At 37.2% G+C, this 230,686-nt stretch carries 222 protein-coding genes, 1 tRNA gene and 1 pseudogene (2 of these 224 cut by a window edge); 100 read left to right on the top strand and 124 right to left on the bottom strand.

The window, feature by feature from the left end; genetic code table 11:
- The 4 genes from MKL38_RS02915 to MKL38_RS02900 form a co-directional block, all read right to left on the bottom strand.
- Positions 1-1,271 carry the 5' portion of a GntP family permease gene (locus MKL38_RS02915; protein WP_056479924.1) on the bottom strand. It extends 151 nt beyond the left edge of the window, so only the first 1,271 of its 1,422 coding nucleotides appear in the window; the start codon lies at positions 1,269-1,271; its stop codon lies beyond the left edge, outside the window.
- A 460-nt stretch (positions 1,272-1,731) separates the two neighbouring features.
- Positions 1,732-2,148: a hypothetical protein gene (locus tag MKL38_RS02910; RefSeq protein ID WP_270902426.1), complete on the bottom strand. Its 417-nt coding sequence runs from the start codon at positions 2,146-2,148 to the stop codon at positions 1,732-1,734.
- A gap of 243 nt (positions 2,149-2,391) precedes the next feature.
- Positions 2,392-2,730 (bottom strand): hypothetical protein, encoded by a 339-nt coding sequence (locus MKL38_RS02905; protein ID WP_270902425.1) that lies wholly within the window; start codon positions 2,728-2,730, stop codon positions 2,392-2,394.
- A gap of 430 nt (positions 2,731-3,160) precedes the next feature.
- Positions 3,161-3,562, bottom strand: a complete 402-nt coding sequence (locus tag MKL38_RS02900; RefSeq protein ID WP_270902424.1) for a J517_1871 family lipoprotein — start codon at positions 3,560-3,562, stop codon at positions 3,161-3,163.
- 194 nt (positions 3,563-3,756) lie between these two features.
- Here MKL38_RS02900 and MKL38_RS02895 point away from each other — a divergent pair, with 194 nt between their 5' ends.
- The 6 genes from MKL38_RS02895 to MKL38_RS02870 all read left to right on the top strand — a co-directional run bounded on the left by MKL38_RS02895 (position 3,757) and on the right by MKL38_RS02870 (position 9,490).
- Positions 3,757-4,146 (top strand): hypothetical protein, encoded by a 390-nt coding sequence (locus MKL38_RS02895; protein WP_270902423.1) that lies wholly within the window; start codon positions 3,757-3,759, stop codon positions 4,144-4,146.
- Positions 4,147-4,262: 116 nt separating this feature from the next.
- Positions 4,263-5,144 carry a LysR family transcriptional regulator gene (locus MKL38_RS02890; RefSeq protein ID WP_056479906.1) on the top strand — a complete coding sequence of 294 codons (882 nt, stop codon included), beginning with the start codon at positions 4,263-4,265 and terminating at the stop codon, positions 5,142-5,144.
- 234 nt (positions 5,145-5,378) lie between these two features.
- Complete coding sequence (locus MKL38_RS02885; RefSeq protein WP_270902422.1) at positions 5,379-6,083, top strand: CoA transferase subunit A; 705 nt, start codon at positions 5,379-5,381, stop codon at positions 6,081-6,083.
- 1 nt (position 6,084) lies between these two features.
- Complete coding sequence (locus MKL38_RS02880) at positions 6,085-6,726, top strand: 3-oxoacid CoA-transferase subunit B (RefSeq protein WP_004642758.1); 642 nt, start codon at positions 6,085-6,087, stop codon at positions 6,724-6,726.
- Between the two features lie 116 nt (positions 6,727-6,842).
- Positions 6,843-8,252, top strand: coding sequence for a short-chain fatty acid transporter (locus MKL38_RS02875; RefSeq protein ID WP_198308057.1), 1,410 nt, complete (start codon positions 6,843-6,845; stop codon positions 8,250-8,252).
- Positions 8,253-8,317: 65 nt separating this feature from the next.
- A complete protein-coding gene (locus MKL38_RS02870) occupies positions 8,318-9,490 on the top strand; it encodes a thiolase family protein (protein WP_270902421.1) in 1,173 nt (390 codons plus the stop codon).
- A gap of 47 nt (positions 9,491-9,537) precedes the next feature.
- Here MKL38_RS02870 and MKL38_RS02865 read toward each other — a convergent pair whose 3' ends face one another.
- From MKL38_RS02865 to MKL38_RS02850, 4 genes are all read right to left on the bottom strand, one after another.
- Positions 9,538-10,431, bottom strand: a complete 894-nt coding sequence (locus MKL38_RS02865; RefSeq protein WP_003651675.1) for a LysR family transcriptional regulator — start codon at positions 10,429-10,431, stop codon at positions 9,538-9,540.
- A gap of 231 nt (positions 10,432-10,662) precedes the next feature.
- Positions 10,663-11,556: a LysR substrate-binding domain-containing protein gene (locus tag MKL38_RS02860; RefSeq protein WP_056479894.1), complete on the bottom strand. Its 894-nt coding sequence runs from the start codon at positions 11,554-11,556 to the stop codon at positions 10,663-10,665.
- A 547-nt stretch (positions 11,557-12,103) separates the two neighbouring features.
- Positions 12,104-12,325, bottom strand: coding sequence for a hypothetical protein (locus tag MKL38_RS02855; protein ID WP_080028261.1), 222 nt, complete (start codon positions 12,323-12,325; stop codon positions 12,104-12,106).
- A 111-nt stretch (positions 12,326-12,436) separates the two neighbouring features.
- Positions 12,437-12,619 (bottom strand): hypothetical protein, encoded by a 183-nt coding sequence (locus tag MKL38_RS02850; RefSeq protein ID WP_003651668.1) that lies wholly within the window; start codon positions 12,617-12,619, stop codon positions 12,437-12,439.
- 413 nt (positions 12,620-13,032) lie between these two features.
- Between MKL38_RS02850 and MKL38_RS02845 the strand changes: the two genes are divergently transcribed.
- The gene (locus MKL38_RS02845; protein WP_270902420.1) at positions 13,033-14,451 is read left to right on the top strand and encodes an aspartate ammonia-lyase; all 1,419 of its coding nucleotides are present in this window, start codon (positions 13,033-13,035) and stop codon (positions 14,449-14,451) included.
- A gap of 56 nt (positions 14,452-14,507) precedes the next feature.
- On the opposite strand, the pseudogene MKL38_RS02840 reads toward MKL38_RS02845, so the two are convergent.
- Positions 14,508-16,710 (bottom strand): annotated as a pseudogene (locus tag MKL38_RS02840) (TonB-dependent siderophore receptor).
- A gap of 527 nt (positions 16,711-17,237) precedes the next feature.
- Here MKL38_RS02840 and MKL38_RS02835 point away from each other — a divergent pair.
- Together MKL38_RS02835 and chrA are read left to right on the top strand one after the other, a co-directional pair.
- Positions 17,238-18,524, top strand: coding sequence for an MFS transporter (locus MKL38_RS02835; RefSeq protein WP_004642750.1), 1,287 nt, complete (start codon positions 17,238-17,240; stop codon positions 18,522-18,524).
- Positions 18,525-18,704: 180 nt separating this feature from the next.
- A complete protein-coding gene (gene chrA, locus MKL38_RS02830; protein ID WP_270902419.1) occupies positions 18,705-20,051 on the top strand; it encodes a chromate efflux transporter in 1,347 nt (448 codons plus the stop codon).
- Positions 20,052-20,070: 19 nt separating this feature from the next.
- Here the strand turns inward: chrA and MKL38_RS02825 are convergent, their stop codons facing one another.
- A complete protein-coding gene (locus MKL38_RS02825) occupies positions 20,071-20,925 on the bottom strand; it encodes a helix-turn-helix domain-containing protein (protein WP_270902418.1) in 855 nt (284 codons plus the stop codon).
- 166 nt (positions 20,926-21,091) lie between these two features.
- On the opposite strand from MKL38_RS02825, the gene MKL38_RS02820 reads away from it, so the two are divergent.
- Positions 21,092-22,009 (top strand): DMT family transporter, encoded by a 918-nt coding sequence (locus MKL38_RS02820; RefSeq protein WP_270902417.1) that lies wholly within the window; start codon positions 21,092-21,094, stop codon positions 22,007-22,009.
- 32 nt (positions 22,010-22,041) lie between these two features.
- Here the strand turns inward: MKL38_RS02820 and MKL38_RS02815 are convergent, their stop codons facing one another.
- From MKL38_RS02815 to MKL38_RS02795, 4 genes are all read right to left on the bottom strand, one after another.
- Positions 22,042-23,046 (bottom strand): homoserine dehydrogenase, encoded by a 1,005-nt coding sequence (locus MKL38_RS02815; RefSeq protein WP_270902416.1) that lies wholly within the window; start codon positions 23,044-23,046, stop codon positions 22,042-22,044.
- A 111-nt stretch (positions 23,047-23,157) separates the two neighbouring features.
- Complete coding sequence (locus MKL38_RS02810; RefSeq protein ID WP_270902415.1) at positions 23,158-23,949, bottom strand: sulfite exporter TauE/SafE family protein; 792 nt, start codon at positions 23,947-23,949, stop codon at positions 23,158-23,160.
- A 234-nt stretch (positions 23,950-24,183) separates the two neighbouring features.
- A complete protein-coding gene (locus MKL38_RS02805) occupies positions 24,184-25,839 on the bottom strand; it encodes a TIGR01244 family sulfur transferase (RefSeq protein WP_333724260.1) in 1,656 nt (551 codons plus the stop codon).
- A 9-nt stretch (positions 25,840-25,848) separates the two neighbouring features.
- On the bottom strand, positions 25,849-26,544 hold the full coding sequence (locus MKL38_RS02795) for an MBL fold metallo-hydrolase (protein ID WP_151302572.1): 696 nt from the start codon (positions 26,542-26,544) through the stop codon (positions 25,849-25,851).
- A 192-nt stretch (positions 26,545-26,736) separates the two neighbouring features.
- Here MKL38_RS02795 and MKL38_RS02790 point away from each other — a divergent pair, with 192 nt between their 5' ends.
- Together MKL38_RS02790 and MKL38_RS02785 are read left to right on the top strand one after the other, a co-directional pair.
- Positions 26,737-28,008 carry a sigma-54 interaction domain-containing protein gene (locus MKL38_RS02790; protein ID WP_270902414.1) on the top strand — a complete coding sequence of 424 codons (1,272 nt, stop codon included), beginning with the start codon at positions 26,737-26,739 and terminating at the stop codon, positions 28,006-28,008.
- A 69-nt stretch (positions 28,009-28,077) separates the two neighbouring features.
- On the top strand, positions 28,078-28,989 hold the full coding sequence (locus MKL38_RS02785; protein WP_270902413.1) for a bestrophin family protein: 912 nt from the start codon (positions 28,078-28,080) through the stop codon (positions 28,987-28,989).
- 47 nt (positions 28,990-29,036) lie between these two features.
- Here MKL38_RS02785 and MKL38_RS02780 read toward each other — a convergent pair whose 3' ends face one another.
- From MKL38_RS02780 to MKL38_RS02755, 6 genes are read right to left on the bottom strand one after another with little or no spacing between them, the layout of a single operon-like run.
- On the bottom strand, positions 29,037-30,095 hold the full coding sequence (locus MKL38_RS02780) for a 2,3-butanediol dehydrogenase (protein ID WP_270902412.1): 1,059 nt from the start codon (positions 30,093-30,095) through the stop codon (positions 29,037-29,039).
- A gap of 29 nt (positions 30,096-30,124) precedes the next feature.
- The gene (locus MKL38_RS02775) at positions 30,125-30,910 is read right to left on the bottom strand and encodes an acetoin reductase (protein ID WP_270902411.1); all 786 of its coding nucleotides are present in this window, start codon (positions 30,908-30,910) and stop codon (positions 30,125-30,127) included.
- A 26-nt stretch (positions 30,911-30,936) separates the two neighbouring features.
- Positions 30,937-32,340, bottom strand: a complete 1,404-nt coding sequence (gene lpdA / locus MKL38_RS02770) for a dihydrolipoyl dehydrogenase (protein ID WP_270902410.1) — start codon at positions 32,338-32,340, stop codon at positions 30,937-30,939.
- Positions 32,341-32,350: 10 nt separating this feature from the next.
- The gene (locus MKL38_RS02765; RefSeq protein ID WP_270902409.1) at positions 32,351-33,892 is read right to left on the bottom strand and encodes a 2-oxo acid dehydrogenase subunit E2; all 1,542 of its coding nucleotides are present in this window, start codon (positions 33,890-33,892) and stop codon (positions 32,351-32,353) included.
- Between the two features lies 1 nt (position 33,893).
- Positions 33,894-34,913, bottom strand: coding sequence for an alpha-ketoacid dehydrogenase subunit beta (locus tag MKL38_RS02760; RefSeq protein WP_270902408.1), 1,020 nt, complete (start codon positions 34,911-34,913; stop codon positions 33,894-33,896).
- Between the two features lie 13 nt (positions 34,914-34,926).
- Positions 34,927-35,889 (bottom strand): thiamine pyrophosphate-dependent dehydrogenase E1 component subunit alpha, encoded by a 963-nt coding sequence (locus tag MKL38_RS02755; protein ID WP_004642729.1) that lies wholly within the window; start codon positions 35,887-35,889, stop codon positions 34,927-34,929.
- A gap of 361 nt (positions 35,890-36,250) precedes the next feature.
- Here MKL38_RS02755 and lipA point away from each other — a divergent pair, with 361 nt between their 5' ends.
- Together lipA and MKL38_RS02745 are read left to right on the top strand one after the other, a co-directional pair.
- Positions 36,251-37,237 (top strand): lipoyl synthase, encoded by a 987-nt coding sequence (lipA, locus tag MKL38_RS02750; protein WP_270902407.1) that lies wholly within the window; start codon positions 36,251-36,253, stop codon positions 37,235-37,237.
- 156 nt (positions 37,238-37,393) lie between these two features.
- On the top strand, positions 37,394-38,533 hold the full coding sequence (locus tag MKL38_RS02745; protein ID WP_270902406.1) for a transcriptional regulator: 1,140 nt from the start codon (positions 37,394-37,396) through the stop codon (positions 38,531-38,533).
- A 48-nt stretch (positions 38,534-38,581) separates the two neighbouring features.
- On the opposite strand, the gene MKL38_RS02740 is transcribed toward MKL38_RS02745, so the two are convergent.
- Positions 38,582-39,334: a TenA family transcriptional regulator gene (locus MKL38_RS02740; protein WP_270902405.1), complete on the bottom strand. Its 753-nt coding sequence runs from the start codon at positions 39,332-39,334 to the stop codon at positions 38,582-38,584.
- Positions 39,335-39,653: 319 nt separating this feature from the next.
- Between MKL38_RS02740 and MKL38_RS02735 the strand changes: the two genes are divergently transcribed.
- Positions 39,654-40,883: a GGDEF domain-containing protein gene (locus MKL38_RS02735; RefSeq protein ID WP_005040918.1), complete on the top strand. Its 1,230-nt coding sequence runs from the start codon at positions 39,654-39,656 to the stop codon at positions 40,881-40,883.
- 303 nt (positions 40,884-41,186) lie between these two features.
- Here the strand turns inward: MKL38_RS02735 and MKL38_RS02730 are convergent, their stop codons facing one another.
- The 8 genes from MKL38_RS02730 to MKL38_RS02695 all read right to left on the bottom strand — a co-directional run bounded on the left by MKL38_RS02730 (position 41,187) and on the right by MKL38_RS02695 (position 48,590).
- A complete protein-coding gene (locus MKL38_RS02730) occupies positions 41,187-41,912 on the bottom strand; it encodes a hypothetical protein (RefSeq protein WP_004642725.1) in 726 nt (241 codons plus the stop codon).
- A 332-nt stretch (positions 41,913-42,244) separates the two neighbouring features.
- Complete coding sequence (gene aroC / locus MKL38_RS02725) at positions 42,245-43,336, bottom strand: chorismate synthase (RefSeq protein ID WP_003651625.1); 1,092 nt, start codon at positions 43,334-43,336, stop codon at positions 42,245-42,247.
- 12 nt (positions 43,337-43,348) lie between these two features.
- Positions 43,349-44,353, bottom strand: a complete 1,005-nt coding sequence (gene prmB, locus MKL38_RS02720; RefSeq protein ID WP_003651622.1) for a 50S ribosomal protein L3 N(5)-glutamine methyltransferase — start codon at positions 44,351-44,353, stop codon at positions 43,349-43,351.
- A 226-nt stretch (positions 44,354-44,579) separates the two neighbouring features.
- On the bottom strand, positions 44,580-45,785 hold the full coding sequence (gene trpB / locus MKL38_RS02715) for a tryptophan synthase subunit beta (RefSeq protein ID WP_270902404.1): 1,206 nt from the start codon (positions 45,783-45,785) through the stop codon (positions 44,580-44,582).
- 36 nt (positions 45,786-45,821) lie between these two features.
- Positions 45,822-47,009: a vWA domain-containing protein gene (locus MKL38_RS02710; protein ID WP_270902403.1), complete on the bottom strand. Its 1,188-nt coding sequence runs from the start codon at positions 47,007-47,009 to the stop codon at positions 45,822-45,824.
- 15 nt (positions 47,010-47,024) lie between these two features.
- Complete coding sequence (locus MKL38_RS02705; RefSeq protein WP_004642719.1) at positions 47,025-47,876, bottom strand: AAA family ATPase; 852 nt, start codon at positions 47,874-47,876, stop codon at positions 47,025-47,027.
- A gap of 29 nt (positions 47,877-47,905) precedes the next feature.
- Complete coding sequence (locus MKL38_RS02700; RefSeq protein ID WP_003651617.1) at positions 47,906-48,292, bottom strand: hypothetical protein; 387 nt, start codon at positions 48,290-48,292, stop codon at positions 47,906-47,908.
- Entirely contained in the window at positions 48,285-48,590 is a 306-nt protein-coding gene (locus MKL38_RS02695) for a YcgL domain-containing protein (protein ID WP_003651616.1), read from the bottom strand. The genes MKL38_RS02700 and MKL38_RS02695 overlap by 8 nt, the downstream gene beginning before the upstream one ends.
- Positions 48,591-49,061: 471 nt before the next feature.
- Here MKL38_RS02695 and MKL38_RS02690 point away from each other — a divergent pair, with 471 nt between their 5' ends.
- Positions 49,062-49,226 (top strand): hypothetical protein, encoded by a 165-nt coding sequence (locus MKL38_RS02690; protein ID WP_002113596.1) that lies wholly within the window; start codon positions 49,062-49,064, stop codon positions 49,224-49,226.
- Between the two features lie 68 nt (positions 49,227-49,294).
- On the opposite strand, the gene MKL38_RS02685 is transcribed toward MKL38_RS02690, so the two are convergent.
- The 3 genes from MKL38_RS02685 to MKL38_RS02675 form a co-directional block, all read right to left on the bottom strand.
- The gene (locus tag MKL38_RS02685) at positions 49,295-49,630 is read right to left on the bottom strand and encodes a hypothetical protein (RefSeq protein ID WP_270902402.1); all 336 of its coding nucleotides are present in this window, start codon (positions 49,628-49,630) and stop codon (positions 49,295-49,297) included.
- A gap of 158 nt (positions 49,631-49,788) precedes the next feature.
- Entirely contained in the window at positions 49,789-50,055 is a 267-nt protein-coding gene (locus MKL38_RS02680) for a hypothetical protein (protein ID WP_004642715.1), read from the bottom strand.
- A gap of 96 nt (positions 50,056-50,151) precedes the next feature.
- Complete coding sequence (locus MKL38_RS02675) at positions 50,152-51,003, bottom strand: LysR family transcriptional regulator (protein WP_270902401.1); 852 nt, start codon at positions 51,001-51,003, stop codon at positions 50,152-50,154.
- 118 nt (positions 51,004-51,121) lie between these two features.
- Between MKL38_RS02675 and MKL38_RS02670 the strand changes: the two genes are divergently transcribed.
- Positions 51,122-51,805, top strand: a complete 684-nt coding sequence (locus tag MKL38_RS02670) for an FMN-dependent NADH-azoreductase (RefSeq protein WP_270902400.1) — start codon at positions 51,122-51,124, stop codon at positions 51,803-51,805.
- A gap of 463 nt (positions 51,806-52,268) precedes the next feature.
- Here MKL38_RS02670 and MKL38_RS02665 read toward each other — a convergent pair whose 3' ends face one another.
- The 5 genes from MKL38_RS02665 to MKL38_RS02645 all read right to left on the bottom strand — a co-directional run bounded on the left by MKL38_RS02665 (position 52,269) and on the right by MKL38_RS02645 (position 56,553).
- Positions 52,269-53,393: a ribonuclease D gene (locus MKL38_RS02665; RefSeq protein ID WP_004642712.1), complete on the bottom strand. Its 1,125-nt coding sequence runs from the start codon at positions 53,391-53,393 to the stop codon at positions 52,269-52,271.
- Between the two features lie 327 nt (positions 53,394-53,720).
- Positions 53,721-54,317, bottom strand: coding sequence for a recombination mediator RecR (gene recR, locus MKL38_RS02660; RefSeq protein ID WP_017390620.1), 597 nt, complete (start codon positions 54,315-54,317; stop codon positions 53,721-53,723).
- Positions 54,318-54,326: 9 nt separating this feature from the next.
- Positions 54,327-54,656, bottom strand: a complete 330-nt coding sequence (locus MKL38_RS02655; RefSeq protein WP_004642711.1) for a YbaB/EbfC family nucleoid-associated protein — start codon at positions 54,654-54,656, stop codon at positions 54,327-54,329.
- A 281-nt stretch (positions 54,657-54,937) separates the two neighbouring features.
- Entirely contained in the window at positions 54,938-55,171 is a 234-nt protein-coding gene (locus MKL38_RS02650; RefSeq protein WP_005040939.1) for a hypothetical protein, read from the bottom strand.
- Between the two features lie 194 nt (positions 55,172-55,365).
- Positions 55,366-56,553, bottom strand: coding sequence for an O-succinylhomoserine sulfhydrylase (locus MKL38_RS02645; RefSeq protein ID WP_198078583.1), 1,188 nt, complete (start codon positions 56,551-56,553; stop codon positions 55,366-55,368).
- A 135-nt stretch (positions 56,554-56,688) separates the two neighbouring features.
- Here MKL38_RS02645 and MKL38_RS02640 point away from each other — a divergent pair, with 135 nt between their 5' ends.
- From MKL38_RS02640 to MKL38_RS02620, 5 genes are all read left to right on the top strand, one after another.
- Positions 56,689-57,774 carry an alpha/beta fold hydrolase gene (locus tag MKL38_RS02640; protein ID WP_270902399.1) on the top strand — a complete coding sequence of 362 codons (1,086 nt, stop codon included), beginning with the start codon at positions 56,689-56,691 and terminating at the stop codon, positions 57,772-57,774.
- A gap of 10 nt (positions 57,775-57,784) precedes the next feature.
- Positions 57,785-58,657 carry an NAD(P)-dependent oxidoreductase gene (locus MKL38_RS02635; protein WP_270902398.1) on the top strand — a complete coding sequence of 291 codons (873 nt, stop codon included), beginning with the start codon at positions 57,785-57,787 and terminating at the stop codon, positions 58,655-58,657.
- A 720-nt stretch (positions 58,658-59,377) separates the two neighbouring features.
- Entirely contained in the window at positions 59,378-59,647 is a 270-nt protein-coding gene (locus MKL38_RS02630) for a YARHG domain-containing protein (RefSeq protein ID WP_003651599.1), read from the top strand.
- Positions 59,648-59,665: 18 nt separating this feature from the next.
- Positions 59,666-60,079, top strand: a complete 414-nt coding sequence (locus tag MKL38_RS02625) for an HIT family protein (RefSeq protein ID WP_004642705.1) — start codon at positions 59,666-59,668, stop codon at positions 60,077-60,079.
- A gap of 255 nt (positions 60,080-60,334) precedes the next feature.
- Entirely contained in the window at positions 60,335-61,441 is a 1,107-nt protein-coding gene (locus MKL38_RS02620) for a porin (protein WP_270902397.1), read from the top strand.
- Positions 61,442-61,561: 120 nt separating this feature from the next.
- On the opposite strand, the gene MKL38_RS02615 is transcribed toward MKL38_RS02620, so the two are convergent.
- Together MKL38_RS02615 and MKL38_RS02610 are read right to left on the bottom strand one after the other, a co-directional pair.
- A complete protein-coding gene (locus MKL38_RS02615; protein WP_003651596.1) occupies positions 61,562-62,152 on the bottom strand; it encodes a YidB family protein in 591 nt (196 codons plus the stop codon).
- A gap of 99 nt (positions 62,153-62,251) precedes the next feature.
- A complete protein-coding gene (locus MKL38_RS02610; protein ID WP_092705651.1) occupies positions 62,252-62,713 on the bottom strand; it encodes a DUF6231 family protein in 462 nt (153 codons plus the stop codon).
- 39 nt (positions 62,714-62,752) lie between these two features.
- On the opposite strand from MKL38_RS02610, the gene MKL38_RS02605 reads away from it, so the two are divergent.
- Positions 62,753-63,622: a DUF2797 domain-containing protein gene (locus tag MKL38_RS02605; RefSeq protein ID WP_270902584.1), complete on the top strand. Its 870-nt coding sequence runs from the start codon at positions 62,753-62,755 to the stop codon at positions 63,620-63,622.
- Positions 63,623-63,666: 44 nt separating this feature from the next.
- On the opposite strand, the gene lpxB is transcribed toward MKL38_RS02605, so the two are convergent.
- A complete protein-coding gene (gene lpxB / locus MKL38_RS02600) occupies positions 63,667-64,842 on the bottom strand; it encodes a lipid-A-disaccharide synthase (protein WP_270902396.1) in 1,176 nt (391 codons plus the stop codon).
- Between the two features lie 221 nt (positions 64,843-65,063).
- Between lpxB and MKL38_RS02595 the strand changes: the two genes are divergently transcribed.
- From MKL38_RS02595 to MKL38_RS02570, 6 genes are all read left to right on the top strand, one after another.
- Positions 65,064-67,202: a TonB-dependent siderophore receptor gene (locus MKL38_RS02595; RefSeq protein WP_270902395.1), complete on the top strand. Its 2,139-nt coding sequence runs from the start codon at positions 65,064-65,066 to the stop codon at positions 67,200-67,202.
- Between the two features lie 66 nt (positions 67,203-67,268).
- The gene (locus MKL38_RS02590) at positions 67,269-67,568 is read left to right on the top strand and encodes a hypothetical protein (protein WP_227558545.1); all 300 of its coding nucleotides are present in this window, start codon (positions 67,269-67,271) and stop codon (positions 67,566-67,568) included.
- On the top strand, positions 67,561-69,117 hold the full coding sequence (locus MKL38_RS02585) for a PepSY-associated TM helix domain-containing protein (protein WP_270902394.1): 1,557 nt from the start codon (positions 67,561-67,563) through the stop codon (positions 69,115-69,117). The genes MKL38_RS02590 and MKL38_RS02585 overlap by 8 nt, the downstream gene beginning before the upstream one ends.
- Entirely contained in the window at positions 69,114-69,395 is a 282-nt protein-coding gene (locus MKL38_RS02580) for a DUF1634 domain-containing protein (protein ID WP_231761215.1), read from the top strand. Before MKL38_RS02585 ends, MKL38_RS02580 begins: the two co-directional genes overlap by 4 nt.
- 153 nt (positions 69,396-69,548) lie before the next feature.
- Positions 69,549-70,436 carry a sulfite exporter TauE/SafE family protein gene (locus tag MKL38_RS02575; protein ID WP_270902393.1) on the top strand — a complete coding sequence of 296 codons (888 nt, stop codon included), beginning with the start codon at positions 69,549-69,551 and terminating at the stop codon, positions 70,434-70,436.
- Positions 70,437-70,553: 117 nt separating this feature from the next.
- Entirely contained in the window at positions 70,554-71,642 is a 1,089-nt protein-coding gene (locus tag MKL38_RS02570; protein ID WP_199942143.1) for a 3-deoxy-7-phosphoheptulonate synthase, read from the top strand.
- A gap of 101 nt (positions 71,643-71,743) precedes the next feature.
- Here MKL38_RS02570 and MKL38_RS02565 read toward each other — a convergent pair whose 3' ends face one another.
- From MKL38_RS02565 to ybaK, 8 genes are all read right to left on the bottom strand, one after another.
- The gene (locus MKL38_RS02565) at positions 71,744-72,484 is read right to left on the bottom strand and encodes an adenosylcobinamide-GDP ribazoletransferase (protein WP_270902392.1); all 741 of its coding nucleotides are present in this window, start codon (positions 72,482-72,484) and stop codon (positions 71,744-71,746) included.
- Between the two features lie 108 nt (positions 72,485-72,592).
- The gene (locus tag MKL38_RS02560) at positions 72,593-74,164 is read right to left on the bottom strand and encodes a histidine-type phosphatase (RefSeq protein ID WP_270902391.1); all 1,572 of its coding nucleotides are present in this window, start codon (positions 74,162-74,164) and stop codon (positions 72,593-72,595) included.
- A 124-nt stretch (positions 74,165-74,288) separates the two neighbouring features.
- Entirely contained in the window at positions 74,289-74,888 is a 600-nt protein-coding gene (locus MKL38_RS02555) for a histidine phosphatase family protein (RefSeq protein ID WP_198495897.1), read from the bottom strand.
- On the bottom strand, positions 74,881-75,936 hold the full coding sequence (gene cobT, locus MKL38_RS02550; protein WP_270902390.1) for a nicotinate-nucleotide--dimethylbenzimidazole phosphoribosyltransferase: 1,056 nt from the start codon (positions 75,934-75,936) through the stop codon (positions 74,881-74,883). The genes MKL38_RS02555 and cobT overlap by 8 nt, the downstream gene beginning before the upstream one ends.
- Before the next feature lies 1 nt (position 75,937).
- Positions 75,938-76,456 carry a bifunctional adenosylcobinamide kinase/adenosylcobinamide-phosphate guanylyltransferase gene (gene cobU, locus MKL38_RS02545; protein ID WP_270902389.1) on the bottom strand — a complete coding sequence of 173 codons (519 nt, stop codon included), beginning with the start codon at positions 76,454-76,456 and terminating at the stop codon, positions 75,938-75,940.
- Positions 76,444-77,070: a 2'-5' RNA ligase family protein gene (locus tag MKL38_RS02540; RefSeq protein ID WP_270902388.1), complete on the bottom strand. Its 627-nt coding sequence runs from the start codon at positions 77,068-77,070 to the stop codon at positions 76,444-76,446. The genes cobU and MKL38_RS02540 overlap by 13 nt, the downstream gene beginning before the upstream one ends.
- A gap of 105 nt (positions 77,071-77,175) precedes the next feature.
- The gene (mtlD, locus tag MKL38_RS02535) at positions 77,176-79,323 is read right to left on the bottom strand and encodes a bifunctional mannitol-1-phosphate dehydrogenase/phosphatase (protein ID WP_270902387.1); all 2,148 of its coding nucleotides are present in this window, start codon (positions 79,321-79,323) and stop codon (positions 77,176-77,178) included.
- A 648-nt stretch (positions 79,324-79,971) separates the two neighbouring features.
- Complete coding sequence (gene ybaK, locus MKL38_RS02530) at positions 79,972-80,439, bottom strand: Cys-tRNA(Pro) deacylase (RefSeq protein ID WP_270902583.1); 468 nt, start codon at positions 80,437-80,439, stop codon at positions 79,972-79,974.
- A gap of 190 nt (positions 80,440-80,629) precedes the next feature.
- Here ybaK and MKL38_RS02525 point away from each other — a divergent pair, with 190 nt between their 5' ends.
- From MKL38_RS02525 to MKL38_RS02510, 4 genes are all read left to right on the top strand, one after another.
- Positions 80,630-80,932 carry a hypothetical protein gene (locus MKL38_RS02525; RefSeq protein WP_005047401.1) on the top strand — a complete coding sequence of 101 codons (303 nt, stop codon included), beginning with the start codon at positions 80,630-80,632 and terminating at the stop codon, positions 80,930-80,932.
- A gap of 232 nt (positions 80,933-81,164) precedes the next feature.
- Entirely contained in the window at positions 81,165-82,538 is a 1,374-nt protein-coding gene (locus tag MKL38_RS02520; RefSeq protein WP_270902386.1) for an ABC1 kinase family protein, read from the top strand.
- 229 nt (positions 82,539-82,767) lie between these two features.
- Positions 82,768-84,051: an acyl-CoA dehydrogenase family protein gene (locus MKL38_RS02515; protein WP_270902582.1), complete on the top strand. Its 1,284-nt coding sequence runs from the start codon at positions 82,768-82,770 to the stop codon at positions 84,049-84,051.
- Positions 84,052-84,074: 23 nt separating this feature from the next.
- Complete coding sequence (locus MKL38_RS02510; RefSeq protein WP_045432630.1) at positions 84,075-85,280, top strand: acyl-CoA dehydrogenase family protein; 1,206 nt, start codon at positions 84,075-84,077, stop codon at positions 85,278-85,280.
- Between the two features lie 110 nt (positions 85,281-85,390).
- On the opposite strand, the gene MKL38_RS02505 is transcribed toward MKL38_RS02510, so the two are convergent.
- Positions 85,391-86,614 carry an alkane 1-monooxygenase gene (locus tag MKL38_RS02505; RefSeq protein ID WP_270902385.1) on the bottom strand — a complete coding sequence of 408 codons (1,224 nt, stop codon included), beginning with the start codon at positions 86,612-86,614 and terminating at the stop codon, positions 85,391-85,393.
- Between the two features lie 189 nt (positions 86,615-86,803).
- Between MKL38_RS02505 and MKL38_RS02500 the strand changes: the two genes are divergently transcribed.
- Positions 86,804-87,748, top strand: coding sequence for an AraC family transcriptional regulator (locus tag MKL38_RS02500; protein WP_442866680.1), 945 nt, complete (start codon positions 86,804-86,806; stop codon positions 87,746-87,748).
- A gap of 49 nt (positions 87,749-87,797) precedes the next feature.
- Here MKL38_RS02500 and MKL38_RS02495 read toward each other — a convergent pair whose 3' ends face one another.
- From MKL38_RS02495 to MKL38_RS02485, 3 genes are all read right to left on the bottom strand, one after another.
- A complete protein-coding gene (locus MKL38_RS02495; protein ID WP_270902383.1) occupies positions 87,798-89,663 on the bottom strand; it encodes a SurA N-terminal domain-containing protein in 1,866 nt (621 codons plus the stop codon).
- A gap of 131 nt (positions 89,664-89,794) precedes the next feature.
- Positions 89,795-90,067, bottom strand: coding sequence for an HU family DNA-binding protein (locus MKL38_RS02490; RefSeq protein WP_001043034.1), 273 nt, complete (start codon positions 90,065-90,067; stop codon positions 89,795-89,797).
- A gap of 168 nt (positions 90,068-90,235) precedes the next feature.
- The gene (locus MKL38_RS02485) at positions 90,236-90,691 is read right to left on the bottom strand and encodes a phasin family protein (RefSeq protein WP_045432641.1); all 456 of its coding nucleotides are present in this window, start codon (positions 90,689-90,691) and stop codon (positions 90,236-90,238) included.
- A 208-nt stretch (positions 90,692-90,899) separates the two neighbouring features.
- Between MKL38_RS02485 and MKL38_RS02480 the strand changes: the two genes are divergently transcribed.
- From MKL38_RS02480 to fdx, 8 genes are all read left to right on the top strand, one after another.
- A complete protein-coding gene (locus tag MKL38_RS02480) occupies positions 90,900-91,547 on the top strand; it encodes a hypothetical protein (RefSeq protein WP_270902382.1) in 648 nt (215 codons plus the stop codon).
- A gap of 109 nt (positions 91,548-91,656) precedes the next feature.
- A complete protein-coding gene (locus MKL38_RS02475; protein WP_003651563.1) occupies positions 91,657-92,130 on the top strand; it encodes an Rrf2 family transcriptional regulator in 474 nt (157 codons plus the stop codon).
- Position 92,131: 1 nt separating this feature from the next.
- Positions 92,132-93,349, top strand: a complete 1,218-nt coding sequence (locus tag MKL38_RS02470; protein WP_005041010.1) for an IscS subfamily cysteine desulfurase — start codon at positions 92,132-92,134, stop codon at positions 93,347-93,349.
- Between the two features lie 67 nt (positions 93,350-93,416).
- Complete coding sequence (iscU, locus tag MKL38_RS02465) at positions 93,417-93,803, top strand: Fe-S cluster assembly scaffold IscU (protein WP_003651560.1); 387 nt, start codon at positions 93,417-93,419, stop codon at positions 93,801-93,803.
- Positions 93,804-93,833: 30 nt separating this feature from the next.
- Positions 93,834-94,154 carry an iron-sulfur cluster assembly protein IscA gene (gene iscA / locus MKL38_RS02460; RefSeq protein ID WP_003651558.1) on the top strand — a complete coding sequence of 107 codons (321 nt, stop codon included), beginning with the start codon at positions 93,834-93,836 and terminating at the stop codon, positions 94,152-94,154.
- An 84-nt stretch (positions 94,155-94,238) separates the two neighbouring features.
- A complete protein-coding gene (gene hscB / locus MKL38_RS02455; RefSeq protein WP_003651556.1) occupies positions 94,239-94,757 on the top strand; it encodes a Fe-S protein assembly co-chaperone HscB in 519 nt (172 codons plus the stop codon).
- Between the two features lie 38 nt (positions 94,758-94,795).
- The gene (gene hscA / locus MKL38_RS02450; protein ID WP_270902381.1) at positions 94,796-96,655 is read left to right on the top strand and encodes a Fe-S protein assembly chaperone HscA; all 1,860 of its coding nucleotides are present in this window, start codon (positions 94,796-94,798) and stop codon (positions 96,653-96,655) included.
- 17 nt (positions 96,656-96,672) lie between these two features.
- Positions 96,673-97,011, top strand: a complete 339-nt coding sequence (fdx, locus tag MKL38_RS02445) for an ISC system 2Fe-2S type ferredoxin (protein ID WP_003651552.1) — start codon at positions 96,673-96,675, stop codon at positions 97,009-97,011.
- 45 nt (positions 97,012-97,056) lie between these two features.
- Here fdx and MKL38_RS02440 read toward each other — a convergent pair whose 3' ends face one another.
- The 8 genes from MKL38_RS02440 to MKL38_RS02405 form a co-directional block, all read right to left on the bottom strand.
- Positions 97,057-98,523 (bottom strand): adenylate/guanylate cyclase domain-containing protein, encoded by a 1,467-nt coding sequence (locus tag MKL38_RS02440; RefSeq protein ID WP_004642669.1) that lies wholly within the window; start codon positions 98,521-98,523, stop codon positions 97,057-97,059.
- Between the two features lie 56 nt (positions 98,524-98,579).
- A complete protein-coding gene (locus tag MKL38_RS02435) occupies positions 98,580-99,014 on the bottom strand; it encodes an HIT domain-containing protein (RefSeq protein WP_002117900.1) in 435 nt (144 codons plus the stop codon).
- Positions 99,015-99,215: 201 nt separating this feature from the next.
- Positions 99,216-102,677, bottom strand: coding sequence for a transcription-repair coupling factor (gene mfd / locus MKL38_RS02430; protein ID WP_270902380.1), 3,462 nt, complete (start codon positions 102,675-102,677; stop codon positions 99,216-99,218).
- Positions 102,678-102,811: 134 nt separating this feature from the next.
- Positions 102,812-103,168, bottom strand: coding sequence for a hypothetical protein (locus MKL38_RS02425; RefSeq protein WP_045432652.1), 357 nt, complete (start codon positions 103,166-103,168; stop codon positions 102,812-102,814).
- A gap of 82 nt (positions 103,169-103,250) precedes the next feature.
- Positions 103,251-104,183 carry a Dyp-type peroxidase gene (locus MKL38_RS02420; RefSeq protein ID WP_270902379.1) on the bottom strand — a complete coding sequence of 311 codons (933 nt, stop codon included), beginning with the start codon at positions 104,181-104,183 and terminating at the stop codon, positions 103,251-103,253.
- Between the two features lie 133 nt (positions 104,184-104,316).
- Positions 104,317-105,099, bottom strand: a complete 783-nt coding sequence (locus tag MKL38_RS02415; RefSeq protein WP_270902378.1) for a glutathione S-transferase N-terminal domain-containing protein — start codon at positions 105,097-105,099, stop codon at positions 104,317-104,319.
- 21 nt (positions 105,100-105,120) lie between these two features.
- On the bottom strand, positions 105,121-105,627 hold the full coding sequence (gene rraA, locus MKL38_RS02410; protein ID WP_270902377.1) for a ribonuclease E activity regulator RraA: 507 nt from the start codon (positions 105,625-105,627) through the stop codon (positions 105,121-105,123).
- A gap of 12 nt (positions 105,628-105,639) precedes the next feature.
- Positions 105,640-106,305, bottom strand: a complete 666-nt coding sequence (locus MKL38_RS02405; RefSeq protein WP_151744043.1) for an NAD(P)H-binding protein — start codon at positions 106,303-106,305, stop codon at positions 105,640-105,642.
- A gap of 212 nt (positions 106,306-106,517) precedes the next feature.
- Between MKL38_RS02405 and rpsT the strand changes: the two genes are divergently transcribed.
- Positions 106,518-106,784 carry a 30S ribosomal protein S20 gene (rpsT, locus tag MKL38_RS02400; RefSeq protein WP_003651535.1) on the top strand — a complete coding sequence of 89 codons (267 nt, stop codon included), beginning with the start codon at positions 106,518-106,520 and terminating at the stop codon, positions 106,782-106,784.
- Positions 106,785-106,841: 57 nt separating this feature from the next.
- Here rpsT and MKL38_RS02395 read toward each other — a convergent pair whose 3' ends face one another.
- A complete protein-coding gene (locus MKL38_RS02395) occupies positions 106,842-107,576 on the bottom strand; it encodes a histidine phosphatase family protein (protein WP_004642661.1) in 735 nt (244 codons plus the stop codon).
- A 57-nt stretch (positions 107,577-107,633) separates the two neighbouring features.
- Complete coding sequence (locus tag MKL38_RS02390) at positions 107,634-108,491, bottom strand: 3'(2'),5'-bisphosphate nucleotidase CysQ family protein (RefSeq protein ID WP_005041033.1); 858 nt, start codon at positions 108,489-108,491, stop codon at positions 107,634-107,636.
- Between the two features lie 297 nt (positions 108,492-108,788).
- On the opposite strand from MKL38_RS02390, the gene MKL38_RS02385 reads away from it, so the two are divergent.
- A complete protein-coding gene (locus MKL38_RS02385; protein ID WP_127491629.1) occupies positions 108,789-109,157 on the top strand; it encodes a hypothetical protein in 369 nt (122 codons plus the stop codon).
- A 59-nt stretch (positions 109,158-109,216) separates the two neighbouring features.
- On the opposite strand, the gene MKL38_RS02380 is transcribed toward MKL38_RS02385, so the two are convergent.
- The 7 genes from MKL38_RS02380 to MKL38_RS02350 all read right to left on the bottom strand — a co-directional run bounded on the left by MKL38_RS02380 (position 109,217) and on the right by MKL38_RS02350 (position 119,480).
- Entirely contained in the window at positions 109,217-109,876 is a 660-nt protein-coding gene (locus MKL38_RS02380; RefSeq protein ID WP_270902376.1) for an SOS response-associated peptidase family protein, read from the bottom strand.
- 105 nt (positions 109,877-109,981) lie between these two features.
- The gene (locus MKL38_RS02375; RefSeq protein ID WP_270902375.1) at positions 109,982-111,715 is read right to left on the bottom strand and encodes an ABC transporter ATP-binding protein; all 1,734 of its coding nucleotides are present in this window, start codon (positions 111,713-111,715) and stop codon (positions 109,982-109,984) included.
- Between the two features lie 13 nt (positions 111,716-111,728).
- Positions 111,729-112,871, bottom strand: a complete 1,143-nt coding sequence (locus MKL38_RS02370; protein WP_270902374.1) for an ABC transporter permease — start codon at positions 112,869-112,871, stop codon at positions 111,729-111,731.
- Positions 112,872-112,878: 7 nt separating this feature from the next.
- On the bottom strand, positions 112,879-113,817 hold the full coding sequence (locus MKL38_RS02365; RefSeq protein ID WP_003651522.1) for an ABC transporter permease: 939 nt from the start codon (positions 113,815-113,817) through the stop codon (positions 112,879-112,881).
- Positions 113,818-113,829: 12 nt separating this feature from the next.
- Positions 113,830-115,842, bottom strand: a complete 2,013-nt coding sequence (locus MKL38_RS02360) for a M3 family metallopeptidase (RefSeq protein WP_270902581.1) — start codon at positions 115,840-115,842, stop codon at positions 113,830-113,832.
- A gap of 20 nt (positions 115,843-115,862) precedes the next feature.
- Positions 115,863-117,683: an ABC transporter substrate-binding protein gene (locus tag MKL38_RS02355; protein WP_270902373.1), complete on the bottom strand. Its 1,821-nt coding sequence runs from the start codon at positions 117,681-117,683 to the stop codon at positions 115,863-115,865.
- Between the two features lie 18 nt (positions 117,684-117,701).
- Positions 117,702-119,480 carry an ABC transporter substrate-binding protein gene (locus tag MKL38_RS02350; RefSeq protein WP_270902372.1) on the bottom strand — a complete coding sequence of 593 codons (1,779 nt, stop codon included), beginning with the start codon at positions 119,478-119,480 and terminating at the stop codon, positions 117,702-117,704.
- A 782-nt stretch (positions 119,481-120,262) separates the two neighbouring features.
- Between MKL38_RS02350 and MKL38_RS02345 the strand changes: the two genes are divergently transcribed.
- The 5 genes from MKL38_RS02345 to MKL38_RS02325 all read left to right on the top strand — a co-directional run bounded on the left by MKL38_RS02345 (position 120,263) and on the right by MKL38_RS02325 (position 125,553).
- Positions 120,263-122,938 (top strand): TonB-dependent receptor, encoded by a 2,676-nt coding sequence (locus MKL38_RS02345; protein WP_270902371.1) that lies wholly within the window; start codon positions 120,263-120,265, stop codon positions 122,936-122,938.
- 111 nt (positions 122,939-123,049) lie between these two features.
- Positions 123,050-123,763: an energy transducer TonB gene (locus MKL38_RS02340; protein ID WP_270902370.1), complete on the top strand. Its 714-nt coding sequence runs from the start codon at positions 123,050-123,052 to the stop codon at positions 123,761-123,763.
- Between the two features lie 40 nt (positions 123,764-123,803).
- Positions 123,804-124,682, top strand: a complete 879-nt coding sequence (locus tag MKL38_RS02335) for a MotA/TolQ/ExbB proton channel family protein (protein ID WP_270902369.1) — start codon at positions 123,804-123,806, stop codon at positions 124,680-124,682.
- A 15-nt stretch (positions 124,683-124,697) separates the two neighbouring features.
- Positions 124,698-125,120 carry an ExbD/TolR family protein gene (locus MKL38_RS02330; RefSeq protein WP_056479653.1) on the top strand — a complete coding sequence of 141 codons (423 nt, stop codon included), beginning with the start codon at positions 124,698-124,700 and terminating at the stop codon, positions 125,118-125,120.
- Positions 125,121-125,139: 19 nt separating this feature from the next.
- Complete coding sequence (locus MKL38_RS02325) at positions 125,140-125,553, top strand: ExbD/TolR family protein (RefSeq protein ID WP_005041054.1); 414 nt, start codon at positions 125,140-125,142, stop codon at positions 125,551-125,553.
- Positions 125,554-125,609: 56 nt separating this feature from the next.
- Here the strand turns inward: MKL38_RS02325 and MKL38_RS02320 are convergent, their stop codons facing one another.
- From MKL38_RS02320 to MKL38_RS02305, 4 genes are all read right to left on the bottom strand, one after another.
- Complete coding sequence (locus MKL38_RS02320; protein ID WP_270902368.1) at positions 125,610-126,071, bottom strand: GNAT family N-acetyltransferase; 462 nt, start codon at positions 126,069-126,071, stop codon at positions 125,610-125,612.
- 99 nt (positions 126,072-126,170) lie between these two features.
- The gene (locus tag MKL38_RS02315) at positions 126,171-128,336 is read right to left on the bottom strand and encodes a malate synthase G (RefSeq protein WP_270902367.1); all 2,166 of its coding nucleotides are present in this window, start codon (positions 128,334-128,336) and stop codon (positions 126,171-126,173) included.
- Positions 128,337-128,703: 367 nt separating this feature from the next.
- Entirely contained in the window at positions 128,704-129,846 is a 1,143-nt protein-coding gene (zapE, locus tag MKL38_RS02310; RefSeq protein WP_045432689.1) for a cell division protein ZapE, read from the bottom strand.
- A 77-nt stretch (positions 129,847-129,923) separates the two neighbouring features.
- Positions 129,924-130,946 carry an AraC family transcriptional regulator gene (locus tag MKL38_RS02305; protein WP_270902366.1) on the bottom strand — a complete coding sequence of 341 codons (1,023 nt, stop codon included), beginning with the start codon at positions 130,944-130,946 and terminating at the stop codon, positions 129,924-129,926.
- A 121-nt stretch (positions 130,947-131,067) separates the two neighbouring features.
- Here MKL38_RS02305 and MKL38_RS02300 point away from each other — a divergent pair, with 121 nt between their 5' ends.
- Entirely contained in the window at positions 131,068-132,615 is a 1,548-nt protein-coding gene (locus MKL38_RS02300; protein WP_270902365.1) for a flavin-containing monooxygenase, read from the top strand.
- A 48-nt stretch (positions 132,616-132,663) separates the two neighbouring features.
- Positions 132,664-133,575: a lysine exporter LysO family protein gene (locus MKL38_RS02295; protein WP_270902364.1), complete on the top strand. Its 912-nt coding sequence runs from the start codon at positions 132,664-132,666 to the stop codon at positions 133,573-133,575.
- Here the strand turns inward: MKL38_RS02295 and pyrF are convergent.
- The 28 genes from pyrF to MKL38_RS02155 form a co-directional block, all read right to left on the bottom strand.
- On the bottom strand, positions 133,572-134,270 hold the full coding sequence (gene pyrF / locus MKL38_RS02290) for an orotidine-5'-phosphate decarboxylase (protein ID WP_005041069.1): 699 nt from the start codon (positions 134,268-134,270) through the stop codon (positions 133,572-133,574). The genes MKL38_RS02295 and pyrF overlap by 4 nt on opposite strands.
- Positions 134,271-134,455: 185 nt before the next feature.
- Positions 134,456-134,821 (bottom strand): lipopolysaccharide assembly protein LapA domain-containing protein, encoded by a 366-nt coding sequence (locus MKL38_RS02285; protein ID WP_005041071.1) that lies wholly within the window; start codon positions 134,819-134,821, stop codon positions 134,456-134,458.
- A gap of 25 nt (positions 134,822-134,846) precedes the next feature.
- Positions 134,847-135,149: an integration host factor subunit beta gene (locus MKL38_RS02280; protein WP_003651488.1), complete on the bottom strand. Its 303-nt coding sequence runs from the start codon at positions 135,147-135,149 to the stop codon at positions 134,847-134,849.
- Positions 135,150-135,305: 156 nt separating this feature from the next.
- Positions 135,306-136,979 (bottom strand): 30S ribosomal protein S1, encoded by a 1,674-nt coding sequence (gene rpsA, locus MKL38_RS02275; RefSeq protein ID WP_005041073.1) that lies wholly within the window; start codon positions 136,977-136,979, stop codon positions 135,306-135,308.
- A gap of 111 nt (positions 136,980-137,090) precedes the next feature.
- Positions 137,091-137,771 (bottom strand): (d)CMP kinase, encoded by a 681-nt coding sequence (gene cmk, locus MKL38_RS02270; protein ID WP_080026951.1) that lies wholly within the window; start codon positions 137,769-137,771, stop codon positions 137,091-137,093.
- A 10-nt stretch (positions 137,772-137,781) separates the two neighbouring features.
- Positions 137,782-138,222 (bottom strand): SRPBCC family protein, encoded by a 441-nt coding sequence (locus tag MKL38_RS02265; RefSeq protein ID WP_004642638.1) that lies wholly within the window; start codon positions 138,220-138,222, stop codon positions 137,782-137,784.
- Between the two features lie 69 nt (positions 138,223-138,291).
- Positions 138,292-138,795, bottom strand: a complete 504-nt coding sequence (gene tadA / locus MKL38_RS02260) for a tRNA adenosine(34) deaminase TadA (RefSeq protein ID WP_270902363.1) — start codon at positions 138,793-138,795, stop codon at positions 138,292-138,294.
- A gap of 4 nt (positions 138,796-138,799) precedes the next feature.
- On the bottom strand, positions 138,800-139,924 hold the full coding sequence (locus tag MKL38_RS02255; protein ID WP_003651483.1) for an enoyl-CoA hydratase/isomerase family protein: 1,125 nt from the start codon (positions 139,922-139,924) through the stop codon (positions 138,800-138,802).
- Positions 139,921-140,634: a uracil-DNA glycosylase gene (gene ung, locus MKL38_RS02250; RefSeq protein WP_005041081.1), complete on the bottom strand. Its 714-nt coding sequence runs from the start codon at positions 140,632-140,634 to the stop codon at positions 139,921-139,923. The genes MKL38_RS02255 and ung overlap by 4 nt, the downstream gene beginning before the upstream one ends.
- 49 nt (positions 140,635-140,683) lie before the next feature.
- Positions 140,684-141,280: a 6-pyruvoyl trahydropterin synthase family protein gene (locus MKL38_RS02245; protein WP_003651480.1), complete on the bottom strand. Its 597-nt coding sequence runs from the start codon at positions 141,278-141,280 to the stop codon at positions 140,684-140,686.
- Positions 141,281-141,509: 229 nt separating this feature from the next.
- On the bottom strand, positions 141,510-142,469 hold the full coding sequence (gene gspK / locus MKL38_RS02240; RefSeq protein WP_270902362.1) for a type II secretion system minor pseudopilin GspK: 960 nt from the start codon (positions 142,467-142,469) through the stop codon (positions 141,510-141,512).
- Positions 142,469-143,284, bottom strand: a complete 816-nt coding sequence (gspJ, locus tag MKL38_RS02235) for a type II secretion system minor pseudopilin GspJ (RefSeq protein ID WP_270902361.1) — start codon at positions 143,282-143,284, stop codon at positions 142,469-142,471. The genes gspK and gspJ overlap by 1 nt, the downstream gene beginning before the upstream one ends.
- Entirely contained in the window at positions 143,284-143,664 is a 381-nt protein-coding gene (gspI, locus tag MKL38_RS02230) for a type II secretion system minor pseudopilin GspI (protein ID WP_004792732.1), read from the bottom strand. Before gspI ends, gspJ begins: the two co-directional genes overlap by 1 nt.
- Entirely contained in the window at positions 143,654-144,208 is a 555-nt protein-coding gene (locus MKL38_RS02225) for a type II secretion system protein (protein WP_270902360.1), read from the bottom strand. The genes gspI and MKL38_RS02225 overlap by 11 nt, the downstream gene beginning before the upstream one ends.
- Positions 144,209-144,217: 9 nt before the next feature.
- On the bottom strand, positions 144,218-144,826 hold the full coding sequence (locus MKL38_RS02220; protein ID WP_005041096.1) for a TetR/AcrR family transcriptional regulator: 609 nt from the start codon (positions 144,824-144,826) through the stop codon (positions 144,218-144,220).
- Positions 144,827-144,862: 36 nt separating this feature from the next.
- Positions 144,863-145,636: a TatD family hydrolase gene (locus MKL38_RS02215; protein ID WP_005041098.1), complete on the bottom strand. Its 774-nt coding sequence runs from the start codon at positions 145,634-145,636 to the stop codon at positions 144,863-144,865.
- Positions 145,637-145,653: 17 nt separating this feature from the next.
- Positions 145,654-145,995: a PilZ domain-containing protein gene (locus tag MKL38_RS02210; RefSeq protein ID WP_003651467.1), complete on the bottom strand. Its 342-nt coding sequence runs from the start codon at positions 145,993-145,995 to the stop codon at positions 145,654-145,656.
- A gap of 10 nt (positions 145,996-146,005) precedes the next feature.
- The gene (locus tag MKL38_RS02205) at positions 146,006-146,986 is read right to left on the bottom strand and encodes a DNA polymerase III subunit delta' (protein ID WP_270902359.1); all 981 of its coding nucleotides are present in this window, start codon (positions 146,984-146,986) and stop codon (positions 146,006-146,008) included.
- Positions 146,987-146,999: 13 nt separating this feature from the next.
- Positions 147,000-147,761 carry a 3-deoxy-manno-octulosonate cytidylyltransferase gene (gene kdsB, locus MKL38_RS02200; RefSeq protein ID WP_270902358.1) on the bottom strand — a complete coding sequence of 254 codons (762 nt, stop codon included), beginning with the start codon at positions 147,759-147,761 and terminating at the stop codon, positions 147,000-147,002.
- A 9-nt stretch (positions 147,762-147,770) separates the two neighbouring features.
- On the bottom strand, positions 147,771-148,781 hold the full coding sequence (gene lpxK, locus MKL38_RS02195) for a tetraacyldisaccharide 4'-kinase (RefSeq protein WP_270902357.1): 1,011 nt from the start codon (positions 148,779-148,781) through the stop codon (positions 147,771-147,773).
- Between the two features lie 2 nt (positions 148,782-148,783).
- Positions 148,784-150,511, bottom strand: a complete 1,728-nt coding sequence (gene msbA, locus MKL38_RS02190) for a lipid A export permease/ATP-binding protein MsbA (protein WP_270902356.1) — start codon at positions 150,509-150,511, stop codon at positions 148,784-148,786.
- Entirely contained in the window at positions 150,508-150,936 is a 429-nt protein-coding gene (locus MKL38_RS02185) for an ExbD/TolR family protein (RefSeq protein WP_004642621.1), read from the bottom strand. Before MKL38_RS02185 ends, msbA begins: the two co-directional genes overlap by 4 nt.
- Positions 150,937-150,950: 14 nt before the next feature.
- The gene (locus tag MKL38_RS02180) at positions 150,951-151,586 is read right to left on the bottom strand and encodes a MotA/TolQ/ExbB proton channel family protein (protein WP_005041113.1); all 636 of its coding nucleotides are present in this window, start codon (positions 151,584-151,586) and stop codon (positions 150,951-150,953) included.
- Between the two features lie 50 nt (positions 151,587-151,636).
- Complete coding sequence (locus tag MKL38_RS02175; RefSeq protein WP_016138313.1) at positions 151,637-152,524, bottom strand: ParB/RepB/Spo0J family partition protein; 888 nt, start codon at positions 152,522-152,524, stop codon at positions 151,637-151,639.
- Positions 152,521-153,303: a ParA family protein gene (locus tag MKL38_RS02170; protein ID WP_003651453.1), complete on the bottom strand. Its 783-nt coding sequence runs from the start codon at positions 153,301-153,303 to the stop codon at positions 152,521-152,523. The genes MKL38_RS02175 and MKL38_RS02170 overlap by 4 nt, the downstream gene beginning before the upstream one ends.
- Positions 153,304-153,324: 21 nt before the next feature.
- Positions 153,325-153,957: a 16S rRNA (guanine(527)-N(7))-methyltransferase RsmG gene (rsmG, locus tag MKL38_RS02165; protein ID WP_005041118.1), complete on the bottom strand. Its 633-nt coding sequence runs from the start codon at positions 153,955-153,957 to the stop codon at positions 153,325-153,327.
- An 87-nt stretch (positions 153,958-154,044) separates the two neighbouring features.
- Positions 154,045-154,734 (bottom strand): N-acetylmuramate alpha-1-phosphate uridylyltransferase MurU, encoded by a 690-nt coding sequence (gene murU, locus MKL38_RS02160; protein WP_270902355.1) that lies wholly within the window; start codon positions 154,732-154,734, stop codon positions 154,045-154,047.
- A complete protein-coding gene (locus tag MKL38_RS02155) occupies positions 154,734-155,747 on the bottom strand; it encodes an aminoglycoside phosphotransferase family protein (RefSeq protein WP_270902354.1) in 1,014 nt (337 codons plus the stop codon). Before MKL38_RS02155 ends, murU begins: the two co-directional genes overlap by 1 nt.
- A 120-nt stretch (positions 155,748-155,867) precedes the next feature.
- Between MKL38_RS02155 and MKL38_RS02150 the strand changes: the two genes are divergently transcribed.
- Together MKL38_RS02150 and MKL38_RS02145 are read left to right on the top strand one after the other, a co-directional pair.
- Positions 155,868-158,303 (top strand): LPS-assembly protein LptD, encoded by a 2,436-nt coding sequence (locus MKL38_RS02150; protein WP_132070119.1) that lies wholly within the window; start codon positions 155,868-155,870, stop codon positions 158,301-158,303.
- Complete coding sequence (locus tag MKL38_RS02145; RefSeq protein WP_270902353.1) at positions 158,303-159,613, top strand: peptidylprolyl isomerase; 1,311 nt, start codon at positions 158,303-158,305, stop codon at positions 159,611-159,613. Before MKL38_RS02150 ends, MKL38_RS02145 begins: the two co-directional genes overlap by 1 nt.
- A gap of 118 nt (positions 159,614-159,731) precedes the next feature.
- Here the strand turns inward: MKL38_RS02145 and fba are convergent, their stop codons facing one another.
- The 3 genes from fba to MKL38_RS02130 all read right to left on the bottom strand — a co-directional run bounded on the left by fba (position 159,732) and on the right by MKL38_RS02130 (position 162,452).
- A complete protein-coding gene (fba, locus tag MKL38_RS02140) occupies positions 159,732-160,769 on the bottom strand; it encodes a class II fructose-bisphosphate aldolase (RefSeq protein WP_005304678.1) in 1,038 nt (345 codons plus the stop codon).
- A 121-nt stretch (positions 160,770-160,890) separates the two neighbouring features.
- A complete protein-coding gene (locus tag MKL38_RS02135; RefSeq protein WP_270902352.1) occupies positions 160,891-161,136 on the bottom strand; it encodes a hypothetical protein in 246 nt (81 codons plus the stop codon).
- 128 nt (positions 161,137-161,264) lie between these two features.
- The gene (locus tag MKL38_RS02130) at positions 161,265-162,452 is read right to left on the bottom strand and encodes a phosphoglycerate kinase (protein ID WP_270902351.1); all 1,188 of its coding nucleotides are present in this window, start codon (positions 162,450-162,452) and stop codon (positions 161,265-161,267) included.
- Between the two features lie 138 nt (positions 162,453-162,590).
- On the opposite strand from MKL38_RS02130, the gene MKL38_RS02125 reads away from it, so the two are divergent.
- The 14 genes from MKL38_RS02125 to putP all read left to right on the top strand — a co-directional run bounded on the left by MKL38_RS02125 (position 162,591) and on the right by putP (position 176,222).
- Positions 162,591-162,974 carry a DUF2237 family protein gene (locus tag MKL38_RS02125; protein WP_003651438.1) on the top strand — a complete coding sequence of 128 codons (384 nt, stop codon included), beginning with the start codon at positions 162,591-162,593 and terminating at the stop codon, positions 162,972-162,974.
- Complete coding sequence (locus MKL38_RS02120; RefSeq protein ID WP_035357564.1) at positions 162,974-163,567, top strand: Maf family protein; 594 nt, start codon at positions 162,974-162,976, stop codon at positions 163,565-163,567. Before MKL38_RS02125 ends, MKL38_RS02120 begins: the two co-directional genes overlap by 1 nt.
- 31 nt (positions 163,568-163,598) lie before the next feature.
- Positions 163,599-164,762 carry a ribosomal protein uL16 3-hydroxylase gene (locus tag MKL38_RS02115; RefSeq protein ID WP_209830660.1) on the top strand — a complete coding sequence of 388 codons (1,164 nt, stop codon included), beginning with the start codon at positions 163,599-163,601 and terminating at the stop codon, positions 164,760-164,762.
- Positions 164,763-165,134: 372 nt separating this feature from the next.
- Positions 165,135-165,698 carry a TetR/AcrR family transcriptional regulator gene (locus tag MKL38_RS02110; RefSeq protein ID WP_004642610.1) on the top strand — a complete coding sequence of 188 codons (564 nt, stop codon included), beginning with the start codon at positions 165,135-165,137 and terminating at the stop codon, positions 165,696-165,698.
- Positions 165,699-166,164: 466 nt separating this feature from the next.
- A complete protein-coding gene (locus MKL38_RS02105; protein ID WP_002121379.1) occupies positions 166,165-166,476 on the top strand; it encodes an ArsR/SmtB family transcription factor in 312 nt (103 codons plus the stop codon).
- A 411-nt stretch (positions 166,477-166,887) separates the two neighbouring features.
- Positions 166,888-168,090, top strand: coding sequence for a serine/threonine transporter SstT (gene sstT / locus MKL38_RS02100; RefSeq protein ID WP_209830659.1), 1,203 nt, complete (start codon positions 166,888-166,890; stop codon positions 168,088-168,090).
- Between the two features lie 5 nt (positions 168,091-168,095).
- The gene (locus tag MKL38_RS02095) at positions 168,096-168,776 is read left to right on the top strand and encodes a YoaK family protein (RefSeq protein WP_003651433.1); all 681 of its coding nucleotides are present in this window, start codon (positions 168,096-168,098) and stop codon (positions 168,774-168,776) included.
- Between the two features lie 3 nt (positions 168,777-168,779).
- Positions 168,780-169,316 (top strand): DUF2058 domain-containing protein, encoded by a 537-nt coding sequence (locus MKL38_RS02090; RefSeq protein ID WP_003651432.1) that lies wholly within the window; start codon positions 168,780-168,782, stop codon positions 169,314-169,316.
- Positions 169,317-169,682: 366 nt separating this feature from the next.
- On the top strand, positions 169,683-171,530 hold the full coding sequence (locus tag MKL38_RS02085) for an ABC transporter ATP-binding protein (protein ID WP_005041140.1): 1,848 nt from the start codon (positions 169,683-169,685) through the stop codon (positions 171,528-171,530).
- On the top strand, positions 171,530-171,970 hold the full coding sequence (locus tag MKL38_RS02080) for a MaoC family dehydratase (protein WP_003651428.1): 441 nt from the start codon (positions 171,530-171,532) through the stop codon (positions 171,968-171,970). Before MKL38_RS02085 ends, MKL38_RS02080 begins: the two co-directional genes overlap by 1 nt.
- A 107-nt stretch (positions 171,971-172,077) precedes the next feature.
- Positions 172,078-173,103: an AraC family transcriptional regulator gene (locus MKL38_RS02075; protein WP_056479584.1), complete on the top strand. Its 1,026-nt coding sequence runs from the start codon at positions 172,078-172,080 to the stop codon at positions 173,101-173,103.
- Positions 173,104-173,140: 37 nt separating this feature from the next.
- Complete coding sequence (gene gcvH / locus MKL38_RS02070) at positions 173,141-173,515, top strand: glycine cleavage system protein GcvH (protein WP_003651425.1); 375 nt, start codon at positions 173,141-173,143, stop codon at positions 173,513-173,515.
- Positions 173,516-173,614: 99 nt separating this feature from the next.
- Positions 173,615-174,322, top strand: a complete 708-nt coding sequence (locus MKL38_RS02065; RefSeq protein ID WP_209830657.1) for an SIR2 family NAD-dependent protein deacylase — start codon at positions 173,615-173,617, stop codon at positions 174,320-174,322.
- Between the two features lie 409 nt (positions 174,323-174,731).
- Entirely contained in the window at positions 174,732-176,222 is a 1,491-nt protein-coding gene (putP, locus tag MKL38_RS02060) for a sodium/proline symporter PutP (protein ID WP_270902350.1), read from the top strand.
- Positions 176,223-176,255: 33 nt separating this feature from the next.
- Here the strand turns inward: putP and MKL38_RS02055 are convergent, their stop codons facing one another.
- Entirely contained in the window at positions 176,256-176,744 is a 489-nt protein-coding gene (locus tag MKL38_RS02055) for an Lrp/AsnC ligand binding domain-containing protein (RefSeq protein ID WP_003651419.1), read from the bottom strand.
- A 125-nt stretch (positions 176,745-176,869) separates the two neighbouring features.
- On the opposite strand from MKL38_RS02055, the gene putA reads away from it, so the two are divergent.
- From putA to MKL38_RS02035, 4 genes are all read left to right on the top strand, one after another.
- Positions 176,870-180,622 (top strand): trifunctional transcriptional regulator/proline dehydrogenase/L-glutamate gamma-semialdehyde dehydrogenase, encoded by a 3,753-nt coding sequence (gene putA / locus MKL38_RS02050; protein ID WP_270902349.1) that lies wholly within the window; start codon positions 176,870-176,872, stop codon positions 180,620-180,622.
- A 106-nt stretch (positions 180,623-180,728) separates the two neighbouring features.
- Positions 180,729-181,208, top strand: a complete 480-nt coding sequence (locus MKL38_RS02045; RefSeq protein ID WP_270902348.1) for a GrpB family protein — start codon at positions 180,729-180,731, stop codon at positions 181,206-181,208.
- Between the two features lie 98 nt (positions 181,209-181,306).
- Positions 181,307-182,392, top strand: coding sequence for a tRNA (uridine(54)-C5)-methyltransferase TrmA (gene trmA, locus MKL38_RS02040; protein ID WP_270902347.1), 1,086 nt, complete (start codon positions 181,307-181,309; stop codon positions 182,390-182,392).
- A gap of 249 nt (positions 182,393-182,641) precedes the next feature.
- Positions 182,642-182,872: a hypothetical protein gene (locus tag MKL38_RS02035; protein WP_003651412.1), complete on the top strand. Its 231-nt coding sequence runs from the start codon at positions 182,642-182,644 to the stop codon at positions 182,870-182,872.
- 35 nt (positions 182,873-182,907) lie between these two features.
- Here MKL38_RS02035 and MKL38_RS02030 read toward each other — a convergent pair whose 3' ends face one another.
- On the bottom strand, positions 182,908-183,654 hold the full coding sequence (locus MKL38_RS02030; RefSeq protein ID WP_270902346.1) for a phosphodiester glycosidase family protein: 747 nt from the start codon (positions 183,652-183,654) through the stop codon (positions 182,908-182,910).
- A gap of 194 nt (positions 183,655-183,848) precedes the next feature.
- Here MKL38_RS02030 and MKL38_RS02025 point away from each other — a divergent pair, with 194 nt between their 5' ends.
- Complete coding sequence (locus MKL38_RS02025) at positions 183,849-184,439, top strand: lecithin retinol acyltransferase family protein (protein ID WP_080026928.1); 591 nt, start codon at positions 183,849-183,851, stop codon at positions 184,437-184,439.
- A 43-nt stretch (positions 184,440-184,482) separates the two neighbouring features.
- Here the strand turns inward: MKL38_RS02025 and MKL38_RS02020 are convergent, their stop codons facing one another.
- Entirely contained in the window at positions 184,483-185,064 is a 582-nt protein-coding gene (locus tag MKL38_RS02020) for a YceI family protein (RefSeq protein WP_005041161.1), read from the bottom strand.
- Between the two features lie 218 nt (positions 185,065-185,282).
- Here MKL38_RS02020 and MKL38_RS02015 point away from each other — a divergent pair, with 218 nt between their 5' ends.
- Positions 185,283-185,690 carry an OsmC family protein gene (locus MKL38_RS02015; RefSeq protein WP_270902345.1) on the top strand — a complete coding sequence of 136 codons (408 nt, stop codon included), beginning with the start codon at positions 185,283-185,285 and terminating at the stop codon, positions 185,688-185,690.
- 57 nt (positions 185,691-185,747) lie between these two features.
- On the opposite strand, the gene tkt is transcribed toward MKL38_RS02015, so the two are convergent.
- Positions 185,748-187,736 carry a transketolase gene (gene tkt / locus MKL38_RS02010; RefSeq protein WP_270902344.1) on the bottom strand — a complete coding sequence of 663 codons (1,989 nt, stop codon included), beginning with the start codon at positions 187,734-187,736 and terminating at the stop codon, positions 185,748-185,750.
- A gap of 538 nt (positions 187,737-188,274) precedes the next feature.
- Between tkt and metK the strand changes: the two genes are divergently transcribed.
- Positions 188,275-189,441 carry a methionine adenosyltransferase gene (gene metK / locus MKL38_RS02005; RefSeq protein WP_198495949.1) on the top strand — a complete coding sequence of 389 codons (1,167 nt, stop codon included), beginning with the start codon at positions 188,275-188,277 and terminating at the stop codon, positions 189,439-189,441.
- Positions 189,442-189,565: 124 nt separating this feature from the next.
- On the opposite strand, the gene MKL38_RS02000 is transcribed toward metK, so the two are convergent.
- Positions 189,566-189,814, bottom strand: coding sequence for a hypothetical protein (locus MKL38_RS02000; RefSeq protein WP_198078646.1), 249 nt, complete (start codon positions 189,812-189,814; stop codon positions 189,566-189,568).
- 258 nt (positions 189,815-190,072) lie between these two features.
- On the opposite strand from MKL38_RS02000, the gene MKL38_RS01995 reads away from it, so the two are divergent.
- The gene (locus MKL38_RS01995; RefSeq protein ID WP_005041175.1) at positions 190,073-190,267 is read left to right on the top strand and encodes a hypothetical protein; all 195 of its coding nucleotides are present in this window, start codon (positions 190,073-190,075) and stop codon (positions 190,265-190,267) included.
- A 66-nt stretch (positions 190,268-190,333) separates the two neighbouring features.
- Here MKL38_RS01995 and MKL38_RS01990 read toward each other — a convergent pair whose 3' ends face one another.
- The gene (locus MKL38_RS01990) at positions 190,334-190,897 is read right to left on the bottom strand and encodes an FxsA family protein (RefSeq protein WP_270902343.1); all 564 of its coding nucleotides are present in this window, start codon (positions 190,895-190,897) and stop codon (positions 190,334-190,336) included.
- A 495-nt stretch (positions 190,898-191,392) separates the two neighbouring features.
- On the opposite strand from MKL38_RS01990, the gene MKL38_RS01985 reads away from it, so the two are divergent.
- Positions 191,393-192,214, top strand: a complete 822-nt coding sequence (locus MKL38_RS01985; RefSeq protein WP_262697150.1) for an OXA-213 family carbapenem-hydrolyzing class D beta-lactamase OXA-1151 — start codon at positions 191,393-191,395, stop codon at positions 192,212-192,214.
- 66 nt (positions 192,215-192,280) lie between these two features.
- On the opposite strand, the gene MKL38_RS01980 is transcribed toward MKL38_RS01985, so the two are convergent.
- The gene (locus MKL38_RS01980; protein WP_198495952.1) at positions 192,281-192,826 is read right to left on the bottom strand and encodes a GNAT family N-acetyltransferase; all 546 of its coding nucleotides are present in this window, start codon (positions 192,824-192,826) and stop codon (positions 192,281-192,283) included.
- Complete coding sequence (locus MKL38_RS01975; RefSeq protein ID WP_270902342.1) at positions 192,823-193,416, bottom strand: helix-turn-helix domain-containing protein; 594 nt, start codon at positions 193,414-193,416, stop codon at positions 192,823-192,825. Before MKL38_RS01975 ends, MKL38_RS01980 begins: the two co-directional genes overlap by 4 nt.
- A gap of 238 nt (positions 193,417-193,654) precedes the next feature.
- Here MKL38_RS01975 and ruvC point away from each other — a divergent pair, with 238 nt between their 5' ends.
- On the top strand, positions 193,655-194,200 hold the full coding sequence (ruvC, locus tag MKL38_RS01970) for a crossover junction endodeoxyribonuclease RuvC (protein ID WP_003651385.1): 546 nt from the start codon (positions 193,655-193,657) through the stop codon (positions 194,198-194,200).
- A 3-nt stretch (positions 194,201-194,203) separates the two neighbouring features.
- Here ruvC and MKL38_RS01965 read toward each other — a convergent pair whose 3' ends face one another.
- The gene (locus MKL38_RS01965; RefSeq protein WP_270902341.1) at positions 194,204-195,661 is read right to left on the bottom strand and encodes an NAD(P)H-hydrate dehydratase; all 1,458 of its coding nucleotides are present in this window, start codon (positions 195,659-195,661) and stop codon (positions 194,204-194,206) included.
- A 26-nt stretch (positions 195,662-195,687) separates the two neighbouring features.
- Here MKL38_RS01965 and queG point away from each other — a divergent pair, with 26 nt between their 5' ends.
- Together queG and bioB are read left to right on the top strand one after the other, a co-directional pair.
- A complete protein-coding gene (gene queG, locus MKL38_RS01960) occupies positions 195,688-196,782 on the top strand; it encodes a tRNA epoxyqueuosine(34) reductase QueG (protein WP_270902580.1) in 1,095 nt (364 codons plus the stop codon).
- Positions 196,783-196,875: 93 nt separating this feature from the next.
- Entirely contained in the window at positions 196,876-197,865 is a 990-nt protein-coding gene (bioB, locus tag MKL38_RS01955) for a biotin synthase BioB (RefSeq protein WP_004642579.1), read from the top strand.
- A gap of 48 nt (positions 197,866-197,913) precedes the next feature.
- Here bioB and MKL38_RS01950 read toward each other — a convergent pair whose 3' ends face one another.
- Positions 197,914-198,126: a hypothetical protein gene (locus tag MKL38_RS01950; RefSeq protein WP_151744086.1), complete on the bottom strand. Its 213-nt coding sequence runs from the start codon at positions 198,124-198,126 to the stop codon at positions 197,914-197,916.
- 63 nt (positions 198,127-198,189) lie between these two features.
- Entirely contained in the window at positions 198,190-198,540 is a 351-nt protein-coding gene (locus MKL38_RS01945) for a hypothetical protein (RefSeq protein WP_003651376.1), read from the bottom strand.
- Between the two features lie 445 nt (positions 198,541-198,985).
- Here MKL38_RS01945 and MKL38_RS01940 point away from each other — a divergent pair, with 445 nt between their 5' ends.
- From MKL38_RS01940 to MKL38_RS01910, 7 genes are all read left to right on the top strand, one after another.
- A complete protein-coding gene (locus tag MKL38_RS01940) occupies positions 198,986-199,522 on the top strand; it encodes a fimbrial protein (protein WP_442866681.1) in 537 nt (178 codons plus the stop codon).
- Positions 199,523-199,595: 73 nt separating this feature from the next.
- Positions 199,596-200,339, top strand: coding sequence for a fimbrial biogenesis chaperone (locus MKL38_RS01935; protein WP_270902339.1), 744 nt, complete (start codon positions 199,596-199,598; stop codon positions 200,337-200,339).
- Between the two features lie 140 nt (positions 200,340-200,479).
- Positions 200,480-202,936, top strand: coding sequence for a fimbria/pilus outer membrane usher protein (locus MKL38_RS01930; protein WP_270902579.1), 2,457 nt, complete (start codon positions 200,480-200,482; stop codon positions 202,934-202,936).
- Positions 202,933-203,952: a fimbrial protein gene (locus MKL38_RS01925; RefSeq protein WP_270902338.1), complete on the top strand. Its 1,020-nt coding sequence runs from the start codon at positions 202,933-202,935 to the stop codon at positions 203,950-203,952. Before MKL38_RS01930 ends, MKL38_RS01925 begins: the two co-directional genes overlap by 4 nt.
- A 561-nt stretch (positions 203,953-204,513) precedes the next feature.
- Complete coding sequence (locus tag MKL38_RS01920; protein WP_003651366.1) at positions 204,514-204,693, top strand: hypothetical protein; 180 nt, start codon at positions 204,514-204,516, stop codon at positions 204,691-204,693.
- A gap of 85 nt (positions 204,694-204,778) precedes the next feature.
- Complete coding sequence (locus tag MKL38_RS01915) at positions 204,779-205,783, top strand: AraC family transcriptional regulator (protein ID WP_270902337.1); 1,005 nt, start codon at positions 204,779-204,781, stop codon at positions 205,781-205,783.
- 95 nt (positions 205,784-205,878) lie between these two features.
- A complete protein-coding gene (locus tag MKL38_RS01910; RefSeq protein WP_270902336.1) occupies positions 205,879-206,505 on the top strand; it encodes a sterol desaturase family protein in 627 nt (208 codons plus the stop codon).
- Positions 206,506-206,596: 91 nt separating this feature from the next.
- Here MKL38_RS01910 and MKL38_RS01905 read toward each other — a convergent pair whose 3' ends face one another.
- Complete coding sequence (locus tag MKL38_RS01905) at positions 206,597-207,448, bottom strand: LysR family transcriptional regulator (RefSeq protein ID WP_005041209.1); 852 nt, start codon at positions 207,446-207,448, stop codon at positions 206,597-206,599.
- Positions 207,449-207,542: 94 nt separating this feature from the next.
- Between MKL38_RS01905 and MKL38_RS01900 the strand changes: the two genes are divergently transcribed.
- The 3 genes from MKL38_RS01900 (at position 207,543) to MKL38_RS01890 (ending at position 210,852) form a co-directional block, all read left to right on the top strand.
- Complete coding sequence (locus tag MKL38_RS01900; protein WP_270902335.1) at positions 207,543-208,472, top strand: DMT family transporter; 930 nt, start codon at positions 207,543-207,545, stop codon at positions 208,470-208,472.
- Between the two features lie 254 nt (positions 208,473-208,726).
- Complete coding sequence (locus tag MKL38_RS01895; protein ID WP_270902334.1) at positions 208,727-209,191, top strand: hypothetical protein; 465 nt, start codon at positions 208,727-208,729, stop codon at positions 209,189-209,191.
- 245 nt (positions 209,192-209,436) lie between these two features.
- Complete coding sequence (locus MKL38_RS01890; RefSeq protein WP_270902333.1) at positions 209,437-210,852, top strand: purine-cytosine permease family protein; 1,416 nt, start codon at positions 209,437-209,439, stop codon at positions 210,850-210,852.
- Between the two features lie 58 nt (positions 210,853-210,910).
- On the opposite strand, the gene MKL38_RS01885 is transcribed toward MKL38_RS01890, so the two are convergent.
- Entirely contained in the window at positions 210,911-211,348 is a 438-nt protein-coding gene (locus tag MKL38_RS01885) for a PACE efflux transporter (protein WP_270902332.1), read from the bottom strand.
- A gap of 89 nt (positions 211,349-211,437) precedes the next feature.
- Here MKL38_RS01885 and MKL38_RS01880 point away from each other — a divergent pair, with 89 nt between their 5' ends.
- The 4 genes from MKL38_RS01880 to MKL38_RS01865 all read left to right on the top strand — a co-directional run bounded on the left by MKL38_RS01880 (position 211,438) and on the right by MKL38_RS01865 (position 216,118).
- Positions 211,438-212,322, top strand: coding sequence for a LysR family transcriptional regulator (locus MKL38_RS01880; RefSeq protein WP_270902331.1), 885 nt, complete (start codon positions 211,438-211,440; stop codon positions 212,320-212,322).
- A 1,275-nt stretch (positions 212,323-213,597) separates the two neighbouring features.
- Positions 213,598-213,674, top strand: a tRNA-Ile gene (locus MKL38_RS01875).
- Positions 213,675-214,575: 901 nt separating this feature from the next.
- Entirely contained in the window at positions 214,576-214,983 is a 408-nt protein-coding gene (locus MKL38_RS01870; protein ID WP_227558920.1) for a hypothetical protein, read from the top strand.
- A gap of 418 nt (positions 214,984-215,401) precedes the next feature.
- Positions 215,402-216,118, top strand: a complete 717-nt coding sequence (locus MKL38_RS01865; RefSeq protein ID WP_151745163.1) for a LuxR family transcriptional regulator — start codon at positions 215,402-215,404, stop codon at positions 216,116-216,118.
- 324 nt (positions 216,119-216,442) lie between these two features.
- On the opposite strand, the gene MKL38_RS01860 is transcribed toward MKL38_RS01865, so the two are convergent.
- Positions 216,443-217,306 carry a hypothetical protein gene (locus tag MKL38_RS01860; RefSeq protein WP_270902330.1) on the bottom strand — a complete coding sequence of 288 codons (864 nt, stop codon included), beginning with the start codon at positions 217,304-217,306 and terminating at the stop codon, positions 216,443-216,445.
- Between the two features lie 279 nt (positions 217,307-217,585).
- On the opposite strand from MKL38_RS01860, the gene MKL38_RS01855 reads away from it, so the two are divergent.
- The 3 genes from MKL38_RS01855 to MKL38_RS01845 all read left to right on the top strand — a co-directional run bounded on the left by MKL38_RS01855 (position 217,586) and on the right by MKL38_RS01845 (position 219,789).
- Positions 217,586-218,158, top strand: a complete 573-nt coding sequence (locus MKL38_RS01855; RefSeq protein ID WP_198078661.1) for a TetR/AcrR family transcriptional regulator — start codon at positions 217,586-217,588, stop codon at positions 218,156-218,158.
- A gap of 175 nt (positions 218,159-218,333) precedes the next feature.
- The gene (locus tag MKL38_RS01850; protein ID WP_005047522.1) at positions 218,334-218,879 is read left to right on the top strand and encodes a 1-acyl-sn-glycerol-3-phosphate acyltransferase; all 546 of its coding nucleotides are present in this window, start codon (positions 218,334-218,336) and stop codon (positions 218,877-218,879) included.
- A 160-nt stretch (positions 218,880-219,039) separates the two neighbouring features.
- On the top strand, positions 219,040-219,789 hold the full coding sequence (locus MKL38_RS01845; RefSeq protein ID WP_045432830.1) for a YebC/PmpR family DNA-binding transcriptional regulator: 750 nt from the start codon (positions 219,040-219,042) through the stop codon (positions 219,787-219,789).
- A gap of 44 nt (positions 219,790-219,833) precedes the next feature.
- On the opposite strand, the gene MKL38_RS01840 is transcribed toward MKL38_RS01845, so the two are convergent.
- The gene (locus MKL38_RS01840; RefSeq protein WP_004642558.1) at positions 219,834-220,304 is read right to left on the bottom strand and encodes an Lrp/AsnC family transcriptional regulator; all 471 of its coding nucleotides are present in this window, start codon (positions 220,302-220,304) and stop codon (positions 219,834-219,836) included.
- Positions 220,305-220,648: 344 nt separating this feature from the next.
- On the opposite strand from MKL38_RS01840, the gene MKL38_RS01835 reads away from it, so the two are divergent.
- Positions 220,649-221,962, top strand: a complete 1,314-nt coding sequence (locus MKL38_RS01835; protein WP_270902329.1) for a DcaP family trimeric outer membrane transporter — start codon at positions 220,649-220,651, stop codon at positions 221,960-221,962.
- A 53-nt stretch (positions 221,963-222,015) separates the two neighbouring features.
- On the opposite strand, the gene MKL38_RS01830 is transcribed toward MKL38_RS01835, so the two are convergent.
- From MKL38_RS01830 to MKL38_RS01810, 5 genes are all read right to left on the bottom strand, one after another.
- Positions 222,016-222,759, bottom strand: a complete 744-nt coding sequence (locus MKL38_RS01830; protein WP_042896581.1) for an amino acid ABC transporter ATP-binding protein — start codon at positions 222,757-222,759, stop codon at positions 222,016-222,018.
- A gap of 13 nt (positions 222,760-222,772) precedes the next feature.
- Positions 222,773-223,450, bottom strand: coding sequence for an amino acid ABC transporter permease (locus tag MKL38_RS01825; RefSeq protein WP_151745161.1), 678 nt, complete (start codon positions 223,448-223,450; stop codon positions 222,773-222,775).
- A gap of 2 nt (positions 223,451-223,452) precedes the next feature.
- Positions 223,453-224,295 (bottom strand): amino acid ABC transporter permease, encoded by an 843-nt coding sequence (locus MKL38_RS01820; protein WP_151745160.1) that lies wholly within the window; start codon positions 224,293-224,295, stop codon positions 223,453-223,455.
- Positions 224,296-224,387: 92 nt separating this feature from the next.
- Positions 224,388-225,281 carry an amino acid ABC transporter substrate-binding protein gene (locus MKL38_RS01815; protein WP_270902328.1) on the bottom strand — a complete coding sequence of 298 codons (894 nt, stop codon included), beginning with the start codon at positions 225,279-225,281 and terminating at the stop codon, positions 224,388-224,390.
- Positions 225,282-225,824: 543 nt separating this feature from the next.
- Complete coding sequence (locus tag MKL38_RS01810; protein WP_270902327.1) at positions 225,825-226,589, bottom strand: glutathione S-transferase family protein; 765 nt, start codon at positions 226,587-226,589, stop codon at positions 225,825-225,827.
- A gap of 344 nt (positions 226,590-226,933) precedes the next feature.
- On the opposite strand from MKL38_RS01810, the gene MKL38_RS01805 reads away from it, so the two are divergent.
- The 3 genes in view from MKL38_RS01805 to MKL38_RS01795 are tightly spaced (at most 12 nt apart) and all read left to right on the top strand, a layout consistent with a single transcriptional unit that may run on beyond the window.
- Complete coding sequence (locus MKL38_RS01805) at positions 226,934-228,169, top strand: SfnB family sulfur acquisition oxidoreductase (RefSeq protein WP_270902326.1); 1,236 nt, start codon at positions 226,934-226,936, stop codon at positions 228,167-228,169.
- Between the two features lie 12 nt (positions 228,170-228,181).
- Positions 228,182-229,405, top strand: coding sequence for an SfnB family sulfur acquisition oxidoreductase (locus MKL38_RS01800; RefSeq protein ID WP_151745158.1), 1,224 nt, complete (start codon positions 228,182-228,184; stop codon positions 229,403-229,405).
- On the top strand, positions 229,405-230,686 hold the 5' portion of the coding sequence (locus tag MKL38_RS01795) for an LLM class flavin-dependent oxidoreductase (protein ID WP_270902325.1). The gene runs 131 nt beyond the window's last position; only the first 1,282 of its 1,413 coding nucleotides appear in the window; its start codon is at positions 229,405-229,407; the stop codon falls past the right edge of the window. The genes MKL38_RS01800 and MKL38_RS01795 overlap by 1 nt, the downstream gene beginning before the upstream one ends.

Genomic DNA, 230,686 nt, shown 5'->3' with positions numbered 1-230,686 from the left:
GTATCCATACCGCCCGATGCCATTGCAACCACACGGTGCATAACTTCTGGTGGAATACCTGCTGCTAAAATCGCGGCGTTATAGTGTTCGGCCATCGCACTTAGAGCGATACTCATGCCACCAGAAGCTGAACCGGTAATACCCGCTAAAACTGTCGTGGTTACCGCACCATTTACCAATGGATTTGTGAAGGTACTGCTCATTGCATGACTAATCAGGGCAAAGCCCGGTAATGACGCAATAATTGCACCGAAACCATATTCAGAAGCTGTATTCATCACTGCTAAAAGTGAGCCACCAATACTGGCATTAATGCCCTCTTTAAAGTTCGTCACTACACGTTGGTAGTCAAATAAAATTGCAGCAATAATTCCGACAATAAGTGCTAAACCAACAGCCCAGATCGCCCCCGTTTTTGCAACATCAACGGTGTAATCGGCTAAACCTACAGTGGCAAAATCAAAGCCATGTGGATACCACTCTTTAATTGCTTTAGACAAATATTTGTTCATTACTGCAACAAGAATGAGAGGTACAAATGCTAAAAACTGACGAGCTGTACTTCCATTATTTTGCATAGATATATCGGCTTCAATTTCTTGAGACGACGTATTGTCTACTCCAAAACCAGAAAAGCCTTCACCCGCTTTTGCAGCAGCGCGACGACGCCACTCCAAATAGGCTAAACCTGCAGATAAAACAAAAATAGCGCCAATAATCCCTAAAAATGGGGCGGCATAAATATTGGTACCAAAGAACGTGGTTGGAATAACGTTCTGGATTTGCGGTGTACCTGGCAATGCATCCATGGTAAATGTGAATGCACCAAGCGCGATTGTGCCTGGAATTAAACGTTTTGGAATGTTAGCTTGTCTAAAAAGCTGATTGGCAAAAGGATAAATTGCAAATACAGCAACAAATAAGCTGACACCACTATATGTTAAAATTGCACCTAATAACACAACGGTTAAAATCGCTTTTTTTGCTCCAATCCATCTCACAATGGTTCGAGCAATAGACTCGGCAATTCCTGACATTTCAACGACTTTACCGAAAATTGCCCCGAGCAAAAATACAAGAAAGTAATCTTTAATAAAGTTCACCATTTTGGGCATAAACACACCCGAATAAAACGGTAAAACATTGGCTGGATTAATGAGTAAAACTGCAAGTAAGGCACAAATTGGTGCCATGAGAATGACAGAAAAGCCCTTGTAAGCTGTGTACATTAACAGCCCAAGCGAAAGTAGAATTACAAATAATTCCCACATATATTCTTTCTCCCTAAAGAATAAATATTAGGTTTAAAATTACCAAAAGATATTTAGGTTATCCCAAACCTATAATGATAAAAATCACAACATCTATGCTTGGTAATAGGTAAATGTGCCTAAAATAAAATATCACTAAAATATTTAAAAACAATGTAATTTATTTAAATTTTAAAATACCTATAAATTACATATAGATATGTTATTTGTATGGTAAAAAGTTATTATTTTAAAGTTTCATTGTTTTATAAAACTTATTAATTATTGAGTTAATTAAATAAATATCTCTATATTATTTAATAAAGGCAATCAAATAATATATTTTTTAAAATAATTTAATAAATATTTTCAGTGAACTGAGTAATCTATTAGTAAGTAAGAAAAAAACCCACTTAATGATGAGTGGGTTCAATTGAAATTTAACATTGCTTGACTGCCTTAGACACAGACTCTTACTCTTTTATTTCATTCGAGTTAGTCTTAAATTAAAGTCAGATGGGAGTAAAATTCGATACTCTATCTCAACCCCGGGTTTAACTTCAGTTTCTTGTGAGGTTGAAATATTTGGGCACATCCCGCCACCTGTTTCTAATCTAAAGATATAATATTTAGGCTCAAGATAAATAGTAGCTATTTCATTTGAACGAATTGAGAATACTTTTTCGTTATTAACATAAATATCATGACTACAGCCAGAACCTAAAAAACCTTTATCTCTTAAAAAAGTAACTTTTGCTTGTTCAGGAGCCTGCTTTTTTAGATACTTCTGATTGTACACTCTCTCATTAGGTACTTGTTTCGCTGTATTTGAAGCAACTGGAGCTGTTGAACACCCAATTAAGCTGAGAACTAGCCCTAAAAAAATAATGTTTTTCATAAAATTATCCACTTTTATAATGCGTAAAATTTAACAGTTCAGAAAACGAAAAACCACCCAAAGGTGGTCTAAGTAATTTATTTAGTATTTAAAGATTTCTACACTTAGAAGGATATTCACCTTCGTGTGCAGCATTCTGTGAATCAATAACAAGACCAGATGTGATTCTTGCACCATCTTTACTTTCCTTGAGGCAATAAGAAACCCACTCATTGAGTAGGTTTGTTCAATTAAATTTTGAGATTAAATAGCCTCTATGAGGATGTATTTTCCTTCATAGAAGATGCCTTCGGTACCTGTTTCTTTTAATTTGCAATAAATCGCAATTGGATGTGTCAGTTTTTTATTTTCGTCACTAGGAACATGTGTAATTCCAGATAAAAAATTTGAATTATCATTTTCTAAATTCCAGGAGGTACCCCTATCTTTATGCCATTTGCTATTTGGGTATTTAGAATCTAACCATTCAATACATTGCTTCATTGTTGAAAATTTTTTTGTTTCCTCTTTTTCAATTTTCGATGCCGCACTTACTGAGGCTCCAAACGTTAAGAATAAAGCTCCAATTAAAGTTTTTCTCATGAAATTACCCTTTATTATTAATTAGTAAAATTTAAGAGCTTAGGGTATAAAAAAACCACCCATAGGTGGATTAGTTTTTAGGAAGAGTTTTGTTAATTTCGCTACTGGCAGTTTCATGAATTTTTAATAAGTTGAAACTTTCATAGTTAGCTAAAATACAAAAAAGCAGAGCGACTATCAAAATTAGGGTGATCTTATTCATTTCATTTTGCCTTAAATGATTTTAATTTTTTTAATCTCGAAATGGTACATGAAAATACTATCAAAACCTTAATTGTTAAGAATCTACCACAATTTATTACAAAAGCTGTTAGTAATACTTAATGGCAATGCAATTAGCGAATCAACAACAATGACCAGATGAGATTCTTATGCCAACTTTACTTTCCTCTGGGTAATAAAACCACTGAGGGTTTATGAAGATAGTTATCTATAATTCTTTGGCACACTTCAATGATGCTGACTTTAAGTCATTATCGGCTTTGTAGACCATATTTGAATTGGAGGCACTTAACGTTATTCTAGATTCGAGTATATCTTTGTTTAGAAGCTTCACTTGTAGAGTCATACCATTTTGAATGTAAATCATATTATTTGCATACTTAACTTTGTTGAATACAACATGCCCATTAGTATCGTCACAAAGTATTCCATTGCCATCTGAATCAAGTTTTATTGTTGATATACTAGAACCGATCGAAATCGTCCATATACCTGACACTGAAGGTATAGAAGGTTGTACTTCACTAAATTTATTATTAATCATTTGAGTAGAGGGAGTTACACACCCACCTAATAAAACCACCACTCCTAATAAAATTATCTTTTTCATGAAATTATCCATTTTAATAATGAGTAAAATTTAACAGTTCAGAAAATGAAAAACCACCCGAAGGTGGTCTAAGTAATTTACTTAGTATTTATTACTCTTACATTTCAGCTTTTACTATTGAATAAAAACAGTATTTATTTAATCTTTGTTATTCAATAAAATACCCTTATAAAGTCTTGATAAGAAAACAAAATATGATGTGGATTAAATTTGTATTGTACCCTCTGGGCATGTTTCTACTGTGGCAAATCATTTTTATAATCGAACAACTCTCTTTAGAATATCTAAATGTACCACAAGTCATTGTGGGTATACTTTCGCTCATCATAAATTGCGGTATGCAAATTTTGATTGGATATAAAATTCCTCAATTAGCACCAAAATATAAATTTGTAGCAAGTGCTACCTACACCATCTTTTTCACCTTTTTATTAGCAATTTATTCATCAACTATTTTATTAGAAGGTTTAAAAGTTGCTCCTCAAGTAATTTGGTTAGGTCATTTATTTTTCCATGGAGTTGGAATGGCTCTATACTTTGCAAACAACAGAGATGAATTTTGTTGGGAAAATTTACTAAAGTAGTTGAGTCGCTTGTCTGCTCATTCCTTTTTCTTAATTTTTTGTCAAAAAACATCTTATTAGACAAATTTTCGTATAAATTACAGCACTAGGCTGGAACTGTAATCTAAAGGAACGAAATGACGCTTAAACAACTAAAAGCTTTTTTGGCCCTTGCTCGTACCCTCAACTATGCCAATGCCTCTTTAGATTTACATCTTAGCCAGTCCGCTTTAAGTCTCACTATCAAAAGTCTAGAAGAAGAATTAGGTGGGAAACTATTTAACCGTAATACACGCCGTGTTGAACTTACTCAGGAAGGTAAATCACTTATTCCCTATGCAAAAAAATTAATTGCCAATTGGGATGAAATGGAAAATGATGTTAAACAAAGGTTTAAGCTTAATCGTGGAACCTTAAGTATTGCCTCTATGCCATTTGTGACTCATGCAATTTTGCCTCAAGTCATTCATGAGTTTTTGAGTCTCCATCCTAACCTTAATTTTTCAATTCATGATATTCCTAATGAAACCATCATCGAAAAAGTACAGGATGGTATTTTTGAGCTTGGCCTATGTTTTGAGCCAGATCTCACTGAAGGTTTAGAGTTTAAACCGCTTTTTGAAGAAGATTTTTTAGCTCTATTACCAAAGACTCATCCCCTTGCACAGGCTTCGTCAATTACTTGGCAACAGCTTTGTTCTAACCCATTTGTCACTTTGCAAAAACCTTCGATTGTTCGTTATTTGGTTGAGCAAAATTGTTTACGAAATAATATAACGCTCGATTTAAAGGTTGAATGTCACCAAATTTCATCACTTTCGAGTTTTGTTGCTTATGGAATTGGGGTAAGTGCAATTCCAAGACATTTTGCGACGCACATTGATAAAGAACATAATGTATTAATTGAGCTACAAGACGAAGCTATTCATAAAACAGTTGGAATTGTCTATAAAAAGAACTTTGAAATTTCAAATATTTCAGCTCAATTTATTGAGGCATTGCTTCAATATAAATTTTAAAAAATTAAATACTGTATTTTAGGATGAGCTAAGCTTACGGCTAAGGTAAATTTCTTAATTATGATAAATTTCAATGCGATGAAATGATTTTTTGCTTTTGTGCTTCTTATCTTTTGTTGTTAATTTGATGCGATTCATTGATTATACTTATTAATCCTTTTAAAAAATTAACTTCTATAACATAAAACTAGATGCTAAAACTAAAATCACTAAGGGATATAGGATAACAATAGAATGAATAAAGTTTATGCCAATGCAGAGGCAGCACTGAAAGATGTTATTGCAGATAATCAAACACTTGCCGTTGGCGGTTTTGGTTTATGCGGAATTCCTGAAAAACTGATTGTTGCAGTTAAACAAAGTGGTGTAACTGGTCTCACTTGTATTTCTAATAACGCAGGTATAGATGACTTTGGCTTAGGTATTTTGCTTCAAACCAAACAGATTAAAAAAATGATCTCTTCTTATGTTGGAGAAAACAAAGAATTTGAGCGTCAGTATTTAAATGGTGAACTTGATGTAGAACTCACCCCACAAGGAACTTTAGCTGAAAAGTTACGTGCTGGTGGTGCTGGAATTCCTGCATTTTATACTCAAACTGGCGTAGGTACACTGATTGCTGAAGGTAAAGAAGAACGTACCTTTAAAGGCAAAAACTACATTTTAGAAGAATCTTTAACAGCCGATGTAGCACTTGTTAAAGCATATAAAGCCGATAAAGCGGGTAATTTAGTTTTCCGTAAAACTGCTCAGAACTTTAACCCTGAATGTGCAATGGCTGGAAAAATTACAATTGCTGAAGTTGAACAGGTTGTTGAAATTGGTGAATTGGATCCGCATGAAATCCATTTAGCGGGTATCTATGTAAATCGCATTGTACTTAATGCATCACCTGAAAAACGCATTGAGCATAAAACTTTAAGCACGGAGGCAGTATAAAATGGCTTGGTCACGCAATGAAATGGCACAACGTGCTGCAAAAGAACTTGAAGATGGTTTTTATGTCAATTTGGGTATTGGCTTACCTACCCTAGTTGCCAACTATATTCCTGAAAATATTAATGTTTGGCTTCAATCTGAAAATGGTTTATTAGGTATTGGCGAATTTCCGACTGAAGAAACTGTTGATGCCGACTTAATTAATGCTGGCAAACAAACGGTTACTGCTCGCCCTGGTGCTGCTTTTTTCTCAAGCTCAGCGTCATTTGCCATGATCCGTGGCGGCCATGTAAACATTGCAATTTTAGGTGCAATGGAAGTTTCCGAAAATGGTGACTTAGCTAACTGGATGATCCCAGGCAAGAAAGTAAAAGGTATGGGCGGCGCAATGGATTTGGTTGTTGGTGTCCAAAAAGTTGTAGTTCTTATGGAACATTGTGCAAAAGACGGTACGCCAAAAATTGTGAAAAACTGTAGTTTACCTTTAACCGGTAAAGGCGTGGTTCACCGCGTAATCACTGACTTAGGTGTAATGGACATTACCCCACAAGGTGTTGAACTGATTGAACTTGCTAAAGATGTCACTCTAGAACAGATTCAAGCTGTTACAGGCGTCGAATTCTATAAAACCTTAGTTGCTTAAATTTTAATTTTTAATTAGCTAAACAAGACTTAAGTTAGAAAGTGAGCTTAAGTCTTAGCCTCTTTAAGCACCGGATGTGCTGTCAACGAATAAGAACGAGAAGGATTTTTTCAGCTATGGAAAAACAGCAAGGAATTTTTGAAAGATTTGCCCTTCGGATTAGTGACTGGTCTGAAAAGTGGTTTCCAGATTCATATATTTTTGCTCTACTCGGCGTCATTATTGTCTCTATTGCCGCTTTGGGTATTGGTGCTCCAATCCAAGATGTAGCGACGTCATTTGGTAATGGTTTTTGGAGTCTTATTCCATTTACGCTACAAATGACCATGCTAATTATTGTGGGTTATGTCGTTTCCGTATCTAAGCCCGTAAAATTCCTGATTCAAAAAATGGCGCGTATTCCAAATTCTGGGCGTGGTGCTATTGTTTTGGTTGCGACCGTCAGCTTGTTAATTTCACTGGTTAATTGGGCGGTAAGTACGATTCTTACTGCGCTTCTAGTGATCGCATTAGCGAAACGTAAAGAACTCAATATGGATTATCGTGCTGCCGCCGCAGCTGCAATTATTGGTATGGGTGCAACTTGGGCGTTGGGAATTAGTTCGTCAGCAGCACAGCTTCAAGCGAATAAAAGCAGTTTGCCTGAGTCGATTTATAATTTGACCGGTGTTATTCCATTTACAGAAACGATCTTTCTTTGGCAATCAATTGCGATGACCATTATTTTGGTGATTGTTTCAATCGCAATCGCGTATTGGTCAGCTCCAAAAGGTGATAACGTTAAAACGATTGATAGTTTTAATGTGCAGTTTGAAGAAGAAAAGCCCCATGAGGAAAAGTCGACCCGTCCGGGTGATTGGTTAGAAAACTCGCCTATTTTAACGATTATTGTGGTGGCTTTAGGTCTAATCTGGATGTTTTTTGAATTTTCAAAAAGTAATCCTATCATTGCCATTTCAAGTTTAAACACATACAACTTTGTTTTTTTAATGCTAGGTCTAGCATTACATGGAACGCCACGAAACTTTTTAAATGCTGTTGCAAAGGCAGTTCCAGCTGTATCAGGTATTTTAATCCAGTTCCCGTTGTACGGAAGTATCGCGTTTATTATGACGCAAGCTTTAAACAGTCAAGATTTATCGCTGTCGCATTATGTTGCCGAATTTTTCGTTTCAATCGCTTCAAAAGAAACTTTTGCAATTGTGATGGGAATTTACTCTGCCATACTCGGGTTCTTTGTACCTTCTGGCGGTGGAAAATGGATCATTGAAGCCCCGTATGTGATGCAAGCGGCAAATGATTTAAAAGTTCATTTGGGTTGGTCAGTACAAATTTATAACGCAGCTGAAGCTTTACCAAACTTAATCAATCCATTCTTCATGCTTCCAATGTTAGGCATTTTAAAACTAAAAGCAAAAGATGTGATTGGTTTTACAGTCACTCAGCTCGTCGTACATTTTCCTTTAGTTTTATTTTTATTGTGGTTCTTTGGAAGGACGCTTAGTTACACCCCACCTACTTTTTAATTTAATGGCGCCTTTAGTTTCGGCTAGAGGCAAATTTAGCAAATACACCAATAAGAGATATTAAGATGAGTTCAATTGTTATAGTTTCAGGTAGTCGTACTGCAATGGGCGGTTTTCAGGGCAGTTTATCTTCTTTAACAGCTCCAGAGCTTGGTGCTGCAGTAATCCTTGAATCGATTAAACGTGCAGGTGTTGCACCAGACCAAGTAGATGAAGTTATTTTTGGTTGCGTACTGAGTGCAGGTATAGGCCAAGGACCAGCTCGTCAGGCTATGCGTAAAGCTGGTGTACCCGATCATGTAGGTGCAGTCACCATTAATAAACTGTGTGGCTCTGCAATGAAAGCTGTATTAATGGCATCAGATACCTTAAAAGCTGGTAGTGCCAACATTATTGTTGCGGGTGGCATGGAATCTATGACCAATGCGCCTTATATTTTGCCGAAAGCTCGCGGTGGTTACCGTATGGGACATGGCGAAATTAAAGACCACATGTTTTTAGATGGTCTTGAAGATGCAGAAACAGGCCGATTAATGGGTTCTTTTGCTCAAGACATGGCAAATACCAAAGGCTTTACACGTGAGCAAATGGATAATTTCGCGATTTCTTCACTTAAAAAAGCGCAAACTGCGATTACAGAAGGTTACTTCAAAGAAGAAATTGTTCCTGTTGAAGTAAAAACACGTAAAGGTGTTGAAATTATTGATCAAGATGAACAACCATTAAAAGCGAATCTTGAAAAAATCCCAACTTTACGCCCTGCTTTTAGTAAAGACGGTACAATTACAGCGGCTAACTCAAGCTCAATTTCTGATGGTGCTGCTGCATTAGTGCTCACCACTGAAAAATATGCTCAGTCTCATGGTTTAAATACTTTAGCAAAAATTGTGGCGACTTCTAGTCATTCACAGCATCCAAGCGAGTTTACAATTGCTCCAATTAGTGCGATTCAAAAAGTACTTGAGCGTGCTGGTTGGTCTGTTGACGAGGTAGATGCTTGGGAAATTAATGAAGCTTTTGCAATGGTCGCAATGGCGCCAATTCATGAGCTAGGCATTGATGAAGCAAAAGTAAACGTACATGGTGGTGCTTGTGCTTTAGGACACCCAATTGGCGCAACGGGTTCAAGAATTATCCTTTCTCTTATCTATGCTTTAAAACGCCTAGGTAAAAAGAAAGGTGTTGCTGCGTTATGTATTGGTGGCGGTGAAGCTACAGCTGTCGCAATTGAAATCTAAAAATCAAACCACACAGAAGATGTAGGAGTTTTTCTTACATCTTCTTTTTAGACTTTAAAAAGTTCATAACAGGTTTGGCGGAACCATTTATGGCTACTTTTATGATGACAAGACATATGCCAATGTTGTTTAACATCATAAGTTGGGAAGTCGAGAGGTGCTGGTAAAATCTGTAAATTTTCTCTGACCAATAAGACTTGGCTCAAATAATACGGTACGGTTGCAATCGCATCTGTTTCTTGAACGACTAAACCAACGCCTAGATAACTTGGTAAGCGAATTAAGATATTCCTATCTAATCCTTTGTTCTGTAATTCATTTTTAATGTGGTAGTGACCAATTCCTGCATCAATATCGATATGATATTCCCGCATATAATCATCTAAAGTAAAATTATTTGGGTCTAAACGAGGATGGCTCTTAGAGCTAATCACAACATAATGTTGTTTGAAAAACTTTTGTTGATAAAAGCCTTCTTCTAATTGAGGTAAAAAGCCAATTGCAAGGTCAATTTCACCATTTGCCATTTGATAGCTAGTTTCTGGTGTAATCGGCCGAATATTCAAACGAATTAAAGGAGCTTTCTCTTTTAAATAGTTTGTTAATTGCGGCAATAAGACCAGATGAGATACATCAGTCATCGCAATAGTAAAAAGTTGATCCGAGGTAAGTGGGTCAAAGTTCACACTAAAGTTATTAATACTTTCAACTTTATCAATTACTTCACTAATGAGCGGAAAGATTTCTTTAGCTAATTCGGTCGGAATCATTTCATTCCCAACACGAATAAAAAGCGGGTCATTAAAATGCTGACGGATTTTGTTCAGTCCATTACTAACACTCGGTTGGGTAAGACCAATAGCATCAGCAGCCATTGAAACGCTTTTAAACCGATAAATATGATAAAAAATATTTAGTAATCTACTATCTAGATCAAACAAAATTGTCTCCGTCTGGATCAAATAATCCATTCAAAAGGAATGAAAGCAGGTAAAGCACATATAAAAATGCTCACTAGATTTCTGAATTATTGATATATGGTCTAAATTAACAAAGAATCTAGACCATGAGCAATGCTTTATAAAGCCTTTCATCATAAAGACAAAGGTATGGACGCTTTAATTGATTACTTTGTATATAACTTTGCTGAATACAGCCCATAATTATAAATTTTAATCAGGCTGAGTTTGGAAGCCCTTCCAGATTTGTTGGACTGCTTTGTTATCACTCAAATTATTTTTAAAAATGTAAATATCTTGAGGAAGACAATATTCATGATGATCCAACATGACCAGTTTTCCGTTAGCAAGATCTTCCTCTACATTAATTTTTGGAATCCATGCCACCCCTAGGCCTTGCAATACCAGCTCTTTCAAATTAGTTGCATTATCAGTCTCATATAAGGTTTTATAAATTAGTTTACCTTCGATCAGTTGGTCCACTAATTTTCGCAAATACGCATGTTTACTGTAAGCAAGCAATGAAAAATTATTCTGAATTGTATGCTTAGGCGTATGGTCGGCTTCGGTAGCTGATACAGGAACAATCTCTGTTTCCGCAATCTTGATTCCGCTTAAAATATCATCACCAACACGATTAATATTAGATCGGTCTGCATAACAAATCATAAAATCGCAGGCACCCTCTTTTAAAAGAGATAAACCCTCACCACTATTGGTCGCTACAATTTCGATTTTTAAATCACGCATAAACGTTGGGAATTTTTTCAAAAAAGTCGTTAAAAAACCAGAAGCTAATGAATGAACAACACAAAAACGAATAGTAGATTCGGTTTCATTTTTAATATTTTTAATCAGCTTAGCGGTCTCTTCCACCTGCTTTTCAATATTTTTAGACATAACCAGCATAATCCGCCCAATGTCTGTAAATTCAATATTATTTTTATTATTTCTAATAATAACTTCAGCTCCTATCATCTCTTCTAATTGCTGAATTCTACGCGTAAAAGCAGATTGACTAATAAATCGCTTTTCGGCCGCCTTTGAAATAGAACGCTCACGCTCTAATGTCAAAAGATCTTCTACCCAACGTACTTCTAAGTTCATTTTATGCATTCCCTTTTTATATTTATGTCCTTAATTTGTCTTGTTGGGAAGCTGGATAAATAGCTGAATAGATGAATGAAAAATATAAAACATGGGAGTACCTGCAAAAATGCGATGGAAGAATGGCAAGGCCAAACGATAAAAGTATGTATTTAATAATTCTGACATAGAAAAGAGTGTAAGAGAATAAAAGACTTTGATTTAACTCATCAACTCATACAATTATAAAATTATTGCGGTAAAAATTATTTTAAATCAATAATTAAATTAAACATAACCTAAGTAAATGAACACTTCAATCTTAATAAAAAATAAAAATAATCTTATGTTTTCATCATGTTTTTAATTTTGATAAAAAAAAGTCCGTATCTTGGGGAAGAATACGGACTGTAAAACTAAAATGTTACTATTTTGATTATTTCAGGATTTAAGCTTTCTGACCTAATAAAATCATTCAAATCAGAAGATATATTTGCAGTATAATTCAACTAAATAAACCTGACTATTCTACTAAAGTATCTATCCGAGATTGAGCTGAAACAAATTTCTAATATTCACCAATGAGATAATATAGCTTTCTTGAAATTTCAACCATCATATTAGAAGTATATTGAGTGATTTCAAAAACTTGTTTTTTCTGTGGGTTAAACACCATATTATCTTTTTCATCGCTAAAAAAGATATAAGTGGTGTATTTGTCCATTTGATGGATATGCTCTTTTAAGCTTACTTTTTCCCCAGAATTGGGATCATAGGCGATAAACTTCATTCTCATGAATTTTGTCTCTATACATACGGTCTTTTACCTAAAGTTTAATAAAATTTAGGTAAAACAATATTTTGATGGATAATGTAAAATAGTTAAGCTAAGTAACCGTGGCTATTTATAAGATACTGCTACGATACTATTTGCCTTGTTTACAGAGGTTTCCGCAGAAGCAATAGATTGCTCGGCTTCTTTAAGCAGACGAGAAGTTTTTGACTCTCTCTTCTCTTCACCCTGAAAAAGTACATAGTATGTAAAACTACCCAAAATAATTAATGCAGCTGTGACTTTTAACATAAACTTAAAACTAGGATTTTTTCGTATTATAGTGGTTTTTATGTGAAATGCATCACATTTTTATATAAATTTGTTAGATAAGCTACACTCTTTGTGCTGTAAACCTTATTAATTTACTTGATATTTCACTTAAATTAATGAATCTATAATTTCGTATTCGGTTATTTTTTAATTACATGGCCATTTTGTTCATCAAAGAATTTTTTCATATTAAATTTATCTAAACAGTAAACTGTTAATTTAAAAAATAAAATTTAGATTTAATTAGTGCAGGAAACAGAATTTTTTATTTTTAAATTTAGAAAAGAAGAAAACTGATATGCAAAAAATGCATAATTAACTTGATAAATGCATTAGAAGTGAAGCATTTCGAAATCTAATATGAATTATCTACTCTACTAATTCGAAGTTTAATGATGAACGCTGAAATTACCACCCGTATTGAGAAGGATCTTATTGGTTATAGAGAAATCAACAATAATGATTATTACGGAGTTCAAACATTACGTGCTCTAGAAAACTTTAATTTAACCCAAAGCAAGGTTGGAAATTTCCCTCATTTAATTAAAGCATTAGCAATGGTAAAACTTGCTTGTGCTGAAGCTAACTATAATCTTAAAAGCTTAGATCAAACTAAATTTGAAGCGATTGAATACAGCTGTAATCAACTTATTCGCGGTAATTTTCACGACCAGTTCCCGATTGATATGATGCAAGGCGGTGCTGGCACTTCAACCAATATGAATGCAAATGAAGTATTGGCGAATGTTGCTTTAGAATATATGGGACATTCTAAAGGTCAATATCAATATCTACATCCAAATAATGATATCAACATGTCACAGTCAACAAATGACGTGTACCCTACTGCAATTCGTTTAGGTTTGTTATTAAGCTTAGATGAACTAAATCTTCCTTTTAATAACTTAATTTTAAGTTTCCGTAATAAATCTCAAGAGTTTGCTCACATCTTAAAAATGGGTCGTACTCAGTTACAAGATGCTGTGCCTATGACATTGGGTCAAGAGTTTGGTGCTTTTGCAGTAACCTTACAAAAAGACCTTGAGCAAATTAATACGCTTATTCCAAATGTTCTAGCTTATATGAACCTTGGTGGCACAGCGATTGGTACGGGCATTACCACTGAATATAGTTACCGTGAACTTGCGATTCAAGCGCTTGAAAAAATTTCTGGTAAAAAAATTAAGTCTGCTCCTGACTTAATCGAAGCAACTTCAGATATGGGTGACTTTGTTCTTTTATCTGGTTTATTAAAGCGTACCGCAACTAAACTTTCTAAAATTGCTAACGACTTGCGCTTACTTTCAAGTGGTCCACGTACTGGTATCAATGAAATTAACTTAGAAGCACGTCAACCTGGTAGTTCCATCATGCCGGGTAAAGTAAACCCAGTTATTCCTGAAGCAATGAACCTTGCTTGCTTCCAGATTATTGCAAATGATTTGGCTGTAACTTTAGCTGCTGAAGCTGGTCAACTACAGTTGAATGCAATGGAACCACTTATTGCATTCAAACTATTTGAATCGATGGATTTGCTTGGTAACGCGATGGCAATGTTCCAAAGTAAATGTATTGATACGATTACGGCGAACCCTGAGCATTGTAAAGCTTTAGTTGAAAACTCAATTGGGATTGTGACTGCACTTAACCCATATTTAGGTTATGAAACTACAACTCGTATTGCTAAAACTGCAAACGAAACTGGGCAAAGCGTATTGGCTTTAGTTCAGAACGAAGGCTTATTATCGGCACAAGTGCTTGATGATATCTTGTCGATTAATAATATGGTTAAACCAAAAATGTCGGCTTAATTCCTGAAATAAAAAAGGAGCTTTTATAAGCTCCTTTTTTATTTGTCTTATAAATTTTAAAAATTAAAAGTTGTAGAGAATTGAGCTGTACGAGGACTACCCAAGAATAGATAGTCATCCCCCATGAATGGACCAACGTCACGCCAATATTTCTTATTAAATAAGTTGTCAATATTGAATCTAAACGTCGTGTCATGCCCAGCAAAATTTGTTTTATAGGCAGCACCAATATTAAAGACACTATATCCACCTACTTTTGCAGTTGCCTCTTTGTTTGCATATTTACTACTACTATATTGCATGCCACTTAACAGTCTTAAACCTTCAACTGAAGGTACTTTATAAGATAACTGAGCAGTTGCGCGTAATTTTGGTACATTTTGAGTTTGGTGGCCTCTATAACTGTCAGTATCAACATCAACAAGGCGAGATTTGGTATAGGTAACGCCAGAGCTTACGTCAACTGTATCAGTTAAGGCGCCAGTCAGACCTAATTCAATACCTTGATTATGCTGTTCACCTTGTTCAACAAAATCGAAAGATCCATCGGCATTGACTTTACTGTATTGATTATCCTGTTTTAAATCAAAGATAGCAGCCGTTATTAAGAAGTTTTGTACTTGTTGCTTAACACCAAGTTCAAATTGTTCAGAGTTTCTAGGTGCTAAAATTTCAAGAGCATTATTAGCAAACCAAGGTGCTTCACCACCATCAGATAACCCTTTGGCATATGATGCATAAAGATTAGTCGTAGCAGTGGGGCTATACATGAGAGCTAATTGCGGTAAAAACTTATTTAGGTCTGTATCTCGGCTTTGTTGTCCATCTGAATTATAAGCCTGTTCATCAAGGTGAATAAGTTTTCCACCCAGTAAAGTTGACCATTGCTCGTTAAATTGAACTCGGTCAGATATCGTGAAAGCAGTCTGATCACTTTCTAGAGCTTTGTAACGATCGCCTAAGCTATCTGATGATGGGCTGTAGTCAATCGTATCTTGATAAATATTGCCTGTTCCTACCGCTACATTAAGAGGTGTATGGTGCTTTAAGGTCTTATAAGTACGTTGTAGTTCCAAAGCAACCTGATGTTGAATGTTGGCAGTGTTGAATTGTCCATTTAGCCCAGCAGCAAATTGATTAGTAATACGTGTGTCATCTGGGCTACGGAAATCGTAAATATCGTAATTACCGTGTTTATCAAAAGTATTGCCTAAACCTGTAACTTCACAATTATCGTTATAACATCCCCATGGGAAAGCACTATTATCATCAATCACAACACGGCTTTGCGATGCACTTAAGCTGCCATTCCACTGATCGTTAAAGGCATATTGATATTTCAAGCTTGCATTTACGCTGTTATTTACAACAGGTTTGCTCCAAGACTGATACCCCAACAAACGGTCTTCATCAACATTTGTTGGTACTTGTCCATCAAGCAGTTGATACCCCGGAACTGAGCGTTGGCTTTGATGCTGAGCTTCAATATCAAACAGTAGTTTAGAGCGATCATTAATTTTCCAATCTAAAGCAACTGAACCAAACTCACGTTTACCATTTGCATGATCGACATTTGGGTGAATACTTTCATGGGCTAAATTAATTCGATATCCAAATTTATCAGTCAAAAAGCCGCCTACATCCGTTGCAAGTGTATAACCACCTTCTGAGTTTGCATCGACGGTAACACTCTTAACATCGGCAGGTCGTTTGGTTACATAGTTGACAACACCACCTGGAGTCGACATTCCACTTTGAATTGCAGAAATCCCTTTTAAAATTTCTACGCGCTCTTTGTTTTCTAAAGCAACGTTTTGTTCACCACGAATGTTATGGCCATTAATAAGATAACTTGAACCTAAATCGAGCGAAAAGCCACGAGCTACGAAATTTGGATAATAGCCAATTGCAGCATAGCCATCTCCTAACGATGAATCATTCTTAACAACATCAGTCAGTGTTTTTGCGTGCTGATCGGCTATGCGTTCAGATGTAATTGTTGTGATAGATGCAGGAATCTTTTTTATATCGCCTGTTTGAAAACCAGATAAATTAACTTTTTTTGAGGAATATAAATCGTTAGTGTTTTGGGTAGCATTCACGGTAATTGTAGGTAGTTGAGAAACCTCCGCCTCATTTGCATAGACAACAGACGTCATCAGTGCAATAGATGATGCTAATGCTGTTTTAGAGCATGTAATGAAGTGAAGATTTAACGAGTGTCTGTCCATTGAATAACTACCTGCCCATACCGTGCATAATATAAGTATGCTAAAAGTCGGAGATCTTCCATATTTTTTAGCCTCGAAAGAATACAGTGACACATATCGAGAAACAACAAATTATGTAATTTTCAGATCAAGTAAATTTTATGTAATAAAGCGTCATCATTATATAAATTTCATTTATTTTCTTTGAAATTGGTACTATAACTTTTTAAGTATTACCAAATAGTCAAAATAAAACTAAGCTCAAAATAGGCTTAAAACCAAGGAGGAATACAATAAAGAATATGGTTGATGAATTACATATTTGATTTTAAATAAAGTTTGTGGTGCATGATCTTCTAACCAAATTAAGGAAATGTTCGATAATCGATAAAAATATCTTTAAATCGAACAAAAGATCATACAATCACTAGAATGGAAATTTAAAATTATAAAAAATGCATGGAGAGGAATTCTAAGGTAAGTACTCAGGATTGAGTGATATTTAAAAACTCATGCTATTTCCTGTTCAGTACACCTAAAAATTTCTATTTTTTTCTGCTAACTGACGGAATATATATGACATACACTAAGGAAGAAAAACGTAGCAGAATACGCGGTATTGTTGGTGCGGCCTCTGGTAACCTTGTTGAATGGTTTGACTTTTATATCTATGCAGTCTTTGCTGCCTATTTTACACAAGCCTTAACTGCACCCGATATGGATAGTTCGACCAAAGCTATTTATGTATGGGGTGTATTTGCTGCAAGTTTTTTTATGCGTCCTATTGGTAGTTGGATATTCGGGCGCATTGCAGATCGACATGGTCGAAAAAAATCAATGGTCATTTCTATTTGCTTAATGGCATTGAGTTCCTTCTTATTTGCTGCCTTGCCTACCTACGATCAAGTCGGATTATTTGCTCCTTTTCTTTTACTCGTTGTGCGCTTACTTCAAGGTTTATCTGTAGGTGGTGAATATGGCGCCGTAGCAACCTACATGAGTGAATTAGGATTAAAAGGCCAACGTGGTTTTTACTCCTCTTTTCAATACGTCACACTCTCTGGTGGTCAATTACTAGCAAGTTTGCTCGGCGTAATTTTATTAGCATTTTTAAGTGAGCAACAATTACATGATGGCGGTTGGCGTATTCCGTTTGTCATTGGTGGTTTTGCTGCAATTTTATCCTTACTTGCTCGTAGTCGTTTGGAAGAAACCCTTTCTCATCAAGATAGCGAACGTGAAGAGTCTGGTAGCTTAAGAGAACTCTTTAAAAAACATTGGAAAACCTTTTTATTGGTGGTTGGTTATACCTCTGCGGGTTCATTAACTTTTTATGTTGAAACTGTTTATTCAAAAACCTATTTAACTAACTTAGGTATGGATGGAAAAACCGTTGGTTATATTATGACCTTCGCGTTATTTGTCTATATGTGTGCTCAACCTGTATTTGGTTCAATTTCCGACCGCATTGGGCGACGTTCTTCAATGCTGGCATTTAGCTTATTATCTGCAATTTTTATCTATCCAATTATGGCGATTGGAATGCCTAATTATATAGATTCACCGATTATCATTACCTTGCTACTCATTTTTATGATGATGATCTTGAGCTTCTATACATCAATTAGTGGCTTAGTCAAAGCAGAGATGTTCCCTCCTCATGTGCGTGCACTAGGTGTAGGATTCTCTTATGCGGTAGGTAATGCCATTTTTGGTGGATCGGCCCCTTCGGTTGCATTGCAGTTTAAAGCTGCTGGAATTGAAAATACCTTCTTCATTTATGTCATTGTTATGCTCATTATCTGTTTCTTATGTAGCCTTGCGCTGCCGAAAAAACCAGATTATTTAGAACATGACCACTAAAAAATAAAATATAGATATTCTTCTAGAGATTTTTTAGAAGAATATCTTTTTAAAATAATAAGAAATTCACTTTTGTTCTGTATCTTATAGCTGCATAGCACATCTAACCTATTCGATTAATTATAAATTGCTAGTTTGATGTTTATGATCTGAATAAATCAATTTTTGATGGGATAAAAAATGGAAAATGAAAAATCCCCTTTGCCTGAAAGCATTAATCAAGTTACCTTCTGGCAAGCCTTTTTATTTTGGCTAAAGCTCGGCTTTATTAGCTTTGGGGGACCAGCTGGACAAATCGCTGTGATGCATCAGGAACTCGTTGAACAAAAGCGCTGGATATCCGAAAAAAGATTTTTGCATGCCCTGAACTACTGCATGTTATTACCTGGTCCTGAAGCACAGCAATTAGCAACCTATATTGGTTGGCTTATGCATAGAACTGCTGGAGGATTGGTTGCAGGTATTCTATTTGTATTACCGTCTTTATTTATTTTAATTGGACTGTCTTGGATTTACATAAAATTTGGAGATGTTCCGGTTATTGCGGGAATTTTTTATGGGATTAAACCTGCCGTAACCGCAATTGTTTTCCATGCAACTTATCGAATAGGTAGCCGTTCACTTAAAAATAAGTTTTTATGGGCCGTTGCAATTGCTGCTTTCTTTGCCATTTTTGTTTTAAAACTTCCATTCCCTCTTATTGTTTTATCTGCAGGTATTGCCGGCTATTTAGCGAGTAAAAAGTACCCAGAACTTTTTTCTTCAGTAGCTGGACATAAAGCCAGTCAAAAAGATTATGGTCGAGCATTTATTGATGATGATACACCCACACCAGAGCATGCTAAATTCCAATGGTCGCGTTTAGCTAGACTTATGTTTGTGGCTATCGGCTTATGGTTATTACCCATTTTAGCTTTAGGTTCATATTTTGGATGGCACCACTCTTATACTCAAATGGCATGGTTTTTTACTAAAGCTGCACTGCTTACGTTTGGTGGTGCATATGCCGTTTTACCTTATGTGTATCAAGGTGCGGTTAATAGCTTTGGGTGGCTTTCACCTACTCAAATGATTGATGGACTCGCTTTAGGTGAAACCACACCGGGTCCACTGATTATGGTTGTTGCTTTTGTTGGTTTTTTAGGCGGTGTGAATCATGCACTACTTGGTCCAGAACATCTATTTTTTGCTGGAGCACTCGGTGCTGTCATTGTCACTTGGTTTACTTTTCTCTTTTCATTTGTATTTATTTTTGCTGGTGCGCCCATCATTGAATCTACACATAATGCAATTAAGTTTACGGCGCCACTCACTGCGATTACCGCGGCTGTGGTCGGTGTAATTTTAAATCTGGCATTATTTTTTAGCTACCATGTTTTGTGGCCACAAGGTTTTTCTGGTCACTTTGATGTTGTTGCGGCTTTAATTACCATTGCAGCATTTATTGCCTTGTTCCGTTTTGAAATTAATGTGTTATACGTGATTTTTACATCTGCCCTTATTGGCTTGTTGGTTTATCTTTTATAGAAAATTAACCATGAGTCCTTTAACGCAACTGTGAAGGACTCATACCATAAAACTGTTTAAAGCGATGGCTCAAATGGCTTGCTGAACTAAAGCCACATACCAATGCAATGTCTTGTAAAGAAAAGTGTGAAGACTGAATTAGTCCTTTTGCCTTAGTTAAACGTCTTTGCATGACATATTGGTGAGGTGCCATATTCATAGATTGTTTAAACATATGGGCAAAATGGTATTCGCTTAAATTCACAACATTTGCCAAATCTGACAAAATCAGAGCTTGATCGAGATGATCTTCAATCCATTCTTGAATATATTTGAGCTTATGAGGCGCAAGCCCCCCTTTAATAGCAGGCTGTTGCCATTTAACATTGCTATATCTTCGAATTAAATGATTTAGCAATAAACTGGCGGTTGTACTCATTTGCAAATGATTAGATGAATCTTGCCAGTCACAGTCGAGTAAAAAAAACTGATATAGCGCTCGAATCCGTTCGTCGTCATTAAAGACAACTTCATTTAGTTCAATTTGATTAGGCTCTTTGTCCCATATTTTTTCAGCAACATCACGCAAATGTTGGTCGGTATAATACAAGTGAACGAATTTGAGCCCACCTCGGATATCCCAAGTCGACTCCTGATGTTCAGGTAATAAACAAAAACGACCCGGCCCACCGCCATTTTTCCAGCCCACTGGTGTTTTTTGATAGCTTTCATAGCCATCTTGAATATAGAGACTCAAAGTATGGTGATCGCTACAGACACTTACACGATCTTGTTCATTAGACCAAAATGCAAGTTGCATATTTTCATCAAGCACCACGGTTTCGTGAAGCTTGGCTTTAGATTGCTGTAGCTGTTCTAAAGTTTGATAGGCCATGCAAAATTAAAACAAATATCATTGAGCTTAAGTTAACCATATTCAGCAAAATTGAGCTAGTTTAGATCTATAAAAAACGCAAGATCTTGCATGTACAACACAAGAATATATACGTGAAAAATGAAGCATTCCTAGATACTTAAGTTTGGTAATCGAGGATGAATTTATGAATATTTTACTCTATGTTGCGGTGGTGTTGATTTGGGGAACAACATGGATTGGAATTGCCGTTCAGAGCCATTATGCAACACCCGTCGTCGCAATTTTATGGCGTTTTGCTATTTCAGCCTTATTACTTTGGGTTGTTTTACTATTTTCAGGAAAATTACAACGAATTGCTTTAAAAGACCATTTGTTTTGTATGCTGCAAGGCCTTTGTGTTTTCGGCCTAAACTTTATTTGTTTTTATACCGCGGTTAAATATGTAAATAGCGGTTTAGAGTCTGTCATTTTTTCGATGGCTGTTTTCTTTAATGCCATTAATGCGCTTATCTTTTTTAAGCAAAAACCTTCACCAAATTTTGCCCCAGCTGCACTTTTAGGACTTGGTGGTATTGTTTTACTCTTTTGGCATGACCTCATCAGTAGTCAGTTTAATGCACAGTTATTAATGGGTATTGGATTGTGTGCAATAGGCACTTACGGTTTTTCTTTAGGGAACATGATTAGTGTTAGACACCAGAAACGTGGCCTAAATATTTTTTCAACAAATTGCTATGCCATGACTTATGGGGCATTGGTGATGTTAAGTCTAGCTTTATTTACAGGACAAGATTTAATGCCTCCTATGAATTTTCCATTTTTAAGTTCGGTACTTTACTTAGCTGTATTTGGTACGGTTATTGGTTTCTCTGCTTATTTTTCTCTGGTTGGACGAATTGGTGCAGCCAAAGCAGCCTATAGCACGTTGCTCTTCCCTTTAGTCGCGCTTTCTGTTTCTACTTTCTTTGAGGGATATGTATGGACCCTAAACGCTCTATTCGGAATTTTATTGATCTTACTCGGCAACTACTTAATGTTTAATAAGTTTGAAATTGGAAAAAAGTTATTTAATACTCAAAAAAGTTGTGAGAAGCAGGCCTAAAAGCCTGCTTTTTTTATAAATCATGATTAATTTTAGCAGCCCGTTTTTAGCATCAGCTCGAAATCTTTTAAAGCTGCGGCTGCTGTGGCTAAAGGCGCAGATGCTCCTCCACTAACCACAAATTCACCCATTTCTTGAGTTAACACGCGAATGCATTTATTAGAACCTTGAACATGGGCAAAAGGATGATTTGCTGGGACTAAACGTAATTCAACCCCTGTTTGAATTTGCTGATTTTCAATATGAATAAAACCCACCAGACGAGGAATTAGATCTTCTTTTTTCCAATCGCGAATATGATCGGCAGTAACATGGCTGATTCCTTGTCTTGGAATATCTTGAATTTTTATATCAGCTCCCAAAACCGTATTTGCCAATATTGTAATTTTAGCAGCAGTATCCCATCCATCTACATCAAAAGAACTATTAGGTTCGGCAATACCTTTTGCTTGGGCTTTTTGAAGAGATTCTGCAAATGCACATTCATTTTGCAACATATCATTTAAGATAAAATTTGTGGTTCCAGTAAAGACACCCTCTATTTCTAAAATCTGACAGCCTGCCAAGTTATATTCAAACAAATCAACTGTCGGTAAAGCCGCAGCCGTCGCGCCGCTAAAAAATAATTTTTGATGGTGTTGATGTGCCAAATTAATTAATTTTTTACCCTCTACAACTAAAGCACCTTTAGATACTGCTATCGCATTCATGTTATGTGTTAGAGCATAATTTAAATAAAACAGGCCTTTTCCACCTGTCACATAATCACTTGGCCCAGTCTCAATAATGACATCCGCTTGTACCTGTTCTAAAAACTTTTGTTCAGTGAGGCCTGCTTGATATTGAGTTTTATCTAGCCATTTGGCAGCTTGCAAACCGTCTTGGTCAATTAAGCCTGATGATGAATTACATACCCCCACTAAACGGGAATCAATTTGATATTTTTGTTTATAGTATGTCGATCGATTTAAAAGAAGCTCTGCAATTTGTTGCCCAATCCGTCCAAAACCACAAATTGCCACGTTGACTCGCTTCATATCGTTTTCTCAAAAATTTAAATGGTTTAAATCCAAAAATTTCCAAAGTTAATGTTAAGGCTTCATTTGGAAATTTTGTATTTATAAAGGTAAGTCAAAATACTATATCACTTAGATATTTGTGAGATTAACAATCTTAACTACCATATAAATTGCGACAGCAAAAACCATTAAAGCAAAGACTTTTTGTACAATTGCAGCCGGAATAAAACGAATGGCTCGGCGGCCTAACAACATACCGAATGCACATGCGAGTGCAAACGCACTGGTAATGCCTACTGGATAGTGAAAACCCTCTGCAATATGCATCACAATACTTATTCCACTAATGAGAAAAATAATCATAAGAGAGGTGGCAACAATACTATGCATGTCGAGATTAGTGACTTTTCTAAGTGCAGGTACGATCACAAAACCACCACCAACCCCTAACATTCCCGTTAAAAGTCCAGCAATAATCCCGATGCTCGCAAGAACGCTTCCCGTTTTAAAATTCCAGATAAAGCGCCCCGTACTTGGGTTGACCTGACACGGTGGGTTGTGGAAATCCGAAACTCGGTTGCTGATGAGTCGATAGCCCACTGTAAACATAACTAAGCTAAACATGAGCATGAGCCAAATAGGTGAAATCGTGTTGGCTATTAAAATTCCGATATGTGCCATAGGTGCGCCAATAATGGCAATCCAGATTGCAGCACGATAACGAACCATCTTTTTAAATAGCCCTTCAATCGTTCCAATCAGTGTAGACAGCGCAACTGCCAATAAACCAATAGGGGCTGCTTGAGCTACACTCCAGCCTTGACTGGTCATAAGCGCAGGTACAGCAAGAATACCGCCACCGGCACCAGTAAGACCAAGTAAAAAGCCAATCACGATGCCTTCAACGACAAGTAATAACATATCAGAAGCCTAAAATTTCATGTTTTTCATTTGCAATGAACTACAGTATTTACTCGAACCTAGTTCTCACCTTCTTTCGAAGCTTTAATCGCTTCTCAGGGTAAAGCGTTGCTTTACTTAACCTCTTAACTCGAACATAGTTCTCGTCTTGCGCTCGTACAAAGCGTTGCTTTGTTTAACCTCTTCCGCTCAAGCACAGCTTTCGCCTTGCGCTCGTACAAAGCGTTGCTTTGCTTAACCTCGCTCAGGTTTGACCATCCATTCGCGGCCTTTGAGCATGCCTTGCCAATAAATCGGTGGCAAAATTTGCTCTTTGAGTAACCATGCCAAGCGAGATGGTTGCTGCCCATCAATCACCCATTTTGGAAAACTTGGAAGTAATTTGCCGCCGTAACCAAACTCAGCCAGAACGATTTTTCCACGCTCTACAGTCAGTGGACATGAACCATAACCGTTATACTCACAAAAGTTCTGCTCACCTTTTAGTTTCGCAAGAACATTCACAGCGACAATTGGAGCTTGTGCCCGTGCCGCAGCAGCAGTTTTTGCATTAGGTGCATTCATCACGTCGCCTAAAGCAAAAATATTGGCATGCTCGGTATGTTGTAAAGTTTGCGGGTTAACGCTCACCCATCCAGCTTCATCTGTGAGAGTACTGGCACGAATAAAATCAGGCGCTTGTTGCGGTGGAACAACATGCAACATGTCAAAATCGGTTTCGACTAGTTCTGCATTTTCATCGTTCACTACCTTAAACCATGCTTTTTTTGCAGGTCCATCTACTTTGACAAGTTGATGGTTAAAGTGCAGTTCAGAAGCATATTTTTCGACATATTGCATCAGTGCAGGTACATATTCTTTCACACCAAATAAAACACCGCCTGTGTTATAAAAATGGATAGAAATATCTTTAATTTTGCCTTGCTTTAACCAGTAGTCGGCTGAAAGATACATTGCTTTTTGAGGAGCACCCGCACATTTAATCGGCATAGGCGGTTGAGTAAAGATTGCCTTTCCACCGTTTAGCTGTTGTACCAGTTCCCATGTATAAGGTGCCAAGTCATAGCGATAGTTAGAGGTCACCCCATTTTTACCAAGGGTTTCGACTAAACCTTCAATCCCATGCCAATTCAGTTTTAAACCGGGGCATACGACCAACGCTTTATATTGAATCGGTTGGCATCCTTCCAAAATAACCTGATTGTGCTCAGGGTCGAATCCTGCAACAGCAGCTTTCATCCATTTAACTTTGGATGGAATCACACTTGCCATTGAGCGTGCTGTCACTTGCGGCTTAAAAATACCAGCCCCTACCATGGTCCAGCCGGGTTGATAATAATGCGTATCTGCTGGATCAATAATGACAATATCTAAGTTCGGTTCACGGCATAAGAGACTAGACGCTACAGAAATTCCAGCTGCACCAGCACCCACAATCACAACGCTATAGCAAGGAATCGTTGCTGGTTCATGATCACGTTTTAAAATACGTGGCACTAAGCCTTTCAAGTTAAAACCAAGTTTGTTACCTGTTTCGACTAAAAGGGCTGCATCTTTTGGGTCAACTTCCGCTAAAGCCCATAGACTGATGGCACGCATGCCAGAGCGGCAATACGCTAAAACAGGTTTCTGAGTATTGTGGTAAAACTGCTTAAACTCGGTAACTTGTTGATCGGTAATTTTGCCACTCGTAACAGGCTGATAAATTACATTTAGACCATGTCGCTGAGCTGCTTCTTCAATTTCAATCACATTGGGTTGGTCTGCACCTTCTCCATCTGGACGGTTACATATCAGAGTTTTTATCCCCTGATCCGCAATTTTTGCGACTTCATCAGCAGTGATTTGACCAGCAACATAAAAATCTTGATTAATTCGTTTGAGTTCCATATTGCCACCCTAAGATTGCGAAGTTGAGCCACAGGCTTGATTAGCTGGTAATGCTTTATCGATCTGTTTTGGATATGGCAGATTTAAATCATTCATTAATTTAATAAAATCTTCCCGTGACCGTTTTTGGCCTAAACGTGAGTTATATAAACGTTCATTAGCAATAGTCGAAGATAAACGTCCTTTATAATCATGTCCCGGATAAACAATTGTATCGTCAGGCAAACTGAAAAGTTGTTCATGAATACTGTCATAGAGTGTTCCAGCATTACCCGCTTGGAAGTCAGTTCGACCACAACCGTCAATTAATAATGCATCCCCAGTGAAAACCATGTTTCCAACCAGATAACTCGTACAAGCATTGGTATGACCTGGTGTATAGCGCGCTTCAATACTAAGGTTGCCCAATTTAAGCGTGCAACCATCTGTGATTAAAATATCTCCGCAATTTACACCTGAATTTCGGTGTAAAACTGATTTGCAATGAAAGCGTTCACGCAGCAAATTCGCAGCCGTAATATGGTCTGCATGAACATGTGTGTCTAAGGTATAGATGAGTGTAAATTGATGCTGCTCTAATTCTTTTGTATAAATCTCTATATCTGATGCGACTGGGTCAATTAAAACAGCCTCAAATGTTTCTTCACATGCAAGCATATATGTATAAGTCGAACTTTCTTGCTCAAAAAACTGTTTAAAGAACATGGTTTATATCCCCAATAATTTATTTCTTTCCTATATTTTGCAAATAAGATGCCAATTATTTAAAATTAAATAATAAATATAAAAATCAAATATTTAAAATAATAAGCAAAATTAAAGTTATAAAATAAATTCAGCTTGATGTTCCTTTGAAACTCAAGTATGTTTCAATGAAACGATTGTGAAACACAGACAATGGCAAAGTTAAATTTTGAGTCAGAACAAGATTTTTTTATTTTATTTGAACAATTAAAAGCTTTATTCCCAAATGCGAGTCTGTTTTTAGCAGACACGACGACTCAAGCAATTCACTATAAATTTAATACAGATGACATTTCTGTTGAGAGTATGGCAGCGCTTACTCAAGACCATCACAATCAATATCTCGAAATTAATACTCCTAAAATGAGAAAGCGATTCATCTATCAGGAAAATGATATTTACATCGCAGAGCATCGCATTATCGGAAAATTGCATATTCTACAACCCGTTAGCATAGAGAATGATATTGCTGATCAAGTAGAGCTAACAGAACAATTGCAAGACTTGGCTAAAGTTTTCAATAGTTGTTCACCAGAAATGGCCCGTATGTTTTCAATTATTCAAAGGGTGGCAATTACTGAGTTTCCAGTACTCGTCCGAGGCGAATCTGGTAGTGGTAAAGAACTGGTGGCAAAGGCTATTCATGATTATAGCCAACGTAAAAATAAGATCTTTGTTGCCATTAACTGTGCTGCTCTAAATGCCAATATTCTAGAAAGCGAACTATTTGGGCATGTTAAAGGCGCTTTTACTGGAGCAATTCGCGATCATAAAGGCGTGTTTGAACGTGCCGCGGGCGGAACCCTTTTTCTTGATGAAATTGCCGAGATTCCTTTAGAGCTACAAGCTAAATTATTACGGATACTAGAGACAGGTGAATTTACACCGGTCGGTGGTGAAAAACCTATTCAGGCCAATGTGCGCATTATTACAGCAACGCACAAAGCTTTACGTGAGGAAGCTAAGGCTGGGCGTTTCCGTCACGATCTACTCTACCGTTTACGCGTGATTCCAATTTTTATACCGCCTCTTAGAGAACGTAAAGTCGATATTCCACTCATTGTCGATCAGATTTTAAAAGAAAGCTCCATGCAACTGGACACAATGCCTCATCAAGTCAATCAAAAAGCCATGCAAGTTTTGCTTAACTATGATTGGCCGGGGAATGTTCGCGAGCTTAAAAACACATTGCTTTATGCTTTAACAATGGCAAATGGTAAAGATGAAATTGAAGTCGAAGACTTACCGAATGAACTCTTAAATGCTGAGGATTACGTTAAATTACCAGAGACAAATACAGAGCTTAATCCTGAAAATGTGCAAGCAGCTTTGGAAAAATATAACCACAACCTGAATATGGTCGCTAATATTTTTGGAATTAGCCGCACTACGCTTTGGCGATATAGACAAAAACATAAGCTTTAGGTAGGTATTTATCTGATCTAAGGCGTATCATACTGCACTTGGTTAGGTCCGTTAGTCCAAAGGCTTTCTATGATTGTTCGCGATAAAAACAGCGTTTTTAAACTCTTATTTGCATGGAAAGGAACTGTTCTACCCAAAGTTTTACCAGCATTGAGTTTTGTTGTTCTTATTTCAGCATGTGTAGTCTGGCTTTCTTATTATCATTGGATTCAAATTCCTACCGTTCCCGCAATTGGATTTACCATCTTTGGTGTGATTCTTTCAATTTGTACCGGTTTTAGAAATAACGCATGTTATGACCGTTGGTGGGAGGGACGCAAGTTATGGGGCGCTTTAATTGCAAATGCAAGGCATATTGTTAGAGATAGTCATGTTCTATCCAATGAACAACGCGAGCATTTAATTCATCAGGTCTTAATTTTTAGTAATTTATTGCGCGACCGTTTGCGCCAACAAACAGCAGAGCCAACGAAATTTCTTGAACATGCTTATTTAAATAACTCTTCACTCGATTATTTAAATGAGCATATTAATGCACCTCAGTTTGTCCTCGAAAATATTCAAAAAGATTTGGTCAAAGCGTTAAAAGATGACGAAATTAGTGACATTATCTACAGCACATTGACACGTCATATTGTTGAGCTAGGTAATATTCAAGCCGGTTGTGACCGAATTGCTGGTACACCTTTGCCCTATTCATATTCAGTACTTTTACATCGCGCTGTTTACTGTTTCTGTTTCATATTGCCTTTTAGTCTTGAAGCAGCTTTAGGTATTTGGACACCACTTATTGTGGGCTTAATTGCCTACATGTTTTTAGGGTTAGATGCCTTAAGTGCCCAAATTGAAGAACCTTTTGGTTTACAAGAAAATGATTTACCGCTTGATTCAATTGTTCGTTTGATTGAACGAGAGTCGTTAAGTTCTTTAGGGCAGCCATTACCCCCTATTATTGAAGCCCAAAATAACAATTTACTTTAATAAAAAAGAGCGAATTATCGCTCTTTTTTATTGGTTTAGATGTCTACTTATGGCTGTACGATAATCTTAACGGCGGACTCATTGTTATGAATTAAGGTTTCAAAACCTTGTGAAATCAAATCATCAAGTTGAATACGCTGGGTAATAAAAGGTTCCAGATTTATTTTACCTTCTTCAACCAGCTTAATGGTTTCCTGATGGTCATTGACGTAGGCAATTGTACCTCGTACATCCAGCTCTTTCATCACTACACTATGCACATTAATTGATGCTGGATGGCTCCAAATCGAAACTATCACTATCACGCCTGTTGGTTTCACTGCCGCAACCAAAGTATCTAGAACTTTGTTAACGCTACTACATTCAAATGCAACATCGACGCCATCACCATTGGTGATTTTCATAACCTCAGAAACCACATCAACTTCTGATGGATCTAAAATATAATCTGCGACTCCTGACTCTTTGGCTTTTTCTTTACGCTTTGCACTCAACTCGGTAATAATGACTTTAAGCCCTTTCGCTTTTAAAATTGCCGAAAGCAATAAACCAATTGGGCCCGCACCACCAACCAGAGCAATATCACCAGCCTTCGCGCCACTGCGGACATAAGCATGATGACCAACCGATAACGGTTCAATTAATGCAGCTTGATCAAGTGGAATTTTATTAGAGATTGGGTGTACCCAACGGCGTTTAACCGCAATTTTTTCCGATAGACCGCCGCCACGACCACCTAAACCAATAAAATTCATATTTTTGGAAAGATGATAATTATCTCCCTGTCCAGTCGGCACATCATCCGCCACAATATAAGGCTCTACGACCACATGTTGACCGACTTCAATATCATCAACACCTTCACCTACGGCATAGACTACACCAGAAAACTCATGTCCCATGGTGATTGGAGCAGATTCGCCTGAAATAGGATGAGGATGTCCACACGGTGGAATAAAAATCGGTCCTTCCATAAATTCATGCAAATCTGTACCACAAATTCCACACCAAGCAACCTTAATGCCTACAGTGCCGGGAGTGACTTCTGGTTCTGGGATATCCTCAATACGGATATCGCCTCTGTCATAAAAACGCGCTGCTTTCATTATTATCTCCCTCAAATCAGGATGTTGTTTTAACGATAGACAATTCCGCCGTCCGTTAAAATCGATTGACCCGTAATGTAATCTGAATCTTCGCTTGCTAGAAAAGCAACTAATGCAGCGACATCCTCTGGTGTTTGGGCTCTACCTAAAGCAATGCCTTCTACATATTTTTTATAGGTCTCACCTATAGCCGCACCGGTAATTTCAGCAAACCGTTTATCAATTTCAATCCACATGTCGGTTCCGACAATTCCGGGACAATATCCGTTTACCGTAATGCCATGACTGGCATATTCTTTTGCCGCAGCTTGGGTAAGCGCACGCACTGCAAACTTGGTAGCAGAATAAACACCTAGCAAAGCAAACCCATCATGGCCTGCAATTGAACAAGCATTAATGATTTTTCTTTTATGTTGGCGTTGCTTAAATTTTGCAGCAGCAGCCTGTATGCCCCACAGTACACCGCCAATATTGATATCAACGATTTTGTGGAATTCATCGGGTGTCGTATCTGCAATAGCCTGAACCTGAGCAATTCCAGCATTATTAATCATGATGTCAAAGCCACCAAGTGTCTGCTCAGCATGATTTATAGCGGCATACACTTGTTCGCGGTCACTGACATCGGCAATAAACGTACTGGCATTTACGCCTAGAGCTTGAATCTCTTGCTGCACAGCATTGAGTCGATCTTGTTTCATATCGACCAATGCAATGTGTACACCCTCTTGCGCCAAGCGCAGGGCAATCCCACGGCCAATGCCTTGAGCTGCCCCTGTCACTAACGCGACTTTATTTTTTAATCCCTTAACCATTTTCAACTCCTGTAAATGTAGAATTTCTACATATGAATCGCTCGTTGCATTGAAGCCAAAATGGATTCATGCATGGCTTCTGATAAAGTTGGATGTGGGAAAATCACCTGAGCTAGACTTTCATCAGTCGCTTCTAGATATTTAGCAATTGCGAAACCTTGAATTTGCTCGGTCACTTCATGGCCCACCATGTGTGCACCAAGTAATTCACCCGTTTCTGCATGTATGACAGTTTTAACGAAACCTGACGCATCTCCAGTTGCTAAAGCTTTGCCATTCGCAGTTAAAGAAAACTTGCCGATTCGTACGGGTAAGTTCTGAGCTTTTGCTGCGCTTTCAGTCAGACCAATGCTAGCCACTTGTGGATGAGTAAAAATACAACCCGGAATTTGGCTACGGTCGAGTGAATGCACGTTTGCCACACCAGCAATTTTTTCGACACATATCACGGCTTCATGGCTTGCTTTATGGGCAAGACACGGTGCTCCAGCAACATCACCAATGGCATAAAGCCCTACTACGTTGGTTTTACAATAATCGTCAATTGCCACAAAACCTTGCGGGTTCAGTTCTACACCTAAACGTTCCAGTCCTAGTCCCGCAGTATTAGGCTGTACACCAATTGCCGAAAGCACACGGTCAAAAACGACTGTTTGAACATCATTTGCCGTTTCAATTACACAGTGAACTTGCCCATTTTCAATTTGAATACTTTGAACAACAGCATCCGTTAGAACCTTCATTCCTTTTTGTTCAAATTGTTTTCTGACGTATTGAGCAACTTCTGCATCTTCGGTCGGTAGAATCTGCTTAGCTAAATCAATAAGTGTGACCTGACACCCTAAGTCTTGATAGAGGCTGGCAAACTCACTACCAATCGCACCCGAACCAACGACGAGTAAGCTTTTTGGCAGTTCTTCTGGAATAAGCGCCTCTTTATAACTCCAGACATAAGTTCCATCGACAGGAAGTTGAGGAATATGTCGGGCTTTAGCACCGGTTGCCAAAATAATATGTGATGCACTTAAAGCCTGACTTTTACCTTGAGCATCGGTCACTTCAATTTTTTCTTTCGCTGTAAGTTGAGCACGACCATTAAAAACCGTCACCAGATTCTTTTTAAGCAAGTAATCAATGCCTTGTACCAACTGTGCCGAAACTTGACGGCTATGTTGCACAAGCTTTTGAATATCAAAATCGAGTTGAGATACCTGAAAACCAAACTGTGCTGCATTTTTAAATTGAGTTGCCAACTCTGCGCCAGCCAATAGAGCTTTGGTTGGAATACACCCCCAATTCAGACATATTCCGCCCAAATGCTGCTCTTCTACAATTGCGGTTTTTAGCCCGAGCTGGGCTGCACGAATTGCAGCCACATATCCACCCGGTCCCGCACCAATCACAATCAAATCGAATTGAGTTTCTGACATGCGGGTTCTCCTACACCAAAATTAAAGCTGGGTTTTCAACAAACTGCTTAAAGCTGGCCAAGAACTTTGCACCTACAGCACCGTCAATGACTCGGTGATCACATGACAATGTTGCTGTGACAATCTCACGAACCACTACATTGCCATTTTCAACAACAGCACGAGATTCAGAAGCACCTAATGCCATAATTGCACCTTGCGGTGGATTAATAATGGCATCGAACTGTTTAATGCCTAACATTCCTAAATTTGAAATGCTAAAGCTGCCGCCCTGAAACTCATCAGGTTGTAACTTGCCAGTCTTGGCACGCGTTGCCAAATCACGCATGTCATCGGAAATCTGTGCTAAAGACTTCTGATTTGCTGCTTTTACAATGGGTGTAATTAAACCGTTTGGAATCGCTACAGCCACCGAAATATCCGCTTGAGAAAACTGTAAAATTGATTGAGTCGCCTCATCAAATTGAACATTCACTTCAGGTACTTTAATCAGCGCCGCTGCCGCTGCCTTAATTAGCATGTCATTAATAGAAAGTTTCACATGTGGAACAGTCTCATTAATCTGCTTACGTAAATTTTGAAGTGCTTCTACGTTTAGATCGACTACAAGACGGAAATGTGGCGCATTACGTTTTGCCGCTTGCAAGCGTGAGGCAATCGCTTTACGCATACCATTCATCGCGACTGTGATGATTGTCGATTGTGGTTGAGCAACAGCACACTGTGTAGACTGTTCACTTCCCACCGTTGGGTTATTACGGTTGTAAACCGCTTCAACATCTTCTTTGCAAACTCGGCCTCTGGTACCTGAAACACGGCAATCATTGAGATTAATACCCCATTGTTTTGCCAAACGGCGTGCAACAGGTGTTGCCAAAACACGGCTATCATCGGCAGTAGATTTAACTACTTTAGCTTGATATTGCTGCTTAACATCAGGCCACTGGCCTCCAGCAGCTTGCACAGCTTTTTGAATGTCTTGAACACTAATACGTCCTTCACGACCAGAACCCGTCACTCTTGCCAAATTAACATTATGCTTTTCAGCAAGTTTCAAGGCATGCGGAGTTGCAAAAAGCTCATCAGATGTTTGATAGCCTTGTAATGACTCTGGTACGGCGTAGTCACCTTTAGCTGCTTTTACTGGAGCTGAAGTCCTTGCAGCAATAGACTGAGATTGAGCATTTTTTTCAACAACAGCAGGTGCAGATGTTTCCGCTTTACTTTGTTCTGAAGATGTTTCAGATGCTTTAGTTGCTGAACCACCTAATGCTGCAATAAATTTCTCAATTTCTGCATCAGAAACTTGGCTTTCAGCACATACAGCAATAAGACCACCTACAGGTAAAGTATCACCGTCTTTTGCTAAGATTTTACGCAGTGTTCCCGCAAAAGGTGCTTCTAATACATTGACGATTTTTGTGGTTTCAATTTCACAAATTTCATCGCCTTTATTAAAGCTATCACCCTCTTTAATTAACCATTGGGCAATCGTGCCTTCTTCCATGGATAATCCCCATTTTGGGATCTCCAGCGTTTTAATTTCGCTCATCCTAAGCCTCCAATGTTTTTCGCACAGCTTGCTCAATACGCTCTACACTTGGAATCCATTCTTTTTCTAAAACTGGTGAGAATGGAACAGGCGTATGTGGTGGCGTTACGAGTTCAACAGGTGCTTTCAAATAATGGAAACCTTTCTGTGCAACCAATGCAGCAACATCATGACCAAAACCACAGCGTGCCGCTGACTCATCCACAATCACAACACGCCCTGTCGATGCCACAGACTCTAAAATTCCTTCTTCATCAAGAGGCGAAATTGTTCGAGGGTCTACAACTTCAACCGAAATACCATCTTTTGCTAGCTTATCTGCTACTTCATTAGCGCGATGGACCATCAAACCTAAAGCAATAATGGTCACGTCCGTACCTTCTCGGGTGTAATTCGCTACTCCAAAAGGAATGGTATAGGCTTCATCAGGAACGTCACCTTTAATGTCATAGAGCATTTTGTGCTCACAGAACACGACAGGATCGTCATCTCGAATTGCTTGAATTAAAAGTCCTTTCACATCATATGGAGTTGATGGAACCACAACTTTTAAGCCTGGAACTGCGGCAAATACGTTATAAGGTGACTGAGAGTGCTGAGCTGCTGCAGAAAAACCAGCACCAATCATTCCTCGCACGACCATTGGTGCTTTTGCTTTTCCACCGAACATGTAACGGAATTTAGCGGCTTGGTTATAGAGCATGTCATGACACACACCATAGAAATCCATAAACATTAGATCGGCAACAGGACGTAAACCAGTTGCAGCAGCGCCAGCCGCCATACCAATAATTGCAGATTCAGTAATTGGTGTATCAATAACACGTTCCGAACCAAACTCTGTCCACAAACCTTTAGTTACACCCAGCACACCACCGAAACCTTCAAGCTGGTTATCTTCGGTATTTTTACCGCCATGTCCACCGCGCACATCTTCCCCAACAACAAACACAGTTGGGTCACGACGCATTTCTGATTCAATGGCTTCTTTAATTGCATTACGAAAACTTTTATTTGGCATCTTTACTATTCCTTTAGTAAGAGACATAGACGTCGGTAAGGAGTTGTTCTGGTTTTGGATATGCCGCAGCACGAGCTTTAGCAACTGCATCATCAACGTTTGCCTTAGACACTGCATCAATCTCGTCTAATTTAGCTTCATCAATTTTGCCTTTAACTTTTTCTCGGAAAATTTTCAAAGGGTCTTTATTTTCTTTAACAAAGTCGACTTCTTCTTTTGAGCGAATGAGCCCTGGATCACCTTCAAAATGTCCATAAAAACGGTTAGTAATCGTTTCAATAACACTTGGCCCCTCACCACGGCGTGCACGTTCAATGGCAGTTTGAGCCGCCTCATATACAGCAAAGAAATCGGTACCATCGACCTTAACTGCTGGCAAACCAAAACCTGCCGCACGCCCAGCAATGTCTTTACTACCTACCGCGTAGTCATGACCTGTACCCTCACCAAACCCGTTATTCTCAAAGACAAAAATCACAGGAAGTTTAAGTACGACAGCCATGTTCATCGCTTCAAAGGTAAGCCCCTGATTTGAACCGCCATCACCTGTAAAAGAAAGCCCCACACCGCCTGTCTTTAAGGTTTTAGCTGTTAGCGCAGCACCAATTGCCAAAGGAGGTCCACCACCCACAATCCCGTTGGCGCCAAGCATGCCTTTGTCTAAATCGGCAATATGCATAGAGCCGCCTTTTCCTCGGCACAGGCCATCATCTTTACCGAAAATTTCCAGCATCATGCCGTGAATGTCACAGCCTTTTGCAATACAGTGTCCATGGCCACGATGGGTTGAAGTGATGTAGTCTTTATCTGTTAAATTCTCACAAATACCGACTGCTACAGCCTCTTCACCACTATATAAGTGAATAAAGCCGGGAATATCACCATTGGTATTTTCTTCGTGAAGTCGATCTTCAAATTCACGAATATCACGCATGCTTTTATATGCTGCGAGTAATTGCTCTTCCGTTAATTGCATATCCTTTTCCTTTATTATCTTGATTTTAAAAATCAACCAAGTTTCAAGCGAAAATACTAATTCGCTATAAATACTTAAACTTAAATTCAATAATTGATCTATTAGACTAAAAAGTTTTTATTTAAAATATTTTCAATTAAATTATTAATTTCAAAAACTTAATGACCCAAAATAAATTTAAAAAAATTTTATAATTTTCATTAGCTTGCAAAACAAACCTTTAACCAACCTTTGTTGTTTTATAATACTTGCCACACCCTGTGTTTATAATTAATTGTGACTTATTAAGGAAATTTAAATTAGTCTTTAAATTAAATAGGCAGGAGTTTAAGTAAGTTTTAAATAAAATGGAATTATTAATATGGATTTTAAAAGACAAGTGGAAACTGGTATTAAATTACGGGGAGCTGATAAAGTCGCCCGTATTCCAATTAAGGTTTTACCAACAGAAGAGCTGCCAACTAAACCTGAGTGGATTAGAGCAAAAATTACAGATTTTGAAGAAATTAAACGTATAAAAAACCTTTTACGTCAGCAAAAATTACATAGCGTTTGCGAAGAAGCGGTATGTCCAAATTTACCGGAATGCTTTGGTGGCGGTACAGCAACGTTTATGATTATGGGTGATATCTGCACCAGACGTTGCCCTTTTTGTGATGTCGCTCATGGTCGTCCAAAACCCCTAGACGAAGATGAACCTAAACATTTGGCCGAAACAGTAGCAAACTTAAACTTAAAATATGTAGTGATTACCTCTGTAGACCGTGATGATCTACATGATGGTGGCGCTGCTCATTTTGTAAAGTGCATTGAAGAGATCAGAAAACGCTGCCCAGAAACTTTAATTGAAATTTTGGTACCCGATTTTCGCGGTCGTTTAGAGACAGCTCTTTCAACTTTGAGCTTATCTCCTCCCGATGTCTTTAATCACAATATTGAAACTGTTCCGCGTTTATATAAAGCAATGCGCCCAGGCTCAGACTATCAACACTCATTGGAACTACTAAAACGCTTTAAAGCATATTGTCCCGATATCAAAACCAAATCTGGTTTAATGGTTGGATTAGGAGAAATTGAAGCAGAAGTACTTGCCCTACTGAACGATTTAAAAGATTATCAGGTAGACCTTATTACCATTGGACAGTACTTACAGCCTTCAAAATCACATGCACCCATTCATCGTTTTGTAAGTTTACAAGAATTTGAAAGATATACGCGACATGGCAAACGGTTAGGTTTTAAAAATATCTGGAGTGCCCCTATGGTCCGTTCCAGTTATTTTGCTGATCGACAATATTTTGGAGAAGACGTACCAAAACCTTTTAGTCGAAAAGATGTCTTATCTTAAAGATCATGTAATTAACAAAACTTATCCAATAGGCTAATGGTCAAGACTTATAAAAGTATTTAAGGTAAGGAGATAACGAGGAAATAGTCACAATAAAAAAGTTATAACGGTTGAACGGCTACGGATACGCCATTTCAATGATAAAGGAATTTCGATATGGATATGTCAGAACAATTATCATCGCCTTTTATAGATACTACGCCGTCTTTGTTTCGGTCAGAAAAGTCATCTCATTCTCAATATTTAGGAAAAAAGCCATCACTTGACCTTGAAGCAGCACCTATATTTGACCTAACCGAAGAATGGGAACATTCATTATTCGGACGTTCGATTCACGAGTGTCACCGAAACTTAATGCACATTGCCGAAGATGCCGATATGGCAATTGGTGTGACCGACCCACATGGCACTCTACTTTGGACATGGAGCAGTCATCCTATGCGTTCTTCGGCAGAGCAAGTTCATTTTGTTGAAGGCGGTCAATGGTCTACTCAGGCAGTAGGACAAAATGCAATTGGTTTAGCATTAAATACTCATTCAGCTAACTGCGTTTACTCACACGAAAACCAAATGAATAGTGTAAGAGATTGGGTCTGCTATGCAGCGCCGATTACCGATGCAAACACAGGCCAGTTTTATGGGATTATGAATTTATCGACTAAATATCAAAAGCATAACTCGTTAGGTCTTTTAGCCGTTGAGAGATGTGCGGACATTGTTAAACAAGCAATTCAGCTTCACCAAAAAAATATTTTATATATTAAGGCCTTTGGAACTCCAAAAGTTCAATATAACCAACGCAGCCTTACTTTAACTCAACGTCAAATTGAGATTCTGTGCATTCTGACACTGTGCCCTGAAGGTATTAATCTTGAAGAATTACACTATGCGTTATATGGTGATCGGCCTGTAAGTACGACCACTTTAAAAGCAGAACTATCTCAACTCAGAAACTTAATTCCCGATGTGATCGAGTCTCGCCCTTACAGACTTAACTGTGAAATTCAATGTGATTTTTTAATGGCAGAACAAGCATTAAATTTAGGCTTTACATCGACAACACTAACGCTCTATAGAGGTAGTTTTTTAGCTAAATCGGAAAGCCCATTTTTATGTGCTTGGAGAGATTGTTTCGATGCCCGTTTAAGTCACGTAATCTATCAGATTGAAGATGTTGATCAATTATTACGAGTGGTAAGCCGTGTTCCTGACCGTGTAGATGCTGTTGAGCGTTTGCTTGAATTATTACCCGAAGAAACGCCTTATCGAACTAAGCTTTTAAAACTACTCGAATAAAATAAAAGGGAGAATATCCATACGATATTCTCCCTTTTCAAGGTGACATCAAGCAGAGGCTTGAAGCTGTACCTTATAGCAATCGTCTAAGGCTAATTCATAATATCGCAGCCCTTCTTCCGCAGCATGAAAAGCTTTTTGCTGCCAGTCGGGACGATCATTACATAACCGCTTAATCAGCTCCATGGCTTCATAAGGATGAAGATCATCATAGTGAGCATGCGCACGCAACCAAGCTAAAGAACGTTTATCAATCGTTACTTCAGGATGATCAGTATAGGTATGAATACCCTTATAGACCTGAATCGACCAATCCCCAGTTGCCCACTCAATTGCCAGATTTGTTGCAGCAAGGCACTCTGCTAAATTACCACGATGACTCATATTCCATAAGAAATGGTTCACCGCATTCATCGCAGCTGGCGGTCGTACATGATCAAGCTCATCAACAGTTAAGCCAAAACCTCCAGCCCAGTCGCGATACCATTTTAAGTGTCGCTCTTCTACCTTAATATTCTGGATTAACCAATTTCGTGCTTCTGTAACCCCAGGTTCAGAAAACCCCGTTGCTTTGCCTAACGCCCCTGCCATATATGACGGGAAATGCGCGACTAATGGATAGAAATTAAGTAAAGCATAACGGAAACTATCTAGGCTCAATCCCCCATTGGCCATTTCCGAAAAAAACGGATGTTTACTCACCCGTTCTTTCGCTGGTAGCAGGTCATCCCAGAACTGCTGTGACCATCCATTATGCGGTGTAATTTCTAAATGCATTCCATATTGATTTAGAGCAGTCATTGCTAATTTTCCTATTTATATGACAGCAATCATCTGTATTTCACGGTATAAGTCTATCCGAAAATGATAAAGATACAATCGTTAATCGACCATTTGTAACTTTTTTCGATGGATTGTGAATCTTTAGATAATTGTTACGCTAATCATTGAAATGTCGTGATTTTTATCACATTTAACTTAGATAAAAATCATTACTTTTTTAAAAAAACTGTATTATTATTTTGAATAAATCACACATTATATAATCAATATTTTTAGATGGAACTTTACTAAAATAAGTCTCATTTTATGACAACTTCCAATATAGTGAGCATTAATTATGAAGTTGCAGGGTTCCAATATATTGGGACAGGAACAAATAGATTTATTAACCACACGAGGATTAAATTTCGTATGGTTTCCAAAGCAGCTTGAAACGATTTATCGTTTTCAATACCAAAATGGTGCTGCCTATGAGTTCCGCTATAGAGCGCCTATTATTTTAATATTATATATATTTTTAAGCTTTGGTATATATCAAGTTTTACCAACTGAGCAAGTTTTACCCTGGTTTAGCTATTATTCTTGGGTAGGTATAATCATTCTTATCGCGTGGATTTTATCATTTATTAAAAAATTAAATCAGTATTTTGATTATTATGTAGGAGTCGGTTCAGCTTTAGCTGTTGCGATCACTTTTATTTTAATCAACGTCATTGAGAATGGCCAAGATAATGTTCTTTTTCATGCAGCAATGATGTATGCGATTGTGATTATCTATGGTGCGGTAGGTATGCGCTTTTATACCGCCATATTTGCTGGATGGATGGGCGGCCTTGTTGGAATTTTGGCAAGTAATTACTTAAATGGGGTGATCGACTGGACCTTCTTGAACCGGACTTACACCTTCAGTAGTTTTTTAGGAATGACCCTTGCCTATGCAACTGACCGTCAACATAGAGAAAACTATTTACAAAACTGCATGATTGAGCTGAATCGTATTGAACTGATGCAGCAAGCACAGCAATTATCTTTACTTTCACAACAAGACGCACTCACCGGTTTAGCCAATCGACGCTATCTAGATGAAACACTTGATAATGAATGGCGCCGTGCTTTACGACATGAAATGCCCCTAACCATCATGATGGTCGATATCGACTATTTTAAAGCATACAACGACACTTTAGGACATCTAAAGGGAGATGAATGCTTAAAAGAAATCGCAATTGCTATTTCTTCTATTGCTGCACGCAGTGGTGATTTAGTTGCTCGTTATGGCGGCGAAGAATTTTTACTCTTATTCCCAATGACAAATGCTCAGCAAGCCTTGATCCAAGTTGAACGTTTAATGAATGCTATTGATAAAATTGCAATTAAACACCCCTGTAGTGATGTTTCACCACAAGTCACTATTAGCGTTGGAGTGGCAACCACCATTCCACGTCTAAACGATTCAATTTCTGCTTTTGTAGCTCGTGCTGACCATGCTTTGTATAAAGCAAAAACCAATGGGCGTAATCAATATAAGATTGCTGTAAACGAAGAACAAATTGTAGATTTAACTTAAAAAGTCAGACTTCTATTCAAAATGACTTTTGACTAATTATTATCTCTCTTAGCTTCTTTTATAGCTCCTTTTCCAATTAAAATGACTCCAAATAAACAATTAGCTTTTCCATCCGTGGCAAAGCTAAAATGTAATTTAGAAACAGTACGTACGAAAACCTCTTTTATTTAAATTTAAACCATCCGTTAAAAATAACTTATATAAACTTAATAAATTTAGCGACTTTCAATACATCAACATCCTGTTTTTAGATAATGAAAATAATAGATTCAGATAATCTAATATAGAAAAAATTCCATTTCATTAGAGCTCACCTTTCAACCTCTTCCAAAATTTAATTAAAAAATAAAATAGTGAATTTTGTTCTATTCTTTGCGGTACTGTGGAGATAGCTTCAGTTGAAAATGGTAAAATTGAAACAATATTCTCATGTATTGTTTCATAATTTGGATACGCTTCTTTTTTTATTATTTCTATAATTTTTTGTATTTCATCAATAGATAAATTCAAAAATCTCTTAATTTCTTGGGCTGTTTTTGACTCAATAGATAATAAGGCACAAACTCTAGTGACATTAACAATCTGCTCGGCATGAATGTTTTTAAAGTTTGGATAACAGACAAGCTTATAAAGAATTTTTGTCTCTAAATGATCTTTAGACACTATATTCTCGTTATTTATTATACGTTCTTGATGACTTGTTTTAAAATATTCATTCTTCTCAATATCTTGTAAAATATTGAGAAGTTCCTGATATCTTATTGGTCTCTTCAAACCATACTGATAGCCCTTTAAAAGCTCAGGATTATTACTTAATACGATCTTAATTTTTTTTGGAATAAGAATATTAGTATAACCACTATCTAAATCAATAATATGTATATCAGGATTGTCTTCACTATATATCCAATTCCCCACAAGATGAGATGACAAAGATAAGTCATGAATAACTTTTATCATTGCCTCTAAATTTTTAGGCAATAGCCTATCCTTTGACATACAGCCAATTCTATATGTACACTGATTCATTGATATTTCCCCAATTTCAATGATGACTTTGAAAATTCTTTGTTTAAAGTAATAAAAATTTAAATATGTAATAAACTTATATAAAAGCAATTTGAGTAAATTAACTTTCAGTGATAAATATAGATATCGGGTGCAGTAAAAATTAACAAGATTTAATTGCCAAGTTCTACAGATGAATATACTCAAAAATAATTCGCAGAATATTATATTTATATAAATATTATAAGACAAGAAAATAATTTAAAATTTAATCAAACTTAATGTAATAAAAATTTAAAACCCCATATTTAATTTAAATATGGGGTTTTATTTACTTTAGTCAAAAATTATGACTATGGTTCGATTGGAGCAAATGGTGGAATAACATCTGCATTTTGTGCGCGATGGCGTAAGAAATGATCCATCAAAACAATTGCTAACATTGCTTCAGCAATTGGAGTTGCTCGAACACCTACACAAGGATCATGACGACCTTTAGTCAACACATCTGTATCTTCACGATTTAAATTAATCGTTTTACCTAGTGTCGTAATGCTTGCTGTTGGTTTTAGTGCAATAGCAACTCGAATGGTCTGACCACTTGAGATACCGCCCAAAATACCACCTGCATGATTCGCTAAAAAGCCATTACTGGTCATTTCATCACGTGTTTCATGACCAAACTGTCCAGCAACTGCAAAGCCATCACCAATTTCAACACCTTTAACCGCATTAATACTCATCATCGCGTGAGCAATATCAGCATCTAAACGGTCAAAAACAGGTTCGCCCCAACCCACAGGAACTTTTTCAGCTAAAATTTCTAGCTTTGCGCCGCAGCTTGTTCCTTGTTCACGCAAAGAAGTCACCAAAGCTTCAAAACGCGAAACAGCGTCTACATCACCACAGAAAAATGGATTATTTGCAACTTCATTCCAATCCAGTTTTTCGGCAACTTCATTACCAATTTGTGTCACATGACCACGAATCAAAACGCCAAATTTTTCTGCTAAATATTTTTTAGCAATTGCACCTGCTGCAACACGCATAGCAGTTTCACGAGCACTTGAACGGCCACCGCCACGATAGTCACGGAAACCGTATTTTTGCGTATATGTATAGTCGGCATGGCCAGGTCTAAAAGTTTGGGCAATATTGCCATAATCTTTCGATTTTTGGTCAGTATTACGAATCAATAAACCGATTGGTGTACCAGTGGTTTTACCCTCAAATACACCTGAAATAATTTCAACTTGATCAGGCTCTTTGCGTTGAGTCGCAAATTTTGATGTACCCGGCTTACGACGGTCTAGATCTTTTTGTAGATCTTCTTCGGTTAACGCAAGGCCCGGTGGCACACCATCAACAATTGCCATTAAGCCAACGCCATGAGACTCACCACAAGTAGTTACACGAAAGAGTTGTCCAATACTATTCCCTGCCATATGCCCAACTCCTTATATTTGCTCTTCAAATAGTTTTCTATAACGGCGACATTGTTCAGCAGTCAAAGCAAAAATACCTGAACCACCTTTTTGGAAAGTGAGCCAGTTGAAATCAATCGTATTAAAGTTCTGACGCATTGACCATTCAGAATTACCTACTTCAATGACAATGAGGCCATCTTCAGTTAAGTAATCTGCCGCTTGTGCAAGCATTTTACGAACTAAGTCTAAACCATCTTGGCCTGCTGCCAATGCAAGTTCAGGTTCATGTAAAAATTCTTCTGGTAAGTCGGCCATATCTTCAGCATCAACGTATGGTGGATTACTTACAATCAAATCATACTGATTTTCAGCTGGAATCTTGGCGAATAGATCCGACTCAAGCAATGCAACTTGATATTGCTTATTGTGGTGCTCAGTATTAATTGAAGCAACTTCTAAAGCTTCTTTAGAGATGTCAGTTGCATCTATTTCAGCGTCTGGATAAGCATAAGCCAAAGCGACTGCAATACATCCAGAACCTGTACACATATCTAAAATACGGTGCGGAGTTTTAGGCTTTGCATTTTCTGGCAAATTATTGAGAGCTTCGCGCATTTGACCATTTTCATCTAAACAATATGGTGCAAAACGTTGCTCAATTAATTCTGCAATTGGTGAACGTGGAATCAATACACGCTCATCTACATAGAATGGTTTATTAAAGAAATAAGCAAGGTTTAATAAATAAGATGTTGGAATACGATCATTGATACGGCGTTCCAATAAGCTTAAAAATTCTGCTTTCTCGCTTGGTAATAACTTCGCATCTAGAATTTCTGCGTCTGCTGACCATTCAAGAGATAAGGTTTGTAAAACTAATGCAGAACTTTCTGCAAAATAATCTTCAGTACCTTGTCCTAAATGTGCATCATGTTGACGTAATGCTGATACCCCAAAACGAATAAAATCTCGAATTGTTGATAAATTTTCAGCCGCTTCCTGTAAATTTTCAGGGCTAATCGTCGGTCGCTCCACTTAGGCGTCTCCAAAGGCAAATTTTGCAAAGTGACTATTCTACTGAGTGAGGTACAGCAAAGCAACGCTTTGCCTTGTGAACCGGAGTTTTACACGCCTATCTCGAACAATCACACGTTAAAATCAGAATACTTTGTTTTAATTATAAAATGATGAACTTTAATTTAGATATTCAAAATAAAAAGCGGCCCTTAAATGATGGACCGCTTTTATAGTTTAATGGGTTTTAAAGCTTAAGTTTTTCAGCGACATAATCAGAATCTTTATCTCCACGCCCAGATAGATTCACTACAATCATGGTTTCTTCCGCTAATTCGGGAGCTTCACGAATTGCCCATGCGACAGCATGTGAACTTTCAAGCGCAGGAACAATACCTTCAACACGAGATAGTGTCATAAAAGCATCTAAGCACTCTTGGTCAGTTGCAGTGCTATATTCAACACGACCTAAATCTTTTAAAAAACTGTGTTGTGGGCCAACACCTGGGTAGTCAAGTCCTGAAGCAATAGAATGTACCGGTAAAGGCTCACCGTCCTCATTTTCAAGGACATAACAGGCCATACCATGAATTTGACTTGGCTTACCTAAAGTTAGTGTTGCCGAATGCATATTGGTGTCTAAACCATGTCCAGCCGGTTCAACTCCTACCAGCTTTACATCGGGATCATTTAAGAATGCAGTAAATGCGCCTATTGCATTTGAACCGCCGCCGACGCATGCCACAACATAATCCGGATTTTTTCCAAAACGATGATGTGTTTGTTCTTTAATTTCTGTACCAATAATCGATTGAAAATCACGAACCATTTTAGGGAATGGATGTGGACCCACGACGGAACCAATCGCATATATAAAGTTTTTTGGATCTTTTAAATATTCTTCAAATGCACTATCTACAGCATCTTTTAATGTTGCTGTACCACGTGTTACTGCGACCAAATGAGCACCCAAAATTTTCATTTTGACGACATTTGGATGTTCTTTTTCAATATCTACTTGCCCCATATGAATTTCACATGGAATCCCAACTAAAGCGCAAGCTGTTGCCAAAGCAACCCCATGCTGACCAGCACCCGTTTCAGCTATTACTTTCTTTTTGCCCATATACTTGGCAAGTAAAGCTTCACCTAAACAGTGATTGATTTTATGTGCGCCCGTATGATTTAAGTCTTCGCGCTTTAAATAAATTTGTGCACCGCCTAACTGTTCAGAAAGACGCTTCGCATGAAATAAAGGACTTGGACGGCCTACATAATTCGTAAATAGATCTGCCAATTCATTTTTAAATTCAGGGGTATGGCGAATCTCTTCATAAGCAACATTAATTTCATCCATTGCCTCTTTTAAATGTGGAGGAATGAACTGTCCGCCATATTCACCAAAAAATCCTTGTTCATTCGGCAAAGCAATACCGTTAATTTGATGTTGCATGTCATCTCTCTTTTTAAATTATTAAAGTTATTAAGCTTATCGAGAAAGGTAGCGAGTCATATCTTCAATGCCCTTTAGCGTCATTGGATACATATGATTTTCAAAAATTTCTTTAATCCAGCCAATGGTTTGAGTGTAATGCCAATACCCTTCAGTTTCAGGATTCAACCAAGCTGTTTTATCAAAATGTTGACGTAAGCGGCGCAACCACACCTCACCAGTCTCATCATTCATATATTCAACCGAGCCACCCACAGATTTCAGCTCATACGGTGCCATACTGGCATCCCCCACTACAATTACACGATAGTCGCGTCCATAAGTGTGAAAGAGATCCCATGTATTCATGCGGGTTGCTGTTCTTCGGTAGTTATCCTTCCAAACATAGTCATAGAGACAATTATGGAAATAAAAGTACTCAAGTGTCTTAAACTCAGTTTTAGCGGCATTAAAGAGTTTCTCGCATTGGGCAATATGAGCGTCCATAGAACCGCCTACATCGAACAACATAAGCACTTTTATTCGATTTCGACGCTCTGGTACCATTTGAACATCAAGAATACCTTGCTTGGCTGTTTCACGGATTGTACCATCAATATCCAACTCTTCAGCTGCACCTTGACGCGCAAATTTACGCAAACGGCGCAAAGCAATTTGCATCTGACGAGTACCAAGAACTTGGTCGTCATCTAGATTTTGATATTTACGCTGTTCCCATACTTTTACCGCCGAACGTTTACGCCCCGGCCCACCAATCCGTACTCCCTCAGGATGATCACCAAAAGCCCCAAAAGGTGAAGTACCACCTGTACCCACCATGCGGTTGCCGCCTTGGTGTTTCTTATGCTGTTCGCGTAACCGCTCTTCCAGCATTTTCATCAGTTCTTCTAAGGAACCTGCTTTTTGGAGTTCTGCTCTTTGCTCAGGAGTTAAATGTTTTTCTAGAAGCTCTAAATCGAACCAGTCTTTTGGTAGTTTATGAACTTGCTTAAGTAACTCATCCAGATCAAAGGTTTCGATACCGTCAAAGTAGTCTTTTATGGCACGGTCAAACTTGTCAAAAAAGCGTTCATCTTTAACTAAAATAGTTTTAGCAAGTTGATAGAATTCTTCTTGATCGGCAAAAACTAAACCTTCACTTACAGCACGGTTTAAGTCAATAAGCTCACGAGTTGTAACTGGAACACCGTATTTACGTAGGGTGTAAAATAACCTCACAAACATGGGTTATTCCCTCCTTTAACGTCGAGACATGAAAGCCAAACGTTCGAGGAGTTGCACATCCTGCTCGTTTTTGATGAGAGCACCATATAACGGTGGAATAGCTTTAGATGTATCTCGATTACGCAATACATCTTCAGGCATATCATCTGCCATGAGCAAGCTTAACCAATCAATTAACTCAGATGTTGATGGTGGTTTCTTTAAATTAGGAATTTCACGTAATTTAAAGAAAACCTGTAAAGCTTCGTTGACGAGTGTTGCAGAAATATTCGGGAAGTGAACATCGATAATTTCTCGCATGGTCACTTCATCTGGAAACTCAATGTAATGAAAGAAACAACGACGCAAGAAAGCATCTGGTAACTCTTTTTCATTATTCGATGTAATAATTACAATTGGGCGTTGTGTTGCCGTAATGGTTTCACTTGTTTCATAAACATAAAAAGACATTTTATCGAGTTCATGCAACAAGTCATTTGGAAACTCAATATCGGCTTTGTCAATTTCATCAATTAACAAGACACAACGCTCTTCACTGGTGAAAGCTTCCCACAATTTGCCGGGTTTAATATAGTTCTTGATATCGTAAACACGGTCATCACCTAACTGGCTGTCTCGTAAACGAGAAACAGCATCATATTCATACAACCCTTGCTGTGCTTTGGTTGTCGATTTGATATGCCAAGTAATGAGTTTTAAGCCCAAACTTTCTGCTACTTGTTCGGCAAGTAAAGTTTTACCCGTACCAGGTTCACCTTTAACAAGTAAAGGCTTTTGTAAAGCACGGGCTGCTTTTACAGCGAGCTTAAGACTGTCAGTCGCGATATATTGATCTGTACCGGTAAAATGTTGGGTATCAGCAGACATGTGAAGACCTTATTTTTCTATTTCAATGGTTAGATGGAACGCATGCTTTTGTTTGTTGAATATTTTGACCAACAATAGCCAATAACCAAACCTAGACCAACTACAAACAGAATTAAAGATAAATTTGACCAGATTAGAGGGCTATCTTTGGTTAAAACACCAAAAAGTAGTCCAAAAATAGCTGGTGCTACCGATGCATTCGGACCTTCAGACACTGTTGGTGTGACTAAAATAGCAAATACAATAAGCCAGCTAATCGCACCAAAAGTTGTAGGAAGACGGCGCATTAATCGCCACCAACACCACAAAGCAATAATAGCGCCTATTCCATAAGCTGTTAAAGCAATAGCATCTTCAGGAATAAAATCCAAAAAAGAGAATAATTGATTCATTATTCCAGTTTGATTTTCACGCACCACGTAAGCCCTCTGGTTCAACCGCATTCGGGTTAATTAACCCTTCTGGTGGCATCTGAATAAAGAAACCTTTTGTTTGTAATGAGTCTAAAACATGTAAAACATTAGCACGCGCCAATTTACGTGTTGGAGCTAACTCTAAATGCATGACAAACGTTGCACGGCCAAACGCTTGTAAAACAGCTTCAGGAACATTTTCAAACGGATCAGCTTGTTCCGCATCGTCAGGATAGTTTGGACGAGCAATATAAATGTACATTTCATCTTTTTTGCTCGATCTATAAATATCACAGTGCATTTCAAATCAACTCTTGAACTAAGGACAGCATACATGAAAAAAAACGACTCACCCACGCAGGTTTGTTTACGCATCAGTCGTTTTTTTAATTCTTGGGAAATATTAACCCACAACGTTGATTAAGGTCGATAATAACTTTGTTCTAGACAAAAGCCAGCTTTCATAAAAAATAAGTAAATATATGATTTAAAACATTAAATATAATTATTCATTTTAATAAAATAAAAACAATTTTAGAAAAAAATAAGAAATCGTTCGTTACTAAGTACTTTTTGTGATCTGTTTTTAATAGTTTTACCCTTTAATACTATGAAATTTATCATATTAAAATTAGCTATTACCTTTTTAAATTCACATTTAAGTAAAACTTCTAACCACTTAATAAACATTAGCAGACATTACTTAACTGGTTTAAATTCTCCATATGTTTCAATAATAAGTATCTTAATAATAGATGTGGAGGATGAACTTATGCCTCGTGGCGATAAAACAGCTTACACAGCAAAGCAAAAACGTCAGGCTAAACATATTGTTGAGAGTGAAGTAGACAGAGGCCATTCTCAAGAAGAAGCTGAACGAATCGCATGGTCTACCGTCAATAAACAAGATGGCGGCGGTAAGAAAAAGTCCCACTAATACAAACTTTAAATACTTCTTTAGCTCAAGCTAAAGAAGTATTTTTTACCAGTACAAATTAATGGTGTTTAGAAAACTCGAGAACTCTTTATATAGTTATCAGTTACTTGATTTAAGGCATTCAAAATAGCACTATCATCTTGGCTTAATAAAGCTTCATTGAGGCATTCCATGTAACCTATGAGCGTAGTCTTAGAAACGTTGGCAAATTCAGTTGTGACTGCTTCATCTTCATATAAAATCACGTAGCTACGTGCAAAACCATAGATCAAATAGACTGCTGCTTTTTCTTTTGTATTTTTAGATTCTTTAAGAGACTGTTCACAAGCATTTTTTAAATCTTTAAATGCATCTGTACCAGTAGATTGATTTTTGAAAGATAAAAGTATTGTTTGGAAGTTCATATCCATATTCCACTCAAAAAGTAAAGCTACAGAAGATGGTAGAACCTGTCAAATAAAATCATGATTAACATACGTTTAAATGTAAATAAATTTATCTTCTTTTTTAATACAATATAAAAGACCGCCTTTAAAAGAGCGGTCTAACAAAAAATCGATATTTAAAAGCTTATTTCTATCGTTATGGTAGTACCAGAGTGTTCAATATTGGTTGATACATTGAAGCCTCTTCCCCTAAGTTCCTCTTCTACTTGTGTGAGGTGATCAGGACTTACAGCATCAATCGGAAACAGGAAAGTTGCTTTTCGCTTCCCTGCTTTAGAATCAGTTTCAGTGCCTGTTAAAATTTTTTCCAGCATGGCCTCTTGATTGATTTTAAAATTTTTAGCATTTTGACGCGCTTGTTCAGCACTAAAGTTATTAAGCATATTTATCTCTCTAATTATTAATTTATCTAATTTTATAGCATAAAAAGCTTATATAGTTTTGGTGTTGTGTAGTTAATTCCAATCAGAAATATAAGCTTATTGATTAAATAATCTTTCTATCCATTCAATAAATTTTCTGGCATTTCTATTTTTAAAATCTTCTTTATTTGGGATGTAATAGCACAGCTCAGATTGAACTGATTTAGTCTTAAGAGGTTGTATAAGATTCGCTTTAATAAATCTCTGGGCAAGTGTAGAAGAACAAAATACGAATCCATTGGCCGCTAATGCCTCATGTATTCCAAAAATTTCCTGATCAAACTTCTTAATTGTTATTTGCGTTCGGTCCCATCCATTCAGCTCAAGCCAAGTCTCTAGTGGTGGATTTGGTAAGGCTTTATTTTTCCATTCTGTAGTAAATAGCGTTATTGGCTCAGTCGTATATTTGGAAAGATCAAGTTTAGATGCACCAAATACATTAAAAGACTCATATTTAAGAATATCGTTAGAAGGTACTAAAGATACATCACCATATCGAATAGGTAATGTATATAAGTGACTTTCTAAAGCTTCCCCTGTAGAAAATTCAACTGAGATATCAGGATGTAATTGATAAAATTCATTTATTGAAGGAATTAACAACATTGCTGCCAATGAGGATGTGGTAGCTACTCTGAGTGTATTTCCATTTACTGTTATTTCATCTAATGCATCTTCAATTTTACGAAATCCTTCAGAAATCGCTACTGCTAGCCTATCACCTGTGGTTGTAAGCGTTATTTTTCTTACCTGTCGATGAAATAAATCAACATTCAACCTGCTTTCAAGATTGGCAATATGATGTGAAATTGCAGTCGGTGTTAGCGAAAGCTCTTCAGCAGCCAATTTAAAACTGCCTAGTCGGGCAGCTGATTCAAATGCCCTAAGTGCTTGCAATGAGACTTGCATACTTTCTCCTGAATCGCAGCTATAGATGATTTAAAATCATCTATAGCTGTAATTTTCTCGTTTGTCTACTTCTCATTTAAAACTCAGAATAAATTAACTCCTAACCCTTATGGAATTTATGATGAGCAAAATGTTACATATAGATGCCAGCGTACGAGCTGCAATTAACCCCAATCCAAATCATAATTCTATTTCAAAAAATATTGCCAGCCGATTGGTCAGTTTATGGAAAAATAAAAGGCCTATGGATGAGTATATTTATCGGGACGTAGGAATGAATCCGCCTCCATTTATTACTCAGGACTGGATTGATGCTGTATTCACACCTGAAAATAAAAGAACACAAACTCAATGCGATGTCTTATCAATATCAGATCAGTTAATAGCGGAGGTTTCGAGTTCAGATATCATTCTAATTTCTTCTCCTATGTACAATTACGGTATGCCTGCTCAACTCAAAGCATGGTTTGACCAAATTATTCGAATTAATAAGACATTTGATTTTGACCTTGCTCGAGGAGACTTCCCTTTACAACCTCTTTTATCTGGAAAAATTTTAATCATTATCACATCTAGTGGAGAGTTTGGTTTTGAGAAAGATGGAATTCGTCACGACATGAATCATCTTGTACCTCACCTGCGTACACTCAGTAAATATTTAGGTGTAGAGAAAATTTATGAAATTGCCTCAGAATATCAAGAGTTTGGAGATGAACGACATATAAAGTCATTAGAAAATGCTTTTCAAAAAGCTGAAGAACTTGTAGCTGAACTTGCTGGTTCATTCACAAAAAATCCGTAGAATATTAATAGTTAATTTTTAAAACCTAATAACCTACTGACATTTTAACTGAGCTATATCATTAAAAAATAAAAAGCCGACCCAATTGGGTCGGCTTTCTTATTTCTGCACTGAAACAAACTTATAGTTATATATTATTCATATTGAAATTGTTTTTATTGTCTCCAAGAATATACAGACCTGTATGTTTAATCAATTGAATTTTTCTCATTGAATCGGTTAATTTAATTCATTATCACTTTTACAAATTAAAACCCATTCAATTCATCACTTTACTAGCTTTTAAAATAAGTTAATTATTTAATATAACTAATATAATTATTCACTTTATTAACTATTGATGTTAAATATCTATTATTTTATATAAAAACTACTCAATTTAAACTTTAAGCCATTCACGATCCTTAATTAAAAAAAGCTCATCACGAAGATAAGCCTTTTAAATTTTAACTATCAACTCATTTTAAATTGATAGACTTTCTTTTTCTTCTTGAAATAAATGAATTAATGGTTGAGTTAACAACTCATAACGCCAACCCAAAAGATAATCAGGTAAATCTTGTTCATCCCCTTGAGAAAGAACATGTTGATGAATTGCATTTAGCCATTTTTTTCTCAGTAATACTTCTTTAGGAATAGAAGTTTCACTTATTGCATGGGCAAGTACCATATCCATTTTATTTAAAGTTTCTTTAGATGTTACTTTAAAAGGTTTGGCAATTCTTGTTGGCCATTCACTTTCATTAGGTAAATCTTTAAGTAATTCTAGAATCGTTTTTCCATATTCACGAACTACATTTGGGCGAATATCTTTAACTTGCGAGAGTTGAAAACTATTACGTGGATTCTTTTCAACCATATCAATCATGGTTGAGTTTCTAAGAATAAAACTGCGTGGCTGATTCGTCGCTTTAACAATGTAATCACGCCATTCACTTAAATTTTGCAATTGCATCAATTGACGGCGCGAATGACGATAATTACCAACATCGGTATAGAGTAACTCTTTAGGCGTTTCACTAATAATTTCTTTAGTTAAACTACTACAATCTTCAAGAACATAGTCATAAAGCCCTTTCTGCTTAAGTTGTTCTTGAATATGATGAGCTAACTTCATTATATATAGAACATCATTGGCTGCATAACAGAGTTGCTGAGGCGATAAAGGCCGAGCCAACCAATCAGATCTTGTTTGATCTTTTTCAATGTCAATATCGAGACAAAGCTTTAAAGCGCCTTGATAACTCACTTGTAGTCCGTGACCTAAGAAAGAAAGACCTACTTGAGTATCAAACACATTAAGCAAATCTTCTTGATCAGCGTAATGATAGATTAAATCGATGTCTTCCCCACATGCATGAAAAATGTTCTGCTGTGCGAGAAATATTTTTTTCCAAAACTGACTTAGATCTAATGAAACACCATCCAACAGATAGACATTACCATTTACATTGACTTGGCATACCCCAAGTTTAGGCCAGAGTGTGTCAACCTTAATAAATTCTGTATCAAGTCCATATATCGAACATTGATCCATTTTTTGAAGAACATCAACCAATTCGGTTTGCTGTTGGATAAACTGAAACATGCTTTCTCAAGTAAATGCAAAGAGTGCTTAGAACTCTGGTATATATAACATAGAAGTAGGAAATTACCACTTAAACCTTTATGAATACTCTATTTTTGAACAATTTTTCAAAAATAGATAATTTTTTGATCTTTTATTTATACTTTTAAAGTTAACTCCAAATACTCATTCTTTAAAATCTCTAAGATCTTTTTCATTCTTATGGCTTTCATATTTTATTTAAACGATTTTTTCTAATTAAAGACAAAATAATATTTGCCTTTAATAGCTAAATTAATAAATTTAATTCAATTTTATATCGCATCAATGAAATAAGCATCGGAATGCTTATTTCATTCTCATACGGTTATGAACTGCCTGACTTAAGGTATGGCTATCTACATACTCAAGTTCACCACCTTGCGGTACACCTTGAGCAATACGCGTCATGTGTATAGGTAAGTGCTTAGTCGCCTCTACCAAATAATGAGCGGTTGCCTGTCCCTCTACAGTCGCATTAGTTGCCAAAATCACTTCTTCAATAGTGCCTTGACTTAAGCGCTGAATTAGATAAGGAATACCAATTTCTTCTGGGCCAATACCATCCAAAGGAGAAAGATGTCCCCCTAAAACATGGTATTTACCTCGAAAACTACCACTTTGCTCAATCGCCATGACATCTGCTGGTGATTCAACTACACACAATAATTGATCCTCTCGCTCAGTTGAGGCACAAATATCACAAATCTCATTTTCAGTTAGAGAATGGCAAACGCTGCACTCATGAATATAACTTGAAGCTTCATGTAAAGCATGAGCTAATGCGAACGCACCTTCTCGATTTTTCATCAAAAGATGTAATGCCATACGTTGAGCCGATTTCGGACCAACGCTAGGCAATATACGTAAAGCTTGAACGAGTTGTTCAAATCTATCACTAAACACAGAACTTCCTTAGAACATGCCCGCTAAGCCAGGTGGCAAGCCCATACCAGAATTCGCTTTTTGCATTTTTTCTTCTGAAATAACTTCTGCTTGACGCACAGCATCATTTACCGCTGCAGCAATCAAATCTTCAATCATATCTGGTTCATCTTGAAGTAATTCAGGGTTAATTTCGATACGTTTTACAAGATAGCGACCATTCATGGTTACTTTAACCAAACCACCACCAGCTTCTGCTTGGACTTCAGTTTGGGCAAGCTCTTCTTTCGCCTTTTTTATATTTGTTTCCATATCTTTTTGCATGCGCTGCGCTTGCTGCATGAGCATATTGATATTCATAACTTTACTCCGTATCTCTATCAAATCTTTAAAGTATTATTGGTTATCTGGTAATACTTTATAAAAACTTAATCTCATTGAACCAACCCTTGTGATTAAAATCCATACAGATTAGTGCATTGAACTCAAATTAATCCTTAATTCTGACACAATAGACTAATGTTTTCTATCAGTATCTCTCGCTCTATTTCACATAGCTACATGAGTAACATGCTCATATTTAGGTACACTTCCTAAATATTTAGATGACATATGTTAAAGTCTTATAAAAACTCATAGCACTATTGAGATGCCTGTAGACCTTTATCAATTGTTTTATATTCGCTTAAGGGAACTTTCTTAAAGGAGGTATTTGCTTCTTGAATAGATTTATCTGCTTCTTGAACCGACTTCTCTGCATTGTTAATCAATAAGGTTGTTTCATTTACTGGGTTCTGATTCGGTTTGGTCAGCAATTTGTATCCAACTACCCCGATTACCCCCACCACAACGACAATAGCAATAGGCTTAAGCATTTTAAAACTCGCATTTCTTTTAATTAAATTTAAAGACTTTATACCTTGTGCTCTTAGCTCTCATTTAAACAAAAATGTAGGTTTTTTATTGCAATTCTGAAATTTTGGTAACATTTAAATATAAAAAACCATCTCGATTAAAGAGATGGTTTGATAAACAAAATAACCAAAGAGTGTTATTTCGATAGAAATAATTAGATCAGATCCAGACCACGTGAGATATCACGGATAATATCATTAATATCTTCTAAGCCTACCGATACACGTATTAGACCCTCTTGAATGCCTGCCGCAGCTTTTGCTTCAGCAGAAAGTTTGCCATGTGTGGTCGTTGCAGGATGTGTAATTGTTGACTTCACATCACCTAGGTTACCAGTAATAGAAATAAACTTGGTATTATCAATAACTTTCCAAGCGCCTTCACGTTCGCCTTTAACTACGAAAGAAACGATCCCGCCAAAACCATTTTGCTGTTTGGCAGCAAGCTCATGGCCTTCATGAGTTGGCAAACCAGCGTAGTAAACTTTTTCTACTTTTTCATGAGTAGATAACCATTCTGCAAGAATTTGAGCACTTTCACAGTGTGCTTTCATACGCAAACGTAAAGTCTCTAAGCCTTTTAAGAAAACCCATGCATTAAATGGACTCATTGATGGTCCCAGCGTACGGACAACACCAAAAACTTCTTCTAATAACTGATGATTACCGACAACAGCACCACCTAATGCGCGCCCTTGCCCATCTAAATATTTAGTCGCCGAGTAAATTACAAGGTCTGCCCCAAACTTTAATGGTTGCTGTAAAACAGGCGTACAGAAACTGTTATCAACCGCAAGTAATGCACCATTCGCATGGGCAATATCTGCAAGCGCTTGAATATCTGCGATCTCAGCTAAAGGATTAGACGGTGACTCAACAAATAAAAGTTTAGTTTCTGGACGTACTGCCTTTTTCCAATCGTCTAAATCACATAAATCGACAAATGTAATATCTACACCAAACTTGGCAATATATTTTTCAAATAAGGCAACAACTGAACCAAAAACTGCTCTTGAGCAAATAACATGATCACCCGCTTTGAGATATGCCATAGTAACTGACAAAATCGCGCCCATTCCAGAGCTTGTCGCAACAGCACGTTCAGCACCATCTAAAGCTGCTAAACGTTTTTCGAACATCGATACAGTCGGATTGGTAAAACGAGAATAGATATTTCCTTGAACTTGACCAGAAAATTTTGCTGCAGCTTCTTCTGCATTTTCATATACAAAAGATGATGTCAAAAAAATCGGTTCACCATGTTCACCTTCAAAACTACGAGTATGTCCGGTACGAATGGCTAAGGTATCAAGTTGGTATTCTAAATCATCAGACTGGTTCATTAAATGTTCGCCTTTACTGGTCATGTACTAAAAACTATCATCATTTTGAGTGTCTAATGTATTTAAGGTCAAGGTAAACCTTAAAATTATCGCTTAGACTTTATTCAATCTTTAGTAAATAGTTGGTAAAGCAAGATGAAACGCTTAAAGTCCCTTGTCTCTGAACAAAGTCAAATGAAGCATCTTTCTGCCCGACTATTTCACCCAAAAACATTGGTTCTGTCACAAAGCACTCCCTATGAAGTCATTGGCGAGTTCAATCAAACCCGTATTCGCTATTACGCAGCAACACAGAAAAGATTTAAAGAGCCTTTAGTATTTGTTGCCCCACTCGCCATTAATATGGCGATATATGACTTATATCCTTATCGCTCTCTTATTAAATATTTCCAAAATGCTGGTTTCGATGTCTATTTGGTCGATTGGGGAAGTTTAAAGTTTAAAGATAGACATCTTAACTTTTTATCATTTATTGAAGATTTCATTCCTAAAGCGATAGAAATTGTCCGCACTCATTCAGGAAGTGAACAAATCTCACTCCATGGATGGAGTATGGCTGGCATATTCGTCACTTTATATACTGCGCTTAACCAACCTAACTATATTAAAAACCTGATTGTTCTTGGTAGTCCAATAGATAGTTATGCATCTGGCTATATTGGCAAACTCTACCGAAACATGAATCATCTTATTGGTCGTAACAAAAAAATTCAGAACCGTATTTATTCTGGATTGCCAAAACGCCTGATTCATAGTCCCGGAATTTTAAATTCATTAGGCTTTAAAATTCTTGATCCTAAAGGCTGGTTTGATGGGCATGTTCAATTGCTAAAAAATCTTGATGACCTGCAATTTGTACAAGAGCATGCAACCTTAAGTAGCTTTTTAAATAATATGATTGATTACCCAGGTGGGATTAATCAGGACATGTTGTTTAATGTCTGGCTACAAAATCCATTAAAACGTGGCTTTATTCAATTAAAAGATAAGAAAATCGAATTAAAAAATATAGATTGCTCTCTCTTAGTTGGCGCGGGTCGTAGTGATCAGTTGGTGACTGCTGATGCTGCTTCTCCATTAAGTCAATTGACAAGCAGCCAAGATGTCACGTTTACTCTCATCCCCGGCGGTCATTTAGGCCTAATGTCGAGTCAGGCCAGTGCTCTGGAGTTTTGGCCACAACTGGCAAAATGGCTGACCGAACGTTCAACACAAATTTAAGGACAAGGTCATGAGTCAATCTGTTGCATTTATTGGTTTGGGTGCAATGGGCTACCGTATGGCAGCACATTTACCGAAACACTTCGATACTGTCTATGTATGGAATCGAAATTTCGAAAAAGCCAAACAACATGCAATAGTATATGGCACAAAGGCTGTCCCACTAGAGCAAGCGGTACAAGCAGATATTATCTTTTCATGTTTACCGACAAGCAGTGACGTAGAAGCACTTATTAATAATGTACAAATTAAATCTGGGGCAATCTGGATAGATTGTACAAGTGGAGTCCCTGACTCTGCCCGCGCATTAGCAAGCTCATTAAAACAATTGAATGTTGATTTTCTTGATGCTCCAGTAAGCGGTCAAACAGTAGGTGCTGAAAATGCAACTTTAACTGTAATGGTCGGTGGTGATGTAGCAGCTTTCGAACGCGCGTTACCGGCACTGCAAGCAGTAGGTAAATTAATTAAACATGTTGGTGAGTCGGGCTCAGGATTTGCCGTAAAAGCCGTTAATAATATATTACTCGCAGTCAACCTTTGGTCTGTTGCAGAAGGCTTCAGTGCACTCAAAGCACATGGGGTAAGTTTGAACGAAGCATTAGAGTGCATTAATGCATCAAGTGGCAAAAGTCTGGTAACAGAGACTATATTCCCGCAACGTGTATTGAGTCGTGAATTTCCAGTGACTTTTGGCTTACCGCTTCTTGCCAAAGACACAGGAATTGCTTTGGATTTAGTCCATCAAGCTAAGCTTCCAGCCCCACTTTTGTCATTAACACAAAGTTTAATTCAGGCTGCTCATTTAACTGCTGAAGACAATAGTGACTTCTCTGCGGCAGTTAAAATGTATGAAACATGGACCAAGATTACATTGGAATAAATTTAATCTTTTAGATGGCAGCTTATTAAAGATGCTTAATTTTAATAAGCTGCATAATTAATATTGAAAAGACTTAAAAAAAAACCCATTTCAATTTTAGAAATGGGTTACAAAAACAAAAAACTATCAAACGCAGCAATTAAGGATCACATAATAGAAGCTAAAACATGTAAAATCAATACATCTTTCAGTTGAATTGTAAACTAAGATCAATTTTGGCTTATTTATATTTTAGATATCAAAAGAAAAAGCCCATTTCCGTCTAAATTAAAATGGGCCCTGTGAATTCCACTTAATCCTAAAATACAAAAATGTGATAATTATCACGCTTTGTATTTTTATAATGTCATTGATATATTTGTTTTTCATTGACCCAATTTCAAACTTAAGCCGTCTATTTAGCAAATGAAAAAGCTATAAAATCTCATCTTTTCCTACAATTTTTTATATATTATCAACCGAACCAGAAGTATATTTTTCTCTCATAAATAACAGTTAAAGTAGATTAAAACGAGAATCAAATTCTGAAAAAATATATATAATTTTTCTTAAGTTTATGTTTTTATTTGATTTTTATAAACAATTGATATATAAAGTTTTTATTTATATTGTGAACAAATTATCAACCAAAATGACACTTGAGTAATTAATAGTCATTGAAATATTGGTAATAAACCTTATATTGAGTACAGGTTCATACCTTTAACTGAGGAAACGCTCATGAATAAATTTATGGTTGCAGTCTTTACTGGCATGGTGAGCATTGCTGGTTTAAATGTTCAAGCTGCAACGCCTGAGCAAGAATGTCAGAAATTGCAAGACGATTATAATTTGATTTATGCATCAAAAGGCTTTTGTTTTAAAGATCCTGATGCAAAAGAAAAATATGGTAATGAAAACTGTCATACGACAAAACCAAAGTTTTCTGACAAAGAGCAACAACGTCTTGATGCTATTAAAGAGCGTCAGAAAGAATTGAAATGTAAATAATTTTTAAAGGAATAATACATGGCATACGATGATCAAAATATCTTCGCAAAAATTTTACGTGATGAACTTCCAGCGATAAAAATCTATGAAGATGATCAAGTTCTAGCTTTTATGGATATTATGCCTCAAGCCGATGGTCATACATTAGTTATTCCAAAAACACCTGCTGTCACGCTCCTTGATTTACCTCCAGAAGCAGCCGCATATACCATACAAATTGTTCAGAAAATTGCCAAAGCAATGGAAAAAGCCCTCAATTTAGAAGGTATTGTCTTGATGCAACTTTCTGGAGCAGCGGCAGGACAAACTGTTCCGCATGTTCATTTTCACCTTATTCCTACAAATGTGCATCAACTTGGACGCCATGCTGTAGAGTTAGGAGATCAAGAAAAAATTAAAGGATTAGCTGAAAAAATTAAAGCAGCTCTTTGATTTTTAATTCATTAAAGCGGAGTTTTGACTCCGCTTTTTTTCGTCTAAAAACTATAAAAAATTAAAATAATTAATTTATTTCTAAATTTTAACCGTCATAAAACTGTCATTTATTTTTCACGCCCCTGTCACAAAGTTTGCCGATACTGCTTAGCAAGTTGGTGAGCTTTTGTAACTTTTTGTACATAAGTCAACTACAAAATAAATAGTTAACTAGGCATACGCCATTTTTAAAAACTTTTTGGAGAAATCTCAATGAAGAAATTGCTACTCGCTGCCGCAGTTGCAACTTTGAGCATAAACGCGGTGCAAGCAGCGCCAACTTTGTATGGCAAACTGAATGTTTCTATTAACCAAGTTGACAATAAAAATTTCGATGGAAAAAGTGACGTTACTGAAGTTAACTCAAACTCTTCTCGCATTGGGGTAAAAGGCGAAGAGAAATTAACTGACAAGCTATCTGCTGTTTATTTAGCTGAATGGGCAATTTCTACTGATGGTTCAGGTTCTGATACTGATCTTAGCGCTCGTAACCGTTTTATCGGTTTAAAAACTGAAGGCGTGGGTACATTAAAAGTAGGTAAGTACGATTCTTACTTTAAAACCGCTGCTGGTGGTAACCAAGACATCTTTAATGACGATACACGTTTAGATATTACCAACATCATGTACGGCGAAAACCGTTTAGACAACGTGATTGGTTTTGAATTAGACCCTAAATTATTAGCTGGTTTAACATTCAATATCATGGCTCAAACTGGTGAAAGTACCTCAGATAGTAAACAAGGTGAAACTGGTAAAGACAGCAAAAACGACAGCTTTGACTCTGTGTCAACTGCGCTTGGTTATGAAAACAAAGACCTTGGCTTAGCAGTGGCTGCTGCTGGTGACTTCGGTATTAAAGGTAAATATGCTGCTTACGGTCTGAAAGATGTTTACACAGATGCTTACCGTGTAACGGGTTCTTATGACATCGCAAAATCTGGCTTTGTTGTAGGTGCTTTATGGCAACATGCTGAACCTACTGATGACTTGACTGCATATGGTCAAACATATAAATCAGATGGTGCAGTTGACAAAGCTGGTAAAGCATACCGTGGTTTAGAAGAAGAAGCTTATGCTGTTACAGCGGCGTATAAAATTCCAAATACTAAACTTAAAGTGAAAGCTGAATACGCTTCTGCTGAAACACAAGTAAGTGGTCAATCTGATCGTAAAATTGACTTGTACGGTTTAGGTCTTGATTACCAAATCAACAAACAAGCTCGTTTCTACGGCATCGTTGCTCAACAAAAACGCGACTGGCTAAATGATGACGACAAGCAAACAGTTGTAGGTACAGGTATCGAGTATAATTTCTAATCAGTCATATCTGATTTAATTATAAAAATAAAAGGGCTTATGCCCTTTTATTTTTATTGTGTGGTGCGAAAAATAAAAAAGCCGATATCAATTTTATCGGCTTTTCTAACAACCTATATCTTATTTCAAGAAACCACTCACAAGATTCATCACATTTTGAATGTCCTGATTTGCTTCTTGAGGATTTGTGCTATCACCCTGAGGTGTTAATGAGTCAATGACTTGAGGTAAGACTGAAGCAATTGCACCGTAAACTTGTTCTTTTGGAGCTTGAGCTTGCTCGGCAACTTGTTCAATATCAGCGGGATTAAATAGACTTTGTAATTGCTGAGTAGGAACCTCACTATTGCTTTGATTTGGGTCAACCCAGCTTTGAACTTGGCTACCTAGACCTGCTCCTTTTAACTTTTCTAAAGCAGCTTGCAAACCACCTTGTTGCTGAACCCACCCTAAAATTAAAGGCACAACCGCAATTAATAAACTTTGTACACCACCACCTGCTTGAGGTGCATTATTATTGCCAGTCACTTGACCTAATACAGAACCTAATACTCCACCAAGGCCCCCTTGAGTGCCAGAAGAAGTATTACCACCCATTTGTCCAAGTACTGAACCTAAAATTCCGCCCAAACCGCCTTGACCTGATGCTTGCTGGTTCCCACCTAATGCCTGCTTAGCCAAAACTTCAACAATGCTGCTTAAATTTGTCATATATAACTCTTATGTATGGTTTATACATGAGCATACGCGGATTCTTGTTCAGACAGCAAAAACCAAATTGTTAAATTTTGAAAGAGATTTAATGCTCTTTTACCACCGGAATTTATTCCAGTTTTCTGGGTTTGCCCAAAACTTTGAATTAAACCAATCTGGAACATGTTTATAGGTCAATATATTAAATTGCCATAAAGCAAAATCACTATCATGCGAAGTCTTATCAATCAGTTGTGTGAAGCCTAGGGAACGTAATAACTGTTCATCACTTCGTTTACTCACCACCACAATTCGTTTTGCTAATAAATCTCGTAGCTTTACTAATAATTGTGATTTTTGAATATCACTAATGTTCTGCATTTCATCAGTATCAAATAATACAAAACCCAAATCATAACGCTGAGTAAAAGGCAGACTTAAAAGCTCAGTTACGCTAAAATAGTGCCATTGAATTGCGTTATTCTGGTCAATTTTCTGGCCAATACAAAGTGCAGTATGAATGGGCTGTTCTTTTGATAAATCGTCTAGCATAGAAGCGATGACATTTTGTTCAGCCATGACTGCAACCCTTAATTGAAAGATGTGAGTTTAAACTTTATGGAACTACAAGGCATTTGCCATAAAATGCATGCAGGCCTAAAAGATGCTAGTGTAACTGATCAACAGACAACCAAGGCAAATGTTGAATACAAATTTGTATTAGACCGTTCAGAAATTGATCTTCCTTTTAATTTAGGACAAGAACTAGAGATCGAATGGACAGGTAATATTTATTGCACCTCTTGTGGCACTAAAACACCAAAATCTTATTCTCAAGGTCACTGCTTTAAATGTTTTAAAACGAAAGCGGAATGTGACCTCTGTATTATGAAACCAGAAACATGCCATTACCACTTAGGTACATGTCGTGAAGATGACTTTGCCCACAATGTTTGTTTCCAGCCTCATATTGTTTATTTAGCAAATTCTAGCGCTTTGAAAGTTGGCATTACCCGCGTTAGTCATATGCCAGGTCGTTGGTTAGATCAAGGTGCAACTCAGGCCTTACCAATTCTGAAAGTTGGATCACGTCGTTTATCGGGTCAGCTTGAAACCATGTTTGGTTCTTTAGTTGCTGACAAAACGGATTGGCGTAAACTCCTTAAAGGGGAAGCTGAACCTCTAAAACTAACTGAGCAACGTGATCAGTTAATCGAAGAATTTGCGCCCAAAATTCAAACGATTCGTGATGAATTTAGCCAAAATCTTGAATTTAACGAAACCGTTGAATTATTAGAAGATGAGCTACCACGTGAGTTTGTTTACCCTGTTGAGCAGTACCCTGAAAAGATCAAGTCTTTAAATCTGGATAAAACTCCAAAAATTCGTGGCGTATTACAGGGCATTAAAGGTCAATATTTAATCTTTGATATTGGTGTTATCAATGTTCGTAAATATACGGGTTACGAGCTCATTGTGCGTGCTTAAACTAAAATAGAAATAGGCATTCAGAAGAATGCCTATTTTTTTAATTACTTTTCTAAAATTTTTAAAATTGCCTGTATTGGATCTTCTGTATTTCCAGAAATAAGCTGTTTATGCATGGTTAAATGTTGCATCACTTGAATTTGTGCCTTTTCAACATTCATCAATTTTTCTATTTCAACTGCTAAATTTTCTGGCGTTGCATCTGCCTGAATCAACTCTTCAATCACTTTTTTACCAGCAATAATATTTGGCAAAGAGTAGTAAGGAATTTTCACCAAAAACTTAGCAATTAAATAAGTTAACCAATGCAACTTATAAAAAGTGACCATAGGTCTATGCATTAACATTGCTTCTAATGTTGCAGTTCCAGAAGCTAAAGCAATGATGTCACTTGCATTCATGGCCATACGGCCAACTTTTGATTCACTGTCTGTATTTTCTAAAATATGAATTGCAGCTTTTAAATGAGGTGCTAATTGTTCAACACCCTGCTCAATCTGCTGTTTACGTGCGTCGTTGATTGCGGGAATCAAAAATTGAATATCTGGATATTTGGTATGCAAAATATTGGCAGCGCCCAGCAACATAGGTAAAAGTCGTTCTACTTCCCCTTTACGACTACCTGGCAACAAAGCAATATGTTTTTGATTCTCATCAAGACCTAATTGCCCTTTTGCAATTTGAATTGGATTTTCAAGCGGTAATTGTTTAGCCAATGGGTGACCTACAAATGCCGCTGGAACTTCATATCGCTCATAGAAGACTTTTTCAAAAGGAAATAAACAAAGAACTAAATCTATACTCTGTTTAATGCCATGAACACGCCCCTGACGCCATGCCCAAACTGATGGACTCACATATTGGACTGTTTTTATCGGAAGATTTTTTTCTTTAATACTTTTTGCAAGTCTGAGGTTAAAATCTGGTGCATCAATACCAATAAAAATATCAACGGGATTTTGAGTCCATTGACTGATTAGACCATCCCGCACGGCGAATAATTTTTTTAAGTCTTTTAATACCTCAACAATCCCCATCACAGACAGAGTTTCCATCGGGTAATAACTTTTAAAACCTTCAGCAATCATTTGAGGACCACCGATTCCCTCAAACTCAGCATCGATTCCCTGCTCACGAAAACTACGCATGAGCTTAACACCAAGCGTATCTCCTGAAACTTCCCCAACTACAATGCCTATTTTAAGTTTTCGGTTTGCCAAGGCGATTTACCCAAGAATTTGAAATAATGCATTCTAGCATAGAGGTTTATCAATCTTGAACTTGATCGATACATACTCACGGAAAGTAGCTAAGGTGCTTGGCTATCTAAAATTACATTCACTTACTATTTTTTAATCTAAATTAACAATGCAATTTGAATTGTAGCTTACATTCACAAACAATAAAATAAATGAGAATTATTTACATTATCTTTACTCTTATGAATATCCCACCTCGACCATTTAAGCTATCAGTCATCGCCTGCGCGATTTGTTATGCAAACCTCACTTATGCTCAAGATACAGCTGCTGTGCAAGCTTTACAGACCATTCAAGTTAAAGCCACAAGTGCTGAGCAGTCTTCTGAACAGACCAAAGCATACAATGTTAAAAATTCAAGTAGCGCAACCAAGCTTAATATTGAGGCTAAAGAAACTCCTCAAACTATTAACGTAGTCACTCGTCAGCAAATTGAAGATTTTGGGCTTACCAGTACGAGAGATGTTCTAAAAAATACTCCAGGAGTAACTGTAAGCAATCAGGAAACCGAACGTACTTCGTACATGGCTCGTGGTTTTGAGATTTCAAATATTTTGACTGACGGCGTAGGCTTTCCCCTCTCAGGTTATAACTACAACAACACTAACCCTGATACCTACTTTTACGATCGTGTAGAAATAGTTAAAGGTGCAGACTCTTTGACTAACGCATTTGGTGACCCAAGTGCAACGATCAACAATATTCGAAAGCGACCAACTCAAGAGTTCCAAGCGAGTGGTGGTGTAAGTTATGGTTCTTGGGATACTCAACGTTATGAAGCTGACGTATCAGGCTCAATTACCCCTAGTGGAAAAGTACGTGGCCGTATCATGGGCTATGAGCAAACGGGTGATTCTTACATTGACCGATATTCTTCAGAAAAAAATGGTTTCGCAGGTATTGTTGAAGCTGATTTAACAGATAGTACTTTACTCACCGTAGGCTATAGCCAAGAACAAAATAAACCGAATGCAAATAACTGGGGTGCTCTGCCCTTACTCGATGCAAATGGCAAGCAAATTTCGTACGACCGCTCATATAATCCAAACCCTGATTGGGCACACTGGGATAATGAAACACAAAATGCTTTTGTCGAATTAAAGCAAAAAATTAATGAGCAATGGGCAGCGAAGCTAACCTATAACTATATTGATACTAAGCACAATAGTCACCTCCTTTACTATTATGGTTATCCAAAAGCTGATGGATCAGGTGTTTCTCTAACCCCTTGGGGAGGTCAAGAACATCAAGAAAAACATGCTGTCGATTTTAATCTCGAAGGAACCTATAAACTCTTTAACAGAGAACATGAAGCAACTCTTGGTTATAGCTATGTACGTAGTCGTCAGCAAGATAAACAATCTACAGGAACGATTAACGATAGTAATGTTATCAATTCGACAACTACAGACTGGGCAAGCTGGACACCTCAATCTATAACTTGGTCAGATTTCACAGAAGCGGCTAACTATACGCAAAACATTGACTCGATCTATGCCGCGACGCGCTTACACCTCAATGAAGATTTAAAAGTTTTACTTGGTGCAAACTATGTCAGAGCTGAGAGTAAAGGTGAAAGCTATGGCTCACCAATGTCATATAGCGAAAGTAAAGTCTCACCCTATGTTGGACTCACCTATAACTTCACACCTGAATATACAGGTTATATGAGTTATACCTCTATTTTCCGCCCGCAAACCGGTATTGATAAAGACACGAATCAGGCTTTAAAACCTATTGACGGTAAAAGCTATGAAATGGGCGTAAAAAGCTCGTGGCTAGATGACCGTTTAACAGGCACACTTTCAGTCTTTAAAACTGAGCAGAATAATTATCCATTACGTAACTCTGATGGAAATCCACTTAACAGAAAAGTACCAACCAGTGATTTAGAGTCACAAGGTGTAGAAGTCGGCCTATCAGGTCAAATCACAGATAATGTGAATCTTTCTTTTGGTTATGCTCAATTTAGTATTAAAGATATTAAGAATGGTGGCGAGGCAAGAACTTATAATCCGAACCAGACACTTAATTTGCTGACGACCTATACGCCGTCAGTTTTACCTAAGCTGAAAGTTGGTGCAGGCTTACAATGGCAAGATGGTGTAAAGCTATATGACTCAACTGTAAACAGTACCATCACACAAGATGCTTATGCCTTAGTCAACTTAATGGCGAGCTATGAAGTAAATAAGCATATTACGCTTCAAGCGAATGGTAATAACATTTTCGATAAGAAGTATCTATATAGCTTCCCTGATGGCCAAGGATTTTATGGTCCTTCTGCCAACTATACAGTTGCTGTAAAGTTTAAATATTAATATCGTAGCCAATCCCAATTTAGGGATTGGCTTTTCTTATTATTCTTTGTTTATGTGTCATTCAAGATGTCCAAAACTGTAAATCTCCCTGTGTCATATCGCATAAAAGTTTTCTATCGATTCTTGCTGGTTTTCGGTATGGGTTTTGCCTGTATGGCGTATTTAAGTCTTGGACTCACTGGAATTCTCCTTTTGACCCTCGATAAAGCTGAAGCCATATATCTCGCAGCATTTATAGCAATTCTATTTTACGTAGTGTTCGTGATTATAGGTTTTTGCATTCAATCACTTTTGAAACTCACAGGGCTATCAGTCGTTCTATGTGCCCTTTTCTTTTTTGCAACGCGTATGGTGGGTTATGCATAAAGGTATACGTCAATCTATGGCATGGCTACACTCATGGACTGGCTTAATTTTTGGATGGCTCGTGTTTGCCATTTTCTTAATGGGAAGTTTGTCCTATTACCGCCACGAAATTAATTTATGGATGCAACCTCCACTTGCGCAATATGAAGTAAAGCAAGATATTGCTATTAAAACAGCTTATCAATACTTACAAGACCATGCTCCAGATGCCAAATCTTGGTATTTAAATATTGCAACACCTGAGAGTCCGGTAAACACCATGTATTGGGAAAAATCAGACGGCGGTTATGGAAATGCAACTCTGGATGCAAACACAGGCCAAGAGCTTAAACTTTCGGCAACGCTAGGCGGCGACTTTTTTTACCGATTCCACTACCAACTTTTTGGTATTCCAATATTCGTCGGGCGATTATTAGTCTGTATCGCGGCATTTATTATGTTGATTGCCTTAGTTTCAGGCATCATTACCCATAAAAAAATATTCACCGACTTTTTTACTTTGCGTACATTTAAGTCTCAGCGTTCATGGTTAGACTTTCATAATATTTCTTCGGTGATTGCCCTACCTTTCTTTTTAACCATTACATTTACAGGCCTAGCCATTTTCTTTTATTTATATCTGCCTTGGGGAATGCAAAAGCTTTATCCTGAAAATCCATATCAATATTTTACCGAAATACGTACAAAGACTGTACTTGAAAACCAATCGATACAGCCAGCTCAGAACTTATCTATCGAAAAGTTATTAAACCAAGTGCAACAACGTTGGGGAAATCAAACTTTATCGACAATTAGTGTAAAAAATCCAAATACCAATCAGGCGCAAATTACCTTTATTCAAAATGAAGATCATTCAATTACCCGGAATCAGGCTCAAATTACATTGAATGCTTCAACAGGCAAAGTCTTAGCAGACACACGTAATAATAGTGCTATTGCAACACTGAATGCGGGAGTTTACGGTCTACACATGGCAACATTTGCCCAACCTTTACTTCGCTTAGGTTTGTTCTTCTCTGGCATTTTAGGTTGTGTCATGATTGCCTCTGGTTTGCTACTCTGGAGCCTTAAACGCCAAATTCAAAATAAGAACAGTAAGTTTCACTTTGGACACTATTTAGTTGACCGTTTAAATGTCGCAACTTTTGTAGGACTGCCGTGTGCAACTGTCGCCTATTTAAGTGCGAATCGATTATTTACAGTCACTTCAACCACGATCAACTATGAAATTTATAGTTTTTTCTTAGTTTGGCTAATCAGCTTAATCATTGCTTTAGTCACTAAAAAACAATATTTATGGCGAACTCAACTGAGTATTTTTATTCTGCTTTGTATGGCGCTTCCAATCTTAAATTTAATTTATTTGCTCAAGCATGATTATGTTGAAAGCTTCAACAATTATTGGGTCTTTGCACGTATAGATGTATTTTTGTGGATATTTGCAGGCTTAGCGATTTTTATATTCTGCAAAATTCAACCTATTCAGCATAAAGCTGTAGAAAAAATCCAAAAGAAGCTGAATAAATTAAATACTGAGGTGAGCTCATGATCTTTATAGCTTTCATCTTAATTTTATTAGGAATGTATTTGTTGTTTATGGCGAGTGAAAAATATCGATCGCCAAAATCAACAGGCCATTTCAAATCATTAGCTCAAAAATATTACCAATACTTTAAGATAGCTGCATTCATATTGTTTGTTTTATGCGCATATATTCTGATTCGACATTATAATTTTTCAATTGGTTTTGTCAGTTGGTGGATATTTGCAACGCCGTTAACTTTTGGTCTCATCCTTCTACTTAACCCATTAAAACCATCAAAATAATCTTAGATCCTAATAATTTGATGAAAAATAGCTCAAGCTAAGCAATATTTTGATTGCTTAGCTTTTTTTTGCATAAGTAAATCATTATTCATGACAACTGTTTATCTCTAAAAGGAATAAGATATGGGCGTTTCGTGATAAGTGGCGATAAAGATGTCTGGTGCTTTTGAATTTATCTTAGCGGGTATGTTAGTTGGTTTCTGTGTAGGGATTACAGGAGTTGGTGGTGGGTCATTAATGACACCAATTTTAATTAGTCTTTTTAGAATTGAACCGCATATCGCAATTGGTACCGATTTACTTTATGCCGCAATCTCAAAGTTCTGTGGCTCAATGGTTCATGCTAAGAAACTCAACATTGTCTGGCCAATTGTTTTATGGCTTGCAGTGGGTAGTATTCCAGCATCTTTCGCTACCACTTGGGTACTTGAACACTATTTAAGTCAGTCAACTCACTATAAAGCTGTGTTAACCATGGTTTTAGGTTTTATGCTAACACTGACTGGTGTTTCAATTATCTTTCGTTCACGTATTGAAAAATTCTTTAATCGTTTTAGAAATAAAGAAACCGTACAAACAGAAAATGAGCAATTGGCTATTCACCATAAACGCCTCTACATCATCCTCATGGGTATTATTTTAGGCGTATTCGTAACGCTTTCATCTGTCGGCGCTGGTGCATTTGGCATTATGGCACTCGTGATCATGTTCCCTAACTTGCCAATGATTCGAATTATTGGTTCAGATGTGGTACATGCGGTATTGCTTACTTTAGTGGCCGGCCTTGGACACATGAGTGCTGGTAACGTCGACTTTACGCTTCTTATGTGGTTATTGGTGGGTTCGATTCCAGCAATTATTGTAGGTACGCTTATTAGTTCTCGCATGCCTGAACGTTTAATCCGAAAAATTTTAGGGATTACCCTATTTGCTCTCGGTGTTAATTTTATGGTTAACCCGGTCAAAGCAAAACCAAAAGCCCCTGTGGTACAACAACAAGCCGTGATTGCTGAAAAAACAAGCAATCCAACTGAAAGATAGCAAAATCAATAAGATTTTTCCAAACTGAAATACCATGAGATGTAGGATTTTCATAATTATTTCATGGTATATTCAGTACACAAAACAACCTTTAGTATGATCGAACCAGTGACAGCAATGAATACAAATTCAAAATCCGTTTCCAAGCCCGATATCGACGACGTTAATATTAAAAGCATTCAAACTCTTGTAACACCAGCTGAGCTTAAATCAGAGTTGCCTTTATCTGATGTTGCTTCACAAACCGTTCTAAAAGGTCGCGAAACTATTCGTAATATCTTAGATGGTTCAGATAAACGTTTGTTTGTCGTTATTGGTCCTTGCTCTATTCACGACCCGAAAGCTGCTCACGAATATGCCGATCGCTTAAAAGTGCTAAGCGAAAAAGTTAAAGATTCATTGTATTTAGTTATGCGTGTTTATTTTGAAAAACCACGTACGACAATTGGTTGGAAAGGTCTAATCAATGACCCTGATATGAATGACTCATTTAACATCGAAAAAGGTTTACGTATTGGTCGTAAACTCTTGCTTGAGTTAAATGAAAAAGGTTTGCCATGTGCAACTGAAGCACTTGACCCTAACTCTCCACAATACTACCAAGACTTAATTTCATGGTCTGCAATTGGTGCACGTACAACCGAGAGCCAAACTCACCGTGAAATGTCTTCTGGTCTATCATCACCAGTTGGTTTTAAAAATGGTACAGACGGCGGTTTAACTGTTGCCACCAATGCCATGCAGTCTGTTAAATATGGTCATAGCTTCTTAGGCCTTAACGAAGACGGTCAAGTTTCAATTATTAATACAAATGGTAACCCTTATGCACACGTTGTATTACGTGGTGGTAATGGTAAGCCTAACTATGATGCTGGCTCTGTTGAAGAAGCAGAAAATGCTTTAGCGAAAGCAAAAGTTAGCAATAAAATCATGATTGATGCGAGTCACGCGAACTCAAATAAAGATCCGTACTTGCAGCCACTTGTTCTTAAAAATATTACTGAACAAATTTTAGATGGTAATAAGTCAATTGTTGGTCTTATGGTTGAAAGTCACTTAAAAGGCGGCCGCCAAGATATTCCTGAAAACCTTTGTGACCTAGAATATGGTAAATCAGTGACTGATGGCTGTATTGACTGGGAAACCACTGAAAAAACATTGCTTGAAATGCATGAAGCTTTAAAAGGCGTTTTACCAAATCGTTAATTCATCTTTTTAAGAATATCGATTAAGCCCTCATTTTTGAGGGCTTTTTATTTTAATGAAATTTCTAGATAAGCCGTAATAGCGTTTAAAAGTTTTACTATTTATAAATAAAAATAGCTTACGATAAAAGCAAAAAGCAGCACAGTTTCGCTAAGCTCAATCGCGGCCCCCACAGTGTCGCCTGTAATACCATCAATACGTTTTATAAACAAATGTCTTAAATAAATAAGGCTCATTAATAAGCCAATCACGGCAATTAGACCCTGCCATCCCCAATATAAAGGTAGCAGTAAAACTAACCCAGTTATTAACCAAGACGCTGTTTTGGGTAAATGATCAGTCAGAGAACGGCCTAAACCTTTTTCTCGAACATATGGCGTAGTTAAAAATAAAATTGATGGCACAAGGCGCCCAAGTGCAGGAAGCAATATTAAAAATAGCGTTTGATGTTGTTCAATCAGTACATAGACCAGTGCGAACTTGAGCAGACATATAAGAACTAAACTCAGTACTCCAATTGGGCCACAACTTGGATCCTTCATAATTTGTAAAGTACGCAGTTTGTCTCCAAAACCACCTACCCACGCATCTGCCGTATCTGCCAGCCCATCTAAATGCAAACCGCCTGTTAGCCAAACCCATAAAGTCATGATGATGGCGGCAAGTAGAAGAATTGGTAGTTTTGCGAACAAACATGCAATAAGAAAAAGGATGCCACCAATAATGAGTCCAACCAATGGATAAAACAAAATAGCTCGACCATTTTGTTGCGCCGTAGGCATTGTCTTTAACTCGATCGGCAGAACAGTTAAAAATTGCAATGCGATCCAAAATGGTGTCATGTCCAAATCTCTAACTGAACTATATTTAAAAAACAGTTTGAATTATGAAGAAATAAAAATGGGAATAGCAATCCCTATTCCCATTAAAGACTTCAGAAAACTGAAAATCTATTGTATTTGAGAGCACTGTTTCAATTTTATGTAGTCGTAGTAGAAACTAGTTGGGCTATAGCGCGCATAGTTACATGCAGACTTAAACAAAGTTTCTTTTTCGTTATAAAGCATTTTTACCAAAGTATTGCCTTGGCCATTTTGATAAATATCCCACTGTACATTGGCAGCCATAGGTGAAACTACTTCTCCACGCCATGAGCTGGTTGAGTAATTATACGTCTGGCGAAGTGGTAAAGGCTGCATCATATTATGTAAGTCTAGGCTAGTGGCCAGAGGAATAATAATTTCAGCATGGGCAAAACGTAAAACCGCTTTGTAAGGTTGGGCTTTATTCACAACAGCATCAACTTGTTGGAACATATCTTGTTTTAAGCCTTGTGCAATTTCACTCGTGACCAGATTTGACTCTGTGAAACTTGGGCCTTTTTCATAGAAATCATTGGCATCATTAAATTCAGCATAGAATTCTGCGGCTTCAACAGGCATATACTTATCAAAATCGATACCTTTTAGCTCATCTTTCATGCCACCAGAAATCGAATAGAGCTCATACACATAAGCTGCTGCATCAACTGCACTGGCGATAGTGTTTTTACCCTTACCTTTTTCCGTAATTTGCTCACCTTTAGGCGAAATTACGGTAAAAGACCCTGTATTACTAAAGCTATAACCCGCTGTACCCAATTTTTTAATAAAGTCTGCTTTAAAAATCGGGTTGAGTACAGTCTGAGCAGTTTTTTCAGCCTGAGTATTTTTTGATAACTCATCTAACTTTTGGGCTAAATCATTATTATTTTCTTCAAAATCTTGATAGGCCTGACTTGCATCATAAATTTTCTGCTGACTAGCACTGAGTGGCTGTGTTAAGTCTTCATCTGCATTCAAACTATGAAAATAAAGTTTAAAACGATCTACCCCGCCATCTTCAACACTTGGAACGCTTTCACTCGACAAATTGGTATAAGAGACTGGAACAATTTTATCTTTGAGCTGCGATTGTTGTTTAATTAATTCAGCCGTAAAAAATTTAGCACTATCTACCGCACGATCGACACCTGAACTTTGTACTGATATAGAGGCTTGCGGATTTAAAAGATTTGGTAAGCGTTGTAATAACCGATCTGCAATACCACGATGTTCTAAAATACCCGTCATAGTTTCATTTCCATAACCAAACTGGCGAATTCCCTCAACACCGTAGCCTAACAGAATATTGGCTTTCATCATGGCCTCTAGGTCAGCACCTAATTGCTCACCTAACGGCGTTAAGGCATTTTCTGCTTTTGCCTGCTTCCATAAATTATAAAGTGCCAAGTCATATTTGAGACTTGATAAACCTCTTGAACCATGACGCGCCACTAACTCTGTAAAAACTGGCTGGAACCCATTGGGTGCCTGTTCATAGCTTTTTAAATCTTGTTGTGGTTGGTAAGGCGTTTTGGTTTGATAATACTTTGATTGAGTTGTAGGTGATGTCGTTGGTTGATCATTTTGATCGTCATTATTATTACAAGCCACAAGCAATAATGACGCAGCAAGCATCGTCGTTTTAAATAAAATATTCATAAGTCTGATAAGTTATTAATAAGAAATGCCCATAGCATAATTTTTAGCAATGACAGTACGATTACATGATGTCAAATATCTTTATAAAAATAATAACTTACAAGTGTATAAAAATATAAATTTGCTATCTCAGCATAAAAGTTAATTGACCATCCATTTCAGAAAATTCGAGGGAATATAATTTCCCAAGTTCTGCTGGCATTTTAAGTAAATCATCTAAAGGTTGTTGCTTGGCTAAACAAGCCAATAGCTTAATGACACCGCCATGGGTAACAACCAATCCATATTGCCAGTTTTGGTTTTGCATCTCTACAAGTAGTTCCTGAAAGCCTTTAAGAACCCTTGTTTGAAATTGCATTAATGTTTCTGCCCCAGGCGGGCAATATTGACTCGGTTTCTGCCAAAAATTTGCGAGCAATTCTGGTGAAGTTTCATAAATTTGCTGAGTTGAAATGCCTTCCCAGTGTCCAAAATACATTTCTTTTAAGTCATGATTTAAAAGCAGAGGCAGTTCAGTTGTTTTAGCAAGTTGCTCCGCAAAGCATGCACACCGTTTTAACGAAGAACTTACAATGACATCCCATGTCTGGTTTGTGTCTTGCTCAATGGTTGACTGCATTTGCTGCCAACCTTTTGGTGTTAGGTCATCATCTAAATGGCCACGTAAAGTATGGCTAAACTGACTTTCACCATGTCTGAGCAAATCAATTTTCAATTTACTCAATTTTGTCTCCACTTACAGCAGCTTGAGCAAAGGTAGCCATTTGATTATGTAATGCGCACGCCATTTTAACTAATGCCAAAGCAGCTGCTGCTCCACTACCTTCACCTAAACGCAAATTCATCTTTAAAATTGGCTCGGCATTGAGTTCTTGCAAGATACGTCGGTGACCATATTCTGCCGATTGATGACCAAATAACATCCAGTCACGTACTTTAGGGTTCATTCGTACCGCACATAAAGCAGCTACCGAACTAATAAAGCCATCCACAATTACAGGTAAGCCAATTTGAGCACATCGAATATAAGCACCGGTTATAGCCGCAATTTCCAGACCGCCTACAGCACTTAGGGTTTTAAAGGCATCCCCAATCACATGTTGGTAGTGACGCTCTATTGCCTGCTCAATCACTTCAATTTTATGTCTTAACTGATCGGCACCAATTCCTGTACCTACGCCAGTTAATTGCTCAGCCGTATCATTTAATAAAAGACATGCTAAGGCAGAAGCAGAACAGGTATTTCCAATTCCCATTTCACCCGCAATATAAATATCTGCGCCGTCGGCTTTAGCTGTATCTACGCTCTTTTTCCCCAACTCTAAAGCAGCACGACATTCTTCAGCATTCATTGCCACTTGTTTGGCAAAATTTGCCGTCCCAGCACGAATACAATGACGTTCAACACCGACATATTCGTATGCCTCGCCTACTGTGCCACAATCAATGACTTGCAAGTGAGCTTGATGATATTTAGCAATTACACTAATTGCTGCACCACCAGTTGTGAAGTTTTGCAACATTTGGCGTGTGACAGCTTGAGGATATGCAGAGATATTTTCTTCAACCACGCCATGATCGCCTGCAAAAACTGTGATCCATGGATAGTTAACTTGAGGATGAGCATTGGACTGTAAACTGGCAAGTGTAATTGCAATCTGCTCTAAATCACCTAATGCACCTGTAGGTTTGGTGAGTTGGAGTTGATGTTGCTCAGCTTGTTGTTTTGCTTCCAAATTAGGTTGCTGTACAGATTCTAACCACCAGTTCATTTTACTTCTCACCTTTTAAAATCATTGGAAAACCAGCCACACAAAACATAACCTTATCTGCAATTTGTCCTAAAGCTTGATGCAGTCTTCCTGCTTCATCTACAAAACGACGGCTAATCTCGCCTAATGGCACAACACCTAGACCAGTTTCATTACTTACTAAAATAATTTCTGATTGAAGCTTAGGTAAAACATCTATTAGTTGCTCACATTCAAACTCTTGAACATTTTGATCATCTAAAAGTAACAAATTCGTTAGCCAGAGCGTTAAACAATCCACCAGAATGATTTGATTAGGTTGATCAATTTTTTGCAAAGTTTTTGCCAAAAATAATGGCTCTTCGATCAAAGACCAGTGAGCAGGACGCTGATTTTGATGGTGTGCAATTCGGCTTTGCATTTCTGAATCAAGCGCTTGCGCCGTCGCGACATAAGTCACAGCTAATTGCATAGATATTGCCGTTTGTTCAGCCAGTCGACTTTTACCAGAACGAGCACCACCCAAAATTAGTTGCAACATGAATCACCTAAAAATAAATGCTGATATGGATATAACTTACCTTGTAAAGTTTGGGCCTGATAATAACCAAACGTCAAATGCTGAATTTTATGTTCAAATTCAGCATGTTTATATTGTACAGGTAATTCAGAAATTTTTTGTAAAATCAAATCACTATTATAATTTTCTCTATATAGACCTAAGGTAATGTGTGGGCAATAATCTAAAGCTGCAATTTCATTAGAAACCATGCCTAGCTTTTGTCGTATTAGAGATAAGATATTTCCGGCATCTTGAATTTCTACAAATAAAGCACTACTAAAACTATCAACTGCTCCAATTTTTAATTCAAATGATGCAAAATTCTTTTTTCTTAAAATTTCTCTCTGTTGCTCAAACTCACTAAAACTAAAATCATCTTTATAAAGTTTAGATTCATCAGTCAAAAAACCACATATAAACAATGTGACATGATATTGGCGGCTATTGGGTTCTAACAAAAAATCTGAAAAATGCCTGCGCAATCCATCTAAATAATCAACTAATTTTTGATCATTAATTTCCAGATACCATAAAGCATAATTTTGACGCCCAAGATGCCATTCCGGATAATCCCGTATAGATGTTGGCACCATGGATGTCGAAGGTTTTAGCAACACAGCTTTAATTCAAAATGATTCAATTTTTGTATTAAAGCATGTTTGCCTTTTAGTTGTAGAGTCTTAATTCATTGAACGAATTTAAGCATATTGAGTATGTGTAGTTTTGGAGTTAATAATATTCATGTTCAAAGGTTGCTTACCTTGTTCAGAAAATAAATATTGAATTAATTGTGTCAACTCAACTTCCAGCTGTCTTTTCTGAACTGTACTCATGTCCAAGTTCTGAATTTGCTGCTGTAAATGTTTAAACACATCAGTCTCATCAATTTCTAAAAATTGAATTGCATAGGCATAACCTAAAGCAGCACCTTTTAATAAGTTTTTATAGGGTAAATCATGACTAATATTCACCACAATTGAAGCTATTACCCGTTCATTGTGACCCAGTTTACGTAGCGGATCTCGCGCAACACGCTGACATGGATCTTTAAATGCATATTCACATGAATCTAGAAAACTCTGTGCAAGTCGATCTAGATCTTTTGCATAGTTAGGTAATACGATTGCAAGTCCTTGCTTTACTTCTGTAATTAAATTCTCTGCAAATGCTTTAACAGAGCTATCGCCCATGGCAACACCAATAGAATCATAACCTAGTAAAGATGCATACCAAGCAAGCATCGCGTGTACGCCGTTCCACAGTCGGTTTTTGATTAATTGAATATCTGTAATTTGCTCAACCAACACAACTTGGCGCAATTTTTCGAGTAAAGGGCTACCTTTTTCTACATAAATTGGCATATCAGTTTCGCTATGGAACAAGATTAGATCCATGCTTTGTAATATATGTCCTGGCTGAAAATTACGACGCATGTTATCTACATATAAAGAGACCTGATTTTGCTGATCTTGAGTCAGTTTATTGCAATCTTCAATTTCGACCTGCTCTTCATGCTCTACATCAGATAAATGCTGTTCAAGAAAATGATGCTTAATGCGAAGCTGACGATATAGATTTTGATTGGACAATTTTGAAACCATACGGTTTACAACGGTGTCGCAAAAGTAATGTTCTTTTAAAATGTGCTCCGTCACGTCTTCATCATTAGTTAGTTCTAAAAGTGCTTCTCTAAGATGCTTCATAACCAAATATTTTGCGCCAACTTTATTTAAAATAATTAAAAAAGTTAAAGGTTCTATACATGTTTCGAGTGCCGAGTTAAAACGAGCGTATAAACCTTTTGCAATCGTTTTTGACTCAACTTCAATAGCTTGTTCAGGCAAACATAGTGCAATCAAACTTGAATGGGTATACATTTCTAACATTTGCTGTTCATTGTCAGAATCAACAATTGTCATATTTTCAATGCGTTCATCATACGAAAACTGTCCATAGCGAATGCTATAAGTTCCAAACGCATTTACAGCTTCACGGAATAGACTATTACGCGTAGAAGCAATAATACGTCTTGGTTTTGTGTATCCATCCCAGTGTGACAAGATTTGCGTTATATATCCGCCGCCAATAGCACCAAAACCGTGTATGCCAACGGTAAGTTGATTTAGGCTTTGCGGAAAAGGTTCTTGCCCTTGTGGCATATCCATAACAGGAATAAATTGGTCGAGATCTGTTAAGAAGTCATACATCTGATCGTAATAAAAATCAGCTTTTGCCAACATTTCATCATTTGGTTCTTTAATATCTTTTAATAAAATTGTTAGACCTTTCGATGAGTGAGCTGATGTTAAACCATTTTCAGAATCTTCAAACATTAAACATTGGTTAGCATCTAAATGAAGCTGACTTGCTGCTTTCAGGAATATTTCAGGATGAGGCTTTCCATTTTGTACTTCATCCCCACAAGTAATTACATCAAAAAATTTATAAACATTCGCGTTAATTAAATATTCTTCGGCAATTGCTCTACGACTTGAAGTAGCCACAGCCATTCTTAAACCTGATTTTCTTGAACGTTCTAAAACTTGAACCAAACCTTTCTTAATAGGTACGCCGTGTTTTCGTATATGTTCAAGCTCCATCTCATCGGCTCTTTTTCGTATCTCTTTATATGGAACATTCACACCATACAACCGTTGAGCCAATTGTTCAGCAGTAGTTGCACTTAAACCTAAACATTGCATTAAATATTCGTGTGAAAATTCCTGTCCAATGAGTTCTTGAGATGCTTGTTGCAATGTTTGAAACCGCAACCTCTCAGTATCAAACATTGTGCCATCCATATCAAAAATTGCTCCATGAACAGGTTTTCCATGAAAAATAAGCACGCTTTTACCTCTTTTTTGATCATGTTTTATTCAGGGTATACAAAAAATTGGCTAAAAAGGCAGGATGTTAATAAATGAAACACTAGTGATCATTTTTCAATCAAAAATATAAGTAATCTGTTACTGAGCAGAGTTAAAACTTTAAAAAGGTTGAACAATATAAATAAGTATGAAACTAACTTTAAATACAAGAGTAGCAAGCCATCCTCGCTTGCTACTCTTGGTTTATTCTTTTTATTGCGCTGATAGTATTTATTTTTCTTAGTTCCATTTACCGCTGCTTGAACCCGCATATTTTTATAATGTCTTGCAGGTGTCACATACCAGAAATCAACTCGCCTTTCCTGTTCTTCTTATTTAAGCTTCTGGTATAACTCTAAATTTCATTAGAAAATGAGCATAAACTTAGAACATGGGCTTTATATTACAATCAATCTCCTCCCCCTTATCGGGATTAGGACTACATCGCCATTAACAATAATGATAATCATTTTCATTTAATAGTTCAAGCTTTTTCGCAATTATTTATGCTTATCTCTTTTTTGAAAAATAAAAAAGTATCTGCAATTAGCTATACCTCCCAACAAAGTATTTTCTCAATAAAGATAAAATAATGATTAGTTCTTAGAGTATTCCTCTAAACTTTTCTTACTGATCAAGCACATCAACAAATTGAGCATTTAAAAGCTGTGCTAAATCTTTAGGATTTAAACCAATATCCAGCCCTCTTTTTCCGCCACTGACATAAATTTTGCTAAAGTTTTGAGCCGATGCATCAATGACAGTTTTTAAACGTTTCTTTTGGCCTAAAGGGCTAATTCCTCCTACCAAATATCCCGTTAAACGTTCAGCATCTTTAGGATTAGCCATTTGTAACTTTTTACATCCAAACACCGTAGCTACTTTTTTTAAATTTAATTGGTGATTAACCGGCAAGACAGCAACGAAATAATTTTTATCATCACTTACCATTAGAGTTTTAAATACTTCGTTTACATCTAAATCTAATTTTTCAGCTGCTTCTAATCCAAAACTTTTGGCATTTGAATCATGTTCATATTCATGAATAGAAAATTCGATTTTATTACTTTTTAACAATCTGCATGCAGGAGTCATGATAATTGGTGTTATAGATGAAATTGTTTCGATTATAGTTTTTTTAGAAAAAATTTTAAATTTGCTTAGGCTATTTACAAGAGTTACATAAAAATTCAAACAGCAACTGAAGAAAAAATAATCTCAACTTGATATTCGTTGCTCGACTCCATATATTTTATTTAGATTTGAAGTCTGAGCTGACAATTTTATGAGTTATAAACACAACAATCTGATGGCGATGCGTCACCGTTTTTGGGATGAATCTTCAGATTCTGTATTAAATGAAAAGCAATTTTTGCAGCAGACGTTAATTGAACAAGGTATTTTTAATAACGCAACTCTTGATGATGTTAAGTACTTCTTTTATACCCTGCCTAGCATCATTATCGTAAAAGCTCATGCACTTGGTTTCATGCATGATTCAGTCAAACAGATGTTATTGCAACATATTCAGAATAATCGCCTTCATTTGATGCAGAAATCTGAATTAAAGATTCAATTTAAAATGTAATCCATTTTGTTATCAAAGGTCCGTTTTATCTTAGTTTTACTCATCTGAATGCTCTTAATTTCTTAAATTTATAAATTGCTTAGGCTATTTAGTAGTTAATGAAATAAAGATGGTGATTTCGACCTATCATTCAGTCTGAGAGAACTATTTTAATACGCTCAAAACATGTAATATTCGTTACAATTTTAGATCACAGCGTTTGGCTGCATGATGCGCATAGGATTCTATTTTCATGTCAAATCAGAAAGATAAGCTTAAGAGTTTAAAAACTTCTTCCATGGATCGACGCTTATCAATCGCGAAAGCTTCTTTACTTGCAGGAACACGTTGGGCAACTGCAAGTGCTTCTTCTATTTTTTCTAATGAGGAAGACAAAGAAAAGAAACGTAAAAAAGCGATGAGCGAACAAGCTAATTATCTGGTTTCTGAAATAGGTAAACTTAAGGGTTCTATTGTTAAAATTGGGCAAATGATGGCTCTTTATGGTGAACATTTTTTACCAGAAGAGATTACACAAGCATTAAATACCCTAAATAACCAAACTGTTGCTTTAGATTGGCCTGCAATTAAGCCACATCTACAAGAACAACTGGGCGCTAAGTTAAATGATTTAACAATTGATCATGAGCCAATTGGTACCGCCTCTCTCGCACAAGTACACCGTGCAACACGTAAATCAGATGGCTTGGAATTAGTTCTAAAAATTCAATATCCAGGTGTTGCGAACGCCATTGATTCAGATATGAGTTTGTTTAAAAACATGCTTAAACTGACACGCATGGTGCCACAAACCCGTGAATTTGATCAGTGGTTTGATGAAGTGCGTGAAATGATGCATCGTGAAGTTGACTATGATGTTGAAGCTGCCACTACTCGTCGCTTTGCTGAACGCTTAAAAGATGACGAGCGTTATATTGTTCCGACAATTGTAGATAAATATTGCACCAACCAAGTACTCTGCATGACTTTCGAACGCGGTGTTCCAATCAATAGCCCTGTGATGTTGTCTTTGCCTCAAGAGCGTCGTAATCAGCTTGGTGAAGCTTCATTAGAAATTGCTGTTCGTGAAATTTTTGAATGGGGCGAAATGCAAACTGATCCTAACTTCGGTAACTACCTTGTCCGTTTAGGTAATGGTCAAGATGTTCAGGATAAGATTGTATTATTAGACTTTGGTGCTATCCGTCAGTTTGATGACCATTTACTTTCAGTTGCACGTAATCTGATCCAAGCTGGTTATCAGCATGATAAACATGCGATGGTACAAGCAATGACTGGATATGAATTTTTTGATGCAATGCCTGAAAGTATTAAACCAGGTATGGCCGATGTTTTTCTATTAGCGACAGAAGCATTTAGCACCCCATCAAATAATCCAGATATGCCTGCTGGTCTAATGGATGAACATGAACGTTATGACTGGAAGCAAAGCCAGTTACATAGCCGTGTTATGCAGCAAGCGAGTAAATCAATGGCATCACGTTATTTCTCAGTACCTCCAAAAGAATTTATGTTTATTAGCCGTAAATTTATTGGGGCATATACGTTTATGACAGTCATCGATGCAAAAACAAATGTACGTCGTATGATTCGTAACTTCGGTTAATTTAGTGAACGGCTAGAATGATTCCATGTCATTCTAGTCAATACATCCCTACTTGCCCAACAACCAAATTATTTTAAATAAATAAAATCATACACTTAAGATACATTTATTTTTTACCTACCATTTATCCACTCATTTTTTGAATGTCAGTAACGACATAGTCTTTTACTATAATGCGTGTCAGCATAAAACAATAACAACGTGTTAGGACACCATAATCATGACAAGTATGATCAATAAAGCTCAGGGTTTGGGTTTATCGCTGATCACTAAATTGGCTGGAAGCGATGTACTTGATCAACTCAAGTTACGCAAATTTGTTGAAAAATCCCTATATCAAGGTTCAAAAGCTGGTTTTAGAGCATTAAGCCAGACTCAAAAAGCATTTAAACCTAAGCCAATATCTCAACAACGTCTACCTCAGCAGAACAAGAATCTGTTTGATTTAAACCTAACCGAAGAACAACAAATGACTTCCGAAGCAATGACTCAATTTGCTCAAGAAGTTCTATTGGGGTTAGCTCATGATGCAGATCAGACTGCTCAGTTTCCAGAAAGTCTTTGGCAATATGTAGAAGATCTAGGTCTTAACTACTATGCACTTCCAGAAGCATTAGGCGGTGTAGCAACTGAACAAAATATTGTAAGTAACTTATTGATTGCTGAAAAATTGGCTGAAGGCGATTTTAGCCTTACAGCTGGATTACTCAGTACATTTAGTGTCATTAATGCAATTACACGTTGGGGTTCTGCCGAAGTTCAATCGATGTACTTACCTTGTTTTGCAGAAGACTCAGATATTACAGCAACCTTTGCTGTACAAGAAGCAACTCCAGCATTTAATCCTTATGTATTAAAAACCAAAGCATCACTTGAAAATGATCAATTCTATATTGAAGGTGAAAAAACGCTTGTTATTTTAGGTGATCTGGCCGATGTATTTTTAGTAAGTGCGGACTTTAATGGCAAGCCAGATATATTTGTAGTGCAATGCAACGATAGCATTTCTATCAAAAATACGCCTGCTATGGGCCTTAAAGCGACAGAAACAGCAACTTTACGCTTTAATCACACTCCTGCTCTACGCTTAGGTGCAACAGACTTTGATTACACTTCTTTCTTAGATCTGGGAAATTTAATGTGGTGTGCAATGGCTGTTGGTACTTGTGACGCTGTAAAAGCCTATTGTATTAAATATGCCAATGAACGAACTGCTTTCGGAGAGCCGATTTCTCACCGTCAAAGTGTCGCTTTCATGATTGCAGATATGGCAATTGAAATTGATGCAATGCGTATGCTGGTTTTAAACGCAGCAAGTCTTGCAGAATCAGGCAAGCCATTTCACCGTGAAGCTTATCTAGCCCAACTACTTTGTGCTGAAAAATCCATGAAAATCGGTACAGATGGTGTGCAAATTCTTGGTGGACATGGTTTCACAAAAGAACACCCAGTTGAACGCTGGTACCGTGATTTACGCGCCACTGCAATTTTACAATCCGGCTTACATGCTTAAATGATCAATCAGAGGATACTTTAATGAATTTACAAAATCCTAAAAAATTCAAAATGATGATTGATCAGGCACATGATGTTGCGATCAATGTTTTACGCCCTATTTCTCGTAAATATGATAAAGCTGAGCATGCTTATCCAAAAGAGCTCGATATGTTAGCTTCACTCATTGATGGTATGAATGAAGGTGGCGAAGGTATTAATGCCGGAGCTGCGGGTGCTGGCAAACGTGGCGATACAGACAATGAAGGTATTCGTAACGGAACCAATATGTCTACCGCTCTAGGGATTATTGAGATGTGTTATGGCGATACAGGCTTATTACTAAGTATGCCACGTCAGGGCCTTGGGAACTCAGCCATTGCTGCTGTTGCAAATGATGAGCAATTAGAGCGCTTCAAAGGAACATGGGCTGCAATGGCGATTACCGAGCCAGGTTGCGGCTCTGACTCTGCCGCGATCCGCACCACTGCAACCAAAGATGGTAATGACTATATTTTAAATGGTGAAAAGATTTTTGTGACATCTGGCGAACGTGCAGATTCTGTCGTCGTTTGGGCGACTTTAGATAAAAAACTGGGACGTGCAGCTATTAAATCATTTGTAGTACCAAAAGGTACGCCTGGAATGAAGGTTGAACGACTCGAACATAAATTGGGAATTAAAGCTTCAGATACTGCCGTTATTAGTTTTATTGACTGCCGAGTACCTGCCGAAAACCTTTTAGGAAACGCTGAAGTGGATGTTGCAAAAGGTTTTGCCGGAGTAATGGAAACTTTTGACAACACTCGTCCTCTAGTCGCTGCAATGGCAATTGGTTGTGCTAAAGCTTCTTTAGAACGTATTAAAGAAATTTTTAAAGACCAACTTGATCCAGATTATTCTACCCCTTATCTACATACTTCTAATCTTGCAGCACAAATCTACCGTATGGAAGCTGAGTGGGAAGCCGCTCGCCTGCTTATGTTAAAGTCAACGTGGATGGCAGATAACAAAAAGCCAAACTCTAAAGAAGCTTCTATTGCGAAAGCCAAAGCTGGCCGTGTGGGTAACGAGATTACTTTAAAATGTGTCGAATTGGCAGCAAGTGTTGGTTATAACGAAGATGAGTTACTTGAGAAATGGGCACGCGATTCAAAAATTCTCGATATCTTTGAAGGTACTCAACAAATCCAGCAATTGATTATTGCCCGCCGAGAACTGGGTAAATCTTCTAGCGAACTAAAATAATAAAAGAAGGGAAATTTTTTCCTTATTTTATTAACGCTTTAGGTTGAAACTTACAAACCCTCTAGCTATTAAACTAGAGGGCTTCGTATTTCAGGAATTAATATTTTTATTTATTCAGTAGTTGTACTTTCTAGCGCTTTATCAATTACCCCAAATTTCTTAAAGATTTTTGCACGACGCTTTGATGAAATATTCGCTTTGTTTAAATCACCTTTATAGTGATCAAAAACTCGCTTATCCATGATTTTAAACCACAATGAAGGGATTAATGCCGGTAGTAGCATACTTGCGTAGCCGCTTGGTAGCTCTGGTGCCTCATCAAAATGACGTAATGCTTGGAATGGACGAGTTGGATATGCATGATGGTCTGAATGACGCTGCAACTGATACAAGAATAAGTTTGTTACTACGTTATTGTTGTTCCAGCTATGCTCAGGCATTGTGCGCTCATAATTACCATCAGCTTTTTTCTGACGCAATAAACCATAGTGCTCAATATAGTTAATAATTTCGAAAAGACTAATACCATAAAAAGCTTGAGTCGCTAAATATGGAATTGTACCTTTACCAAAGATTCCAACCATAGAACCATGAAAAGCAGCAGTCATTCCCCAGCCTTGTAATAATTCATTATCTGAAGACCAGAATTCTTTACCTTTACGTTTTAAACGATTTTTTTCAATTTCTATTGCAGATTTAAAAGAACCAATAACTGTACGTGGCCAGAACTCATAGAATGTTTCACCCATACGTGATGAAGCTGGATCTTCTGGTGTTGCTGCACGCTTATGATGACCGTAAGGATGTTCAATACGGAAATGGTTATAACCTGTAGGAACTAAAGCAAGATGAGACAGAATATGGTCTATACGATCATGCTTATGACTTAACTCATGGGCTGTATTAATCGCAATACCATTAATTGCACCCATTGAGATACCAAGTAAAATCTTATCAATAAAAGATGTCGTTTTACGACTTGTTAAATAACATGCATAAACATTTGCAGCGTACTGTAGAGGAATAAAGCTCTTCACAAGACGAGAATAATATGGATCTTTTTCTAAAAGCTTAATTTCTTCATCTGTTGGATTGCGAGCATCTTTCCCAATAATAGTATCAATTGCCGGAATCACGACATGTAATAAAAGTGGACCACCTAAAGCAAAGACTTTCTTTAAAGGCCGTGGACCAAACTGATAACCTGCTAAAATACCTAAACCGATAGCAGGTAAAGCAGGACTAATCATCCATAAAAAGCGTTTGCGATCTATTTCACGCATAGACACAGGCACTGGCATAAGTTCTTGCTGAACATTTACTGGTGCATTCATAGCTATATTTCCTTTTTCTATATGTCTATATAGTTAAAGAAATAGTGTTTAGTTAACAGTAGTAACCGTCCAAAAAACCTATGTTAAAGTCTTTGGCATTTTCTTCCACTTTTTTGTCCTAAAAACACATGTTGATCTATTTTTATAGCTCACTATAATTTTATTAAAATAATGATTGATCATTTAAATATGGATGCACTAAGTAAATTTTTTGATGATATTCACCTTAATAAGTCTGAATACATCTATTTAAAAGCGCAAGGAGAATGGGCTTTTAAAACACAAGATCAATCTGCTCTACTTGCTTATATTGTTTTAACTGGTTCAGTATATATACAACTTAATGCTTCAGAAAAAATAACTGCGACTGCTGGTGATATTATTTTAATTCCCTCTGGGAAAGCACATAGTGCGACTGACTCAAAATCAACAGCGAGTAAGTTGGTAGATTCTCTGGATATCACTTCGCTTTTTAACGGTCACAGACAAGACGCAATCGAGTTTGGTACTTCATCTCCGGATAATACATTATTGCTATGTTTACGCTGCCAAATCGATACTCATATGGCTGGGCCACTCATTAATGCACTGCCGTCCATCATGCATATTCAGCATGAAAATCAGACTAACCCACCTGAATGGCTACAAATTGGACTCTATTTTCTAGCCATTGAAACTCAAAAAATCAGGCCGGGCCACGACAAAATTATTGATCATTTAGTCAGTATTTTGCTCATTGAATGCATTCGTGATCATATTCAACAAATGACAGATCAACAAAACTGGTTAAGTGCCTTAACTCATCCTGAACTGAGCAATGCCCTATCTGCTATTCATAGTCGACCTGAAGTCACATGGACAGTTGAATCTTTAGCTGAACAATGCTGTATGTCACGTTCTAAATTTGCGAATATATTTAACAGTATTATTGGTGAGCCACCCCTCACATATTTGCAGCATTATCGTTTCCGTTTAGCAAGTCAGTATTTACGCACAAGTAACTTATCAATTCAGCAAATTTCAAATAAGGTCGGTTACTCATCTGAAACAGCATTTAGTCAGGCATTCAAACGAACTTTTGATTTATCTCCTAAACAATATAGACAGCAATATATTGGACATAGCCTAGATTAACTACCAATAAAAAAAGCGCCGAGGCGCTTTTTTTTATTGAATCAAATTATTATTTAATTTTCGCATGTGATTTTAAATATTGACTGTAATCTTCTAATATTTGTTGACCACGCGATTGACGATAAAGTTGCTGTAACTGCTGTAACTGATCAGCAGGAATAGCATTCGCAGCAGATGAATTTACATTTGAAACTGCAACAACAACCAGCTCATTTGGTAAATTCGCTGTTGAAACAGACCACATACCTGGCTTAGGTGTAGCTGCACTAAATGCTGCGCGCTCAATTTCACGCTTTAATCCTTGTGAACGACTAAATACGCCAGCCGATTCAAATGCTACTTTATTTTTAGCAACAACTTGATCTGCTGGTTGAGTTTTAAATTCAGCCAACATTGTAGCAATTTTTGCTTGAACAGCTTTACGCGCTTTTTCATCGATAACTTTTGCTTTCGCTTCATTCATCGCTTGTGCTAAAGGTTTTACACCAGCAGCATGATAATCACGTACTTTAACCCATACCGTATCACCATTCGCTAATTGAATATTAGATGATGCATTACGGTCACCATTTTTCACGTCATCATTAAACAATTTAATTTTAACGTTTGGATCACTTAAATACGGATTTTGTGTAGCTAAAGTTACGCTATTTAATGATTCAACTTTTGTACCTTTTACTTCTTGCACAACAGCTTCTAAAGAATCATTACCAACAATCGTTTCATTTAAACTATTTACGGTATCTGAATAAACAGTCGCAACTTTATTCTTTTCAACCTCAGCAGTTAAACGCGCCTTCTCTGCTTCAAATGAAGGGATTTGATTAGCTTGAGTTTCTGCCTCAATAATATGATAACCATATTGAGTTTTTACTGGTTGAGAAATTTGTCCATTTTTTAAACTCACTACAGTTTTATCAAATGCATCAGAAAAAACACCTGGTGCATATGCTTCAACTAAACCGCCTTTTGCTTTTGAACTTGGATCTTCAGAGAACTGAGATGCAGCTTGTGCAAACGTAAGACCGCCTTGAATTTTCGCATATACTTCTTTAGCAAGTTTTTGAGCTGCTGCATCATCACGAGCATCTGTAGTAATTAAAATATGCTTCACAGTGCGTTTAGCATCTTTTTTCTGAGTTTCAACGAACTTGCTATATGCTTGCTGAAGTTCAGCTTCAGTTGCAGGAGCTGGTTTAGCCATCAGTGATGGAGACACAACAACATAATCCACGTCAACAGAAGCTTGTTGTTTAAACTCATTTTTGTGTTTGTTGTAATAATCTGTAGCTTCTTGATTAGATGCTGTTAAACCAGTTTTATAACCATCTAATTTAATACTAGCCAAATGTAATGTACGTTGTTCAGTTTGCAAATTCGCAATTTGCATTAAATCAACTTTACTTACCAAAGAGTAATCAGAAAAAGTTGAAGTTAGCATTTTTAAAGCATGATCTTGACGAAGGCTAGATATTAAGCCCTGACTTGTCATACCAATAGAACGTAAATAATTTTCATAGAGTTTTTGCGAGAATTGTCCATTCTCTTGCAAACTAGGCTGCTGAGCTAACATCTGCTCAATTTGAGTATCACTCAGTGAGATACCTAGTTTTTCAGCTTGTTGAATTAGTAAATTACGTGACACTAAAATATCGAGTGCTTTGGCCTGAATAACAGGCAAATTAAGTAAGCTCTCATCACCTTTAACAGCAGCTAAATATTGTTCTTTGTAAGACTGAGTTAAAGTTTCAAGGTCTTTTTTAGATATTTCTTGGCCATTTACTGTCTTTGCAACATCAGCCTTGTTTCCCCCATTAAAATATCCTTCAATACCTACAAGTGCTAAAGGGGTCAAAAACAAAATTAGAAGGACTTTGCCGAGCCAACCCTTAATGACTGTACGAAACGATTCCATAAGTATTCCAATATTTTATTTCGAGGCGAATTTTAACTGAAAAACCACAATCAATGAATGAGCAATATTGGTCAATTCAGATTTTTAATAAAAAACGCGCCTATATTGGCGCGTTTAATCATCTTAAAAGATTAAGCTACTGAATCTTTAAGACCTTTACCAGCTTTGAAGCTAGGTACTTTTGTTGCTTTAATTTGAAGCTCTTCACCAGTTTTAGGGTTACGACCAGTACGTGCAGCACGTTCTTTAACACTGAAAGTACCAAAACCAACTAAAGTTACTGTGTCACCTTTTTTAAGTGCTTCAGTAATTGACGCAATTGTCGCATCGAGTGCCTTGCCTGCATCAGTCTTAGATACTCCCCCTTTTTCAGCAATTGCATCGATTAATTCTGATTTATTCATGAATAAAACATCCTCTTAATATCGTTTGTTTAAGGTCCAAGGCTATAGTTTAAAAGGCCATGACGCCTTTATAGCAATGCTTTGGGGGAAAACGCAATACTAGAGCAGGGCTTTTAGCGAAAATAAATGCTAAAAAACTGTTATATATTTGCTAAATCCCAACATTTTTTACTTTTTATTCAATTTTTCTTTCAACTGCTGGTTTTCTTCTATTAAAGCATCCACCTTAATATGAAGCTGTACCAAGAGCTGTTCAATGTGCTGTAAATCCTTCGGAGTCACCAATCCAATCCGGTTTAAAGAATGGTTAACACTGGTATCAAGAATTTTTTCTACTTTATCTTTTGTTTCAGATACAGATTCTTTTGCTTTTTCTGTGACCTTACCAACAGTAGTGTCTGCTAAGTCTCCTGTTTTAGATTCCAGTTCTTCACCTACTTTGACCAAAGAGTCAAATAGCTTATTACCTTCTTCTTCTGCGCGTGAAAAAGCCCCTAGCCCTGCTAACCAAATTTGCTTGGTATACTTTCTAAAATCCAAAGCCGACTTTCTTGAACTTCTTGATTTTAATTTGTTTTTTTCTTCTGACTCTTCTGTCGGGGTATCTATATTTGCATTATCCATTTATCTAAGCTCCTAATCAGATGAGAGAGATGATGACTGATTTGACCACAAAATATTTCTATAATATCAAAGTAAAGACTTGATCCATTTACAAAACTGTTCTACAAAGCAATTAAGTCGTGTAAATATATTTAACAGGACATTTATTAAAGTTTGGGATAGGATGTCCCATTCTTCGGTTAACTGCTATTTGTAAGGATAAACTTTTATGAGTGAAACGCAACAAAGACAAAAACATCCCCGTCTGTTGCTGAATATTGTTCTAATTATTTTAGAAACTTTCTTTTCATTTATTCTCACCCACGATGGTGTTCTTCGCTTGCAAGCGAAAAAGTTTATTTCAAACAAAACAACTATTCGCATCAATAGCTACCTTCCTTTTTTTGACTTTTATGTTCAATTTACAGAAAAGGGTTTGTTGTTCGATATCCATTCTTTTGATCGACGTATTGATCTTGAAATCAATAGTACGCTTATCGATTTGATTAAGATTTTTGCTTTTTCAAACCAGCGTAGCCTTAAGAACATGCGTATTGATGGTGATGAAGAAACGAAAAAAGAGTTATTAGATTTAATTTCTCATCTTACTCTGCCTAAACTTTTAGCTGACTGGAAGCAATGGTTTAACACACCAGATGATGAAGCTGAAACCCTTGCTTCACGTAAACGAATTGCTCCATTGCTTGAAAAAATTGATCAACAACGTTCAGAAATCAATTCACTTCATGTGGAAATCAAACAATATCAAAATCGAATTACTCGCTTACAACAACGTCAACGCAACATTAACTTAGGCTTTGGTATAATTAGCCTGATATTTATTGTTTTTTTCATATATAATTTGTGGGCTGCTTAAATTATTTTTCCATTTTGTTCCTGCACTTGAATTAAAAATAAAAAAACTTGACTATTTTAGTCGGGATTCATAAAATCCTATTATCTAGTCTTAACATGTGTATCGAATCATGCGCCTTACAACTCGCGGTCGCTACGCAGTGACTGCTCTACTTGATTTAGCTTTGCAGCCAACTGAACAAACGATCACGCTCGCCGAAATTGCCGCACGTCAATCTATTTCAGTTGCTTACTTAGAGCAGTTATTCGCTAAACTTAAGCGTCATGGGTTAGTTTCTAGTGTCCGTGGTGCAAATGGTGGTTATCATTTGGCTCGAAACGCTGATGAAATTACTGTGTTAGAAATTATTGAAGCCGTAAATGAAACCGTTGATGCAACACGTTGCGACCACAAAGCTAACTGCCAAAATGGTGCAATGTGTCTTACTCACGATTTATGGCAAGAACTCTCTCATCATATTGCCGACTATTTAGCAAAAATCTCTCTTGCCGACCTCATTAGCCGAGACAACGTTCAAACTGTTGCATTGCGCCAAAATGTGACTGGCACAGATTCAGCTCTTTTATCGGGTACAGGTATTTGATATGAAACGTCCAATTTATCTTGATTACGCAGCAACCACTCCAGTAGATCCGCAAGTTGCAGAACGTATGATGGAGTGTTTAACTTTCGACGGTACCTTTGGTAATGCTGCATCTCGTTCCCATGCTTATGGCTGGCAGGCAGAAGAAAAAGTTGAATATGCGCGTGAGCAAGTCGCAAATTTAATTAAAGCCGATCCACGTGAAATCGTTTGGACTTCTGGTGCTACCGAATCAGACAACCTTGCACTTAAAGGTGTAGCTCAATTCTATGCTTCTAAAGGCAAACACATTATTACAAGTAAAATTGAACACAAAGCTGTTCTAGATCCTTGTCGTGAATTAGAAGAACAAGGTTTTGAAATTACTTATTTAGAACCAGAACCACAAACAGGTTTAATTACCCCTGAAATGGTAAAAGCTGCACTTCGTCCTGATACTGTCCTTGTTTCCCTTATGATGGTAAACAACGAAATCGGTACAGTTACAGATGTAGCAGCAATTGGTGAGTTAACACGTGCCAATAAAACCTTCTTTCATGTAGATGCTGCTCAAGCTGCTGGTAAAGTTGAAATCGATTTATCTACCATGAAAATTGATCTTATGAGTTTCTCAGCTCATAAAATTTATGGTCCAAAAGGTATCGGTGCATTATATGTACGTCGTAGCCCACGTGTTCGTTTAAAAGCACAAATTCATGGCGGTGGTCATGAACGTGGTATGCGCTCTGGTACTTTAGCAACTCACCAAATTGTTGGTATGGGTGAAGCTTTTGAACTTGCTGGCAAAAGACTGCATGCAGAACAAGAACGCATTCGTAAACTACGTGACAAACTTTGGAATGGTTTACAAGGCCTTGAACAGGTTTTCTTAAACGGCCATCCAACTCAAAACGTTGCTAACTATTTAAACGTCAGCTTTAACTTTGTTGAAGGTGAATCTTTAATGATGGCACTTAAAGATGCTGCTGTATCAAGTGGTTCTGCTTGTACTTCTGCAACTTTAGAGCCTTCATACGTTCTTCGCGCATTAGGTTTATCTGATGAGCTAGCGCACAGCTCTATCCGCTTCAGTTTTGGTAAATACACAACTGAAGAAGACATTGATCATGTGCTTACAATTACCAAAGCCGCTGTTGAGAAATTACGTGAACTTTCTCCGCTTTGGGATATGTATAAAGAAGGTATCGATCTTTCTACAGTTGAATGGGCTGAACACTAATTCATTGAAATTAGTATTTTTACCCTCATATTAATATTAGGCTGACCCCGAGGTTTGGAGAAGCGACATGGCTTATAGCGAAAAGGTAATTGATCATTACGAAAACCCTCGTAATGTTGGTGTTTTAGATAAAAACTCTGAAAATGTTGGTACAGGTATGGTCGGTGCACCTGCGTGTGGTGACGTAATGCGTTTACAAATCCAAGTAAACGATAACGGTGTAATCGAAGAAGCACGTTTTAAAACTTATGGTTGTGGTTCTGCAATCGCATCAAGTTCTCTTGTAACCGAATGGTTAAAAGGCAAAACTCTTGATGAAGCTCAAACCATCAAGAATATTGATATTGCGACTGAGCTTGCACTTCCACCAGTAAAAGTTCACTGTTCTGTACTAGCTGAAGATGCGATTAAAGCTGCGATTGAAGATTACCGCACTAAAAAATCTAAAGCGTAATTTGTTACCATTGTAAACGTTGGAGTTTTCATGATTCATTTAACTGAAAATGCTGCGACTCATATTAGCAATTACCTTAAAAATCGAGGTAAGGGTGAAGGCATTCGCGTGGGTGTGAAAACTTCTGGTTGTTCTGGATTGGCCTATGTTCTTGAGTTTGTAGACTCTATTGATGAACATGACCAAGTTTTCGAACAATTTGGCGTTAAGGTATTTGTAGATCCAAAAAGCTCAGTGTATTTAGAGGGCTTAGAAATGGACTACGTTAAAAATGGCCTTAATGAAGGGTTCGAATTTAACAATCCTAATAAAAAAGGTGAATGTGGCTGTGGTGAATCTTTCACTGTCTAAGCTTTCTCCTTTCATCTCTCATTAAAACAGTGTCTTTTTATAGCACTGTTTTAATGTATTTAATTAATGTGGACCTCATTTCCAATGAATCATTTTGAGTTGTTCAATTTACCCGTAGCACTCGATATCGATTTGGCGAGCTTAAAATCTAGTTTCTTGAATTTGCAGCAGCAGTATCATCCAGATAAAGCTGAAGATAAAGATCAGGCGTTGATCAAATCAAGTGAAATCAATCAAGCTTTTAAAACTTTGTCGCAAGTAGATAGCCGCGCTGCTTATCTATTGTCACTCAAAAAGCAAGATCACCACCTCGATCAATCCATTAGCGATTTTGAGTTCTTACAATCAGCTTTAGAAATTCGTGAACAACTTGATGAAGCAACTTCACAAGAGCATCTGACCACACTTAAACAAGAAGTGTTTCAATGGATGGATGGCCTAGTTCGCGAATTTAAAATTGATTACGCAGATGAGGACTGGGGCGAAGCTCGAGATACTGTACGTAAATTACGTTTCTTTCAGCGCGTTCTTAACGACATTGAAAAAGCAGAAGATCAAATGTTGGATGACGAAGACAACTTTGATTTAGACGACGATTTTTAATTTTGCTTTTTCCAAATTATATTCAAGGGATTTAACTCATGGCACTTTTGCAAATTGCTGAACCGGGTCAATCCAGTGCCCCACATCAACACCGCATTGCGATTGGTATCGACCTAGGAACAACACATTCTTTAGTTGCGACAGTGTTATCAGGCAAACCTAAAGTACTCAATGACGAAAAAGAAAGAAGACTCCTTCCTTCTATTGTGCACTATGGAAATGATGCAACTCACTATGGTGAAGAAGCAAAGCCTTTCCTTATTGCCGATCCTAAAAATACAATTGTTTCTGTAAAACGTTTTATGGGTCGTTCAAAAGCAGATATTAAATTTCAACACCCATATGAGTTAGTGGGTTCCGAAAATGAAATGCCAGCTTTTGAAACACGTGCGGGACGAAAAACACCAGTTGAAATTTCTGCTGAAATTTTAAAGCAATTAAAAGACCGTGCGGAAGCTAGCTTACAAAATCCAATAAATGGCGCAGTGATTACTGTTCCAGCCTATTTTGATGAAGCTCAGCGACAAGCAACACGTGATGCTGCCCAGCTTGCTGGCTTAAATGTATTACGTTTATTAAACGAGCCAACTGCTGCTGCTGTTGCTTATGGTTTAGACCAAGAAACTAATTTAGCTACAGATCATAACTATGTAATTTATGATTTAGGTGGTGGTACTTTCGACGTATCAATCTTGCGTTTCTCACAAGGTGTCTTTGAAGTATTAGCTACAGGTGGCCACACTGCTTTAGGTGGTGATGACTTAGATCGCCTCATTGTTAAATGGGCTAAAAAGCAGCTCAATATCGATACTCTTAACGATGAAACTTATGCAGTATTTATTGTTGCTGCTCGTCAAGCGAAAGAACAACTATCAACTCAAGAATCAGTTCAGTTAAAACTACTTGAAAACGTACTAACACTTGATCGTCCAACTTTTGAAAGCATTATTCAAGTTGCTTTAGATAAAACAATCAGTGTTTGTAAACGTGTTTTACGTGATGCGAAACTTGAGTTAACTGATATTCAGAATGTTGTTTTAGTTGGTGGCTCTACCCGTTCTTATGCTGTTCAGCAAGCAGTTCGTAATGTATTTAATCAAGAACCACTTTGTACGATCAATCCTGATGAAGTAGTTGCAATTGGTGCTTCTATCACGGCTAACCAGCTTATTGGTAATAACCAAGATGGCTCATTACTTTTAGATGTCACTCCTCTTTCACTTGGCTTAGAAACCATGGGTGGATTAGTAGAACGTCTTATTTCACGTAATACTGCTATTCCAGTCGCTCGTCGTCAAGAATTCACAACTTATCAAGATGGCCAAACTGCCATGCTTATTCATGTTGTTCAAGGTGAACGAGATTTGGTAGAGCACTGTCGTTCATTAGGCAGATTTGTCCTTCATGGCATTCCTCCAATGACTGCTGGTCAAGCACGCATTGAAGTTACCTTTCAGGTAGATGCTGATGGTTTACTTACAGTTTCTGCTCGTGAAACAACTTCGGGTGTACAGGCTCAAATTGATATTAAGCCATCTTATGGCCTATCGGAATCTGATACTGAACGCTTATTAATTGAAGGTTTCCAGCACGCAGAAGAAGATAAAAATCTGCGTCATTTAAAAGAAACCAAAGTTGAAGCCCAACGTGAACTTGAAGCTTTAGAACAAGCTCTCAAAGTTGATGCTGATTTACTCAATGATGAGCAGCTTGAAGCACTTAAAACTGCTGAAAATTTGCTAAAAGTACAACTTGAAGGCAATGATATTCAAGCGATTGAAAAAGCTGTAGAACAACTTAAAGTACATAGTGATGCTTTTGCCGCACTACGTATGAATCGACATATTGACCACGCCTTAAAAGGTACAAAACTTGAAGATTGGTCAAATTCAAACTAAAGGTATAGGTGATCAATATGCCCCGCATTAAAGTACTTCCTCACGCTCAGATCTGCCCTGAAGGCGCAGAATTTGAAGTCGAACAAAATGCAAATCTTTGTCAAAGTTTGCTTGATCGAGGAATTAAAATTGAACACGCTTGTGACATGTCGTGTGCTTGTACAACTTGTCATGTAGTCGTTCGCAAGGGCTTTGACAGTCTAGAAGAAATGGATGACGTTGAAGCAGATCTTTTAGATCGGGCTTGGGGTCTTGAACCAGATTCTCGTCTCTCTTGCCAAGTGAAGATTGTTGATGAAGATTTAGAAATTGAGATTCCTAAATACACAATCAATCACGCTTCCGAAAATCATTAAAATAAAAAAGCTGCTTTAAAAGCAGCTTTTTTTTACTCCACGTTTTTAAACTTGATCTTGTTGATCAATTTCAACTGGCTTAACTTCATCTTCAAGTCTTAACCGTGCAATGCCTTGAGTATTAATTAAAGTTTGTTGAACTTTAAGTCGTTGAACCATTTTCTCAAGTACTTCTACCAATTCTGGATATTCATAATTTTGTACTTCTTCTAAATTAAGTACTAAATGAAAGCCTTTATACTCATAGTCAAACCATTGTTGATGATCTGACTTATTCCCCGTGTACTTCTCCATCACCTGCCATGTCTTTACTGCACCTTGAATACCTTTTAAGTAAATTGGCGTTTTGGGAGCACAAAGAAAATCACTTTTGATTATTTGATAAGTATCATCTGAAATTAAGATTTCATCTATTTCAGCAGCATATTGTAAGCGAGCTGCCAAATTCACATCACGACCTACAATGGTATAAGCCATACGATGCGTTGCCCCATAATTTCCTACGTGGCAGTAACCGGTACTAATTCCCATACGAATGTGTAAGGCTGAATAGCCCATTTTTTTCCATCGTTCGCGTAACAATTTCATTTGCTGACGCATAGCGATTGCCATTTCTACACAGGCTTTGGCATCTTGCTCTACACCCTGAGAATTCGGATCACCAAAAAATATGAGGATGGCATCCCCCATAAATTTATCGACAGTAGCTTCATATTGCTTCGCAATTTCAGTCATATGACTTAAATAATCATTAAGCAAAAATGCCAAATCATCAGGAATTAATGTTTCTGATAACTCTGTAAAGCCCTGAATATCAGAGAAAAATACAGTCATTTTTTTTCGTTTATATTCAATTTTTGCTTCCGCTTCACCGCGCATAATTGACTGCCACAACTGTAGCGGTGCATAACGACTTAACTGATTAGCAAAAGCAATATAGCGCGTCATTTGATCATAGTAATGTTGGCGCTGCTGACTGATTTTTTTAACCCAACGATGTTGGTAATAATTTCCAATGGTGATAAACATGACCAAACCTAAGAGTGTAATTACAGTTAACTCTTGGCTAGTCGGCTCAAAATATGTATAAAAACCAAATAGGAAAAAAGTACTTAAATAGAAAATAATCGCGCCTAGCAAGCTAGTCAAACAAATGACTGCGAAAGAAATACGACTATTAATTGCAGAATAAAATAATGCAAAAAGTGCAATAAATGTAGGCACCAAATTAAGATGCAGACCCGCTAAGGTAACCGCTACAACAATTGCATCAATTGCAAAAAAAACACTTTTTTGTGTTTTCTTATCAAATTGGTATTGAAGCCAGTGCTCTAACTTTGAGCTAATAAAAAGCAAAAATAGGAAGAAAGGTGGAACGTAGATCTGATAATTTGTATTAGGTGAGGTAAAAGCATAGATCACTAAAATTAAGGACAGAATTGAATATCCCATCAAGCGATGAAAATATGCAAACTGCTTAGGCTCTCTATCGATAAACCTCTCTAATTGCACCCTGTCCTCCATACCTCAATGTAGCCACATTCATATAAATGTGGCATTGCATTGATTTAATCCATGCGCCAATCAAAAGGCATATCACCTTGACCACGTAAAGCAAGCATAAGGGTTTGACGCATGTGAGCCAGTACATCATTTGTGTATGGAACAGCAGGTGTGCCCCAAACTGGCTTAGGCCATGCAACATCATTTTGATAACGCACGACGTGATGGAAATGCAACTGAGGCACCATGTTACCTAGAGCTGCAACATTCATTTTATCAGCACGAAATACTCGAGATAGCTGGCTAGATAACCAACTTGATTCGCGTAAAAACTGCTCTTGATCAGCTTGGCTCAATTCATATAATTCTGTGATTCCCGGCACACGAGGGATTAAAATCAGCCACGGGAATTGCATATCATTCATTAAACGACATGTTGAAAGCGGGAAATCGCCTACAAAAAAAGTATCTTGAGCAAGTTGTGGATGCAAACTAAACATATCTTTTATAAATGACAATAAACAATAATGGCTAATACTATCACATCAGTTTTGATGTGAGTATTGCTAGTGTCTGGTTTGATTACAAATAACAATGATTTTATGCACTTATTCACCACTGGATCCGATAAATCATGCATAAAACCATGCTATCAACTTACATAAAATTCACATGCAGTAAAAAATGCTTCAAAACATCATTTATACATGTATTTCAGTTAATAATTTCGCTAACAAATCATTAATGAACTGGATACGTTTTTCATGTTCTTCAAGCTGAACCATAACCTTCAAACGCTGCCCACCATCCATGCGATAATAGGTCGGATTTTTTTGCATTAACTGAATAATACTGATGGCTTGAACTGGAGTATCCGGTGAAAACTCAATATTACCGCCTTGTGTATTGATATCAATTTTGGTAATACCCAACTGCTCTGCTTTCAATCTAATTTGATGAACACTAAATAAGTGTTTTACAGATTGTGGTGGAACACCAAAACGGTCAATTAACTCCATACGGATATTGTCGAGTTTTTCTTGAGTATCTGTATTACTAATACGCTTATAAAACAACAAACGCTGATGAACATCGCCTAAATACTCATCTGGAATAAGCGCTGGAATATGTAAATTAATTTCTGCAGTTAATGACAAAGGTGCATCGAAATTCGGGGTTTTGCCTTGCTGAATTGCCTTAGTGGCTTTCTCAAGCATTTCCATATACAGACTATATCCAATTGCCTGCATTGAACCACTTTGTTGCTCACCTAAAAGCTCACCCGCACCGCGAATTTCTAAATCTTCTGTAGCTAGCATAAAACCAGCACCTAAAGTTGAAGCACGCTGGATTGCATCTAAACGCTTCTCTGCATCACCTTTTAAATGTTTTATAGAAGGAACCAGTAAATAAGCATAAGCTTGGTGGTGTGAGCGCCCCACACGGCCACGTAATTGATGTAATTGAGCTAAACCAAGTTTGTCAGCCCTTTCTATCAAAATTGTGTTGGCATTTGGAACATCAATTCCGGTTTCAATAATGGTTGAGCATACCAATACATTAAATTCTTTGTGATAAAACTGCTGCATGACTTGTTCGAGTTCTCTTTCTCTCATTTGGCCATGAGCTACTGCCACACGAGCTTCAGGCACAAGAACACGGATGTTTTCAGCAGCTCGTTCAATCGTATCGACTTCATTATGTAAGAAGTATACTTGGCCACCACGTAGTAATTCACGCAAGATGGCTTCTTTAATAGAAGCTTCCGTATGTTCTTGTACAAATGTTTTAACTGCTAAACGACGGGCTGGTGGTGTAGCAATGATAGATAGATCACGCATTCCCGAAAAAGCCATATTTAAAGTTCGTGGAATTGGTGTTGCGGTAAGCGTCAACATATCTACATCTGCACGCAATGCTTTGATACGCTCTTTATCACGCACACCAAATCGATGTTCTTCATCGACTACCATTAGGCCCAAGTCTTTAAATTGCACATTTTCTTGTAAAAGTTTATGTGTTCCAACCACAATATCTACTTTACCAGCAATTAAATCTTCAATATTTTTTGTATGGGCTTTATTTGAGCCAAAGCGTGACAACACTTCTATACGCACAGGCCAATCAGCAAAACGATCTTTAAAAGATTCATAATGTTGTTGTGCAAGTAAAGTTGTAGGTACCAAAACAGCAACTTGTTTACCGTTTTGTACAGCAACAAACGCGGCTCGCATTGCTACTTCAGTTTTACCGAAACCAACATCACCACAAACAAGTCGATCCATAGGTCTAGCTTGTTGCATATCGTGAAGCGTGGCTTCAATAGCATTCGCCTGATCGAGTGTTTCTTCGTAAGCAAATCCACTGGCAAATTGCATATAAAGCGATTGATCGAGTTCAAAACCAAAACCAGGTTTTGACTGACGACGTGCTTGGATATGTAACAATTCAGCTGCAACATCATGAATTTGTTCTAAAGCTTTGCGTTTAGCTTTACTCCATGCATCACTTCCAATTTTATGCAGTGGAGCTAAATCTGGGTCTCCACCACTATAACGACTAATAAGATGCAAATTAGTTACAGGGACATAAACTTTTGCGCCTTCAGCATAATTTAGTTGCAAGAATTCATAATCTTGCCCTTCAATTGCTAAAGTAACTAATCCTGCATAACGCCCCACACCATGATCAATATGGACAACAGGGGCATCAATACTTAATTCAGTCAAACTGCGAATTAAGAACTCTTCTGAAACTTCTTGCTGACGTTTACGACGACGCTGAACTACCCGATGTTCATATAACTGATTTTCTGAAATAACCGACAATTGGTCTGTTAAAAGTAAACCACGGTCTAGCGGTGCATTTGTAATAGCAATCGCAAACTGACTAGTCTGAAATTGCTCAAAACTGTCTACGCCTGGGATATCTCCTAAACTGGCACGTAAACCATCTCTTAAGCTTTCACGTCGGCCTGCACTTTCTGCAACCAACAAGACTGGATGATTTGCTTCATCAATATATTTTTTGACTACCGAGAATGGTTTTTCTTTTTTTGGATCAACTGGTAACTTGGGTGGCTGTTCTACCTTAAGATTTAACGCGCCAGCTTTTTCTTCAACTATTTCTGCGCTCACCAACATACGCGGAAATTGATTTAAAGCACTGAGCAAATGATTTGGAGCAATAAATAATTCTTCAGGAGGAAGAATTGGCTGATCTACGTTATGACGTCTGTCTTCATAACGACGAAAAACTTCTTTCCAAAAATTAGTTAAATCAGTATCTACATCATTAGTTGTAATTACAATGCAATTCTTTGGGAAGTACGTTGCAAGTGTACTTTGCGATTGCATTTGTGCTTTATCAAAAAACAATGGCAAATAAAATTCAATTCCTGGTGAAGCAATTCCCTCTAGGACATCTTGATAAATCGGGTTTTTCTTAGGATTAGCCGTAGGGAAAAGTTCAGAATACCGATCTCTAAAAATTGAACGGGCTTCTTTTAGTGGAAATTCTTTTGCTGGTAAAACTGTAAAACTTTTTAAAGGCTTCGTTGTTCTTTGCGTTTCTGGATCAAAGAATTTTAATGTATCAATTTCATCATCAAACAGATCAATACGAATAGGCGCTTCTTGCCCTGACGCAAAAATATCCATAATACTGCCACGTACAGCAAACTCACCATGATCATAAACAGTGTCTACCAAATGATAACCGGCTTGTACTAAACGTAACTTTTGCTGTTCTAAATCGAATTTCTGTCCAACATGAATATCAAAGTGTTCACCCAAAACCCATGAATACGGTGCAACTCTTTGAGCTAAAGTACTTGCTGAAATGAGCAATACACCCTTCTGAGGCATATTAGATAAAATTGCAAGACGTTCTGAAACAATATCTTGATGAGGTGATAAACGATCATAAGGCAAGATTTCCCAATCAGGGAAAATTGTCGGTTTTATGCCATAAAACTCAAGTTCACTTTCTAATTGAGCAACATGTTGGTTATTTCGAGCTACCACAACAAGTAAAGAAGAATGCTGAACAGCAATTTCTTTAAATAATAATGCAGCAGATGAACCTAATAACGACCCCACCCAACGCTTTTCACCGGCTTTGAGCTGTTGTAAATTCAATTGAGAGATTTCTTGTTGAAACATGTATATGGCTTTTATCAGCTAAGAAGATATGAGCCTAATAGTAGCATGATGTTTTTAGTGAAATGAGTTATTTTTTTGAAAATCAAACTACTAGTTAGCTCTACTTTTTATATTTTTTAATCAATCAACTATGATTATTTATCACGCAAAAACAAAACGTAATATTGATTTAATATTTGTATAATCGCTTTAAGCTGAAGTAGCTTTTCTTGTGTATTTCCCAATCTTTCTACATAACGTTGGGTTGCTATTTCCAGATCAATCTTTTCATTAATTTGTGGAGTAATTAGGAATAATTTCTGAAGATTATCAAAATTTTGCAATTTACGGTTTGAGAAATACTCAAGATGTTCTGACCATTTCTCATTAATCAGCACATCCTTGATTATAGGACCGCGTTCAGAATCAAATTTTAATAGATTCTCTCGCAAGTAAATTTGTTCTGGTGTTTCTTTTGAGCCTTGAAAAAGCTGCGTTATCTTCTTAAACATTTCATCACATCATATTAATTTTCAATTCAAGCAATGGAAGTAATCTAGTTACTTCCATCATTTAAGCCTTTTAGTTTAACGACTAGTCATCACCTAAATCATCAAGAAAATCGACCGTTGGTACAAAAAATAAAGTTCCTGTTTGAGCAGTACTAAAGTCAAGCAACCGATCAAGATTGTCCTGCTCGTTCCCCAAGAACATGTTTTCAAGCATTTGTCGGGTTGTACTAAATTTACGCGAGTAACCAATAAAGAAAGTACCATATTCATTTTTTGAAGGATTTGAGAAAGGCATATTAGCTCGCATAATTTTAAGCTCATTACCTTCTGCATCATGCGCTTTACTTACTACATTATGGGCAGTTAGTGGCTTTTCGTCATCACCGAGTTCAACATCATTAAACTTTTTGCGCCCAATCACTTTTTCTTGCTCTTCATCACTCAATCCACGCCATTTTTCCATGTCGTGTGTATATTTCTGGATAAAAGCATAACTTCCACCGATAAAGTCAGGATCTTCATTGCCCACTAATGCCCATTGCGCTGCAATAACTGGTTCTGGATTCTCTGTTCCATCTACGAAACCAATAATTGCCCGTCCATCAAAATAACGGAAACCATGCACTTCATCAATTGGATAAGTCACTTTACCAAGTTGTTGATTGATTATATTACCCAGCTCATAACATAAAGCCTGACGATCAGCACGAATATGAAAAAATAGATCACCAGCTGTTGAAACAGCCGTGTATTTCGGCCCTTTAATTTCTTTAAATGTTTCTAATTCTTGAGGTTTCTTTTGCTCTGGAAATAAGATATCCCATGCATTGGAGCTAAAACCTAGCGTGGCATTAAACTTACTATCTGGATAACGATTAGTTAGACTTCTAGTTAATGCTGAAAAATTACTAGCAAAATCTTTTACTTTTTCTATTACAGAATCACCTTGAGCTAGCCCCAATACGATAAATAGTGCATTTTCACCAGGACTGCTCGTTACAGGTTGAATTCTCATACATTCCATAAAATATGCCTTATTTGGGTATTTAACCTCTTTAATTTAGCATATTCATGTTCTTATGAAATCTGATCTTTCTAAGAGTTTAAGTAAATTGACTTAAACTCTTACTAAAGCCTATCTTAATTAATCAACGACCATATTGCTTCTTTAAATATTTTACGATTTGAGCAGACTCAAACATCTTCACTCCCGTATTTGGGTCTACCAAATAAGGTACCTGCATTTTACCTTGCATAACAGGCAATATTTTTTCTCGTTTTCCACCTTTTAGAGGCACATATTTACCCGGTTTTAAGCGAAAAATAGCTGGGCCTTGATCTTGCCATCTTTCTTTTGCAACATTATGCAGAATATAAGGAAGCTCCAACTCACAGAGTAGACTTCTTACAACTCGTGAATAAGGACTTGCCTCAAAACTCCATAACTCAAGCTTTTGTTCAGGCACAGCTCTATTAATGATTTTTTTATTTATCCAAACTCCCCGAGCACCATTTAATATGGTCCCAGCAAATGCAGCATAAGGGACGTTAGGGTAACTCGAAAATTTCTGAGGCGTCTTCCCAGTCTTACCGTAGTGTTTAAATAAATGATGAATAATTTCTTGTGACTCATATAAGTAGTCACCTGTATTTTCATCTACAAAAAAAGGAAACCGTAATTTGCCACCTTTTTCTTTTACGACCGAACGATGTTTTGTCCCACCTTTAGGACATGGATAAATTTCTACATCCAGATTTAAAAGTGTAAGGACTTCACGGACACGACGGCAAAATGGTGAACCTTCAAATTCATATAACTTCAAGGCTTTTACAGGTTGCTGAGGAAATGCGGTACCTGTTACACCCCGACCACCTTCAGCAATTGCAGAGACAACTGCCTGTAATACTTTAATTTGATGATTCACCATCATGCGATCCTTTATAAACTGTGATTACACTAATTTTTCTTTTGAAATCACAATTCCATTATTATCAGCATATATATAATCGCCTGATTGAATTGTGACACCACCAAAATACAAAGTGGTATCTACTTCGCCAATGCCTTTACGATTACTTTTTTGGGGAATTGCTGCCAATGCATGTATACCTAGATCAAGGGTAGCAATAGCATCGACATCGCGTACACAGCCATAGATTACGACACCATTCCAGTTATTTTTAACTGCCGATTCTGCAATCAGATCACCCATAAGCGCACAACGCATAGATGCACCACCATCTACAACGAGTACCTTATCTTTACCATCTGTTGCCAATAACTCTTTTACACGCGAGTTATCTTCAAAACACTTTACTGTTACAACCTGCCCCCCAAAAGTTTTACGCGCCCCATAACTTTGAAAGAACTTTCCATCCATTGAGGGAATTACAACTTGTAAGTCTTTTTCAGGGTTATCATCTAATAAATCACATGTTACAAACGGTACTGTCGACACTTCTATTCTCCCTTATCGAGTTTTCTGTATGCTCAGATTATCATATCGTTTGAATGCTTCAATTTGCGTTAGCGCCGCTACGACCATGGTATGAGCCAATTGCTCCGCCGTCACAGGTTTATATTTGAATGGTTTTTGCCATTTATTCTCAATAAATTTAAATAGACTTTGCCCCAAATCCTCTATAAGCCGTACATCACTGCGCTTACCAATCAGTAAAGAGGGTCTAAAAATAGATAATTTTTCAATTCCCAAACTCTCAATATAATCTTCTAACTGTCCTTTCACTTTATTGTAGAAAATTGGTGAGTTTGCATTTGCACCAAGGGCACTCACTAATAAAAGATGAATATGTTTATCTTGCACCAAATCTGCCAAATGGGCATTGATTTCATAATCTACCGCGTAGAAGCCTTGCTTTGAACCCGCATTTTTTAATGTTGTTCCCAGACAGCTAAATGCATGGGTATGACCATTCACATCTTCATCATTCAACATTAAGAAATCTTCTATGATGAGCTGGTTAACTTTGTCATATGTATTAAATACTTGAGATTCTTTTCTAACCACCAGCGTAATGGCTTCAAATTCTGGAGCCTGCTGGAGCTTTTCAACAAGTGCTAATCCGACCAACCCTGTTGCGCCGAGCACAATCGCTTTTTTCTTACTTGCTGTCATTTTTTATCCATCCCTCTTTAACTTTGTTTTAAATTTAACCTTTTCTTACCGTTTTAACAGCCCCTAAAACAGCTTAAAACGTTCTCAAGGCTTGACTTCACGGTGTCTATTCATCACAATATGGCACTTGTTTACGGGCTGGTGATGGTTGCACCAGTTTACTGGATTGACCACAGCCCGCCCAGACCAACTTATTTTCAAGGAGTGCAAGAGTGGCAAACTCTGCTCAAGCTAAAAAACGTGCGCGTCAAAACGTTACTGCACGTAAACACAACGCAAGCTTGCGTTCTATGGTTCGTACATACATCAAACGTACTTTAAGTGCAATTGCTGGTGGTGATCATGCTGTTGCTACAGAAGCTTACCAAAAAGCTGTTCCTGTAATCGACCGTATGGCTGATAAAGGCATCATCCACAAAAATAAAGCTGCTCGTCATAAGAGCCGTTTAAATGCTCAAGTTAAAGCGTTAGCTAACTAATTAAAGCATGTAAAAAAAGCCCAATAGGGCTTTTTTTATTATCTATCATTTTTGAGCTTATAGCGTTTTTCCAAATTTGGCTACATTTAGCTCATAGGCCTTACCTCTCCAAATCCATTTTAATTTGCAATTTGGAAATTCTTCGCCTTCAAACCATACAAATAGGCCTTCCATCATTTCAGGCCAATCTTCTTTCTTAATTTCATTTTCACCAGAAATTACAGCAACAATTGCAGCAATAATAGTGTCATGGCTGACAGCTAAACTAAGCCCGCCTTGAGTTTTAGGATGCGTATGATAAATAAGCTCTAGTACATCTAAAACACCAGTAATTGGGTGTTTCATACCAGGTAATGCATTATTTACAAAACTATTAATAAAACCCAAAGCACCTTGCTTTTTAAAATAAGGGGCAGCTTGTTGTATGTCTAATACAAAGCTACCAGGTTCAACCAGTAGTCCTTGCTCAATAATTTCAATCGTATGGGTATTAAATTCAGGGCTTACGGCATCCGCCCCTTCGATCATAAGTGCAGCCGTATCAACACAACGTTGTATTGGACTTGAAATACAATGCTGAATAACACGATCTGTATTTTTAATTAAATAATTACCCCATGCCTGCGCAAGCTCACGCCCTTGAGGAGTGAGTTGGAGATCATATCCAGCTAAGCCCTGTCCATCCACAAGTTCTCTTAGAGAATGACGCGTAAATAAGGTTACAGGAGTTGAAGCATCGGGCAATAAATCAATTGCTTCAAACATACTTTTAGGCAATAAATCGAGTGCCATTTTTATCTTGTCATCTTTTTTCAATACTTTGCCACTATAACATGTCTGGCATAACTCTCAATCAATAACACCTGCTTGGGCCAATGCTTCAAATGCTATTTTTTTGCTTTCCTGATCACGAAATGCGATAAAGCCCTTATTTAAAACCGTGTGTCTCTGATTATATTCAAAAGGTTTTCCATCAAGGGTAAGTAAGCCACCCCCTATACTCTCTAACAAACCTTGACCAGAACTTGTGTCCCATTCAGAAGTTGGATGAAATCGCGGGTAAATATCTATTTCACCTTCCAACATCATGCAGAATTTGTAGGCACTTCCTGCTTCTCGTCGAATAATGCTATGTTTTTCTTCAATAGGTTGAATAAATTTTTGATATTTCGGGTTTTTACTGCCATGACTAAGTCCTATTTGAATAGGCTCATCTGGTGAAAACGAAGTTATTTGATATTGATACCACTGTTTTTGAGTGAAACTATATTTAAAAGGTAAATCTTGCAGATATCCCAAGTACACGACTTGTTCACATGGCACAGCAATAACTGAAAAGATCGTTTCTTTACCCTTAATCAAACTTAGGTTGATCGTAAACTCATCACGCTCATGTATGAATTCTTTAGTTCCATCAAGAGGATCTAACATCCAGCATGTGGACCACTCATGCCGAGCACTATAATCACTTTCTTCAGACAAAACCGGCAAGTCTGGCGTAATCTCTGCCAAGTGCTTTAATAAGAAAAGGTTCACTTTTAAATCTGCTTGAGTTACAGGTGAATCATCTTGTTTTTCGTGAATAGTAAACTCATAACCCGCAGAATAATTTTGATATTCTTGTAATAAAATCTGGCTCGCTTGTTCCAAAACTGGAAGAAGCTGATTAATCAAAGTATCTTGTGGGCGCGTAGTTGTTATAAACATAAATATGCTCTACATAGTTTCATTTCTATTATAGGTGAATTATGAACGATTCAGTATTCGCCAACAGTTTGATTTACTAAAATAGTCATTTATCTTGATCATTAGGTAAGCGCTGCTTTCTGTGCATGCTATATAGCTAATATGAATAATTATAGTGTTTAAAAAAGCCTTTATTTTGTACAAAAAACAATCTATAAGTTATGAAAAATAAACAACTTAAATCAGATTTATCCATTTCCTTTTCATATATTTCTTGTTATGTTCAATCACACAATAACAAGATGGAAGAAAGCGCACATGATGCTATATGGATATCATTTCTCGACAATAGAACATAACTGGGAAGAACTCACGCCCTTAAATGAGTTCCTACAAACATTTGCAGATGATGATGGTGATGTTTCAACAAGAGATAAAGAGTCTCTCAAAGAAATCATTGCGAAATCAGATACGGCTTTAGCTTTAGCAAGAGAAATGGGTTGGGACGGTAGTTACACAGGATGTCCTTATCTATTCTGGTTACCAAGTAAAAATAGCCAGTCTTTTGAATATGGCTTTGTATTTAAACAGACATCAGACAATACCACTTTTGTTATTTCGCCAATTGAGTTGAGCTATCTAGCTCAAGATTCAGAAGTGCAAACATTAAGTAAAACTATTGAATAAGCAATATAGGTTATTGATTCAGATTTGATATCAATAACCTCATCTTGATTTTATTTATGTTAGTCAAACATGCTTAACTGTGGTGTAGGTTTGATAATTTTTTCTTTTGGTACATGTGAGCATTCAAACTCTTCAACTGGAAAACCTTCGATAAAGCTTGAAATATCAGGTGATTCCAAACTCAACCACTCTTCTAATCGATCATGTGGGATCACAATAACTGATCTTTTGACATCTCCAGGCTCGTGAAAATCTTTCATCATAGGATGATCTATAGCATCCATGGTCAACATACTTGCAGAACGAATAATCATTTCATTTATTTTGCAAATTTCATAGATTGCTGCAATAAAAAAAGCCTGTCCATCTTTACGGCGTACACCCCACCGCTCAGGTTTATCATTTATATATTTACTTTCATAGAATTCAGTCACCGGAATCACTCCGAACTTACATTTAAGTGCAGCTTCTTGAAAACTCGGTTTTTGGAAAATCGTTTCATGACGGGCATTGTAAGTATGTTTTGCTATGTTTGTATCTTCAGCCCATTTTGGAACTAAACCAAACATGACTTCACGCCACTCAAGACCTTGTGGTGATTTAAATAATAGCGGCATTGTTCCCGCAGGATAAACCTCATCGGCATAGCTAAAGCCGACCACAGGCAACTGGAGTTGCTGCAATTGGGCAAGAGTTAAAGGCTTAAAGTTGGCACACATAGCAAGACTAAACTACTGTATTTTACTCTCTTATTTTATAAGCATTTACGCGATAAACCAAATAAAAAGGCACTTGAAAGTGCCTTTAACGACATAACTTTACGCTTATGAAACGTGGTGAATCCCTTGAGGAATGGCTTGTAATAGTCGTTTGGTATAATCATGTTGAGGATGTGCATAAAGCTCATCCGAATTGGCAATTTCAACAACTTCACCATGATTCATGACCATGACCTGATCAGATATATATTTCACAACCGATAAGTCATGTGAAATAAAGATATAACTGAGCCCAAACTCATCTTGTAAGTCTTGTAATAAGTTGAGGACCTGTGCTTGTACCGAAACATCTAGCGCCGAAACAGATTCATCACAAATCAAAATTTCAGGTTTTAGGGTTAAACAGCGTGCAATCGCAATACGCTGACGTTGTCCACCCGAAAACTCATGTGGATAACGATAGTAAGCTTGCTCAGGTAAATTCACTCGCTCAAGTAATCCAAGCGCAATTTGTTTACGCTCCGCATCATCTTTACCAATACCATGAATTTGCATAGGCTCTAATAATATCTGCCCAATGGTAAAACGTGGATTAAGAGAAGCATATGGATTTTGAAAGATAATCTGGATTTTCCGTTGATATTTAGCAAACTGTTTTTCAGTTAATGAAAGAATATCTTTTCCTTCAATGAAAGCTTGCCCACCTGAAGCTTCATGTAACCGCATAAGCAATAGGCCTACAGTCGTTTTACCTGAACCAGATTCGCCGACTAAACCTAAAGTTTTTCCTTTAGCAAGTTTAAAAGAAACTCCTTTTACGGCTTGAAACTCTTCTTTGCCAAATAATCCTTTACGACTATAAAAGCTTTTTTTCAGATCTTTTACTTCTAAAATAATTTGCTCATCGCCATTTAAGCCACGTTTGCGCTGCGGAATTTCCGAAGCATCAAAACTTTTCTCAACCAAGATATTATCTTCTTGGCACATAAAATCACTGGTCACAGGCAATCGATAAGGACGCTGTGATATTTGTGGACGACAGTAAAGTAATGCTCGGGTATATACATCTTTAGGCTGTTCCAGAACCTGCTCAGCAGCGCCTTGCTCTCTAATTTCACCATGACGCATCACAATGACTTTATCTGCAATTTCACCGACCAGTGCCAAATCGTGGGTAATAAAAAGCATCGACATTTGACGGCGCTTACGCAACGATTCGAGTAAATCAATAATCTGCTTTTGAATGGTGACATCAAGTGCAGTGGTTGGTTCATCGGCAATCAGTAGTTTAGGTTCACAAGCAATCGCCATTGCAATCATGACACGTTGCTGTTGACCACCTGAAAGTTGATTTGGATAGGCATTAATTTTAGTTTCAGGTGAAGGAATGCCTACTTCTTTAAGTAATTCTAAAACGCGTTGTCGGGCCTGTTTACGGTTCAACCCCATATGCAAACACAACACTTCTGCAATTTGATTACCAACTGTAAAAACTGGATTTAAAGATGACATTGGTTCCTGAAAAATCATGGCAATGTCTTTACCACAGATTTTCCGCATATCTTTACGAGATAAACTGAGTAGGTCTTTGCCTTCAAATATAATTTTACTTTGATCATCAATTTTACTTTGGCCTACAGGTAGTAAACCCATTGTTGCCAAAGAAGTTACCGATTTACCACTACCTGATTCACCGACTAAAGCAACCGTAGTATTTGCTGGAATATCAAAAGAAATTCCTTTTACGGTTTCAATATATTGCTTATCTTCACCTTTAAAACTTACACGTAAATTTTTAACATGAAGCAACGGCGCATTCTTATATTCTTGTTCTATCATTTGGACCTTCCTCTTATTTTAGCTTTGGGTCTAATGCATCACGAAGTGCATCAGTAAACATTGAGAATGCCGTAACCAGAACAGCCATTGCGACAGAGGCTGCGACTAACTGCCACCATTTACCTAAAAGAAGTTCACTTTGTGCTTCATTTAACATGCTCCCCCAAGACACCACACCGACTGGTACACCAAAACCCAAGAAACTCAAAATGACTTCCGATTTAATAAAAGAAACCACCAAAATTGACATTTGGACTAAAGCGATATGGCTGACATTAGGAAAAATATGAATAAACATACGGCGGAAATGTCCAACGCCAATTGCTTTAGCTGCAAGAACGTATTCACGTGCAGTATGTTTCATATATTCAGCACGAATTAAGCGATAAACGCCTGTCCAACCCGTTAAACCTAAAATCAGAACAATAGATAAAATGCCTTTTTGTTGAAGCACGGCAGCAATAGCAAGCACTAATAATAAATATGGAATTGAGGTGAAAATATTGTAAAACCAGTTGAGAATATCATCCACCCAACCGCCAAAATATCCTGAAATTGCACCTAAAAGTGTACCAATGCCTACCGCAAGTAAAGCAGATATCACCCCAACAATAATTGATGTTTCAGCCCCTTTAATTGTTTTCTTTAAAACGTCTTGTCCCCACTTATCAGCACCAAACACAAGTGTGCTTTTAAGCTCGGCTTGCTGGTCTAATAAATGTCCGCCAAGTTGCTGATCGATCGCTTTCATATCATCGGCTAATGGGTCAACTACACCATAGTAATCAATCGCGTCCCCTGAACTCTTGCTTTGTTTAATCTGCGCATTCAGTTCTTTTATGACATCTTTTAATGGATCGACTGGATTTATCGGTAATTCCTCGTCAACCGCCGCTGCATTTTGTCCAGCATCTGTTGTCTTATCTGCGCCTATAAATGTGGGTGGTGCATAGCTCACTGCAACTTCTTTATTCCAGTCAGATGCAATCACACCCGTCATTGATAGGACCAAGATAATAAAATAAAGCAATACAATCGCTAGTGATGACATCGCGATTTTGTCAGCCCGAAGACGTCGCATGGCAAGTTTCCACAGGCCAGATGAATGAGCTTCGGCTTTTGTTTGTTGTTTTCTTTTTGATAAAACGCTCAGCATAGCCCACCTACTTCAACTGTACACGTGGATCAACCACTTTGTAGACCAAATCGGCAATCAGGTTAAAAATCATGGTTGCAGCTGCGATGTATACTGTAATTGCCTTAATAACAGGAAAATCACTTCGTTCAACTGCAATAATGACCTCTCGACCAATACCAGGAATACCAAAAAAACGTTCAATTAAAAATGCGCCTATGAGTAACGCCGGTAAAGTTGACATCACATCGGTAATAATCGGAATTGAAGCGTTACGCAGTACATGTACACCTAAAATTCGGCTTTCACCTACACCTTTAGCACGTGCTGTTCGAACATAGTCCTGATTAATTTCATCAAGCACAAAACTACGATATAAACGCAAGGTTGGTGCAATACTCACAACTAACATGATTAAAATTGGAAGTAAGGCAAATTTAAATAAATTCTCGGTAAAGGTGTCACTCCAGCCTTGTACGGGGAACCAACTTAACTGATAAGCTAAAACATATTGAAAAACAATAATGTAAACTAAAATACTAATTGACATAGCAATGGTACATAGCATCATGACCATACGATCGGTTAGAGAACCTCGTACCGCTGCAACAGCCAATGCCAAAATAATTGAAATAACGGTTTGTAAAATAGTGAGCGGAATTAAAAGCGTGAGCGATGGCCCTAATCGGGTTAAAATAATTTGGGAAACAGGTTCGCCAGTACTCCAACTCGCACCATAGTCAAAAGTCAGAATCTGCTTAATGAAAATCCAGAGTTGAACGTAATACGGCTGATCGACACCTAGCTGTTTACGAATGTTTTCGATCTGCTCAGGATTAGACATCTTGCCTGCTAAAATATAGGCAGGATCTCCACCGACCCAGTTAAAAAGAATAAAAATAAGTAAGACGACTCCCAACATGGTTGGAATCATCTGCCATAAACGCCGAATAACATATGCCAGCATAGTGATAATTCCTTATTTAACCCGTTGTCCGGTAATTTCATTAAAGAACGCTTTATTGTCAGGCTCACGACCAAGAAAATCTTTCACTAGCTCAGCAGCTGGCTTTTGGCTACCTTGCGATAAAATCGTTTGACGGTAACGTTGCCCTACTTGCGGATTATTGAGGTTATCGTCATAAGCAGAAAGCATGTCTAAAGCCAAAACTTCAGACCACATATAGCCGTAATAACCTGCTTGATACCCACCCATCAAATGCCCAAACTGACCTGGAAACTCTGTTGTTGGCACATAACCCAAGGCTGTAGCTGCTTCCATTTTTTGCCAAGTTTCCAAAGGTTTTACTTTTAAGGCATCAGCGCTATGAAGGGCCATATCGTACTGGGCATAGAGTGTCTGACGTGCATAACGCAAACCACGTCCATAGTTATGTACCGCTTTTAAACGGGCAATTAACTCATCATCAACACGTGGACATGCTGGATCACAATAATCGGCAACTTTAGATAAGGTTTCTTTACGGCGCGCCCACTCTTCATACATTTGCGAAGGTGCTTCTACAAAATCACGTTCTACGGATGTTCCTGACTGACTTGCATAACGTGTATTTGACAAAATGCCATGCAAGGCATGACCAAACTCATGAACAAAAGTTTCTAACTCATCACTATTTAAACCTTTGCGGTTAAAATTGGTGACCAAGGCTGAAACGGGTAATCTATTGGTTAAAGTGCTACCACCGTATACTCCCCAAACCGCGGCATGACCATATTTCCCTTCACGAGGGAATTTATCCATATATAGGCCGCCCAAAAGTTTTCCTGTCTTTTTATCAACTACATCGTAATATTCAACTTCATCCTGCCATGCTTTTACTTTGACAGGTTTAAAGTCAATACCGTAAAGGTCAGATGAAATAGCAAACAACCACTTTTGAGCAGCTAAAGTTGGGAAATAATCACGAAGTTTTTCCTGATCAATCTGATATTTACTCTTACGAAGTTTTTCGCTCCAGTAAGCTTCACTCCAACGTGTTATCTCGGTTTTATCTAATGGCGTTTTTAAGGTTTGCGCTTTAAATGCTCGGAGTTCTTCGACTTCTTTACGTTCAAGAGGTGCTACTGTTTTTTGTACGTCTGCCAAAAACTGATTTACAGCATCAGGGGTTTTAGCCATACGATCTTTTAAAACCCAATCCGCATAACTTGCTTTTCCAAACAGTTGTGCCAACTCATAACGCAAATCTACTGCCTGCTTGAGTAGTTTTAAATTTTGCTCAGTACCACGTCTTGTAAAAGCAATCTGATATCTTTTTCGGGCATCATCATTGTCTGCCAACTCCATAAATGGCCGATATTCTGGATATTCAAAACCAACTAAATAATTTCCTTTCGCATTCTGTTTCAAACCTGAAATATAACTTTCTGGTAAACCCTTCATCTCTTCAGGAGTAAACTCAAGTTTTTCAGGGTTATCACGAACGTTACGGGCATATTCTTGTTCTAATTTAGTCAATTCATCCAGAATAGCTTTCATTCTTGCGCGTTTTGTAGTTTCAAGTTGAACACCTGTATCTTCAAATTGGCTCAAAATATCTTGACGATATTTTTTATCAACTGGGTCCGTTGCTTGTGTATTTTTAATTAAGTTATATAGCTTGGGATTTTGAAACATATCAGTGTGAAATTGATTAATTTTGATTTCACAATCTTCGGCTGCCTTACGCAACTTTGCATCTGGGTCTACGTTACTATATAAACTTATCGGACCTGAAAAATCTTCAAAATGAGCAAAAATTTTATCCCATTTTGCCAAAATAGGTGCCGCTGCCGCGTTAGCATTAACAGGTGTTTTCTCAAAGTCTGTAATCTGTTGCTGAATTTTTTTTAAATTAGAATCACACCATGTTGGAAGCTGCTTTGCTTTAAGTAGTGGCAATGTACTACGAGTTGTTTCAGCTGAAGCATATTGGTTTATACCTATAGCCAACATACATAACGTTGTCATTTTTAGTGTTTTATTCTTCATCATATCTCCAGATTTTTCATTTAATGATTGGATTTAGTATTTGTATCAATATCAAAGTACATCCACTCAGCATGTAAAATTGGATGCTTTTTATATCCAATGACACGCGGCTGGGCCAACATATTTCTGTAGCGGGCATAGGATATCTGCACAGGCATATAAACTTCTAACAAACGCGTCATTTTTCGATAAAGAGCATCTCGTTCAGGACCTGATTGCATTTGTTGCGTCTGACGATACAACTGGTCAAACTCTGGAGTCGAGCCACAAGACCAGTTCGTCATATGCGTATTGGGACCATAAAAATTCTGCATAAAATTATCACCATCAGGATAATCAGCAATCCATGCAGACGCACCAAACATACCTTCACATTGTTTTTGTGCTCGAATTAGATCTGCAAAAAGCATTGGTTTAAACACCATTCGAATATTCAAACTATCAAAGTTTTTTTTCCAAAGTTCAGCACTTTGCTGACCAATACTGTCACTGCGAGCCATATATTCAATGACAAGGGGTTTCCCATTTGGTTGAGTGCGCCAACCTGATGCATCTTTTTTATAGTGATATCTATCTAACAGTAAATTTGCTGCTTTCACCGAATATGGCGTACTGGTTCTATACCGAGGGTCATATCCCACTACACCGGGTGGAACTGGAAAATGTAGACGCTCGGCATCATCATTTCTTACTAATTTAATTTCTTGATCTAGTGAGCGAGACATTGCAATTGCACGGCGTAAAGCAATTTTTTCTTTACTCATTCCCCCCACAACCGGATTTTTAAGGTTCCAATAAATATAGCTAATTTCAGGATCAACAATACGAGATAAATGCACACCTTCTTTAGCAAGTTCAGGTCTTAATTTACCGTCTTTAATCGCCTTCGCAACCAATTGCCCTTCAAGCTGAAATATATCAATCTCACCACGCTGAAATGCCAGCCATCGTGATTGGTTTTCTTCCATAACCTGAATATCAATTGTGCCTATTTGAGGCATTTTTTTACCTTTAAGGCGTTTTACAATTGCCCCATCCTCAGGGCTACTGGCTGCAAAGTTCCAAGTAAAGCCGCGATAATCAGGATTCGCTTTTAGAACGATGCGCGAAGCTGGCACCCACTTGCTCAGTACATAAGGGCCTGTACCTACAGGATGTCCCATGACAAAACCAGCTTTATCTTTATACTTTTCGATGACTTCACGCGCCACAGCACCTGTCGGGTCATGTGCCAGTAATAAAGGAAAGTTATAATCTGGTTTAACTAATCGGATCACCAAAGTGTACTTATCAGGTGTTTGTAAACCACTTACCTCTTGGTCATAGTTAAATTTTCCGGTTTTATTGGCTGCTTTTATTAATGCATCCATACCTTCAATTTTGTTCTCTAATAACCAGCTATTGGGAGAACGTAAATTCGTATCCAATAAGCGCTTAAAAGAGTACGCATAATCATTGGCCGTTAACTCTCTAGGCTTCCCTTTAAAAACAGGGTCCGGCGTAAAATAAATGCCTTTTTTAATGTGAATGGTATAAGTCAGACCATCTGCACTCACTTCGGGCATAGTCGTAGCAATATGAGGAATTAATTTTGCAGGTCTTGCTAAATAGTCATACGTATATAAAGTTTCAAATATTGAAGTGGTTACATGCGCCGAATATAAATCATGGATATAAGCTGGGTCAAAACCTGTTTCAGCTGTCGGGAATACATAACGTAAAACTTTATTTGGGTCGGCTGGGCTTTTCGCAAAAATACTTGTAGATCCAGTTAATGCCATGCTGGCAAGTAACAAACCGACACCACAATGCTTGAGCTGTTTTATTAAATTTTCAGTCATATTTATCTTTATCTAAAATTATTTTTTAACAGGAGTAATATCAAGATATTGCCAGTTTGTATTCATCATTGGGTGGGGTTTAAACCCCTGAACTTGCGGCTGTATCAACCAATTACGAATTCGAGTTACATGAATAATCCACGGATTATCAGCCTCAATCTGGCGGTTAAGCTTTTCATAATATGGAAGACGTTGTTGGGGTGGTAAATGAGTGGCTTGATTATAAAGAGCATCGTATGTTTTAGACTGGTAACAAGCATGGTTTCCTTGCCCAGCGTTTGGACCATAAAGTAATTGTGCAAAATTTTCTCCTTCAGGATAGTCAGCAATCCATGCTCCACTCCAAATCATATATTTACATTGAGTTGCAGCTTTTAAGTTATCTGCAAAGTTACTCACCTTGAAGTCAGCGCGAATGCCAATGGCATCCAGATTTTTTTTCCAAAGTTCAGAATGAATAACCGATGCTGAGCTATTTTCATTATTAATTTTTAAAACCAAAGGTTTCCCATTTGGTAAGTTTCGGTAACCATCAGCCCCTTTTTTATAACCATAATGATCAAGTAGTTTATTGGCTAATAGCGGATTGTATCCTACGCTACTTCTGTACTTCGGGTTATATCCATTTACACCTTCAGGTATAAACATTTCTGCTCTAACAGCTTGCCCTTTGTAAGCCTGTCTTATACTTTCTTTTTGATCATATGCCAAAGTAATTGCTCGACGAAGCGCTATCTTGTCTGGGCTAAAACCGCCAATTACAGGATCACGCATGTTCATCATCGTATAGGTAATTTCAGGTTCTTTATTAGGGAAATGCTTAATTCCTTTTTTTTGAAAAGATGCTTTAAGTTGTCCCTTGTCTAAAGCTTGAGGAACTGCATTCGCAGTAAGTCTATCAAAATCTAATTGACCAGACTGAAAAGCTAACCATCGAGACTGTTGCTCTTCAATAATGCTGACCACCACCTTGCCAACTTGTGGCATTTTCTTACCGCTCATTTCTTTAACAAGCTGGTTATCCCACGGCGTGCCTGTCGACTTAAAGTTCCAAACAAAACCACGATAATCAGGATTGGCAACCAACTCGACCTTACTTCTTGGAACATATTTACTTAACATGTAAGGTCCAGTACCTACTGGATGCATGCCAATACGGTCGCCGTAATAATCAACAACCTCTTTAGCAACACCACCAAATGCAATATAGGCAAGAATATAAGGAAAATTATAGTCTTGACGTGTCAAAGTGAATTGTAGAGTATATCGATCAAGCGCTTTAAGCCCTGCGATTGGCGCAGCATAATCAAACTTTCCAGTTTTCTTTGCTTGAGCTACAACTGCGTCGGCACCTAACAATTTCCCATCAATAAATGAAACAGAAGGTGCCCTATTTTCAGGATCTAAAATGCGTTTAATTGAATAAACATAGTCTTCGGCTACCAATTCACGGCGTTTGCCTTTAAAAGCAGGGTCATTGGTGAAGTAAATACCTTGTTTAATTTTAAATGTATAAACTTTACCGTCTTGTTCAATCTTAGGCAGGCTTTCAGCCGTATAAGGAACTAACTGCACAGGACGAGCTAAATAATCATATTTAAGTAATGGCTCGAAAATAACTTCTGCAATACTGCCACTATAAAAATTGGTGGTTTTAACCATGTCAAAACCATCATCAGGCGCTTCATAAGCAACATGTAATATTTTGTTTGGTTGTGCAGGCGTTTGGGCGAAAGCACAAGAAACTGATGTAATAGCCAGACTTAAAATGGCGAGCTTAAAAATTTTTAATTTCAAGTTCCTACCTACTTAATTAATATTTTAAAGATATTATCCTTTTGAGTAACATCTAAATCCGCATAAGAAAAGTTCTTTCTCAACGGACTACTTTCTTCTTTGTAAATTACTAACCGTTTTATTCAATCTTTTATTTGATCAAATGGAAAAAGCTAACAATGAAATTAGAAAGCTGTAACTATCTAATATAAAGCGAATTTCATGCCATATTTTGTGATCAAAAATAATCCATATAAAAATATTTAAAATTTACATTTTAATTAGGCACTTAAAACTTCTGGGACTATATAAATAAAAGTAAGTTTATGCCAAATATTATATTTATATAACCTATCCATCATTAACCTATAATGCACAATTAAAAGTCATAAATGTTTCATTCTAGTTCAGAAAAAATCGTTATTTTTCACAAAAAATAACAGATCAAACATTTGATTTATAAATAGAAGTATATGAAATTATCATAATGTTACGTTATACAATTACATTTAACAAAGTTCTAAAAAGATACAGAAATCGATATCTAATACATGAAGATTCAAACAATGATTATTTTTTATACAAATAAATTTGAAACTTTTCGCCAACTCATTATTTTTTTCCAAATAGAAAAATAATTTGTTTGATTCCACCCTCTGAATTACAGCCTCAACCATAATAAAATCAATATTTATCAATATTTTGCATAAACTAAAAAAAGAAAAATATATAGTTGGCACTTGCTTTGCTTAAACACTTTTCAGCAATATCGCTAACTACAACAAAAAGGGATCAAATCCACGATGAAAAAAAAATACAATGTTCGATCTCAGGTAACCCCCAAGATCGGCAAAACAATTCTTAAATTAAGCACCCTTAGTTTAAGCATGATGTGTCTTACCCTGGCACAAGCAGCAGAAACCGAACCATCCTCACCATCTGAAGACAAACCAGTCAAAGTCATAAAAGTTGCTGTGACAGGTTCATCAATTAAAGGAGTTGCTGCTCAAAGCGCTTCACCAATTACGGTAGTAAAAGTTGATGAAATTTTAAAACAAGGGGTAACTACAACTGAAGAAGCCTTAGCCAAAATTAGTGCAAACCAATCGAACTTTGTTACTGCCAGCAACGTTGGTACAAGTAAAACAGCCGGTTCGGCGGCAAACCTTAGGGCTTTAGGCGCCAATAAGACACTTGTTTTACTGAACGGTCGACGACTAGCTGCAAATGCCTATGATAGCGGTGTCACAAACTTAAATATTATCCCACTTGCAATGTTAGACCGTATTGAGGTTTTACGAGATGGCGCCTCTTCCATTTATGGAACAGATGCAATTGGCGGGGTAATTAACTTCATTACCAAAAAGCAGTTTACAGGTCTAAACTTAACCGCTGGTTATCAAAAACCAGAACAAAAAGGTGGTGAACAGCAAGACTATAGCATCTTTGGTGGCTTTGGTGATTTAGACGAAAATGGCTATAACGTTTTTGGCGTTGTGGACTATCGTAAAGGTGATGATGTCTTGGCCAAAGACCGTAAGGTCAGTCAGCGTGGAGGGATATTACCCGAATTAGGTGTAAATAGAACCAGTAGCGGTTCCTTTCCAGCCAATGTCCCTGGTTTAGGTAATCCCTATGCAGCTACAGGGTGTGGTAATGATCCTCTAGTAGCGAGCACCGATGGTGAAACTTGTAGATATAACAGCCAAGCAGTGATTGGAATTGTTCCAAAAACAGAAGATATATCTGTAATGGGTCGAGCTACTTTTAAACTTAATGATAATTTTAACGCGATTGCAGAATATTTATATGCAAGAAGTGAAGTTACCACTTCAGTTGCACCAGATGTATTTTTTGATTTGACGCTTGACCCTAGCAGTAAATATTATCCGGGAAATGGCATAACTCCGGCCCTAGCAGGCGCTACTGGAACTATCCCTCTATATCTGCGTTCACAATCGGGTAATCGGATAAGTAATAGTATTAACCAATCACATAGATTGTTTGCTGGTATTGAGGGTGAAACTCATGGTTGGGATATTAATTCAGGAGTTACCTATGCTCATAGTAGTGCATCGGATGCTATCGTAAGTGGCTATTTAAACTTTGATAAAACACAAGAAGCTTTAAACAATGGTATTTTAAATCCATTCGGACCACAAAACCCTGAAGATGCTAATGTATGGAATGAGTTAGGAGTTGAAGGTAAATACTTAAAAGCTAATCTAGATACAACTACCGTTGATTTCACTGCAAGTCGACCTATATTTAAATTACCAGCTGGAGACGTCGGTTTTGCGGTTGGAGCAAGCTATCGTTATGAAGATTGGACTTCAAAAGTCGTTACTGATGTTGCCCGAGTGGCGCCTAGTACAGGTGTCGATCCTGATGAACCAGTAAATACTGGAGATCGTAATATTAAATCGGTATTTACCGAATTTCATATCCCACTTCTTAAAACTCTAGAAGCTCAAATCGCTGCTCGTTATGATGACTACAATGATTTTGGCGATACGTTTAATCCAAAATTTGCACTTCGTTGGGAACCTATTAAACAGTTAATGTTCCGTACAACTTATAGCACAGGTTTCAGAGCGCCAACACTTTGGGAAGTTAATGGTGCAAATTCAGTTACCAATACAGGTGCGTCATATAATGATCCAGTGCTCTGCCCTGGTGGAGTTATTCAACCAGGAGGACAAAAAGAACGTGATTGTAATATGCAATTCGATAGACAAAATGGGGGTAATAAAACTCTAGATCCAGAAGAATCAAAGTCTTTTACTGCAGGCTTAGTATTTGAACCAATTAAAAATTTAGCCTTTACTCTTGATTACTTCAATATCGAAGTCGACAAGCAAATTGCAACACTTTCAGAAACTGCTATTTTTAATGACCCTGTGAAATATGCAGACAAATTTGTACGTAATCCTGATGGCTCATTAGATTATATTATTACAACACAACAAAATTTAGGTGGAATTAAAACTTCAGGCTTCGATGTAGGTTTAAGTTGGGTTTCTCCAATGACCGCTACAGGTCGTTTTGGTTTCAATATTGATGGTACATATATAACAGACTACAAATATCAAGCCGAGCCAAATGGCGAGTGGATAGGTGTTGCTGGGTCATATAGCGGCTTAGACTATCAATCGATTATTCTGCGATGGAAACATACTGCAAACCTAAATTGGAATTATGAAAACTGGGCTTTAAACCTACAACAAAACTTCTCTCGTGGGTACCAAGATCAAAATTCTAATGATCAAAACCATAGAGTCAGCGACTATACAACATACAACATTTCAGGTACCTATAAAGGCTTTAAAAATCTAGAAGTCACAGCTGGTATCAAAAATATTTTTGATGAAGACCCTCCTGCTTCTAATGTAATTGATAACTTCCAAATGGGATATGACCCACGTTACGCAGATCCTTTAGGACGTACGTACTTTGTACGAGGTACATATAAGTTCTAAATGGTTGTTCTGCAAACATAACTCTCAACAGTTAGTTTGCAGAACAAATACCCATTCTTAGTCAAACAGTTATTTAAAAAAAATTGTTTGTCTACAGTTTCAGGAGTAACTATGGGCATGACTTTTACAGACATAGAAAATAAATCTGCAAAGCGCCTTATTGGTATTGCCGCAGTGCTTTTTCTGCATCTTCTTGTTGCCTATATTCTGATGTCAGGTTTAGCAAACAATATTCAAAAACCAGCAGAAAAACCTGTGGAATTACAAATTATTCAGGATATTAAGCCACCGCCTCCTCCAAAACCAGAGGAGCCCAAGCCTAAGGAAAAACCTCCTGAGCCACCTAAAATGGTAGAAAAGGTAGCTAAAGTACCCGAGCCAGTGAAACAGGTCGAAAAAGCGACACCTGTACAAAAAGTGACTCCAGTAGCTCAACCGACAAAAGTTACCCCAACTCCAACTGCTGCACCTAGCACTCCATCACCTAGCCCAGTTGCAGCACCTGCTCCAGTGGCTGCTGCTGCACCAGCACCAAAACCTGCAGGCGTAACTCGGGGTGTTTCGGAAGGTTCAGGAGGCTGTAAAAGACCTGAATATCCACGTGAAGCAGAAATGAGTGGTGAACAAGGTACTGTGCGCATCCGAGTTTTAGTTGATACCAATGGCAGTGTTATCGAAGCAAAGGTGAAGAAGTCGAGCGGTAGCAGAATCTTAGATAAGGCGGCAACTAAAGCCTACAGCCTATGTACGTTCAAACCTGCAATGAAAGATGGCGTGCCTCAGCAAGACTGGTATGAAATTGAATATCCATTTGTAATTGAATAAACAATTGAATTAGCAAGAAATTAAAAATATTGGAGATAATATGATGAAAAAATCAACTCAACACCTAGTACGCTTCGCTTCTGCAAGTTTAATCGCAGCATGCTCTTTACTTCCATTAAGCTCGGTTTTTGCAGAAGAAACGAATACTCCTGTTGCAACAGCAACTACTGAAGCTACTTCAAATGCAAATACTCCAACTCCACCACCAAAGCCAGCAACTAGCGAAACTGTTAAAAATCCCTATGGCCTAGAAGCGCTTTGGCGTGAGGGAGATTTAGTTGCTAAATCTACTTTATTTATATTAGTACTCATGTCGATTGGTACGTGGTACATCATTATTTCTAAACTATTACAACAAGGTAAAGTCAAACGCCAAGGCAAAGAAGCTGAAAAACATTTCTGGGAAGCCACCTCCCTTGATAATGCTGCAGAAGGTTTAGAACAAACTAGCGCTTATCGTTTTATTGCAGAAAAAGGCATTAATTCAACCAAATCACACGGCGGCTCTTTACTTGAACGCATCGACTTTAATACATGGGTAAGCATTTCAATTCAACGTGCAATTGAAAAAATACAAAATCACTTAGGTGGTGGTTTAGCTTTCTTGGCAACAGTTGGATCAACGGCACCATTTGTGGGTCTTTTTGGTACGGTTTGGGGAATTTATCACGCATTAACAGCTATCGGAATTTCAGGTCAGGCATCTATTGATAAAGTTGCTGGTCCTGTCGGTGAGGCTTTAATTATGACAGCTATTGGTCTTGCAGTCGCAGTACCTGCTGTACTTGGTTACAACTGGCTAACTCGCCGTAATAAAGCAGTTATGGAAAATGTCCGTTCGTTTGGTTCAGATTTGCATGCGGTTTTATTAAGCGGAGAAATTAATACCAATAACTCCATTAACCGCAGTATTAAATAATCAGGAGTAAACATTATGGGTATGAGTGTTGGCTCTGAAGATGATGATGAAATGATTGGCACAATTAACACCACGCCTCTCGTTGATGTCATGTTGGTTTTACTTATTATTTTTCTTATTACGATACCGGTAGTTACACATACGGTTCCTGTGAAACTGCCAGAAGAAAAAAATACTCCGTATGCAACAACACCTGAAAATATTCAACTTTCTGTAAACAAGAAAGGAGATATTTTTTGGAACGAAAGTTATGTGCCTAATAAAGAGATATTGCTGTCAAAACTTCAAGCCGTTGCACAAAAAAGACCTCAGCCAGAGGTACACATTCGTGGAGATCAGCTTACCCATTTTGAGGCAATAGATCAGGTTATTAGCACGACCAAACAAGCCGGTATTGGCAAAATTGCCTTTGTTACTAGCCCTCCAGCCTCCCCGTAATTAACTTAAGGAGAATTTTATGGGTATGAATGTCGGCTCAAATAATGATGATGACGTGATGTTAGAAGTCAACATGACACCTCTTATTGATGTCATGCTGGTACTCATTATTATGTTTATTATTACCATACCTGCGCCAAACAACGCGATTAATATTAATTTGCCAAATGGCACACCACCACCAACAAATGAAAAGCCACCTGAAGTCATTGATGTGCGTATTGATGCAGCAGGCAAAGTATTTTGGAATAACCAACAGGTTTCTGACCGCACCGCACTAGAGACTTTATTTCAAGGTGTAGTTGCTAAAAAAGATCAAGACCAGATCAAACTTAAACCTGACCAAATGGCTGAATATAAAAACGTAGCAATGGTTATGGCTACAGCCCAGCGTTTAGGTGTCACTAAAATTGGAATTGTGAGCAGTAACTAATATTGCTTTTAAATCTATTTAATTCTATTAACTCCTACGCTAACTTGAATCTTCAGTTAGCGTTTTTTTTGAAGGGAAATATTCAACTCTAAAATAATATCTCCACACTCATCATGTTCTCCAGTTTCTATAAAACCCATTTTTTTATAAAGTTTATTAGCAACGTGATTAGATGATTTATACATAGTTCGAATGCGTTTAGCTCCTTTTGTGAATATTTCATCAATCGCCATTTGCAAAGCTGCGGTACCATAACCTTTGGCTTGATTATTTGCATCAATCATAAAGCGAAACAACCAAAATAATGTCTCATCAGGTGGATCAATTTCGACACAATACATTAAGAAACCAACAACTTCGTCATCAAAACAGATCACTCGCGGACAGTAATGTTCTTCCACTTTAGACTCAGCAATAGAATATACATTTGGGGCAACATAGTCTTTTTGAGATTCATCCAATGCTAATCTTGCACATTGAATCCAATTCTCTCGATTGAGATTTTTTAAATTAATCAAACTTAAAACCTTTTAGCTATAAATCTACTTTCTATAAGCACAAAATATACCGAAAATAAAAAAAGCCTCCGAAGAGGCTTTTTTTATGACAGGTTAAAATTAGTCACCTGTATAACCTTTTAACTTTAAACGAGCAGCGTGTAGTAACGGCTCAGTATAACCAGAAGGCTGTTCACAACCTTTAAAGATGAGGTCAGAAGCTGCTTGGAAAGCAATGTTAGTTTCAAAGTTAGCAGCCATTGGTTTATACAATGGATCATTCGCATTTTGCTCATCAACAATTTTTGCCATGCGTTTAAGCACTTCTTCAACTTGTTCACGAGTCACAATACCGTGACGTAACCAGTTTGCAACGTGTTGAGAAGAAATACGTAATGTTGCACGGTCTTCCATTAAACCTACGTTATGAATATCAGGGACTTTCGAACAACCCACGCCTAAGTCAACCCAACGTACCACGTAACCTAAAATACCTTGGCAGTTATTTTCAAGCTCATTGTTGATCTCTTCTGCTGACCAATTTGTTTCAGGTGCAAACGGTGGAGTCAACAAGTCGTCTAATGACAACATTTCTTCAGCTTTTAACTGATCTTGACGCGCTTTTACATTAACTTGATGGTAATGCATCGCATGAAGCACTGCACCTGCTGGAGATGGAACCCAAGCACATGATGCACCCGCATTTGGATGTGCAGCTTTAGTTGCCAACATATCTTTCATACTATCTGGTTTTGGCCACATGCCTTTACCAATTTGTGCTTTACCTTGTAAACCAGTCTTCAAACCAATTGCAACGTTACGGTTTTCGTAAGCAGCAATCCATTTTTGTGTTTTTACAGCTTCTTTACGAACAACTGGTGCAGCTTCCATTGACGTATGAATTTCATCGCCAGTACGATCCATGAAACCAGTATTAATAAAGATAGTACGGTCTTTTGCAGCAGCGATACAGTTTTTCAAGTTTACAGATGTACGACGTTCTTCATCCATAATACCGATTTTTAATGACTTCGCTGGTAATCCAATGGCCTGTTCAGCACGTTCAAATAACTCTACAGCAAATGCAACTTCTTCTGGACCATGCATTTTTGGTTTAACAATATACATAGAGCCTTTGCGAGAGTTCTTGTTTTCGTTTTCACTACGAATGTCCGCAACTGACAACAATGGTGTTACCAATGCATCCATAATTCCTTCGAAAATTTCCTCCCCATCTACCAAAATAGCTGGGTTAGTCATTAAATGACCTACGTTACGAAGTAACATAAGTGAACGACCATGAAGTTTTGTTGTTCCACCAATTAAGTTTTTAATTTCGCGGTCTTTATTTAAATCACGAACAATCGTTTTACCATTTTTCTCGATAGATTCTTGAAGCGTACCCTTCATTAAACCTAACCAGTTACGGTAGCCTTCAACTTTTTCTTCAGCGTCTACTGCTGCAACAGAATCTTCTAAATCCTGAATTGTAGTTACAGCTGCTTCAAATGTTAAATCTTTAACACCAGCTAAATCAGTTTGACCAATTGGGCTAGTCGCATCAATTTCGATAATGACATGAAGGCCATTACTTAGAAGTACAACTTCTGTAGGATTCGCATCTTCACCGTTGAAACCAACGAACTGAGCTTCATGAGCTAAACCTGCTTTTGAACCATCTTTCAAAGTTACAACAAGTTTATTTTGCTCAATCGCATATTTTGTTGCGTCTGCATGTGAACCTTGCGCAAGCGGAAAAACTTCATTTAAGAAATTTTTAGCGAACTCGATAACTTTTGCACCACGTACAGGATTATATCCTTTACCTTTTTCAGCTCCGCCTTCTTCAGAAATTACATCGAAGCCGTAAAGTGCATCATATAAAGAACCCCAACGAGCATTTGCTGCATTTAAGCTATAACGTGCATTACGTACAGGCACAACTAACTGCGGCCCTGCCAATAATGCGATTTCTTCATCAACATTTTCAGTTGTAATTTGAAAATCTTCAACTTCTGGCAATAAATAACCAATTTCAGTTAAGAACGCCTTATAAGCACCTAATTCAAATTTGTTGTTACGGTGCCATTCATCAATTTTTGCTTGTAATTCATCACGCTTAGCCAATAATGCTTTATTTTTTGGGCTAAGGTCGACAACAACTTGCTCAAAGTTCTTCCAGTAAGTTTCACTATCTAAACCAGAACCTGGTAAAGCTTCATTTTCGATAAAATCGTAAAGTTCTTTAGCAATCGCTAACTTGCCTTTTTGAATACGTGCAGTCATTGTCTTTCCTGAAGTTGCTACTTTTTATACCAAGAGAATCCTAGTATACCGATTTAAATTAAGCTGAATACTAATATCACATTCCTAAATAGTAAGCATTTTCCCTTGTAAAACTATTGACAAAGATAAATTTTTCTATATAGAAAATATTAAAATTCTAACTAGGATTCCCAACAATTTATTCAATATTTAAAGATACTGAAACTAGACTTTTTGTTAACAGACAAAAAATTTCACTATCTTATTTTTCTAAAGCGTATTTAGTTATATCAAACTTTGCAGCTTGAAAAAGCACTATTTAACGAAATTTATCTATTTTTGTTGTAAAAAAAAGCGCCCTATATAGAGCGCTTTTCATATCTATTTTTTATGCGTTTTTAGCTTCATCAATATGGCGATGTTCTGAATGCAAATATTCATCAGATTGCATTTCTAATAAACGCGAACGAGTACGCTCAATTTCAAATGCTAACTTTTCACCTTGATAAATATCAATAATACTATCTTGAGAAGTTAAAAGTAATTTTACTCCACGGTCATAAAACTCATCGACTAGATAAATAAAACGACGTGTGCCTTCAGACAAGAAATCTGTTAAATGAGGAACATTACTCACCAGAACCGTATTATAAATATTTGCAATTTCAATAAAATCTGCTGGGCTACGTGGTTTAAAGCAGAGTTCAGAAAACTCACACCACAGTACATCTTCTGTATGCCCTAGAGTCTCAACAATACGATTATTGATTACAATAGGCTCTTGAGAATGAGCTTGTGTATGAGTTAATGCACTGAAACGTTCAGACATCCAGTTTTGGACTTCATTACTTAATGGTGATTTAAATAATTGAGCTTGTTTTAATACGCGTAAACGATAATCCACACCTGCATCTACATTTAAAATAGAGCAGTTCTTTTTAACCATTTCAATTGTTGGCAAGAAACGGTCACGATGAATACCATTTTTATATAAGCCGTCTGGTGCAATGTTTGATGTTGCAATTAATGTCACGCCACGAACAAACAATTTTTGAAATAAATCACTTAGAATCATTGCATCTGTTACGTTTGACACAAAGAACTCATCAAAACAAATAACGACTGCATCTTTATAAATTTGGTCAGCCACAATTTCAAGTGGATTACGTTGGCCTGAAAGCTTATTTAGCTCTTTATGAACATGTTGCATGAAATGATGAAAATGCATACGTGTTTTACGACGAAACGGCACTGACTCATAAAATTGATCCATAAGCCAAGTTTTTCCACGACCTACACCACCCCACATATAGACACCTTTAGGTGATGTTTGGCGGCGAAAACGACGGAAAGCTTTTTTAGAGGCTTTATAACGGTTTAAAAGTTCTTTCCATACGCGATCTAATTCTTGCACTGCCTGTGCTTGCGCTTCATCTGCCATAAACTGGCCTGAAGCTAAAGCCTCAGCATAGCGTTCTGCTGGGGAAGAAGGTGAGAATGCAGTACTATGAGAAGATTTTAAATTTAACATATCGTTTTATTTCAATTTTAACTGATAGGAGTATAGCGAACATTTTGTTCAACCACATTAGCTTTTAGCATCAAGAATTACGACGATGACTCTTTGCCATATTGTCGAGGACTCTGTCCAAACCATCGTTTAAATGCATGATTAAATGCCGCTGGTTCAGAATAACCGAGTAAGTCGGCAATAACTTCTATTGAGTATTCTCTATATTCCATAAGCTTTAATGCCTTATTCTTGATAATTTGTTCACGAATTTGCTTATAACTCGTATTTAACTGTTGCAATTGATGCCTTAATGTCCTTTCAGGCATTTTCAATGCAACAGCAGTTTCCGCCATGCTCGGGATAATACCTTGTTGCAACTCAAGATAATCTTGCACACATTGTATGATATGTGGAGTTTGGTGATCTTGTTGATTTAATCTTGTTATTTCTGTAATACATTTTGATTCATAAATACGATGTGTAATGATATCTGCTGAGGGAATCTTAATTTCAAGCACATCCTTGCTTAGGCTAAATGCTGCATATTTACCATTAAAGTGCACATCATCGCCATAGTATGCAAAATAGCGAGATAAAGTATCTGAGTCATTTGGTTTTTCAAACGGAAGTTCTATGCGCATAGCGGGCATTTGTAATCCCATCATCGTATAAATATCTTGAATAAATTTATAAGTTCCTGAAACTTCACATTGGGCCCGCAACTTGCCAATTTGTGTTTTCAAATCAACAGGCAAATAACTTAAAATTGTACGCTCATCAGTTTCATATAGGCCTAAAGCACCAAATAAATGAGTAAGTTTTTGATACTTTATCCCTTTATTTAATGCAGTTTGAACATCATTACTTGTTACAAGCAACATGAGCAATGGTCCATAACCGGCTAAAGCATAATGCTGTCCAATAAATAGGCCCTTTTCAGGCTCAACATTTTCACTAATAATTTGCTGAATATCCCATTCTAGGCGATCATGAATTGTGGAACTCGGATCTAAAGCATCAACCTTAATTCCTATACCAGCCAAACGTGAGTCGACATCAATGCCTGCATTGCGCATTCCTTGAATTAAATACATTAAACCAAGTATCGACCGTTTCATTCTTCTATCAATTTCCCTAGACTCAAATGTTTTACTATAAACAAGAAAGAAAATTAATTGCCGAATCTATCAATTTTCACGTCGATACAATCATGTTTAAACTGGTTAAAAAACGTTAGTCTTGCCTGCAATCCTCCTTTTAGCTTATGCAGGGTTTCCAATGCTAAACGCAAAGCAAGATGCTATTCGAAAAACTAAAATCGCTATTATTGGTGCTGGATTTGGTGGCCTAGGAATGGCAATCCGTTTACTGCAAAATCAACAGCAAGACTTTGTTATTTTAGAAAAATCAAATGATGTTGGCGGAACTTGGCGGGAAAATCGCTACCCAGGTGCAGCATGTGATGTTCAATCTCATATGTATTCCCTCTCTTTTGCACCTAAAACTGACTGGTCAAAACGTTACGCTGAAGCACCAGAGATTTTTCAATATATTCAAGATATTACAGAAAAATATAAGATTAAAAATTACTGCAAGTTTAACCATGATGTAAGCAATATCCAATATGATGAAGCACGTCATGTATGGACTCTAGACTTTAAAAATCAGCCTTCTATTGAAGCTCAATTTGTTGTTTTTGCTTCTGGTCCTTTACACATTCCGCAAATTCCCCATATTCAGGGTATCGAAAAATTTAAAGGCAAAGTTTTCCATTCATCACAATGGGAACATGGCTATAATTTGAATGGTAAATCAGTTGCATCTATTGGTACAGGTGGTAGCGCAATTCAATATATTCCAGAAATAGCTGGAGATGTTAAGCAGCTCTATGTATTTCAAAGAACGGCAGCATGGGTAATACCACGAGATGAACGTAAATACTCCGGTTTGAGTAAAGCATTATTCAAATCTTCCAATATTTATCGCCAAATTCATCGTAGTCGTCTTTATTGGAGTAATGAGTCACGTGTTGTACCGATTGTTCAACCTCGAATCATGAAATATGGTCAAAAGTTGGCAGAAGCTTTCATTCGCTTCCAAGTTAAAGACAAGGAAGTAGCTAAGAAACTCACACCGGACTTTGTGATGGGATGTAAACGTATTCTTATCTCAAATAAATACTTCCCTACATTTAACCGTAAAAATGTTGAGCTAATAACGGATAGCATTCAAGAAATTAAAGAAAACAGTATTGTTACTAAAGATGGTAAAGAACGGCCTATTGATTGTTTAATTTACGGCACAGGTTTTATAACTGACCCACGTATTTACTTAAAACATTTCACTTGTATTGGACGCAATCAAATCGAGTTAAAACAGGCATGGAAAGATGGTGCAGAAAGTTATTATGGCATTATGACTAAAAACTTTCCTAACCTATTTCAATTAGTCGGCCCTAATACAGTATTAGGGCATAACTCAGTTATTTTTATGATTGAATCTCAAGTAAATTACATTTTACAGCTCATTCAACTTGTAGAGAAATCTGGTCAAAAAGCAATTGAGATCAAACCAGAAGTTCAAGATGCTTTTAACGAGCGGGTTCAAACTCAGCTTCAAGGGACTGTGTGGCAAGCTGGAGGCTGTAGTAGCTGGTATCAATCTGCCGATGGAAAAAACTTTTCGTTATGGCCCACCTATACATGGAAGTATTGGTTAGAGACGCGTAAAGTTAACCCAAAAGATTACCTACTCTTAAATAAAAGCTCACAGAGCTATGCAGCTTAAAATGTTCAAGACATAATAGGTGGGTTAAAACAATCCACCTATTATTATATGCAATCCTTTTATCTTATCATTCAAATTTTTTTAGCACTTGCTTTCGGCTATTTTCTAGCACCTAGACTATCTCTAAATATCCGACAGTTTATTTTTAAAATACTACCCTATTTTTCTTATATTCTCTTAGCAAGTGTAGCTTTAGAGTTAACACTGGCACTTGATCAAATTGAGAACCCTTCTGCGATACTTCCACCAGCTATAATCATTGCACTTACCACATCTTTTGGTTCTTTTTTTACATGTTTATTGGCTTATACAATTTTTGATAAACAAAGTGTAAAAGGAAAAATCTCACTTCAACTTTTTGTAAATGCTTTAAAGAATATTGCAAAAGCCTTTCTTGCCTTAGGCGTCGGTGTTCTATTGGGAGCTATTGTCACTCAATTCAATTCACATATGGCATTTAATAGTTGGTATTTATTATTACTGTTTATTTTCTTAATTGGTATTGAACTTGCATTTACTCATTTCAACCGTACGTGGTTAAGCTGGAAGGTTTTAATTGTACCTTTAGCTGCTTTTATAGGGTCATGTATTGCTGGCTTCTTAAACTACTTTTTGCTTAACAAGCATTTTGCACTGAACGAAACATTAGCATTAGCACAAGGTTATGGCTGGTACTCGATGTCAGGGATCTTATTTACGCAATTACATTCGGCAGAACTAGGTGGCATCGCGCTATTGACTGATTTATTTAGAGAAATTGTTGCTATATTTTTAATGTATACCATGGGATGGCGTTTTCCTCGCCCTGCTATCTCAAGTGCTGGCGCAACGTCAATGGATGCTACCTTAGCAATGGTAAAACAGTCATGCGGTACACATTATGTACCACATGCCATGATGAGTGGCTTATTGTTAAGCCTACTCGCCCCGTTATTAATTAGCTTATTTCTAAATTTTTAAGCAATTGAAGCAAGAATAGATTTCAGCATTTCTGTTGGATCTTCTGCTTTAGTAATCGGTCGACCAATTACCAGATGTGTAGAACCATCAAGCATAGCCTGCTTTGGAGTTACAATACGTTTTTGGTCGTCTGCATTAGAACCCTCTGGGCGAATACCTGGTGTTACCAAAGAGAAGTCTTGCCCAATTAATTCACGAAGAATCTTAGCTTCTTGAGCAGAACAAACTACACCATCTAAGCCACTTTCTTTAGTGAGTTTAGCTAAGCGCTTTACATGCTCTACAGGTTCAACATCCAAACCAATATCTTTTAAATCTTCTCGACCCATTGATGTGAGTACTGTCACAGCAATAAGCTGGGTTTGATAGTTACCTGCTTTTAAACGCTCCACACAAGTTTCCATCATTTTACGGCCACCTGAAGCATGGACATTTACCATCCACACTCCTAGATCAGCTGCTGCACAAACAGCCTGAGCGGTAGTATTTGGAATATCATGAAATTTAAGATCAAGAAAAACTTCAAAATTTTGTTCTTGAAGTTTTTTTACAACAGATGGGCCTTCATGAGTAAAAAGCTCTTTACCCACTTTTACACGGCATAAAGTAGGATCAAGTTGTTCAACAATTTTTAAAGCGTCATATTGGCTTTTTGCATCTAACGCAACAATGATACTCAAGAGACTTTCTTCCATCACATAAAATCAGCGTCATTATAATAGACAAGTCATCAAGTAATAAAGGAATGTATAAGGAAGGCTTTCAAATTTAGAGACAATAATGTCACGGGGACTAATTTTTAGAAAAATAAAAAGAAGAAAACACTTATAAATTAAGGAATATACTACTCTTTATTCGAGAATAAAGAGTAGTTTTCGAATTATAGCGGAGTAGAGTTTTTATCTTGAGGATAAACATCTAAAACGGTTTTTTCATGTCTTACATTTGCAGCGGCTTCTGCTGCTGCTAATTGAGCACTTTGAATCTGTTCTTTTCTCAAATGGTCAATATCTTTACGAAGACGTTTAATTTCCCAGCTTTGTTGAAACACTCTGAAAACCTGAACACCTAGCAAAAGACCGACCACCGTTCCAAGCACTAATGTGAGTAGCAATAATAAGCCTAATCGCATAGCTGGAACTTGAGTAAATAGCAAATCAACAGACAGCTCTGTTGGATTTTGCAATACAAGGGCTAAAGAATAACCAAATACAACAATAAGCAATGCAATTAAAATATAACGCATAGGCACCCCACTTATAAATTTTTATTTATTTTCCGGATTCATTGACTGCATCACGCAGTGCTTTCCCGGGTTTGAAATGCGGAACAGCTTTAGCGGCCACTTCAACTGATCTTCCTGTTTTAGGATTGCGACCAACTCTTGGATCACGGTGGTGTAAAGCAAAGCTACCAAAACCACGGATTTCAATTCGATTATCAGTTGATAGTGCTTCTATCATTTGATCAATCATAATTTTAACCGCTTCTTCCACCAAAGGTTCAGCTAAGTGTGGGTTTTTTAGCGCAATGCGTTCAATCAAATCAGACTTATTAAGAGCTTCAGTAGTCATCTACGACCTCGTTATTTATTGCTACTCTATGTCGTCTGATAATAACCTGTTTAAATACAAAACGGTAGCGCAGTATGTTGAATACTAGGCTACCGTTTACAGTAATTTGTATAAAAAGTACAATTCCGTTACATGAAACTGTACTTTGTTAACCTATTACTTCATTTGTGCTTTAATCAAGTCACCAATAGTCTTAGGACCATTTTCTTGACTTGTTGTTGCTGTACGTAAAGTAGCAACTGCTTCTTTCTCTTCAGCTTCGTCTTTTGCTTTAACAGACAAGTTGATAGAGCGAGATTTACGATCAACGTTGATGATTTTCGCTTCAACTTCTTGACCAACTTCTAAGAATTTAGTTGCATCTTCAACGCGGTCACGGTTGATTTCAGAAGCTTTAAGAGTAGCTTCTACTTCGTCAGCTAACTTAACAGTTGCGCCACGAGCATCAACTGCAGTTACAGTACCTTTAACTAAAGCACCGCGTTCGTTAGCAGCTAAGAAATCATTGAACGGATCGCTGTTCAATTGCTTGATACCAAGGCTGATACGGTTACCTTCAGCGTCTACAGACAAGATAACAGCTTCAACAGTGTCACCTTTCTTGTAACGACGAATAGCTTCTTCGCCTTGCTCGTTCCAAGAAATATCAGACAAGTGTACTAAACCGTCGATACCGCCGTTCAAGCCGATGAAGATACCAAAGTCAGTGATAGACTTGATAGTACCAGATACTTTTTCGCCTTTCTCATGAGCTTTAGCAAACTCTTCCCATGGGTTAGCACGAGTTTGTTTGATACCAAGGCTGATACGACGACGTTCTTCGTCAACTTCAAGAACCATAACATCAACTTCATCACCAATCTGAACAACTTTAGATGGGTGGATGTTTTTGTTAGTGTGGTCCATTTCAGAAACGTGAACTAAACCTTCAACGCCTTCAGCGATTTCAGCGAAACAGCCGTAGTCAGTTAAGTTAGTTACACGAGCTTTAACGATAGAACCTTTAGGGTAACGGCTCATGATCGCTAACCATGGATCTTCGCCTAATTGTTTAAGGCCTAAAGATACGCGGTTACGCTCACGGTCAAATTTAAGTACTTTAACAGTAACTTCTTGACCAACTTCAACAACTTCTGAAGGGTGCTTGATACGTTTCCAAGCCATATCTGTGATATGGAGAAGACCATCAATACCACCAAGATCAACGAATGCGCCGTAATCAGTAAGGTTCTTGATTGTACCTGTAACTGTTTGACCTTCTTCAAGTTGAGCAAGTAATGCTTCACGGTCAGCAGAAGATTCTGCTTCCATAACAGCACGACGAGATACAACAACGTTATTACGTTTAGCATCAAGTTTGATTACTTTAAACTCTAACTCTTTACCTTCAAGGTGAGTAGTGTCACGGATAGGACGAGTGTCAACTAATGAACCTGGTAAGAATGCACGAACAGGACCGATGTCAACAGTGAAACCGCCTTTAACTTTACCAGAGATAACACCAGTAACGATTTCGCCATCTTCAAAGATTTTTTCAAGTTTAGTCCAAGTTTCAGCACGCTTAGCTTTTTCACGTGATAAAACTGTTTGACCCATACCGTTGTCAAGAGCTTCAACAACTACGTCAACAGTATCGCCAACTTGAACTTCAAGTTCACGTTGTTCATTTAAAAATTCAGCACGGTCAACAATGCCTTCAGACTTTAGGCCAGTGTCAACAGTTACCCAGTCGCTATCGATGTTTACAACAACACCTTGGATGACTGCACCCTTTTCAACGTTGAGGTTTAATTCACTTTCTTCAAAGAGGGCTGCAAAAGATTCGGTCATGATATACCTGATAAATTCAGCGGTCTTGGATCAGACAAGGCCGGTTTAGTTAAGTATCAACATAGTCTTTATAAACTGATCAAGCTATGCGTCAACTGATAATTCTATTTGCTAAATGGTACGGCTATCGACATAATCAACCATCAACTTAAATACCTGATCGATCGTTAATTCCGAACTATCAATGATATAAGCGTCTTCGGCTGGCTTGAGTGGAGCAACTTCTCGCTCCATATCTCTTTTGTCACGCGCCTGTATATTAGCTAAAATGTCGTTTATTTTAGCATCTAGGCCCATGCCCTGCAACTGTTTTACTCTTCGCTCGGCACGCGACTCAGCTGAAGCCGTTAGATAAATTTTCGCATTTGCTTCAGGAAAAATAGCTGTTGCCATGTCACGACCATCTGCAACTAAACCGGGATTTTGTGCAAAAGCTCTTTGTCGCTCAAATAATGCCTGTCTAAGTTCTGGAATTGCTGCAACTTTCGATGCATATTCACCAACCCGTTCTGTACGAATTGTTTGAGATACATCTTCGCCATCTAGAAAAACTAAAATCCCGGCTGCGGAAGTTTCAAATTTAATATCCAGTTGACGTGCATATTGAATACATTCGTCGAGCTGACTGTCTAATTTCTCTAATAAATCGTGTTTATGTAATGACAACCCTAATAAACGATATAAGGCACCAGAATCGAGTAAATGATATTGATAATGTGCTGCAAGTTTTGCGGCCAATGTTCCTTTACCCGAACCACTCGGACCATCAATAGTAATAATTTGAACTGTCATTGAACTCTCACTAAGAAGCAATTGCTTTAGCTAATCTCGAAAAGCCTAGTGTAATGGCTAGTTTTAGCTGTGCAAGGATTAATTTACTTACCACTGGAGCTTTTGCTGTTAACTCGATGCGGTATGTAACTAAAGTTATATATGGGGTAATTTCAGAAAACTCGATTCGACCTAAATGGTGTTTAATCAAAGGATTGTCTATTAATTTATATTCAATGCTTTTATTTTCTTCAAGCAATGTAATTTCTTCTTTAAGTGGTTTGATTGGACCAAATCCCATACGACGAACTGAGCCTAAACCATCAGGTCTTTTAGAATCTGCTGAGTCTTTTACTCGTACAACTTGTAACGGTGCAAAAGCAGTATTATAAGTTGCATGTTTAGAGAGCAAGTTAAATACATCACCAAGAGGAGCATTAAATTCTTTTTTTACAGTAATTACATTACGCATGGGTGTTCCTTATTAAATAGAATCATGGCAGTAAAATCGCGTTAGTTTGCCATAAGCTCATGTTACTTTTTAATCATTTAAGGACGTTTTTTGTTGTTTTTCTAGTTTCTTTTGCTCACGTCTTTGTTTAAAAAAATGACTGAGTTGTTGAGCACATTTTTCTTGTAAACAACCATGCTCAAAGGTAAATCTGTGATTGTAATAACCATGTTGTAGTAATTGACGAGCGCTTACCAATGAACCTGCTTTAGGTTCTGTTGTACCAAAAACCACATGTTTGATTCTTGCATGTACTAATGCGCCTACACACATTGTGCACGGCTCAAGAGTGACATATAAAATTGCATCTTCAGGTAATCGATAATTTTCTAATGATAAACACGCTGCACGAATAGCCTGAATTTCTGCATGTGCAGTTGGATCTAACAAACTAATTGGAGCATTATATCCCGATCCAATCACTCTATTTTGGCTCACCACAACCGCTCCAACGGGGATTTCACCCTGCTGAGCGGCTAATTCAGCTTGCTCGTAAGCAAGCTGCATCCAATATTCATCACTATATTCAGTCATGTATTTAGGTGATCACACCATGTTGTCTAAGCAAAGCATTCCAGCTATCTATTGAGGTAACTGGTGGACAATCAGCTAATATACCTCTTAGGCTTAGGTCTTCACATGGTTTCCATTCTGGTGATAAATCTTTATCAACCAAGCGTGCACGGACACCTTCTACAAAGTCAGGATGACGAATTTTCCACTCAGAAATCTGAGCTTCTAAATCAAAGACCTCATCCCAAGAATGTATTTGTTTACCCCATTGCCATAGCAACCAAGTAATTGCCGCAGTACTAGGAGATCCTTTTTGCAAGTTCTCACTCGCTTGGCGGAGCCAATCACTGCTGGCATCACGCAAGCTAACAATAGCTTGGTAATCTTGTTCAAAATTAAAACCACGACAAACGCTATGAATCACATCTAGCGAGTTTTGCAACGGACCTGCCGCAACAGGACGATGTAAACTATTTAAAGTATCATCAATTGCGCGGAAATCCCCTGCAGGATAATGAGCCCAATTAATATTTAAAACTTTTTGCAAAACATTATCACGCTGTGCTTCACAAATATGTGTTGCCCAACCGATGCTATATGCTCCAGCGGCTGTCATGATTGAACCAGTTAAACCAGTAAACAAACCTACTGGACCACGATCTGCCAGGAAACGGCTCGCCCCGACATCTGGATATAAACCAATATTAATCTCAGGCATTGCCAAACGAGAATATGGGGTTACTAGACGGAATGGTGCTGCCATAAACAAGCCCAAACCACCACCCATAACATAGCCTTCACCCCAAACAACCACAGGTTTAGCATAATTATGTAAGAGTAAGTCTAAAGCATATTCTTGCTGAAAAAATTTATTCGCAGTATCTACTTCTTGATTTATAACAAGTTGACGCAATTTTCTAACGTCGCCACCTGCACAAAAAGCTTTTGGTGTAGTTGAATCTAACCAAATTGCTTTAACGCTCTCATCATCACGAAAATCTTCAAATACACGTAATAATGCCGTTACGATTGACTCATCTAAAGCATGCAATGATTTAGGACGATTCAAACGTACTATACGCCAGCCGTTTTTTGCTTCTTCAACCACCAAGTCCGGGTGATAGTTATTTACATTGGGAGAGTTCATCATGCGTCCAATTGCCAGTCTATGGGCTCAATGCCATGTTGTTTCAAATATTGATTTGTTTTTGAGAACACTTTGCATCCAAAAAAACCACCTCTATTTGCAGCAAGAGGTGATGGATGTGCGGCGGTTAAAACCAAGTGTCTATCTCTATTTATACGTTGTCCTTTGCGCTGTGCATAAGCACCCCACAAAATAAATACCACATGTTCTCTTTGCTCATTCAAAACATCAATTACTTCATCAGTAAATGCTTCCCAACCTTGCTTTTGATGTGAAGTTGGCTGCCCAGCTTCAACAGTAAGCACGCTGTTCAGTAAAAGCACCCCTTGTTTAGCCCATTTCGTTAAGTCACCATGGCGAGGAGCTGGGATACCCAAATCTGTATGCAATTCATGAAAAATATTACGTAAAGATGGTGGTAATGCAATACCTTTCTGAACAGAGAAACTTAATCCATTCGCTTGGTTCGGTCCATGATATGGATCTTGTCCCAGAATAACGACCTTCACATCAGCCAATGGTGTCGTATTTAGAGCACTAAAGATTTGTTTACTCGGTGGATATATTATTTTTTGTGCTTGCTTCTCTTGAAATAAGAAATCGCGCAAATTATCCATTTGAGGACTTAACAAAAAAGGTGCTAAAGATATTTTCCAGCTTTCTTCTAATTGAACTTTACTGAGTTTATCTTGCTGTTGCTCAGTTAATTGCATTAATGTCATCCTAGATCAATTTTCAATTCTACAAATAGAGTAATTCGATTTACACTTCGACTTGCAAATCAACTTGAGGATTATTAAATTTCATCCCTTTTTTCAAGTCTTCATACATTTGCGGATTTGCCCACTCTATCTGAATTTGTTCTGAAAAAACAATTCCATCAAGACTTAAGATACCCATTTGTTCGTTTTGAATATCTTCAATAAAGCTTTGAGCATATCCAGTATCGGTCTCATGAACAATAACTGAATAAACCTCAACATCACCTTCCCCATTTTGAGTGATTGTTGATTGCAAAACTTGCTGAGCTAAATAAAAGAAAATACGAGAAAACTGTTCGGCTGAGGGTGAAACCGGTAAAGAAATCCAGCGAGCACTAAAAGTCTGACAAGCATCAATATATTGAGAATCATCTTTTTCCCAAAAACAGATTGCATGATCAAAGCTATCGATAAGGTCTTTTATTACCCCTTTTAAAAGCCCAAAATCATAAACCATTTGTCCATGATCTAATTTCGAAGCTTTAAGTAATAATTCGACTTTATAGCTATGTCCATGAATTGATCGCTTACAACGATCCGATGTACAGTTACGTACAACATGTGCATTTTCAAACTTAAATAACTTGCGAATTAACATGTGCCAAATCGATCATTCCTTCTAAGAACATTATTATAAAGCAAAAGACAAAAACTTCGCACCACTTTTCAATTAGAAACAATTAGCGAAAAGTATGATAAGACTTGTGAAGAAATATTGAAGATAAGCATATGGAAAATTTATATTTATTCTATTATGTCCATTAGAGAAATTCATAAAAACGACTTTTCAACGACATGCCCCAAACAAATAAATTACAATTTTTCAACTAGTTAAATGGTGACATATTTCTAGAATAAACATAAACCTGCTTATCATTACGCATGAGTGCACTTGTAAATTGTCTTTTTCTATTATTAAGCACTACCTCAATTTGTGCTTGAAAAAAACTCGACTTTACATCTAACAGGCTATTCACCTCAGTTCTCTTTTGAGTATCGACTGTTGAAAAAGCATTCAATTGCCATAATTCATCAACATTTTGAAAGAATTTTAAATTTTGTTGGCGCATTTGAAGCTCTTTTTCTACCGCCCCTATATCTAATTTTTCATCAATACTCGCTAAGACTAATGGTGAAGCAGTATTAATATTCACTTTTGTATTCTCGGGTAATGCCGAAATATAAGGGGCAATTAAATCATATTTCTTGCCGTCAAAACCTCTTACTAATTTCAACTCTTCAATGCGATGAAATTTAGCGTTTGAAGCTAAATAGCTAGGATCAAGGCCTTCATAATAGCTACTTTCTGCTCCCATAGGTCCAGATGGTTCTTCATCTGGATCTTGCCAATCGATAACTGCTTGACTTAACTCTGCTGGCAAGCCTACACGTACAAGTAAGCGCTCAAACCAGCTTTTGGCAGCTTTATCTACCTTACCTTCATTGGTCGTTAAATTGTTTAAGTTAAATTTGCCTGACTCATCTAGTAAACGCCCTGATACAGCTCCATCTTCTATGGGAAAAGGTGGCATTGGCTGTGCCCATGTTTCCTTTAAATGATCAACGCCACCTGCATTGTTTGCATCTTGAATTAATAACTCAGAAAAAAAAGCTTCTGCACTTTTGGCATATAATAATGACTGATTTTGACGCATTAAATAGCCAGTGTTTTCCATCGTATTGGTTTGATGCTTTGCAATAGAGGCAGCTAAAATTGTAGCCAATGCAACCATAATTAAAATTGTGAGCAAAGCTACACCTTGCTGGCTCTTTTTATAGTGCAACATTATGCTCCTCCTTGTTTGGAGAGCGATAAATTCCCTTGGTTTAAGCTATAAATCCACTCATAACTTACCCCAGCAACTGTGAGTTGTATTTTTATTCCTTTCGGCAGTTTTCTAAACTCTTCTGGTTTTGTGGGATCAATATTAATTTCTGGCCACTTTGTCACTTCTTGTGGCGTGAGCACCATAATTTGAAACTGTTCAACTTGACTCAACAAAGTGCTAGATAAAGGTTGCTCTCTGTTTGAAGTATTTAAATTGCTATATTTAAGACGATAAAGCTTTTTTTGATCAGGATCATATCGATATTCAATACGCTCAAAAGGTGATAACCCTTGTTTTAAAGGATCAGTAACACCAGCCTTACTAAAATAGAGTACTTGGTTATCAAGCTCTAAAGCTGGATGAAGCTGCCCCCCTTGATTTGCCGATAAAGGTATAATTTGTAATGTATCTCGCAAAACTTGTTGATACGCATCTTGTAATTCAAATAGCTGCACTTCATGTTGAGCATTACGATCACGGACTTTTAATAAATAATCAAAAATCTTCCAACCTAACAAAGATAAAACAGCAAAAATTGCAATTGCGACTAAAAGCTCAACTAAAGTAAATCCTGAGACACGAGTTAATCGAGCACTGCTCGATCGTGTCGCAAGATGAGAAACTGTGTTTCGAGTGTGAGAGTCTTTAAAGCAACGCTTTGTCTGAGCGCAAGACGAAGAGCTTTGCTCGGAGTAACCCCTCATCATCTGCTCCGATCGTGCTGCAAGATGGGAAGCTGTGCTTCGAGAGCGAAAATATTTATTTTTTATCATTATTTTGCTTTCATTGGATAATTAAAAAACACCAAATGGGTAATACCATTTTGAACTTTTCCTTTATCAGAATCATATAAGCTAATTTGCAAATCTACTTTCTGAACATTCGGGCTGACTGTAGATTCAGCTGATTTATCAATCTGCCAAGTTTCCCCTTGAGAAGTAACCTGCTTACTTTGAGTGCCTTGAAGCCATTCTTGATTTATCTCCATTAAGGCTACTTCATTCATAGCCACAAACTGAGCTTTTGTTCTAAGAATTGCATTTGAAGTAGATTGGGTATATTGCATAGCCACTTTAGTTAACGCGACGGCAGCTACCGCAAAAATTGCCAAAGCTACCATTACCTCTAATAGAGTAAAGCCTTTAGATTTCATTTATTTTACCCAAATGATCAATCTGTATTTCTGAACCAATTGGTTTTTGTTCAAAGTAAAACTGTATTTTAACTGTTTTAGCTTCACCATTTCCAAACCAGATTAACTGCGGAGCTTGCCCGCCAATTAAATCTGTATTCGTAGCTTTTGAATAGGTTTGACCATCTAGAGGTTGTACTGTAAACGATACATGTTTAGGCAATTGGCGCGTAGTAAATTCTGGGTATTTCTGCCAACGGTTTTTTAAATCTTGGACCTGTAGTTTACTCTGATCGTTGTATTCATACAGCTCATAAGAAAATGGAGAAACATCAGTTTCACTCATAGTAGATAGGGCTAAAACACGAGACTGGTCAAGTGACTCTTTACCAATTTTATGTGCATCAAGCAAAAACAACTCTCTTGCTTGCATCGCTTTCTTTTGGTCAACCCCACCTATATTAAGTACAACAAGGGAGGTCATAATCGTCATAATAACAATCACCACCATCACTTCAATGAGGGTAAAACCTTTTTGTGATTTAGATGGTGATGGAGATTTCATATCGACCTATTAAGCATATTGTTCAACAGCTTGTTTAGGTAAGGCTAATGCCTGATCAATATAAGCCACTCTTAACGTGTCCCTTGAACCTAAATACCGTTGGTAAAAACTTGAGTTAAGAATAGCTGCTGCACCATGGGTTAATGACCAAATAGATGCCAGATAATCTCGAGTTGTCATATTGCTTTGAATAGATTCTAAATAGTGATCTGTCATGCGAATGATAATTCGTAATCGCTGTTTACGCACCTGATAAAGTTCATTAAAAAGGTGATGCACACCTTGAGCTGTAATCGAAAGTTTTTCCTCAATTTGATGAAATAAAACTGTCCGCTCAGGATGATGTAAATGATGCAACATGAAAAAGGCTAAGTGTTCTGGAAAGGCCTTTTCAGTATCTTGAACCATTTCTAGTAACATACGTTCATTACGAATAATCAATAGCATGTACAATTCATCTTTACTTTGAAAGTGTTTGTACAAAGTTCCTTTTGCTAAATCAAGCTCAGCAGCCAAGACATCAAGTGTCATTCCGGCTTCGCCATTTTCTAGCAATAATTGCTCCGCAACCTGAAATATTAATACTTCTCTTGCTCGGAACTGAGCCTGACGATCCATCTTCACGCAATTACTCTCTTATATAGTTTCTATAACCTAAATCGCTTTTAGCAAGTTCTCAAAATTTTGTGAGGTGATCATTGCAATTTCCTCAACCGATTTATCATATACATCACTGAGTGCTTTGGCTACATAAGGCACATATTTTGGTTCATTTGTTTTACCGCGGTATGGAACAGGTGCTAAATAAGGACTATCTGTTTCAATTAAAAGTCGATCTAGCGGAACTTGTTTAGCTACATCACGCAAGTCTTGTGCATTTTTAAATGACACAATACCTGAAAAAGAAATGTAATAACCGCAATCCAGTACAGCCTTAGCTGTTTCCCAATCTTCGGTAAAACAGTGCAAAATTCCATGCGTGGAATGTTCAGCACGGATAATATCTACCGTATCATGCTTTGCTGAACGCGTATGAACGACGACTGGTTTTTTTACAATTTTCGAAGCTTGGATATGTCTTGCAAAACATGCCTTTTGCTCTTCAACAAAATCTGTACTGTGATAATAATCCAGTCCAGTTTCACCTAGAGCCCATACTTTTTCCGACTGAGCTAATTCAATCAAGTGCTCGGTCGTTGCACGTGCCATCGTATCTACATCTTCACAAGGATGCACACCTACCGTATAACCAACGTCTTCATGCCTATTTGCAATTTCTGCTAGTGCAATATGGTCATCAAGATCAACGGAAATTGCCATAAACTTAGACACTCCTTCTGCTCGCGCTGCAGCGAGCGCAAGGTCCAGATCACCGTTATAAGGCGTTAAATCTAACATCGTTAAATGGCAATGCGTATCAACAAACACTTTTCTATCCTATTTGATTACATGGTATAACTTGGACGATCTAGAGACATACTACCAGCCAAAACTCTTTCTGCCTCAGCTTTATAGTAAATTCCCTTATCTCCACTTAATTGAATAGCAAAACCTTGAGGTTTAAAACCACTTTGCTTGTGCGATATCCAAATCACCTTACCTGTGAGAGGAATTTTTTGAGACTGCTCAGGCAAAGTAGCTAAAATGAAAATTTCTTGCCCCATCTTTACCTTTTGTTTTGATGGTACAAATAGGCCTCCACCTTGCACATATCCCATATAGCTTGCTTGCAAAGTAGCTCTATCAGGAATATTTACCTGAATAATCCCCCCCATTTGCGGTTGCATAATCTTCCCCTTAAATATTCATTAACGTTATAAACAATTGATCTATAATAAGTTGACTTTGTACATTTTGCTCAACAAGCTTTTTTGCTTGTTGTACTTCACTATAAATATTAAATAAGCTTTCTAAATCATAATATGGACTTAATTGATCAAAATCTAAATCAGTATTTTTTTGTGGCTGATTTAGCTTGACACAAATTAAATCTCCCAACAAATATTCAAAAAGTACAATAAAATCATTAAAACTTAATTCTTTTTGCCATTTTCCTGAGAAAAATAGAGGCATATTTTTTTGAGCTACAATTTTTAGCCAGTCATTTAAGAAAATCTGTCGTTTAGCAAACCAATCACTTTTTGCAATTTCTATTGCTTGCAAAGGCATATCATTAGATAGGCCAAGTAATAAATCAGGTTTTACTTCTGCAAGTTCAGATAAATGCTCATCCAAATATGAAGTAGCCTGTTCATATGAAATACGATCTAAAGCAAAATGCTGCAATCGGCTACGAATAGTGGCTGGTAATTTAAGGTAGTGATCAGCCAATAAAATTAAAACAACACGCTCACCGGGTTCTTCTAAAGTCTTTAGTAGCGCATTCGATGATGCTAAGTTAAGAGCTTCAGCAGGCTCAATAAGAATAACGCGCCAGCCTTCTCCCGTTTGTTGCACGAAAGGCAGTAAATCTCGGATCTTTTCGATTTTTATTTTTGCATTCTGCTTTTTATTTTCTTCATCTGTTGTGATGTGGACATAATTGGGATGAGTGTCTGATTTTAACCATTGACAGCTGCTACACTCACCACAAGCACCATGAGGCTGCTTATTAAGACAAAGCACCCATGCCAAAAAATGCTTAGCAAAAGCATGTTTCCCACAGCCTTGCTTGCCATAAAATAATAGGCCATGTCCAATATTGGGAAACCTTGTTGTTAAGGTATCCCATGTTGTTTTTTGCCAAGGATAAACCTTTGAGGTTACATTCGGATTCATTAAAAATTAACGCTTATTCAAAAGATTCGACAGGCATTTTATTTAAGCGATCAAGATCAGCTTGAGTGTCTACACCAGGAGGTAAATTTGCTTGAGCGACAGCAATCGCAATACGATGTCCATTTTCTAAAACACGTAATTGTTCAAGACTTTCTAACTTTTCAAGCTTACCCATATCCCAAGTCACATATTCTTGTAATAAGTTCACTCGATAGGCATATAAACCTAAATGGCGAAATGCTTCAGTATGTAAACTTTGCTCTGCCTGCACAGCCCCATCACGGTCGTACGGAATGGTTGCCCGGCTAAAATACAATGCTTCATTTTGCTTAGACATGACTACTTTTACAATGCTATCACGCTGAAATTCATCTAAGGTATGAATAGACTCACACAATGTAGACATTGAACAATTTGGTTTATCAACCAAGAGTTTTGCAACTTGTTGAACAAGTTGGGCTGGTAATAAAGGTTCATCCCCCTGAACATTCACAATAATATCATCTGCTGCCCACCCCTTAATACGAGCAACTTCGCTTAATCGGTCTGTTCCTGACGGATGATCAGGACTCGTAAGCACAACGTCCACACCATCTGCACGGCAAATCTCAGCAATACGCTCATCATCTGTTGCCACACATAGATCATCAAAGCCCTCGACTTTTTTTGCTTGATCCACAACACGCAAAATCATAGGACGGTCATGAATAAGCAACAATGGTTTACCTGGCAAACGCGAACTTGAGAAGCGTGCTGGAATGACGATGTGTTTCATTTTTTCTTCCTAAGATAATTGGATATCAAGTTGCTGCAGTTGCTGCTTTAAGACCTGATAACACTCTATAGACAGGATAGCTTTAACAGGAACAACCCAAATAGGCTGTTTAAATTCCGGATTTTTTTCAAGCAATGGCAATAATTTAACTGCATCTTTTTCAGTTGTAATAAGTGGCAATTCATCATTAAAAATTAAATCATTGATTGAGTAATCATGATGGTCACGAAATGCATGCTCTTGAAATTGTTTCAGGCCTAAATCTTTAAGTGTTTGATAAAAACGCTGTGGAAAGCCAATACCCACTACAGCATGATAGTTACTTTGAGGATTAAAGCTGTGCTCGGCCCTTGACGAAGGAGTGAGTAAATATGGCTGTCCAGTCTCAAGATGCATATTTAATTCTGTAGTTGGTTTATACGCATGTTCAATTACTGTTCCAGTTTCTAAACGCTCAACTGGCTCTCTTAAATATCCTTCAGGCAATAGTTTTTTATTTCCTAAGCCACGATTCTGGTCGAGTACAATCCACTCGATTTGTCGCCCCAATGCCCAATGCTGTAAGCCATCATCACTAATAATTAAATCTAGTGGTGTTGATGCAATCAAGAGCTCTATTGCAGCCTGCCTATTAGGACCCACCGCCATTGGTACACTCGTCGATTGAACAATTAATGCAGGCTCATCTCCGACCTGAGTTGCTTGAGCACCCGAAGTAACCAACATTGGAAAAGGACCAGTACCACCATACCCCCGACTAATTACCCCAACTTTTACATTATGCTGTTGTAGATAATTCACCAGTTGTATTAATAATGGAGTTTTTCCGCTGCCACCCACCGTAATATTGCCAATCACCATGACAGGTACAGGGGCTTTATAGACTTTCTTTAAACCCGCAGTATAAAAATTACGATTTAATAGAAACCCAGCACGATACAAACAAGATAATGGACGTAAAGCAATCAACCAACTCGATTGCTTATTCCATGCATTCTGGATCAGCTGGGCCAATGACATGCTTAGTTATCCTCAAAATTACGCTGATGTAATTGATAATAAGCACCATGTTTTTCAAGAAGTTCTTGATGAGTACCTTGCTCAACAATTTCCCCTTGATCCATCACTACAATACGATCAGCATTTTCAATTGTTGACAACCGGTGTGCAATAACGATTGTTGTACGGTCTTGCATCGCTTCATCAAATGCTTGCTGAATAAAATGTTCAGATTCGTTGTCGAGAGCACTCGTAGCTTCATCTAAAATTAGAATTGGAGCATTCTTTAAAATTGCTCGAGCAATTGCAATTCGCTGACGCTGACCACCTGATAGGTTTAGGCCTTGTGCACCTAAAACAGTGTCATAACCGTTTGGTAAATTCATAATGAAGTCATGTGCATATGCTGCTTTTGCCGCTGCATAAATTTCTTCATCTGATGCACCTTCCAACTGACCATATGCGATATTTTCACGAACTGTACGGTTAAACAATATAACTTGTTGATTTACCATTGCAATTTGCGTGCGCAGACAAGAAAGTTCAATATCATTAATTGGCAAATCATCTAAATAAATTTGCCCACTCGATACTTCTTGAAAGCGTACCAACATATTGACTAATGAACTTTTACCCGCCCCTGAACGACCAACCAATGCCACAGTTTGACCTGGACGGATATCTAAAGAAAAATCCTTAATAGCTGCTACGCCATCAGCATAATTCAATGTCACATGATCAAAACGAATTGCCCCATTTAATTTAGGTTTCAGTTGACCACTATTCTGTTCTTCAGGTAAATCTAGCAATTCAAAAACAGAATAAGCTGCTGCTAAACCACGTTGTAACTTTTCATTAACATCAGTCAAACTTTTAACTGGTTTTGCTAACAGGCCAGCTGCTGTAAGGTAAGCTACAAATTCACCAGCACTTGTACTACCCAAAATCTGAGGCCTTAAAGCTAACCATACAATAAGAGCCATTGCACAAGCCATTACCACCTGAACAACCGGACTATTCAGGTTTTGTACAATTACCATTTTTAAGCCGCGTTTTAAGTTCTCTTCCGATGACTTATAGAAACGTTTTTGTTCATATTCCTCACCAGCAAAACTTTTTACTACAGCATTACCATTAATACTTTCTTGGACGACGTGGTTCACATCACCCATAGTATCTTGTACCTGTAATGAAAGTTTACGCATTCGTTTCGAAGCTTTACGTACTAAGACCCCAATTACAGGTAAAAATACAAAAATACATAAAGTAAGACGCCAATTGGTATAAAACAGGTAGCCTAATAATCCGAGAGTAATCATCCCATCCCTAACGATGGTTCTCAATGACTCAGAAGAAGCAGCCGTAAGCTGTTCAACGTTATACATAATTTTGGCAGTAATATGACCAGATGAATTATCCAAGTAATATTGTGCTGGGAGTTTTAAAAGTTTCGCATAAACTTCCTGACGAATACTAAAAACCAAACTGCGTGAAATCACCGCAGTATAGTAGCCGCCCATAAATAGGCCTAAGCCGCGAAAAAATACTAATAAAACAATTAATAATGGGAACCAATCCAAATCTGCTCTACTGTTATTTTGGATTGCATCAATAATAAATTTAATCAATTTAGCAACGGAAACTTCTGTTGCTGAGTTAATACCGAACCCGATAAGTACTAATAAGGCCACGCCCCAATAAGGTTTTAAATAGGCTATGAGACGCGTATAAACCTTAAAATCTTGATTCACTCAGAAAAACCTCTAGAAGGAACTTTGGTACTAATATTGATGTTAACAAAACCGAGTTGTCCTGCCACATCCATAACGCGAATTACATCCTGATGAGATGCTTTGGCATCCGCAGCAATGATGAACATAAAATCACGGTGCTCTTGAGCAACTTGCTTAATCGCAGTACTCAGATCAGCAACCTCTTTAGATGAAAGTGCTTGACCATTCACAGCATAATGACCAGCAGAGTCTACCACGACTTCAATTTTATGATCGTACTGTTTTGGTGGAACACCTTGTGCATCTGGCAATGTTAGATTGATGCGACTTGGCTGATTAAAAGTGGTCGACAGCAATAAAAAAACCAAAATGAACAACAAACAATCAATCATAGGCGTTAAATTGATATGAATGTCTTCAACCTGAGAACGTTTAAATTTCATCTGGCTTTCACCTCCTAACCAACACGGCGGTGTTCAGCTACAGACGAAGAACGCTTATAGAACAATGAGGCATGAAATAAGGTCGATTGCTGTTCTAATTCGGCAATATAATCTTGCACTACTCTTTGAAAGTAGCGATAAGCAATTAAAGCAGGAATCGCAATTAACATTCCCACAGCTGTGGTAATGAGTGCTTTAGAGATACCAGGGATCATTAAACTTGGACTACCAGCCGATCCAAAATCAATAACAAGAAATGACTCAATAATTCCCACTACAGTACCAAGCAACCCTAGCAGCGGCGCTACGGCACTTAGAGTACCCAAAAAATTAATATTTTTTTCCAAATAAGAAATTTCTTGAGAAGCTGCTACTTCCATTTGCGCACGAGCAAATTGCTCACCATGCTCACGATGCTCAAAACCTGCTTTTAAAATGTGTCCCAATGCGCTACTTTGCGCTTCTACATTTTGCTCTAAACTTTCCACGATATCTTCAGCTCTTAAAGAGCCCTTACCGCTTAATGCTTCGGGTAGAACTTGTGAACGTCTTAACCGAACAAAACGTTCAATACTGATCGCAACAGTTAAAATCGAGCATAGAATTAAAGGCAGCATCAACCAGCCACCCGCTCTCACAAGTTCCCACATATGTTCTTCCCCAAGAATATAAAATTAGAAATACATGACCCAACTGCAAATTATTCTGGCAAACAAATATTTAAAATGCCATCTAACTCATCCAAGGTATGATAATGAATAACAAGTTTACCCTTACCTTTTTGGTTATGATCAATTTTTACATTAGCGCCAAAACGCTCTGATAGTTTTTGTGTCAATTGCTCAATATCTGGTGCTACAGGCGCTTTTTCTTTCTCCTGCTTAGGCTCACTTCTATCACGCACCAATTGCTCTGTTTGACGAACTGACAATCCTTTCTCAATTACAATTTTAGCAACTTCTAATTGATCTTTACCTTTTAATGTCAAAATTGCTCGAGCATGCCCCATATCAAGCTGGCCTTGCTGCATGAAGTCTTTAATATCATCAGCCAAACTCAATAATCGCAATAAATTACTCACAGTAGTACGTGCTTTCCCTACCGTGTCAGCAATTTCCTGATGACTTAGACCAAATTCATCATGAAAGCGCTGTAGAGCTATTGCTTGATCAATTGGATTTAAATCTTGGCGCTGAATGTTTTCAATTAACGCCAATGCAATTGCAACCTGATCATTTAAATCACGAACAATTGCTGGAATTTCAGTTAAGCCCGCAATTTGTGCTGCACGCCAACGACGTTCACCCGCAATGATTTCAAATGGATGAGCTTCATCATCAACTGGACGGATTACAATAGGCTGCATCACCCCATGTTTTTCAATAGACGATGCCAACTCTTGTAAATCATGCTCATGAATAAAACGACGTGGTTGATATTCACCACGTTTTAGTAAATTCACATCAACTTGTTTTAACTGTCCGTGGTCTAACGCCTGTGCTTCAAGTTGTAGTTTTTCTTTTTGAATTGAACCAAGTAATGCATCTAAACCACGTCCTTTAGCCAATCCGCGTTTTTTGATGCTCATACTTTACTTCCTTTCTTCACTTTACTTCTCTTTAACATCTCAGCCGCAAGATTTAAGTATGCAACTGCACCTTTAGAACTTTTTTCGAAATAGATAACAGGTAAACCATGTGCTGGTGCTTCTGCTAAGCGAACATTTCGTGGAACAACAGTATCATAAAGTTTTTTGCCGAAATATTGCTCTAGTTCTGCAGATACATCACGTGTTAAAGCATTTCGTGCATCGTACATCGTACGCAGTACACCAATAATCTCTAAATCAGGATTGAGTGCTTTTTGAATACGATCAATGGTCTGAGTTAAATCAGCCAAACCCTCTAGCGCATAATATTCGCATTGCATTGGAATAATTACACTATCTACAGCTGCCAAAGCATTGACAGTAATCAAGCTCAAGCTTGGAGCACAATCCACAATGATATAGTCAAATGAGTTTCTGATTTCATTCAAAGCATTCTTTAGAATGAATTCACGACCTTCTTGCTCTGCGATAGCGAGCTCTACACCTGAAAGCTCACGATTAGAGCCTAGAACTTTATATCCAACTTCTGCTTTTTGAATGGCTGTTTCAATTGGAACTTCGCCAAGAAGAACATCTGTAATTGAATACAAAAGATCGTTCTTTTGAATACCAGACCCCATCGTAGCATTACCTTGTGAGTCCATATCTACAAGTAATACACGTTTTTTTAATACAGCTAGAGACGCTGCAAGATTTACTGCAGTCGTTGTTTTACCAACACCACCCTTTTGGTTTGCAATCGCAATAATTTGAGCCATGGTAACCTTAATACTTTTTATTTAGATACGTTGAAGTAAAAGTAAATGACGTTGTTCATCAAGTCTTGGTACGCGCAGTTCAATCACTTTACATGAAAAGTCCTGCTTGAGCTGCTCAATTTCATCAACTGGCACTACACCTTTCATCGCTGCGATTATACTGCTCTGATGAAGGTATGGCTGAGCCGCATCTACAAAGTCCGTTAAAGAAGCAAAAGCTCGACTTGTTATGACGTCAAACTGGCCAAGCTCATCAATTGTATCTTGATTCTCAACCCGTGTTTGTACTGCCACAACGTTACTCAATTTAAGATCAGCAATAAATTGCTTCAAAAAACGAATTTTTTTACCATTAGAATCTAAAAGAACACATTGGCGTTGTGGCTGACAAAGAGCAATAATCATGCCAGGCATACCACCACCTGTACCCACATCAAGCAGTCTACCTTCAGGTAAGTCATTTAAAATACTTAGACTATCCAACAAATGCTTCACTAACATTTCTTTCGGATCACGAATTGCTGTCAGATTATATGCTTTATTCCAAAGTACCAAAGCATCTTGATACTTTAACAATAATGCCAAAGCTTCATCGCTAAGCGATAAACCTAATTTTTGACTACCCTGTTGTAACTCTTGAAAAAACGGATGCATAAACAGATAACATCTAAGTAAAATTTAAAACAAAGTATACCCATTTATGCATCGTGGAACACTAGTTAACGATTAGGGATTACACAGTTAATCGTAGAAGCCTTCACGAATTTGCAAATCTAGCTCCATTAAACGCTTAGGCGTTCCCACATCCACCCATGCACCTTTAAGCTTTTCACCAGATATTTTTTGATTGTGCATGGCTTGCTTCAACAGTGGAGCTAAAGGACGCTTACCAGGTTCCAATCCATCAAAAAGCTTAGGATGGATAACAGACACACCACTAAAAGTGAGGTTCTCACCCATCACATCTTGATCGAATGTAAAAGTGCGTCCATCGAATAATGTAAAGTCGCCTTCAGGATGCTGTTTAGGATTATCAACCAACACAAGATGTGCTAAATCATCATTTAACTTAATATGGCGTAGGGCTTCAAAATCCATTGTGGTCCATACATCTCCATTCACCAGAATAAATGGATCTGTTCCAAGCAGTGGCAAAGCATTAATAATTCCACCGGCTGTTTCTAGACCCTCATCCTCTCGTGTCCAACGGATATCCACGCCAAATTGGGAACCATCCCCTAAGCTACTGATGAGCTTGTCGGCCAACCATGCAGAATTGATGACTATTTCAGTCACACCAATTTTTTTAAGTTTTTCAATATGCCACACAATAAGCGGTTTACCACCTACCTCAAGCAGAGGCTTTGGTGTATATAGCGTGAGTGGACGCATACGATTACCCAAGCCAGCAGCAAGAATCATTGCTTTCATTATGCTGCTACCTCATAGTTACCATATTTCTCGATAAACTTCGGCATAACTATGTCATTTATGAATAACATAAACTCATCAAGTTCAGCATAACCACGGCTTTCTTCGATCAAATACCACATTACACGTGGTAAATCTTTTAAATAACCTGATTTACCATCGCGCTCAAACAGACGCACAAAGATGCCCAAAATTTTAATATGACGCTGAATAGCCATTAAATCTGCATCACGTTTGAACTGTTCAAAACTACGGTTCAATTTCGCAGACTCAGGTAATAAGTCATAAAAGACTCTAAACCATTGGTAAACACGCTCTGCATTCCACTGAACATAAGCATCGCGAGTAATCGAAATTAGGTCATAAGTATCCGCACCAATCACGGCATCCTGAAAATCAATAACCCCAAGCTCTGGTTCATTTGCAATCTTCATCAAATTACGACTGTGAAAATCACGATGTACAATCACTTGCGGCTGAGCCAATGCAGTTTTTGCTAACACATCGAAAGCATCATCAATCACCAGTTGCTGTTCCACACTCGGAATAATCTGCAAAGATGGCAGCATCCAATCAGTCAACAGCTTCATTTCAGTTAACAATTTCTCATAGGAGTATGCTGGAAATTGCTCCTGACCATTCACAGACTGCAAATGAATCAGCTGTTTAAAGCTTTGTTCATAATACTTATCGACTGTTTCATCATTTAATAATGTCGACAACAGCACATCACCAAAATCTTCTAATAACAGAAAACCCTGAGCTAAATCTTTCGCGACGATCTGAGGGACGCGTACACCATGGCCTGCAAAAAATTCGTCAATGGTCACAAACGGAACACAGTCTTCTTTTTCTGGAGGGGCATCCATGAGCATATACGTTTTATTTTGTAACTGGATACGCGCATAACGGCGGAAGCTTGCATCACCTGCCAAAAAAGCGATCTTAAATTGATCATTTTCAAGAACAGATGTAAGCCATGTATATATCAATTGTTCACGTTGTGTATTCATTTGCAATAAAATCTAAAACAAGCTGAGATTTTTGAAGGGTTAAGTGTAGCCACTTATAAACTTTTTCTCTATGATGCGACAATAATTAATTGTGAATTAGCATACTTGGTTAATGAGACAATGAAGCATCAGTTTAAATTTAATCCTTTAGCGACAGCTATTTTTACGCTCTTATGTGGCTCCATACAATCAAGTTATGCTGAGTCAGCTGATGTTGTCTCCAATATAGACAATAATCAACTTAAAGCGAGCATCAAAGAAGCCTACCCAGGTCAAGAATTCTTTCAACAGTATTATGTTGATAAATCGGCACCTGAGGCACAGCTTCGTGACAATAAATATTTAAGCTCGGCATTTTGCCAGGGTACATGGGTTACACCGATTAACCCGAATACCAAAGCACTAGATGCCGACAAAACGACTTCTGTCGTTACGGCAAATTATGGACATTATAATCCTGCCGGTGACTCTGTTTTAGAAGGCGACGTCGTTATTGATCAGGAAGGACGCACGGTTCGTGCTGACAAGGTTACGATTGATAAGACCCAAACCTTTGCACATGCACAAGGCCGAGTACAACTCGCTCAAGGCGGATTACTTTCACAGAGTGACGAAATTAATTACAACCTAAAAAACCAGACTGGTAATTTAGAAAATAGTTTTTATATTTCTGAACAACAACATGCCCATGGTCATGCAGGGAAAATCGAAAGAACATCGCCAAATGTCATGGTTCTTAACGATGCAACCTATACGACTTGTCCACCAGGCCAAAAACCGGGTTGGAAAATTCAGGCAAATAAAATCGAGTTAAATCAGGAAACTGGGCGTGGTGTAACTCGCGGAACAAAACTGTATGTTAAAGACGTTCCTGTTCTAGCAGTTCCTTACTTTAACTTCCCGATTGATGATCGCCGAACTACAGGTATTCTCAACCCACAGTTTGGTTTCTCAAACGATGGTGGTATTGAGCTTTCTGTTCCAGTTTATTTAAACCTTGCACCTAATTATGATCTGACACTGACTCCGCGTTATTTAGCAGACCGTGGTGCAATGCTAAAAGGTGACTTTCGATACTTAACCGATGGTTTTGGTGCGGGTGAAATGTGGGGTGGCATGTTGCCATCTGACAAAGAATACGATGATAAAGATCGTAAAGATTTCCATTTCTTACATAACTGGGATATCAACGATCAATGGTCAACTAATCTCGAATATAACTACGCTTCAGATAAAGACTATTTTTCAGATTTAGATAGCAGTCCTAACTCTAAAACAGACCTAAACTTACGTAGAGCATGGGAACTTAACTACCAACATGGTATTCCGGGTTTAAAAGCACAGCTTAAAGTCGAAGATTTCCAGACACTTGATCCTGAAGTTGAAGATGCAAAAAAACCATATGCACGCTTGCCACAATTCTTATTAAATTACGTTACTGGTAATCCATTAGGCTTACAATACGAATTCAATAACGATACTGCTTATTTTAAGAAATCAATTAATGATGATTCTGCTCAGGAAAGTAGTGGTACACGTATCTACAACCAGTTTGCAACACGCTACAACTACCGCACACCAGCAGCATTTGTAATACCTGAAGTTTCAGTACGTTCTATTCAAACATTCTATGACAAAGACACTCAGTTAAATAATCCTGGTGGTTCTGAAAATAAATCAGTCGTTGTACCTCAATTCACATTGGACACTGGACTGAATTTTGAACGTGAGGGCAAGTACCTACAAACACTTACCCCTCGTGCATTTTATGCATATGCTCCATACAAAAACCAAGACAATTATCCAAATTTTGACTCAACTTCAGCATCAGTAAGTTACGATCAATTATTTAACCCTTACCGCTTCTACGGACATGACCGTCTTGAAGACAACAACTTTCTATCACTTGGCGTAAGCTATAGTCTTTTTGATACAGTAGGCTTAGAGCGTTTACGTGCAAGTGTTGGTCAAAGTTATTATTTTGAAGACCGTCGTGTCACTTTGACGCCACAACAAGATGAAATTGATACTGAAAGTAACACTGGTCCGGTCGTTAGCATATCAAGCCAGTTAAACCAAAATTTCACGATTGCTGCTAACTCAGCATGGATGTCGAATGGTGATAATGCTCAGCGCGATTTTCAGGTTTATTATACTGGAGATAAAGGAAATCTTTATAACTTAGGTTATTTCTATCGCAAAAACATTGAAGGACGTCAAGCTACTTACGATCAGGTTGTTGCATCGTTTATACAACCAGTTAAAGATAATTGGCGTATTATGGGCCACGTACAATACGACATGGATAACGATGTTGCCCGCGAGATTTTACTAGGGGTTAACTATGAGTCATGTTGCTGGGGCATTTCAGTCTATGGTCGCTCATATTATAACGATCTAGATGATCCAAAAACTTCAGATGTTAGTGAAAAACGTGCCATTATGGCCGAAATTACACTAAAAGGTTTAGGCGGGTTAAATAATAAACTCGCGTCTTTACTTGAAAATCGCGTTTTAGGTTTTAACAAAATTAATCAATCTTGGACACAACGTTAATGAAGACAAAGCATCTTAAACAGTTTTTTAAAGCAACTACCCTTGCTGCCCTAATCTCTTCATCAATGCATAGTTTTGCCCAACCCGCTGATGAAGTTGTGGCAATTGTGGACAATAGCGTAATTTTAAAAAGCGATCTTCAACAAGGGATGGCTGAAGCCGCTCACGAACTACAAGCACAAAAAAAAGAGGTTCCACCTCAGCAATATTTACAATTTCAGGTGTTAGATCAATTAATCTTGCGTCAGGCACAACTTGAGCAAGTTAAAAAATATGGTATCAAACCTGATGAAAAAAGCTTAAATGAAGCCGTATTAAAAGTAGCAAGTCAATCTGGAACTAAGAGCTTAGAAGCCTTCCAGCAAAAGCTAGATGCTATGGCACCAGGGACTTATGAAAGTTTACGCGGTCGAATCGCTGAAGATTTAGCAATTAGTCGTTTGCGTCAACAACAAGTCATGTCTCGTATTAAAATTAGTGATCAAGATGTAGAAAACTTCTTAAAATCACCTCAGGGTCAAGCTGCTTTAGGCAATCAAGCACATGTAATTCATATGCGTATTGCTGGTGATAATCCACAGGAAGTTCAATCTGTGGCTCAAGAAGTACGTTCAAAGCTTGCACAAAGTAATGATATAAACGCATTGAAAAAACTTTCGACTGCAAATGTAAAAGTTGATGGTGCTGACATGGGATTCCGTCCACTTTCAGACATTCCTGCTGAACTTGCAGCACGTATTACCCCATTACAAGACGGCCAAACAACTGACTTAATTTCAGTACGTGATGGTGTACATGTTTTAAAGCTTATTGAACGCAAACAAAATGAACAAAAAGCTTTAGTACCTCAATTTCAAACTCGCCACATTCTCATTCAATCATCTGAAGTGGTCAGCCTTGAAAATGCGAAGCAAATTATTGACAATATCTATAAACGCTTAAAAGCTGGCGATGATTTTGCAACACTTGCAGCTACCTACTCTAATGATACAGGTTCAGCGCGTGATGGCGGTAGCTTAGGTTGGGTAACTCCTGGCATGATGGTACCTGAATTTGATAAGAAAATGCAGGAAATTCCTGTAGGTGAAATCAGCGAACCATTCCAGACTCAATTCGGTTGGCATATCCTACAAGTAACTGAAAAACGTGAAAAAGATATGACTCATGAATATCAAGAGCGTATGGCACGTCAAATTTTAGGTGAACGCCAATTTAATACTGAAATCGATAGCTGGTTACGCGAAGTGCGTGCAAATGCATATGTAGAAATCAAAGATCCAAGTCTAGACAAAAAGAACTTACAGAAATAAGTTCTTTTATCATCATCAAAACCTGTGTTTATCGCAGGTTTTTTTATGAATAAAATTTAACTAATAAAAAACCGGTTATATAAATAACCGGTTTCTATAAATTAAACCCTAACGGGAATTATTTATAACGATCAACCATTTTCTCTAAAGAAATTGGACGGATCTTGTCAGCATTTCCAGCTGTACCAAACGCTTCATAACGATCGATACAAATTTGCTTCATTGTATCAACTGTTTTAGCAAAGTATTTGCGTGGATCAAACTCAGATGGATTCTCAGCCAAAAATTGACGAATCGCACCAGTTGAAGCTAAACGCAAATCAGTATCAATGTTGATTTTACGTACACCGTGTTTGATTGCTTCTACAAGCTGCTCAACAGGCACACCATAAGTTTCGCCAATATTACCGCCGAACTCATTGATTACTTTTAACCATTCTTGCGGAACAGAACTCGAACCATGCATTACAAGGTGAGTATTTGGTAATGCCGCATGAATTTCTTTAATGCGGTCAATTGCCAAGATATCACCTGTAGGTGGACGCGTAAATTTATACGCACCATGTGAGGTACCTACTGCAATTGCTAGCGCATCAACATTTGTATCAGCAACGAACTGAGTCGCTTCTTCAACAGAAGTTAGAAGTTGAGAATGATCAAGTACACCTTCAGCACCCACACCATCTTCTTCACCAGCCATACCAGTTTCAAGGCTACCTAAACAGCCAATCTCACCTTCGACAGAAACACCACATGCATGTGCTAAAGCAACCACATTACGAGTTACATCAACATTGTATTCGTAAGATGTAGGTGTTTTACCATCTACACCTAATGAACCGTCCATCATTACTGAGCTAAAGCCAAGCTGAATTGAACGCTGACAGATATCAGGGCTTGTACCATGGTCTTGGTGCATTACCACTGGAATATGTGGCCATTCTTCAATTGCAGCCAAAATAAGATGGCGTAAGAATGGAGCGCCTGCATATTTGCGAGCTCCAGCTGATGCTTGAACAATTACAGGTGAATTGGTTGCATCCGCGGCAAGCATGATTGCGCGCATTTGTTCTAAGTTATTTACGTTAAATGCTGGTACGCCGTAGTTATGTTCAGCAGCGTGATCCAAGAGCTGGCGCATTGAAATGAGTGCCATAATATCCTCCCAGGTAGTGCGGGTTATTCTACCCTTTCATTTATTTCAATTCAGCAACAAATCACAGTATTTCAAAAAAAATCCCCGCATATGCAGGGATTTTTTAACAAAAAACAACAAATTAATGTGTTTCTGAAGCAGCAGCCTCACTTGGTGCACTACCTTCAACCACATCGGTATTCTTTTCATCTAAAACTGGCTTATCAATCGCATCAATTGCTGCTTGTTGCTCAGGTGTTACTTTGTCAGAAACAGCAGTAGAAGCTGCCGATTCTTGTCCAGCCTGAGATGCTTCATCTTTCTTAGCACAAGCAGTCAACATCATCGGTACAATTAACACAGCAGCAAATGTAAGCTTTAAATTCATCACTATTGTCCACAGTTGGTGATTTAATGCTCGCTATTTTATTGCAGATATATGACAGTTTAATGACCTATCCATGAAAAAAGGGACTGGTAACCCAGTCCCTTCTTATTTTTTAGATAACAGTATTATTACGCACGCTCAAGTAAAACCGCGACTGCTGGCAAAGTCTTGCCTTCAACAAACTCAAGGAATGCACCGCCACCTGTAGAAATATAACCAATTTGATCAGCAACGTTATATTTATCAATCGCAGCTAAAGTATCTCCACCACCAGCAATCGAGAAACCAGCAGATTGTGCAACAGCAAGAGAAAGTGCTTTAGTACCTTCACCAAATTGATCAACTTCAAATACGCCTACAGGACCATTCCAAAGAATCGTTTTTGATGTTGTTAAAATATTTGCAAATGCTTTAGCTGTTTCCGGACCAACATCTAAAATCATATCGTTTGATGTTACATCTTCTACTTTCTTCACAACTGCTTGCGCTGCTGCTAACGAACCTAAGAAATCTTCAAAATTAATTTGTGAAGCATCAGCAACCACAACATCTGTAGGCAGTGGAACACTTACCTTCGCAGCAATTTGTTTTGCAGTTTCAACCAAGTCAGCTTCGTATAATGATTTACCAACATTAAAACCAGCTGCTGCCAAGAATGTATTTGCAATACCTCCACCAACGATAAGTTGATCACAAATACTAGAAAGTGAGTTTAAAACATCAAGTTTAGTTGAAACTTTAGAACCAGCAACAATTGCAACCATTGGTTTTTCAGGAGTTTGCATTGCACGGCCAAGTGCATCTAATTCAGCTGCCAATAAAGGGCCAGCTGCTGCAACAGGAGCAAAACGAGCTACACCTTCAGTAGATGCTTCTGCACGGTGAGCAGTACCAAATGCATCCATAACAAATACATCGCATAATGCAGCATATTTTTGTGCAAGGTCTGGATTATTTTTCTTTTCACCATGGTTAAAGCGCACATTCTCAAGCAATACAACTTGACCAGCTTCGACTTCTACGCCATCTAGGTAATCTGTTAACAATTTAACGTCTTGGCCCAATACTTCTGTTAAATAAGCAGCAACTGGCGCAAGCGATTGTTCTGGCTTTGGTTCACCTTCAACAGGACGACCTAGATGCGAAAACACCATCACAGCTGCACCTTTTTCTAAAGCAGCTTTAATAGTTGGTAATGCTGCGCGCAAGCGAGCATCGCTAGTAATCACACCATTCTTGACAGGAACGTTTAAATCTTCACGAATAAGGACACGTTTACCTGTTAAGTTAAGGTCAGTCATACGCTGAAAATTCATGTAAAGCTCTCTTTATGATTTTAAAAACGCGCCAATTTTAAATGATTACATCAAAAAAGGTTAGTTTTTTTGCATAAAAGCTGTAGAAAGCCCGAGTTTTGATTATGATAGAGATAGTCATTTGATATTTCATCCATTATGTCTATTCATCCAGATCCACAAATCAATCGTTTAAATGTTTTAGGGGAACCTTTAGCAAGTTGTTGTTTCGACCCTATTACTGGCTATTTTCGAAATGGCTTTTGCCACACAGCAGTCACAGACCTTGGTCAACATACTGTATGTGCGCAAATGACCTCTGATTTCTTAAATTTTTCACAAAAAATTGGGAATGATCTTATTACCCCTTTACCAGAAGTAGATTTCCCCGGCCTAAAGCCCGGTGATTTCTGGTGTATCTGTGTAACTCGTTGGGTAGAAGCTTATCAAGCTGGTCAAGCCCCTCCCATCAAAATACATGCATGTCATCAAGCTGTATTAAGCTATGTGCCTTTAGATGTTTTAATGGAATTTGCAGTGTAATGGTACAACCACAAATTATTTTGGCATCAAGCAGTCAAACACGCAAAGCCTTAATGGATCGCTTAGGGATTAACTATATCTGTGTTAGTCCAGATATTGATGAGAGCCCTCGGGATGAGATCCATGCGGATGAACTTGCAAAAAGGTTGGCTTTCACAAAAGCCCAAGTAATTGCTGCACAAAATCCACATGCAATTATTATTGGTTCCGATCAAGTCGCATGGCGAGAACATGCTCCTAATGACTTTATTGGTAAACCGATGACCATTGAAAATGCCAAATTACAGTTAGCAGAAAATTCAGGTCGAACTGTCTACTTTAGTACCGCACTCAGTGTGCAATGGCTTGACGGGAATTTTGAACAAACGCTTGTTGAACACTATCAAGTTAAATTCCGAACCTTGAATCAAACTGAAATTGAACGATATATTGCATTAGATCAACCACTCCATTGTGCTGGTAGCTTTAAGTGTGAAAGTTTAGGAATTAGTTTGTTCGAAAAAATGACAGGCCAAGACCAGACGACTCTTATGGGTTTACCCATGATTCAACTTTGCCATATTTTAAGGCAGCTTGGCCTACAGATTCCTTAATTTTAGATATTTTTATAAATAGGTTATTTCCATGACAGAACCTTTAGCAGTTTTAGGCGGTATTACTGCCGAACAATTCTTAGCAGAATATTGGCAGAAAAAACCTTTGCTGGTACGTAACGGATTGCCAGAGATTGTAGGTCTTTTAGAACCGCAAGATGTACAAGAACTTGCTTTGGAAGAACATGCGAGTGCCCGACTCATTCGCCAAAAAGATAGAAATCCAAATGAATGGCACGTCAAGTCTTCACCTCTAACTAAAGGTGACTTTCAAAAGCTACCAAAATTATGGACTATTTTAGTACAGGCGGTAGACCACTACTCTTTTGACCTTTCTGAGCTTTGGAAAAGATTTCCTTTTATTCCTCAATGGCGCCGTGACGATATTATGGTGTCTTATGCACCTAAAGGCGGTTCAGTTGGAAAACATTTTGATTTTTATGATGTGTTTCTAGTTCAAGGTCACGGACACAGACGTTGGCAATTAGGACAAATGTGCGATGTAAATACTGCATTTGTACCTAATCAACCATTAAAACTTTTACCAGAAATAGACGTGCAGTTTGATGAAGTTCTAGCACCAGGTGATTTACTGTATGTTCCGCCCGGAATGGCACATTATGGCGTTGCCGAAGATGATTGCTTAACTTTCTCATTTGGCTTTCGCATGCCAAACGTTGCAGGAATGATGGAACGTATTAGTGATCAATTTTCAGCTAATACTTTATTGCAAAATCCTGTTGTAGACATTGCACGCAAACAGATGGGGCAAATTGGTGAAATTAACGCAACTGAATTGAGCCACTTAAAAGACTTAGTTTTAGCTCAATTAAAAGATTCATCAGCACTTGATGCCGCTATCATGTCTTATATGAGTGAACCTAAATATCCGGATAATATTCCAGAAGCTGATGAAATCGAAGCAGATGACTTAAAAGAAATTTTACACGAAGGATACGAAGTTCTTTTAGAGCCAGCCTCTCGACTACTTTATACAGAACAAAACGGAACCCTAAACTTTTGGGGAAATGGTGAAGTTCTATATATAGCTGAACCCTTTGTGCAAAAATTAAAAGCGATTGCCAATGGAGAGAGCCTGCCATTTGATAGCCAATTTAATGATGATGAAACACTAGAAAACGTTGCTCACTTATTAAATGAATCTATTCTGATGCTTTTACCCCCTGCAGAGTAAATGTTTTAATAAAAGTAGGTTTTTTCATGAAAGTGGAAAACCTACTTTTTAAATTAGCAAGCAAACTCAAAAATACATTCAATTATTATTCGTTAAATTTATCTAAAAAAATCTTAAATAGTGCGTGGTTAAGATTATTAAACATTAAAAAAATCTTGAAATGAGAATTAAAAATAGAAAAGCCCCATGATTAAAAAACGACATATTTCCTACTTACTTTTTCCTTAAAATTTAAACGTTACAGTTTAAAAAAATAATATCTTTTTTCTATCAATAACAAACAATACCTTGTAAAATTAAAGATCCAGATTTTCATTAATACAGATCACAGTTCACAAGCTAATAGCAATTCATTTGTGAGAGGCTAAAAATATGTCGAAGAAAGATGACATTATTAACACCGCATTAAGACTTTTTAATTCGTATAGCTACAATTCTATAGGTGTGGATCGCATCATTAATGAATCTGGCGTTGCAAAAATGACTTTCTACAAGCATTTTCCATCAAAAGAAAAATTAATTGAAGAATGTCTACTTCTACGAAACACGCTTTTACAGAACTCTCTTACCTCGGCCTTATCAAAACATGATGAGTTAGACCCTCTTGCGAGAATTAAAGCAGTATTTTTATGGTATTCCGACTGGTTTAATAGTGAAGACTTTAATGGCTGTATGTTTCAAAAAGCTTTGGAAGAGGTTTTAAAACAATATCCGTCAACACATCAACCTGCCACTTTGTATAAAGCTTGGTTGACTAAACTCATGCAAGACCTTCTCAACCAATATGATGTAAAAGAACCTGGTCCTTTATCTTTACTACTCGTTAATATATTGGAAGGTATGACCATTCAAGCTCAGGTCGAGCATGGCTCAATAAAAATTTATGATTATTGGAATCGAGTTGAAAAATTAATCGACTTTGAAAGAGCTGCTTAAAAATAAAGCGTGACATTCTTCTTCTTATATTAATATTCTTCTTATCTATCACGCTGCGTCTGAAAGTCATTTTGGTTCAAAATTAGACGTTTTTTTCGACCTTACTAAACCAAAATATACAGACCTGTCTGTACAAAACAGATTATATATTTAAAAAATAAAAACTCAATCATTTTTTTTGTTTCATTCAAAGATAAATTAGATTTAACTATTTATCGGAATGAAATAAGGCTTATTTCATGCTGGCTTCAATTCACTTATACTTAACAATTAAACTTATAACACAATGCAACATTTTAAACACAAAAGAAATACAAACAACTGTTTTTAATTAAAAATACTACTTATTTATCAGTTCCCCTTATATTGCTTTTCAACAAAAACAATTGGATTGATTAGTTTTGCTACATTCATTTCAGCAAGATCAATCTATACTATGCCCGCTATATTGATATAGGTATAAAGTATGAAAGATGGACTCCAAATTGAAGAAATGAAAAATGCGGCCGATTCAGTCGTGGGAATTCTAAAATCTTTGGCTAATACAGATCGTTTATTAATTTTATGTCACTTAGCTTACGAGGAGCTAAATGTTTCACAGATTGAAGAGAAGACCCAAATTACACAGCCCACTCTTTCACAACAGCTTATGATGTTACGTAAAAGTGATGTTGTATCAACTCGTCGTGATGGAAAGCAAATTTTTTACTCTATTAAGGATGACAATATGCATTCAATTTTAAATACGCTTCATCAGCTGTACTGTGCAAGTAAATAATATTTTTAAATTATAAATTTATAATAATAGTAGTAATTTCCTGAAATATGCGATTTTTCAGCTTGAGAGCTTAGAGCCTAGTCGAAGCACAAAGTTTTGAAAATTCGCGTAGCTTTTCCAAAGCCTCATCAATACCATTTAATCTGTTATCAGTTCTTTTCTTTTGAGTTTTTTCGGCACTTTCACCGCTTTTTGATATAATTCGTTTTCTTGATGAACAATTAACAAGCAAAGCCTCCAATAAAAAAAGTTAAAATTAAAAATTAACCAAAACTAAAACAATAACTTAATATTACCATCTACTATAAAAACCTCTAGTTTGCATAAAAAAGCTTAAGATTCCCATAACTTAAGTATAAAATACTCCGCTTGTTCAACCTTTAGCCATGAATAGGTTAATAAGGTCTTTATATGCTTGAATTCCTTTCTCGATTAAGCTTGGTAGCCAAGATTATTATCGCCATTATTTTAGGTATTGGCGTTGCATTACTATTTCCAGACATTACGCCATATTTAAGTTTATTTGGTGAGCTTTTTATTAAAGCATTAAAATCTGTTGCCCCTATTTTAGTCTTTGTATTGGTACTTTCTTCTATTGCCAACTTTCAGGTAGGCCATAGTGCGAATTTACGTCCAATCATGATTTTATACGTAGTAGGTATGTTGCTTGCTGCTTTCACAGCTGTGATTGTTAGTCTTTCTTTTCCTAGTACTTTGTTCCTCAACACTGTTTCACACAATGATTTGCAAGCACCAGGCAGTTTAGCTGAAATTTTAAAAAACTTGCTTTTAAGCTTTATTGCTAACCCTGTTCAAGCCATTAGTGAAGCAAACTTTATCGGTATTTTAGCTTGGGCAATTGGCCTTGGTTTAGCGATGCGCCATAGCTCAGACACCACAAAAGAAGTCATGCAAGATGTTGCACATGCTGTTAGTGCTATTATTCATAAAGTAATTGCTTTTGCACCTGTCGGCATTTTCGGATTGGTTGCAGTAACTTTTGCAGATGCGGGTCTCGCAACACTTGAAAGTTATGCACAATTATTAGTAGTACTGTTAGGTACGATGTTCTTTGTTGCTTTAGTTATCAATCCAATTCTTGTTGCGCTTACTATACGTGGGAACCCATACCCTCTCGTATTTAAATGCCTTAAAGAAAGTGGGATTACTGCTTTCTTTACACGAAGCTCAGCAGCCAACATTCCAGTTAACTTAGATTTAGCAGAGCGTTTAGGTGTTAATCCATCTACAGCAAGTGTGTCTATTCCATTAGGTGCTACAGTAAATATGGCTGGTGCAGCTGTGACGATTACTGTACTCACACTAGCAACTGTTCATACGCTTGGAATTCATGTTGATTTTGCAACAATGCTTATTTTATCAGTTGTTGCTACAGTTTCAGCATGTGGTGCTTCTGGCGTAGCTGGTGGCTCTTTACTTCTGATTCCAGTAGCTTGTAGTCTATTTGGTATTTCAACCGAAATTGCTATGCAAGTAGTGGCTATTGGTATGATTATTAGTGTATTGCAAGACTCTACAGAAACAGCGCTTAACTCGTCTACGGATATTCTATTTACCGCAGCTGTAGATATTCGTTCCAAGCAAGCTTCATAAACGAAATGCCATTTCAACGCCTACCAAACTGGTTCCAACTTGGAGCCTTTTTACTGGCATTCAATGCCGGAATGATTAATGTATTAGGGCTAATTACCCTTTTGCATCAATCTATTTCACACATGACTGGCAACGTTAGTATGCTAGCTATGAGTTTGGTAGAGTGGCAACCAGAACATATCATTTTCTTGCTTCTGGTGATCATTTGTTATGTTTGCGGTTCATTTTATAGTGGTTTTATTTTAGGCAGCAGCCATTTTCGTCTAGGTCGTCGCTATGGCTTACCTTTGAGTCTTGTTGCTTTATTCATTTTTCTTTGTTGGCTATTACTTCCTTATTTTCCACGCTATGGATTATTATGGGCTTGTACAGCGATGGGCCTACAAAATGCAATGGTTAGCCATTATAAAGGAACCATTATTCGAACTACCCATCTATCTGGCGTTTTAACAGATATTGGTTTAGCACTTGGATATAAAGCTAGAGGCTTACAGGTAGAAAACCGGCGTATAGTTTTACACTTACTAATTTTTGCAGGTTTTCTGCTGGGTGGAATTCTCGCCGCGCTGGTACATCCGCAATTAAAGTTACAAGCATTTTTATTGCCAGCAACTTTAAGCTTAGTCTTAAGTATTTCTTACTGGGTCGTTTACTTCTATAGCCCTTCAACTTCACATAAGGATTAAGTCATGGTTAAAAATGCCTTACAAGCCCAGCTACTAAAAGCTGGGTTAGTGGATAATAAAAAAGCAAAAAAATTAACAAAACAAGCTCATCATGAACAACGTATCGGCCAAAGTAATGAGGCCGAAATCAAAGCGAATATTGAAAAAGCTCAACAAGAGAAGTTAGCTAAAGATCAGGCTTTAAACTTAGAAAAACAACAACAACTTGAGGAAAAAGCCCTCAAAGCATCAATCATTCAAATGATTAAACATCATAAAATTTCAAATACTGATGGTGATAGTGTTTATCAATTTATTGATGAGAGTAAGATCAAGAAGGTATATATTTCTCAGCAAGTATATAATGCCCTTGTTTCAGGCAGTCTAGTCATTGCTAAAGATCAAAATCAATATGCTTACTTACCTAAAGCATTAGCTGAAAAAATTGATCAGAAGATGAAAGGTTTTATTTTATTGAACAACGCTGAGTCGAATGAACAGACTACAGATGAAGAAGATCCATATGCAGCTTATGTTATTCCTGATGATTTAATGTGGTAAGACATACAAGGGCCTTTATTATGCAAATATAAAGGCCTTTTTCAAATGGGTTTAAAAGTGTTAATTTAACAATTGTTCAAAATAGTAAGAAAAAATACTTAAAGAATAAATTCCTTCACCACTTTATCTATTAATCCCGATATAATAAATCATAATTTTTTAAGTCTTCGCGACATTCTTGAAGATTTCTTCAGGCATCCAAATTTACGTCATGTACGAATGAATGACGTACAACATAATCAGTTCATGTGTATTTGTGCATATTCAAAAGATCGAAAACCGAAGTGATATTGATCTAACTGACTTTTTTGTAAATTTAATTGCAAAGACTTAATGAAGTGGCTTTTGTCTTAAAGGTAGTAATTCATGCTGAAGTGGTTTGAAAAACTTGTAGATCCCTACCCAACAAAAGGTCTGGATGAACCTTTACCGACTCGTTTTTTTCCATTTGTCTGGCAAGCAACGGAAGGCTTACGCCCATACTTATTCTTACTTATTCTTTTTACAGCAGGTGCGGCAAGCTTTGAAGCCTTACTTTTTTCAAAGATTGGACAACTCGTAGATTGGTTAAGTAGTAGTCGCCCTGAAAGTTTTTTAAGTCAGCACACGACTGATTTACTACTTTTAATTGGTGTTTTATTTACCAATATCTTTTTTGTAAATATTCAATCTATTGTAAAACATCAGATTTTATATAGTACTTTTCCAATGCGTTTGCGTTGGCGTTTTCATAATCTTTTATTGAAACAAAGCTTAGATTTTTTCCATAACGACTTTGCTGGTCGACTTTCTGCAAAAGTTATGCAAACGGCTCTAGCCATTCGTGAATTCTGGATTATTTTGGGCGATATGTTGGCTTATGTCGCTATTTACTTTATTACCGTTAGTATTGTTCTTGGCTCAATTTCAACAATTTTGCTAATACCACTTCTAGTTTGGTTAACCTTATTCTTATTAAGTGCGTGGTTCTTTATTCCACGTTTAAGTAAAGTATCTCAGCAGCAAGCCGATGCCAGATCAATTATGACTGGTCGCGTTACCGACGCTTATACTAACATTCAAACAGTTAAATTGTTTGCGCATGCGGGGCGTGAGAGCCAATATGCAAAAGCATCAATGAAAGAGTTTATGACAACAGTCTATGCTCAGATGCGTTTAGGCACTCTTTTTGAAATAAGTATCAACATGCTATCAGCCGTCTTATTTATTGGGGTTATTGGCACCTCAGTTTGGCTATGGACTCAAGGTTTAGCAGCATTAGGTGTAATTGCAGCGACTACTGCCATGATTTTAAAACTTAATAGTATGGCTGAGTTTATGATGTGGCATATGTCCGCATTATTTGAAAATGTTGGAACCATTCAAGATGGTATGCAAACATTAGGTAAAAAAATTAATATTCAAGACAAACCTGATGCAAAAACACTTGAAGTAAGCCAAGGCGAGATTGTATTTAAAGATGTTAGCTTTGCTTATAACAATAAAAATGTGATTAATCACTTCAACTTAAAAATTAAAGCTGGTGAAAAGATAGGAATTGTTGGACGTTCTGGAGCAGGCAAATCTACACTTATTCAGTTGCTTTTACATTTTTATCATCTTAAACAAGGTGCAATTTTAATTGATGGGCAAAATATTGAAGATGTGACTCAAGATAGTCTAAGAGCGAATATTGCCTTAGTAACACAAGATACGTCTTTATTACATCGCTCAGTGGCTGAAAATATTAAGTATGGACGTCCAGATGCATCTGATGCCGATATGAAAAATGCTGTAAAGAAAGCAAAAGCCGCCGAATTTATACCTCAATTGGTAGATTTAAAGGGTCGTAATGGATATGACGCTCAAGTAGGTGAACGTGGTGTAAAACTTTCTGGTGGTCAAAGACAACGTATTGCTATTGCACGTGTATTTTTAAAAGATGCTCCTATTCTCATTTTAGATGAAGCCACTAGTGCATTAGATTCAGAAGTTGAAGCAGCTATCCAGTCAAGTTTAAATGACCTTATGGTTGATAAAACTGTTATTGCAATTGCACACCGATTATCTACTATTGCACAAATGGATCGTTTAATTGTTCTTGATGAAGGCCAAATTGCTGAACAAGGAACACATGAAGAGTTAATTGCGCAAAATGGAATATATGCCCAATTATGGAAACGTCAAACAGGCGGCTTCCTAATTGAACAAAAAGTTTTACAGGGTCAAGATTAATGCTTTATTTAGAAGATTTGAAAATTGGTGATCGTTTTATTAGTCGTGAATATGAAATCACCTTAGATGAAATCAAAAAATTTGCAAATTCCTATGACCCTCAACCATTTCACATAGATGAAGAGCAAGCTAAGCATGATCCTATTTTTCAAGGGATTGCTGCCAGTGGTTGGCACACTTCTGCCATCACTATGCGTTTATGGACCGAATGCATGCCTATTCATGGAGGCTTGATAGGTTCAGAATCTAGTTTGCGGTGGCCACGCCCCACTCGACCGGGTGATAGAATTCATGTTGAAACTGAAATTTCAGCTATCACCCCATCCAAAACAAAATTAGATCGTGGTATTGTAAGTTACGTTACACAAGCCTTAAATCAGCATGGGGATGTCTTACTTATTTCAACAACAAAAATTGTTGTCTTTAAAAAGAATGTTTAAAAATGGTTGATATGATTGTCTAACAGTTTTTATAAACTCAGATTATATTTCATGACAAGATGTGTAAGAAATGCATGTGAAAAATTGATGAGAGCAATGGAACGCATATGAAAATTACCTCAGCTCGTCAAGATCAGGGTATTCCGGGTGTCTATGGCTTATTGCTATTAGATGTCGTTTCACGTTGGGGATACAACGATGAAACATTATTTGCTCCATTTCATCTTACAAGCGAGCAACTGGCTGACCCTGACTATCGTATTTCTACACCAGTAGCAAATGAACTGGTTAAACACGCTCTTAAACTAACTGGTGAAACGACTTTGGGTTACCACCTTGGTACTCAAATGCGTATTTCAATTCATGGTTTCATTGGCTATGCAATTATGACAGCCAAAGATATTACAGAAGCAATTGCACTCGCAGCACGTTTTATTCAGCTACGCTTGCCCTTTTTACAATTATATTTCTCAACTTTTGGACCCAAGGCGACCTTACAATTACAGTGTGATATTGAACTTGAGCCTTTACGTACAGAAATCGTTTTAGGTTTAACCATTGGTATCATGAGCATGGCGAAAGCTATGACTGGCATTGACGATTTAGCTGGAGATGTAGACTTAGATTTTCCAGAGCCAGAAGGTTTTGACAAATATAAAAATAAACTAAGCAGCACAATTCGCTTTAACCAACCACATTTAATTTCAAGTTTTGATAAAAAGTATTTAGGACTTAAATTAGTCAACGCCGACCCTATTGCAAGTCAAGTTGCCATTAACCAATGTGAAGCTGAACTTTCCGCTTTGGGTGAGCGCCGACGTTTAGCAATGCGAGTTCGTGATATTTTAAGTAATTCTGAACAGCATTACTTAAGCATAGAAAATGTAGCAGAATGCTTACATATGTCAGACCGCACACTTAAACGTCAATTGGCAGCAGAAGGAACTTCCTTTTCTACATTAGTTGATGAAGTACGCTATCGACATGCAACATCTTTGCTTTCGCGTACAGATTATAGTCTTGAACAGATTGCAGATGAACTTGGCTATTCGGACGTTGCAAATTTTAGCCGTGCTTTTAAACGCTGGAGTGGCCGCAGCCCAAGCAACTGGCGTAAAGACCCATACTTATAATGTTTAAAACTATTGGACACAAGCTTAAGGAGTTACCATGAATCACCCTTCGGAACTGAAGTATGCACGTACACATGAGTGGGTAAAAATTGAAGGTGATCTTGTTATTACAGGGATTACTGACCATGCACAAGATGAGCTTGGCGATTTGGTGTATGTCGAAACTCCTGAAGTTGGTAGTCAAGTTACAGCTGGCGAACAAGCTGGAGTTGTTGAATCAGTGAAAACTGCTTCGGACATCCATGCTCCTGTTTCAGGCACTGTAGTAGAAGTAAATACTGACCTTGAAGATGATCCTGATTTTGTAAATGATGATCCATACGGCAAAGGCTGGATTTATAAAATCAAACCAGACAATATTGCAGATGTTGAAAAACTTTTAACAAATGCAGAATATGAAGCTGGCCTATAAGATAGGTATAGTTTTCAAGATTTAATAAAAACCAGTTTAGATTTAGACTGGTTTTTTTCTTTGTTTATACAGTTAATTTAAAATCAGTTATCTGATTCGGTGACCTATATGACAAAACTTGTTGTATTCTCTGGCGCGGGTATGAGTGCCGAAAGTGGAATTAGCACTTTTCGTGACAGTAATGGTCTATGGGAAAATTATGACATTCAGCAAGTTGCCACACCTGAAGCATGGCAAAAGAACCCTGCTTTAGTTCAACGCTTTTATAATGAAAGACGCAAAAATATTTTAGAATCTCAACCTAATCAAGCTCATCAATATATTTCCAAGCTACAAGACTATTTTGAAGTACAAGTTATTACTCAAAATATTGATGATTTGCATGAACGCGCAGGAAGTTCCAACGTTTTACATTTGCATGGAAACATTCGGTTAGCAAAAAGCTCGGGGCCAAAGGCACAATTCACAACTCAGTTTTATGACATTAACGGTTGGAAATTAGATTTAGAACACGACCTTTGCCCAGATGGATATCCTCTTCGTCCACATGTGGTTTGGTTTGGTGAAGCTGTACCTGCTTATGAAGAAGCAATTAGAGTCGTGCAAAGTGCAGACATTTTTATTGTAATCGGGTCGACATTAAGCGTATATCCTGTTGCAGGTTTAGTGCATGAAATTGCAGCTCAATGTAAAGCATACTATATAGATCCCAAAGCAGATCATGGACGTGTTCCTCAACAATACGAATTGTTAAAGATGTCAGCGACTCAAGGAATGCATGAACTTTTTAAGAATTTAACCAATTGACTCCTATTTTTAAGTACTAAATCAATTTAATTTGAATAAAAATTATTATTTTTTGGACAAAATTTTGTCAAATTTTCCAACTTTGTTCTAATTTCGCGCAATAAAATTTTTCCCTCCACTCACTTTGTAACTAAATATAGAGTTATTTTTTTATAAAATTTATTTTTCTCAAGAAAATTCAAAAAAACAAAATATTAAAAAATTATAAGTGAATGATTAATAATATATTTTTTAGATTGTAATTTAAATTACACCGACTTACACAAAGATACAAAAATACAATATAAAAATAACAGAGCAAAAAAATTCTTTTGTGGTTGAATCTCAACCTCTTGAATGCCGTACAAGAAAACAGCGACCTGGATTAGGTTACAATCACGGATTATGGATATAAGGACACACATCCATCATGAGTTATTTTGATCCCACCCTCATCATGTTTATGGTGTACATCGTAGCAATGGTACTTATTGGCTTATTTGCCTACCGTGCTACAAGCGACTTCTCAGATTATATTCTTGGTGGTCGTAGTTTAGGCAGTTTCGTTACTGCGTTATCCGCAGGCGCATCAGACATGAGTGGCTGGCTACTCATGGGCTTACCAGGAGCAATTTATCTTTCTGGTCTATCTGAAGCGTGGATTGCAATTGGTCTTATTATCGGTGCTTGGCTTAACTGGCTACTGGTTGCTGGTCGATTACGCGTTCATACTGAAATTCAAAACAATGCATTAACTTTGCCAGATTATTTTACAAGCCGTTTTGATGACCAGAAAAAAGTACTTCGTATTTTCTCTGCCGTTATCATCTTGGTTTTCTTCGCTATTTACTGTGCTTCAGGCATGGTGGCGGGCGCCCGTTTATTTGAAAATTTATTCGGTATGTCATACAACACTGCAATTTGGCTTAGTGCTATTGCAACCATCAGTTATGTTTGTATCGGTGGATTCTTAGCAATTAGCTGGACTGATACATTCCAAGCTGGATTGATGATTTTTGCCCTGATATTAACGCCAATCGTGACTTACCTTGCGATCGGGGACACAACTCATTTTGTTACTCTCATTGAAACTGCACGTCCGCATGCATTTAATCTCATCTCAGATTTTGGTGTGGTAGCAGTTTTATCCTCCATGGCATGGGGTCTTGGTTACTTTGGTCAACCACACATCCTTGTACGTTTCATGGCGGCTGATTCAGTAAAATCTATTCCTGCTGCACGCCGTATCGGGATGACATGGATGATTTTATGCTTAATGGGTGCTGTAGGTGCTGGTTTCTTCGGTATTGCTTATTTTGAGCAACACCCTGAATTAGCGGCAGTTGTGAGCAAAAACCCTGAAACTGTATTTATGGAATTGACTAAAATTTTATTCAATCCATGGATTGTGGGTATCATTTTGGCTGCAATTTTAGCTGCTGTTATGAGCACGTTAAGCTGTCAACTTTTGGTATGTTCAAGTGCTTTAACTGAAGATTTATACAAAGGTTTCTTTCGTAAAAACGCATCTCAAAAAGAACTTGTATGGGTTGGCCGTGTAATGGTTCTTGTTATTGCTGTTCTTGCAATTATTCTTGCAGGTAACCCAGATAGTAAGGTTCTTGGTCTTGTTGCTTATGCATGGGCCGGCTTCGGTGCAGCGTTTGGTCCGCTTATCATCTTGTCATTGTTCTGGAAACGTATGAATTTACAAGGTGCTTTAGCGGGTATGATCGTTGGTGCAGTTGTGGTTATTGGCTGGAAAAACCTTTTCGCAGACACTGGTGTTTACGAAATTATTCCTGGCTTTATCCTTGCATTTATCAGCATCGTTGTTGTGAGTCTTTTAACTAAAGCGCCAAATACGACAGTAACTGGACGCTTTGAACAAGCAGATAAACTCTACAAAGAAAGCGTATAATCCATCTAAATAAACTAAGGGGCTTCGGCCCCTTTATTTATTTTTAGTTTTGATTTTAATTTTTGAAGTATCCTTCACGACTTGCATCACTGGGTAACTACGGGTTTCTTTTACCCCAGGTAACTGCCATAACACTTGCCCTGCAATACGTCTAAACTCTTCCATACTGGCACTTCGTAATTTAATTAAAAAATCGAAGCCCCCACTGACCATATGGCACTCAACAATTTCCGGATAATGCACCACAGCATCAATAAACTCATCTAAAACATTAGGTGTCGTTTTATCCAGTAATACTTCAACAAACACCAAAAAATTAGCATTTAACTTAACAGGGTTTAACTTAGCCTCATATCCCAAGATGAATTCATCCTTCGTTAGCTTTTGGACTCGTGCCATGACAGCAGTTGGAGATAAATTCACAAGTTCGGCTAATTTACTGTTCGAAATACGCCCATCTGTTTGAAGAATATCCAAAATTTTTAAATCAGTGCGATCAAGGCTTAATAACGGGCCATTCATCTGAATTTTCCTCTAAAAAATGGGATAAATATAGTGAGTTATTCGGTGTTTCTTCTGTAATGATAAATTATCTAAACCTCTCTACTCAAGATAAATAGTACGAGAGCTAGTTGGCGGAAACAGATATGAATACAATGGATACTTTTCATCAAATGGATAAATCTCACCAAGGCTATATCACCGAATTCAACGATAAAAGTGAGTTTGAACAACGCATTAACACAGCTTGGCGTCGTGCTGAACCAGAAGCTGTAGAAGAGCTATTACAAGCTGCCGCGGTATCTGATGATTTAGATCATAAAATTTATGACCTTGCTTTTAATCTTGCACATAACTTACGTGAACGTAAAACCTCTTCAGGTAAAGCAGGTATTGTTCAAGGGTTACTACAAGAATTCTCCCTTTCTTCACAAGAAGGCGTGGCTTTAATGTGTCTTGCTGAAGCTTTGCTTCGTATTCCAGACTCAGCAACACGTGATTTACTTATTCGAGATAAAATCAATCAAGGCAACTGGAAAGAACATGTTGGTCAAAGCAGCTTAATGTTTGTAAATGCTGCTGCATGGGGCCTTATGCTGACTGGTAAGCTGATGGAAACACCAAAGCAAACTAGTCTTTCAAGTGTACTTACTGGCCTTTTAGCACGTAGTGGCCGTGGCATTATTCGTAAAGCAGTCGATGTTGCAATGCGTATGATGGGTGAACAGTTTGTTACTGGTGAAACCATTGAAGAAGCTGTAGACCATGCAAAAGTACTTGAAGACAAAGGTTTCCGCTATTCTTACGACATGTTGGGTGAAGCTGCTCTAACCGAACATGATGCTGAACGTTACTTCAATGATTATACGCAAGCTATCCATGCAATTGGCAAAGCGTCTAACGGTAAAGGCGTTTATGATGGCCCAGGTATCTCAATTAAGCTTTCTGCCTTACACCCTCGCTATCAACGCGCGCAAATTGAACGTGTTCACCAAGAACTTTATGGCAAAGTATTCGAACTCGCTCTTTTAGCAAAACAATACAACATCGGTTTAAATATCGATGCAGAAGAATCAGAACGTTTAGAAATTTCTCTTGAATTACTTGAACGTCTTTGCTTCGAACCGGAACTTGCGAACTGGAAAGGTATTGGTTTCGTTATTCAAGCGTACCAAAAACGCTGTTTCTTCGTGGTTGATTATATTATTGATCTTGCTAAGCGCAGCCAAAAGCGCCTCATGATCCGTCTTGTGAAAGGTGCGTATTGGGATAGCGAGATCAAGAAAGCACAAATCGAAGGTATGGATGACTATCCTGTCTTCACTCGTAAGGTGCATACGGATTTATCTTATATCGCTTGTGCTAAAAAATTACTTGCAGCACCAGAGTTCATCTATCCGCAATTTGCAACTCATAATGCTCAAACGTTAGCAACGATCTATCACTTAGCTGATCCAAGCAAATATTATGCTGGTCAATATGAGTTCCAATGCCTACATGGTATGGGTGAGCCACTTTATGAACAAGTTGTTGGCCCACGTGAGCAAAATAAATTAGGCGTACCATGCCGTATTTATGCTCCAGTTGGTAACCATGAAACTTTGTTGGCTTACTTAGTTCGTCGTTTACTTGAAAATGGTGCAAATACTTCATTTGTTAACCGTATTGCCGATAAAACACTTAAAGTTGAAGATCTGATTCAGTCTCCAATTTACGATATTCGCAATGCAGCTAAACTTGAAGGTTCAGTTGGCTTAAAACACCCATCTATTCCGTTACCTTTAGACATGTATGGCTCGCTCCGTAAAAACTCTAAAGGATATGATTTAGCTAATGATGCTCCACTTGAAGCATTAGATCAGACAGCTCAACAACTGCGTAGTCGTATTTGGCAAAGCCATCCGTTATTGGCAACAACAGAAACATTAGAGCAAGGTCACTCTACTGTAATTACAAACCCAGCACAAAATGATGAAATTGTTGGACATGTACAAGAAGCTGATCTAAAGCATGTAGAAGTTGCACTTAATGCAGCTGAACAAACTCAGTCTGAATGGGCTAATACACCTAAAGATCAACGTGCTCAATACTTAAAACGTGCAGCTGACCTGATGGAAAGCCGTATTGAAGAGTTAATGGTATTGCTTTGCCGTGAAAGTGGTAAAACCTATGCCAATGCGATTGCTGAAGTTCGTGAAGCTGTAGATTTCTTACGTTACTACGCAACTCAGGTTGAGAACCTTCCAGCTAATACAACTATTCAGCCTTTAGGTACTGTACTTTGCATTAGCCCATGGAACTTCCCTCTTGCGATTTTCTCAGGCCAAATCGCGGCTGCATTAGTCAGCGGTAACTGTGTTATTGCTAAACCTGCCGAACAGACTCCATTAATTGCAGCTCAAGCAGTGCAAATTTTATGGGAAGCTGGTATTCCTCATGGCGCTGTGCAGTTATTGCCAGGTCGTGGTGAAACAGTTGGAGCTCAACTCAGCCAAGATAGCCGTATCGATGGCATCATGTTTACAGGTTCAACTGAAGTTGCAAAAATTTTACAGAAGACTGTTGCAAAACGTTTATCTGAAAATGGCCAGTCAATTCCCCTCATTGCAGAAACTGGTGGTCAAAATGCAATGATTGTGGACTCATCAGCTTTAACTGAACAAGTCGTACTTGATGTTGTAAGTTCAGCTTTTGATAGCGCTGGTCAACGTTGCTCTGCTTTACGTATTTTATGTGTGCAAGAAGACAGTGCTGCAACCGTTATTAAAATGCTTAAAGGTGCAATGCAACAGTTGAGCGTAGGTAACCCTGCCATTTTAAAAACTGACATTGGTCCTGTTATTGATGTTGAAGCAAAACAGACGATTGATCAGCACATCCAAAAAATGAAGTCTAAAGGCTATCCAGTACATCAGCTAATGTTTGGAGCAACGAGCCAGAATGAATTAGATAAAGGAACTTTTGTTGTACCAACAGCAATTGAGTTACCTAACCTTGATGATTTACAACGTGAAGTCTTTGGTCCAGTTTTACACATCATTACCTATAAGTATGGCGAGCTTGAGCAACTCATCTCGCGAATTAATGCCAAAGGTTATGGTTTAACAATGGGTTTACACACCCGTATTGATCAAACGATCCAAACAGTGATTCAACATGCTGAAGTTGGTAACCTTTATATCAACCGAAATATTGTTGGTGCTGTTGTTGGTGTTCAACCATTTGGTGGTGAAGGTTTATCTGGTACAGGTCCAAAAGCTGGTGGTCCGCTTTACATGTATCGCTTAATGCAACATTGTTCAAATAAAGTATTGGCAACACCATTTGCCATGAAAAATGAACAAACTGCTTTTGAAGGCTTTAACCGAGAGGTTTATCAGAGCTTACAAAATTGGGCGAAACAGCATTTACCGCAAGCAAATCGCGAAATTGAACCATTTGGCGTTGGTAAGTTTTATGAGTTACAAGGTCCTACTGGGGAAAGTAACCAATATATTATTCTGCCGCGTCACCGTGTTCTTTCAATCGCTGACACAGAACAAAATCAGTTGCATCAATTGCTCGCAATTTTTGCAGTTGGTAGCCAAGCTGCGGTAATGCCAAATAGTCCATTATTGGCAAAATATAAACAAACCTTGCCGAAAGATGTGCTTGCTGCAATTACTACAGTCAAAAATATCGCATCAGATGATTTTGATGCAGTTTTACATCATGGTAATCGTGAAGAAATCTTCTCATTACAGCAAGAAGTTGCTACTCGTTCCGGTGCAATTGTAGGTATTACCCATGTTGAGCCAAATGAGACTATTCCACTTGAACGTTTAGTAATTGAACGTGCAATTAGTGTGAATACAGCTGCGGCTGGTGGTAACGCAAGCTTAATGACAATGTCTGATTAATACATAAGTTTCTAAAAAAAGCCCAAATCTTAGTATTTGGGCTTTTTTATATAATGAAGTAATCTTTTCTTAAATATATAAATTTTATCAATTCGAGATTCTAATAATGATCTTTTTAGAGCCAGAACAATATCAACAAAAATGCGCTCAGCTTTTTAATTCATATCAAAAAGATATTTCCACACTACTACCATTTGCCAGAATTGAACATATTGGTTCATCTTCAATACCAAATGCAATTTCAAAGGGTGATTTAGATATTTATATTGAAGTTAAGCCTGAGCAGTTTGAAGTTGCAATTGAAGGGTTAAAAACTCTTAACTTTATAGAAAAGCAAAATACGCTAAGAACACATGAACTTTGTATGCTTGAGTCACTCAATAACGATGATGTTGCTTTTCAAATTGTAGCTACAGGTTCAAAGTTCACATTTTTCTTAACATTTAGAAATAAGCTTATCGCCTCTCCAGCACTGGTCGATGAATATAATCAATTAAAATTACAGTGTAGCCATTTAGATCACGATCAATATAGAACAATAAAATCACAATTTATTAGCCGTGTATTAAATCAACCTAAGGTTTAGCTACGTGTCGGTATTGATATCTAGCTAAAATTGGCTCCTGTAAGCCCGTTTTTTTTGATACCATTCACTATTTGATTCTGTCTAAATTTTCTTTGTCTATGACCTCTTCTTATCATCAACAACTTCAAACTAAAATTGACCGCATTACTGCCCAATTTTCTGAATTTACTCCACCTACATTAGAAGTGTTTGAGTCACCTGAACAACATTTCCGTATGCGTGCTGAGTTTCGTATCTGGCATACAGAAAATGACATGTTCTATGCCATGTTTGAACGTAACGATGATGACAAACAAAAAACCGTTGTACGCATTGATGAATTCCCCATTGCAGACCAAAGCATTAATGATTTAATGCCAAAACTTTTGGAAGTGCTCAAAGCAGAACCTAAGCTTTCTAGCCGTTTATTTGAAGCTGATTTTCTTGCAACACTCAGCGGGGAAATGTTAGTTACATTAATCTATCACCGTAAATTAGATCAGGAATGGGAACAAGCAGCTAAAGCGCTTGCTGAGAAGTTAGACATTAAGATTATGGGTCGTAGTCGTGGTCAAAAAATTATTATTGGCGATGACTTTGTCGTAGAAGAATTTGAACTTTTAAATCGTTCATTTAAATACAAACAAATCGAAAGTAGCTTTACTCAGCCTAACGCACAAGTTTGCAAAAAAATGCTGCAATGGGCGTGTGATGCAGCTGAAGGATCGAAAAAACACTTATTAGAACTTTATTGTGGTAATGGTAACTTTACTCTTCCTCTTTCTTTAAAGTTTGAACGTGTTCTAGCAACAGAACTTGCGAAATCTTCCGTTTATGCTGCTCAATGGAACATCGAGCAAAACCAGATTGATAATATTCAAGTAGCCCGTCTTTCAGCTGAAGAATTTACTCAAGCCTATCAGGGTGAGCGCGAATTCCGCCGCTTACAAGAAGCAAATATTGATATCCAAAGTTATGACTTTGATACCGTATTTGTTGATCCCCCACGCGCAGGGATTGATGATGAAACTTTAAAACTTTTACAAGGTTTTGAACGGATTATCTACATTTCATGTAACCCAGATACACTGTATGAAAACTTAAAAATATTAGGTTTAACTCATCGTATTACCAAATTTGCATTATTCGATCAGTTCCCATATACCCATCATGTTGAGTCAGGTGTATTACTTGAGAAGATTTAAACAAAATCTTTCATTGTAAATTTAAAATCAAAGGAGGTTACATACCTCCTTATTTTTTAATGTTTTTTTATTTAACTATTTAGATTTTCAAAAAATATCAAGTCATCTATCCGTCATAATTTCGTTTAACTCATGCATTCCTATCGAAAATTCTCGAGTTCAATTGGTGGATTTATCACTTATAGAGACTTGTATTTTATTTTAAATTGGCTATATTTCGAGCTATGTTAGATTGTATATGAAGGCTCTATGAGTTTTTGGCAAAAGCTGTTCTTAGCAGATCAACAGCATAACGAGCATAAAAACCAAACTGCTTGTGTTGAAAATGACTGCTCATGTAAAACAAATGAACAACTTCTAAGTGCTCTTGCACTAGCAACAGATGAAGATGTCATTAAAGGAATAAAGAAAGTTCTTATTTCCCGTGGTTATAGCCGAAAAGAGTTGAATGAACTCACTCAAAAACCCTCTATCCATTAATTAAAAAGCCAGTCTTGTACTGGCTTTTTTATATTTCACTTTAATCTACACTCTGTCTGATCAACCCAACCAACAATTGGTCCCATTTCAAATTGTTGATCATTACGCTTGTCTTTTTGAACATATAAACTAGAAATAGAACCATCAAGATATAAAGCCTGCTCCACCCTAAGATTTCTTTGAAAAAACTGAGCAAACTTGTAAAAACTCACGCTATTCTTCGATATTACAAAGTAGAGTTTATTATTTCTAATACCGACTCCATTACGAATTTTATTTGATTGAGAATCTGGAAAAAAAAGGGAATTTATCTTTCCATCAATCACTAACATCGGGCCAGATTGTGTCGCATAATCAACGTTGAAATCTCGGCGACTGTATTGCTGCGTTGTTGAAATGAAGGCCTGCTTTTTATTCCAACTTAACACCCCATTAGGCTGCAAAAAGAAATTTCCCAATCCTTTACTTTTATTTAGTGGCTGAATCACCTTAGCTTGTTCAACATACAGTCCTACTGGAGAAAATCCCGGATGAAACATCCCTGCATTCATTGCGAAAGAAAGTCGCTCACATTGCTTTAAATGTTCCTGAACATTGTTAAAACTTTTGTAATACTGCTGATTATTAGAATTCTTAAGAAACAAGCGTAACTGTTTTAAATTGCTAATTGAAACCACATCAAACTCATTACCTTCTGCTGTTTTAACTTGCTGGTGTTCTATCGCATAGACAGACTGAATCAGAAGCACATATATAGTTAAGCACCACATCAACCATTTCATTTAATACCACCAGACATGACATTTTTCCTTCATATTAAATCTTTAAATTAGATACAATAAACACAATTATAATTGGATATGTACCAAACTCATCCATTCGACGTAATCAATACACTCGAAAATTTCTATATTGGTTATAATGGTTAGCAGCTTTTCAATAAAAGCCATTTACACTTTATTGGATCAGCGTAAGCATGCAACAACCGAATAAGCGCTACCCTTTGGGGGCTCATCTCATCGTAAAGCATCTCGGCTATAGCCATCATGGTATATACGCAGGGAGAGGTCGAGTTATCCATTATTCAGGCTTAGCGCATTTCATCAAAAAACGCCCCATTGAAATTACCTCAATAGATGCATTCTCGCATGGAAAAAAAATACATGTTCGCTCTTATGACACGCCACGCTATAAAGGAAGAGCTGTCGTGCGCCGAATGCGTTCACGTATGCACGAAAACCACTACCATCTGATTATTAATAACTGTGAACATTTATGTAGTTGGGCAATTACCGGAATCGAAAGTAGCACCCAAGTTGAACGTATGATGCATCGATTAACGACCATAGGTTATGTAAGTTCAATCATGAGCTATATGAATGGGATGATGCTCACTGTTGCAACGACATGTTTTGCTCTTGTTCTTTATATTAAAAAGAAATTACGTGATCAGGCAAAAATGAAGGTCCCTACTTATCAATTTCTTAGAGAAAAATCTGAAAAAAGGAATATTGATCCTTCAGTTCCTTTAGTGTTTATAGATCCAGATAAAAAAGAACCAATTTAATAAAAAAGCCCTCAAATATGAGGGCTTTTAGAAAACTTATAACTTATTTTTTATCAACTTTTGCTTCAGTCGTAATGTTTACAGTGATTTTATCACCAACATTAGGCACATAGTTTCCTAGACCAAAGTCAGAACGCTTGAATGAAGTTGTAGCATTAAAACCAATCGCTGGAACTTTTGCCATTGGGTGTTCGCCTTGCTTGTTTAAAACAGCATCAAGTACAACAGGCTTAGTTACACCTTTAACAGTTAAGTCACCAGTAATTTTAAAGTGCTTTTTGTCTTTAGTTTCAACTTTAGTACTTTTAAACGTAATGTTTGGATATTTAGCAGCATTAAACCAAGCTTCTTCTTGGAACTCTTTATCCAAAGCAGGAACGTTTGTATTTACACTGCTTAAAGGAATAGTCACATTTACAGATGAGTTTGCTGGTTTAGCATTATCAACTTTAATTACACCCTGGATATCCGAAAAGTTAGCGCTTGGAGTAGAGAAACCAAAGTGATTCCACGAGAAAACAGTAGCTGTATGTGTAGGATCAATTTTGTAGTCCACTGGCGCAGCTAAAGTAACTGAACTAGCCAATGCTACTGCCAAACCAAAGCTTAGTGTTTTAAGATGCATTTTTCGTATCCTTTATTGATATAGTGGTTAGTGTATACATCAAGTAATTTAATTCACTATTCTTTATAAAACGATATGTTTCATCCATGCAACAATAAAAGCGTTACAGTTATTATTTAAAAACAATATTATAAGATATCGGTGTTGTCATACCGTTTCCGAACTCTCAAATTAATTCGTTTTTACTTCGACTTTATTGATCAATAACAAGGTAAAACATGGCTAATACTGCTCAAGCACAAAGTACTTCCACTCCATATCGAGTAACTCTGACCGATCCTTCAGGTCACCAATGGTTTGCTGATGAGCCTACAGACAAAGGTGGTCTAGATACTGCTCCAAACCCAGTTCAAATCTTACTATCTGCTTTAGGTGCTTGTACCACCATCACATTAGAGATGTATGCGAATCTTAAAGATATTAAACTCGATCATGTTCAAGTTGATTTAGTATTAAACCCAAATGGTGAACCAGAGAAAGGCCAAAATAATGTTGAACGCAAAATCACACTCAAAGGTGAATTCACGGAAGATCAACACAAGCGTTTATTAAAAGTTGCCGAGAACTGCCCCATTCATAAGTTACTCACTTCTCAAATTAATATTCAAACCGAACTTAGCATTTAACCTTTCAGATATAAAAAAGCGCTCCCTATGGAGCGCTTTTTTACACTACTTCAATATTTAAGCAGTTAATTCTTTTACTGCTGCAACAACAGCTTCAGTGGTAATACCAAAGAATTGGAACAAATCTTTTGCTGGTGCAGATTCACCATAAGTTGTCATACCAATTACTTTGCCATCAAGACCAACAAACTTCCACCAGTAGTCAACATGAGCAGCTTCAACTGCAACACGCGCACGGATATGAGCTGGTAATACAGCTTCACGATATGCAGCGTCTTGTTTCATAAATTCTTCTGCACATGGCATAGAAACTACACGCACACCGTCAAGTTGAGCATAAGCTTCCATTGCTAAAGAAATTTCAGAACCAGTTGCAATAATAATTGCTTTTAATTCGCCTTTTTCTTGAGCAAGAACATACCCACCTTTTGCAACATTTTGAATTTGCTCTTCAGAACGTGTTTGGAATGGTAAGTTTTGACGAGAGAAAATGAGTGCTGTAGGGCCATCTTTACGCTCTAAAGCAGATTTCCATGCAGTAGCAGTTTCTACAGTATCAGCAGGACGCCATGTATTTAGGTTAGGTGTACCACGTAAAGAAGCAATTTGTTCGATTGGTTGGTGAGTTGGACCATCTTCACCCAAACCAATTGAGTCATGTGTATAAACATGAATTACACGTTGTTTCATCAATGCAGACATACGTACTGCATTACGAGCATATTCCATAAACATTAAGAATGTTGCAACGTAAGGAACAAAACCACCATGTAATGCAACGCCATTGGCAATTGCAGTCATACCGAACTCACGTACGCCATAATATACGTAGTTACCAGCTGGGTTCTCTTGAATACCTTGGCAACCTTTCCAAAGCGTTAAGTTAGAACCAGCCAAGTCAGCAGAACCACCTAGCAATTCAGGCAATAAAGGACCAAATGCTTGTAATGTGTTTTGGCTTGCTTTACGTGTTGCGATTGTCTCGCCTTTCACATTTGTTTCACGAATGAATGCATCTGCTTGCGCTGCAAATTCAGCTGGTAAGTCACCGTTAATACGACGAAGTAACTCAGCTGCTTCAGTTGGATATTTTGCTTGATACTGTGCAAATACCGCATCCCAAGCTGCTTCAGATTCAGTACCTTTTGCTTTCGCGTCCCATGCAGCATATACATCAGCAGGAATAACGAATGCTTCTTCTTTCCAGCCTAATGCTTCACGAGTTAAAGTAATCTCATCTTTACCTAATGGCGCACCATGACAGTCTTCTTTACCCTGCTTATTTGGTGAACCTAAACCAATAATGGTTTTACACATAATAATGGTTGGTTTTTGAGTTTCAGCTTTTGCTTCGATTGTTGCTTGACGAATCGCATCAGCATCATGACCATCTACACGAAGAACTTGCCAACCATAGGCTTTAAAACGCTCTTCCGTATCATCGCTGAACCAGCCTTCTACTTCACCATCAATTGAAATGCCATTGTCATCATAATAAGCAATCAATTTACCAAGCTGTAAAGTACCTGCTAAAGAACATACTTCGTGAGAAATACCTTCCATTAAACAACCATCACCCAAGAAACAATAAGTAAAGTGATCAACTACTTTTAAATCATCTTTATTGAACTGAGCAGCTAAAGTCTTTTCTGCCAATGCAAAACCAACAGCATTAGCAATACCTTGACCTAAAGGACCAGTCGTAGTTTCGATACCTGGTGCATAACCATATTCAGGGTGACCAGGAGTTTTTGAATGTAATTGACGGAACTGTTTTAAATCTTCAATTGAAAGATCATAACCTGTTAAATGAAGCAAAGCGTATTGCAACATTGAGCCATGACCGTTTGATAAAACGAAACGGTCGCGGTTTGCCCATTGTGGATTAGTTGGGTTGTGATTTAAAAACTCGCGCCAGACGACGTCAGCAATATCTGCCATCCCCATTGGAGCACCAGGATGCCCTGAGTTTGCCTGTTGCACAGCATCCATTGCCAATACACGAATTGCATTTGCAATACGACGTTCGTTTAAAGGGGTCGCCATAAGATCAGAATCCAATTTTAATAGATTGATGAAAAGAAGAAGATGAATAACAATTCAATGCCGCTATATTGTCTTAAAAAAAAGGCTGAGGGTAAACCCCAACACAGTATATTTCTTTATTTTTAACCGTTTCTTGGTTACACAAAAAACATTTGAACCTTTAAGTTATACAAAACAGTGCTCATTTTTTTAAATACTACTCCAATATGCGAGCAGGCAGTTCTATTAGACTTTGATATATAGATAAAATATTGTGAAATCTCTATCTAGATCGATCATGTTTCTTTTCTTTAAAATCCAACTTCTAAGACATCATCTTTTTGTTAAACCATATGTCTAAAAAACGTACTAACAACAAATTATTAAAATACCAATACTTTAAATAAATACTCTTTATATCAATTTTACTAATACACTTATCAATTAAAACACAGTATAAATGAAACAAATTCATGCTTTTTGGTCAGTATGAACTGGTCCTCAAGCTCAAGTCGATGTAACATATTATGTCTTTTGAAATAACCAAGATAGGACTTTCATGCGCGAGTACGCTGTTTTTACCTCGGAATCTGTAAGCGAAGGTCATCCTGATAAAATGGCCGACCAAATTAGCGACGCTATTTTGGATGCAATCTTAAAAGAAGACCCATACGCACGTGTTGCTTGTGAAACACTGGTAAAAACAGGCGCTGTTGTACTTGCTGGTGAAGTAACAACGACTGCTAATATTGATGTTGAAGCTGTTGTTCGTAATACCGTTAACGGTATTGGATACCACCACTCTGATCTTGGCTTTGATGGATCAACATGTGCTGTAATCAATATGATTGGTAAACAATCACCAGAGATTGCACAAGGTGTAGACCGTCAAAAACCTGAAGATCAAGGTGCCGGTGACCAAGGTTTGATGTTCGGTTATGCAAGCCGTGAAACAGATGTGTTAATGCCTGCTCCGATTTCTTATGCTCACCGTTTAATGGAACGTCAAGCTGAACTTCGTCGCTCAGGCGCACTCCCATGGTTACGCCCAGATGCAAAAAGCCAAGTTACTTTTGCATATGAAAATGGCAAACCTGTACGTCTAGATGCGGTCGTTTTGTCTACTCAACATGATCCTGAAATTACTCAAAGCCAGCTTAAAGAAGCTGTTATTGAAGAAATTATCAAGCCGATCATTCCTGCTGAAATGTTCCACGCTGCGACTAAATTCCATATTAACCCAACAGGTATGTTCGTTATTGGCGGCCCTGTAGGCGACTGTGGCTTAACAGGTCGTAAAATTATTGTTGATACATACGGTGGTATGGCTCGTCACGGCGGTGGTGCTTTCTCAGGTAAAGACCCATCTAAAGTTGACCGCTCTGCTGCATATGCAGGTCGTTATGTTGCAAAAAATATTGTAGCAGCTGGTCTTGCTGACAAATGTGAAATTCAGGTGAGTTACGCAATTGGTGTAGCAGAACCTACTTCAATTTCAATTAATACCTTTGGTACAGCTAAAGTTTCTGATGAGTTGATTATTCAACTTGTACGTGATCATTTCGATTTAAGACCGTTTGGTATTACTCGTATGCTGGATCTTATTCAGCCAATGTATAAACAAACTGCGGCTTATGGTCACTTTGGTCGCGAAGGATCAGATACTGCATTTACATGGGAAAAAACTGATAAAGTTGAAGCTCTTAAAGATGCTGCTGGCCTCTAATACAAAGTCATAAAAAAGCCCGCCAATGAGCGGGCTTTTTTACAGTTCAAATTTCATAATATGTAGGGTTTACTCTTCTAGCAACCATCCTTGATGCCATATCATTTGTAGCTCTGATCAAAATTTATTGTCTTGTGGTTTTATCATCCTGATTTAATACATCAAGTAATGTTGACTGCGTCGGAGTATCTTGATGGTTCTGTACATATATATGGACAACTTTAAATACAATGACAACTGCTAGACAAGCCATCACACAAAACATCCACAAACCATACGGGCTTCGAATATGTTGCGAACCACAATATGGACATGATTTATCAGTTGATGCCACAACTTTGTCGCAACACGCACAATGGTATTGATATAGCATAGGTAACCCTCCTTCCCTCATTTCAACCGTTGTTTTTTTAATAGGTTTGCTGCATTTTTAATTTATACATCCTTTATATTTATCCTATGTGAAATGAAAAGATAATTCAATCTGAATGAACAATTGAGTCAATTAAAAAATATTTTTAAAATACAAAAAGATAAGTTAAATATTATTTTTTTGGCACTATTTTTCTTATTTTGATATTTTGCCAAATTTGCTAAAATAAGCGAATAATCTCACATTTTAGGTCAATGCATGTCAGATACACAGCTCATTAATAAGGGTGGCTTTCGCGAAAGAGCCAACCGAAGTCGAGGTTATCAACAATCTGAAAACAAGCAAACCGCTCTACCTTCAAATAAATATCAACCGCAGTCAAAACCACATGAAGAAACTAAATTAGAAATAGACAATAATGATTCATCTACTTCGGATTGCCAAAATAAATAATTATTTAAAAATAAAAAAAGCTTAAACCCATGAGGTTTAAGCTTTTTCATATTCAGAACACACTTATTAATCTTTATTTTTATGCTCAATTTTTTTGTGGTTTGGCGTAACGTCTCGCGCTTCGCCATCAATAATGTTTGAGTCATGGTATTGGCCTTGACCACCACCTTGCTGATTCTGCATATCTTGCATTTGACGCATTAAATCAGCAAATGGATTTTGTCCTGAAGCATTACCGCCCATACCACCCATCATTTTATTCATCATGGCTTGTTGGCGTTTTGCAAGAGTTCTCATCGCTACATTACGAAATGCGGTTTGAACACCAGGAATCAAAATTAAAACAGCCAAAACATCAGATACAAGACCCGGCAACATTAATAAGAAACCTGCAAAAGCATAAGCAAGTTTTTTAGTTACTGTTGGATCACTACCTAGCTGGCCTGTCATCTGCATTTGCTGTAATTGAGGCATAATACCGGCAGTACTTCTGCGAATAAGCCCCAAACCAATAAAGAAAGCAATAATGAACCAAAAGAACACATACCATCCACTGATGAACTGTGCTACGCCAATCCATACGGCAATTTCAACAATCGCGCCCAGAACTACAATAAGAAGTAAATTCATGTAAAACTTTATCTATCTCAAAAAGAAAATTCATTGCAGTTTTATTTGACCTAACCTTATCTAAGTTGCAAATAAGGATTAAGCATTCCTCTTAGCTCTGATTGTTCTGCCTAATTTCTAAAATTAACAAAAACTATCGCACCGGCAAGAGTCTGCAATACTGGAGTACATTTGATTTTAACTCGATAAAAACAAACATGCTTTATTATTAATGAGTGCTGTATCAGGTTTATCAAGTGCCACTTCAATCAGATTTTAATTTTTTTACTTTATTTAAGTGAGAATTCGTTCAAAAAAGAACTTCTTTAGTCAAATAAAGTCTTATTTGCTTAGCAAAGTTAGGAGCATTCCTTTGTTTATGCTTTCCTTTTAGAGAACTTTAAAAGCAATACCTACATATAAACCTTTTTAGATAGCTTACATTTCACCTATCTAAAGACAATTCTATTCAAGTTAAATTAATTAGTAATACTTCAAATTAAACTTAGTCAGATTATGTATAAAAAAGTCCTTATCGTTGCAACAAGTATTCTATTTTTATCCGCCTGTTCTTCCAATACGGTAAAACAACATCAAATACACTCTATTTCTGCCAATAAAAATTCAGAAGCAATTAAATCACTGTTTGATCAGGCACAGACCACGGGTGTTTTGGTGATTAAGCGAGGACAAACAGAAGAAATTTATGGCAATGATCTTAAAAGAGCATCAACCTCCTATGTTCCCGCCTCTACCTTTAAAATGTTAAATGCTTTAATTGGACTTGAACATCATAAGGCAACTACAACTGAAGTATTTAAATGGGATGGGCAAAAACGTTTATTTCCGGATTGGGAAAAAGACATGACACTGGGCGATGCCATGAAAGCTTCTGCGATTCCAGTTTACCAAGAATTAGCCCGACGAATTGGTCTGGATCTTATGTCCAAAGAGGTGAAACGAGTTGGTTTTGGTAATGCTAACATTGGTTCAAAAGTAGATAATTTTTGGCTCGTTGGCCCTCTAAAAATTACACCTCAACAAGAAACCCAATTTGCTTATCAATTAGCCCATAAAACGCTTCCATTTAGCCAAGATGTACAAGAACAAGTTCAATCAATGGTGTTCATAGAAGAAAAAAATGGAACTAAAATTTATGCCAAAAGTGGTTGGGGATGGGATATTGAACCACAAGTTGGTTGGTTAACAGGCTGGGTCGTTCAACCACAAGGAGAAATTGTGGCATTCTCACTTAATTTAGAAATGAAAAAAGGAACTCCTAGCTCTATTCGCAAAGAAATTGCTTATAAAGGCTTAGAACAACTGGGTATCTTATAAGTTGAACTTTATAGCCCAAGCATAGACTGGGCTATTATTCTGTTTTTTAGAATGTGATGTTTTTATTTATCCATCGATTGGATGAAATGGTGTGCTCAAATTTAACTGATAAAAAGCAGCATCAAGCCATTCACCAAACTTAAAACCGACTTGTTTAAAAGTGCCTGCATGAATAAAGCCCATTTTTTCATGTAAACCGATGCTTGCCTGATTGGTCGCATCAATACAACCAATCAATACATGTAACTCGGCCTCTTGAGCTCGTTGAATCAACTCTTGCATTAAAATTTTGCTTAGTCCGCTACCACGATGTTCATGATGAATATAAATACTATGTTCAACGGTATATTTATAGGCGGGAAAAGCCCTAAAGGTTCCCCAGCTCGCAAAACCCAATAACTTGTCAGTCTCATCAACAATACCAATTACGGGAAAACCATTTTGTCTTTTAACCGAGAACCAATTTTTCATCGACTCTTCAGAGCGCGGTAAATAGTCATATAGAGCGGTAGAATTGATAATTGCTTCATTCAGAATCTCTAATATAGCCACTGAATGTTCTGCTTCATTACAATCAATTAAACGAAAATTAGAATCGAGGGCATAGGTCATAAAGATTCCTTAACGGCAGAGACGAGTTGACTAGAGACGACTAAAATATAACGAGCGACTTGAGATGAATTATTACTGTATATAACGGGCTGGTTTAGTTGCATTGCCAAACAATCCCCTGTGCTTAAAGCATAAGAAGATTCACCTAATTGAATATCAATTTTCCCTTCAACTACCCAAAGTTGCTGTTGTACCACCTTAGAGGTTTCACTAATTTCATAAGTAATTCGTGAGTGAGGGGGAAATTCAATTTCAACAATTTGAAATGAAGACTTCCAATTTGGAGGTGAAATTTGACGGCGAATATAGCCAGTTTCCGGGTCTTTCCATTCTGATTGTTGACTACGCCGAACAATGGGCTGAGGTGCTTGATTACCTTGCTGGCTAGCGAAAAGTTGAGTCAAAGGCACACCTAAACCATTTGCTAGCTTTTCAAGAACAACCGCTGTTGGGCTGGCCTCACCTCTTTCAATTAACGAAATAGCAGAACGGCTCACCTGACATCGTATAGCAAGAACATCAAGTGTATATCCACGAGCTAAACGCAATTCACGTACTTGCTGTGCAATGCGAATATTAATATCTTCCATGCACCCAAAAATTCCAATTCCAAAATTATAGATAAATATTCCACTAAACTAGAATCCTGTCAATTATTAAAGAATTTTATCTTTTTTAGAAATCTTGAAAACTCTTCTTTGTAGTAACCAAAATAGAATCTATTAAAAAACGAAAAATAACCATTCATAAGTGACTTGCTTAAATAACTCATGCAGATCATATTTTGGTATGTAACAATAGCTTTAAATTATTTATGTAAGCCTTCGCATGTCTTTGATTATTGGGATTGACCCTGGTTCACGCTTAACAGGTTATGGAATCATAGAAAAAGATGGTAGCAAACTACGTTTTATCGATGCAGGTACTATTCGAACAGAAACTAAGGAAATGCCCGAACGCTTAAAACGTATCTTTGCTGGTATTGAACGTATTGTTAAATTTCATGGTCCAACTGAAGCTGCCGTTGAGCAAGTGTTTATGGCCCAAAACCCCGATTCGGCTCTAAAACTTGGACAAGCACGTGGTGCAGCAATAGCCGCTTTGGTCAATTTAGATTTACAAGTTGCGGAATATACTGCCCGTCAAATTAAACAGTCTGTAGTTGGTTATGGTGCCGCGGATAAAGAACAAGTACAAATGATGGTCATGCGATTACTTAACTTGACCATTAAGCCTCAAGCAGATGCGGCAGATGCACTAGCAGCAGCAATTTGCCATGCTCATGCATCTGGAAGTATGAGCAAACTGTCTGTCCTTAATGCCTTAGGTGGCATGGCACGTGGACGAAGCCGCTCTAGCAGTCGTAGACGTTAAAGATTAGTTCACGACTTGAGTAATTGCCTGATTCATCTCAAAGGCCTGTAAGCCCCGCATACCTTGTTTTGCAAGTTGGTCGCCAGCTTGAGCATGAAGGGTAACAATTTCATGTAATGCAATTGCTTTATGGAGTTGTGCTTTTAGACTTGCAATCATTCCTGCTAGTACATCGCCCATTCCTCCAGTTCCCATACCAGTATTACCTTGGGTACAAATATAAAGAGCATCTTCTAAAATTAGACTACCCGCTCCTTTAAGCACCCACTGCCCTGCATATTTTTGTTGTAAGGCATAAATCGCAGAGATTCGGTCATTCTCAATCTGAGTAGTAGAACACTCAAGCAATGTTGCAGCTTCTCCAGGGTGAGGTGTTAAATAAATATGTGCATTCAATTTTTGAGGTTGCTTTGCTAGGAACCATAAAGCATCTGCATCTAAAACGATTTCCAGATCTTCACTCTGATTTAATAAATTAAACCATTGTAGGTAGATCTGCTTTGCCCAATCATCACGCCCTAATCCCATCCCAAAACACACTGCATCGACCTGAAATAAAATATCTTTAATAGACTTTTCATTTAGGGCATTAATATCACGGAGCATAATATTTGGTGAACGAGACAAAATAGCCTGATGATGGTTTTGATGACAAACCACCGTGACTTTACCTGCTCCTGCATGAAAAGCAGCCTCGGCAGCCATAATTACAGCACCACCCATTTGTTCATGCCCACCAACGACTAAAACATGCCCATAACTCCCTTTATGACCAAATGCCATACGCTTAGGAAGTTTAATATTTGTTGATGTTAAATAAGCTAACGGTTTCAGCTCTTGGTCTATAGGAATTAAATCAATTAAATGGAGCTTGCCTGTGTATTCTTTACCGTGACCTGTAAATAATCCGGCTTTAAGTCCTAAAACTGTAAATGTATGATCAGCTCGTATTGCACAAGGTAAAGTACATCCTGTATTTGCCTGCAAACCGCTGGGTATATCAACAGAAATTTTTAGGCCCGTTTGTACATTAAATTGTTGAATAGCCTGTTGCCAATGAATGTTTAATTCTCGATTTAAACCAATACCAAATAAAGCATCAATATGACAATCAAAATGCTTTGCGAGTTCAAAACCTTGATGAATTTGTACCGGTTGATCTTTTGCAAATTGCACAGCTTGATGTAAATCTGCTGAAGCCCCTACTTCGGATGCAAAGATTTGAACATTCCAACCTGCTTGCTTTAAATAAGCTGCTATAAAATAACCATCACCAGCATTGTTGCCTTGTCCACACCAAACAGCAATATTTTTAACAGACTGTTCTTTAAAAAGTTCAATTAACTGTTGAGCAATTGACCAAGCCGCTTGTTGCATTAAACCTAATGATGAGTTTTGCGCAGCAAACCAGCGTTGCTCCCATGCTTGAATATCATCGCTATGGTAAACTACCGTCTGCATATTATTATCCTCTTCTGTTTTGGTTTATGACATCTTCCGATACATCACGCATTACGGTGCAACAACTTGATCTTCATGAATTAAAAGCATGGATCAAGGCTCAAGCTTTAGACTTGGGTTTTGCTGATTGTGTCATTGCAAAACCAGATGCTCAAGATCAAATGCCACGTTTTTTAGAGTATCTTGAACGTGGCTATCATGCAGATATGACCTATTTAGAGGAAAATCTAGAAAAGCGGGCTGATCCAACATTATTAGTTCCTGGCACAAAAAGTATTATCTGCGTTCGCATGAACTATCTGGTCGAGTCACCAAAGCCACGTTATGTACCTATTGAACCGAACTCTGCCATTATCGCCCGTTATGCACGTGGTCGAGACTACCATAAGGTCATGCGTGGTAGATTGAAAACTTTAGCTACACGAATTCGTGAAAAAGTTGGTGATTTTGAATCACGTCCTTTCGCTGATTCAGCCCCTATTTTTGAAAAATCATTGGCTGAAAGTGCTGGAATGGGTTGGACGGGTAAGCATACTTTGCTCATTCACAAAAAGTCAGGTTCTTTTTTTGTATTGGGTGAACTATTTACATCACTAGATTTACCTTTTGATGGTCCAACGACCTCTCATTGTGGTTCGTGTAGTGCTTGTATTGATATTTGTCCGACGCAAGCGATTGTTGAACCTTATATGCTCGATGCACGACGTTGTATCGCATATTTAACTATCGAATATAAAGGAATTATTGCTGAAGAATTACGTGCTGGTATTGGTAACCGAGTTTTTGGTTGTGATGACTGTCAATTAATCTGTCCATGGAATAGTTTTGCCAAAACTGCGTCCATTAGTGATTTCAATCCTAGAAATGGTTTAGACAGCATCAGCCTACTCGATATCTGGCAATGGGATGAAGCTACGTTTTTGGCAAATACGGAAGGCAGTCCAATCCGCCGAACAGGTTATCAGTCATTTAAACGTAATATTGCAATCGGTTTAGGAAATGCTCCTTATTCAAAGGAAATTGTAGCTCAACTACAAAATGGCAAGATTTTGCATGATGATATTGTCAACGTGCATATTGATTGGGCAATTGAACAACAACTTAATCAACTTCAGTCATGAAATTAAAAAAATGATGTTTTTTGCCCTATAGCTTTAATACGAATTCTGTATGATTATGTATAGTGAATTAATGCCATCATCATGGATATGACAATGACTCTACGTAATGATTGGAATCGTGAAGAAATCCAAGCTTTATATGAACAACCCTTTTTGGATTTAGTTTTCAAGGCTCAGCAAGTACATCGCGAGCACTTCACTGCCAATGCGATTCAGGTCAGCACCCTTTTATCGATTAAAACGGGTAAATGCCCTGAAGATTGCAAGTACTGCTCACAATCAGCACATTACGAATCAAAACTAGAAGCAGAAAAACGTATTGCTGTAGAAAAAGTGATTAGCGAAGCAAAAGCTGCAAAAGATTCAGGTTCTTCTCGTTTTTGTATGGGTGCAGCTTGGCGTAACCCACATGAACGCGATATGCCTTATGTTCTAGAAATGGTACGTGAAGTAAAAGCTTTAGGTTTAGAAACCTGTATGACTTTAGGCATGCTTAACCAATCTCAAGCAGAGCGCCTACAAGTTGCTGGTTTAGATTATTACAATCACAACCTAGATACATCTCGTGAGTACTACTCACACATCATTAGCACGCGTACTTTTGATGATCGTTTAAATACCTTAGATTATGTTCGCCAAGCTGGAATGAAAGTTTGTAGTGGCGGCATTGTAGGTTTAGGCGAAAGCCGTGATGACCGTGTTGGTTTATTACATGAATTAGCTACCCTACCAATTCATCCTGAATCTGTGCCAATTAACATGCTTGTTCCAATTGAAGGAACGCCGTTAGCAGATGTTGAAAAGCTGGATGTAATTGAATGGATCCGCACTATTGCTGTTGCGCGCATTATTATGCCGCATAGCTATATTCGTTTATCCGCTGGTCGTGAGTCATTAAGTGATTCAGATCAAGCATTAGCATTTATGGCAGGCGCAAACTCCCTATTCTCTGGTGATAAGTTACTCACCACACCAAATGCAGGTGAAGGTAAAGACCAAGCGTTGTTTAACAAACTCGGCTTAACCGCAGAAAAACCAAAACCAACAGTTGCTGATCTATCAGTAAATGCCATGAGCGCATAACTCAAGGCAGTAAAATAAAAAAGCCCTGATTCTTCAGGGCTTTTTTATTTAAACAGAAGTAACTAAAATTCCATAAGTGGCATTAAGAAATGTCCCGACTCGAACAATGTCTTTTCCTGCTGCGTGCGTTACAGACAACTCTTGGCTTAACACATCAAAATTAAAAGAATCAAAAACATCCTGATGATGTAAAAGCCAAGTCACTGTATCTGCAACATTATCATCCACTATATAAGTTAAGGCCTTAAAGTCTTTACTCATAAACAACTCTTAAAAATAAATTTTATGAATTTTATATGAGTTAACTCTACCTTAAAAGAGAATCTAAGCTGCTTTAGGGTTCACTAAAGAACGACCCGACAATAAGCTTGTCAAAGCTTGTGGTGAAAACTCCAATGAAAGCACATGATTCTTGAGATTAACAGAGTGCTTGCTGATCAATGGAAGTAAACCTTCTTCTGTTTCAAAGACGTATTCATCTGCAATATTTAAGATACCCTCAAGATTAGTTGTACTCGAAGCAAGATCATGACTAAAGATGTCATAAATCGTTTGTAAGTTAAACGTTGTCTCCTGCTCAGTTGGATGCTTAATGAGATAATCCTTTAGAAACAAAACTAGCTTATGAGCAAAGAAAAAGTAATTAGGTTTATAGCTATACTTCATACTATTCATGGAACGGAACTCCAGATTATCTTTTATTAAATTACAACTAAAACAGTAGGAATTGAATCTTAAAAAATTCTTAAAAAAACAAATATATTCACAAGATAAATTAAAAATAATTTTATTGTTAAAAAACATAAGGTTAAATCAAAAAACATAGACGAATCTCATCTTAAATGTTTTAAAGTTAGATTAATTTAATAAAATACAATTACTTAAATATTACGAATTTTTTATTTTATTTTAAAAATGAATCACACATTATTTTACCAACTGATAAAAAATATATTTCCAAAATATTCATTAATAAAAATAACTAATCAAAATATATATAAATATAATGTTTTTCTTGTTTTTTGGTTGAAAAGTGATATATTTCCTTCGCCTTACTTAAGCAGAATAAACTTGCTAAAAAGTAATGGATTTTATTTTAAAAGGCTATTCTGGGGATTTTATGAAAAGATTTATTTTTATGGCGGCGGTTTCTCTCTTAAATATAACAAATGCACAAGCTGCAGATGGCACAATTACTATTAATGGTCTTGTCACAGATAATACTTGTACGATTGATACTGGAGATAAAAATCTAACAATTAACCTGCCTACAGTTTCATCTCAAACCTTAAAAAATGCAGGTGATGTAGCAGGTCGTACCCCATTTCAAATTAATTTAACGAACTGTGCTTCGGCTGGTAAAGTAGCCACCTATTTTGAGCCGGGTGCTACCGTTGACTTTAATACTGGTCGTTTATTAAACCAAGCAACCTCGGGCGGGGCAACAAATGTGAATATCCAGTTGCTAGGCAGTAATAATGCTGTAATTCCTATACTCGCTACAGGCACGAATGCGGCTCAGACCAACTCACAATGGGTGAATGTTTCAGCAGGTGGTGATGCTGACCTTAACTATTATGCTGAATACTATGCTACAGGTGCTTCTACTGCGGGTACGGTAACATCGCAAGTAAAATACACCATTATTTATCAATAAAATTAAAATTGAAGCTTCTATTTAAAGATAGAAGCTATCTCCTATCTATTATTCATTATTGAGAATATGACTCATGCTTTTTCGTGGTCGTAAGTTTTTTTGGGGATTAGTTTGTCTACAGGTAGCACTGACTACCACAGGGCATACTGAAATTGTTTTACACGGAACTCGTGTCATTTATCCTTCAAATGCACGTGAGATCACTTTGCAACTGAGTAATAACGGTACAGCTCCCTCTCTTGTTCAAGCTTGGATCGATGATGGAAATGCAAAGTCGACTCCCGATGAAGCAAATGTGCCCTTCATTATTACTCCCCCGATTTCACGAGTAGAAGCGACTAAAGGCCAGACCTTAAGAATTACAGCTCTGCCTAATACGTCTCAATTAAATCAGCAACAAGAATCTATTTTTTGGCTTAATGTTTTAGATATACCTCCTAAACCGGAAGGAAGAACTCAACAAGACCAAAACACTTCTATTTCTAATAATTTTTTACAGCTTGCTGTTCGTTCGCGCATTAAATTTTTTTATCGCCCTATAAATCTAAAAGAAAATATTGAGCAACTAAGTGAGAAAGTTCAATGGAAAATGAATGATCAATATCTAGTAGTGAAGAACCCGACACCCTTTTTCCTGACTATTAGTTCCATTTTTCAAGGAAGTGAAGGCCATAAAACAGACTTATTACAACAAGGATTAATGGTTGCCCCTTTTTCAGAAGATAAAATAAAACTAAAAAATAAAAATTTAGCAGATATGAGCTTTGTATATATCAATGATTATGGTGGAAGAGTTGAGCACCCAATAAAGTTATAACCTTACTGTATTACTTAAGAAAACCTAAATACCTATCATGAATAGGCTCTAAAACTATGTCTAAATGGTTTATACCTTATATATGTTTAAAAAGCCCTTTTACTTGTTATGTGGCCTCAAGTATTGCGGTATTTATGCCTTTGGCTGCATATGCCGAAAATAGTACCGATGTTTCAGGTTTCTCAAAAGCAGAGTTTGATAGTAATTTTTTAGTAGGTAATGCGCAAAAAATTGATATTGGTCGTTTCAAATATGGAAACCCCATCTTAGCTGGTGAATATAGCTTAGATGTCTATATTAATGGTCAATGGCTGGGTAAACGACGTATGCGCTTTAACGCACACACTCCCAATGCAAATGCCGAAACCTGTTTCACAGAAGCCATGTTACTAGAATATGGCGTAAAAGCTGAGGTGCTTAGCCAACATTCTCATGCATCGTCTCTTTCATGTGACGCACTAGGGGCTTGGATAGATAATGCTTTTTATTTATTTGACAGCTCCCGTTTAAGAATTGATCTTTCTATCCCACAAGTCACATTAGAAAAAAAAGCACAGGGCTATATCGATCCACATCTTTGGGATCGAGGTATTAATGCAGCTTTTTTGACATATAACACGACTGCTTATCGAATAATTAACGAACAACATGAAAGTACATATGCTTTTATGGGGACTAATCTTGGAGCAAATTTAGCGAGTTGGCAATTTCGCCATAATGGACAATGGAAATGGCAAGACCATACTGATTTTCAAACTGATAATTCTTCTTATACTTCAACGAATACATATATACAAAAAGCATTTCCGAAAATTCATGGCGTTGTGACTTTAGGTGATTATTTTACTAATAGTGATTTTATCGATTCGTTACCGTATCGCGGAGTAAACATTTCAAGTGATGACCGAATGCTTCCAAACAGTATGCTCGGTTACGCTCCCAGAGTGAGAGGTTATGCAAAAACCAATGCGAAAGTCGAGGTTAGGCAACAAGGCAATTTAATTTATCAGACAACGGTACCACCCGGAAACTTTGAAATTAATGATCTTTACCCAACGGGATTTGGAGGCGAGCTACAAGTTTCGGTAATTGAATCTAATGGAATAATTCAAAAATTCTCTATTCCCTATGCTTCTGTCGTCGAAATGCTACGCCCTCAAATGAGTCGATACTCTTTTACTTTAGGGCAGTTTCGAGATTCAAACCTTAGCCTAACTCCATGGCTGATACAGGGTAAGTATCAACGGGGAATTAATAATTACCTCACAGCTTACAGTGCGGTTCAAGCGACCCAGCAGTATCTCTCATTATTACTAGGTACAGCTTTTTCAACACCCATTGGAGCTGTCTCTTTTGATGCCACTCAATCAAAAGCTGAGTTTGATCATCAATCTAAAATGACAGGACAAAGTTATCGTTTAAGTTACAGTCGACTATTTTCTCCAACAAATACTAATTTAACATTAGCTACTTATCGCTATTCAACAGAGAACTACCTCAAATTGCGTGATGCAATTTTAATTCAAGATTTACAACAACAAAATATTGATAGCTTTTCCGTAGGAAAACAAAAAAGTGAATTCCAGATTACTTTAAATCAAGTTCTTCCAAAGCAATGGGGAAATTTTTATTTAGTGGGTTCATGGACAAACTATTGGAATCAATCCAAGACCAATAAACAGTTCCAATTAGGTTATAGCAATCAATTTAAAGATTTAACTTATAGTTTATCCGCAATTAGCAGCGAAGTTGATGAAGGCGGCACCCGCACAGGTCAAGATACGCAGTACCTTGCTTCTTTATCTTTTCCATTAGATTTTAAGAAAAATTCTCTAACTTTTAATAGTGTTATTGGTGAGGACAGCCAGACTTTAAATTTCAGTGGCTTTACAGGAAGTCGCTTAAACTACGGCGCATCAATTTCTAATCAGGATCATGGTCAAACCAACCTGAATATTAATGGTACCTATAAAACAAACTATACAACACTTGGTGCTTCATTAAGTCACGCAGATTCCTACCAACAAGAAATGCTTAGCTTCAGTGGCAATGTTGTTGCACATTCCCAAGGAATTCTGTTTGGGCCAGATCAGGCTCAAACCATGGTGTTGGTCTATGCACCGGATGCTACGGGAGCACAAGTCGGTAATACACCAGGGCTCAGTATTAACAAAAAGGGATATGCCGTTATTCCTTATGTTACGCCTTATCGTATGAATGACATCAGTCTTGATCCACAAGATATGTCCACACAAGTTGAACTTGGTGAGAGCAGTTTACGGATTGCTCCCTATGCAGGCTCGATCACTAAAGTTCAATTCTCAACAAAAAAAGGTTATGCACTTTTTATTAGTACAACAACATTAGATGGCTCACATCTACCTTTTGCCGCACAGGTATATAGCCAGAATAACGAAGTAATAGGAATTGTCGCACAAGGCAGTCGCATTTATTTACGAACACCCTTAACCCATGACCGTTTATATGTGAAATGGGGAAATACGAGTACTGAAAAATGTGAAATTGAATACGATATAGCGGATCAAATAAAGCATAACAACCAACCAATTATTATGACAAAGGCAGTCTGTAAATGAATAATATTTTAAAAAAAATTGGATTTTTGGCAGTGAGTCTATTTGCTTATAGCCATACAAATGCAAATTGTAATTTAAGTAAAGGATTTACTACCGTCGATATTCCGATGACTATAGGTAAAATCGTAGTAAAACCAAATGATCCAATAGGAACGATCTTACAAAAGAATACTTTTACAATATCTCCTAATAATTCAACTGCAACTTGTAATCGCGCGAGTGATCAAATTATTGCAGCTCTCCCCTTAAATTATCCAATTAGTCCTATAGGTAATAATGTTTATGCGACTAATATTCCTGGTATTGGTATTCGTCTTTATCGCGAAGCTGCCGATGCTTCAGATTTTTCAGGATATTATCCTTATAGACGTACATTAACACCCAATCAAACATATACACTTTCCCCTGGGTATTTTGTTATGGAGGTTATTAAAACTGCCATGACAACAGGCTCCGGAGCACTAGTCGCAGGCCGTTACAGTACCTATTACGTATCAGGACAACAGAACCGCCCATTTTTAACTACTACCGTATTAAGTAATGCCCCTATTCTTATTGCGTCTTCATCTTGTGAAATTCAAAATGGTGTAGATTCACCAGTTCAACTTCCAACCGTGATGAAATCAGGCTTTAGAGCGATTGGGTCAACCCAAGGGGAACAGAATTTTAATCTATCAATCTTATGTAATGGTGGCGAAAACAACTCTGGTATCGCTACGAGCAATACAATCAGCTTAAGTTTTGATTATAATTCTGATACCTCCAATAATCAGGTGATTAACAACAGTGCCGCGAATTCAATCAAAGCTAATGGTGTGGGTGTTGAACTGTTATGGAATATGAATGGAGCAAATCAGCCGATTCAAAAAGCAAGCAAACTAAATATAGGTATGGTGAGTTCCAACCAAACTGTTGAATATGATATTCCTTTAACTGCTCGTTATTATCAGACTGCCACCAATGTCACCGCAGGTGAGGTTAAAGCCACAGCGACGGTGACGATTCAATATGATTAACTATTCTCTATAAAATTACTAAAAACAAATAAGCTTAATGCTACCAAGAGAACTCAAAAAACTAATTTTTCAAACTTTGTAGTTCTATTAAAAAATCACATAAAAAAATGCTCATAAGCAAAAATAGCAAATGAGCATTAGTGATAACCACTTAACCTGAAATACAAATTGTGGGAAATAGATCACAATTTGCATGGGTATAATTTCAAAATTCGGCTTAAAGATCAAGTCTTTTTTTTAACAAAAATTTAAAAAACCATCATAACATATTGTTTTAAATGAATTAAAAAAATAAATTTAATTTATAATCGCTATTTTATAGTGTTTCTAAAGAATTATCATTCTATTAATTAATAAAAACTTAATTTTAAGAATAATTAAAAAGACACCCGTCAAGTCGAATAAATTAAAAATCAATTTAATTTCATATAGTTATATTAAAGTCATCAAAAAATTAAATTTTACAGAATTACATAATTTATAATAAAAAAAACATAAATAAATTTAGAAATCCCCTTCAATTGCAAATAATATGTTTTAGACTTTTTATCAGAACGTAACATGCTCATTTTTTGGAAAATATTATGTATCTTATTACTAAGTCTAGGTGCTACAAGTATAGGTTTTGCGATTAGTAACATCGATCTTTTTCTTTTTTTTATAGGTTTGCTTTTATTAACCTCTTTTATCTTAGCTTTAAAACAAGCACGTGAAGATGCGGGTTTCTTTCCTGATCATTAAACTAATATTAAGTTTCTGAGATATAGAATCAGCAATAAAATCATGATTGAATATGCGCTGTAGTTTATAGGGTTGTCATCAAATTATGTCTAAAAATTCTTCAGACGCTGGAATTTTTTTATGGATGACTTACGAGACTATGCAAAAGATGGGCTTAGATGCAGCATCTATTTTTGCAAGTGTAAATTTGCCTAATCAACCACCTGATAAAAATATTCGTAGAGATAATTCTACCCAACATCGTTTTTGGACAGCTGCTGAAGAGATTAGCCAAGATCCTGATATTGGCTTACATGTAGGTAAGCAAATGCCGCCTTTCCGGGGGTTGGTCATTGAATATTTATTTTTGAGCAGCTCTACATTTGGTGAAGGATTGCAGCGCGCTATAAGATATCAAGCCCTACTTACAGATGTATTTAGCCTTTCCTTAACCATTAATGAAGATCAAGCAATATTATCGGGTTTTGAGCATCCCGTAAGACATTATCTAGAATGTGGGATTGGTATTTTCATTAATTTTTTTAAATATATTACTAATAATGAGTTCAGACCTAGTCATATTACTCTACCTTATCAACAAGGTGCCTCGGCTGAAACTTATCAAGAGATGTGGGAATGCACCGCCATTTTAGGCCAAACAAAAGGTGCTATTGTTTTTCCTAGTGTACTATTAAATAAGACCTCGCCAGCTGCTGAGCCTGAATTATTAAAAATCCATGAAACTCTTGCGGAACAACAGCTATTAACATTAGAAAAACATCAGCTCATTCATGCAATTGAACGTTTGCTTAGTAATGGATTACTTGAATCTGGGCAATTTGATCAAAAATTGATTGCAGAACAATTAAACCGCAACCCTCGTACTCTTCGCGCTGATTTGCAAACTATTAATACAAATTATGAAAAGATTCTAAATCAACATCGAGAAAAACTTGCCAGACGTTTGCTTGCTAATACACAAGAAACTATTGATCAAATTGTTTATTTAACCGGTTTTTCAGAGCCCTCTGCGTTCACACGTGCATTCAAACGGTGGACCAATGAAACTCCCAGTGCTTATCGACAACGCAAACAAAAACAATCAAATTGATTTTAAAGGCAATTGGTCTACTGCCTATTAGGTCAAAGGGATAAAACATTCTTCTTTTAAAATGGCTTTAAATTGTAAAAGAAGAAGTGACCAATATGCTTGGATTCCCTATAGGTGTTTTTGTAGCCAATGGCTTGGAATGGTACTTTCATAAAGTTTGGCTGCATGAGTTTCCAAGCCAGTATCGTAATAGTCCATTTTTCACCCATATCGCACATCATAAACGTGCCCGTTTAAATGGCTTCCATGATGAAGGCTATGCCGAATCTATGCTTAAAAATGCTGAAATTTATAATGAAAAAACAGCCTTAATTGGATTAGCAGGTGCTGCTACCATTTTTTTACCTGTAGCTCCTTTTTTTACAGCTGGACTCTATTATGGTTTATGGAATTATTGGCGTGTACATGCTAAATCTCATTTAGATCCAGAATATGCAAAAAAACGTATTCCTTGGCATTATGATCACCATATGACAAGTAATCAGAATGCTAATTGGTGCGTTACCAGACCTTGGTTTGACTATATTATGGGAACAAGAGTAACCACCGAAGTATCTAAAACCGAAACTAATCCTTTAGGGATAAAATTACCTAAATGGGTAGAAAAACCTATTAATTCAGCTGCTAGACGTTTACTTGCTAAGTCTTTTGCCAAAATTGATTTAAACTCTCGTCAAGATCAATCTAATTTACGTGAAGGCATAGAAGTTAGTCTAACCTAGCGTATTGATCTAACCAAACTCAAAAGAAGCTGCGGAAAAATGGCAGCTTCTTTAAACAGACGTCTAAAAGTTAGTATTTAACTAACTAAGTTTAAGTTCTAAAAGACTCGAAACAACTCACCAGAAAATCCATTACTACACGTATTGCAGGACTATGTCGTAGATCTTCATGGGTTACCAACCAGATTTCAGCACTCATAGGATGATCATCTTGCAATCTTACCAAATTACTCAATGTGCCTAAAAAATCAGGTAACACAGCTAACCCAGCTTCTCCACATGCGGCTCTCCACTGAAGCTCAGGATGATTTGTAACCATTATAGGTTCTTTATTCCCTAATCTTTCTTTTAACTTCTGCTGTTTTTGACCATGTACACCTCCGACTTCTACGCTGATCCATTCATAACTTTCAGAATCAGTTGAAGCTAAATAATTTGGAGCAGCGTATATCCCAAAAGGAATTTCGCCGACTTTACGAGCAACTAAGTTTTCATCTTTAGGACGTCCAAATCGTACAGCAATATCAGCCTCACTATGCTGTAAAGAAACATAATGAACATCACCGAGTACACGTAATTTTAATTGGGGATAATGTCGATAAAATCTCCCCAGATGAGGCATGATGAGATGCGCAGCCGTTAAAGGAGGCATACTAATAGAAACACTACCCATCACTTCTTGCTGACCAGCTTGAGTTAAACGTTCAATAGAAAACGTTTCTTCCATCATACGAGCAACTACTTGTGCAAGACGTTCCCCATCTGGGGTAAGTATGTATGTGCGTGGTCTACGATCAACTAATTTGAGTTTTAAATTTTGTTCTAGTTGAGCAATTCTTCTGGATACAGTTGCATGGTCTACCCCCAACTTTCTTGCGGCAGCTGACAGTGACTTCTCTTCGGTAAAAACTGAAAAGTAATGTAAATTTTCCCAATCAATCATTGTGCAAATTTTCACATTAGAAGTGTATTAATACGGAATTGTACACCTTTATATAATTGCCCAGAATAAAACCTTTCTTAGTGGGAGCCTGTCGATGAACAGAACGGTGGCTTATGCCTATGCTGGTGTTGTATTAACGATGTTTTTTTGGGGATCAGCATTTAATGCAATGTCTTATATTATTCAACATATGCCTCCGCTATCTGCCGCATCTGAACGGTTTTCAATTGCAAGCCTAGGCTTACTTCTGATCTTTTCAATAACAGGCAAGCTAAGATGGGCAGCCTTAAGTCAAAATTTATTTATCTATCTTATTATTGGGGTTGTCGGCATTACAGGATTCAACATAGGTTGTTTTTATGGCTTACAGACTACATCTGCCGTGAATGGTGCTTTAATTATGGCAACCACACCGTTGATGACCTTATTAATGACAATTATTTTGGACGGTGAAAAACTTACCCCTAGTAAATTTTTAGGTGTTTTATTCGGCTTAAGTGGTGTGTTACTCGTCATTAGTCAGGGGCATATAACAACTTTACTTCACCTGAAAATAGACATTGGAGATCTATTTATATTATTAGGGGCTTTTGGATTTTGCTTAGCAAACGTTCTATCTCGCCGCTATGTAAAAAATGCCACGCCTTTAGAAACAACGACTTTTTCTATGATGTTCGGGGCAATAACACTTGGCGTGTTAAGTATGATATTTGAAGATCCTCTTACAGCCATCACTTCTGCGCCTGTGAATGCACATCTGGCCATGGGTTATGTCATTATCTGCTCTACAATGATTGCTTATTTATTCTGGTTTAATGGAATACAAAAGTTAGGAGCCGGGCGTGCTTCCGTCTTTTTTAACTTTGTACCAGTATTTAGTATGCTCATCGCCCTACTTACAGGGCAGTCTCTCAATATCTGGCAATTGATAGGAACAGCTTTAGTGATGTTTGGTGTAATGAGTAGCGGAGGTTTTTTTAAAATTAAAGGCACGCCACTTATAGTAAAACATTGTACAAAATAGGAAATATGCTGCTACATTAAAAATCATATGTTTATCATGTAGCAGCATTTTCAAATAAAAAATAGAAAAAATATTTACTTAATAAACTCTTTAATTTTATAAGTTTTATTTTTAAAAATATATTTTTACATTTTCAATTATTTATCACAAAAGCTCATCTTAATTATTGCGTTGTAACAAATAATATATGTTTCTTTAAAACTTAATAAAAGATTGCCATATATAGTTTTAAAACAACCTAAGGAGATATTAAAATGAAGCTGGATTTCACCACCATTGAAAAGCAAGCCCAATTGCTGCAAGAAGAGCAAGAAAAAATTGGACAACAAGATCATGATTTTCAGATTGCTTTAGATAAGCATAGAGAATCTTTAAAGAATTTATTTAAAGAGCTTTTTCATGATCAAGAAATTAAAACAGAAAATGGAGGCCACTGTTGTGTAACATTCAGAAATTTTAAAATTTCTTTATTAATTGAAACTGCTAAATTTGAGAATGGTGTACCGGTAAAATTAAATTCAGTAAATCCTATTATTGTGAAATTTAAAAAAGATAAACCAGTTGCAAAAGCACAATTTACCGATGCAACTCAATATCTAGATAATCATTCAGAAGCTCCAAACTATCAGTATTATTATAAACAAGAAGATAAAACTCAACTCGTCCAATTTTCTGAACTTCCAACTTTTTTTCAAGCTATCTTAGACACTAATGTATAAAGTCAGGCCCTCAATAGAGGGCTTTTTTATATATTATTTTTCTATCATTTAAATTTATTAAAAATAATATCAGTCTAATTATTTTTCTATTTATCTATGAAATATTTAAGCCACTTTTAGGTTCTACACCCTTAAAAAGTATTTGATTCTTTTTAAAATTGCTTGTATATACATGTTTGTATTTGTTTGTACAAATGCAGACTTAATAAAAATAGAGTGGACTCTTAAAGGACAAGGAGAGTGTAATGGACTCATCGGCTGAGACACCAAATAACAGTTTTATTGAAAACCGAAGCATTGATTTTATTCCAGAGAATGAAAGACATGGCGGAGTATTTGCTCAATTCACCCTCTGGTTTGGTGCCAATTTACAAATCACGGCCATTGTGACAGGTGCTCTAGCAGTTGTATTAGGTGGTGATGTTTTTTGGTCTATTATTGGTTTATTCGTGGGACAATGTTTTGGTGCTGCCGTTATGGCACTACATGCTGCCCAAGGTCCAAAACTTGGGCTTCCCCAAATGATTTCAAGTCGTGTCCAATTTGGGGTATATGGTGCATGTATTCCAATCATACTCGTTTGTCTGATGTATCTGGGGTTTACTGCAACTGGTGAGGTACTCGCAGGTAAAGCAATTGCACATCTAGCACATGTCAGCAATACAACTGGCATCTTAATTTATGCTTGCTTTATTATCTTATTTGCAACAATTGGATATCGCTTAATTCATGTGGTAGGCAAAGTAGCCAGTATTATTGGCTTGATTGCTTTTGTTATTATTCTGACTCAAATTTTAGCTCTTTCTGATTTTTCTGAACTCTTAGCAGTGCGTCATTTTAGTTGGTCTTCATTTTTGTTAGCAGTTTCACTTTCTGCTTCTTGGCAAATCTCTTTTGGACCTTATGTTGCAGACTACTCTCGTTATCTTCCAACTAAAACGTCTTCATCTCGCGTTTTCTGGGCCGTTGGCTTAGGTTCTTTAGTGGGTTCACAAATTTCCATGAGCTTAGGTGTTTTGATTGCTCAGGTTGCAAACGGGAATTTTGTTGGAAATGAGGTTCAATATGTAGTTGGAATGAACCCCATCGCCTTAGTTGTTACCTTCTTATATTTTAGTATTGCTTTTGGCAAAGTTACTCTGACGACCTTAAATGCTTACGGTAGTTTTATGTGTGTTGCTACGGTTTGGAACAGTTTCAAATCGACAAATCAAATCTCAAAAATAACAAGATTGCTCATTGTCCTTGCTATGGTCGTGATCTCGACCTTTATAGCAATTATTGGCGAGCACACTTTCTTAAGTGCTTTTAAAGCATTTATTTTGTTTTTACTTACTTTTTTTATTCCATGGAGCGCAATTAATCTGGTTGATTACTACTTTATCTCTAAAGAAGAATGTGATGTAGATGCACTCTATGATCCAAATGGCAAGTATGGTCGCTGGAATCGAATTGGTATTACTTGCTACTTTTTAGGTATTTTAATTCAACTACCATTTATTGATAGCAAATTCTATACAGGTCAAATCGCGGCAATGTTGGGAGGCATAGATCTATCATGGCTAGTGGGACTTATCTCTACAGCTTTGATCTACTATTTTTTTGCTAAAAGAGCTCAACTAAAGTTTGTAAAACAGTTACCTATCGAACAAGTTAAGTAAAGCCCAAACATAAGATATCAAAGTATGACTTTGATATCTTACTGAAATTGATAAAAAGCTATTCTTGTAATGCTTTAACCTGTGCTGAAGCAGGAAGCCCAAACAACTTATCAAAACTCCAATTAAATATAAAAGTGTAGATGGGAATAATGATAATAAAAGCTACATCTAGCCAAAAAGCTGCAATCAGAGAAATATCCATCCACCATGCAATAAGAGGAATCAAAAATAAAACTAAGGTAAGCTGAAAACCAATTGCATGCCCAATCCTACGTTTGACTGTACGGATATTACTAATTTGCCTAGCTTCCCACTTCTCATATAAAACATTGTAAATAAAATTCCAAGTTACAGCGATGGTCGTAATCATGACAGATAATGGCCCAGTATGTTCCACACTATCACCTGCAAAAATAGCTAACCCTACTGATGAAATAATCATTCCAATCACTTCATAAGAAGAAACATATACGATTCGACGCTTTACACCTTGCATAATCAATAAACTCTGCTTAATTCTTTATATTTTAATTTCAGTTAAAATCATATATAAAGTTAATAGCTTTCAGTTTGACTGATATCAAAATGAATTTTAACAGTGAAAATATTGAACTCTTTATCACCGTACTAGATACGGGATCTTTCTCTGCGGCCGCTCGTAAACTAAATCGGGTGCCCTCAGCAGTCAGCATGGCCATTGCTAATTTGGAAGCAGAATTGGGTTATATCTTATTTGAACGAACCCATCGAAAGGTCATTCCAACCTCTACAGCATTGGCCTTAGAACCACAGGCTCGCATTATTTCTGAACAGCTTAGGCTATTTAGTACTCATGCCCATGAACTTTCTTTAGGCCTTGAAAGTAAATTACGTATTGGTGTTGTCTCTGATGTAAATACCAAATTATTATTCTATTCAATAAAAAAATTAGCCGATAAATTCCCATTACTTAATATAGAAGTTATTACTGCCCCTCAAGATGACATCGTCAATTTACTTTATAAGGAAGAAATTAGTCTTTGCTTAGCAGGTTCAGACCTAAATATAAAAATGCGTGAAAATCTGCAATTGGTCATGACTGAAACAGTAGTTGCCACGATTTCGTCTACTCATAGTCTTCTACTAGAAAAAACAAAGCAGTTTTCTATTGAAGAGTTAATCAATATTAGGCAAATTGTAGTAGCGAGTAGTGACCATGAAATGACAGATTCTCGTTCAATTATTGGTGCAATGTACTGGAAAACGAATAGTCTACAAACAGCAATTAATATGGTTGAAGCAGGACTCGGCTGGGGAAATTTCCCTTTATCATTAGTACAAGAAAAAATCGATCAAGGTCATTTAGTTCTTTTAGATTTTAAAAATACCAAAAATCATTTACCTCTATCCATTTATTTAATTTGGCTTCAAGACCGCCCATTATCTAAAGCGGCTCGAGAACTCATCCAAATTATTCAAGAAAATTTATAATTTCTTATACTTTAGTTCTGAGTACATCTGATTTCTTTTTATAGTTTTACTTCAAATTAAATATGCTTGCTTTAAAGATTTACCTTATTGTTCAGGCCCTGTTTCCGTCAATGTTATACAAAGCAAGAAGCCTACTTAAAAAGCAGGCTTCTTACTGTATTTCAGGACTAAGCAATAGTTTTTTATTTTGGAAAAATACATTTTTACTTTATTAAAACCTAGCATTTTAGTCAAGAATAAAATTAATAAAATACAATCATTTGTATTCCATGTGAAAGCAATCACACTTTAAGTTTTATATAGAAAACACATTAGAAAAAGAAAGAAATTTCAATGATAAAAATTTCCAACTTTTACACTTAAAAGTTCTATTTTTTTTAATAAAATGAGATAAATTGCTTAATTTTAAAAATAAGCTCGAATTTATTCATCTCTTTTCTCTTTTCGCTTTTTATCTTTAAAGCTATATCCATCTTATATTAGCTTATTTATTTTGAAATACTTTGACTCTCAATATTTTATAAGTAATGTTTCGATTATATCCAGACTTACAAAAATCAAAGGACAAGTCCTTTACAAGTTCTAAAAAATTAATCCTATAACTATTATCATTTTTTATTCTTAACTTTTTGAATATTAATTATGTATCCTGACTTAGATTACTTAGAAGAAAATTTACTCATCATCAATATATTTATGACAGTTTTTCATCAAATTCCAAAGAATAAATCCTATTAGGGAGATATAGACTTGACTTTGATAAGAAGTAATTGACTCTATAAATATAATTTTATGAATTAGTTTTATTCAAAACACTCTCATAGCTATTATTAAAATAATTTTCGATCGAAAATTTATAAATTGCACGCGATACATATATGCACAAATCAGCTTATGCTCTACTATTTTTCGGTAAACTTATCTAACTTATTCTTGTCAGTATTATTCAAATAACCTCCCACAACTTGGTTGAATTTTAAACAATATATATTTTGAAAGAATTAATAATTCGAATCGAAAAGACAATTAAGCCTCTACCACTATAAGTTGCTGGCTGGAATAAGTTCTAATTGATCGATAAATAACTTAGTTCGCTTTACTCGCGAAGTACTCATACGCTAGAATCACTATCGCTTGTAATATTTAACCAAAACAACACAATATTTTTTGGGCTACTATACGCCAACTTTAGAAAATGACTTGTGTTTAATTAAAAAATTGATTAGTATTGCACGCACTGAAAAGCCTTGAGATTAAAAGCTTTTCTTGCTTATAGGGCCTATAGCTCAGTTGGTTAGAGCAGCGGACTCATAATCCGTTGGTCCACAGTTCAAGTCTGTGTGGGCCCACCAAATACCAAACCTCATAAACTAAAAAGTTTATGAGGTTTTTTAATGCATTCTCTTTTCAGACCATTGGATATTCCCATCTATTTTATGGTTCATCCGTTCAATAATTCGTTGCTCTTTCCTTCATTTAATCTTTTTGAGCACTTTGTCTTTCTTCTCTGTATAAGATAAATCTTCTGTCATCCAAACTATTAAGACTTAAAATGATTTGATCAAATCTATTTCGATTTTATTTGCACACTTCCCAAGTAATTCCAATCGGACCTACTTAGATTCGATATATCTAATCTAATATTCGTGAACGGAGTCTATAAATCTGAACTTTATTAAGATTATCTGGAACTGTGGGCACATGATAGGTAATAAGAGTATCTATAATAATCTCACTATAAACTCTCTAAACTTACTAACGTATCCTCTGAATGTAGTTCAAAAAATTATCACTTAAAATAACCACTGATGATGAGCATGCTAGTTTATTTCATTATCTAGCAAGGCCGTGTCTTATAACTTAAAACTAAAATTTGATTATTTTTAAAACAAGTTTTCTTAGTGACTAGTATGAATTATCGAAAAAAATAAGAGTGCTAAGTGCATCACAGCACTAAAAGATATACCTACTATTAAAGCCTTCGACAAGTTTTAGTTATTCAACCCTTTAAAGCTAAAAACATCATTCTTCCTTAAAACTGTAAAAACTTACAGTTTTTTCCTTTAAAAAAAACCAATACATTTTGATTAAATAATAGGCAGATGTATTGATGTGCAACACCGTAGAAATGCATCCACCTCCAAGAAATCATCCCATATTGGGGTGGCTGTGGATTCCAGAAACCACGAAAAATAAATGGGGCGAATTTCGGAAAAGCCAGATGAGTACGAACATTTAAAAGGAAGTATTAAAATGAGCAAATGTCAATGTGAAAAAGACGTGATTCCTGACTACACAAAAGTCGGTTTTGAAAATCAACCTACAAACGCTAATTTAGCAAGTGAAAATACCAATTTAACAACTGAAAATAATATAACTGTAGAAGGTCTAAAAAGCCAACTAGATTCAGCTGGAGTTCAAGCACTAAACCTTCAGGCTTGTGTTTCAGCTTCTTACGATCCGACAACAAACAAAATATGTTTCAGCTTCCCAATCATTGGGCAAATTTGCTTCCCATCTCCTATCAGTATTCCAATTGGTGCAACACTAAAAGTCTGCGGTGATCTTTGCACATCATGGGGTATCCCTACAGGTTTAAAAATCACTCTCTATCTTAATAACAACCCTGTTTGGTCTGGTGTTGTTTGGGGTTCTTGTTAAATTTAACCATCACATCAATCTGTTGCACTATAAATTCGTAGTGCAACAGATTTATAGTTTTTGTCATCCATACTAAGTTTCATATTTTAAGGAGATCAAAATAAACGCATTATTTATAATTAAAAGACAGGAGCTTTTAACTTTTTATTCATGGTTAGCTTTTGTTCGTAGGTGAAAACTTACATTTAGTTAAAGATTAAATATAATGTATAATTAATAAACAGTTTATGATTTATTATATTATTAATAATAAAATGATGAGATCTAAGTCACAGCAGTAACGACCACTCATACACTTTATCTATTAATCAATTAGTTTCAATAATTTGCAGTTATAAAAACCCTATCAAGGGAATACTTGACCATAAAAATCAAATACTTTTAATAAAATTTTATGCATTAAGGACAAGGGGAAAACATGGAAAATTGGCAAGAAGATCTGCTTTCTGCATCTTTAAATGCAAAAGATACGGATCAGCTATTTGATATCGCTAAATCCATTAGCGCACAACTTGGATATGGCTATTGTGCTTATGGCATGCATATCCCCCTCTCTATTGCTCAACCCAAAACAATCTTGCTGAATAACTATCCTGAAGAATGGCAGCAACGTTATGCTGAGCGTCACTATATTGCCATCGACCCAACAGTACGACATTGCCTAAACTCATTGAAACCACTGATTTGGACAAGCCAAACAGCAAATAAACAATTACCAAGAGATTTTTGGGATGAAGCACAATCATACGGTCTAAATGTTGGCTGGTCACAATCATGTCGAGATTTAATTGGTACACAAGGCATGCTCACACTTGCTAGATCAGCCGATCCAATTTCTGAACAGGAACAAAAATCACAATCCACAAAAATATTTTGGCTTGCTCAAATGCTGCATAATAGTATTGCCAAAATTGTGAATGACAGAGAGTGCGCTGTTTTAAATCTTAAGTTATCCACCAGAGAAAAAGAGGTATTGCGTTGGAGTGCTGAAGGAAAAACTTCTTCAGAAATTGCGCTAATTCTATCTATTAGTGAGAGAACCGTGACTTTCCATGTGGTGAATGCAATGCAAAAACTCAATGTAAATAATAAAATTTCAGCAGTCATTCGCGCAGTAATGCTAGGATTATTATAAATCTGCATCGAAACCACTTTAGACATCAGTAACCTAATATAAAAACAGCATTTTAAAAATAAGTTGTATAGACCCACACCCACCTGTGATTTCTTACAACTAACAAAGGTAGATATTACATCTTCAATTATTAGTGATATAAGACATAGGCACTAATTATATTGAACAATAATTTCATACAAATGTAATCTTATTACAAGGGTGTGCTAATTTTGTATTGTTCGCTTAAACTTTAAAAGATCTTTTCATATTTCCATATTTTTGAGCATTCTTTTCAGTATTTATGATTGTTATAGATTATTGAGTTAATCATTTATTAAGTTCTTAAGCCAAATGCTGTTTAAGAACTGATTTTGAGTTTTCCATTTGAACATCCCAGAACTTTTCCCATAAATCACAATACTCTAAGCATATCTTTTCAATATAGTTATAATCTTCTTCTGTACAAGCTTGCATCAAGACATACCATAAATCTTCTTCATGGTCATCATCCGCAGCTTCGGCACTCTCATCCTCAGAAATACCATGTACATGATAATAACCACCACCCTCCACCTCCAAACCTACGGCTTTAGTTGCTTTACGTAAAGGTGGACTGTAAAGGATAACCTCTTCTTCAGCGACTGCTAATAAAGCTGAAACAGCTTTATAGTCATGATAAGCATTTTCTAAAAATACTCTAACTTGATCTGCAATGTCACTTGGTTGATAAGTCAGACGATCTTCTCCCGTAATACCAAAATCATTTAATACATCTTCAAATAAAGGATAGTGAGCATATTCTGGGTTTCCCTGATAATAACCATCTTTGTCTAAACCGGGTCGAAATCCAAACTCATCAAAAATATTTAGGCTTAAAAGAAAACGTGGAAACATTTTTGCGCCAGCATGCAATCTTGGCTCTAATTGTTTAGTTTGAAATTGGGCCATAAGCAGTGCATCAGTAAAAGTTTGCACAATTGCATGACGATATTCTAAGTGAATTTTTTTTAAATTTTCTTTATTAATTTTTCCGTTATTTAAAATATCAATTGCTGGATGATTTGACACGGCATGGTTAGCGATTTTTGCTCTTAAACGGGACAAAAAGTCTGAATTTTTTTCCCATAGTTCAGCTGAAATGCTTTGCTTCATCCCTGCGAGTGCTTTCTTTCTAGGATTATTAAAATTCTCAAATTTCTTAGGCATATCCACTCTCATTAAACTTATTGAAGCCTGATCGATTTTTACATATTTTATTATAAAAACAATGACTTAAATTAATATTTAAATATGTTCCTTTATCAATCAATATTAGAATTAAAATCGTACGAAATCAAATATAAATTTTCAAAAAAAACCAAGATAATGATAATCATTATCACAATATAAACTTGTATCCAATCCCTTTTTTTATTATGATAATTCATATTAAAATTTAAATTTTTTAGATTAAGTTATAATTAGTTCTAACTATATGGAATAGTAATGTCAAAAAAAGAAGATATTATAAATACTGCTTTAAATTTATTTAATCAGATTGGATACAATGCTACTGGTGTTGACCGTATTATTGCTGAATCTAATGTTGCAAAGATGACATTTTATAAATATTTTCCTTCGAAAGAAAATTTAATTATGGAATGCTTGCAACATCGAAATTTAAATATTCAAAATTCAATTAATGAACAATTAAGTTTACGTCAAGATGCTAACCCGCTTGAGAAAATTCATATTATTTTTAATTGGTATATTGATTGGATCAATAGTGAAACATTTAATGGATGTTTATTTAAAAAAGCATTTATTGAAGTATCTAAACAATATACTTCAATTCGTGAACCATTTTACGAATATACGAAGTGGTTGACTCATTTATTACAAGAACAGCTCACTCAATTAGGGATAGAAAACCCTACTCCACTTACTCACATCATTATTTCTATTATTGATGGGATGATTATTGATGGAACAACAGATAAAGCACTTATTAACTCTGAAAAAATTTGGCAATATATTGAATATTTAATTAATGAAGAGATACCTCAGCAGGTCTCTTAATTTTAAAATTATCTAAGTTTATTATGTTTAAAAGAAAAATAAAAAGAACTTTTTAAATCTTCTACAGCTTAGATAATCTTCATTTTTGATGCTCCACTTTAGCTTTCATAATTTTTCTAGGCTTTTTTACAAACTCATATTAGAATCCTGAAAATTTATCACCTTGCACTGATCTATGAAAAAATTTCTAGGTAACTCTATCTTTAAAGCTGCTGGTTGGACCTATAATGTAGATCCAGAAATTCTTGAGAAAAAACAAGTTATTATTGGCTTTGAACATACATCAAATCTAGATGCAGTGCTATCTATTGCTCTCTTCCAAATTTTAGACATTAAGATTCATACTTTAATAAAGAAAGAACTTTTTAAGGGTCCTCTTAAGCCAATTCTAGAAAAACTTGGTGGCATTCCCGTTGACCGCAAAGCGAGTAAAGATATTGTTTCTCAAATGGTTGAACAATTTCAAAATCATGAAACTTTTAACTTGGTGATTGCTCCTGAAGCTACTCGTGCCAAAGATGGCTCTGAACGTAAACCTATCCGTACAGGTTTTTGGCATATTGCCAAAGCAGCTAATGTTCCCATTGTACTCATGTATGCTAACGCGCGAAGTAAACAAGGCGGAATTCTGGGAAAAATTTACCCAACAGACTTACAAAAAGATTTGGAAACAATTAAAGAGCTATATGCGAAATTTGACATAGACGTCAAAATTAACTAACTCAAATTGGACTTGATTCGGCCTAATCTTACTCATTAGGTCTTAAGTTTATTATTCTTATTCAATTGGCTAACAAAACGCAGGGCAACAGTTTTCAACAAAACCAAGCCTATGCTAATATTCCAGCACTTTTGCATTTTCTTTTTTGGAGTTCACGTCCATGGCGGGTCATTCTAAATGGGCCAATATTAAGCATCGTAAAGCGAAACAAGATGCAAGTCGCGGTAAAGTTTTTACTAAATATATTCGTGAAATTGTGACTGCTGCCAGACTTGGCGGTGGAGATGCTGCTAGCAACCCTCGTCTGCGTGCAGTAGTTGAAAAAGCTCTTTCAGTTAATATGACACGTGACACCATCAACCGTGCAATCCAACGTGGTGCCGGTGGTGAAGATAATGATGATTTAAAAGAAGTAACTTACGAAGGTTATGGCGTTGGCGGTGTTGCTGTTCTTGTTGAAACAATGACAGATAACTTAAACCGTACAGTACCAGATGTACGTCACTGTTTTAGTAAAACAAATGGTAACCTAGGAACTGCGGGTTCTGTCGCTTATCTATTTACAAAACGTGGTGAAATTACTTTTGAAGATGTTTCTTTAGAAGACAAAATCATGGAAGTTGCTTTAGAAGCTGGCGCTGAAGATATTGAAGTTTCAGAAGATGAAATTTTGGTAATCACGTCACCAGAAACTTTTGGTGAAGTTCAAGATGCTCTGACTGCTGCTGGTTTAAAATCTGACAATGCAGAAGTGGTTATGAGTCCATCAACCAAAGCTGAAATTACTGATGTCGACCAAGCAAAACAAATTCTTAAAATGATTGATATGTTTGAAGATCTCGATGATGTACAAAACGTTTATACCAACGTTGAGTTCACAGATGAGGTTTTGGCTCAACTTGATGCCTAAATCAAACATTTGAATTAAAAAAACGCACCTAATGGTGCGTTTTTTTATAGTTTATTTAATAGGTTATAGCAGTTAAAAACATTATATTTTTTAATAACAAAGCTGGAATGCAAAGCAACCACATTGTCAATTTTTCCAATACGTCTTAATAAAATTTCACTGTAGTCATCCATGTTGCGTGCTACAAGTTCCAAAATAAAATCGGCACTTTGCCCTGTCACTAGAAATGCATTGGTCACTTCTGGAATTGCTTCTATTTCGGAAAGAAACTTGTCAAATGTTTCAGTGTCATGCTTACTCAATGAAACTTGCAATAAGATATGTAAGGTAAAGCCGAGTTTACTAAAATTAATTTCCCTTTTGAGCTGCCCCATAACGTTGGCTTCAATCAGGTGTTTAATCCGGCGATGCACAGAACTGACTGACAGATTGATCCGTTCTGAAAGTTCATTCAAATTTAAGTCTTCATGAGACAAAATTTCTAGAATTTGTTTATCAAAACGATCTAACTCCATTCCTATCTCCAGCCAGAATTTACAATGAGGACAGTATACCCTATACAACTACGACGCATTGAAAAATACAAAGGTTTAAAAATAGCTAAAACATTTATTTCTTTTACATATTTTATTGCAGTTATGCATTTTAACCGTGCAAATAGTCGAGCATATGACTCATTTTAGAGAGTCAATTTCATGCTCTCATTTATTTTTTTCAATGAAAGGTCTTATTTACACTTCTATTTTGACATAAGCCAATGATAAAAATAGAAATTTTACTATTTTTCTAAATTGTTAAAGTTGGCATTATTATTGTTATGTATTTGCAGGAAAATTTTTATCCATGTCGGGGAATTCCTGTGAATAAGATCAAAACACTAGTGCTAGCAATGAGTTCTTTAGGTGTAATCAGCGTGACAATGCCTGTGCATGCAGCTACAGATGCTGAAGTTAATGCTTTACGTGATGAGGTAAAGGAATTAAAACAACTTGTTCAGAAACTATCTGATCAACAAAAAACAGCTTTATCAGTCAGTGCTCCACCAGCACCTCCCGCAACACCTGCGGCTTCTACCTCTCCTGTATCAAAACCAGGTTGGATGGCAATGGCAGATGGACAAACCCAAGTCAAGCTTTATGGTAGTGTCCGCGCAGATGCAACCTATGACTTTAAAGGTTCAAATGGTAGCATTTCAAATGGCGCTAACTACCCTTTAAATAAAGATGATCCAAGACAAGATTCTTTAAATGTATCTGCTGCAACCTCAAGAATTGGTCTAGACATTACTCGGCCTACCCAATACGGAGATTTAAACGGCAAAATTGAAGCCGATTTCATGGGTGGAAATGGCGATAATGGCAATGGGACCTTCCGTGTTCGTCATGCTTATATGTCTTTAGGTAAATGGTTAGCTGGTCAAACTACTTCACCTTTTGTAAACACCGATACATCGCCAGAAACAGTAGATTTTAATGGCGCTATTGGTACAGGTACTACACGTACAGTACAGGTTAGATACACTCAGCCAATTAATGCCCAACAAAAAATATTAGTTGCCTTAGAAGGCGGTGATGTTGAAAAAGCTGGTAATGCTGCCGGTGGGAGCCGTTTTCCTGCTTTAACAGCACGATATGATTTCAAAACTGCAGATAATAAAGGCCTATTACAGTTACATGGTCTTGCCCATGAAAACCGTGTAGCTCCAAAAGATAGCGCTTCTGAAGAAAAATTTGGTTGGGGTGTTGGGGTTGGTGGTAAATATGATTTAACTCCTCAAGATAGCTTGGTTGCTAATTACTATCACGTTAAAGGAGATGGCCGCTATTTACTTTATAGCAATTCTGCTTATGCATATGACACAACAACACAAGATATTAATTTAGGTGAATTCGATAGTGCCGTTATTGGCTATCAACGGAAATGGAGCCCTATCCTCCGCTCTACTTTCGCAATAGGCGGTATTCAATATAAAGATGATAACATTTACGCAAATAGCAATTTAACCAGTACCAGCTATAACAAAGAAATTTATAATGCCTTGGTCAATTTAATCTGGAATCCAGTTAAAAGTATTGATTTAGGTGCAGAATATACTTACGGCCAGCGAGAAACTTTCGCAGGAGATAAGGGTGATTACTCTCGTATTAATTTATTAGCAAAATATAGTTTCTAAAAAATTGGATGTAAAAAAGAGCCTTTCAAAAGGCTCTTTTTTTATTAGCGGTATTAATGCATGGCTTGAATTTTTTCTAAGAAAAGCTTCGCACGTTCGTGGCGAGCATCTAAATTATCAAAGAATTCATGCGTTGGGCAGTCTTCCAAAATCTTACCTTCATCCATAAAAATTAAACGGTTAGATACTCTTTTAGCAAAGCCCATTTCATGTGTAACACACATCATGGTCATGCCTTCATGTGCAAGTTGCACCATCACTTCAAGTACTTCCCCGACCATTTCAGGGTCAAGTGCAGAAGTTGGTTCATCAAACAACATACAGATTGGGTCCATGGACAAGCCACGCGCAATCGCTACACGCTGCTGCTGTCCACCAGACAATTGACCCGGAAACTTATCTTTATGAGCAAGTAAACCTACACGCTCTAAATATTTCAGCCCTTTTGCACGAGCATCAGCAACTGAACGCTTTAACACTTTGACTTGAGCAATTGTTAAATTTTCTAAAACAGTCATGTGTGGGAAAAGTTCAAAGTGCTGAAAGACCATTCCCACCCGTGAACGGAATTTAGCAAGATCCGTTTTTGGATCTTTCAGAGAAACGCCATCAACAATAATGTCGCCTTGTTGAAATGGTTCTAACGCATTTACTGTTTTAATGAGTGTTGATTTTCCTGAACCAGACGGCCCGCAAACAACAACGACATCACCTTTTTCAATACTCGTCGTGCAATCTGTTAAAACCTGAAAATCACCATACCATTTAGAGATATGTTGGATGTCTATCATTGGCATTTAAAATCTCCAATTAGCGAATGATGGCAATTTTTTGCTGTAAGCGTTTGACTAATTGCGACAGCACAAACGAACTACAGAAGTACACTACAGCGACGATTAAATAGAATGTTGCTTTCGTTTCAGGACCATAAGTATTAGCTAATGTATCTGCACGACCTAAAAAGTCTGGTGCACTAATCACATACACTAATGAGATATCCTGAAATAAAATAATTGTTTGAGTTAACAATACTGGGAGCATGTTACGAAAGGCTTGAGGTAAAACCACGTAGCGCATTGATTGACCATAGGTAAAACCTAGCGCGTAGCCTGCATGTACCTGACCTCTTGAAATAGACTGAATTCCGGAACGTACAATTTCCGAGAAAAATGCAGCCTCAAAAATAGCAAAAGTCACAACACTCGAAAACAACGGTCCCCAATATGTATCAGATTGAAACTCAAATATTTTTGGCAACAAAAAGTAGAAAATAAAGATCACCTGAATCAATGGAATACCACGAAACAGATCGACATAAAATTTTGCGAAATTACTTGCGATAGCATTGCTTGATAAACGCATCATTGCCAATGGGGTTCCGATCAGGATACCGCCCATCATCGCCAATACAGTCACGGTAAGGGTAAAAACGAAACCTTCTTTGAGTGCCGCGATCACGTCAGGATTGTGTAATAAAGAAAAATCCATAATTACTTCCCTCCCGAACCTAAGCCAGGTACAGCCATTCGTTTCTCAATCCATGCCATTACAAATTTAATGCTATAAGTAATGATCAAATAAACAGGTGTAGAGAGAATAAGAATAATGATGTCCTGAGAAGTTTCTTCCCGCATGGTTTTTGTATAAGCGAAGAAATTCAAAACACTTAGTGCATATAAAACAGCTGAGTTTTTGAAAACGTTCATTGCTTCAGAAGTAATCGTGGGCCACACAGTACGATATGCAACAGGTAAAATTACATAACGATAGCTTTGTGCAGTGGTAAAACCCATCGCCGAAGCAGCGAACTTTTGTCCGCGAGAAACAGTATTAATACCGGCACGTATGTGCTCAGATACACGTGCAGCTGTGTAGAGACCTAATGCAAAAACACCAATAACCGCAGGTTGCTGATTTAAAAGATTTTTCCACCATCCACCAGCAACAACATCCCCACTGCCTGCACTTATGCTATCCGGTAAAAATTCCGGAAAAACAAATGCCCAGAAGAATAGCTGCACAATAAGTGGAATATTACGGAAAATTTCAACGTAACAATTGCCAATAAATGCGAGAGGTTTGTTGGGTAATGTACGAATTACCCCTAGGAGAGAACCTAATAAAAATGCGATAAGAAAGGCTATAACAGCTGTCCAAACCATAGTAAAGACGCCTGAACCTAACATTTGTAACCATGTGGGCGCTTCAGCATGAGCATTGTAGCTTGAGCTACCAATTACTCTACAGACTGATTCTGCCCATGCGGCTTTATCGACACCATATTCATTAGACTCCGCACAGAATATAGTCCAGTTTAGCGAGCCGACTGACATGTTTGCCCCTTAAATGAATATCTTTAGGAAAATAGACCGCTTAAGCAAGTGAGTCTCACTTGCTTAAGTAAATTTAGGACAAAAAGATCTTGTTAGATCCCTGCATCTGTTGGGTGAGCTTTTAGTTTTTTATAAGATGAACTTTGTGGCATGTTCAAATTTGTATTTTTTGGTGGAATTGGCGATAAGAACCACTTCTTATATAAAGCGTCCATTTGACCAGTTTTCCATAGATTATTTACAGTACGGTCAGCAATCGCTTTAAATTTTGTATCACCTTTAGCAAGCATAATGCCATAAGGCTCTGATGAAAGTACCGGACCAACAATTGCGAAAGCTTTAGGTGTAGAAGACTTAGCAACTAAGCCAGCTAAAATATTATCATCCATGACAAATGCAGCAGCACGGCCTGATGCCATCATTGCAAAAGAGTCAGAGTGATCTTTACCATAGATGTTTTGGATAGTAAGCGCTTGGCCTTTTTCATTCATCTTGATGTATTTATCAGATGTTGTACCTTGAGTTGTTACAACAGCCTTGCCATTTAAATCTGCCAAACTCTTAATGCCAGAGTTCGCTTTAACTGCCATACGTACTTCAGTCGCATAGTAGTTTGTTGAGAAACCAACTTGCTCTTGGCGTTGCTTAGAGTTTGTGGTCGTACCACATTCCATATCGATATTGCCTGCTAAAAGTTCAGGAATACGAGTTGATGAAGTTACTGCCTTGTACTCAACTTTTAGCCCAGGCATTTTCAATTCTTTTTTAATGTCATTTGCAAACTGGTTACAGATATCGACTGCATAACCTACTGGTTTACCTGCAACAACATATGAAATTGGGTCAGAAGATTCTCGGTGGCCAATGACGATTTTTCCACTGCTTTTAATTTTAGCTAATGTATCTGCTGCCTGAATTTGAGAAGTAGCGCCAACCGTACAAAGCATAAATGTTGAAATAATGAGAGAGGTTGCAGAACGTTTCATAAGAACTCCTTGATGATCATTCTCTCTATTTATCTATAGAATCATTCATATAGAGAAATAGAGTGATTTATTATTAAATTGCAATTATCGCGCCAACTTTTCCAAGTAGGACACATCCATTTGCTTCACTTATTTTATTCAATCTGTTTTGCAGAATTAATACCTTTAAAACTGCTCACATGTTTCTACTTTAATCTATATTTTAATCTTCTGTCTATTATTAAGCTCACCTAATTACACTTAAATGTGGCAATTATTGATTACATTGTAAACACATGCACAATAAAGAGGCTTAACTTCTTCTAAAAACTGTTTTTAGAAAAATTATATTTTCTACAAAATTATAAAAATTAAACTTATTAGAGATTTAGCTAAACATTAAATTCACATTGTAAAAAGCAACTTAAGCATCAAAATAATATATACAAATGGTTTAATAAAAATCATTTAGAAAATTGATAGTAATATTTAGATAAATGAATGACCTTAGAAATATTACAAAAATGCCCTGAGAAAATCAGGGCATTTTATAAATTATAAAGTTTAAATTCCTCGCCAATCTACGCGCGCGTTTCTTTCGGTTTGATATATTCTTAAAACATATTGGCCTAGAGGCAAATCAAGTAAATATTTTTGATAGTTGCTCCATTCTGCAGAAACTTCTTCAGCCTCTTCACGCTCCCACGGCGTACCTTTTACCTCTAATAGTGGTGCAAGCATCGAACAGACAGAAATATCGGCAAGACTTAATCGGTCGCCCACCATATAGCGCGCTTGATTTTCTATTAGATACTGGTTTAGTTCATTTATGAGTTCGTCCATATGCTCTTTAGACTGGCTCACTAACTCCTCTTCAAGCTTATAGTTCTTCTTTACGAGTGTTTTGAGAAAAGGTTTTGATATTTTTTCAAACTGACGTAAATAACCTTGTTCACCCATCATAATTTCTAGAGCATGGTCCCCTTGGGCTAAATTATGTGCTAATGCCCAACGACGCACATGTACCCCAAGATCATCAGCCAAACTATCAATTTTCAGTGTTTGTTGCCTAAGTTGCTCGTCACGACGTAAAAGCACATGTTCTGGGTAGGTATCATCCAGATAAAGTGCAATTTTGGTTGATTCAGCAATCCATTGATGATCATCTTTCAAAATTGGCAGCAAATTTTGCCCTGTTTTGAGTTGTGCGAAAGCACGATGAAACCCTGGAATCAAGTTATGAGCCACATAATCAAGTTCTTTATGGTCTAACAACCAGCGAGCTTTTTCACAATAATGGGACAAAGGAAACTGATACAAAACCCGCATAAAATCTCCACGTTTATTTTTATTTGACTATTTGTACAAAAATGGTCGATGGTAAGTAGATACTTTAGAAGCTATTTTTAGTGAAAACAATGGATATTGTGCTCATTTTTGCTGACAGTTAAGTCTATTTTTTTTATATCTTTTTTTACCGTACTTATTGCTCTTTTTCATATTAAAACGAGTTTTGTTATTATTTTTTTGCATTAAAAATATAAATTGTTGATTAATATAAACTTTATATATCTTTATTTATCCTTTAAAAATCAAAAAAAATGCTTTGCACTTTATTTCATAAGCTGAGCATAAGTCCTCGTTTAGTGGAAAATTATTTCTTTTGTAAGGTAATGACAGCAATACAAGGTGTCATTATGTCTAATTCTCTATCTAAAACGACGGCATACGTCCAAGTCATTCAAAATGATCAACAAGCCATTAATGCCGCTTATCAAGTGGCAGATTATGCTTTAGAGGGTCGTAATACACGTGATCAACAACGCTTATTACCTCATGAGCAAATCGAAAGCTTTAGCCAAAAAGGCTTAGGCGGAATCCGAATTGCAAAAAAATATGGCGGAGCTTTTGTGTCCAATAAAACCTTGGCACAAGTTTTCCGTATTTTAAGTAAAGGCGATGCAAATGTTGGTCAGATTCCACAAAATCAGATTAGCCTTTTAAACCTGATCGAAATCTTGGGCACAGAACAACAAAAACAATTTATCTTTTCAGAAATACTAGCAGGAAAACGTCTTGCCAATGGTGGCCCAGAACGTAATACACATGACTCAAAAACACTAAAAACCACCCTCACCATTGAAAATGGCAAATATATATTAAACGGTGAAAAATTTTATTCGACTGGAACAAGTTTTGCTCACTGGCTTGCAATTAAGGCCGTTCATCCTGACGGCCATGTCGTTTTAGTGATTGTTAACCGAGATACTCAAGGCATTGAAGTCATTAATGACTGGAATGGCTTTGGTCAACGTACAACTGCGAGCGGTACAGTTAAATTAAATGATGTTGAAGTTAATCCTGAACTTATTTTTGATGAACGCTTATTAACACAAGTCCCAACTTATCGCGGTGCTTATTCGCAGTTATTACAAGTTGCAATTGATGTTGGAATTGCAGAAGCCGCTTTTGAAGATACCTTATCGACCATTCATAAAGCACGACCAATTATTGATGCAAATGTTGAAAAAGCCAGCTTTGAGCATTACACCCTGCAAGAGGTTGGTAAGTTAAATATTGTGCTCGATGCTGCAATTTTATTACTTGATGAAGCTGCTGAATATTTAGATGAACTAGACCAACTTGAAAATGTGACTGATGAACAAGTAGCGAAAGCTTCAATTTTAGTTGCTGAAGCGAAAGTCTATGCCAATGATGCCGCTCTACAAATCTCTGAAAAACTGTTGGAACTTGGCGGTAGCCGTTCAAGTTTAAGCCAGCACAATTTAGATCAACATTGGCGAAATGCCCGTGTACATACATTACACGACCCTGTTCGCTGGAAATTACATGCCATTGGCAATTATTACCTTAATGGTCATTTCCCTGCCCGCCATGCCTGGATTTAAGGAGAAATTGTCATGACTTCATATCAATCGGTTCAAACTAAACAAACATCGGCATCAAACCAAGCACACATTATTCAAAATGATGCTGAAGCTTTGGAAATTGCTAAACAATTTGCTGAGCAATTTAAAAAAACCGCAGTAGAACGCGATACCAAGCGAATTTTACCGTATACCGAAATTGATGCCTTAAGCCAGTCTGGGCTTTGGGCAATTACAGTACCAAAGCAATATGGTGGTGCCGAAGTTTCAAGCCATACGGTAGCTAAAGTAATTGCCCTTTTAAGTGGCGCAGATGGTTCAATCGGACAAATTCCACAAAACCATTTCTATGCCCTAGAAGTCTTACGCAATACAGGCACAGAAGCTCAAAAACAACGTTTATACGGCGAAGTTTTAAATGGCACTCGCTTTGGTAATGCACTTGCCGAGTTTAAAACTAAAACTTCAACTCATAAACAAACCAATATCCGCCCTCACGAAAATGGATATCTCATTCAGGGTGAAAAGTTTTACTGCACAGGAAGTTTATTTGCTCACCGTATTCCAACCTTAGTTTTAGATGATGCAGGCCGAGAATATCTAGCCTTTGTAAAAAGTGGTTCACAAGGATTAAAACTTGTGGACGACTGGTCTGGCTTTGGACAGAAAACCACAGGTAGCGGCACAGTTAAGTTTGATCAGGTTTTTGTAGATGCAGACGATGTTATTCCTTTTGATACTGCATTTTTACAACCAACTTTAGTGGGACCTTTTGCCCAAATTATGCATGCATCGATTGAGGTAGGTATTGCACGTGCAGCCTTTGAAGAAAGCTTGCAAAGAGTACATCAAGCTCGCCCATGGATTGATTCACAAGTAGAAACGGCAAGCCAAGATCCTTTAACAATTTATGAATTAGGACGCATTGCCGTAGATGTACGAGCAAGTGAAGTTCTATTAAAACAAGCTGCTCAATCAATTGATGCCGCAAAAATTGAAACCACACCTGAAAGGATTGCTAAGGCTTCAATTGATGTTGCCAAAGTACGTGCTCATAGTAGCGATATCGCATTAAAAGCCTCGTCGAAGCTGATTGAACTTGCTGGTAGCCGTGGTAGTCAAGCACAAGATGGCCTAGACCGTTTCTGGCGCAATGCACGCGTGCATACGTTGCATGATGCTGCACGCTGGAAATATTACTTTATCGGCAACTATGTTCTGAATGGTGTTCTACCACCTCGTCGGGGGACATTGTAATGACAGACTTTAAAGCGAAAGAGATTTTACTCAATGCTTTTGATATGAACTGTGTTGGGCATATTAATCATGGTCTATGGACACATCCACGTGATGAGTCACACCGTTTTAATGAGCTGAGCTATTGGACAGAACAAGCCAAAACCTTAGAAAGTGGTCTGTTTGATGGTTTATTTATTGCTGATATTACAGGTGTGTATGACGTCTATCAAAATGGCATTGATCTGACTTTAAAAGAGTCAATTCAGCTCCCGAGCCATGACCCTTCTACACTCATTTCAGCTATGGCAGCAGTCACTCAAAACTTGAGTTTTGGTGTGACTGTTAACTTAAGCTATGAGCATCCGTATCAGTTTGCTCGTCGCTTTGCGAGTCTTGACCATTTAACTCAAGGTCGTATTGGCTGGAATATCGTTACGGGTTATCTAGATAGTGCTGAACGCTTGATTGGTCAAAAAGGTTTAAAAGACCACGATGCTCGCTATGAACAAGCCGAAGAGTTTTTAGAGCTTTGCTATAAATATTGGGAAGGTTCATGGGAAAACGACGCAGTCAAAAAAGATAAAGTAAATCGTGTTTTTACAGACCCAACTAAAGTTCACACCATCTACCATCACGGAAAATATTACCAGAGTGAAGGTGTTTTTCAGGTGTCTCCTTCTGTGCAACGCACCCCAACATTATTTCAAGCTGGTGCTTCACCGAAAGGTATGCAGTTTGCGACTCGTCATGCCGAATGTGTATTTATTGGCGGCGACAAGCCCGAAAAAATTCGTGAACAAGTGAAAAAGATCCGCGCTCTTGCTGAACAGCAAGGACGTGCAGGTGATGACATCAAAATCTTTGTCGGCATAACCGTTGTCGTTGCTGAAACACATGATTTAGCTGTACAAAAACTTAATGAATATCGTCAGTACGCAAGTCCTGAAGCAGGCTTAGCTCATTATGCGAGTTCAACAGGTATTGACCTAAGTAAGTTTGACGATGATGAAGCGATTCCTTACCAAAAAAGTAACAGCATTGTTTCGATTACCGAAAAATTTAAAGAGCAACAAATCACGAAAAATGACTTAAAAGCTCAACATGTTTTGGGTGGTCGTTATCCACTCATTGTCGGTAGTGGCGAAGAAGTTGCTGAATATTTAATTCATCTTTTAGATGAGACTGATATTGATGGCTTTAATTTGACACGTACTGTTGCACCTGAGTCTCACCACGACTTTATTCGCTTGGTCATTCCTGAGCTGCAACAACGTGGTCGCTATAAAACTGCATATAAAA

Source organism: Acinetobacter sp. AOR14_HL, from assembly GCF_027855175.1.
In the GTDB taxonomy this organism is placed as follows: domain Bacteria; phylum Pseudomonadota; class Gammaproteobacteria; order Pseudomonadales; family Moraxellaceae; genus Acinetobacter; species Acinetobacter calcoaceticus.
Note: the sequence above shows the minus strand (reverse complement) of the source record. Positions and strands in the feature narration are given on the sequence as shown.

What these genes read in the sequence shown, in the direction of transcription:
- MKL38_RS01925 (WP_270902338.1), top strand. Translation starts at nt 202,933, where the DNA reads ATGAATAATATTTTAAAAAAAATTGGATTTTTGGCAGTGAGTCTATTT.
- MKL38_RS02735 (WP_005040918.1), top strand. Translation starts at nt 39,654, where the DNA reads ATGAAGTTGCAGGGTTCCAATATATTGGGACAGGAACAAATAGATTTA.
- MKL38_RS01995 (WP_005041175.1), top strand. Translation starts at nt 190,073, where the DNA reads ATGTCAGATACACAGCTCATTAATAAGGGTGGCTTTCGCGAAAGAGCC.
- MKL38_RS02475 (WP_003651563.1), top strand. Translation starts at nt 91,657, where the DNA reads ATGCGCCTTACAACTCGCGGTCGCTACGCAGTGACTGCTCTACTTGAT.
- MKL38_RS02175 (WP_016138313.1), bottom strand. Translation starts at nt 152,524, where the DNA reads ATGAGCATCAAAAAACGCGGATTGGCTAAAGGACGTGGTTTAGATGCA.
- MKL38_RS02875 (WP_198308057.1), top strand. Translation starts at nt 6,843, where the DNA reads ATGGAAAAACAGCAAGGAATTTTTGAAAGATTTGCCCTTCGGATTAGT.
- MKL38_RS01845 (WP_045432830.1), top strand. Translation starts at nt 219,040, where the DNA reads ATGGCGGGTCATTCTAAATGGGCCAATATTAAGCATCGTAAAGCGAAA.
- MKL38_RS02650 (WP_005040939.1), bottom strand. Translation starts at nt 55,171, where the DNA reads ATGCTTAAGCCTATTGCTATTGTCGTTGTGGTGGGGGTAATCGGGGTA.
- MKL38_RS02740 (WP_270902405.1), bottom strand. Translation starts at nt 39,334, where the DNA reads ATGACTGCTCTAAATCAATATGGAATGCATTTAGAAATTACACCGCAT.
- MKL38_RS02115 (WP_209830660.1), top strand. Translation starts at nt 163,599, where the DNA reads ATGACAGAACCTTTAGCAGTTTTAGGCGGTATTACTGCCGAACAATTC.
- MKL38_RS02255 (WP_003651483.1), bottom strand. Translation starts at nt 139,924, where the DNA reads ATGATGAACTCTCCCAATGTAAATAACTATCACCCGGACTTGGTGGTT.
- MKL38_RS02815 (WP_270902416.1), bottom strand. Translation starts at nt 23,046, where the DNA reads ATGAAGCGAGTCAACGTGGCAATTTGTGGTTTTGGACGGATTGGGCAA.
- MKL38_RS02470 (WP_005041010.1), top strand. Translation starts at nt 92,132, where the DNA reads ATGAAACGTCCAATTTATCTTGATTACGCAGCAACCACTCCAGTAGAT.
- MKL38_RS02505 (WP_270902385.1), bottom strand. Translation starts at nt 86,614, where the DNA reads ATGAATGCACCAGTAAATGTTCAGCAAGAACTTATGCCAGTGCCTGTG.
- MKL38_RS02435 (WP_002117900.1), bottom strand. Translation starts at nt 99,014, where the DNA reads ATGTTTAGTTTGCATCCACAACTTGCTCAAGATACTTTTTTTGTAGGC.
- MKL38_RS02625 (WP_004642705.1), top strand. Translation starts at nt 59,666, where the DNA reads ATGGCATACGATGATCAAAATATCTTCGCAAAAATTTTACGTGATGAA.
- MKL38_RS01865 (WP_151745163.1), top strand. Translation starts at nt 215,402, where the DNA reads ATGGAAAATTGGCAAGAAGATCTGCTTTCTGCATCTTTAAATGCAAAA.
- MKL38_RS02360 (WP_270902581.1), bottom strand. Translation starts at nt 115,842, where the DNA reads ATGAAGAATAAAACACTAAAAATGACAACGTTATGTATGTTGGCTATA.
- MKL38_RS02910 (WP_270902426.1), bottom strand. Translation starts at nt 2,148, where the DNA reads ATGAAAAACATTATTTTTTTAGGGCTAGTTCTCAGCTTAATTGGGTGT.
- MKL38_RS02765 (WP_270902409.1), bottom strand. Translation starts at nt 33,892, where the DNA reads ATGAGCGAAATTAAAACGCTGGAGATCCCAAAATGGGGATTATCCATG.
- MKL38_RS02075 (WP_056479584.1), top strand. Translation starts at nt 172,078, where the DNA reads ATGAAAATTACCTCAGCTCGTCAAGATCAGGGTATTCCGGGTGTCTAT.
- MKL38_RS02085 (WP_005041140.1), top strand. Translation starts at nt 169,683, where the DNA reads ATGCTGAAGTGGTTTGAAAAACTTGTAGATCCCTACCCAACAAAAGGT.
- ybaK (WP_270902583.1), bottom strand. Translation starts at nt 80,439, where the DNA reads ATGACTCCTGCATGCAGATTGTTAAAAAGTAATAAAATCGAATTTTCT.
- MKL38_RS01975 (WP_270902342.1), bottom strand. Translation starts at nt 193,416, where the DNA reads ATGGAAGATATTAATATTCGCATTGCACAGCAAGTACGTGAATTGCGT.
- MKL38_RS02880 (WP_004642758.1), top strand. Translation starts at nt 6,085, where the DNA reads ATGGCTTGGTCACGCAATGAAATGGCACAACGTGCTGCAAAAGAACTT.
- MKL38_RS01870 (WP_227558920.1), top strand. Translation starts at nt 214,576, where the DNA reads ATGAGCAAATGTCAATGTGAAAAAGACGTGATTCCTGACTACACAAAA.
- putP (WP_270902350.1), top strand. Translation starts at nt 174,732, where the DNA reads ATGAGTTATTTTGATCCCACCCTCATCATGTTTATGGTGTACATCGTA.
- MKL38_RS02225 (WP_270902360.1), bottom strand. Translation starts at nt 144,208, where the DNA reads ATGAAATCTCCATCACCATCTAAATCACAAAAAGGTTTTACCCTCATT.
- MKL38_RS02525 (WP_005047401.1), top strand. Translation starts at nt 80,630, where the DNA reads ATGAGTTATAAACACAACAATCTGATGGCGATGCGTCACCGTTTTTGG.
- rsmG (WP_005041118.1), bottom strand. Translation starts at nt 153,957, where the DNA reads ATGCATCCGTTTTTTCAAGAGTTACAACAGGGTAGTCAAAAATTAGGT.
- MKL38_RS02105 (WP_002121379.1), top strand. Translation starts at nt 166,165, where the DNA reads ATGAAAGATGGACTCCAAATTGAAGAAATGAAAAATGCGGCCGATTCA.
- gspJ (WP_270902361.1), bottom strand. Translation starts at nt 143,284, where the DNA reads ATGATAAAAAATAAATATTTTCGCTCTCGAAGCACAGCTTCCCATCTT.
- MKL38_RS02885 (WP_270902422.1), top strand. Translation starts at nt 5,379, where the DNA reads ATGAATAAAGTTTATGCCAATGCAGAGGCAGCACTGAAAGATGTTATT.
- MKL38_RS02520 (WP_270902386.1), top strand. Translation starts at nt 81,165, where the DNA reads ATGTCAAATCAGAAAGATAAGCTTAAGAGTTTAAAAACTTCTTCCATG.
- MKL38_RS02015 (WP_270902345.1), top strand. Translation starts at nt 185,283, where the DNA reads ATGGCTAATACTGCTCAAGCACAAAGTACTTCCACTCCATATCGAGTA.
- MKL38_RS02900 (WP_270902424.1), bottom strand. Translation starts at nt 3,562, where the DNA reads ATGAAAAAGATAATTTTATTAGGAGTGGTGGTTTTATTAGGTGGGTGT.
- ruvC (WP_003651385.1), top strand. Translation starts at nt 193,655, where the DNA reads ATGTCTTTGATTATTGGGATTGACCCTGGTTCACGCTTAACAGGTTAT.
- gcvH (WP_003651425.1), top strand. Translation starts at nt 173,141, where the DNA reads ATGAATCACCCTTCGGAACTGAAGTATGCACGTACACATGAGTGGGTA.
- MKL38_RS01830 (WP_042896581.1), bottom strand. Translation starts at nt 222,759, where the DNA reads ATGCCAATGATAGACATCCAACATATCTCTAAATGGTATGGTGATTTT.
- MKL38_RS02305 (WP_270902366.1), bottom strand. Translation starts at nt 130,946, where the DNA reads ATGAAACGGTCGATACTTGGTTTAATGTATTTAATTCAAGGAATGCGC.
- MKL38_RS02755 (WP_004642729.1), bottom strand. Translation starts at nt 35,889, where the DNA reads ATGCAATTAACGGAAGAGCAATTACTCGCAGCATATAAAAGCATGCGT.
- MKL38_RS01940 (WP_442866681.1), top strand. Translation starts at nt 198,986, where the DNA reads ATGAAAAGATTTATTTTTATGGCGGCGGTTTCTCTCTTAAATATAACA.
- MKL38_RS02685 (WP_270902402.1), bottom strand. Translation starts at nt 49,630, where the DNA reads ATGAACTTCCAAACAATACTTTTATCTTTCAAAAATCAATCTACTGGT.
- MKL38_RS02110 (WP_004642610.1), top strand. Translation starts at nt 165,135, where the DNA reads ATGTCGAAGAAAGATGACATTATTAACACCGCATTAAGACTTTTTAAT.
- MKL38_RS02645 (WP_198078583.1), bottom strand. Translation starts at nt 56,553, where the DNA reads ATGAACCAGTCTGATGATTTAGAATACCAACTTGATACCTTAGCCATT.
- MKL38_RS02510 (WP_045432630.1), top strand. Translation starts at nt 84,075, where the DNA reads ATGAATTTACAAAATCCTAAAAAATTCAAAATGATGATTGATCAGGCA.
- MKL38_RS01880 (WP_270902331.1), top strand. Translation starts at nt 211,438, where the DNA reads ATGAATTTTAACAGTGAAAATATTGAACTCTTTATCACCGTACTAGAT.
- MKL38_RS02020 (WP_005041161.1), bottom strand. Translation starts at nt 185,064, where the DNA reads ATGCATCTTAAAACACTAAGCTTTGGTTTGGCAGTAGCATTGGCTAGT.
- MKL38_RS02295 (WP_270902364.1), top strand. Translation starts at nt 132,664, where the DNA reads ATGCAATCCTTTTATCTTATCATTCAAATTTTTTTAGCACTTGCTTTC.
- MKL38_RS02145 (WP_270902353.1), top strand. Translation starts at nt 158,303, where the DNA reads ATGAAGACAAAGCATCTTAAACAGTTTTTTAAAGCAACTACCCTTGCT.
- MKL38_RS01915 (WP_270902337.1), top strand. Translation starts at nt 204,779, where the DNA reads ATGTCTAAAAATTCTTCAGACGCTGGAATTTTTTTATGGATGACTTAC.
- lpdA (WP_270902410.1), bottom strand. Translation starts at nt 32,340, where the DNA reads ATGTCAGAAACTCAATTCGATTTGATTGTGATTGGTGCGGGACCGGGT.
- MKL38_RS02595 (WP_270902395.1), top strand. Translation starts at nt 65,064, where the DNA reads ATGAATATCCCACCTCGACCATTTAAGCTATCAGTCATCGCCTGCGCG.
- MKL38_RS01920 (WP_003651366.1), top strand. Translation starts at nt 204,514, where the DNA reads ATGCTCATTTTTTGGAAAATATTATGTATCTTATTACTAAGTCTAGGT.
- MKL38_RS02495 (WP_270902383.1), bottom strand. Translation starts at nt 89,663, where the DNA reads ATGGAATCGTTTCGTACAGTCATTAAGGGTTGGCTCGGCAAAGTCCTT.
- MKL38_RS01850 (WP_005047522.1), top strand. Translation starts at nt 218,334, where the DNA reads ATGAAAAAATTTCTAGGTAACTCTATCTTTAAAGCTGCTGGTTGGACC.
- MKL38_RS02345 (WP_270902371.1), top strand. Translation starts at nt 120,263, where the DNA reads ATGAAAAAAAAATACAATGTTCGATCTCAGGTAACCCCCAAGATCGGC.
- MKL38_RS02790 (WP_270902414.1), top strand. Translation starts at nt 26,737, where the DNA reads ATGGCAAAGTTAAATTTTGAGTCAGAACAAGATTTTTTTATTTTATTT.
- MKL38_RS02135 (WP_270902352.1), bottom strand. Translation starts at nt 161,136, where the DNA reads ATGAATTTAAAGCTTACATTTGCTGCTGTGTTAATTGTACCGATGATG.
- MKL38_RS02325 (WP_005041054.1), top strand. Translation starts at nt 125,140, where the DNA reads ATGGGTATGAATGTCGGCTCAAATAATGATGATGACGTGATGTTAGAA.
- MKL38_RS02610 (WP_092705651.1), bottom strand. Translation starts at nt 62,713, where the DNA reads ATGGCTGAACAAAATGTCATCGCTTCTATGCTAGACGATTTATCAAAA.
- MKL38_RS02615 (WP_003651596.1), bottom strand. Translation starts at nt 62,152, where the DNA reads ATGACAAATTTAAGCAGCATTGTTGAAGTTTTGGCTAAGCAGGCATTA.
- MKL38_RS02690 (WP_002113596.1), top strand. Translation starts at nt 49,062, where the DNA reads ATGCCTCGTGGCGATAAAACAGCTTACACAGCAAAGCAAAAACGTCAG.
- MKL38_RS02425 (WP_045432652.1), bottom strand. Translation starts at nt 103,168, where the DNA reads ATGTTTAAGAAGATAACGCAGCTTTTTCAAGGCTCAAAAGAAACACCA.
- MKL38_RS02860 (WP_056479894.1), bottom strand. Translation starts at nt 11,556, where the DNA reads ATGAACTTAGAAGTACGTTGGGTAGAAGATCTTTTGACATTAGAGCGT.
- lipA (WP_270902407.1), top strand. Translation starts at nt 36,251, where the DNA reads ATGGATTTTAAAAGACAAGTGGAAACTGGTATTAAATTACGGGGAGCT.
- metK (WP_198495949.1), top strand. Translation starts at nt 188,275, where the DNA reads ATGCGCGAGTACGCTGTTTTTACCTCGGAATCTGTAAGCGAAGGTCAT.
- MKL38_RS02490 (WP_001043034.1), bottom strand. Translation starts at nt 90,067, where the DNA reads ATGAATAAATCAGAATTAATCGATGCAATTGCTGAAAAAGGGGGAGTA.
- iscU (WP_003651560.1), top strand. Translation starts at nt 93,417, where the DNA reads ATGGCTTATAGCGAAAAGGTAATTGATCATTACGAAAACCCTCGTAAT.
- MKL38_RS01905 (WP_005041209.1), bottom strand. Translation starts at nt 207,448, where the DNA reads ATGATTGATTGGGAAAATTTACATTACTTTTCAGTTTTTACCGAAGAG.
- MKL38_RS02420 (WP_270902379.1), bottom strand. Translation starts at nt 104,183, where the DNA reads ATGAGAATTCAACCTGTAACGAGCAGTCCTGGTGAAAATGCACTATTT.
- queG (WP_270902580.1), top strand. Translation starts at nt 195,688, where the DNA reads ATGACATCTTCCGATACATCACGCATTACGGTGCAACAACTTGATCTT.
- tadA (WP_270902363.1), bottom strand. Translation starts at nt 138,795, where the DNA reads ATGACTGAATATAGTGATGAATATTGGATGCAGCTTGCTTACGAGCAA.
- MKL38_RS02905 (WP_270902425.1), bottom strand. Translation starts at nt 2,730, where the DNA reads ATGAGAAAAACTTTAATTGGAGCTTTATTCTTAACGTTTGGAGCCTCA.
- MKL38_RS01810 (WP_270902327.1), bottom strand. Translation starts at nt 226,589, where the DNA reads ATGCGGGTTTTGTATCAGTTTCCTTTGTCCCATTATTGTGAAAAAGCT.
- MKL38_RS02030 (WP_270902346.1), bottom strand. Translation starts at nt 183,654, where the DNA reads ATGAAATGGTTGATGTGGTGCTTAACTATATATGTGCTTCTGATTCAG.
- MKL38_RS02390 (WP_005041033.1), bottom strand. Translation starts at nt 108,491, where the DNA reads ATGTTTATAACAACTACGCGCCCACAAGATACTTTGATTAATCAGCTT.
- MKL38_RS02515 (WP_270902582.1), top strand. Translation starts at nt 82,768, where the DNA reads ATGATCAATAAAGCTCAGGGTTTGGGTTTATCGCTGATCACTAAATTG.
- MKL38_RS02170 (WP_003651453.1), bottom strand. Translation starts at nt 153,303, where the DNA reads ATGGCTCAAATTATTGCGATTGCAAACCAAAAGGGTGGTGTTGGTAAA.
- MKL38_RS01840 (WP_004642558.1), bottom strand. Translation starts at nt 220,304, where the DNA reads ATGGAGTTAGATCGTTTTGATAAACAAATTCTAGAAATTTTGTCTCAT.
- MKL38_RS02000 (WP_198078646.1), bottom strand. Translation starts at nt 189,814, where the DNA reads ATGCTATATCAATACCATTGTGCGTGTTGCGACAAAGTTGTGGCATCA.
- MKL38_RS02365 (WP_003651522.1), bottom strand. Translation starts at nt 113,817, where the DNA reads ATGCTGGCATATGTTATTCGGCGTTTATGGCAGATGATTCCAACCATG.
- MKL38_RS02180 (WP_005041113.1), bottom strand. Translation starts at nt 151,586, where the DNA reads ATGTGGGAACTTGTGAGAGCGGGTGGCTGGTTGATGCTGCCTTTAATT.
- hscB (WP_003651556.1), top strand. Translation starts at nt 94,239, where the DNA reads ATGAATCATTTTGAGTTGTTCAATTTACCCGTAGCACTCGATATCGAT.
- aroC (WP_003651625.1), bottom strand. Translation starts at nt 43,336, where the DNA reads ATGGCAGGGAATAGTATTGGACAACTCTTTCGTGTAACTACTTGTGGT.
- MKL38_RS02035 (WP_003651412.1), top strand. Translation starts at nt 182,642, where the DNA reads ATGAGTTTTTGGCAAAAGCTGTTCTTAGCAGATCAACAGCATAACGAG.
- MKL38_RS02125 (WP_003651438.1), top strand. Translation starts at nt 162,591, where the DNA reads ATGTCTATTCATCCAGATCCACAAATCAATCGTTTAAATGTTTTAGGG.
- sstT (WP_209830659.1), top strand. Translation starts at nt 166,888, where the DNA reads ATGCTTGAATTCCTTTCTCGATTAAGCTTGGTAGCCAAGATTATTATC.
- MKL38_RS01980 (WP_198495952.1), bottom strand. Translation starts at nt 192,826, where the DNA reads ATGACCTATGCCCTCGATTCTAATTTTCGTTTAATTGATTGTAATGAA.
- MKL38_RS02780 (WP_270902412.1), bottom strand. Translation starts at nt 30,095, where the DNA reads ATGAAAGCAGCGCGTTTTTATGACAGAGGCGATATCCGTATTGAGGAT.
- MKL38_RS02330 (WP_056479653.1), top strand. Translation starts at nt 124,698, where the DNA reads ATGGGTATGAGTGTTGGCTCTGAAGATGATGATGAAATGATTGGCACA.
- MKL38_RS02805 (WP_333724260.1), bottom strand. Translation starts at nt 25,839, where the DNA reads ATGGAACTCAAACGAATTAATCAAGATTTTTATGTTGCTGGTCAAATC.
- MKL38_RS01945 (WP_003651376.1), bottom strand. Translation starts at nt 198,540, where the DNA reads ATGAATAGTATGAAGTATAGCTATAAACCTAATTACTTTTTCTTTGCT.
- MKL38_RS01855 (WP_198078661.1), top strand. Translation starts at nt 217,586, where the DNA reads ATGTCAAAAAAAGAAGATATTATAAATACTGCTTTAAATTTATTTAAT.
- MKL38_RS02095 (WP_003651433.1), top strand. Translation starts at nt 168,096, where the DNA reads ATGCCATTTCAACGCCTACCAAACTGGTTCCAACTTGGAGCCTTTTTA.
- MKL38_RS02185 (WP_004642621.1), bottom strand. Translation starts at nt 150,936, where the DNA reads ATGAAATTTAAACGTTCTCAGGTTGAAGACATTCATATCAATTTAACG.
- MKL38_RS01990 (WP_270902343.1), bottom strand. Translation starts at nt 190,897, where the DNA reads ATGAATTTACTTCTTATTGTAGTTCTGGGCGCGATTGTTGAAATTGCC.
- MKL38_RS02485 (WP_045432641.1), bottom strand. Translation starts at nt 90,691, where the DNA reads ATGGATAATGCAAATATAGATACCCCGACAGAAGAGTCAGAAGAAAAA.
- MKL38_RS02870 (WP_270902421.1), top strand. Translation starts at nt 8,318, where the DNA reads ATGAGTTCAATTGTTATAGTTTCAGGTAGTCGTACTGCAATGGGCGGT.
- tkt (WP_270902344.1), bottom strand. Translation starts at nt 187,736, where the DNA reads ATGGCGACCCCTTTAAACGAACGTCGTATTGCAAATGCAATTCGTGTA.
- MKL38_RS01950 (WP_151744086.1), bottom strand. Translation starts at nt 198,126, where the DNA reads ATGAGTAAAGACTTTAAGGCCTTAACTTATATAGTGGATGATAATGTT.
- murU (WP_270902355.1), bottom strand. Translation starts at nt 154,734, where the DNA reads ATGAAAGCAATGATTCTTGCTGCTGGCTTGGGTAATCGTATGCGTCCA.
- MKL38_RS02500 (WP_442866680.1), top strand. Translation starts at nt 86,804, where the DNA reads ATGGATGCACTAAGTAAATTTTTTGATGATATTCACCTTAATAAGTCT.
- MKL38_RS02540 (WP_270902388.1), bottom strand. Translation starts at nt 77,070, where the DNA reads ATGGTGCCAACATCTATACGGGATTATCCGGAATGGCATCTTGGGCGT.
- MKL38_RS02380 (WP_270902376.1), bottom strand. Translation starts at nt 109,876, where the DNA reads ATGTGTGCCAACTTTAAGCCTTTAACTCTTGCCCAATTGCAGCAACTC.
- MKL38_RS02120 (WP_035357564.1), top strand. Translation starts at nt 162,974, where the DNA reads ATGGTACAACCACAAATTATTTTGGCATCAAGCAGTCAAACACGCAAA.
- MKL38_RS02150 (WP_132070119.1), top strand. Translation starts at nt 155,868, where the DNA reads ATGAAGCATCAGTTTAAATTTAATCCTTTAGCGACAGCTATTTTTACG.
- iscA (WP_003651558.1), top strand. Translation starts at nt 93,834, where the DNA reads ATGATTCATTTAACTGAAAATGCTGCGACTCATATTAGCAATTACCTT.
- kdsB (WP_270902358.1), bottom strand. Translation starts at nt 147,761, where the DNA reads ATGAAACACATCGTCATTCCAGCACGCTTCTCAAGTTCGCGTTTGCCA.
- MKL38_RS01885 (WP_270902332.1), bottom strand. Translation starts at nt 211,348, where the DNA reads ATGCAAGGTGTAAAGCGTCGAATCGTATATGTTTCTTCTTATGAAGTG.
- MKL38_RS02220 (WP_005041096.1), bottom strand. Translation starts at nt 144,826, where the DNA reads ATGGATCGTCAGGCTCAGTTCCGAGCAAGAGAAGTATTAATATTTCAG.
- MKL38_RS01935 (WP_270902339.1), top strand. Translation starts at nt 199,596, where the DNA reads ATGCTTTTTCGTGGTCGTAAGTTTTTTTGGGGATTAGTTTGTCTACAG.
- lpxK (WP_270902357.1), bottom strand. Translation starts at nt 148,781, where the DNA reads ATGTCATTGGCCCAGCTGATCCAGAATGCATGGAATAAGCAATCGAGT.
- MKL38_RS01895 (WP_270902334.1), top strand. Translation starts at nt 208,727, where the DNA reads ATGAAGCTGGATTTCACCACCATTGAAAAGCAAGCCCAATTGCTGCAA.
- MKL38_RS02395 (WP_004642661.1), bottom strand. Translation starts at nt 107,576, where the DNA reads ATGGCACTCGATTTATTGCCTAAAAGTATGTTTGAAGCAATTGATTTA.
- MKL38_RS02620 (WP_270902397.1), top strand. Translation starts at nt 60,335, where the DNA reads ATGAAGAAATTGCTACTCGCTGCCGCAGTTGCAACTTTGAGCATAAAC.
- MKL38_RS01910 (WP_270902336.1), top strand. Translation starts at nt 205,879, where the DNA reads ATGCTTGGATTCCCTATAGGTGTTTTTGTAGCCAATGGCTTGGAATGG.
- MKL38_RS02675 (WP_270902401.1), bottom strand. Translation starts at nt 51,003, where the DNA reads ATGCAAGTCTCATTGCAAGCACTTAGGGCATTTGAATCAGCTGCCCGA.
- rpsA (WP_005041073.1), bottom strand. Translation starts at nt 136,979, where the DNA reads ATGACCGAATCTTTTGCAGCCCTCTTTGAAGAAAGTGAATTAAACCTC.
- MKL38_RS02375 (WP_270902375.1), bottom strand. Translation starts at nt 111,715, where the DNA reads ATGATAGAACAAGAATATAAGAATGCGCCGTTGCTTCATGTTAAAAAT.
- MKL38_RS02730 (WP_004642725.1), bottom strand. Translation starts at nt 41,912, where the DNA reads ATGAATCAGTGTACATATAGAATTGGCTGTATGTCAAAGGATAGGCTA.
- MKL38_RS02635 (WP_270902398.1), top strand. Translation starts at nt 57,785, where the DNA reads ATGAGTCAATCTGTTGCATTTATTGGTTTGGGTGCAATGGGCTACCGT.
- MKL38_RS02695 (WP_003651616.1), bottom strand. Translation starts at nt 48,590, where the DNA reads ATGCACTGTGATATTTATAGATCGAGCAAAAAAGATGAAATGTACATT.
- MKL38_RS02245 (WP_003651480.1), bottom strand. Translation starts at nt 141,280, where the DNA reads ATGTTAATTCGCAAGTTATTTAAGTTTGAAAATGCACATGTTGTACGT.
- MKL38_RS02810 (WP_270902415.1), bottom strand. Translation starts at nt 23,949, where the DNA reads ATGTTATTACTTGTCGTTGAAGGCATCGTGATTGGCTTTTTACTTGGT.
- mfd (WP_270902380.1), bottom strand. Translation starts at nt 102,677, where the DNA reads ATGTTTCAACAAGAAATCTCTCAATTGAATTTACAACAGCTCAAAGCC.
- MKL38_RS02560 (WP_270902391.1), bottom strand. Translation starts at nt 74,164, where the DNA reads ATGAATATTTTATTTAAAACGACGATGCTTGCTGCGTCATTATTGCTT.
- MKL38_RS02025 (WP_080026928.1), top strand. Translation starts at nt 183,849, where the DNA reads ATGCAACAACCGAATAAGCGCTACCCTTTGGGGGCTCATCTCATCGTA.
- MKL38_RS02825 (WP_270902418.1), bottom strand. Translation starts at nt 20,925, where the DNA reads ATGGCCTATCAAACTTTAGAACAGCTACAGCAATCTAAAGCCAAGCTT.
- MKL38_RS02605 (WP_270902584.1), top strand. Translation starts at nt 62,753, where the DNA reads ATGGAACTACAAGGCATTTGCCATAAAATGCATGCAGGCCTAAAAGAT.
- MKL38_RS02090 (WP_003651432.1), top strand. Translation starts at nt 168,780, where the DNA reads ATGGTTAAAAATGCCTTACAAGCCCAGCTACTAAAAGCTGGGTTAGTG.
- fdx (WP_003651552.1), top strand. Translation starts at nt 96,673, where the DNA reads ATGCCCCGCATTAAAGTACTTCCTCACGCTCAGATCTGCCCTGAAGGC.
- zapE (WP_045432689.1), bottom strand. Translation starts at nt 129,846, where the DNA reads ATGTTAAATTTAAAATCTTCTCATAGTACTGCATTCTCACCTTCTTCC.
- MKL38_RS02705 (WP_004642719.1), bottom strand. Translation starts at nt 47,876, where the DNA reads ATGTCTGCTGATACCCAACATTTTACCGGTACAGATCAATATATCGCG.
- MKL38_RS02570 (WP_199942143.1), top strand. Translation starts at nt 70,554, where the DNA reads ATGAATACAAATTCAAAATCCGTTTCCAAGCCCGATATCGACGACGTT.
- putA (WP_270902349.1), top strand. Translation starts at nt 176,870, where the DNA reads ATGAATACAATGGATACTTTTCATCAAATGGATAAATCTCACCAAGGC.
- ung (WP_005041081.1), bottom strand. Translation starts at nt 140,634, where the DNA reads ATGCAATTAACTGAGCAACAGCAAGATAAACTCAGTAAAGTTCAATTA.
- MKL38_RS02820 (WP_270902417.1), top strand. Translation starts at nt 21,092, where the DNA reads ATGAATATTTTACTCTATGTTGCGGTGGTGTTGATTTGGGGAACAACA.
- MKL38_RS02785 (WP_270902413.1), top strand. Translation starts at nt 28,078, where the DNA reads ATGATTGTTCGCGATAAAAACAGCGTTTTTAAACTCTTATTTGCATGG.
- MKL38_RS01860 (WP_270902330.1), bottom strand. Translation starts at nt 217,306, where the DNA reads ATGCCTAAGAAATTTGAGAATTTTAATAATCCTAGAAAGAAAGCACTC.
- MKL38_RS02130 (WP_270902351.1), bottom strand. Translation starts at nt 162,452, where the DNA reads ATGAATTTTCAGCGTATGACTGACCTTAACTTAACAGGTAAACGTGTC.
- MKL38_RS01900 (WP_270902335.1), top strand. Translation starts at nt 207,543, where the DNA reads ATGAACAGAACGGTGGCTTATGCCTATGCTGGTGTTGTATTAACGATG.
- MKL38_RS02895 (WP_270902423.1), top strand. Translation starts at nt 3,757, where the DNA reads ATGATGTGGATTAAATTTGTATTGTACCCTCTGGGCATGTTTCTACTG.
- MKL38_RS02590 (WP_227558545.1), top strand. Translation starts at nt 67,269, where the DNA reads ATGTCCAAAACTGTAAATCTCCCTGTGTCATATCGCATAAAAGTTTTC.
- MKL38_RS02340 (WP_270902370.1), top strand. Translation starts at nt 123,050, where the DNA reads ATGGGCATGACTTTTACAGACATAGAAAATAAATCTGCAAAGCGCCTT.
- MKL38_RS01890 (WP_270902333.1), top strand. Translation starts at nt 209,437, where the DNA reads ATGGACTCATCGGCTGAGACACCAAATAACAGTTTTATTGAAAACCGA.
- MKL38_RS02585 (WP_270902394.1), top strand. Translation starts at nt 67,561, where the DNA reads ATGCATAAAGGTATACGTCAATCTATGGCATGGCTACACTCATGGACT.
- MKL38_RS02385 (WP_127491629.1), top strand. Translation starts at nt 108,789, where the DNA reads ATGATGCTATATGGATATCATTTCTCGACAATAGAACATAACTGGGAA.
- MKL38_RS02210 (WP_003651467.1), bottom strand. Translation starts at nt 145,995, where the DNA reads ATGCAACCGCAAATGGGGGGGATTATTCAGGTAAATATTCCTGATAGA.
- MKL38_RS02205 (WP_270902359.1), bottom strand. Translation starts at nt 146,986, where the DNA reads ATGAATCCGAATGTAACCTCAAAGGTTTATCCTTGGCAAAAAACAACA.
- cobT (WP_270902390.1), bottom strand. Translation starts at nt 75,936, where the DNA reads ATGAACTGGTGGTTAGAATCTGTACAGCAACCTAATTTGGAAGCAAAA.
- trmA (WP_270902347.1), top strand. Translation starts at nt 181,307, where the DNA reads ATGACCTCTTCTTATCATCAACAACTTCAAACTAAAATTGACCGCATT.
- MKL38_RS01805 (WP_270902326.1), top strand. Translation starts at nt 226,934, where the DNA reads ATGACAGCAATACAAGGTGTCATTATGTCTAATTCTCTATCTAAAACG.
- MKL38_RS02835 (WP_004642750.1), top strand. Translation starts at nt 17,238, where the DNA reads ATGACATACACTAAGGAAGAAAAACGTAGCAGAATACGCGGTATTGTT.
- MKL38_RS02665 (WP_004642712.1), bottom strand. Translation starts at nt 53,393, where the DNA reads ATGTTTCAGTTTATCCAACAGCAAACCGAATTGGTTGATGTTCTTCAA.
- MKL38_RS02370 (WP_270902374.1), bottom strand. Translation starts at nt 112,871, where the DNA reads ATGCTGAGCGTTTTATCAAAAAGAAAACAACAAACAAAAGCCGAAGCT.
- MKL38_RS02565 (WP_270902392.1), bottom strand. Translation starts at nt 72,484, where the DNA reads ATGACACCATTTTGGATCGCATTGCAATTTTTAACTGTTCTGCCGATC.
- MKL38_RS02850 (WP_003651668.1), bottom strand. Translation starts at nt 12,619, where the DNA reads ATGTTAAAAGTCACAGCTGCATTAATTATTTTGGGTAGTTTTACATAC.
- MKL38_RS02405 (WP_151744043.1), bottom strand. Translation starts at nt 106,305, where the DNA reads ATGACAGCAAGTAAGAAAAAAGCGATTGTGCTCGGCGCAACAGGGTTG.
- fba (WP_005304678.1), bottom strand. Translation starts at nt 160,769, where the DNA reads ATGGCACTCATTTCAATGCGCCAGCTCTTGGATCACGCTGCTGAACAT.
- MKL38_RS02670 (WP_270902400.1), top strand. Translation starts at nt 51,122, where the DNA reads ATGATGAGCAAAATGTTACATATAGATGCCAGCGTACGAGCTGCAATT.
- hscA (WP_270902381.1), top strand. Translation starts at nt 94,796, where the DNA reads ATGGCACTTTTGCAAATTGCTGAACCGGGTCAATCCAGTGCCCCACAT.
- MKL38_RS02055 (WP_003651419.1), bottom strand. Translation starts at nt 176,744, where the DNA reads ATGAATGGCCCGTTATTAAGCCTTGATCGCACTGATTTAAAAATTTTG.
- MKL38_RS01800 (WP_151745158.1), top strand. Translation starts at nt 228,182, where the DNA reads ATGACTTCATATCAATCGGTTCAAACTAAACAAACATCGGCATCAAAC.
- trpB (WP_270902404.1), bottom strand. Translation starts at nt 45,785, where the DNA reads ATGCAACATCAAATTAACGGTATTGCTTTGCCGAATGAACAAGGATTT.
- MKL38_RS02580 (WP_231761215.1), top strand. Translation starts at nt 69,114, where the DNA reads ATGATCTTTATAGCTTTCATCTTAATTTTATTAGGAATGTATTTGTTG.
- MKL38_RS02680 (WP_004642715.1), bottom strand. Translation starts at nt 50,055, where the DNA reads ATGCTTAATAACTTTAGTGCTGAACAAGCGCGTCAAAATGCTAAAAAT.
- MKL38_RS01820 (WP_151745160.1), bottom strand. Translation starts at nt 224,295, where the DNA reads ATGTCAGTCGGCTCGCTAAACTGGACTATATTCTGTGCGGAGTCTAAT.
- MKL38_RS02355 (WP_270902373.1), bottom strand. Translation starts at nt 117,683, where the DNA reads ATGACTGAAAATTTAATAAAACAGCTCAAGCATTGTGGTGTCGGTTTG.
- MKL38_RS02280 (WP_003651488.1), bottom strand. Translation starts at nt 135,149, where the DNA reads ATGACTACTGAAGCTCTTAATAAGTCTGATTTGATTGAACGCATTGCG.
- MKL38_RS02795 (WP_151302572.1), bottom strand. Translation starts at nt 26,544, where the DNA reads ATGTTCTTTAAACAGTTTTTTGAGCAAGAAAGTTCGACTTATACATAT.
- MKL38_RS02285 (WP_005041071.1), bottom strand. Translation starts at nt 134,821, where the DNA reads ATGCGTTATATTTTAATTGCATTGCTTATTGTTGTATTTGGTTATTCT.
- gspK (WP_270902362.1), bottom strand. Translation starts at nt 142,469, where the DNA reads ATGTTGCACTATAAAAAGAGCCAGCAAGGTGTAGCTTTGCTCACAATT.
- MKL38_RS02855 (WP_080028261.1), bottom strand. Translation starts at nt 12,325, where the DNA reads ATGAAGTTTATCGCCTATGATCCCAATTCTGGGGAAAAAGTAAGCTTA.
- chrA (WP_270902419.1), top strand. Translation starts at nt 18,705, where the DNA reads ATGGAAAATGAAAAATCCCCTTTGCCTGAAAGCATTAATCAAGTTACC.
- pyrF (WP_005041069.1), bottom strand. Translation starts at nt 134,270, where the DNA reads ATGGAAGAAAGTCTCTTGAGTATCATTGTTGCGTTAGATGCAAAAAGC.
- MKL38_RS02415 (WP_270902378.1), bottom strand. Translation starts at nt 105,099, where the DNA reads ATGATGGTGAATCATCAAATTAAAGTATTACAGGCAGTTGTCTCTGCA.
- MKL38_RS02640 (WP_270902399.1), top strand. Translation starts at nt 56,689, where the DNA reads ATGAAACGCTTAAAGTCCCTTGTCTCTGAACAAAGTCAAATGAAGCAT.
- MKL38_RS02890 (WP_056479906.1), top strand. Translation starts at nt 4,263, where the DNA reads ATGACGCTTAAACAACTAAAAGCTTTTTTGGCCCTTGCTCGTACCCTC.
- MKL38_RS02335 (WP_270902369.1), top strand. Translation starts at nt 123,804, where the DNA reads ATGATGAAAAAATCAACTCAACACCTAGTACGCTTCGCTTCTGCAAGT.
- MKL38_RS02775 (WP_270902411.1), bottom strand. Translation starts at nt 30,910, where the DNA reads ATGGTTAAGGGATTAAAAAATAAAGTCGCGTTAGTGACAGGGGCAGCT.
- MKL38_RS02845 (WP_270902420.1), top strand. Translation starts at nt 13,033, where the DNA reads ATGATGAACGCTGAAATTACCACCCGTATTGAGAAGGATCTTATTGGT.
- MKL38_RS02080 (WP_003651428.1), top strand. Translation starts at nt 171,530, where the DNA reads ATGCTTTATTTAGAAGATTTGAAAATTGGTGATCGTTTTATTAGTCGT.
- MKL38_RS02575 (WP_270902393.1), top strand. Translation starts at nt 69,549, where the DNA reads ATGTCTGGTGCTTTTGAATTTATCTTAGCGGGTATGTTAGTTGGTTTC.
- MKL38_RS01965 (WP_270902341.1), bottom strand. Translation starts at nt 195,661, where the DNA reads ATGCAGACGGTAGTTTACCATAGCGATGATATTCAAGCATGGGAGCAA.
- MKL38_RS02655 (WP_004642711.1), bottom strand. Translation starts at nt 54,656, where the DNA reads ATGAATATCAATATGCTCATGCAGCAAGCGCAGCGCATGCAAAAAGAT.
- MKL38_RS01985 (WP_262697150.1), top strand. Translation starts at nt 191,393, where the DNA reads ATGTATAAAAAAGTCCTTATCGTTGCAACAAGTATTCTATTTTTATCC.
- MKL38_RS02745 (WP_270902406.1), top strand. Translation starts at nt 37,394, where the DNA reads ATGGATATGTCAGAACAATTATCATCGCCTTTTATAGATACTACGCCG.
- MKL38_RS02045 (WP_270902348.1), top strand. Translation starts at nt 180,729, where the DNA reads ATGATCTTTTTAGAGCCAGAACAATATCAACAAAAATGCGCTCAGCTT.
- MKL38_RS02315 (WP_270902367.1), bottom strand. Translation starts at nt 128,336, where the DNA reads ATGACTGCACGTATTCAAAAAGGCAAGTTAGCGATTGCTAAAGAACTT.
- MKL38_RS01825 (WP_151745161.1), bottom strand. Translation starts at nt 223,450, where the DNA reads ATGGATTTTTCTTTATTACACAATCCTGACGTGATCGCGGCACTCAAA.
- bioB (WP_004642579.1), top strand. Translation starts at nt 196,876, where the DNA reads ATGACTCTACGTAATGATTGGAATCGTGAAGAAATCCAAGCTTTATAT.
- cmk (WP_080026951.1), bottom strand. Translation starts at nt 137,771, where the DNA reads ATGACAGTTCAAATTATTACTATTGATGGTCCGAGTGGTTCGGGTAAA.
- MKL38_RS02710 (WP_270902403.1), bottom strand. Translation starts at nt 47,009, where the DNA reads ATGTTTGTGAGGTTATTTTACACCCTACGTAAATACGGTGTTCCAGTT.
- MKL38_RS02630 (WP_003651599.1), top strand. Translation starts at nt 59,378, where the DNA reads ATGAATAAATTTATGGTTGCAGTCTTTACTGGCATGGTGAGCATTGCT.
- MKL38_RS02480 (WP_270902382.1), top strand. Translation starts at nt 90,900, where the DNA reads ATGAGTGAAACGCAACAAAGACAAAAACATCCCCGTCTGTTGCTGAAT.
- MKL38_RS02155 (WP_270902354.1), bottom strand. Translation starts at nt 155,747, where the DNA reads ATGAATACACAACGTGAACAATTGATATATACATGGCTTACATCTGTT.
- MKL38_RS01815 (WP_270902328.1), bottom strand. Translation starts at nt 225,281, where the DNA reads ATGAAACGTTCTGCAACCTCTCTCATTATTTCAACATTTATGCTTTGT.
- MKL38_RS02760 (WP_270902408.1), bottom strand. Translation starts at nt 34,913, where the DNA reads ATGCCAAATAAAAGTTTTCGTAATGCAATTAAAGAAGCCATTGAATCA.
- gspI (WP_004792732.1), bottom strand. Translation starts at nt 143,664, where the DNA reads ATGAAATCTAAAGGCTTTACTCTATTAGAGGTAATGGTAGCTTTGGCA.
- cobU (WP_270902389.1), bottom strand. Translation starts at nt 76,456, where the DNA reads ATGTTGCAACTAATTTTGGGTGGTGCTCGTTCTGGTAAAAGTCGACTG.
- MKL38_RS02265 (WP_004642638.1), bottom strand. Translation starts at nt 138,222, where the DNA reads ATGCGTAATGTAATTACTGTAAAAAAAGAATTTAATGCTCCTCTTGGT.